Annotated in this window: 162 protein-coding genes, 1 tRNA gene, 1 pseudogene and 1 riboswitch; of the genes and pseudogenes, 99 read left to right on the top strand and 65 right to left on the bottom strand. The window is 68.4% G+C overall.

What is annotated here, in order from left to right; all coding sequences use genetic code 11:
• From ACN675_RS01010 to ACN675_RS01025, 4 genes are all read left to right on the top strand, one after another.
• A partial coding sequence (locus ACN675_RS01010) for an acyl-CoA dehydrogenase family protein (RefSeq protein WP_420749133.1) occupies positions 1-253 on the top strand: 253 nt, incomplete at its 5' end.
• Positions 250-1,050: an SDR family oxidoreductase gene (locus ACN675_RS01015; protein ID WP_420749134.1), complete on the top strand. Its 801-nt coding sequence runs from the start codon at positions 250-252 to the stop codon at positions 1,048-1,050. The genes ACN675_RS01010 and ACN675_RS01015, both read left to right, overlap by 4 nt.
• Before the next feature lie 70 nt (positions 1,051-1,120).
• Positions 1,121-1,732 (top strand): TetR/AcrR family transcriptional regulator, encoded by a 612-nt coding sequence (locus tag ACN675_RS01020; protein ID WP_420749135.1) that lies wholly within the window; start codon positions 1,121-1,123, stop codon positions 1,730-1,732.
• Positions 1,733-1,740: 8 nt separating this feature from the next.
• Entirely contained in the window at positions 1,741-2,895 is a 1,155-nt protein-coding gene (locus tag ACN675_RS01025; protein ID WP_420749136.1) for an acetyl-CoA C-acetyltransferase, read from the top strand.
• A gap of 58 nt (positions 2,896-2,953) precedes the next feature.
• On the opposite strand, the gene ACN675_RS01030 is transcribed toward ACN675_RS01025, so the two are convergent.
• Complete coding sequence (locus ACN675_RS01030; RefSeq protein WP_420749137.1) at positions 2,954-3,343, bottom strand: hypothetical protein; 390 nt, start codon at positions 3,341-3,343, stop codon at positions 2,954-2,956.
• A 118-nt stretch (positions 3,344-3,461) separates the two neighbouring features.
• On the opposite strand from ACN675_RS01030, the gene ACN675_RS01035 reads away from it, so the two are divergent.
• Entirely contained in the window at positions 3,462-3,731 is a 270-nt protein-coding gene (locus ACN675_RS01035; RefSeq protein WP_420749138.1) for a DUF2277 domain-containing protein, read from the top strand.
• Positions 3,732-3,755: 24 nt separating this feature from the next.
• Here the strand turns inward: ACN675_RS01035 and ACN675_RS01040 are convergent, their stop codons facing one another.
• A complete protein-coding gene (locus tag ACN675_RS01040) occupies positions 3,756-5,162 on the bottom strand; it encodes a cytochrome P450 (RefSeq protein WP_420749139.1) in 1,407 nt (468 codons plus the stop codon).
• Positions 5,163-5,259: 97 nt separating this feature from the next.
• On the opposite strand from ACN675_RS01040, the gene ACN675_RS01045 reads away from it, so the two are divergent.
• Positions 5,260-5,844 (top strand): TetR/AcrR family transcriptional regulator, encoded by a 585-nt coding sequence (locus ACN675_RS01045; protein WP_420749140.1) that lies wholly within the window; start codon positions 5,260-5,262, stop codon positions 5,842-5,844.
• A 20-nt stretch (positions 5,845-5,864) separates the two neighbouring features.
• Here the strand turns inward: ACN675_RS01045 and ACN675_RS01050 are convergent, their stop codons facing one another.
• Positions 5,865-7,685: a sigma-54-dependent Fis family transcriptional regulator gene (locus ACN675_RS01050; protein ID WP_420749141.1), complete on the bottom strand. Its 1,821-nt coding sequence runs from the start codon at positions 7,683-7,685 to the stop codon at positions 5,865-5,867.
• Between the two features lie 178 nt (positions 7,686-7,863).
• Here ACN675_RS01050 and ACN675_RS01055 point away from each other — a divergent pair, with 178 nt between their 5' ends.
• Complete coding sequence (locus tag ACN675_RS01055) at positions 7,864-9,483, top strand: flavin-containing monooxygenase (protein WP_420749142.1); 1,620 nt, start codon at positions 7,864-7,866, stop codon at positions 9,481-9,483.
• 29 nt (positions 9,484-9,512) lie between these two features.
• Positions 9,513-10,694, top strand: a complete 1,182-nt coding sequence (locus ACN675_RS01060; RefSeq protein ID WP_420749284.1) for a serine hydrolase domain-containing protein — start codon at positions 9,513-9,515, stop codon at positions 10,692-10,694.
• Between the two features lie 61 nt (positions 10,695-10,755).
• Here ACN675_RS01060 and ACN675_RS01065 read toward each other — a convergent pair whose 3' ends face one another.
• The 7 genes from ACN675_RS01065 to ACN675_RS01095 form a co-directional block, all read right to left on the bottom strand.
• Complete coding sequence (locus ACN675_RS01065) at positions 10,756-12,780, bottom strand: CocE/NonD family hydrolase (protein WP_420749143.1); 2,025 nt, start codon at positions 12,778-12,780, stop codon at positions 10,756-10,758.
• A gap of 95 nt (positions 12,781-12,875) precedes the next feature.
• Positions 12,876-13,649 carry an SDR family NAD(P)-dependent oxidoreductase gene (locus tag ACN675_RS01070; RefSeq protein ID WP_420749144.1) on the bottom strand — a complete coding sequence of 258 codons (774 nt, stop codon included), beginning with the start codon at positions 13,647-13,649 and terminating at the stop codon, positions 12,876-12,878.
• A gap of 197 nt (positions 13,650-13,846) precedes the next feature.
• On the bottom strand, positions 13,847-14,911 hold the full coding sequence (locus ACN675_RS01075) for an NAD(P)H-dependent flavin oxidoreductase (protein ID WP_420749145.1): 1,065 nt from the start codon (positions 14,909-14,911) through the stop codon (positions 13,847-13,849).
• On the bottom strand, positions 14,908-15,666 hold the full coding sequence (gene ipdB, locus ACN675_RS01080; protein ID WP_420749146.1) for a cholesterol ring-cleaving hydrolase subunit IpdB: 759 nt from the start codon (positions 15,664-15,666) through the stop codon (positions 14,908-14,910). The genes ACN675_RS01075 and ipdB overlap by 4 nt, the downstream gene beginning before the upstream one ends.
• Complete coding sequence (gene ipdA, locus ACN675_RS01085) at positions 15,663-16,544, bottom strand: cholesterol ring-cleaving hydrolase subunit IpdA (protein ID WP_420749147.1); 882 nt, start codon at positions 16,542-16,544, stop codon at positions 15,663-15,665. The genes ipdB and ipdA overlap by 4 nt, the downstream gene beginning before the upstream one ends.
• Before the next feature lie 13 nt (positions 16,545-16,557).
• The gene (gene echA20 / locus ACN675_RS01090; RefSeq protein WP_197251744.1) at positions 16,558-17,319 is read right to left on the bottom strand and encodes a (7aS)-7a-methyl-1,5-dioxo-2,3,5,6,7,7a-hexahydro-1H-indene-carboxyl-CoA hydrolase; all 762 of its coding nucleotides are present in this window, start codon (positions 17,317-17,319) and stop codon (positions 16,558-16,560) included.
• Positions 17,320-17,420: 101 nt separating this feature from the next.
• Complete coding sequence (locus ACN675_RS01095) at positions 17,421-19,103, bottom strand: class I adenylate-forming enzyme family protein (protein WP_420749148.1); 1,683 nt, start codon at positions 19,101-19,103, stop codon at positions 17,421-17,423.
• A 163-nt stretch (positions 19,104-19,266) separates the two neighbouring features.
• On the opposite strand from ACN675_RS01095, the gene ACN675_RS01100 reads away from it, so the two are divergent.
• From ACN675_RS01100 to ACN675_RS01120, 5 genes are all read left to right on the top strand, one after another.
• Positions 19,267-20,940 (top strand): AMP-binding protein, encoded by a 1,674-nt coding sequence (locus ACN675_RS01100; protein WP_420749149.1) that lies wholly within the window; start codon positions 19,267-19,269, stop codon positions 20,938-20,940.
• A 136-nt stretch (positions 20,941-21,076) separates the two neighbouring features.
• Positions 21,077-22,255: a Rieske 2Fe-2S domain-containing protein gene (locus tag ACN675_RS01105; protein WP_420749150.1), complete on the top strand. Its 1,179-nt coding sequence runs from the start codon at positions 21,077-21,079 to the stop codon at positions 22,253-22,255.
• On the top strand, positions 22,233-22,490 hold the full coding sequence (locus ACN675_RS01110) for a hypothetical protein (RefSeq protein WP_420749151.1): 258 nt from the start codon (positions 22,233-22,235) through the stop codon (positions 22,488-22,490). Before ACN675_RS01105 ends, ACN675_RS01110 begins: the two co-directional genes overlap by 23 nt.
• Before the next feature lie 51 nt (positions 22,491-22,541).
• The gene (locus ACN675_RS01115; protein ID WP_420749152.1) at positions 22,542-23,345 is read left to right on the top strand and encodes an SDR family NAD(P)-dependent oxidoreductase; all 804 of its coding nucleotides are present in this window, start codon (positions 22,542-22,544) and stop codon (positions 23,343-23,345) included.
• A gap of 308 nt (positions 23,346-23,653) precedes the next feature.
• Complete coding sequence (locus tag ACN675_RS01120; protein WP_420749285.1) at positions 23,654-25,012, top strand: MFS transporter; 1,359 nt, start codon at positions 23,654-23,656, stop codon at positions 25,010-25,012.
• A gap of 68 nt (positions 25,013-25,080) precedes the next feature.
• On the opposite strand, the gene ACN675_RS01125 is transcribed toward ACN675_RS01120, so the two are convergent.
• Positions 25,081-26,226: a 12-oxophytodienoate reductase gene (locus ACN675_RS01125; RefSeq protein WP_420749153.1), complete on the bottom strand. Its 1,146-nt coding sequence runs from the start codon at positions 26,224-26,226 to the stop codon at positions 25,081-25,083.
• Positions 26,227-26,229: 3 nt separating this feature from the next.
• A complete protein-coding gene (locus tag ACN675_RS01130; protein WP_420749154.1) occupies positions 26,230-27,144 on the bottom strand; it encodes an LLM class F420-dependent oxidoreductase in 915 nt (304 codons plus the stop codon).
• A gap of 333 nt (positions 27,145-27,477) precedes the next feature.
• Here ACN675_RS01130 and ACN675_RS01135 point away from each other — a divergent pair, with 333 nt between their 5' ends.
• The 8 genes from ACN675_RS01135 to ACN675_RS01170 all read left to right on the top strand — a co-directional run bounded on the left by ACN675_RS01135 (position 27,478) and on the right by ACN675_RS01170 (position 34,665).
• Entirely contained in the window at positions 27,478-28,305 is an 828-nt protein-coding gene (locus ACN675_RS01135; RefSeq protein ID WP_420749286.1) for an IclR family transcriptional regulator, read from the top strand.
• 64 nt (positions 28,306-28,369) lie between these two features.
• Positions 28,370-29,236 (top strand): alpha/beta fold hydrolase, encoded by an 867-nt coding sequence (locus ACN675_RS01140; RefSeq protein ID WP_420749155.1) that lies wholly within the window; start codon positions 28,370-28,372, stop codon positions 29,234-29,236.
• 98 nt (positions 29,237-29,334) lie between these two features.
• Entirely contained in the window at positions 29,335-30,513 is a 1,179-nt protein-coding gene (locus ACN675_RS01145; RefSeq protein WP_420749156.1) for an acyl-CoA dehydrogenase family protein, read from the top strand.
• 36 nt (positions 30,514-30,549) lie between these two features.
• Positions 30,550-31,479 carry a VOC family protein gene (locus ACN675_RS01150; protein WP_420749157.1) on the top strand — a complete coding sequence of 310 codons (930 nt, stop codon included), beginning with the start codon at positions 30,550-30,552 and terminating at the stop codon, positions 31,477-31,479.
• A 9-nt stretch (positions 31,480-31,488) separates the two neighbouring features.
• On the top strand, positions 31,489-31,968 hold the full coding sequence (locus ACN675_RS01155; protein WP_420749158.1) for a nuclear transport factor 2 family protein: 480 nt from the start codon (positions 31,489-31,491) through the stop codon (positions 31,966-31,968).
• Positions 31,969-32,235: 267 nt separating this feature from the next.
• Complete coding sequence (locus tag ACN675_RS01160; RefSeq protein WP_420749159.1) at positions 32,236-32,847, top strand: TetR family transcriptional regulator; 612 nt, start codon at positions 32,236-32,238, stop codon at positions 32,845-32,847.
• Positions 32,848-32,977: 130 nt separating this feature from the next.
• Positions 32,978-33,754: an SDR family oxidoreductase gene (locus ACN675_RS01165; RefSeq protein ID WP_420749160.1), complete on the top strand. Its 777-nt coding sequence runs from the start codon at positions 32,978-32,980 to the stop codon at positions 33,752-33,754.
• Positions 33,751-34,665: an SDR family oxidoreductase gene (locus tag ACN675_RS01170; protein ID WP_420749161.1), complete on the top strand. Its 915-nt coding sequence runs from the start codon at positions 33,751-33,753 to the stop codon at positions 34,663-34,665. Before ACN675_RS01165 ends, ACN675_RS01170 begins: the two co-directional genes overlap by 4 nt.
• Positions 34,666-34,721: 56 nt before the next feature.
• Here the strand turns inward: ACN675_RS01170 and ACN675_RS01175 are convergent, their stop codons facing one another.
• The 3 genes from ACN675_RS01175 to ACN675_RS01185 form a co-directional block, all read right to left on the bottom strand.
• The gene (locus ACN675_RS01175; RefSeq protein WP_420749162.1) at positions 34,722-35,381 is read right to left on the bottom strand and encodes a GNAT family N-acetyltransferase; all 660 of its coding nucleotides are present in this window, start codon (positions 35,379-35,381) and stop codon (positions 34,722-34,724) included.
• A 78-nt stretch (positions 35,382-35,459) separates the two neighbouring features.
• The gene (locus tag ACN675_RS01180; RefSeq protein ID WP_420749287.1) at positions 35,460-35,870 is read right to left on the bottom strand and encodes a nitroreductase family deazaflavin-dependent oxidoreductase; all 411 of its coding nucleotides are present in this window, start codon (positions 35,868-35,870) and stop codon (positions 35,460-35,462) included.
• A gap of 67 nt (positions 35,871-35,937) precedes the next feature.
• Entirely contained in the window at positions 35,938-37,101 is a 1,164-nt protein-coding gene (locus ACN675_RS01185; RefSeq protein ID WP_420749163.1) for a steroid 3-ketoacyl-CoA thiolase, read from the bottom strand.
• A 186-nt stretch (positions 37,102-37,287) separates the two neighbouring features.
• On the opposite strand from ACN675_RS01185, the gene ACN675_RS01190 reads away from it, so the two are divergent.
• A complete protein-coding gene (locus tag ACN675_RS01190; RefSeq protein WP_420749164.1) occupies positions 37,288-38,541 on the top strand; it encodes a cytochrome P450 in 1,254 nt (417 codons plus the stop codon).
• A gap of 55 nt (positions 38,542-38,596) precedes the next feature.
• Here ACN675_RS01190 and ACN675_RS01195 read toward each other — a convergent pair whose 3' ends face one another.
• Genes ACN675_RS01195 through ACN675_RS01220 form a run of 6 tightly spaced genes read right to left on the bottom strand, consistent with a single transcriptional unit; the run spans position 38,597 to position 43,730 of the window.
• Positions 38,597-39,184, bottom strand: a complete 588-nt coding sequence (locus ACN675_RS01195) for a nucleotidyltransferase family protein (protein WP_420749165.1) — start codon at positions 39,182-39,184, stop codon at positions 38,597-38,599.
• A gap of 16 nt (positions 39,185-39,200) precedes the next feature.
• The gene (locus ACN675_RS01200; RefSeq protein WP_420749166.1) at positions 39,201-39,614 is read right to left on the bottom strand and encodes a nuclear transport factor 2 family protein; all 414 of its coding nucleotides are present in this window, start codon (positions 39,612-39,614) and stop codon (positions 39,201-39,203) included.
• A complete protein-coding gene (locus tag ACN675_RS01205; RefSeq protein ID WP_420749167.1) occupies positions 39,611-40,492 on the bottom strand; it encodes a TIGR03619 family F420-dependent LLM class oxidoreductase in 882 nt (293 codons plus the stop codon). The genes ACN675_RS01200 and ACN675_RS01205 overlap by 4 nt, the downstream gene beginning before the upstream one ends.
• Before the next feature lie 12 nt (positions 40,493-40,504).
• Positions 40,505-41,680 carry a thiolase domain-containing protein gene (locus ACN675_RS01210; RefSeq protein WP_420749168.1) on the bottom strand — a complete coding sequence of 392 codons (1,176 nt, stop codon included), beginning with the start codon at positions 41,678-41,680 and terminating at the stop codon, positions 40,505-40,507.
• 1 nt (position 41,681) lies between these two features.
• On the bottom strand, positions 41,682-42,743 hold the full coding sequence (locus ACN675_RS01215) for a thiolase domain-containing protein (RefSeq protein ID WP_420749169.1): 1,062 nt from the start codon (positions 42,741-42,743) through the stop codon (positions 41,682-41,684).
• A 15-nt stretch (positions 42,744-42,758) separates the two neighbouring features.
• A complete protein-coding gene (locus tag ACN675_RS01220; protein ID WP_420749170.1) occupies positions 42,759-43,730 on the bottom strand; it encodes an OB-fold domain-containing protein in 972 nt (323 codons plus the stop codon).
• A gap of 91 nt (positions 43,731-43,821) precedes the next feature.
• On the opposite strand from ACN675_RS01220, the gene ACN675_RS01225 reads away from it, so the two are divergent.
• Complete coding sequence (locus tag ACN675_RS01225) at positions 43,822-44,859, top strand: LLM class F420-dependent oxidoreductase (RefSeq protein WP_420749171.1); 1,038 nt, start codon at positions 43,822-43,824, stop codon at positions 44,857-44,859.
• Positions 44,860-45,086: 227 nt separating this feature from the next.
• Positions 45,087-46,043, top strand: a complete 957-nt coding sequence (locus ACN675_RS01230) for a hypothetical protein (RefSeq protein ID WP_420749172.1) — start codon at positions 45,087-45,089, stop codon at positions 46,041-46,043.
• Between the two features lie 129 nt (positions 46,044-46,172).
• On the opposite strand, the gene ACN675_RS01235 is transcribed toward ACN675_RS01230, so the two are convergent.
• Entirely contained in the window at positions 46,173-47,009 is an 837-nt protein-coding gene (locus ACN675_RS01235) for a crotonase/enoyl-CoA hydratase family protein (protein ID WP_420749173.1), read from the bottom strand.
• Between the two features lie 77 nt (positions 47,010-47,086).
• Here ACN675_RS01235 and ACN675_RS01240 point away from each other — a divergent pair, with 77 nt between their 5' ends.
• Both ACN675_RS01240 and ACN675_RS01245 read left to right on the top strand, forming a co-directional pair.
• The gene (locus ACN675_RS01240) at positions 47,087-48,745 is read left to right on the top strand and encodes an acyl-CoA synthetase (RefSeq protein ID WP_420749174.1); all 1,659 of its coding nucleotides are present in this window, start codon (positions 47,087-47,089) and stop codon (positions 48,743-48,745) included.
• Positions 48,746-48,757: 12 nt separating this feature from the next.
• A complete protein-coding gene (locus tag ACN675_RS01245) occupies positions 48,758-49,870 on the top strand; it encodes an NAD(P)H-dependent flavin oxidoreductase (RefSeq protein WP_420749175.1) in 1,113 nt (370 codons plus the stop codon).
• 82 nt (positions 49,871-49,952) lie between these two features.
• Here the strand turns inward: ACN675_RS01245 and ACN675_RS01250 are convergent, their stop codons facing one another.
• From ACN675_RS01250 to ACN675_RS01260, 3 genes are read right to left on the bottom strand one after another with little or no spacing between them, the layout of a single operon-like run.
• Entirely contained in the window at positions 49,953-52,529 is a 2,577-nt protein-coding gene (locus ACN675_RS01250; RefSeq protein WP_420749176.1) for a multicopper oxidase domain-containing protein, read from the bottom strand.
• Positions 52,526-53,611, bottom strand: a complete 1,086-nt coding sequence (locus ACN675_RS01255) for a hypothetical protein (protein ID WP_420749177.1) — start codon at positions 53,609-53,611, stop codon at positions 52,526-52,528. Before ACN675_RS01255 ends, ACN675_RS01250 begins: the two co-directional genes overlap by 4 nt.
• A complete protein-coding gene (locus ACN675_RS01260) occupies positions 53,608-54,363 on the bottom strand; it encodes a helix-turn-helix transcriptional regulator (RefSeq protein WP_420749178.1) in 756 nt (251 codons plus the stop codon). Before ACN675_RS01260 ends, ACN675_RS01255 begins: the two co-directional genes overlap by 4 nt.
• Positions 54,364-54,420: 57 nt before the next feature.
• On the opposite strand from ACN675_RS01260, the gene ACN675_RS01265 reads away from it, so the two are divergent.
• Positions 54,421-55,212, top strand: a complete 792-nt coding sequence (locus tag ACN675_RS01265; RefSeq protein ID WP_420749179.1) for a DUF2249 domain-containing protein — start codon at positions 54,421-54,423, stop codon at positions 55,210-55,212.
• 3 nt (positions 55,213-55,215) lie between these two features.
• Here the strand turns inward: ACN675_RS01265 and ACN675_RS01270 are convergent, their stop codons facing one another.
• A complete protein-coding gene (locus ACN675_RS01270) occupies positions 55,216-55,794 on the bottom strand; it encodes a TetR/AcrR family transcriptional regulator (protein WP_420749288.1) in 579 nt (192 codons plus the stop codon).
• A 41-nt stretch (positions 55,795-55,835) separates the two neighbouring features.
• Positions 55,836-56,633, bottom strand: a complete 798-nt coding sequence (locus ACN675_RS01275; RefSeq protein WP_420749180.1) for an esterase/lipase family protein — start codon at positions 56,631-56,633, stop codon at positions 55,836-55,838.
• A gap of 181 nt (positions 56,634-56,814) precedes the next feature.
• Between ACN675_RS01275 and ACN675_RS01280 the strand changes: the two genes are divergently transcribed.
• The 9 genes and pseudogenes from ACN675_RS01280 to ACN675_RS01320 all read left to right on the top strand — a co-directional run bounded on the left by ACN675_RS01280 (position 56,815) and on the right by ACN675_RS01320 (position 67,996).
• Positions 56,815-58,617 carry a multicopper oxidase family protein gene (locus tag ACN675_RS01280; protein WP_420749181.1) on the top strand — a complete coding sequence of 601 codons (1,803 nt, stop codon included), beginning with the start codon at positions 56,815-56,817 and terminating at the stop codon, positions 58,615-58,617.
• Entirely contained in the window at positions 58,614-59,786 is a 1,173-nt protein-coding gene (locus tag ACN675_RS01285) for an alpha/beta hydrolase (RefSeq protein WP_420749182.1), read from the top strand. Before ACN675_RS01280 ends, ACN675_RS01285 begins: the two co-directional genes overlap by 4 nt.
• Positions 59,783-61,060: an oxygenase MpaB family protein gene (locus tag ACN675_RS01290; protein ID WP_420749183.1), complete on the top strand. Its 1,278-nt coding sequence runs from the start codon at positions 59,783-59,785 to the stop codon at positions 61,058-61,060. The genes ACN675_RS01285 and ACN675_RS01290 overlap by 4 nt, the downstream gene beginning before the upstream one ends.
• Positions 61,061-61,087: 27 nt before the next feature.
• Positions 61,088-62,143, top strand: coding sequence for a lipocalin-like domain-containing protein (locus ACN675_RS01295; protein WP_420749184.1), 1,056 nt, complete (start codon positions 61,088-61,090; stop codon positions 62,141-62,143).
• Entirely contained in the window at positions 62,140-63,450 is a 1,311-nt protein-coding gene (gene hmgA / locus ACN675_RS01300) for a homogentisate 1,2-dioxygenase (RefSeq protein ID WP_420749185.1), read from the top strand. The genes ACN675_RS01295 and hmgA overlap by 4 nt, the downstream gene beginning before the upstream one ends.
• A gap of 9 nt (positions 63,451-63,459) precedes the next feature.
• The gene (locus ACN675_RS01305) at positions 63,460-64,944 is read left to right on the top strand and encodes an aldehyde dehydrogenase family protein (protein ID WP_420749186.1); all 1,485 of its coding nucleotides are present in this window, start codon (positions 63,460-63,462) and stop codon (positions 64,942-64,944) included.
• 112 nt (positions 64,945-65,056) lie between these two features.
• Positions 65,057-66,235: a CaiB/BaiF CoA transferase family protein gene (locus ACN675_RS01310; protein WP_420749289.1), complete on the top strand. Its 1,179-nt coding sequence runs from the start codon at positions 65,057-65,059 to the stop codon at positions 66,233-66,235.
• A 33-nt stretch (positions 66,236-66,268) separates the two neighbouring features.
• Positions 66,269-66,760 (top strand): annotated as a pseudogene (locus ACN675_RS01315) (SRPBCC family protein).
• 102 nt (positions 66,761-66,862) lie between these two features.
• Positions 66,863-67,996: a nitronate monooxygenase gene (locus ACN675_RS01320; protein WP_420749187.1), complete on the top strand. Its 1,134-nt coding sequence runs from the start codon at positions 66,863-66,865 to the stop codon at positions 67,994-67,996.
• A 39-nt stretch (positions 67,997-68,035) separates the two neighbouring features.
• Here the strand turns inward: ACN675_RS01320 and ACN675_RS01325 are convergent, their stop codons facing one another.
• From ACN675_RS01325 to ACN675_RS01375, 11 genes are all read right to left on the bottom strand, one after another.
• Entirely contained in the window at positions 68,036-69,346 is a 1,311-nt protein-coding gene (locus ACN675_RS01325) for an MCE family protein (RefSeq protein ID WP_420749188.1), read from the bottom strand.
• On the bottom strand, positions 69,343-70,464 hold the full coding sequence (locus tag ACN675_RS01330) for an MCE family protein (protein ID WP_420749189.1): 1,122 nt from the start codon (positions 70,462-70,464) through the stop codon (positions 69,343-69,345). The genes ACN675_RS01325 and ACN675_RS01330 overlap by 4 nt, the downstream gene beginning before the upstream one ends.
• Complete coding sequence (locus ACN675_RS01335) at positions 70,461-71,669, bottom strand: MCE family protein (protein ID WP_420749190.1); 1,209 nt, start codon at positions 71,667-71,669, stop codon at positions 70,461-70,463. Before ACN675_RS01335 ends, ACN675_RS01330 begins: the two co-directional genes overlap by 4 nt.
• Positions 71,666-72,682 (bottom strand): MCE family protein, encoded by a 1,017-nt coding sequence (locus tag ACN675_RS01340; RefSeq protein WP_420749191.1) that lies wholly within the window; start codon positions 72,680-72,682, stop codon positions 71,666-71,668. The genes ACN675_RS01335 and ACN675_RS01340 overlap by 4 nt, the downstream gene beginning before the upstream one ends.
• A complete protein-coding gene (locus ACN675_RS01345; protein ID WP_420749192.1) occupies positions 72,679-73,695 on the bottom strand; it encodes an MCE family protein in 1,017 nt (338 codons plus the stop codon). The genes ACN675_RS01340 and ACN675_RS01345 overlap by 4 nt, the downstream gene beginning before the upstream one ends.
• Complete coding sequence (locus tag ACN675_RS01350) at positions 73,692-74,849, bottom strand: MCE family protein (RefSeq protein ID WP_420749193.1); 1,158 nt, start codon at positions 74,847-74,849, stop codon at positions 73,692-73,694. The genes ACN675_RS01345 and ACN675_RS01350 overlap by 4 nt, the downstream gene beginning before the upstream one ends.
• A gap of 5 nt (positions 74,850-74,854) precedes the next feature.
• On the bottom strand, positions 74,855-75,715 hold the full coding sequence (locus tag ACN675_RS01355) for an MlaE family ABC transporter permease (protein WP_420749194.1): 861 nt from the start codon (positions 75,713-75,715) through the stop codon (positions 74,855-74,857).
• A complete protein-coding gene (locus tag ACN675_RS01360) occupies positions 75,712-76,476 on the bottom strand; it encodes an MlaE family ABC transporter permease (protein WP_420749195.1) in 765 nt (254 codons plus the stop codon). The genes ACN675_RS01355 and ACN675_RS01360 overlap by 4 nt, the downstream gene beginning before the upstream one ends.
• 102 nt (positions 76,477-76,578) lie before the next feature.
• On the bottom strand, positions 76,579-78,210 hold the full coding sequence (locus ACN675_RS01365; protein WP_420749196.1) for a long-chain-fatty-acid--CoA ligase: 1,632 nt from the start codon (positions 78,208-78,210) through the stop codon (positions 76,579-76,581).
• Between the two features lie 62 nt (positions 78,211-78,272).
• Positions 78,273-79,388, bottom strand: coding sequence for an acyl-CoA dehydrogenase family protein (locus ACN675_RS01370; protein WP_420749197.1), 1,116 nt, complete (start codon positions 79,386-79,388; stop codon positions 78,273-78,275).
• Between the two features lie 35 nt (positions 79,389-79,423).
• Positions 79,424-80,602: an acyl-CoA dehydrogenase family protein gene (locus tag ACN675_RS01375; RefSeq protein WP_420749198.1), complete on the bottom strand. Its 1,179-nt coding sequence runs from the start codon at positions 80,600-80,602 to the stop codon at positions 79,424-79,426.
• Between the two features lie 158 nt (positions 80,603-80,760).
• Here ACN675_RS01375 and ACN675_RS01380 point away from each other — a divergent pair, with 158 nt between their 5' ends.
• The 12 genes from ACN675_RS01380 (at position 80,761) to ACN675_RS01435 (ending at position 92,559) form a co-directional block, all read left to right on the top strand.
• Positions 80,761-80,946 carry a ferredoxin gene (locus ACN675_RS01380; protein WP_420749199.1) on the top strand — a complete coding sequence of 62 codons (186 nt, stop codon included), beginning with the start codon at positions 80,761-80,763 and terminating at the stop codon, positions 80,944-80,946.
• A gap of 163 nt (positions 80,947-81,109) precedes the next feature.
• Positions 81,110-82,045: a 3-oxoacyl-ACP reductase gene (locus ACN675_RS01385; RefSeq protein ID WP_420749200.1), complete on the top strand. Its 936-nt coding sequence runs from the start codon at positions 81,110-81,112 to the stop codon at positions 82,043-82,045.
• Positions 82,046-82,517: 472 nt separating this feature from the next.
• The gene (locus ACN675_RS01390; RefSeq protein ID WP_068155309.1) at positions 82,518-83,282 is read left to right on the top strand and encodes an MlaE family ABC transporter permease; all 765 of its coding nucleotides are present in this window, start codon (positions 82,518-82,520) and stop codon (positions 83,280-83,282) included.
• Between the two features lie 20 nt (positions 83,283-83,302).
• Positions 83,303-84,151, top strand: coding sequence for an MlaE family ABC transporter permease (locus ACN675_RS01395; RefSeq protein WP_420749201.1), 849 nt, complete (start codon positions 83,303-83,305; stop codon positions 84,149-84,151).
• Positions 84,152-84,160: 9 nt separating this feature from the next.
• Positions 84,161-85,339, top strand: a complete 1,179-nt coding sequence (locus ACN675_RS01400; protein ID WP_420749202.1) for an MCE family protein — start codon at positions 84,161-84,163, stop codon at positions 85,337-85,339.
• A gap of 2 nt (positions 85,340-85,341) precedes the next feature.
• Entirely contained in the window at positions 85,342-86,364 is a 1,023-nt protein-coding gene (locus ACN675_RS01405) for an MCE family protein (protein WP_420749203.1), read from the top strand.
• Entirely contained in the window at positions 86,361-87,419 is a 1,059-nt protein-coding gene (locus ACN675_RS01410) for an MCE family protein (RefSeq protein ID WP_420749204.1), read from the top strand. Before ACN675_RS01405 ends, ACN675_RS01410 begins: the two co-directional genes overlap by 4 nt.
• Complete coding sequence (locus tag ACN675_RS01415) at positions 87,416-88,741, top strand: MCE family protein (RefSeq protein ID WP_420749205.1); 1,326 nt, start codon at positions 87,416-87,418, stop codon at positions 88,739-88,741. The genes ACN675_RS01410 and ACN675_RS01415 overlap by 4 nt, the downstream gene beginning before the upstream one ends.
• Positions 88,738-89,976: an MCE family protein gene (locus ACN675_RS01420; RefSeq protein WP_420749206.1), complete on the top strand. Its 1,239-nt coding sequence runs from the start codon at positions 88,738-88,740 to the stop codon at positions 89,974-89,976. Before ACN675_RS01415 ends, ACN675_RS01420 begins: the two co-directional genes overlap by 4 nt.
• Entirely contained in the window at positions 89,973-91,388 is a 1,416-nt protein-coding gene (locus tag ACN675_RS01425) for an MCE family protein (protein WP_420749207.1), read from the top strand. The genes ACN675_RS01420 and ACN675_RS01425 overlap by 4 nt, the downstream gene beginning before the upstream one ends.
• Positions 91,388-91,912: a hypothetical protein gene (locus ACN675_RS01430; protein WP_420749208.1), complete on the top strand. Its 525-nt coding sequence runs from the start codon at positions 91,388-91,390 to the stop codon at positions 91,910-91,912. Before ACN675_RS01425 ends, ACN675_RS01430 begins: the two co-directional genes overlap by 1 nt.
• On the top strand, positions 91,909-92,559 hold the full coding sequence (locus ACN675_RS01435; protein WP_420749209.1) for a twin-arginine translocation pathway signal: 651 nt from the start codon (positions 91,909-91,911) through the stop codon (positions 92,557-92,559). Before ACN675_RS01430 ends, ACN675_RS01435 begins: the two co-directional genes overlap by 4 nt.
• Before the next feature lie 42 nt (positions 92,560-92,601).
• On the opposite strand, the gene ACN675_RS01440 is transcribed toward ACN675_RS01435, so the two are convergent.
• Together ACN675_RS01440 and ACN675_RS01445 are read right to left on the bottom strand one after the other, a co-directional pair.
• A complete protein-coding gene (locus tag ACN675_RS01440; RefSeq protein ID WP_420749210.1) occupies positions 92,602-94,089 on the bottom strand; it encodes an alpha,alpha-trehalose-phosphate synthase (UDP-forming) in 1,488 nt (495 codons plus the stop codon).
• 43 nt (positions 94,090-94,132) lie between these two features.
• On the bottom strand, positions 94,133-94,306 hold the full coding sequence (locus tag ACN675_RS01445; protein WP_197251285.1) for a hypothetical protein: 174 nt from the start codon (positions 94,304-94,306) through the stop codon (positions 94,133-94,135).
• A gap of 276 nt (positions 94,307-94,582) precedes the next feature.
• Here ACN675_RS01445 and ACN675_RS01450 point away from each other — a divergent pair, with 276 nt between their 5' ends.
• The 3 genes from ACN675_RS01450 (at position 94,583) to ACN675_RS01460 (ending at position 97,233) form a co-directional block, all read left to right on the top strand.
• Positions 94,583-95,383, top strand: coding sequence for an alpha/beta fold hydrolase (locus ACN675_RS01450; RefSeq protein ID WP_420749211.1), 801 nt, complete (start codon positions 94,583-94,585; stop codon positions 95,381-95,383).
• A 222-nt stretch (positions 95,384-95,605) separates the two neighbouring features.
• Entirely contained in the window at positions 95,606-96,997 is a 1,392-nt protein-coding gene (locus ACN675_RS01455) for a lysine N(6)-hydroxylase/L-ornithine N(5)-oxygenase family protein (protein ID WP_420749212.1), read from the top strand.
• A complete protein-coding gene (locus ACN675_RS01460) occupies positions 96,994-97,233 on the top strand; it encodes an MbtH family protein (RefSeq protein ID WP_197251288.1) in 240 nt (79 codons plus the stop codon). The genes ACN675_RS01455 and ACN675_RS01460 overlap by 4 nt, the downstream gene beginning before the upstream one ends.
• 3 nt (positions 97,234-97,236) lie before the next feature.
• Here ACN675_RS01460 and ACN675_RS01465 read toward each other — a convergent pair whose 3' ends face one another.
• Positions 97,237-98,733 (bottom strand): threonine/serine ThrE exporter family protein, encoded by a 1,497-nt coding sequence (locus ACN675_RS01465; protein WP_420749213.1) that lies wholly within the window; start codon positions 98,731-98,733, stop codon positions 97,237-97,239.
• Between the two features lie 119 nt (positions 98,734-98,852).
• Here ACN675_RS01465 and ACN675_RS01470 point away from each other — a divergent pair.
• Positions 98,853-98,927: transfer RNA gene (locus ACN675_RS01470), tRNA-Thr, on the top strand.
• Positions 98,928-99,022: 95 nt separating this feature from the next.
• Here the strand turns inward: ACN675_RS01470 and ACN675_RS01475 are convergent.
• The 3 genes from ACN675_RS01475 to ACN675_RS01485 all read right to left on the bottom strand — a co-directional run bounded on the left by ACN675_RS01475 (position 99,023) and on the right by ACN675_RS01485 (position 100,530).
• Positions 99,023-99,865: an ABC transporter gene (locus ACN675_RS01475; RefSeq protein WP_420749214.1), complete on the bottom strand. Its 843-nt coding sequence runs from the start codon at positions 99,863-99,865 to the stop codon at positions 99,023-99,025.
• Between the two features lie 37 nt (positions 99,866-99,902).
• Complete coding sequence (locus ACN675_RS01480; protein ID WP_420749215.1) at positions 99,903-100,217, bottom strand: DMT family transporter; 315 nt, start codon at positions 100,215-100,217, stop codon at positions 99,903-99,905.
• A gap of 10 nt (positions 100,218-100,227) precedes the next feature.
• Positions 100,228-100,288, bottom strand: a riboswitch (guanidine-III (ykkC-III) riboswitch).
• A 35-nt stretch (positions 100,289-100,323) separates the two neighbouring features.
• Positions 100,324-100,530: a hypothetical protein gene (locus ACN675_RS01485; protein WP_420749216.1), complete on the bottom strand. Its 207-nt coding sequence runs from the start codon at positions 100,528-100,530 to the stop codon at positions 100,324-100,326.
• Between the two features lie 129 nt (positions 100,531-100,659).
• Here ACN675_RS01485 and ACN675_RS01490 point away from each other — a divergent pair, with 129 nt between their 5' ends.
• The 3 genes from ACN675_RS01490 (at position 100,660) to ACN675_RS01500 (ending at position 103,974) form a co-directional block, all read left to right on the top strand.
• Positions 100,660-101,367 (top strand): response regulator transcription factor, encoded by a 708-nt coding sequence (locus ACN675_RS01490; RefSeq protein ID WP_420749217.1) that lies wholly within the window; start codon positions 100,660-100,662, stop codon positions 101,365-101,367.
• Complete coding sequence (locus tag ACN675_RS01495; protein ID WP_420749218.1) at positions 101,368-102,774, top strand: ATP-binding protein; 1,407 nt, start codon at positions 101,368-101,370, stop codon at positions 102,772-102,774.
• 69 nt (positions 102,775-102,843) lie between these two features.
• A complete protein-coding gene (locus tag ACN675_RS01500) occupies positions 102,844-103,974 on the top strand; it encodes an alpha/beta fold hydrolase (protein WP_420749219.1) in 1,131 nt (376 codons plus the stop codon).
• On the opposite strand, the gene ACN675_RS01505 is transcribed toward ACN675_RS01500, so the two are convergent.
• On the bottom strand, positions 103,950-104,375 hold the full coding sequence (locus ACN675_RS01505; RefSeq protein WP_420749220.1) for an HIT family protein: 426 nt from the start codon (positions 104,373-104,375) through the stop codon (positions 103,950-103,952). The genes ACN675_RS01500 and ACN675_RS01505 overlap by 25 nt on opposite strands.
• A gap of 147 nt (positions 104,376-104,522) precedes the next feature.
• Between ACN675_RS01505 and purD the strand changes: the two genes are divergently transcribed.
• The 8 genes from purD (at position 104,523) to ACN675_RS01545 (ending at position 112,204) form a co-directional block, all read left to right on the top strand.
• A complete protein-coding gene (gene purD / locus ACN675_RS01510) occupies positions 104,523-105,776 on the top strand; it encodes a phosphoribosylamine--glycine ligase (protein WP_420749221.1) in 1,254 nt (417 codons plus the stop codon).
• A gap of 42 nt (positions 105,777-105,818) precedes the next feature.
• Positions 105,819-106,997, top strand: a complete 1,179-nt coding sequence (locus tag ACN675_RS01515; protein ID WP_420749222.1) for a pyridoxal phosphate-dependent aminotransferase — start codon at positions 105,819-105,821, stop codon at positions 106,995-106,997.
• Positions 106,998-107,090: 93 nt separating this feature from the next.
• Entirely contained in the window at positions 107,091-107,723 is a 633-nt protein-coding gene (locus ACN675_RS01520; protein WP_420749223.1) for a TetR/AcrR family transcriptional regulator, read from the top strand.
• Positions 107,724-107,734: 11 nt separating this feature from the next.
• Positions 107,735-109,156 carry an adenylosuccinate lyase gene (purB, locus tag ACN675_RS01525; RefSeq protein WP_420749224.1) on the top strand — a complete coding sequence of 474 codons (1,422 nt, stop codon included), beginning with the start codon at positions 107,735-107,737 and terminating at the stop codon, positions 109,154-109,156.
• 108 nt (positions 109,157-109,264) lie between these two features.
• The gene (locus ACN675_RS01530) at positions 109,265-109,843 is read left to right on the top strand and encodes a TetR/AcrR family transcriptional regulator (RefSeq protein WP_420749225.1); all 579 of its coding nucleotides are present in this window, start codon (positions 109,265-109,267) and stop codon (positions 109,841-109,843) included.
• Between the two features lie 34 nt (positions 109,844-109,877).
• Positions 109,878-110,297 (top strand): HIT family protein, encoded by a 420-nt coding sequence (locus ACN675_RS01535; RefSeq protein ID WP_420749226.1) that lies wholly within the window; start codon positions 109,878-109,880, stop codon positions 110,295-110,297.
• Between the two features lie 75 nt (positions 110,298-110,372).
• Positions 110,373-111,407, top strand: coding sequence for a Dyp-type peroxidase (locus ACN675_RS01540; RefSeq protein WP_420749227.1), 1,035 nt, complete (start codon positions 110,373-110,375; stop codon positions 111,405-111,407).
• On the top strand, positions 111,404-112,204 hold the full coding sequence (locus tag ACN675_RS01545; RefSeq protein WP_420749228.1) for a family 1 encapsulin nanocompartment shell protein: 801 nt from the start codon (positions 111,404-111,406) through the stop codon (positions 112,202-112,204). The genes ACN675_RS01540 and ACN675_RS01545 overlap by 4 nt, the downstream gene beginning before the upstream one ends.
• 93 nt (positions 112,205-112,297) lie before the next feature.
• Here ACN675_RS01545 and ACN675_RS01550 read toward each other — a convergent pair whose 3' ends face one another.
• Positions 112,298-112,786: a MarR family winged helix-turn-helix transcriptional regulator gene (locus tag ACN675_RS01550; RefSeq protein WP_420749229.1), complete on the bottom strand. Its 489-nt coding sequence runs from the start codon at positions 112,784-112,786 to the stop codon at positions 112,298-112,300.
• 104 nt (positions 112,787-112,890) lie between these two features.
• On the opposite strand from ACN675_RS01550, the gene ACN675_RS01555 reads away from it, so the two are divergent.
• A complete protein-coding gene (locus tag ACN675_RS01555) occupies positions 112,891-113,148 on the top strand; it encodes a hypothetical protein (RefSeq protein WP_420749230.1) in 258 nt (85 codons plus the stop codon).
• 39 nt (positions 113,149-113,187) lie between these two features.
• On the opposite strand, the gene ACN675_RS01560 is transcribed toward ACN675_RS01555, so the two are convergent.
• Positions 113,188-113,934, bottom strand: coding sequence for a PE-PPE domain-containing protein (locus ACN675_RS01560; protein WP_420749231.1), 747 nt, complete (start codon positions 113,932-113,934; stop codon positions 113,188-113,190).
• A gap of 179 nt (positions 113,935-114,113) precedes the next feature.
• Complete coding sequence (locus tag ACN675_RS01565; RefSeq protein ID WP_420749232.1) at positions 114,114-114,536, bottom strand: MarR family winged helix-turn-helix transcriptional regulator; 423 nt, start codon at positions 114,534-114,536, stop codon at positions 114,114-114,116.
• 84 nt (positions 114,537-114,620) lie between these two features.
• Here ACN675_RS01565 and ACN675_RS01570 point away from each other — a divergent pair, with 84 nt between their 5' ends.
• A complete protein-coding gene (locus ACN675_RS01570; protein WP_420749233.1) occupies positions 114,621-116,459 on the top strand; it encodes an ABC transporter ATP-binding protein in 1,839 nt (612 codons plus the stop codon).
• A gap of 1 nt (position 116,460) precedes the next feature.
• Here ACN675_RS01570 and ACN675_RS01575 read toward each other — a convergent pair whose 3' ends face one another.
• The 4 genes from ACN675_RS01575 to ACN675_RS01590 are packed head-to-tail and all read right to left on the bottom strand — an operon-like array spanning position 116,461 to position 120,747.
• The gene (locus tag ACN675_RS01575) at positions 116,461-117,129 is read right to left on the bottom strand and encodes an isochorismatase family protein (RefSeq protein WP_420749234.1); all 669 of its coding nucleotides are present in this window, start codon (positions 117,127-117,129) and stop codon (positions 116,461-116,463) included.
• Between the two features lie 26 nt (positions 117,130-117,155).
• Positions 117,156-118,835, bottom strand: coding sequence for a (2,3-dihydroxybenzoyl)adenylate synthase (locus ACN675_RS01580; RefSeq protein WP_420749235.1), 1,680 nt, complete (start codon positions 118,833-118,835; stop codon positions 117,156-117,158).
• A 23-nt stretch (positions 118,836-118,858) separates the two neighbouring features.
• Positions 118,859-119,629, bottom strand: a complete 771-nt coding sequence (locus ACN675_RS01585; protein ID WP_420749236.1) for an SDR family oxidoreductase — start codon at positions 119,627-119,629, stop codon at positions 118,859-118,861.
• Positions 119,626-120,747 carry an isochorismate synthase gene (locus tag ACN675_RS01590; RefSeq protein ID WP_420749237.1) on the bottom strand — a complete coding sequence of 374 codons (1,122 nt, stop codon included), beginning with the start codon at positions 120,745-120,747 and terminating at the stop codon, positions 119,626-119,628. Before ACN675_RS01590 ends, ACN675_RS01585 begins: the two co-directional genes overlap by 4 nt.
• 234 nt (positions 120,748-120,981) lie before the next feature.
• On the opposite strand from ACN675_RS01590, the gene ACN675_RS01595 reads away from it, so the two are divergent.
• The 3 genes from ACN675_RS01595 to ACN675_RS01605 all read left to right on the top strand — a co-directional run bounded on the left by ACN675_RS01595 (position 120,982) and on the right by ACN675_RS01605 (position 123,948).
• Positions 120,982-121,980: an ABC transporter substrate-binding protein gene (locus ACN675_RS01595; protein WP_420749238.1), complete on the top strand. Its 999-nt coding sequence runs from the start codon at positions 120,982-120,984 to the stop codon at positions 121,978-121,980.
• Between the two features lie 12 nt (positions 121,981-121,992).
• The gene (locus ACN675_RS01600; protein ID WP_420749239.1) at positions 121,993-122,214 is read left to right on the top strand and encodes a phosphopantetheine-binding protein; all 222 of its coding nucleotides are present in this window, start codon (positions 121,993-121,995) and stop codon (positions 122,212-122,214) included.
• Between the two features lie 165 nt (positions 122,215-122,379).
• Positions 122,380-123,948, top strand: a complete 1,569-nt coding sequence (locus tag ACN675_RS01605) for an alpha/beta hydrolase (protein ID WP_420749240.1) — start codon at positions 122,380-122,382, stop codon at positions 123,946-123,948.
• A gap of 56 nt (positions 123,949-124,004) precedes the next feature.
• On the opposite strand, the gene ACN675_RS01610 is transcribed toward ACN675_RS01605, so the two are convergent.
• Positions 124,005-125,426 (bottom strand): MDR family MFS transporter, encoded by a 1,422-nt coding sequence (locus ACN675_RS01610; protein WP_420749290.1) that lies wholly within the window; start codon positions 125,424-125,426, stop codon positions 124,005-124,007.
• 111 nt (positions 125,427-125,537) lie between these two features.
• Between ACN675_RS01610 and ACN675_RS01615 the strand changes: the two genes are divergently transcribed.
• The 5 genes from ACN675_RS01615 (at position 125,538) to ACN675_RS01635 (ending at position 133,842) form a co-directional block, all read left to right on the top strand.
• Positions 125,538-126,428, top strand: coding sequence for a phosphoribosylaminoimidazolesuccinocarboxamide synthase (locus tag ACN675_RS01615; RefSeq protein ID WP_420749241.1), 891 nt, complete (start codon positions 125,538-125,540; stop codon positions 126,426-126,428).
• Complete coding sequence (locus ACN675_RS01620) at positions 126,428-128,566, top strand: S9 family peptidase (RefSeq protein ID WP_420749242.1); 2,139 nt, start codon at positions 126,428-126,430, stop codon at positions 128,564-128,566. Before ACN675_RS01615 ends, ACN675_RS01620 begins: the two co-directional genes overlap by 1 nt.
• Before the next feature lie 500 nt (positions 128,567-129,066).
• Complete coding sequence (locus ACN675_RS01625) at positions 129,067-130,263, top strand: ABC transporter substrate-binding protein (RefSeq protein ID WP_420749243.1); 1,197 nt, start codon at positions 129,067-129,069, stop codon at positions 130,261-130,263.
• A gap of 67 nt (positions 130,264-130,330) precedes the next feature.
• Entirely contained in the window at positions 130,331-133,111 is a 2,781-nt protein-coding gene (locus ACN675_RS01630) for an ABC transporter permease subunit (protein WP_420749244.1), read from the top strand.
• A complete protein-coding gene (locus ACN675_RS01635) occupies positions 133,108-133,842 on the top strand; it encodes an ABC transporter ATP-binding protein (protein WP_420749245.1) in 735 nt (244 codons plus the stop codon). Before ACN675_RS01630 ends, ACN675_RS01635 begins: the two co-directional genes overlap by 4 nt.
• Positions 133,843-133,903: 61 nt before the next feature.
• Here the strand turns inward: ACN675_RS01635 and ACN675_RS01640 are convergent, their stop codons facing one another.
• Complete coding sequence (locus tag ACN675_RS01640; protein ID WP_420749246.1) at positions 133,904-134,770, bottom strand: fumarylacetoacetate hydrolase family protein; 867 nt, start codon at positions 134,768-134,770, stop codon at positions 133,904-133,906.
• A 125-nt stretch (positions 134,771-134,895) separates the two neighbouring features.
• Positions 134,896-136,986, bottom strand: coding sequence for a beta-glucosidase (locus tag ACN675_RS01645; protein WP_420749247.1), 2,091 nt, complete (start codon positions 136,984-136,986; stop codon positions 134,896-134,898).
• Between the two features lie 621 nt (positions 136,987-137,607).
• Between ACN675_RS01645 and ACN675_RS01650 the strand changes: the two genes are divergently transcribed.
• Positions 137,608-137,778: a hypothetical protein gene (locus ACN675_RS01650; RefSeq protein WP_420749248.1), complete on the top strand. Its 171-nt coding sequence runs from the start codon at positions 137,608-137,610 to the stop codon at positions 137,776-137,778.
• A gap of 41 nt (positions 137,779-137,819) precedes the next feature.
• Here the strand turns inward: ACN675_RS01650 and ACN675_RS01655 are convergent, their stop codons facing one another.
• Together ACN675_RS01655 and ACN675_RS01660 are read right to left on the bottom strand one after the other, a co-directional pair.
• Positions 137,820-138,548, bottom strand: coding sequence for a response regulator (locus ACN675_RS01655; RefSeq protein ID WP_420749249.1), 729 nt, complete (start codon positions 138,546-138,548; stop codon positions 137,820-137,822).
• On the bottom strand, positions 138,545-140,098 hold the full coding sequence (locus ACN675_RS01660) for an ATP-binding protein (protein ID WP_420749250.1): 1,554 nt from the start codon (positions 140,096-140,098) through the stop codon (positions 138,545-138,547). Before ACN675_RS01660 ends, ACN675_RS01655 begins: the two co-directional genes overlap by 4 nt.
• Positions 140,099-140,328: 230 nt before the next feature.
• Between ACN675_RS01660 and ACN675_RS01665 the strand changes: the two genes are divergently transcribed.
• A complete protein-coding gene (locus tag ACN675_RS01665; RefSeq protein ID WP_420749251.1) occupies positions 140,329-141,705 on the top strand; it encodes a cation:dicarboxylate symporter family transporter in 1,377 nt (458 codons plus the stop codon).
• Positions 141,706-141,776: 71 nt separating this feature from the next.
• Here the strand turns inward: ACN675_RS01665 and ACN675_RS01670 are convergent, their stop codons facing one another.
• Both ACN675_RS01670 and ACN675_RS01675 read right to left on the bottom strand, forming a co-directional pair.
• Positions 141,777-142,238, bottom strand: coding sequence for a VOC family protein (locus tag ACN675_RS01670; protein WP_420749252.1), 462 nt, complete (start codon positions 142,236-142,238; stop codon positions 141,777-141,779).
• Positions 142,239-142,293: 55 nt separating this feature from the next.
• Entirely contained in the window at positions 142,294-145,758 is a 3,465-nt protein-coding gene (locus ACN675_RS01675) for a protein kinase domain-containing protein (RefSeq protein WP_420749253.1), read from the bottom strand.
• 188 nt (positions 145,759-145,946) lie between these two features.
• Here ACN675_RS01675 and ACN675_RS01680 point away from each other — a divergent pair, with 188 nt between their 5' ends.
• Both ACN675_RS01680 and bluB read left to right on the top strand, forming a co-directional pair.
• Entirely contained in the window at positions 145,947-146,441 is a 495-nt protein-coding gene (locus ACN675_RS01680) for a glutathione peroxidase (RefSeq protein WP_420749254.1), read from the top strand.
• A 9-nt stretch (positions 146,442-146,450) separates the two neighbouring features.
• Positions 146,451-147,122, top strand: a complete 672-nt coding sequence (bluB, locus tag ACN675_RS01685; protein WP_420749255.1) for a 5,6-dimethylbenzimidazole synthase — start codon at positions 146,451-146,453, stop codon at positions 147,120-147,122.
• Between the two features lie 31 nt (positions 147,123-147,153).
• Here the strand turns inward: bluB and ACN675_RS01690 are convergent, their stop codons facing one another.
• Positions 147,154-149,271: an FAD-dependent oxidoreductase gene (locus ACN675_RS01690; protein WP_420749256.1), complete on the bottom strand. Its 2,118-nt coding sequence runs from the start codon at positions 149,269-149,271 to the stop codon at positions 147,154-147,156.
• Positions 149,272-149,370: 99 nt separating this feature from the next.
• The gene (locus tag ACN675_RS01695; RefSeq protein ID WP_420749257.1) at positions 149,371-150,531 is read right to left on the bottom strand and encodes a cytochrome P450; all 1,161 of its coding nucleotides are present in this window, start codon (positions 150,529-150,531) and stop codon (positions 149,371-149,373) included.
• A gap of 172 nt (positions 150,532-150,703) precedes the next feature.
• Here ACN675_RS01695 and ACN675_RS01700 point away from each other — a divergent pair, with 172 nt between their 5' ends.
• Positions 150,704-152,347 carry an FAD-binding dehydrogenase gene (locus ACN675_RS01700; RefSeq protein ID WP_420749258.1) on the top strand — a complete coding sequence of 548 codons (1,644 nt, stop codon included), beginning with the start codon at positions 150,704-150,706 and terminating at the stop codon, positions 152,345-152,347.
• Here the strand turns inward: ACN675_RS01700 and ACN675_RS01705 are convergent.
• Positions 152,344-153,315, bottom strand: coding sequence for an AraC family transcriptional regulator (locus tag ACN675_RS01705; protein ID WP_420749259.1), 972 nt, complete (start codon positions 153,313-153,315; stop codon positions 152,344-152,346). The two genes, ACN675_RS01700 and ACN675_RS01705, sit on opposite strands and share 4 nt — an antisense overlap.
• A 149-nt stretch (positions 153,316-153,464) precedes the next feature.
• Between ACN675_RS01705 and ACN675_RS01710 the strand changes: the two genes are divergently transcribed.
• Positions 153,465-154,115, top strand: a complete 651-nt coding sequence (locus ACN675_RS01710) for an NAD(P)-dependent oxidoreductase (RefSeq protein WP_420749260.1) — start codon at positions 153,465-153,467, stop codon at positions 154,113-154,115.
• On the opposite strand, the gene ACN675_RS01715 is transcribed toward ACN675_RS01710, so the two are convergent.
• Positions 154,112-154,756, bottom strand: a complete 645-nt coding sequence (locus tag ACN675_RS01715; RefSeq protein ID WP_420749261.1) for an MBL fold metallo-hydrolase — start codon at positions 154,754-154,756, stop codon at positions 154,112-154,114. The two genes, ACN675_RS01710 and ACN675_RS01715, sit on opposite strands and share 4 nt — an antisense overlap.
• A gap of 140 nt (positions 154,757-154,896) precedes the next feature.
• Here ACN675_RS01715 and ACN675_RS01720 point away from each other — a divergent pair, with 140 nt between their 5' ends.
• The 17 genes from ACN675_RS01720 to ACN675_RS01800 all read left to right on the top strand — a co-directional run bounded on the left by ACN675_RS01720 (position 154,897) and on the right by ACN675_RS01800 (position 172,470).
• Positions 154,897-155,733: a fumarylacetoacetate hydrolase family protein gene (locus ACN675_RS01720; RefSeq protein WP_420749262.1), complete on the top strand. Its 837-nt coding sequence runs from the start codon at positions 154,897-154,899 to the stop codon at positions 155,731-155,733.
• A 3-nt stretch (positions 155,734-155,736) separates the two neighbouring features.
• Positions 155,737-156,681: a 3-carboxyethylcatechol 2,3-dioxygenase gene (locus tag ACN675_RS01725; protein ID WP_420749263.1), complete on the top strand. Its 945-nt coding sequence runs from the start codon at positions 155,737-155,739 to the stop codon at positions 156,679-156,681.
• Positions 156,682-156,929: 248 nt separating this feature from the next.
• Positions 156,930-157,865, top strand: coding sequence for a 3-carboxyethylcatechol 2,3-dioxygenase (locus ACN675_RS01730; protein ID WP_420749264.1), 936 nt, complete (start codon positions 156,930-156,932; stop codon positions 157,863-157,865).
• Positions 157,866-157,869: 4 nt separating this feature from the next.
• Positions 157,870-158,745: an alpha/beta fold hydrolase gene (locus tag ACN675_RS01735; RefSeq protein ID WP_420749265.1), complete on the top strand. Its 876-nt coding sequence runs from the start codon at positions 157,870-157,872 to the stop codon at positions 158,743-158,745.
• Between the two features lie 3 nt (positions 158,746-158,748).
• Entirely contained in the window at positions 158,749-159,543 is a 795-nt protein-coding gene (locus ACN675_RS01740; RefSeq protein WP_420749266.1) for a 2-keto-4-pentenoate hydratase, read from the top strand.
• 4 nt (positions 159,544-159,547) lie between these two features.
• Positions 159,548-160,039: a nuclear transport factor 2 family protein gene (locus ACN675_RS01745; RefSeq protein ID WP_420749267.1), complete on the top strand. Its 492-nt coding sequence runs from the start codon at positions 159,548-159,550 to the stop codon at positions 160,037-160,039.
• Complete coding sequence (locus ACN675_RS01750; RefSeq protein WP_420749268.1) at positions 160,036-160,770, top strand: HpcH/HpaI aldolase family protein; 735 nt, start codon at positions 160,036-160,038, stop codon at positions 160,768-160,770. Before ACN675_RS01745 ends, ACN675_RS01750 begins: the two co-directional genes overlap by 4 nt.
• Complete coding sequence (locus ACN675_RS01755; RefSeq protein WP_420749269.1) at positions 160,767-162,410, top strand: bifunctional 3-(3-hydroxy-phenyl)propionate/3-hydroxycinnamic acid hydroxylase; 1,644 nt, start codon at positions 160,767-160,769, stop codon at positions 162,408-162,410. Before ACN675_RS01750 ends, ACN675_RS01755 begins: the two co-directional genes overlap by 4 nt.
• 133 nt (positions 162,411-162,543) lie before the next feature.
• On the top strand, positions 162,544-163,515 hold the full coding sequence (locus ACN675_RS01760) for an ABC transporter substrate-binding protein (RefSeq protein ID WP_420749270.1): 972 nt from the start codon (positions 162,544-162,546) through the stop codon (positions 163,513-163,515).
• A 67-nt stretch (positions 163,516-163,582) separates the two neighbouring features.
• A complete protein-coding gene (locus ACN675_RS01765; RefSeq protein WP_420749271.1) occupies positions 163,583-164,437 on the top strand; it encodes an ABC transporter permease in 855 nt (284 codons plus the stop codon).
• Positions 164,434-165,204: an ABC transporter permease gene (locus ACN675_RS01770; protein WP_420749272.1), complete on the top strand. Its 771-nt coding sequence runs from the start codon at positions 164,434-164,436 to the stop codon at positions 165,202-165,204. Before ACN675_RS01765 ends, ACN675_RS01770 begins: the two co-directional genes overlap by 4 nt.
• Complete coding sequence (locus ACN675_RS01775) at positions 165,197-166,024, top strand: ABC transporter ATP-binding protein (RefSeq protein WP_420749273.1); 828 nt, start codon at positions 165,197-165,199, stop codon at positions 166,022-166,024. The genes ACN675_RS01770 and ACN675_RS01775 overlap by 8 nt, the downstream gene beginning before the upstream one ends.
• Positions 166,025-166,029: 5 nt before the next feature.
• Complete coding sequence (locus tag ACN675_RS01780) at positions 166,030-167,673, top strand: FAD-dependent monooxygenase (RefSeq protein WP_420749274.1); 1,644 nt, start codon at positions 166,030-166,032, stop codon at positions 167,671-167,673.
• Positions 167,670-169,637 carry a flavin-containing monooxygenase gene (locus ACN675_RS01785; protein ID WP_420749275.1) on the top strand — a complete coding sequence of 656 codons (1,968 nt, stop codon included), beginning with the start codon at positions 167,670-167,672 and terminating at the stop codon, positions 169,635-169,637. The genes ACN675_RS01780 and ACN675_RS01785 overlap by 4 nt, the downstream gene beginning before the upstream one ends.
• Before the next feature lie 5 nt (positions 169,638-169,642).
• Positions 169,643-171,088, top strand: coding sequence for a carboxylesterase family protein (locus tag ACN675_RS01790; protein WP_420749276.1), 1,446 nt, complete (start codon positions 169,643-169,645; stop codon positions 171,086-171,088).
• A 39-nt stretch (positions 171,089-171,127) separates the two neighbouring features.
• The gene (locus ACN675_RS01795) at positions 171,128-171,766 is read left to right on the top strand and encodes a TetR/AcrR family transcriptional regulator (protein WP_420749277.1); all 639 of its coding nucleotides are present in this window, start codon (positions 171,128-171,130) and stop codon (positions 171,764-171,766) included.
• Positions 171,763-172,470: an SDR family oxidoreductase gene (locus ACN675_RS01800; protein ID WP_420749278.1), complete on the top strand. Its 708-nt coding sequence runs from the start codon at positions 171,763-171,765 to the stop codon at positions 172,468-172,470. The genes ACN675_RS01795 and ACN675_RS01800 overlap by 4 nt, the downstream gene beginning before the upstream one ends.
• 44 nt (positions 172,471-172,514) lie before the next feature.
• On the opposite strand, the gene ACN675_RS01805 is transcribed toward ACN675_RS01800, so the two are convergent.
• Together ACN675_RS01805 and ACN675_RS01810 are read right to left on the bottom strand one after the other, a co-directional pair.
• Positions 172,515-173,186 (bottom strand): GntR family transcriptional regulator, encoded by a 672-nt coding sequence (locus ACN675_RS01805; protein ID WP_420749279.1) that lies wholly within the window; start codon positions 173,184-173,186, stop codon positions 172,515-172,517.
• An 87-nt stretch (positions 173,187-173,273) separates the two neighbouring features.
• Complete coding sequence (locus ACN675_RS01810; RefSeq protein WP_420749280.1) at positions 173,274-175,511, bottom strand: heavy metal translocating P-type ATPase; 2,238 nt, start codon at positions 175,509-175,511, stop codon at positions 173,274-173,276.
• A 158-nt stretch (positions 175,512-175,669) separates the two neighbouring features.
• On the opposite strand from ACN675_RS01810, the gene purS reads away from it, so the two are divergent.
• The 3 genes from purS to ACN675_RS01825 all read left to right on the top strand — a co-directional run bounded on the left by purS (position 175,670) and on the right by ACN675_RS01825 (position 177,160).
• Complete coding sequence (gene purS / locus ACN675_RS01815) at positions 175,670-175,915, top strand: phosphoribosylformylglycinamidine synthase subunit PurS (protein WP_420749281.1); 246 nt, start codon at positions 175,670-175,672, stop codon at positions 175,913-175,915.
• Positions 175,912-176,586 carry a phosphoribosylformylglycinamidine synthase subunit PurQ gene (purQ, locus tag ACN675_RS01820; protein WP_420749282.1) on the top strand — a complete coding sequence of 225 codons (675 nt, stop codon included), beginning with the start codon at positions 175,912-175,914 and terminating at the stop codon, positions 176,584-176,586. Before purS ends, purQ begins: the two co-directional genes overlap by 4 nt.
• Positions 176,587-176,719: 133 nt before the next feature.
• On the top strand, positions 176,720-177,160 hold the full coding sequence (locus ACN675_RS01825; RefSeq protein WP_420749283.1) for a nuclear transport factor 2 family protein: 441 nt from the start codon (positions 176,720-176,722) through the stop codon (positions 177,158-177,160).
• Positions 177,161-177,376: the final 216 nt, after the last annotated feature.

Genomic DNA, 177,376 nt, shown 5'->3' on the forward strand with positions numbered 1-177,376 from the left:
GTGGGCCAACTGGCATCGTGATCTCGGTAAGCTCGCCATGGACGTGCAGGGCGCGGCCTCGCTCGTCGGCCCCGACCACGATCACGCCGGCACCCCGTCGGTGATCACCGACCCCGAACACCTCGAACTCGCCGAATGGCAGCGGCTGTTCCTGTTCACCCGCGCCGACACCATCTACGGCGGATCCAACGAAGTCCAGCGCAACATCATCGCCGAGCGGGTGCTCGGCCTTCCCCGAGAGGCACGCCCGTGACCACCTCACCCCTCGCAGAAGTTCCCGTCGAGACTCCCGGCCACGGCCTGCTCGCCGGCAAGAAGGTCGTCGTCACCGCCGCCGCGGGCACCGGCATCGGATTCGCGACCGCGCGGCGCGCGCTGCTCGAGGGCGGCGACGTGCTCGTCTCCGACTTCCACGAACGCCGCCTCGGCGAGACCGTCGAGAAGCTCGCCGCCGAGTTCCCGCAGCAGCAGGTCGCCTCGATCTTGTGCGACGTCTCGTCCACCGAGCAGGTCGACGCCCTGATCACCGGTGCCGCAGAACAACTCGGCCGCATCGACGTCCTGGTCAACAACGCCGGGCTCGGCGGGGAAACCCCCGTCGTGGACATGACCGACGAACAGTGGGACCGCGTCCTCGACATCACCCTCAACAGCACGTTCCGTGCCACCCGCGCGGCGCTGCGCTACTTCCGCAGCGTCGACCACGGCGGGGTCCTGGTCAACAACGCGTCGGTGCTCGGCTGGCGTGCCCAGCATTCGCAGGCGCACTACGCCGCCGCCAAGGCCGGAGTCATGGCGCTGACCCGATGCTCGGCGATCGAAGCCGCCGAATACGGGGTGCGCATCAACGCCGTCGCCCCGTCCATCGCGCGGCACGCGTTCCTCACGAAGGTCACCAGCGAGGAACTGCTCGACCGCCTCGCCGCTGGCGAAGCCTTCGGACGGGCCGCGGACGTGTGGGAGATCGCCGCGACCATCGCCATGCTCGCCAGTGACTACACCACGTACCTGACCGGCGAGGTCGTCTCGATCTCGTCGCAGAGGGCGTGACGCCCCGGTGTGCCTTTGTGGCGGCCCTGGCCGCCACAAAGGCACACCGAGGCCTTGAAAGGATGTATCCATGACTCCACCCCGTGACGACGCCGGTAAGTCCGGACGCCGTGCCGAACTGCTCGCCATCGCCGCGGACCTGTTCGCGTCCCGAGGCGTGCGCGCGACCACCGTCCGTGACATCGCGGACGCGGCGGGCATCCTGTCCGGCAGCCTCTACCACCACTTCGATTCGAAGGAATCGATGGTCGACGAGATCCTCCGCGGATTCCTCGACGACCTGTTCGGCCGCTACCGCAAGATCGTCGCCGCCGGGCTCGACTCCCGCGCGACCCTCGAAGGCCTCATCACGGCGTCCTACGAGTCGATCGACCGATCCCACTCTGCGGTCGCGATCTACCAGGACGAGGCCAAGCACCTCGTCGGCAACGAACGCTTCGCGTACATCGCCGAACTCAACACCGAATTCCGCGACCTCTGGGTCGGTGTCATCGAACGCGGCATCGAGGACGGAAGTTTCCGCCCCGACCTCGACGTAGAACTGGTCTTCCGGTTCCTGCGCGACACCGTGTGGGTCGCGGTGCGCTGGTACCGGCCCGGCGGGTCCCTCACCGCCGACCACGTGGCCCAGCAGTACCTCAGCATCGTCCTCGACGGCCTGTCGAGACCCGAATCCTCATAGGAGCAAACATGACCGAGGCATACATCGTCGACGCGGTGCGCACCCCGATCGGCAAGAAGAACGGCGGCCTCGCCGGAGTGCACCCCGCCGACCTGGGCGCCCACGTGATCAAGGCGGTCGTCGAACGCACCGGCATCGACCCCGCCGACGTCGACGACGTCGTGTTCGGTTGCGTCGACGCCATCGGCGGTCAGGCCGGCAACATCGCCCGCACCGCGTGGCTCGCCGCGGGCTACCCGCAGCACGTCCCCGGCGTCACCGTCGACCGCCAGTGCGGCTCGAGCCAGCAGGCCGTCCACTTCGGTGCCCAGGCCATCCTGAGCAACACCGCGGACCTCATCATCGCCGGTGGCGTGCAGAACATGTCGCAGATCCCGATCTCGTCGGCGATGACCGCCGGTCAGCAGTACGGGTTCGACACCCCCTTCGGCGGCTCGAAGGGCTGGACCGAGCGCTACGGCAGCGACGAGGTGTCCCAGTTCAAGGGCGCCGAGATGATCGCCGAGAAGTGGGACCTCAGCCGTGAGGAACTCGAGAAGTGGGCGCTGCAGAGCCACGAACGCGCGAAGGCCGCGATCGCCGCGGGTCGCTTCGACAACGAGGTCGTGCCGTTCGGCGACGCGACCGTCGACGAGGGCCCGCGTGAGACGAGCCTCGAGAAGATGGCGGGCCTGCAGACGCTCGTCGAGGGTGGTCGCCTGACCGCGGCGGTCGCGAGCCAGATCTCCGACGGCGCATCCGCACTGCTGCTCGCGTCCGACGAGGCGGTGAAGAAGCACAACCTGAAGCCCCGCGCCCGCATCCATCACCTCAGCGCCCGCGGCGACGACCCGATCTTCATGCTCACCGCCCCGATCCCGGCGACGCAGTACGCCCTCGAAAAGGCCGGTCTGACGATCGACGACATCGACCTGGTGGAGATCAACGAGGCGTTCGCGCCCGTCGTGCTCGCGTGGATCAAGGAGATCGGCGCCGACCCGGCGAAGGTCAACGTCAACGGCGGTGCAATCGCACTCGGCCACCCGCTCGGCGCGACCGGCACCAAGCTGATGGCGACGCTGCTCAACGAACTCGAGCGCACCGGTGGCCGATACGGCCTGCTCACCATCTGCGAGGGCGGCGGCACCGCCAACGTCACCATCATCGAGCGCCTCGAGGCCTGACACGGACCAGGTGTCCGTCCCGGTCGACAGTGGGGCCGGGACGGACAGCTGTTCGGTGCTACCGCAGTGTCGGGTCGGTGACGCGGTCGCTGCTGCCGGCGGTGCGGAACACGATGTCGGCGGCATCGGCCAGCGGATCGACGGGCAGCACGTGGACGATGTTCTGGTAGATGACGCCACCCTCGGGGCACCACACCAGTACCCGGCGTGGGCCGGGGGCGACGTTGTGCGAGACCATCGTCCCGGACGGTTCCAGCGGCAGGCTCTGGGTGTTCCCGTCCGCATCGGGATCGACCCGGCAGCTTTCCGGATGAACCGGCACCCCGTGCACGGTCACCTTGATCCGGGTGCGTCCCGGGACGACATCCGCCGTCGCCGCGGCACCCGCGACCCCCGGAGTGGTCAGGGCGATCGCCGCGGCGGACAGCACGGCCACGGCAGCGCTCACGTGTCGGACTCTCATTCGGCTCCCTTCCGGAGTTGTCGGATCGACCCTACGGGGGATGTGGGGCATACGTCCGTATTCAACCGGGTGGTGTCGGGTCGACGGGACTACCCTCGGAGCCATGTGCCGGAACATCACCGAACTGCGCGGACTCGAACCTGCCGCGACCGCGGAGGAGATCGAAGCCGCCGCTCGTCAATACGTGCGTAAGGTCAGCGGCATCCACAAGTTGTCCGACGCCACCCGGGAACCGTTCGAACAGGCGGTCGCGGAGGTCGCCGCGACCACCACGCGACTGCTCGCCGCTCTGCCGGAGCGACGGCAACCCCCGGCGAGCGTCCCGCCGTTGCGGCGCCCCGAGGTGCAGGCGCGCATCGCGGCGCGCGGCTGACTCGCCGCCGGCCGGGTAGCGAGCTCAGCGGGCGCGCACCGACACCGTGGGACACAGGTCCCGCGGCATCAGCGTGAGCCGTTCGGCGACCCGCAGCCGATAGCTCGGATCGAGGTCGAAATCGAAGCGCCGCAACAGGCTTCCCAGAACCAGGGTGGCCTCGTGCAGGGCGAACTGGCGCCCGATGCAGGCACGCTCACCCGTGCCGAACGGCTTGTACACGTGCCCCGGCCGCGCCCGAACCCGTTCGGGCAGAAAATGATCCGGATCGAAGGTCTCGGCATCGGGGCCCCACACCTCGGGATCGCGGTGCACCGCCGGGAGCAGCACGAGAACCCAGTCGCCCTTGCGCAGCCGGTAGCGTCCGCCCAGCGTCGTGTCCTCGCGTGCCTCCCGGGCGTACCCGGGGGCGGTCGGCCACAGGCGCAGCGCCTCGTCGAGCACCCGCCGCACGTACCTCAGCTTCGCGACCTGTTCGAAGGCCGGGACGTCCTCGCCCCACACCGCATCGACCTCGGCCCGCGCGCGGGCGAACACCCCGGGGTTGCGCATTAGGTAGTAGAGCGCGAACGACAGTGCACCCGAAGTGGTTTCGTGACCCGCAACCAGGAAGGTGAGCACCTGATTGCGGATGTTCTCGTCGTCGATCCGGTTCGGGTCGTTCTCCCGCGCCGCCCGCAGCATGAGTTCGAGCAGATCGTCGTGCCCGGTCTCGCCGGCCGCCTGCCTCTCGCGGATCACCTCGTCGACGACCCGATGCAGATACGCGCGATCCAGGAGGTACTGCCGCTTCTGCCGAGGGAACAGGTACCGCCCGATGACCGGCAGCCTCCGTAGGGCACTGCGCTGCGAGAACGCCAGACCGCCGACCATCGCCTCGACGAACGGATGCGGACGGTCCCGTTCGAACGGGGAGAACGAATAGCTGAACCCGGTGCGGCCGATCGTCTCGAGGGTCAGCTTCGTCATGTCGGCGGCCACGTCCACGCGTCCGCCCTCGGCTGCGCGCCGATCCCAGTGCGCGAGCAGATCGGCGGTCACATCCAGCATCGTCGCGTGGTAGGAACGCATCGCCGACTGCGTGAAGGCGGGGGCGAGCAGGTCGTGCGCGCGGCGCCAGTTGGGTTCGTCGTTGTATGCGGTGAACAGGCCGTCCCCGCCCAGGCTGCGCAGCGCTTCGACGCCGGGTGCCAGATGTTTGGCGAAGCGGCGGTCGTCGGACAGCTCGGCGGTGAGTTCGCCGGAGCACACGAACACGAACCGCAGGTCGAACGGCCGACGTTCGAAGACCGGGCCGAGCCGGCGGTGCAACTCCATCGAATCCTGCACCGGTGTGCTCACGGACATTCCCAGCACGTCGCCGAGTACGGGCAGGCGCCACGGCGGGTGCGGGATCTCGGTGTCGAACACGTGTGATGTGGCAACGGCCATCTGCTCGTCCCCCGGACAGTTCGAACCCTTATTGAACCGACGTACAGTAGCCACGCTACGCCCGGATACAGGACTGTCAAGACGTAGATTGGGCGACGTGGCATCACCCCGGCGACGACTGAGCCCCGACCAGCGGCGCACCGAGCTGCTGGACATCGGTGCCCGGTTGTTCTCGCAGCGCGCCTACGAGGACGTGCGCATCGAGGAGGTCGCGGAGCTCGCCGGTGTCTCGCGAGGTCTGATGTACCACTACTTCCCGACCAAGCGCGATTTCATGGCGGCGGTCGTGCAACGCGAGTCCGACCGGTTGCTCGCGGTCACCGAACCCGACCCGTCGTTGTCGGTGCACGACCGGATCGCGGCGGGACTCGACGCCTACCTGGAGTACATCGAGTCGCACGCGCAGGGTGTGTTGGCGGTCAACCGGGGTGCCGCCTCCGCCGATGCGAGCATCCGCGGCATCGTCGATGCGGAACTCGACGTGCAGCAGCAGCGCATCGTCGACGCGCTCGCGCCGTCGGACGCGGATCGCGAACTGGTCGCGCTGGCGGTGCGCGGTTGGATCGCGTTCGTGCGCAGTGTGTGTGTCGACTGGCTGGATCGACCCGGCGTCACCACCGTGCAATTGCGCGAACTGTGCCTCGCTGCGCTCGCCGGCCTGCTCGGCGATCGGCTCGGCTGAGTCGTGACCCGGCTGCCACCTCAGATCTCCGTGACTCCGTAGGTCTTGAGCTTGCGGTACAACGAGCTTCGCGCCATCCCGAGCATTTCTGCGGCGCGGACGCGGTTTCCGTCGCACTCGCGGAGTGCGGCGACGATCGCGTCCCGTTCGGTCGCCTCGAGCACGCTGAGGGTGCGAGTGCTCGTCGACCGACAGTAGCCGGGTAGGTCCTCGGCCTGGATCTCACCGACCGGGCGTTTGAGCACGGCGCTGTGAAGCGCCTCGCGCAGCTGGGTCATGTTCCGCGGCCACGAGTATGCGCCCAGGACACGCATCGCCTCCGGACTCAGGCGGATCCGGCGCTCCGGGGCGATTTCGCGGAGCGTCCTGTCGACGAGACGAGGAAAGTCGACGGATCGGAACCGGATCGCGGGGACGGTCACCGACTGGTCGAAGTTCGCCAGGACGTCATTGCAGGGCAGGTCGGACTCGATGCCGGTGTCCGACAGTGTCGCGGCGACGATGAAGTTTCTCGTATCGAGATCCAGGGAATCGAAGAACTCGTTGAGAACGTCGACGCCGTAGGTGGTGAGCCGGTCGAGATTCCGGACGATCAGCAATGTCGAGATGGTCGTGTCGACCGCAGTGAGTTCGCCCTGCCGCGTCACGCGGTCCGCGTCGATCGCGATGCTCCGGCCGGATGGGTACATTCGATGGAACAACTCCGCGAGGAGGGTGAACTTCCCTGTCCCGGATTCGCCGAGGACGAGCAGGTTCTCCCGTCGGCCGAGTGACTCGACGATCGAGTCGCACGCCCGTTTCCATGCGGGACAGCGGCTTTCGGTGATCGATGGTGGCGGGTTGTGAAGTCCGGACGCGATGGCGGTGGTTCGGGGGTCCGGTGCGTCGACCGCGGGAAGCGTCCGGTCGACCGCCGGAGTGCCGGAATTGTCCGGGGTGTTGTCGTCGAGAAGCAGAACCATTCCCGCAACCTCGTCGCCGCACAGGATCCTGGTGGCGCGGATGTGGACGGTCCGGCCGGAAGGCAGCGAAATCGATTCCGCGCTGCGGTCGCGTCGAGTCATGAGGAAACGCGCGTGCTCGTGGATCGCCAGTTGTTCCTCCGGGGTGAACAGGTTCTGTGAGCGCCGGTTCATGATCACGGTCTCGCCGATCGCCATGACCGCTTGGCGTGGACGCGAATCGGCCTTGACGTACATCTCGAACAACGCCTGCTGCGCCTGACTCCTGTCGAGGAGCAGATTGCGCCCTATGTCCATGGCTGCGGACTTGACCAGGGCGTGCAGGAGCGGGGACCAGCTTTCGGCGAGCAGGCTGACATCGAGGACGCCTTCCACCTTGCCGGAGATCGGGTCCAGAATCGGCGCGCCGGTACAAGCGAACTGCACCAGTGCGTCGTTGAAATGTTCGGGGCCCACAATGCTTATCGCAGAACCGGATTCGAAGACGGTGCCGATGCCGTTGGTTCCGACGCCCCGTTCTGCATAGCTGCACCCGGGCAGGAAATCGACACGATCGAGCAGCCTGCCGACGAAATTGGAGCAGTCGCGGCGATCGACGATGCGGGCGCGCGCGTCGGTGAGCGCGATGCCGACGGGGACATCCGCGATGTCGGCGGAGAGTCGTTCGAGGACCGGTCGCGCGCACCGTACAAGTCGCGAATCGAAGTCGATGTCGTCGTGATATTCCACGTGGAACGTTGCGTAATCGACACCGGCGGACTGGCTGCGCTGCCACGAGGCGGCAACGACGTCGGGAACCCCGGCTGCTCCGGCGCTCCCGTATTCGAGGAAGTCCGCTCGCGCCGCGGCAATGCGCAGTCGCTCGCGCTCGTCGACCATGGATGCACCCTTCTTACGATTCGATTTGTCCGGAAATGAGACCTGCGTCACACCATTATCGGCTCGTTTGCCGAGCTTGGCGACCTCACGACTGTCCGATCTTGGGACAGTCCGGCCTGCTGGGACAGCGCAAGCATTGTTCGCAGTCGTGATCCACATCACAGGAAAGGGTCGAACAATGGCTATCGGTACACCAACTGCCCACCGCACCCTGGACGCCCTGATCATCGGCGCGGGGGTGGCCGGCCTCTACCAACTGCACCTGTTGCGGGAACAGGGACTGAACGTCCGCGTGTTCGAGACCGCCGCAGACGTGGGGGGGACGTGGTACTGGAACCGTTACCCCGGTGCGCGCTTCGACTCGGAGGCCTACATCTACCAGTACCTGTTCTCGGAAGACCTCTACAAGAACTGGAGCTGGAGCCAGCGCTTCCCCGACCAGCCCGAGATCGAACGGTGGATGCACTACGTGGCCGATTCGCTCGATCTTCGCCGGGACATCTCGTTCTCCACGACCGTCACGAGCGCCGAATACGACGAGAAGTCGGGCCGGTGGACCGTGCGGACCGACAGCGGAGAGGTCGTGGACACGCAGTTCCTCATCACGTGTTGCGGCATGCTCTCGGCGCCGCTGCAGGACCTGTTCCCGGGACAGCAGGACTTCGCGGGGCAGATCTTCCACACCTCGCGCTGGCCGCGTGAAGGAGCCGAGATCGCAGGCAAACGGGTCGGCGTCATCGGCACCGGCGCCACGGGTATCCAGGTCATCCAGACCATCGTCGACGAGGTCGCGGACCTGACCGTGTTCGTCCGCACGCCGCAGTATGCGCTCCCGATGAAGAACCCGTCGTACAGCGCGGACGACGTGGCGGCCTACAAGGCGCGCTTCGAGGAGCTCCGCAGCACGCTGCCGCACACCTTCACCGGTTTCGAATACGACTTCCGGTACGTGTGGGACGAGCTGACGCCCGAGCAACGGCGCGAGGTGCTCGAGGAGATCTACGAGAACGGATCGCTGCAGCTCTGGCTGGCGTCGTTCGCCGAGATGTTCTTCGACGAGGCCGTCAGCGACGAGATCTCCGAGTTCGTGCGGGAGAAGATGCGGGCGCGGCTGGTCGATCCGGAACTGTGCCGGCTCCTGATCCCAGAGGACTACGGGTTCGGCACCCACCGGGTGCCGCTCGAAACCGGCTACCTCGAGGTCTACCACCGACCCAACGTCACGGCGGTGGGCGTGCGCGAGAACCCGATCTCCCGCATCGTGCCCGAAGGGGTGCTGCTCGCCGACGGCACGCTGTACGAGCTGGACGTGATCATCCTGGCTACCGGTTTCGACGCGGGCACCGGCGCCTTGACCCGAATCGACATCCGCGGTGTCGGCGGACGGTCGCTGAAGGACGACTGGTCTCGGGACATCCGCACGACGATGGGGCTGATGGTGCACGGCTACCCGAACATGCTCACCACCGCTGTTCCCCTCGCACCGTCCGCGGCACTGTGCAACATGACCACCTGCCTGCAGCAGCAGACCGAGTGGATCGACGAGTGCATCCGGTACATGCGGAAGAACGGCTACACCGTGATCGAGGCGACCGAGGAAGGGGAGGCCGCGTGGGTCTCCCACCACGACGAGACCGCCGCCGCGAACCTGATCTCGAAGACGAACTCCTGGTACACCGGCTCGAACGTCGAGGGCAAGCCGCGCCGGGTGCTGTCGTACACCGGCGGTGTCGGCACCTATCGGGAGAAGACGCTCGAAGCCGCCGCTGCCGGCTACAAGGGATTCGAACTGCGATGAGCACCGACACCGTGAAGGGACGACAGATCATGACCGAAGCACTTCGCGCATCCGTCGATGCGATCCTGAACCGGTCCGTCACCGCCGAGGCGCCGGTGCCGGGTGTGGTCGCGATGGTGACCGACCGGGAAGGCAACATCTACGAGGGCGCGGCGGGAAAGCGCCGAATCGACCAGGACACGGCGATCACGACCGACGATGTCTTCGCGCTCTTCTCGACCACCAAGGCCTTCACCGCGACCGCGGCACTGCAATTGGTGGAGCAGAACCGCCTCGACCTCGACGCGCCGGCGGGCAAGTACGTTCCGGAGCTGGGAAGCGTCCAGGTCATCGAGGGGTTCGACGACTCCGGCGAACCGGTGCTCCGAGAGCCTCGCCGCGACATCACCACCCGCATGTTGCTCACCCACACCGCCGGTTTCGGCTACGACTTCTTCAACGAGAAGTACCGGCGCCTGGCGGAGGAGAAGGGGCAGCCGAGCGTCATCACTGCCACGAAGCAGGCACTGGACACTCCGCTGTTGTTCGACCCCGGGGATCGTTGGGAGTACGGCAGCAACCTCGACTGGTGCGGCCGGGTGATCGAGGCGATCACCGGGGATCGGCTCGGGGACGTGTTCTCGGCCGGGATCTTCGAGCCACTCGGAATCGAGAGCATGACCTTCGAACTCGACGACACGCGCCGTGCCGATCTGGCCGGTATGCATGCTCGCAACTCCGACGGATCACTTTCCGCGATGGACTTCGAACTGCCTTCCCCGCCGGAAGTTCACATGGGTGGTCACGGCCTGTACGGCACTGTCGGTGACTACATGCGGTTCATCCGGATGTGGCTGAACGACGGAAAGGGTGGACACGGGCAGGTCCTGCGACCGGAGACGGTCCGGATGGCCGTGCAGAATCATCTCGGGGAGCTTCCCGTGACACCGTTGCCCGGCGTCATCCCGTCGCTGTCGAACGACGCCGAGTTCTTCCCCGGGATCTCGAAATCGTGGTCGCTGCCGTTCATGATCAACAACGAGCAGGCTCCGACCGGGCGACCCGCCGGCGCGCTGGGATGGGCGGGGCTCGCCAACCTGTTCTACTGGATCGATCGGCAGTCCGGATACGGGGGATTCTGGGCGACCCAGATTCTGCCCTTCGGTGATCCCACCTCGTTCGGTGGCTACCTCGAATTCGAATCGGCGCTGTACGCGTCGCTCGGCCGGTGAGCTGGGGGGACGCGCTCGGGCTCGGCCCGAGCGCGTCCCTGCGTGTGTGGGTCGGGGGGAACTACCGCACGATCGGAACGGTGGCGAAGCTCGGCGCGGACGGATCGAGCCGGATGTGCTGCGGCTTCAGACCGCTGTCGTGGAGCATCGGACCCAGCGGCAGCGACCGGGGCACGCTCGACGCGTAGACGTTGATCCGGAGCCGGTGACCCGGCTGCAGGATCGCGTCGGTGAGCACGGTCGAGATGTCCAGCCGAGTGGGCACACCGGGTTCGAGGGTCCGCCGCGTGTCGAGCGTCAGGTGCGGGACGGCGACGGCATAGTCGCCGGTCGGGGTGAAGGTGCTGCGGGAGTCGTCGATCGCGCGCAGCGACGCGACGAGCGAACCGGAGGTCAGGACGGTCGAACGGCCGTCGGGCGCAACGTCGTTCACGGTCACCGACCAGAAGCCGTCGGGGGCGTCGAGGACGGTGTTCAGGTGCACGTTGATCGCGCCGGAGATCTCGGTCGGTTCGGTGACCGGGGCGCCGGTGAACGTCAGCCCCTCCGCCTCGTTGAAGCGGGCGTCCCTGGTGCAGTTCGAACCGAGCAGCACCGTGATTCCGGCGGTGCCGACGGCCGATTCGCGCGAGCAGAACCCGCGCAGACCCGGCGCGATCGTCAGATCCTGGGTGCCGGAGGGTGCCTCGGAGGTGAGGCTGCCGTCGAAGGCGGCGTGGCCGGCGGTGCCGCTCGGGGCACCGGACAGGTAGAACTTCTCGAATTCGGCACCGGCACGGGGGAACCGGTCGGTGGTGGTCCATCCGCCACCCTGCTGGAACAGGGTGACCGGCCCGTAGTTCTCGATGCCGTTGTCGATTCCCTTGAGCCAGTGGTCGAACCAGGCACGCTGAAGGGTGCCGAGCTTCGGTGGGAAGCCCGGCTTGCCGAAGTCGGTACCGGCGACGACGTGATAGCCGTCGCCCATCATGAGCTGCTTCTCGCCCGGCGCGACCGGAATGCGGTTGTAGATGTCCGGCTCGCTGTTGGCGAAGATGTCGTGCCAGCCTCCGTAGACGAAGCTGGGCACCTCGATCGACTCGAGATTCGCGGTGCGGTCCTGGTAGAACGGCCCGTCCTGCGCGACCTCGAGAGCACTGGGGGAGACCCCTTCGACGGTGGGCGCGGTGACCGCCTCGACGAGTTCGGGAAGCTTGGTGGCGGGGTCGGCCATCCGGTCGCGCAGCCACTGCGCGTCGAAGTTGCCCTGCAGCAGCGCCTGCACGTCCGGGATCCACTTGAGCCCGTTGACGAGGGCGAGCCACATCGGCATGAATCCGATGCCGAGCGCACCACCGGTGCCGACGATGTCGCGCAGCAGGTCGTTGCCGGGTTCCACCGCGAACACCGCGTCGAGCGCGGCCGGCCGCAGACCCGCACCCTGCAACTGGTTGATCGCCGAGTAGGACACGCCGCTGGTGCCGACGCGGCCGTTCGACCATGGCTGCTTCGACACCCAGTCGATGACCTCGACGGTGTCCTGCTGTTCGCGCGGACCGAGGACCTGCCATTCACCCTGCGAGAATCCGGTGCCGCGGACGTCGACGATGACCTGCGTGTAGCCGTTCTGCACGAGGTCGCGGTTGAGTCCGAAGACCTGCACGAGTCCGCCGCCGGTCGTCTTCGCGAGCTCGGTGACCCCGTCGTACGGGGCGGCGAAGTTCAGCGTGTCGCCGAGTCCCTCGACCAGCGGTGCGAGGGTGGGGTCGTCGCCCACGACGGTTCCCAGGGTCGAGACCAGCTTGGTGTAGGGCGTGAGGTTGAGGACCACGGGGGTGGGCTCCGTGATCGGTGTCCCGTTCTCGTCCGCGGGACGGAAGACGTTGGCGCGCAGGACGGTGCCGTCGCTCATCGTGATGGGGACGTCCCATTCGACGGCGGTGTTCGGGTACGCGTCGGGTGCATCGACCGCGGCCTGCCAGGCGGCGGCGTCGGTCCCGCCGGACGGATCGGCACCGGCGACCGGTGCCGCGGTGATCGCGGCAGCGGCAGTGGTGGCGGCGACGGCCACCGACGCGATCGCCCCACGCAGGAATCGTCTCTTCACCCGGAACCCCCATGTCGACGGTGTGAAAACCCCGGAGCAACCTATCCCGATCGGTGGGGTGGGTCAACGATCTGCGCACGGATGTCCGCTGTTGTTCAGCGGAACCCGCCGTCGGACCGGACGACGGTCCCGGTGGTGAAACTCGACGCGTCGCTCGCGAGAAACAGTGCAGCACCCACGATTTCGCGGGGTTCGCCGATCCGCTTCAGATGCACGGCCTCACCCGACTGCCGGATCTGTTCGGGGGTCCAGGCGTTGGAGATGTCCGTGCGGTAGGGGCCGGGCATGAGGGTGTTGACGCGCACCTCGGGCGCGAGCAGGTCGGCGAAACCCTCGGTCATGGCGTTGAGACCGCGCTTGGCCGAGGCGTAGTGGATGAACGCGCCGGAGGGGTGCAGCGAGCCGCTGCTGCTCACATTGATGATCGAGCCGCTGCCCTGCTCCTTCATCCGGGGACCGACGAGCTGGGTGAGCCGGAACGGTCCTTTGAGATTCAGTCCCAGCACGCTGTCCCACAGCGCCTCGGTGACGTCGGCGATGTTCCGGTAGACGGGGGACATGCCGGCGTTGTTGACGAGGATGTCGATACGTCCGAAGGTCGCGTAGGCGGCGTCGACGAGTCCTTCGATCTCGTCCCAGTGGCCCATGTGGCAGGCGTAGGCGAGGGACCGGCGGCCGGTGGTCTCCTCGATCTCGGCGACCACCTTCTCGCAGTTCTCGATCTTGCGGCTCGCGACGACGACGTCCGCCCCGGCGCGGGCGAATGCGAGCGCGATCTCCTTGCCCATGCCGCGGCTGCCGCCGGTGATCAGTGCGACCTTGCCGTCGAGGCGGAATCGGTCGAACGGTGCGGGTATCGCGTCGGTCATCGAGCTGCCCTCTCGTCAGAAAATACTGTTCTCGTTCTCAAGAACGACATTCTTGACGTTATCGGACGACGGTGCGCTCTGTGAAGTACCCCGCACGCCGAAGCGCCGCCCCGTGACGAAAAGCGGGACGGCGCTTCGGTGCTGTGGAAGCTTCGGTGCTGTGAAGTTGGGTGCTGTGGAAGCTGGGTGCTGCGAGATCAGCGCAGCGCGGCCAGTGCGTCGATGCGTTCGACGGCCTCGGCCACGATGCGGTCGATCAGTTCGCGGCAGCTCGGCAGGTCGTCGATCATGCCGACCACCTGACCGGACGCCAGCACTCCGGCTTCGGTGTTGCCCTCGACCAGTCCGGCCTTGAGCAGCATCGGGGTGTTCGCGGCCATGATGATCTGCTGCCACGTCCGGTCGCCGGACCGCTTCATGGCCAGCCCGTCCTTGACGAGCGTCGACCACTTCATGCCGGTCATCGACTTGAACTTCATCGCGTTCTTCGTCGCCGCGACGAGTCCCTTCGCGTAGCTGGACTTCTCGAGCGCGTCGACCAGGTCGGTGTTGAGGACCCGATGCGGCATGCCGTCGACCTTCACGGAGACCGTGGTGTCCTGCAATCCGCGCGAAAGGTACTGCTGCTTCACCGAATCCGGCACCGCGGAGTCGCTGGTGAGCAGGAACCGGGTACCCATGGCCACGCCCGCCGCACCGTACGCCAGCGCCGCCGCGAGCCCGCGGCCGTCGAAGAATCCGCCCCCGGCGACCACCGGGATGTCGACGGCGTCGAGCACGGACGGCAGCAGCAGCGTCGTGGCGACACCACCGGTGTGGCCGCCACCCTCGCCGCCCTGGACGATCACCGCGTCGGCGCCCCACGACGCGACCTTCACGGCGTGCTTGGCGGCGCCGATCGACGGGATCACGACGATGCCGTGATCCTTGAGCTTGGCGATCAGATCCTTCTTCGGTGCCAGCGCGAACGAGGCGACCTTGACGTTCTCGCGGATGAGCAGGTCGATGCGCTGCGCGGCGTCCGACGCGTCGGCGCGGATATTCACACCGAAAGGCTTGTCCGTCAACGACTTCGTCTTCGCGACGGCGACCTCGAGTTCGTCGTAGGTCATCGTCGCGGACGCCAGGATGCCGAGCCCGCCGGCATTGCAGGTGGCCGCGGTCAGGCGGGGGCCGGACACCCAGCCCATGCCGGTCTGCACGATCGGATGCTCGATGCCGACCAGCTTCGTCAGCGCCGTTTCGATCCGGGGAGCACTCATGCGGAGACCTCGCGGTCGCGCAGGTTCCTCGGATCCAGAACCTCACGCACGATCCGCAGTTCCTCGGCGGTGGGCTCGCGGGTGACCCCGGCATCGGCCAGGTCCGCGACCTCGAAGGAGGTGTTGTCCGCGACCTCGTCGGCGGTGACGCCCGGGTGCAGGCTCAACGCGCGGAAACTGTGACCGGGGCCGCCGAAGTCGAAGACGCCGAGGTTGGTGACGACGCGATACACGTTGAGGTACTTGTACGCCGGGTTCTCCGGATCGACCTTGTCCCAGCCCACACCCGCGACGACGTCGACGTTGTCGCAGAACACGCGCTTGTTGTGCTTGCCGACCCAGTAGCTGGTGGCGTGGTTGATGGTGTTGCCGGGCGCCCCGCGCACGCCGAACATCTGGCGGGTCGGCTGCTGCAGCGGACCGAACGCCGACAGGTTCTGGTTGCCGTAGCGGTCGATCTGGTTGGCGCCCATGACGACATGGCGCCGGCCGGAGGCGACGACGTCGAACACCTTGCGGAACGGCATCCAGCCCTCGATCGCACCCTTCGCGCCGATCGCGGGGGTGTCGGCGAGGATCAGTGCCTCCCCGTCGGTGATGAGCAGGTCGGGCTCGGTGGTCAGACGTGCCAGGCGGGCACCGATCTGCGACATCGTCGACATCGGGCTGGCCATGATCTCGCCGGCACCGGCGAAGATGTCGGCGCACGCGATCGCGCAGTACTCGGCGCGAGTGACGGTTTCGATGGAGGTCATGCCAACTCCTCGGCGAATTTCTTGACGGCGGCCTGGTAGTCGTCCTCGGACCCGGACAGGAACCGGTCGACGAACGCCTGCCACGACTCGGGGGTCTTGGCGGCCTCGGCGTAGTGGCGCTGGAACTTCTCGTCGCGGCCGTAGGACTCGCCGGCGAGGGTGAAGTGGGCGCCGTTCGGGGCCTCGACGACACCGTCGACCATCATGCGGTTGAGGATCAGCTGCTGCAGCGGAACCTCCTTGACGAGCTGCTCGGTCTCGACGATCTTCTCGACGGAGACGAAGCGCTTCTCGGCGGCCAGGCAGTACAGGTCGTCGAAGTACGGGTCGACGCCCTGGTAGCCCGCATTGCCGTGGGCGTCACCGATGTTCAGGTGCACGAACGCCGCGTCCAGGTTGAGGGCGGGCATCGCGATCAGCGTCTCGTGCTTGCCGGAGGCGTCCGGGTAGGGGGAGGTGACAGTCTGCAGTTCGTCGCCCCAGAAGTTCTGCACGTCGGAGCCGAGGCCGGCGCGGATCGGCAGGAACGGCAGGCGTGCGGCGGCAGCTTCGAGGCCGCACTTGACCATGCCCTCGTCCATCTCGCGGGCGACGATGGTGCCCTCGGTGCGGGCCTTGGAGAACCACGGATCGTAGAACGGGGCCGAATCGAGCGACACGAAACCGTAGTACGCCTTCTTGACCTTGCCGGCCGAGCACAACAGGCCCAGGTCCGGTCCGCCGTAGGTGACGACGGTCAGATCCTTCACGTCCGAGCGCAGGATCGCGCGCACGAACGCCATGGGCTTGCGGCGCGAACCCCAGCCGCCGAGCCCGATGGTCATGCCGCTGCGCAGCTGTCCGACGGCGTCGTCGAGAGTAATCCTCTTGTCACGCAATGTTTTTCTCTCCCTACTTGTTCGCGCGCGGCTTGCCGGTCGCGACGAATTCGTCGCGGTGCTCGTCGGCGACGCCGGCGAGGTTCAGCTCGAAGGTGAAGCCCTGTTCGAGCCGGTAGGCGTTCTTCACATCCACCGGGTCGATGCGGTTGATCGCTTCCTTCGCGCGGCGGATCACGCGGGTGTCCTTCGCTGCGATCAGGCCGGCGACCTCGCGGGCGGCGGCGTCGAGTTCGGCGCGCGGCACCACCTTGTACACGGAGCCGAAGTGGTGCAGCTGCTGGGCCGTGACGTTCTGCGCCGTGTAGTACAGGGTGCGCATCAGGTGCTGCGGGACCAGGCGCGAGAGGTGGGTGGCGGCGCCGAGCGCGCCGCGGTCGACCTCGGGGAGCCCGAAGACCGCGTCGTCGGACGCGACGATGACGTCGGCGTTGCCGACCAGGCCGATGCCGCCGCCCACGCAGAAGCCGTTGACGGCGACCACGACCGGGACCTCGCAGTCGTAGACGGCGGAGAACGCGGCGGCGCAGCCGTGGTTGGCGGCGATGAGTGCGTCGTACCCCTCGGTGGCCTGCATTTCCTTGATGTCCACGCCGGCGTTGAAGCCGCGACCCTCGGACCGCAGGATCACGACGTGGGTGTCCGGGTCCTTGCCGGCGGCGAGGACCGCGTCGGCCAGTTCGAACCACCCGGCGGACGGAATGGCGTTCACGGGCGGGTAGTCGACGGTGACCGTGGTGATTCCCGCGCCGTCGGAGGTGGAGGTGATGCCCATGGCATGTTCCTTACGTCGGTACCGAACCAAGCGATTGCTTGGTAAGCTAGCACACACCCGCTCCGCGGCACAGGGTCCGCCATGTGGTGGTGGAGCCGGACTCAGTGCCCGGACGGGTCTTCCGTCCAGGGGCGACGCCGGACGATCTTGCCGGTTGTGTTGCGCGGCAGAAGGTTCCGCGTGATCTTCCAGCGGGTGGGTACCTTGAAGTACGCGAGCCGATCGGCGAGATAGGCGGTCAGCTCCTCCTTCGTCGCCTCCCTCCCGGGGGCGAGAACCACGACCGCGCACACCTCCTCGCCCCACTCGGGATGCGAATCCCCGGTGACCAGGCATTCCCGCACGGCGGGGTGCCCGCCGAGCACCCGTTCGACCTCCGACGGGTAGATGTCCTCGCCGTTCTGCCGGATCAGATCGGCACGCCTGCCCAGCAGGCGCAGCCGGCCGTTCTCGACCACGCCCAGGTCGCCGGTCCGCAGCCACCGATCGGGGGTGATCGTGGCCGCGGTCGCGGCCTCGTCACCCCAGTAGCCGAGCATCACGAACGGGCTGCGCACGCATACCTCGCCGACGTGACCGTCCGGCAGCCATCCGCCGTGCTCGTCCCGGATCTCCATGCTCACCGTGATGACCGGTGGACCCACCGTGCCCGGATACCGCTCGAGATCCTGCGCGCTGGCCACCGCGATCGACGTGCTGCACTCGGTCATGCTGTAGCTGTCGACGACCGCGTACCGGCCGAACGGCAGCCGCTCCCGCAGACGCTGCTTGAACTCGGGGGACGTCGGTTCCGACGACAGGGTGAACCGGGTCAGCGAACCCAGGTCGTACCGGTCCAGGTCGGGGATCTCGAGCATCCGCGCCGCCATCGAGGGGACCGCGTTCCAATGCGTGATCTGCTCGTTCTCGATGATCTCGAGGACGCGGTGCACGTCGAACCATCCCTGGTTCATCACGACGGTGCTGCCGGTCGCGAGCCGCGGGACGATCGTGTTGTGCAGGCTCGTGATGTGGCACAGGGGAGAGGTCAGCAGGTACCGGGCCTCGCACGGGGTGTCCCGGTCGTACACCTCCCCGCTCCACGTCGCGGAGATCGCATCGGCGAAACGGTGATAGTCCGTCACAGCCAACAGATTTCGTTGCGAATGCAGCGCACCCTTCGGGTCGCCGCTCGTACCCGACGTGTAGAGCAGAACCGCCGGATCGTCCTCGTCGACGCGCGGCGGCGGCGGCCGCATCCCGGCGAATTCGGCGATCAGCCGCGGGAGATCATGCTCGACGGTCAGCACGATCGTGCCGTGCGGGCTGCGCCCGGAGAGGGCCTCGGCGCGCGGCTCGTCCGCGAACACCACCCGCGGCGCGGAATTGCAGATCCCGAATTCGATCTCGGGCTGCGCCCACCACGCGTTCAGTCCGACGGTGATCGCACCGAGCGCCTGCGTCGCCCAGAACGCGGTGACCCACTCGGGCCGGTTCGCCGACAGGATCGCGACGCGGTCGCCGACCCCGACCCCGTACCGCTGCTGCAGGGCCGCCGCGAGCGCGTACGCCTCCCGCGCGTGCTCGGCGAACGAGATCCGCCGTGTCGCCGTCACGAGGTACTCCCGGTCGCCCCACGCCTGCGACCGCTCCAGCAGATCCGCGACGGCGATGTGCCGGTTCCGCATGACCGGCATCTCGGCGCCCAGCACGTCGCTCATCACGATCTCGAACGGGCCGCCGCGGCCGGTCAGACGCGAGACCAGCTGGTCGAGGAACTGCTGCGGATCGGGTGGCACGGTCATCGCGAGCCTCCCTTCTCGACCGAACGTCCGGCCGAAGACTCTCACGCCCGTCGCCCCGCCATCCGAACGTACCGGTGAGTGGGACCTGCACAGATGCCCGGGGTGGCCGCTCCTAACGTGCATCCCCGGGCGTCCGCGTGCGGGCGCCGGCAACGATTCGGAGGTGGCAGTGCAGACGTTCGCCGAAGTCGTGCGTGCCCGCAAGGGCGACGACAAGGTCGGAGTGCGGTTCGAGGACCGGCAATGGACCTGGGACGAGGTGGTGCAGCACAGCGCGGATCGTGCCGCCGCGCTCGTCGCGGCCGTGCCCGCCCCACCCGGCCGGCAACGCCACATCGGGGTACTGCTCGAGAACGTGCCGGACTTCGTGTTCTGGATCGGAGCAGGTGCCCTCGCCGGAGCGGTGGTCGTGGGGATCAACGCCAGCCGCAGCGGCCCGGAACTCGCCGAGGACATCCGCCAGGCCGACGTGGATCTCCTCGTCACCGAATCACGCCTGGCCCACCTCGTCGACGGCACCGGCCACGGCCTGCCCGCCGACCGCATCCTCGACATCGATACGCCCGGCTACACGCAGTTCCTCGAACCGCACCGCGGTTCCGCCCTGCCCGACACGGTGCCCGCGGCCGACGACATCGCGCTGCTGCTGTTCAGCTCCGGATCGACCGGCCGCCCGAAGGCGGTGATCGTCACGCAGGGCCGGCTCGGGCGGCTCGTCGACGTGCTCGTCGAACGCACCCACATGCGCCGCGACTCGGTCGCGTACCTGTGCATGCCGCTGTTCCACGGGAACGCCGTGATGCTCAACCTCGGCACCGCGATGCGGGTCGGCGCGACCGTCGGCCTGATCCGCAAGTTCTCCGCGAGCCGCTTCTCGGAGGACATCCACCGGTTCGGCGCGACCTTCGTCAACTACGTCGGCCGCGCCCTGTCGTACGTGCTGAACCGGCCCGAGGATCCCCGCGACCGCACCGGAACCCTCGAGGTGGCGTTCGGCACCGAAGCATCCGAGGTCGACGTCGCACGATTCTCCGAGCGGTTCGGCTGCACCGTCATCGAGGGCTACGGCTCGAGCGAAGGTGTCCTGCGCATCAACCGCACCCCCGACACCCCGACCGGGTCGCTCGGGGTCGCCGCGGGCGGCACCGACGCCCGCATCCTCGACGAGAACACGGGACTCGAATGCCCGCGAGCACGGTTCGACGGGACGGGCCGGCTGCTGAACCCGGAGGCGATCGGGCAGATCGTCGCGATCGGCGCGGCCGCGTCGTTCGAGGGCTACTACAAGAACCCGGGCGCCGCCGCGGACCGGATCCGCGGCGACGACTTCTGGACCGGCGACCTCGGCTACCGCGACGCCGACGGCTACTTCTACTTCGCGGGGCGGGCCTCGGACTGGCTGCGCGTCGACAGCGAGAACTTCGCCGCCGCGCCCGTCGAACGGATCCTGCAGCGCATTCCCGGCGTGCTGTCGGCCCCGGTGTTCGCGGTGCCGGACCCGACGACCGGCGATCAGGTGATGTGCGCCGTCGAACTCGACGCCGGTGCCGTGTTCGACCCGGTCGCTTTCGGCCGGGAACTGGCCGAACAACCCGACATGGGGGACAAGTGGTGGCCACGGTTCGTGCGGGTCACCGATCGGATTCCGCTGACCGGCAGCAACAAGATCGACAAGGCGCCGTTGCGGGCGGTCGCGTGGTACACCGACGATCCCGTCTACGTCCGGGTCGGGCGCACCCCCGAATACGTTCTGCTCGACGAGTCGACCCGCGCCGACATCGAACGCGACTTCGTCGCGAACGGTCGCGCGGCGCTGCTCCCGGCGCCGGTTGCCTGATCCCGGCCCGGATCCCGGCGAGTGGGACCTGCGATTCGGCTGCTGCCGGACTCACCTACCGTCAGGACGAAGAGCACGGAAACCTCAGTAGCACTTTCGATCCCACCGATCATCACTGCCGAAAGGACGGCCAGCCGTGAGCTTGGAAACCACCGGTACTTCCGATATCCGCGAGATCGTCACCGGTACCGCTCCCACCCGCTTCGCCCGCGGCTGGCACTGCCTCGGTCTGGCGGAGAGCTTCCGGGACGGGAAGCCGCATTCTGTCGAGGCGTTCGGCACCAAACTCGTCGTGTGGGCCGACACCGCCGGGGAACTTCAGGTCCTCGACGCGTACTGCCGGCACATGGGCGGCGACCTCAGCCAGGGAACGGTCAAGGGCGACGACATCGCCTGCCCGTTCCACGACTGGCGCTGGGGCGGCAAGGGCAAGTGCACCAACATTCCCTACGCCCGCCGGGTCCCGCCGCTCGCGAAGACCCGCGCGTGGCGCACCCTCGACCAGGACGGACTGCTGTTCGTCTGGCACGACCCCGAGGGCAACCCGCCGCCGGCGGAGGTCACCATCCCGCGCATCGAGGGCGCGCTGACCGACGAGTGGACCGAGTGGGTCTGGTACACCACCGAGGTCGACACGAACTGCCGCGAGATCATCGACAACATCGTCGACATGGCGCACTTCTTCTACGTGCACTACTCGTTCCCGACGTACTTCAAGAACGTGTTCGAAGGCCACGTCGCGACCCAGGTCATGCACGGTCAGGCCCGCGAGGACATGCGCCCGAACACGCCGGGACAGCCGAAGCTCCTCGGCAACGAGTCCACCGCGTCGTACTTCGGCCCGTCGTTCATGATCGACGACCTGAAGTACTGCTACGAGGGCTACGACGTCGAGTCGGTGCTGCTCAACTGCCACTACCCGGTGTCGGCCGACAAGTTCGTGCTCATGTACGGCATGATCGTCAAGAAGTCGCCGCAGCTGCCCGACGACGTCGCTCTCGAAACCGCCCGGAAGTTCGGTGATTTCATCGCGCGCGGTTTCGAGCAGGACATCGAGATCTGGAAGAACAAGACCCGGATCGAGAACCCGCTGCTGTGCGAGGAGGACGGCCCGGTCTACCAGCTGCGCCGCTGGTACGAGCAGTTCTACGTCGACGTCGCGGACGTGACCCGCGAGATGACCGACCGGTTCGAGTTCGAGATGGACACCACGCGTCCGGTCGCGGCGTGGATGAAGCAAGTCGAAGCGAACGTCGCCGCCCGGGCGGCCCGCGCGGCGAAGGCGGACACGGATGCAGCCCCTGCGGTGCAGTGAATGCCAGGCCCAGGTGCTCGTGCGGAAGAACAGCTGGGAGCACACCGAGGTGCAGTGGAATGCGCAGGCGCGCAGCCGCTGTCATGAGCTCGGCAACGCGTCGGGACCGGGTCACCGCCCGGGTGCACCGGTCCTGACGTGTTCGGCGTTGGAGGCCGGCCTGATCCGCGCCGCAACCGAGGGACTGATCGACGTCGTCGACGACGCGCCCATACCCGGCCCGATCCTCCAGTAGTTCGATCCGATTCGTGTCGGCTCGCGTAACAACGGAATCCGAAGGACAGTGATGAGCGAAACCCTGCAGATCGACAGTGCCCGTTACGGCAAGTGGGCGGTGATTGCCGGTGGCTCCGAGGGAGTCGGCGCTGCCTTCGCCGACGAACTCGGCCGCGCCGGGTTCGATCTGCTGCTGATCGCCCGCAAGCCGGGGCCGCTCGAGGACACCGCCGCCGCGGTACGCGAGCACGGCGTCGAGGTGCGCACGCTCGCACTGGATCTGCTCGCCGAAGACGCCGTCGAGCAGATCCGCACGGCCACTGCGGATCTCGAGGTGGGGCTGTTCATCTTCAACGCCGGCGCCAACAGTTACGGCCACGAGTTCGTCACCGGCGACCTCGACGGTTTCCGCGGCGTCATCGATCTGAACGTGCACCGGCAGGTCGAGCTCGCGCACCTGTTCGGGGCGCGCATGAAGGACATGGGTCGCGGCGGGATCATGCTGCTCGGATCCCTCGCCGGGTACATGGGTTCGGAGCATCAGAGCATCTACGCGGCGTCGAAGGCGTTCAGCCGGGTGTTCGCGGAGAGCCTGTGGCTCGAGCTCGCGCCGTACGGCGTCGATGTCCTCGAACTGGTCCTCGGTGTCACCCGCACCCCCGCGATGGAACGTGCCGGGCTGAACTTCGACGTGCCGGGCATGCTCGTGTCCGAGCCGGAGGACGTCGCGCGCGAAGGTCTCGAGCACCTGGCCGACGGCCCGGTGTGGGTTGCGGGCGGCAACTACAAGGCTGCGGTCAAGCGCAGCGGATTCCCGCGCGACGCGCTGGTCCGTGGCGCGGCCGAGGCGATGCGCGCGCTGCTGAACCGCTGACCTGCCCCGCACGAGAAGTTTCGAGGAAGACGTCCACGACATACGTTGGGCGTCTTCCTTTTCTTGTTCCCGCTGAGCGAGACCGATTGGGCGACAGACACATTCGGGACGGGAAAGTGATGTGGGACACGGTTGTCGGCCGCAGTGCCGACCGTCGTTCCCCTCCCTCCCCCTCACCCGCGTACCGCAATACGCGGTGCGCCGAAAAGTCTGGAACCGAATCTGTGACTTCCGATGCGACTCGAGTCGAACCTCTGATTCCCGATCCGCCGGCCAAGGGGCGTTACGCCCGCCAACGTCCATTCTGGGTGATCGTGGCGGTGCTGATCGCCGTCGAGATCATCAGCGCATTCGAAACATCGATGATGTACGCCGCGATCCCCACGCTCATCAAGGATTTCGGCAGCGACGCCACCACGGTCGGGTGGGCCGTCACGTCGTTCCTCCTGGTGGCCGCGGCGTCCGCGGCCGCATGTGGCCGGCTGGGCGACATGTACGGCCGCGAACGCGTGCTCGTCGTCCTGCTCGCCCTCGCAGCCCTCGGTTCGCTCATCAGCGCCCTGGGCGACAGCCTCGGCAGCATCATCGTCGGCCGGACGATCCAGGGTGTGGCCGGCGCGATCCTGCCGCTGTGCATAGGCCTGGCACGTGAGCACCTTCCCCCCGCGCGTGTACCCGTCGCCGTCGCGTTGATCTCGGGCACCGCGGTGACCGCCGGTGCCGCCTCGCTGCTCGTCGCCGGGCTGCTCATCGACTACGCGAGCTGGCACATGATCTTCGTGGTCGCTGCTGCCTACTCGCTGTTCGCGTTGTTCCTCGTGCTGTTCGTCCTGCCCTGGCGTCGCCCGAAGGGAACGAAGGAGGCGATCGACTACATCGGCGCCGTCCTGTTCGCCGCATCGGTCGCCGCGGTCCTGCTGGGCATCAACAAGGTCGGCGCGTGGGGCTGGTCCGACCCGCGGTTCCTCGCGCTCGTCATCGGTGGCCTCGCCGGGCTCGCGTTGCTCGTGCGGTGGGAACTGAAGGTCCGGAACCCCCTCATCAGCGTGAGCCTGTTCGCCGATCGCAAGTTCTCCCTGACGATGCTCGCGACGCTCGCGATCGCGATGGGTCCGCTGGGCGTGGTGACCATGATCATCCCGATCGTGATGCAGTCCCCGACGACCGGGTCGTTCGGGCTGGGTCTGTCCGCGACGCACGCCGGGTGGCTGTCGTTCATCGGTTCGCTGTTCGGATTCGCGTGCACGCCGATCAGCGGCCGGATCGCCGCGGCCGTGGGCGCGCGGATGTCGATGCTGCTCGGCAGCGCGCTGTTCGTCGTCGGTGTCGTCGTGATGCTGACCGCGCACAGTTCGGAACTCGCGATGACCGCGATGGTGGTCGTGGTGTCGGTCGCGACGGCGTTCGCGTACACCGCGCTGCCGATCCTCGTCGTCGAGTCCGTGCCGGAACGCAACACCAGCGAGACGACCGGCACCCAGACCGTGCTGCGGATGGCGGGTCAGGGCGTCGGTACGTCGCTCGCGACAATGATCCTGGCCGCGACGGTCACGTCGCAGGGCGCGATGACGGTCACCGGCCTGAACCTCGTCGGCGCCATGATCGTGATCTGCACGGTCGTGGCCATCGTGCTCACGGTGATGATCCCGCGGCGAACCGCGGACTGAGCGAACCCCACTGCCCCGTACGCGTTTTCGGTAGTTCCGACTACCGAAAACGCGCACGGGTGCGGGGGTCAGGTCAGGGTGCGCGCGTGCACGCCCTGATCGAATTCGGGGAGCGGACCACCGGCACGCAGGATCGTGGCGAGTTGCGGATCGGCGAGATGCAGACGCCCGATCGCGGCGAGATCGAACTCGCCTGCGGCGAGCCGGCGCTCGAGTTCCGGAAGGTTGTCGCGGGACGGTGCGGCCACGCCGAGGCGGGTCTCCCGCAGCGTGGTCGCGATACCGACGCTGCCGACGGCCATCGACATCGCGCCGGTGAGTTTCTTCGCCCACCCCGCGAGCGACAGGGCGCTGCCCTCGAACGCGGCGACGTCGAAGCGGCGGATGCTCGCGTCGAACACGTCGACCCCCGCGTCGGCGAGCGCGCCGAGGATCGTGCCCAGCTCGTCCGGGGTCTCCGCGATGCGCGCGGTGTAGTCCTGCTGCTTGTGCTGCGAGAACCGGAAGAAGATCGGCGCGTCCTCGCCGATCTCTGCGCGGATCGCCGCGACCACCGCAGCCGGGAACCTGGTACGTCTTCGCAAGTCGCCGCCCCACTCGTCGTCGCGGCGATTGGTGCTCGCCCACAGGAACGCGTCGAGCAGGTAGCCGTGGCCGCCGTGCAGCGCGACCCCGTCGAACCCGACGTCCAGCGCGGCCCGCGCCGCGCGCGCGTAGGCGGAGATGACGTCGGCGATGTCGTCGTCGGTCATCGGCCGGCACGGCCGCGAGGCCTGCGCGACGTACTCGTCCGAATAGGTCGTGACACCGGGCTCGCCCCACACACCCGACGGGCGCATCGGCGTCAGCGCGGGGTCGACCTTGCTGGTCATCGCCCCCCACAGCGGCCCGACGTGCCACAGCTGCGGGATGATCCGGCCACCCTCGGCGTGGACGGCGTCGACGACGTGCCGCCACCCGTCGAGGGCGTCGTCGCCGTGCATCCGCGGGACCCGCGGGTTGTCGACGGCCGTCGGATGGTCGATCGCGACGCCCTCGGTGACGATCAGGCCGGTACCGCCGGCGGCGCGACGGCGGTAGTACTCGGCGACGTCGGGTCCCGGCACGCCGCCGGGGGAGTGCGACCGGGTCATCGGCGACATCACGATGCGGTTGGGCAGCTCGAGCGAGCGCACCGTCAGGGGGCGGAAGAGCGGGGACAGGGTTCTCGTCATGCGTTATCGGGAGCTTTCGTCGAGATCGGAAGATGTGTGCGGAGAATCGGATTCGAATTCGGCCCCGGCCTCGCCGGCGATCTCGCGCAGCGCCGCGAGCTGATCACAGTAGTGCTCCGCGCCGGTGGAGGCGAAGGTCGAGCTCACGATCGTGGCGCCGATCGCGCGGCGTCGTTCGAGGGCCCGCAGTGTGGCGTCGCGGTCGCCGAGCGGATCGAGCGGGCGGCCGGTGTCGAGGACGACGTCGAATCCCGCCGGTGGATCCACCTTGCGCAGCATTTCGTCGATCTGCTGCACGGTGAGACCGAACGGCAGCCAGCCGTCGCCGAGCGTGACCGCGCGACGCAGCGACCGTGCGGTGCGGCCACCGATCCAGAACGGCACCCGCGGCTGCACCGCGTGCGGGCGTACCTCGACGTCCGCATAGTCGTAGTAGGTGCCGTGGAACTCGGGATTCGGGGTCGACAGTCCGGTGCGCAGGGCGCGGAGTGCTTCGTCGGCGCGGGCGCCGCGGTCCTCGAAGGGCGCCCCGAGCAGTGCGAATTCCTCCTCGAGGCTGCCGACGCCCAGGCCGAGGATCAGCCGGCCGCCGCTGACGGCGTCGAGGGTGCCGTACCGCTTGGCGATCTCGAGGGGATGGTGGTAGCCGAGTACGAGCACCCGGGTGTTGAGCCTGATCCGGCGGGTGCGTGCCGCGAGGTATCCGAAGGTCGCGAGCGGGTCCCAGTAGACGCCGCCGCGTTCGGCGGCGATCCGGGTGGGGACGGCGACGTGTTCGCTGCACGTGACGTGGTGGTAGCCGAGGCGATCGGCAGTCTCGGCGACGCGCGCGAGTTCGTCGATGCCGGCGTGGCGCTCCCATTCGGCGCGGGAGGCGGGGTGGTCGATGACCACGGGGGATGTGACACCTATGTACATGCGATCGAACCCCTCGTACGCGAACCCGGCGCGCGCCCGGGCGGCGGCGCGGGGGTGAAGCGCGTGATCGTCCTTCCCGACCGTTCTACCGGTCGGGGAACGGGTGTCCGGTGTGCTTCCTGATCAGTGGGATGTTGTCAATCATGGCCCGATCGGTGATACTTGTTAGGTCGGTCACAAGAATGAATTTCAGTCTCTTGGGGTCTCCCTCGGTCCGAGGGGTTGGAGGAGGTTACGTCGATGCCCGAATTCGATGCTGCTACAGGGGAATACAAGACGACATCGGAGTCGGCCCGGGGATCGTCGGCGCCGCAGCGCGAACTGCCCGCCTCCATGGTCGAGCGCATGACACTGATCCTCGACGCCTTCGACAACGCCTCCTCCCGGCTCACCCTCGAAGAGGTGGCCTGCCGCACCGGGCTGCCCCGCTCGACCGTCCACCGCATCCTCGACCAGATGGTCCGGCTCGAATGGGTCGACCACGCGTCGTTCGGCTACTGTCTCGGCCGCCGCGCCAAGTCGCTCGGCGCCGGGGACAACGGCCACGGCCGCATCCGCGAGGCGGCGGCGCCGCTGCTCCACGAACTGCACCTGCAGACCGGGATGGTCGCACATCTCGCGGTCCTCGACCGCAACGAGATCGTCTATCTCGACAAGGTCGGCGGGCAGCTCGCCGCCACCCTGACCTCCCGCGTCGGCGGCCGCGTGTCCGCCCACGCGACCGCGTGCGGCAAGGCCATCCTCGCCGGCCTGCAGCCCGAGCACGTCGACGCGCTGTACAGCGCCGGCCTGCCGCGCCGCACCGACCGCACCATCTCCGACCTCGGGGTACTGCACCGCGAACTGGGCCGGATCCGGCAGCGGCACGGGCTGGCCTTCGAAACCGGCGAGGCGATGGCCGGCATGGCATGCGTCGGCGCGCCCGTCCGCAGCCCCCAGGGCCCGGTCGCGGGCATCTCGCTGTGCGGCCCGACTCGTCCCGGTCACCTCGACCGCATCGCACCACTCGTCGCCGACGCCGCGCGCGACGTCTCGCGCATGCTCTACCCCGAGCTGGGGACGCCGCGCCGCGCGCGTCGTCTCGCCGACGATTCCGTGTCCTTCACGGTTCCCGACACGGCCGAGCAGTTCGTCGCCGGTGGAGCCGGAGCATGGGCCTAGCAACGGGTCCCGTTCACCGGGAGCCTGCGCACACGGTGCCGGTGTCGCTGGGAATGTACCGGTCATGACGACGGAACTGAGCTACGAGGAGACCGCGCGATCCATCACGACGGACCGTGGTGTGCTCCGATACCACGAAGCCGGTGACGGACCGCCCCTGCTGTTGCTGCACGGCTCCGGTCCGGGTGTGACCGGATGGCGCAACTACCGGGGTGTGCTCGCCGATCTTGCCGAGCACTTCCGTTGCCTCGTCCTCGAATTCCCCGGCTTCGGCGTCAGCGACCCGTGCGCGGGTCATCCCATGGTGATGGCCCGTCACGCGGTGACCGACTTCCTCGACGCCCTCGGCCTCGACCGCGTCTCGATCATCGGAAACTCGATGGGCGGCATCGTCGGAACCCAGTTCGCCATCGCCGAACCCGACCGGGTGCACAAGCTCGTCACGATCGGCGGGGCCGGCCGGTCGGTGTTCGCGCCGTCGCCCGGTGAGGGCATCCGGCTGCTGATGGAATTCACCGACGACCCGACGCGGGAGAAGCTCGTCCGCTGGCTCCACTCGATGGTGTACGACCCCGCCGTCATCACCGACGAATTGATCCAGGAGCGTTGGGAACTCGCCACCGAACCCAAGACGCTCGAGATCGCCCGCCGGATGTACAGCACGGCCGCGTTCCAAGCCGGTGCCCGCGCCGCGCTCGCGTCCACCGAAACCCCCTACTGGGCGCAACTCGGCAAGATCACCGCACCGACCCTCATCACGTGGGGACGCGACGATCGCGTCAGCCCCGTCGACATGGCGATGCTCCCGATGCGCGAGCTGCGCAACGGCGAACTGCACGTTTTCCCGAACTGCGGGCACTGGACGATGATCGAGGCCCGCGACGCGTGGCTCGCCACCGTCCTCGCCTTCCTCAACCGCAAGGACGCGTGAGCGATACCGCTCACCCCACTTCGATCCCGCTCGGCGGGCGCGACTCCCACGGACGTCCGCCCCGATCACCCGGGCGCCATACAGAAAGCCGGAAGATCATGGGACAGGTTCTCGATTCGCTCACCCCGTTCGCCGACGAGATCCGCGCCGACGGCGCCGAAGGCGACAAGCTGATGCGCCTGACCGATCGCAGCGCCAAGCGACTGCGGGACTCCGGAGTCATCCGGATGCTCCAGCCCGCCGAGTTCGGCGGCCTCGAAGCGCACCCGCGCGAATTCGCCGAGACGGCAATGGCTCTCGGCGCCATGGACGGTGCAACCGGCTGGGTCTCCGGCATCGTCGGCGTGCACCCCTGGGAGATGGCGTTCTTCGACCCCAAGGCCCAGCAGGAGGTGTGGGGCGAGGATCCCGACACGTGGATCGCCTCGCCGTACGCGCCGATGGGTGTCGCCACCCCCGTCGACGGCGGCTACATCCTCAACGGCCGCTGGTCCTTCTCGTCCGGCACCGACCACTGCAACTGGGTCATGATCGGTGCCGCGCTCGGCGACAAGGACGGCAACCGGCTGAGCCCGCCGAAGTCCCTGCACGTGCTGGTGCCGCGCTCGGACTACACCATCGACCACGACAGCTGGAACGTCGTGGGCCTGCGCGGCACCGGGTCGAAGGACCTCGTCATCGAGAACGCCTTCCTGCCCGAGTACCGGACGCTGTCCGCCGAACGTGTCATGGGTGGTGTCGCCTGGAAGGATGCCGGACGCGACGAGACGCTGTACCGGTTCCCGTTCTCGTGCATCTTCCCGCTCGGTATCACCTCGTCGCTGATCGGCATCGCCGAAGGCGCCCTCAACTGCTACATCGAAACGCAGAAGTCGCGGGTGACGGTGTCCGGCACCGCGATCAAGCAGGACCCGTACGTGCTGTCCGCGCTCGGTGACGCGGCCGCCGAGATCGCCGCGTCGCGCGCCGCGATCCTCGAGACCGTCGATCGTTTCTGGGACCTGACCGAGCAGGGGAAGGAGGTCACGTTCGAGATGCGGGCCATCGGCCGGCGCACCCAGACCGCCGCGGCCTGGCGTGCCGTGCGCGCCGTCGACGAGATCTTCGCGCGGGCCGGTGGCGGTGCGCTGCAGCTCACCAATCCGCTGCAGCGGTTCTGGCGCGACGCCCACGCGGGCCTGAGCCACGCCATCCACGTGCCCGGCTCGATCTTCCACGCGGCCACGCTCACCCAGCTGGGCGAAGAGCCGCAGGGCATGATGCGCTCGATGATCTGATCGCCGAATCCACCTGTCACGAAGGAACATCGAACAATGACGGACATCAGGGGCCTGGGATATCTCAGGATCCAGACCACAGACATCGCCCGGTGGCGTGAACTCGTCGTCGACGGGCTCGGCATGGCGGTCGGCTCCGGACCGGAACCGGACGGGCTGTACCTGCGGATCGACGAGCGCCGCGCACGCCTGATCGTGCTGCCCGGCGAGACCGACAAGGCACTCGCCGTCGGCTGGGAGGTCCGCGACCAGTTCGCGCTCGAGCGGGTGCGCGAGGCCGTGGAGAAGGCCGGCATCGCCGTCGAGGTGCTGTCGGAACAGGAGTCGCTGTACCGCGACGCCGAGCAGGTCATCGCGTTCGACGATCCGGGCGGCACCCGCGTCGAGGTGTTCTTCGGCCCGGTGCTCGACCACAGCCCGGTCGTGACCCCGTTCGCGAGCCGGTTCCACACCGGCGAGGAAGGACTCGGGCACGTCGTGCTGCCGTGCTTCCGGTTCGACCGGGTGTACGAGTTCTACACCGAGGTCCTCGGCTTCCTGCCGCGCGGCGCGATGCGCGTCGGCGGTCCGTCGGCACCGCCGCCGGCGCGGCGGGTCCGGTTCCTCGGTGTCAACCGGCGCCACCACAGCCTCGCGTTGTGCCCGGCGCCGCCGAGCGAGCAGCCCGGCCTGGTGCACCTGATGCTCGAGGTCGAGACTCTCGACGCGGTCGGGCAGGCTCTCGATCGTGTTCGTGCGCTGGGCTTCTCGATCTCCTCGACACTCGGCCGCCACACGAACGACAAGATGATCTCGTTCTACGTGCGGGCCCCCGGCGGCTGGGACATCGAGTTCGGCACCGAGGGCACGCTCGTCGACGAGACGTTCTACACCGCCGAAGAGATCACCGCAGACAGCTACTGGGGCCACGACTGGTCCGGTTCCGAACCGCTCGCCGCGTTCGCGCCGCCGAGCGCGCAAGCGTAGGGAGTGGCGATGACCGACCAGACCACACTCGTCGAGCAACTCGTCCGACGCGTCGAACTGCTCGAGGACACCCTCGCGATCCAGCAGCTCATCACGACCTACGGGCCGGCCGTGGACAGCGGCTCGGCCGAGGCGGTCGGCGCGCTGTGGACCGAGGACGGGGTGTACGAAGTCGATTCGGGTGCTTACCGGGGCCGTGACGCGATCATGGCGATGGTGCGTTCCGAGGCGCACCAGGGCTACATCCACGGCGGCTGCGGCCATCTGCTCGATCCGTTGAACATTCGAATCGACGGGGACACCGCGGTTGTCACCTGCCATTCGCAGCTGATCCTCAACACGGACAAGGGTTTCCGCGTCAAGCGTGTGACCGCGAACCGGTGGGAACTGGTGCGTGCGGATGGCCGGTGGCAGGTGAAACTGCGCATCGCGCGCGTCCTCGACGGTCGCGCCGACGCCCGCGACCTCCTCGCCGCGGGCGTGGCCTGACCAGGATTCGCCGGCGGTCGCGGATTCCGAACGCGCCGCGGTAGAACAGCATCGGCCGGGCCGTCGAGACATCCGAACTCGACGGTCCGGCCGACCATCATGTCGTGATCCCCGCGACGCACACGTCGCCGGTCCCGGCGGGCCAGGCGAGTGATCCGCGGCCGATTCCCGCTCGGTGGACGCTCGTGTTACCGCGCGCCGGAACGACCCTCCAGGGCCTGCTCGATGGGACAATCGGTCGCGATCGGAACGGAAAGGGGAGCGACAATGCCCAGGATCGGTGTGGCGCGGGACGGCGCCGAACCGTCTTCGGCGGACCAGCGGGAGCGGCACGTCCGCATTCTGGACGCGGCTGCGCACCTCGCGACCGAACACGATCTCGCGCACGTGCAGATGACCGAGGTCGCCAAGCGGGCCGGCGTGGCGATCGGAACGCTCTACCGGTACTTCCCGTCGAAGACGCACCTGTTCGTGGGTGTGATGCTGCATCGGCTCGAACGGTTCGCCCGGTACCGGCGTAACCCGGCGCCCGATCGTGGTCTGTCCGCGCAGGACGCGATCTGCGAGGCGCTGATCGAGATGACCCGCGAACTCGTCGCGCACCCGTCGCTGGCGCTGGCGATGTTGCAGTCCAACAGCACCGCGGCCGCCGGTGCGGTACCCGACTCGGTCAAGATCGAGGAGCAGTTCCAGAGCATCGTTCTCGACGCCGCCGGCATCACCGATCCCACCGACGCGGACCGCGACGTGCTGCGGCTGCTGTCGATGCTCTGGTACGGCGTCATCATCGCGCACCTCAACGGCCGATCGAGCCTCGAGGAGGCCGAAAGCGACATCAGGCGCAGCTGCCGCCTGCTGTTGGTGAATCTCGCGGCGTAGCCGCCCGTGTGCCCTTTCGGCGGTCCTGACCGCCTGAAGTACACACCGGCCTTAACAAACCAAGCGATTGCTTGGTAAGTTCCTGAGTGCGCCCCCGGAATATGGGGCATCAATCGGAGTGGAGGCACGGATGGATCTGGGACTCGACGGCGCAATTGTGCTGATCACCGGAGGCGTACGTGGGGTCGGCGCCGGCATCACCCGGACGTTCCTGCGGGCAGGCGCGACGGTCGTGACGTGCGCGCGGAACCGGCCCGAGCAGAACATCGAAATCGACGGCCGCACCGCCGAATTCCTCGAATGCGACGTGCGTGACCCGGATCGGGTGCGTGAACTCGTCGACACCATCGTGGCCCGCCACGGCAGGCTCGACGTGCTGGTCAACAACGCCGGTGGCTCACCCTTCGCGCTCGCCGCCGACGCCAGCCCCAAGTTCCACGCCAAGATCGTCGAACTCAACCTGCTCGCGCCGCTGATCGTTGCGCAGGCTGCGAACGCGGTGATGCAGCAGCAGGACAGCGGCGGCTCGATCGTGAACATCTCGAGCGTGAGCGCGCACCGCCCGACACCCGGCACCGCGGCCTACGGTGCCGCGAAGGCGGGCCTCGACAGCCTCTCGACGACGCTCGGCGTCGAATGGGCACCGAAGGTGCGGGTCAACTCGGTCGTGGTCGGCATGGTCGACACCGAACAGTCGCACCTGTTCTACGGCGACGAGGAAGGTATCGCCGCCGTCGGCGCGACCGTCCCGGCGGGCCGGCTGGCCACCCCGGACGACATCGGCAACTGCGCCGCATTTCTCGCATCCCCGCTGGCGGCGTACGTCAGCGGATCCACACTGACCGTCCACGGCGGCGGCGAACGCCCTGCCTACCTGGCAGCGGCACGAACGAAGGAGGCAAAGTGAGTGGACTGCTGGACGGTCGCGTCGTCATCGTGACAGGCGCCGGGCGGGGGCTCGGCAGGGCCCACGCGCTGGCATTCGCCGCGGAAGGCGCCAAGGTCGTGGTCAACGACATCGGTGTCGGCAGCGACGGGTCGGCGACCGGGGAGACCCCCGGGGAACAGGTCGTCGCGGAGATCCGCGCGGCCGGTGGTGAAGCCGTGGTCAACGGCGACGACGTCGCCGACTGGGACGGCGCCGCGAACCTGATCAAGACCGCGCTCGACAACTTCGGCCGCCTCGACGTTCTCGTCAACAACGCCGGATTCCTCCGCGACCGCATGCTCGCGAACATGAGCGAAGAGGAGTGGGACGCGGTCATCCGCGTGCACCTCAAGGGTCATTTCGCGCCGATGCGGCACGCGATGACGTACTGGCGCAGCGAGTCCAAGGCCGGCAATCCCGTCGACGCCCGGATCATCAACACCAGCTCCGGCGCGGGGCTGATGGGCAGCATCGGCCAGGGCAACTACGCCGCCGCCAAGGCCGGCATCGCGGCCCTGACGATCCAGGCCGCCGCCGAGTTCGGCCGCTACGGCGTCACCGTCAACGCGATCGCGCCGTCCGCGCGGACCCGCATGACCGTCGGTGCCGGCGGCGCGATGGCCGAGATGATGGCCGCGCCCGAGGAGGGCTTCGACGCGATGGCGCCGGAGAACGTCTCGCCGCTGGTCGTGTGGCTCGGCAGCGCCGAATCCAAGGACATCACCGGCCGCGTCTTCGAGGTCGAGGGTGGCAAGGTGTCCGTGGCCGACGGCTGGCGTCACGGCGAGGTCGTCGACAAGGGCGAGCGCTGGGATCCGAAGGAACTCGGCCCGGTCGTCGAGAAGCTCATCGCCGGATCTCAGCCGCCGACCCCGGTCTACGGCGCCTGAACGACGCGTGCGCGGTTCCGGTGGCGGTGGCTACCGGAACCGCGCACGAGCACGGGCTATGCGGGGGTGCGGATGATCAGCGTCGAACCCGGGAAGTACGCGGCCAGCTCGGTGCGGGCCTGCTTGAGGGTCGCGGTGCCGTAGCCCTGCTTGCGCAGCTCGGGGCGGACCCAGATGCGGACCTCCACCTCGTGCCCGGTCAGCTCACCGAACGCGAATCCGACCGGCTTGGGCTCGTCCCCGGTCAAATCCTCCGCCACGAGCCACATCGCCGTCTCGTCGTCGATGCGTTCGGCCGCCGCAGCGCGTTCGCGCGCGATCCTTTCGTCGCTGGAGTCGTCGAGCTGTTCGGCACAACGTTCCTTGAACAGCTCCGTATCCGCGGCGCTGTCGCAGATCGGCCGCATCCGGAAATGCGCACCCGTCGCGTAGGGCCGTTCGGCCGGCGTCCAGGTGAGCACTGCGTCGAGATCCTCGAGCTCCGCGCGGATCTTCTTGCGCTCGGCCTTCGTCAACCGCCGGAACGGCAGATTGAGCACGGCCTCCGCACACTGCTCGTTCGTGTCGAGCAGCTGCGCGATCATGGCGATCGCGTCGGATCGATCATCGCTCTCGACGATGGCATCGAGGACCTCGTGGCGTCGTTCGAGCGCGCGCAGCAGGGCCGCGGCGATCTCACGACGATCGAGTACCTGATCATGGTTGGTGGTTGTCACTGGTGACATCCCTTCTCGAGAGCGGGCAGAACTTCCTCCAGTATTGCCGGTTCCGGCCCAGGGGGAAGAGGCGAAGGTTCAATCACACACGACGACCGGGATCGTGCGTTCCGTCCAGGACTGGTACTTGTCGAAATCCGGATACATCTCAACGAGTCTCGGCCAGTATTCGGCACGCTCCTCCGGTGTCGCGACGCGGGCGCGCATCGTCCGCACCCGCGACCGGATCTGGATCGTCACCTCCGGGTTCGCCTGGATGTTGCGGTACCACAGGGGATGTTTGGGCTGCCCGCCCTGCGAGGCGACGAGCACGACGCGGTCGCCGTCCTCGAGGAACAGCAAAGGCAGCGTGCGCGGCCGACCGGTCTTGCGGCCCGTCGTGGTCAGCAGGCACACCGGGATGCCCCACGGAAAAGCACTGCCCACCCGCCACTTTCCGCCGAGCCTGCCGCCGGTGGCGCGATAGGCCTTCACGTTCGCCCGTGACATCCACTTGATGATCGAGACGGTCCACTTCGAATCCAGACCGGGCGGTGCGGCGGGTGTCGTGCTCACGTCAGATCCGCTCGATGATGGTGCCGGTTGCGAGGGCGCCGCCGGCGCACATCGTGATGAGCGCCGTCGACGCGTCGCGCCGCTCGAGCTCGTGCAACGCGGTCGTGATCAGCCGCGAACCGGTCGAGCCGACCGGGTGGCCGAGCGCGATCGCACCACCGTTGACGTTCACCTTGTCCATGTCCGGCCCGTGGACCTGCGCCCACGACAGCAGCACCGACGCGAACGCCTCGTTGACCTCGAACAGGTCCAGGTCGCCGATGCTCATCCCGGACTTCTCCAGGACCTTCGCGGTGGCCTGCACGGGACCGTCCAGGTGGAACTCGGGTTCGGCGCCGACGAGGGCCTGCGCGACGATGCGGGCCCGCGGCTTCAGGCCCAGTGCCTTCGCCTTCGCCTCGTCCATGAGCAGCACCGCGGCGGCACCGTCGGAGATTTGCGACGACGTGCCGGCGGTGTGCACGCCACCCTCGACGACCGGCTTCAGCTTCGCGAGCGACTCGGCGGTCGTCTCGCGCAGACCCTGGTCGCGGGTGACGGTCTGCTTCTCGCCGGTGAGGTTGCCTTCCTTGTCGACGACGGGCGCGACGACCTGCAGCACCTCGCGGTCGAAGCGGCCCTCCTCCCACGCCTGCTTGGCCAGGGCCTGCGAGCGCACACCGAGCGCGTCGACGTCCTCGCGGGTGATACCGCGGCGACGCGCGATCCGCTCTGCGGCGCCGAACTGGTCGGGCATGTCGATGTTCCAGGACGCGGGACGACGCGGCCCGGCGTGCTCACCGACGTTGGCGCCCAACGGAACCTGAGACATGGCCTCGACACCGCAGGCGATGCCGGCGTCGATGGCACCGGTCGCGATGAGACCGGCGATCATGTGGTTGGCCTGCTGCGCGGAACCGCACTGGCAGTCGACGGTCGTGGCGCCGGTCTGCCAGGGCAGTCCGGCGTGCAGCCAGGCGGTGCGGGTGATGTTGTTCGACTGGGCACCGGCCTGGGTGACGCAGCCGCCGATGACCTGCTCGACGAGCATCGGGTCGATGCCGGCGCGTTCGACGAGTCCGCTCTGCGCGGCCCCGAGGATCTCGGCGGCGTGCAGACCGGCGAGCCATCCGCCGCGCTTGCCGATCGGGGTGCGTGCCGCCTCGACGATGACTGGTGTGCCCACGGCGGGCTCCTTTCTGCTCCTGTCTTCGCAAAATAGAACAGGTTCCCAAGGAGGACAAGGCGTGTCCGAGTGACCGGGAGCCACGGATTCCTTGGTCTTGCGGCTCGCCTGTGTTTGAATGGATCTAGAACGTGTTCCACATCACGGGTGTGTGATGTACCGGCCAGGGTAGGAGAGAGTTCAGTGGTGGCGCAGCCCAACATTCCCGAAGACATCGACTTCACCGACCCCGACCTCTACGAAGGGCGCATGCCGTTCGAAGAGTTCGCCGAGCTGCGTCGCACGGCGCCGGTCTGGTGGAACAAGAAGTCCCCCGACAAGGGTGGTTTCCACGACGAAGGCTTCTGGGTCGTTTCCCGACACGAGGAGGTCCGCGAGGTCTCCCGCCGCAGCGACGTGTTCTCGAACTGGGAGAACACCGCGATCCCGCGCTTCGCCGACGACATGGAGCGCGCCAACATCGAACTGCAGCGCCACGTCCTGCTCAACAAGGACGCCCCGGAACACACCAAGCTCCGCAAGCTCGTCGCCCGCGGCTTCACCCCCCGCGCCATCAACGCACTGCGCGAGGACCTCGAGCGCCGCGCCCGCACGATCGTCGAAGCCGCCGCCAAGGAAGGCAACGGCGACTTCGTCACCCAGATCGCGGCGGAACTTCCGCTGCAGGCCATCGCCGACCTGATCGGTGTGCCACAGGAGGACCGCACCAAGATCTTCGAGTGGTCGAACCAGATGACCGGCTACGACGATCCGGAGAACACCGCGGACCCGGCCATGGCGTCGATGGAGGTCCTCGGCTACGCCTACCAGATGGCGGCGGCCCGTAAGGAATGCCCGGCCGACGACATCGTCACCAAGCTCATCGAGGCGGACATCGACGGCGACGAACTCTCGCCCGAGGAGTTCGGATTCTTCTTCATCGTCCTCGCGGTCGCCGGCAACGAGACCACCCGCAACGCCACCACGCACGGCATGCTCGCGTTCCTCGAGCATCCCGAGCAGTGGGAGATCTTCAAGCGTGATCGTCCGAAGACCGCGGTCGACGAGATCATCCGCTGGGCCACGCCGGTCACCTCGTTCCAGCGCACCGCCCTCGAGGACACCGAACTCGGCGGCCAGACGATCCGCAAGGGCGACCGTGTCGTGATGCTGTACGCGTCGGCGAACAACGACGAAGAGGTGTTCGAGAACCCGCGGGAGTTCAACATCCTGCGTGATCCCAACCCGCACTTGGCTTTCGGCGGCACCGGCGCGCACTTCTGCCTCGGCGCGAACCTGGCCCGCATGGAGATCGAGATCATCTTCAACGCGATCGCCGACCTCGTCCCGGACATCACCAAGGTCGCCGACCCGAAGCGACTGCGCTCTGCGTGGCTCAACGGCATCAAGGAATTCCAGGTCGATTACAAGACCCAGGGTGGCTGCCCCGTCAAGCACTGACCCCCGCGGCTCCCGGTGATGGGTGCCTCTCCGTCGTCGAGCGGAGAGGCACCCATCATCCGTTCCGGGGGTCGTCCAGAAGATGCAGGTCCTCGGGAGTGTCGATGTCCGCCGCGTCGGCGAGGGACGAGCAGTCGAGACGTCGCACGCGGTCGCGGTTGCGTGCCAGGAACGACCGGGCGCCCTCGTCGCCGGTGGCCTGCGCGGCGGCGGCAACCGCGTCGGAGCGGTCGAACACGACGGGATGCCCCGGCCGGTCGCCGAACACCGGCAGCGTCACCGTCCCGGGCTCGTGTTCCGACAGCACGGTGTGCACGAGTTCGGCGGTGATTCCGGGGAAATCCACCACGGTCAACGCCACCGTCGCGTGCCCGGACGACGCACCGACGCCCGCCCGCAGCGACGTCGACATCCCTTCCGCCCAAAGCGGATTGCGCACTATCGTCACGTCGGGGCCGCACTGTGCGGCGACGTCCTCTCCGTAGGCGCCGACGACCACGACGACCTCGTCGCAACCGCCCTCCCGCAGCGCATCGACGACGGTATGCAACAGGGGACGGCCGCGGTGGGGCAGAAGCGCTTTCGCGCGACCACCCAACCGCGAGCCGTCCCCTGCAGCGAGAACGATCCCGGCCACGGTCATGGGCCGAGAATACCGGCTACTCGACGGGGCGAGCCGTCTTCATGGCCCGCTCGACCTCCCAGAACGCGCGCAGCGACGCGATCTTCCCGTCGCCGTCGGTCCGGTACACGAACACGCCCTCGGCGTCGATGACGGTGCCGGCCAGCGTGGTCCGGATCGTGCCGATGTTGACGCACTCGTCGCCGCACACCAGCACGTCGTCGATGAGGAACTCGAGCTTCTCGGTGTTCGCGATCGTCATGTCGTAGAACGCGGAGATCGCCTCCCGGCCGCGGTGGCCCTTACCCTCCGGATCGAAACCGGACGGGCCGACCGGGTCCTCGACGCAGCCGTCCTCGGCGAACAGCGCCAGCCACTCGTCCTTGCGGCGGGCACTGGCCGCGGCCTGCGACGCACGCGCCGCGATCCGGGCGGGATGCTCCTCGCTCATACCGCGTTCCTTCCGTGAATGTACTTGTCGGCGAAGCGATGCAAAGACTCCTGTTTCGCCTCGAGCGGAGAGTCGAAACCGTGGCCGTCGAAGATCCACGGCACCACGATGATGTCGGTGACCCCGGCGTCGGCGAGTTCGGCGTAACCGGACGAACCGAACCGGTCGACGGACACCGCCTGGATCTCGAACGGAAGGTCGCTGCGGCCGTACTCGGCGCGCAGCACTCGCAGGCGGTCGATCACGGCGGTCAGGTCGTCGAACTTGATCATCGCCGAGGTCCAGCCGTCACCGACGCGCGCTGCGCGACGCAACGCCACGTCGGTGTGCCCGCCGATGTAGAACGGCACGGGCTTGCTCGGCGCCGGGCTCATCTGCAACCGGTCGAAGTCGAAGAACTCGCCGTGATGCTCGACCATACCGCCGCCGAGGATCAGCTTGATGACCTCGATCATCTCGTCGACCCGCTTGCCCCGCTTCGCATACGGCGCGCCACACCACTCGAATTCTTCGGGCGCCCAGCCGATTCCGACGCCGAATCCGAAGCGGTTGCCGGTGAGGTTGGCGACCGACCCGACCTGCCGGGCCAGGAGCACCGGGTTCCGGGAACCCAGCTTGAGTACCTGGGTGTAGAACCCGATCGTCGAGGTCACCGCTCCCATCGCGGCGGCGGCGATCAGCGGATCGACCCACGGCGTGTCCGGGGTCCACATCCGCGAACCGTCCGGCGTGTACGGGTAGTCGACCGTCTGCTTCTCCATGAAGAACAGCGAATCCGGCAGCGCGATCGACGAGAACCCGCACTCCTCGGCGGTTCTCGCGAGTCCCGGGAGCTGGTCCAGCGGCGTCATCGCGACACCGACGGTGAACTTGACCATGACCGGTCCCTTCTAGTGCGTCGGACGTTCGGAGGAGACGACCCACATCGAGAAGTACTGGGAGCCACCACCGTACGCGTGCCCGAGGGCCTTGCGTGCACCGTCGACCTGGTGCTCGCCGGCCTTGCCCATCACCTGGATCGCGGCCTCCGCGAACCGGATCATGCCGGATGCGCCGATCGGATTCGACGAGAGCACGCCGCCCGACATGTTGAGCGGGATGCGACCGCCGATTGCGGTCTCGCCGGCCTCGGTGAGCTTCCAGCCGGAGCCTTCCTCGGCGAACCCGAGGTTCTCGAGCCACATCGGCTCGAACCACGAGAACGGCACATAGATTTCGCCGCAGTCGATCTCGGTGAGCGGGTCGGTGATGCCCGCGTCCTTCCACAGCGCGGCCGCAGCGACGCGGCCCGCCTCCGGGTTCACCTGGTCGCGGCCGGAGTAGGTGGTGGGTTCGGTGCGCATCGCCGTCGCGTGGATCCACGCGACCTTGTGCCCGGCGGATTCGCGGGCCGCGGCGGTGTCCGCGTCGCCGATCACGATGGCGCATGCGCCGTCGGAGGACGGGCACGTCTCGTCGTAGCGGATCGGGTCCCACAGCATCTGGGACGCCTGCACCGATTCGAGGGTGATGTCGGGCTGCTTGAGGTGCGCGTAGGGGTTCTTCGCGCCGTTGAGACGGTCCTTGACCGCGACCATCGCGCCGATGTGCTCGGGGGCGCCGGAGCGGCGGATGTACGAGCGCACGTGCGGCGCGAAGTAGCCGCCGGCGCCCGCGCCGACGGGCATCGTGAACGGGACGGGCGTCGACAGTGCCCACATCGCGTTCGACTCGGACTGCTTCTCCCACGCGACGGCGAGCACGCGGCGGTGCACGCCGGACTGCACGAGGCTCGCGGCGACGTTCGCGGTGGAACCACCCACGGAACCGGCGGTGTGCACGCGCAGCATGGGCTTGCCGGTCGCGCCGATCGCGTCGACCATCGCGAGTTCGGGCATCATCGAACCCTCGAACAGGTCCGGTGCCTTGCCGATGACGACGGCGTCGATGTCGTCCCAGCCGACCTGCGCGTCGAGCATCGCGCGGTCGATGGCCTCGCGGACCAGGCCGGCCATCGAGACGTCGTGCCGCTTGGCGACGTAGTGGGTCTGTCCCGTACCGAGGACTGCTGCCGGTTGTTTGGCCATGTCAGTTGCGTCCCTCCAGAACGGCTACCAGATTCTGTTGCAGTACAGGACCACTCGTCGCATGTGCGAGTGCGCGGCCGGCGCGGCCGTCGATGATCGCCTGCGCGGCGTACCCGATGCGTTCGAGTCCGCCGGAGAACATCGGGTTGCCGGTCAGCGGGCCACCCGACGGGTTGATCACGGTGGAGTCGCCCAGGCCGATCGCCTCGCGCAGGATCAGTTCCTGATGGGTGAAGGGCGCGTGCAGTTCCGCGATGTCGAAGGCGGTGTCGCCGCCGGTCGCCGCGTGCGCCGCGGCCTGCGCGGACGGGGCGACGGTGAGGTCGCGGGCGCCGAGATTCGGTGAGTCGATGCGGTGTTCGATACCGGTGATCCACGCCGGGTTCTCGCACAGTTCGCGGGCGCGGTCTCCGGACGCGAGGACGATCGCGGCGGCACCGTCGGTGACGGGCGCACAGTCGTGCTTGCGCAGCGGGTCGGCGACGAACGGCTGCGCGAGCAGGTCGTCGACGTCGAAATCGCCGCTGATCTGCGACTTCGGGTTGTTCTTGGCGGCGGCACGGCTGCGCACCGCGATCTCCGCCATCTCGCGTTCGGTCCACTTGCCGGACTCGAGACCGGAGCGCGCCTGGAGGCCGGCGAGGGCGAGCGAGTCGACGCCGAGCGGCGCGACCAGGTACGGGTCGAGCTGCATGGAGAGGGTGCGGCGCAGGTTGCCCGCGGAGGACTTGCCGAAGCCGTACACGAGGGCCGTGTCGACCTCGCCGGTGATCAGCTTGACCCATGCCTCGTACAGGGCCCAGGCTGCGTCCATCTCGACGTGCGATTCGTTGATCGGCGGTACGGCCCCGATCGCGTCGATCGCGGAGATGAAGGAGAACGCCCGTCCGGCAAGGTAGTCCGACGAGCCGGAGCACCAGAAACCGATGTCGCTCTTGGTGATTCCGAGGCGCTCGTAAAGGTCGTGGAAGCACGGGACGAGCATTTCGACGCCGTTGGTGGTGCCGGTGGTCTCACGCACGTGGGGTGCGTGGGTGAAGCCGACGACTGCGATGTCTGTCATTGTTCCCGATGCTCCCTAGAGGTGGTGTTTGAACGTGTCGTAGTCCGCATCGGGTTCGCCCGTGGGACGGAAGTATTCGACGTTGCGCAGGGTGTGCCCCCACTCCTCGCGCGGTCGCCACTTGGCCTCGACGCGCATGCCCATGCGCACATCGGCGGCGTCGCACTCGAGGATCAGATGCAGGAACGGAATGTCCGCGCCGTCGAGCAGCACGTAGGCCGCGACGTAGGGCGGCTTGATCTGCTGCCCCATGAACGGGACGTTGACGATGCAGAAGGTGGTGACAGTGCCCTTGTCGGACAGCTCCACCTGTTCCTTGGTCGGGATGCCGTCGGTCGGGCTCGAGCCGCGGGGCGGAATGTAGACGGGGTCGCCCGGGCCCGTGCGGCCGCCGATGAACTTGCCTTCGGCGAGACCGCGCAGGTAGTAGGACTCCTCGGCGGAGGCGGTGTGCTTGTAGTGCAGGTCGATCGGGGTGACGATCATCGAGACCGGCTCGCCCGCGTCGGCGGCCGGCGTCTCGGTGGCCTCACCGGGTTCGAACGCCGCGATGTCGTTGATGTGGCCGACGCGCTCGTCGGCCCAGCGCACCCGCACCCGCATGCCGGTCTCGATGTCCTCGGGGGAGGCGACGTCCACCGCGTGCAGGATCGAGGAATCGGCGCCGTCGAGCCGGATGAACGCCCACGCGAACGGGCGGTCGAACGGCTGGCCCGGAAGCGGCTGTGCGTTCCACGTCCAGCTGAGGACCGTTCCGGTCTGCCCGACCTCGACGAAATCGAGCAACGGCTCGTGGGTGACCGGGTCGTACTCCGGCGGCGGAACGAGCACCCGGCCGTCGGAGGCACGTGCCCCCACGATCCGTCCGTCGCGCAGACCGGTGACGAAGGCGCCCACGGTCGGTCCGGTGGATCGGGTGTAGTCGAACTTCAGATTCAGTGGTGCGCTCAGCGGTGGCTCGACAACCGCGCTCTTTCCCAGGCTCACAACTTCGAGTAGAACAGGTTCTAGGATTTGAGGCAAGGGTAGCGTCCGACCAGGCCGGTTCCGCACCGGCGACCATCGCGAAAGGTGCCACATGAAACTGGGATTGCAGCTCGGATACTGGGGCGCACAGCCGCCGGCGAACGCACCGGAACTCGTTGCCGCCGCCGAAGCCGCGGGCTACGACGCCGTCTTCACCGCGGAGTCCTGGGGTTCGGACGCGTACACCCCTCTTGCCTGGTGGGGTGCCGAGACCGAACGACTCCGCCTGGGCACCTCCGTCGTCCAGTTGTCGGCCCGCACACCGACCGCCACCGCGATGGCGTCGCTGACCCTCGACCACCTCAGCGGCGGCCGGCACATCCTCGGACTCGGCGTGTCCGGCCCGCAGGTCGTCGAGGGCTGGTACGGGCAACCGTTCGCCAAGCCGCTCGCCCGCACCCGCGAATACGTCGAGATCGTCCGGAAGGTCCTGGAACGCAAGGAACCGGTCACCAGCGACGGGCCGCACTACCCGATGCCCTACACCGGTGAGGGCGCGAGCGGACTCGGCAAGCCGCTCAAGTCCATCACTCATCCGCTCCGCGCCGACATCCCCATCTGGCTCGGCGCCGAAGGACCGAAGAACGTGGCGCTCACCGCGGAGATCGCGGACGGCTGGCTCGCCATCTACTACTCGCCGCGCCTCGCCCCCATGTACAACAAGTGGCTCGACGAGGGCTTCGCCCGTCCCGGCGCCCGGCGCACCCGCGAGGACTTCGAGATCGCCGCGACCTGCCAGGTAGTCGTCACCGACGACAAGGCCGCGACCCTCGCCGCGCAGAAGCCGATCATGGCCCTGTACATCGGCGGAATGGGCGCCCCCGAACTGAACTTCCACGCCCAGGTCTACCGGCGCATGGGCTACGACGCGGTCGTCGAGGAGGTGACGTCGCTGTTCCGGTCCGGTCGCAAAGACGAAGCGGCCGCGGTCATTCCGGACGAGATGGTGGCCGAGACGATGATCGTGGGCAACCGGGACGAGGTGCGGGACGGAGTGCGTCGGTGGGAGGACGCGGGGGTGACGATGCTGCTCGTCGCCTGCCGAAATGCCGACCACGTGAGGTCGCTGGCGGACGTCGTGCTGGGCTGACCTGTTCCGCCTCCGGCGGTCCGATGTTCTGTTCCGCCTCCGGCGGTCCGAGCGAATGTATCCCTCGTCTCCTTCAATCGAGTGGGTGTACCACTCGCTCGGCCGAAGAGGGTGGGGGACGCCCCGAGCGGGGGGTCGTTGTCCACAGGCGGGCGTTCTATCCACAGATCCTGCGGCAGTGGCGTCTCGACGGCTCGAGGCCGACGACGGCATCGCATGATCGGCGCATGAGACGAGGAGAATGGGCAGGGGACCCCGAGACGTTGCTCAGGATCGCGAACCACGGAATCATCGCGGATTCGACGCTGCGGAGGGTCGGGGTGTCGGGTTCGGCAATCCACCAGAGGTGCAGGCCGGGCGGTCCCTGGGAGCGCGTTCTCCCGGGGATCATCCACCTGAAGAACGGGCGGCTGACGGATCACCAGCGGTCCGTCGCGGCGCTGATGTACAGCGGTGAAACAGCGATCCTGACCGGGCGCGCGGCGCTCCGCGAGTACGGATTCGACAGCGCCGGATCCGGAGCCCACATCCTGCTTCCGGCGGAACAGCGCATCCAATCGAAAGAATTCGTGCTGGTGGAACGTACGCGCCGAATGCCGGAACACGTGGCTCGGCGAGGACTTCGCTGTGCGCCGATCGTTCGGGCCGTTCTCGATGCGGCACGCCGCTGCACGACGCTGGACACGACGCGTGCGTTGATCGCCGAAGTCGTGCAGCGGGGAGCAGTGACGGTGCCCCAATTGTCGGAGGAACTCGAGGCCGGCAGCGGCCGAGGTTCGGCGTTCCCACGGAAGGTGCTGCGGGAGGTGGCGGCGAACGTACATTCGGTCCCGGAAGTGCACGCACGGAAACTCTGGCTGCGCAGTGGGTTACCGGAGATGGTGTTCAACCGGGACGTCGTCGATGGTCACGGCAGGTTCGTCGCGCGTCCCGACGGCTGGATCGACGAGGTCGCGATGGCTTGGGAGATCGACTCGCTCGCATGGCACCTCTCGCCGGCCGACTACAAGAGGACGCTGGAGCGACGGACGAGAATGCAAAGTCTGGGCATCATCGTCCTGGCGACCGCGCCCAGCGCACTTCGGGACAGCCCGGATCGGGTTGTGACCGAGCTGGTCCGGCACTTCGAGTTGGCGCGGTCGCGTCCACGGCCCCACGTTCGAGTCGTGATTCCCGGCGAATGAACCGGGGATCACGACCGCGACACCCTCCCGCACGTGAGCGAGTGGTACACCCACTCGATTGAAGGAGACGAGGGATACATTCGCTCGGACCGCCGGAGGCGGGCGAGGCGAGGCGAGGGGAGGGGAGTGTCAGGCTCCGGTGAACTTCGGCGCACGCTTCTCGGCGAAGGCGCGGGGGCCTTCCTTCGCGTCCGCGCTCTTGAACACCGCGGCACCGAGTTCGGCGTCGATGCGGAACGCTTCTTCCTCGTGCATGCCCTCGGTGTCGCGGATGGTCTTGAGGATCGCCTGGACGGCGAGGGGGCCGTTGGCCGCGATGGTTTCGGCGATCTCGAGGGCCTTGTCGAGCGCTCGGCCGTCCGGGACGACGTGACCGATCAGCCCGATCTCCTTCGCTTCGGCGGCCTTCAGGTGGCGACCGGTGAGCAGGATGTCCGCGGCGATCGTGTAGGGGATCTGCCGGACCAGCCGGACCGCGGAACCACCGAGCGGGAACAGTCCCCACTTCGCCTCGGACACACCGAACTTGGCGCTCTCACCGGCGACACGGATGTCGGTGCCCTGCAGGATCTCGGTCCCGCCGGCGATCGCGGGGCCCTCGACGGCGGCGATGAGCGGTTTGGTGAGGCGACGGCCCTTGAGCAGGGCGGGCAGCTTCGACAGGTCCCAGCCGCCACCGGCGAACTTGTCGCCGGGTGCGGACTTGTTCATGTCCTTGAGATCGGCGCCCGCGCAGAACGCGCCGCCCGCACCGGTGAGGATCGCGACCCGGATCTCGGGATCGTTGTCGACGCGGTCCCACGCCTCCGTCATGATCGCCATCATTTCGCCCGACAGGGCATTGCGGGCCTCGGGTCGGTTCATCGTCACGATGAGCACGTGGCCGCGCTGCTCGACGAGGCAGTGCGGCGCACGATCCGAAATGTCCGAAGTTTCGGGTGTGCCGGAGGGCGCGGTAGTGGACACTGACAACTCCTGAGGTGTTGTGAACTGGATCTCATTCAGGTCTTGTCAGAAACGGTAACACGTTCTACTTTGATGGCGTGGCCCTAAACATCGCAGACCTCGTAGAGCACGCAATCGACCTCGTCCCCGACCGCATCGCGCTCTCGGCGGACGGTCGCGAGATCAGCTACGCGCAACTGGAGGAACGAGCCAACCGGCTCGGCCACTACCTGCTCGAACACGGCGTCCAGCCGGGCGACAAGGTGGGCATCTACTCGCGCAACACCATCGAGGCCATCGAAGCCATGGTCGCGGTGTTCAAGATCCGCGCGGTGATGGTCAACGTCAACTACCGGTACGTCGAGAACGAGTTGCAGTACATCTTCGACAACTCGGACATGGTGGCGCTGGTGTACGAGCGCCGCTACGCCGACAAGGTCGCCAACGTGCTGCCGTCCACCCCGCAGCTGAAGACCCTGATCGTCGTCGAGGACGGCACCGCTCTCGACGACTCGGCCACCGGCGCAGTCGAATACGAGGACGCGCTCGCCCAGGGTTCGCCCGAACGCGATTTCGGTGAGCGCAGCGCCGACGACCTGTACATGCTCTACACCGGCGGCACCACCGGTGCCCCGAAGGGCGTCATGTGGCGGCACGAGGACGTGTGGCGCGTGCTTGGCGGCGGCATCAACTTCGCCACCGGCGAATACGTCCAGGACGAGTGGGATCTCGCGAAGCAGGGTGCCGAGACCGCCCCCCTCGTTCGTCTGCCCATCCCGCCGATGATCCACGGCGGCGCGCAGTGGGCGACGCTGCAGGCGCTCTTCGGCGGCGGCAAGGTCGTTCTCCTCGCCGAGTTCAGCGGTCACGGCGTGTGGCAGGTCATCGACGAGCACAAGGTCAACCTCATCTTCATCACGGGCGACGCGATGGCGCAGCCGATGCTCGACGCCCTCGCCGAAGGGAACCCGGAAACCGGGCAGCCCTACGACCTCTCCACCCTGTTCTTCATCGGATCGAGCGCGGCGCTGTTCTCCCCGGCGCTCAAGGACAAGTTCCTCGACCAGCTGCCGAACCGGGTGATCTCCGATTCCATCGGCTCGTCCGAAACCGGCTTCGGCGGAATCGGATTCGTCACGAAGGGGCAGTCGCACGTCGGTGCGCCCACAGTGAAGATCGACGCGTCCACCGCGGTGCTCGACGAGGACGGCAACCCTGTCGAGCCGGGTTCGGGCAAGATCGGCCTGATCGCCCGCAGCGGTCACATCCCGATCGGCTACTACAAGGACGAGGTCAAGACGAAGGCCACCTTCCGTGAGATCAACGGCGTCCGTTACTCGATCCCCGGCGACTACGCCCAGGTCGAGGCGGACGGCAGCGTCACGATGCTCGGCCGCGGCTCGGTCTCCATCAACAGCGGCGGCGAGAAGATCTACCCCGAAGAGGTCGAGGCCGCGCTCAAGTCCCACCCCGACGTGTTCGACGCCCTCGTGGTCGGCGTTCCGGACGAACGCTGGGGGCAGCGCGTCGCCGCAGTCGTCGCCACCCGGGACGGCGATCGTCCGTCCGCCAACGCGCTCGCCGATGCGTGCCGCTCCCTGATCGCCGGGTACAAGGTGCCGCGCAGCATCTGGTTCGTCGACGAGATCAAGCGGTCCCCGGCCGGCAAGCCCGACTACCGCTGGGCGCACGAGCAGACCGAATCGCGTCCCGCGGACGACGATTACACCAACGGCTCCGCCGCCAAGGCCGGATAGAAGGGACGGCGGATGCAGACCGACCTCAGCAGGAAGTTCGGAATCGACTACCCGATCTTCGGGTTCACCCCGTCCGAGCACGTGGCAGCGGCCATCAGCCGGGCCGGTGGGCTCGGCGTCCTGGGATGCGTGCGGTTCAACGATCCGGAGGAGCTCGACGAGACGCTCACCTGGATGGACGAGAACACCGACGGCAAGCCGTACGGCGTCGACATCGTGATGCCGGCGAAGGTGCCCACCGAGGGCTCCGCCGTCGACCTCGACAAGCTCATCCCCGCGGAGCACCGTGCGTTCGTCGACCGCACCCTCACCGAACTGGGAGTACCGCCGCTCGGGGACGACGCCGAACACGCCACGGGTGTGCTGGGCTGGCTGCACTCGGTGGCGCGTTCGCACGTGGACGTCGCGCTCGCGCATCGTCCGGCGCTGATCGCCAACGCTCTCGGTTCCCCGCCGAAGGACGTCATCGACCTCGCGCACGAACACGGTGTGCCGGTGGCGGCGCTCGCCGGTGCCGTCGACCACGCGAAGCGGCACGTCGAGAACGGTGTCGACATCGTCATCGCGCAGGGCTACGAGGCGGGCGGTCACACCGGTGAGATTGCCTCGATGGTGCTGTGGCCGGAAATCGTCGATGCGATCGGCGATTCCGCATCGGTGCTGGCCGCCGGCGGCATCGGCTCCGGCCGTCAGGTCGCGGCGGCGCTGGCGCTGGGCGCGTCCGGGGTGTGGATGGGCTCGTACTGGCTGACCACCTCCGAGTACAAGCTCGGTGGAGCGGACAAGGGCCCCACCGCGGTTCAGCGGGCACTGCTCGCCGCGACCTCCGCGGACACCGTTCGCTCGCGGATCTACTCGGGCAAGCCCGCCCGGCTGCTCAAGACCAAGTGGACCGATGCGTGGGCGAAGCCGGATGCACCGGCACCGCTGCCGATGCCGCTGCAGAACATTCTCGTCAGCGAGGCGCATCAGCGGATCTCGGCGGGCAGCGACCCCGAGGTCGTCGCGATGCCCGCGGGGCAGATCGTCGGACGCATGAACGAGATCCGGCCGGTGGCCGAGATCATGGCCGAGTTGGTGGCGGAATACGACAAGACCGTCGACCGCCTCGACGCGGCCCGCTAGACCCGGGGGAGGGTGCAGTGCCCGGGACGGTGAATCCGTCCCGGGCACTGATAATTTCCGATACTGCCTCCCGCCGCGACGGTCAAGGCAGGGGAAGCACCTCGACGACACCGTGCGCCCCCTTCTCGGCGTCGGTCATCGCGTGCGTGACGAACGGATAGCGACCCGGCTCCGGAAACTCCAGTTCCACGAATCCGCCTTGTGCCGGGAACAATCCGAGGGTCTGCGCTCCGCCGGTGCCGGGCCGCAGACGATACTCGCCCTCGGCCCACACCGTGTCGAACTGCCCACCGACCACGTGGAACGACGTGCCGCGGTCGGGACCGGCGGGCAGCACCCAGATGCGGACGCGCTCGCCGGTGCGGGCCTGCAGCGGAGCGTGGTCGTACTGATTCGCGTACCCGTTGAACACCACCAGATCCGGTGTTCCGGCGGCGACCTTCGCAGCGTCCACCTCGCCGCCCGGTGCACCGAGATACAACTCGGATTGCACGAGAACGTATTCGCGGTCCACCGCAGGCAGATCCGGCGGGTCGATGATCACCGCCCCGAACATGCCGTTGGCGATGTGCACCGACATCGGCATCGACGAGCAGTGGTACAACCACATTCCGGCGCGGGTCGCGGTGAACCGGTACGTCAGCGACTCGCCCGGCGCGATCGTGCGCATCGGACCGTTCGGGGCGAGCGCCCCGGCGTGGAAGTCGATCGAATGCCCGATCGTCCCGTCGTTGACGAGCGTGATCTCGAAGACGTCACCGATCCGGCCGCGCAGAGTCGGACCGGGTGCGGTGCCGCCGAACGTCCACAGCTTCTGCGTGATTCCCGGAGCCACCTCGCGCTCCACCTCCGAGACCGCCAGCGTCATCCGGTGATCGGGCCGGGCTGCCGGTGCGGTCGCGTCGTGCGGGACGAAGCCGGGTCCGGGGTCGATCATGAGACTGTGCGCGACGTCCACGGTGTCCGTGGTTGCACCGGCATGGAGCTCGGCGCCGTCGTGTCCGTCGTGCGACACCGGCGCGGCACCGGCGGCGCGGACCTGCAACGTCATCCCCATCTGACGGTGGCCGGCGACCGAGCACCAGCCGTCGACGGTGCCGCCGATCACCCCGGCATCGAGGACGGCGGACTCCCCGGGAGCAATCCGGCCCGTGCGTTTGCCGTTGGCGAGCACCAGATCGTGCCGATCCTCACCGGAATTGACGAACTCGATCACCAGACGGTCACCCGCCGGGACGTCGAGCACGGCCGGCACGAACCGCATGCCCTCGACGCGCACCTGGACCTCGGTGGTGTGCCCGGTCTCCGCGACCGCCACCGTGTCGACACTCGAAATACCCACGGCCGCCGGGTCGGCCGCCACACCACCGACCGCGGCGAACACGACCACCGCGACCCCTGCCGCCGCGATGCCGAGACGCCGCGCCGCGGGCATCGGTTCGCGCACCCCGGGTGCGGACGGCACGCCCCGCATGCGACGGGCCGCCAGCACCGCACGCACGACCAGCGGCAGGAACGACGCGAACGCCACCAGCACCAGCATCGAGCACACCACGCGCACGAGACTCGGCACCGGCAGCACGCACAGCACCAGACCCACGTTCGCGACCGACAACCGCCAGGGGGCACCGCGTTCGAGTTCGGCCATCGCGGCCTGCACCGCGGCCCGGCCCCCGATGACCACGGGAATCAGGTAGGTGAGGGCGCCGAGCAGCACCTGCGCGACGAACCCCGCCAGCAACGCCGCGGTCACCGCACCCGCGACCTCGGTGGCCTCGAACGGCGTCGCCGCGGTCGCCAGGCCTATCGCCAGGTACAGCAGGACACCGAACAGCCACAGCACACCGGCCAGCACCGACAGCGTCGCGAAGTCGCCGGGATGCTTGCGCCGGATCTCGTCGAGGTGCGGCTCGAGCACGTAGCCCGCGGCGACGAGATAACCCAGGACACCGGCGGCCGTGACGACGGGCAACCCCGCGACCGCACCGGCGACCCCGACGGCGAGCGCGGCCAGCAGCACCGGCAGACCGCGACGCGCGGCGTCCTCGACGCGCTGCGCCATGCGGGTGCGCAGCATCGTCGGCCACAGGGTGACGAGGGTGCCGAGCACGGTGAGGCCCACCCAGCCCAGGACGTTGATGCCCGCGTGCGCGAGAACCAGCCGTTCGTGTACTTCGCCGGGAAGTCGCGAATCGGCCATCGCCACACCGATTCCCGCGCCGACCGGCAGCATCGCGGCGGCGGCGACGTAGTAGCGCACGGTGTGCCCGAACCGGGACGGCAACGCCGACCGCAGGCGGCGCAGCAGCGTCGTGCCGTGCCACAGCGCCACGACCGCCACGACGCACCCGCCGACCAGCACGGCCGGCCACCATCCGGAGATCATCCCGGCGACCACGGTGACCGCACCGGCATTGAACACCAGCAGGCGCGCGGTCTCGGCCCGCCGGGACCCGGTCGGCCGCCGCAGCAACGCGTCGGTGAAATGACCGCTCCAGATCAGGATCGCGTTGCTCACCGCACCGAGACCGAGCACGTGCACGAGCAACCAGCCGGACTGCGGAATCCAGCGGTGCCCGACGGACACGACGACCAGCGCCGCGAGCCACGCGACGACGACCGATCCGGCACGTAGGTGCCAGCTCCCGCGCTCGTTCATGCCGGAACCTCCTGACGGGCGGGCCGCAGCGCGGAGGTGGCCGCGATCACGACGAACGCGAGGATCGCGACGATGCCGAGCGCGCCGCCGACCGTGACCGCCCACTCGACGCCGCGCACGTCACCGACTGCGACGCGCAGCAGCATCGACAGGTGCAGCAGCGCCACCGGTCCGTACATGAGCGGGGTGTACGGCAGTGGGCGCCGCACGACCGCCGGGAGGATCACCGGGGCGTGCGCCATGATCATCGAGATCACGAACCCGAGCATCACCGAGTGCACGACGGCGTCGTAGCCGGGACCGGAGGGGACGGCGCCGACGAGAAGCCAGGTCAGCGCCGGGACCGCCAGCCAGGCGTATCCGGCGAGCAGGCACACGGCCATGTAGCGGGCCAGGCCGGTGGCGCGGACGGTACGGCGTGCGACGTCGAAGCGCACCAGCCAGGCGACGAGGGCGAGCAGCGCGGCGCCGAGCAGCGGATAGCCGGCCGACGGCCACAGCAACGTGCCGACGGTGCCCGCCACGATCGCGCTCGCGATCGCGACCAGCAGGGGTTCGGCGGGTGTCCCGAGCGTTGCGACCCGGGCCAGTTCCAGGCGCTCTCCGGCGATGGTGAGGATCAGGAACGTGCACAGCCACGGGAGCAGTTCGGGGACCGGGACGTGCGCGAGCCACAGCAGTGCGGCTCCGGCCGCGAGGACACCGCCCCCGGCCTGGACGAGGACTGCGGGGTCCGCGGCTCGCCGCCACAGCGGCACGTAGATCGCGACGAGCGCTACGGTGCCTGCGAGCAGCAGCAATCCCGAAATTGTCTGGGGTGCAGGGGACATCATCACGATTCCGCCGGCGCCGAGCAGCAGTGGAGCGAGATATCCGGCGCTGCGGCCCAGCGCGACCGCGCGTTCGAGCGCGACGACCGTCCCGACGAACCCCAGCACCAGCAGGATTCCGTGTATCTCGGGCAGGCGTGCGGTGTCGACCGGGGCGGGGAGGCCGAGCAGCAACAGTGCGGCGTCGAGGCCGGCGAGCAGTGCCAGCCCGCCCGGAACCAGCAGCAGCGCGCGGCGCGGAACGGGATTCATCGCGACGTCCCTTCGTCGGCCGCCTGCTCGTCGACCGCCCGCTCGTCCAACACAGCGGGACCCGGGAACGCCGGATCGGGTAGGAACAGCCGGCATGCCCCGGGCTCGGCGAACGGGAGCAGGTCGAGCCCCGGTCCGGTCGCAGCACCGAGCTCCTCGAGCACGCCTTCGACGATGCCCAGGTGGACCTGGCACACCACGCTGGGGTAGCGGCGCGCGGCGTCGAGCAGGGGACACTGGCGCAGTGCGATGCCACCCGCGTGGCCTCCGTCGTGCGGATCGAACCCGAGGCGGACGAGCAGATCGAGCACCGACCGGTGCGGATCGTCCGGGTCGCAACCGGATTCGCGCGCGAGTTCGTGACCCCAGGCGCGTCCGGCGGCGCGGGCGTCGGCTTCCGGATCGAGGCTGGTGCGCGCGATGTGCCCGGCCAGGGCGGTGGCGAGTCCCGAGTACTCACGGCTCGCGCTCGTCGGGTCGGCGGCCGGGGTCGGCCGGAACAGTTTGGCAGGCCGGCCGCGTCCGCGGGCGGGCTCGGTGGTGGTTTCGACGAGATCGTCCGCGACCAGCGCGTCGAGGTGTTCGCGCACCGTGTTGGGGTGCAGTCCGAGGCGTTCGGCGATGTCGTTGATCCGGGCGGGGCCGTGGGCGCGGACGTCGTCGAGGACGGTGATCCGTTGCGGCGACAGCGCCGGGAGCGACGCCGCCGCGGGCGTCGGTCGGGGGCCGAGAAGGAGATCACTATTTTCCACGGAAATAACTGTAGTAAATTGATGGGTGATCGGCCACCTGCACAAGGAGAGAGTGGAATGACCACCGACACCGTCGTCGTTGCGGCTACTGCGGAGGACGCACACGCCGTCGACGCCATCAAGAACCATCACGCCGAGATCGCCGGACGAATCGCGTATCTGACCGATGCGCTGCTCGACGCCGCCGGAAAGAACGCCGCCGGAAAGAACACGGATGTCGAGGTCGCGCGCCGCGCGGTGGTCGACTACCTCACCGGCACCCTGTTGCCGCACGCGATCGCCGAGGAGCAGGCTCTCTACCCGGCCGCGGCCCGCCGCGTCGACGCGAAGCTGCTCGTCGAATCCATGATCGCCGTGCACCGGCGAATCGAGGCGCTGGTCGACCGCATCGAGCACGAGCCGTCCCCGACACGCGCCGCGGCCGCCGGATACGCGCTGCGCACGATGTTCGATGCGCACCTGGTCGACGAGAACGATCGGATCCTGCCGGTGGTCGCCGCGGACCCGGACGTCTCGCTCGCCGGTGCCGTCGAGGGCATGCACGACCTGCTCGGGGGCCACGACGACAACGCGTCCGAACAGGGGTGTGGGGGCCATGCCTGCACCTGCGGGGAGAAGGACGAACCCGATCCGGTGCTCGACGTGCGCGAGATTCCGCACGCGATCCGGCACGCGACGGTGTTCGGGGCGTTCGACGCGGTCCCACCCGGCGGCGCACTCGTACTGGTCGCCCCGCACGACCCGCTTCCGCTGCTGCATCAGCTCGCCCAGCGGACCGGCGGCCGATTGGCTGTCGACTACGAGGAACGCGGACCCGAGGCGTGGCGGTTGCGGCTCACCCGCGCGTGACCGTCACCGGGCGGTGAGGACGGCGAGCAGTTCCTGGATCTCGTCGACGGTCGGGGTGGCGAGGCTGTCCCGGCCGTAGACGAACCCGATGCCCGCGTACACGAGTGTTCCGGCGCGTACGCGGGCGGCGCGCTCGTCGAAACCGAGTTCACGGAAAGCGTTCTCGACCACGGCCATGATCCGCTGATCGAGTGCGCGCACGGACTCGGCGACCTTCGGGTCGGTGCGAGCCCACTCCCGCACCGCCACCTCCGCCGCCCAGGCCCGATCGTCGACGAGCATCGTGCCCATCCGCGCCAATCGCTCACGGACGGGCAGTTCCTCGAGGCTGGTCAGCCCTCGGGCGGCGTCGTTCTCCTGCGACGCGTACCGAGTGGCAATCGCCTTCATCAGTTGATCGATGTCGTCGAAGTGCCAGTAGAAGCTGCCCTTGGTGACGCCGAGTTCCTTGCAGAGCCGGGAGATCTTCACCGCCGCACGGCCTTCGGTGACGAGAAGCCGCAGTCCGGCCTCGGTCCAATCCTCGAGCGAGAGCCGTTTCCGTCGCTCTGCCGGACGTCCGGTCTCCGACGGCTGGCGCATCACGTCAACCACTCCTTCGTCTGTCTTCGACCGCGTCGAGCCTACACGCCGCCGTGCTCGACCGCGTCGAGTGCGAGAGCGCGTGCGAGGGGATCGCGGGGCAACACGAAGTGTCCGGCGCAGTTGCCGGGGTCGCGTTCCTGCAGCGTGACGACGGTTGTGCCCGGCACCAACGCACCGGCGGCGGGGACGACGAACCCGTCGCACGTCGAGACGATGTCCGTGTACCGGACGCCGTCGGTGATCGGCCCGCGGGCGTGGAGGTCGCGCAACAGGTCGGATCCGTGGATCACCTCGCGGCAGCCCGCGCAGACCGGGTCGATCACCGGCTTTTCGAGGCTCAGCACCAGGTCGTACGTGCCGATTCGGCGGCTGAGTTCCTCGGCGGCGGCGAGCCCGCCGATCTCGGTGCCGTCCCAGATCGGGCCGAGCGTCGTCAGCGACCGCACCGACCGCGATCCGTGGTCCTGCAGATAACGCTGGACGACGAGACCGCCGACGCCGTGGGCGACGACGTCCACGGTGCCTGCGCCTGCGAGGGCGGCGGCGAGGTCGCGCGCACCGGCATCGACTCCGCGCAGTCCTGCGAACGGCACGGGCACGTCGGCGGGTTCGGGTGCGCCCCAGGTGATCGGCAGGGCGCACCGGCCGGAGGCCCCGAGATCGGCGGCCAGTTCGTCCCAGGCGCCGGCATCGGATGCGATGTCGTGGACCAGTACGACCGGCGGCGCTGTCGACCCGGCGCACGGGTCTGCTGCCGGAGTCGCGGTGGCCGCGGCGGGGGCGCACAGGCCGGCCGCCGCCGCCAGGATCCATGCCCGTGTGAAAAGTCTTCGCACAGTTCTCCTTCGAGCGTCTCCGGGGGAGGAGCTCGCCCCCGCGGAAGGGTTCCAGCTCGACCTCATCGTGCCTGGTCGCAGCGATCTTGACTGAACCATACCCTATGGTACTGTGTGGCTCGGATCACGACCGGCTGCATTCCCATTCGTCCGCGCAGGGCTCGTCATGGAAGCTTTCTCGATGCGAAAACTCAGTCGCAGAACAATTCTCACGGGAATCGCCGTGGGGGCAGGAGCCGGGGCGACCGGGCTCCTCGCCGGCCGTGCGACGGCCGACGGTCCCGACATCGGCCGGCCCCTGCTGTTCCGTTCCCCGACCCTCACGCCGTTCGTCGACGAGCTGCCGGTGCTGGAGCAGGTGAGCGGATCGACGATCGAGATCGACGCCGTCAGCTCCACCCACAGCTTCCATCGCGACCTCCCGCCCGGCGCGACCCTCGCCTACGGCGACGGCTACCTCGGTCCGGTCATCACCGCGCACCGCGGCCGGCCCACCGAGATCCGGTACCGAAACCGCTTGAGCGCCCACCCTTTCGCCCCCGACTTCGATACCTCGCTGCACGGGATGAGCGAACGCGACCGCGTCGAGGTTCCGACCTCGCTGCACCTGCACGGCGGGGTCACCCCACCCGAGTCCGACGGCCACCCGGAGCTGGTCTCCCGGCCCGGCCAGGGCATGACCTACCGCTTCCCGAACCGGCAGGAAGCCGGGATGCTGTGGTACCACGACCACGCGATGGCGGTCACCCGGCTCAACGTCTACGCCGGGCTCGCCGGCGTCTACCAGCTCCGCGACGAGTTCGACACGGGCGAGGCCGGAAACCCGCTCGGTCTGCCCTCCGGCGAGTTCGACCTGCCGCTGGTGCTGCAGGAGAAGATCGTCAACAGCGACGGCTCGCAGTCCATCCGTTCGACCCCGATCGTGCCGCAGGGTCGCTGGGAGGGCGGCGCCGTCGGAGACGTCGGTCTCGTCAACGGCAAGATCTGGCCCGAGGCCCGCGTCGCGCGGGGTCTCTACCGGCTGCGCCTGCTCAATGCCGCCTCGTTCAGCGTCTGGGACCTGAGTTTCTCCAACGGCATGGTGTTCTGGGTCATCGGCATGGAAGGCGGACTGCTCGACGCACCCGCCGCGACCACCCGGATCCGGCTCGCGCCGGGCGAACGAGCCGATCTGCTCGTCGATTTCGCCCTGCTCGACCCCGGAGCCACCGTCGAACTCCGCAACACCGAGGACGCCGCACCCCAGGCCGCGCAGATCGGCGCGGTGCGGATGCCGGTGTTCATGCGCTTCCGCGCCGAGGCGGTGCGCGGATTCACCGGTCCGGTTCCCGCGACCCTCCGTGGGGGAGCGGGGCAGCCCCACCCCGTGGGCCCGATCCCGCAACCGCAGGTCGTGCGGAACGTTTCGATGAGCCAGCCGTCGGACGTGCGCCTGCCGCCGTCGATCATGTCGCTCAACAACCTTCGCTTCCACAGCGACGACATCGAAATGCCGCGACAGGGCACCGTCGAGCAGTGGAACATCGTCAACGCCACCCCGGATCCGCACCCGGTGCACCTGCACCTGGTGACCTTCCGCGTCCTGGGTCGGCAGGCGATCAACACCCTCGCGATGTGCGCGCGCCAGCCGCAGCCGCCGCTCGGGATCAAGTGGACCCCGGATCCGGATCCGTTCGTCGTCGAACCGCCGCGCGGGCCGCAACCGTGGGAGACCGGATTCAAGGACACGGTCATCTGTGACCCGAACTCGGTGACGCGGATCGTGGTTCGGTTCCCGACCGCCGAGGAACTCGGCTTCGACCCCGATGCCACCTTCGCCACGGACCTGGTCCAGACCATCGGCAACGGCGATCACGGCCACACCGATCCGGCGGCACACCGGGAGCATTCCGGCGCGCACACGCTGCAGGGCTACGTGTGGCACTGCCACATCCTCGACCACGAAGACCACGACATGATGCTGAAATACCGGACGGTGACATGACTTCCAGGACCGAGATCCGCGACCACTTCCAGCGCATCCCGTACGAACCGGCGAACGACGGCCGGGTCGAGATGCATTCGGGGCTGAGCCGCCACTATCCGACTCTGCACGCCAATCTGGTTGCAGAAAAAGGATATTCGACCGAGGTTGGGGTGATCATGTGTCATCCCGCATCGAACTTCCTCAGCCACTTCCTGCTGAAGGCGATCGCCGAGCAGGGCATCCCCGCGATGGGGCTCAACACCCGCTACGCGTCGAACGAACCGGCCCTCATCATGGAGCGCGCCGCCTTCGACCTCGGAACCGGCGTGCGCTGGATGGCCGACGAACTCGGCTTCGAGAAGGTCGTGCTGCTCGGGTTCAGCGGCGGCGGCTCGCTCGCCTCCTTCTACCAGTCACAGGCCGAGAATCCGACCGTCACCGAGACTCCCGCGGGTGATCCGGCACCCTTCGCATCGGCCGGATTGCGGCCCGCCGACGCGCTCATGCTGGTCGGTGCCCACCCCGGCCGGGCGCGGGTGCTGCGGCACTGGATCGACGGTGCCGTCGTCGACGAGGCCGATCCGTACCTCACCGACCCGGACCTCGACCTGTACGCGCGCACCGCGCCGCTCGACCCCGAGTGGGTGCAGCAGTACCGGGACGCGCAGCTGGCCCGCATGCGGCGCATCGATGCCTGGGCGCTCGACCAGCTCGCCGACCTGAACCGCACCGGCGCCTCCGACCGCGGCTTCGTGGTGCACCGCACCGTCGCCGACCCGCGCTTCGTCGACCTGACGATCGACCCCAGCGACCGCGAGCTCGGCAGCATGTACGGCGATCCGAAGGCCGCGAACACCGCCGCCGGCGGGCTCGCCCGGTTCGTGACCGTCCGCAGCTGGCTGAGCACGTGGAGTCCCGACCACACCAACGCCGACGCGCTCACCGATCTGCAGTCGGTGCACGCCCCGACGATGGTCATGAGCCTGCTCGGCGACCAAGCCGCGTTCGCCGAGGACTCGCGGCTCATGCACGCCGCGCTGCCCCGCGACGCCGAACTGATCGAGATGCGCGGCCTCAACCACTATCTGGTGGACCAGCCCGGCGGGTTGAACGACGTCGTCACCCGCCTCGCCGGCTGGATCCGCCGCACCGTCCTCGACGATCGGAACCAGGAGGTCCCGGCATGACCGGCACCATCGCGCGTGAGACACCCGACGAGATCGACCGCTGCCCGTCCGCGTTCCCGTACTGGGAATCCGTTGCGACCGAACGTGTCCAGCGGGTGCGGCGACTCGTGTTGAAACTCACCGGTTTCGACATCCTGCCGACCGACGAACAGGCCCGCGCCCTGTGCAACGACCTCTACAGCGGTGACCCCACCGCGGAACGATTCGTCGAGGAGGTCTACCACGGGGAGACCGGGCCGAAGCGGACGCGCGAGATGCTCGAGATCGCCCTCGCCGAGGGCATCGACGCGGTGCCCGACGCACCCGAGTCGATGCGCGCGCTGTTCGAGGAGTTCGAAACCGTGCCCGACTGGGTGCAACCGGAACTCGTCGAGCAGGGCGCGGCGATCTGGCGACGCTGGGGCACCATGCTGTTCAGTTTCGCCGGCGCCGAAACCCTCGAGATCTACACCGAGGCCGCGGTCGCGACACCGCTGTCGCTGGCCGGTGGCTACGCCGGGGACAACGCGCTGCGCCGATTCCTCGAGACCTGCCGCTTCTGGATGGACGTGTCCGAACCCGGCGCGCTGCTGACCCCCGGATCGAAGGGCCGCGCCACCGCACTGAAGGTGCGCGTGATGCACGTGTCCGTCCGCTCCCGGGTGGCGAACCATCCCGAGTGGGACCAGTCCAAGTGGGGCCTGCCCATCAGCCAGACGTACATGATGCTCACTCTCATCGCCGGCAGCGTCACCCCGGGCCTGGCACTGTGGGTGCTCGGGTACCAGACCACCCCGCGGGAGATCCGCGCGCTCATCCACTTCCAGAAGTACATGGGCTACTTGCTCGGGGTGCGACTGCGCTGGTACCCGGAAACCATCGGCGACAGCCTGCGGGCACTCGCGACCACCGTGGTGTCCCGCTCGCACGACTCCGGAAAACACGGCAAGGAACTGATCGAGTCGTACCCGCAGGCGTTCGCGCCGCGCGACGGACACCGCGGTCTGACCCGCCTGCGCGAGGCCTACAACTTCCGCATCAACTCCGTGTACTCGGCGATCTACATGGCCCCCGGCACCCGTCGCAAGTACTCGATGCCGAAGGTGCTGCCGTGGTTGATCATTCCGATCGCCCGGTTCCCGCTCATCACCGCGATGGAACTGGCGCGCCGCTTCGTCCCCGGCGTCGCCAAGGTGCACGAGAAGATCATGGTCGCCCATCGCGAGAACTGGTACCGAGCTCAGATGCAAGGACGCGAAGCACAATTCGACGCCAGCGGCGCACTGCGACGCTGACACCGCCACCACTGGGGAAGGGACACTGTGGCTGCACTACAGATCGTCGAGGCCTGGAACGGACCGGGCCGTCGCGACGGCGAGATCACGACCGTCGCACCGAGCGACAACGGAGCCCATCCGTCGACCGACAAGCGCGCCTTCGAACACTGGTACTTCGATGCACACCTCGACGACGGACGCATCGTCGTCGCGATGCTGCAGACCCGGGAACTCGTGCACCGCAAGCCCGGTGTGGAGATCCACGTCTACAGCCCGGACGGTAAGCGCCGCGAGGTGGTCCGGCAGTTCACCGACGAGGATCTCGCGGTTTCCACCGAGAAGTGCGACGTGCGGGTCGGTACGAACTTCGCCCGCCTGACCGGCGAGGAGAACGGACTGCCGGTCTACCGGGTGAAGGTCGCCGAGGGCGATCTCGGGTTCGATCTCACGTTCACCGCCGAGGTGCCGCCGTGGATGCCCGGTCGCGGGCAGACGAGCTACAACGACCGCGAGTTCTTCGCTTGGGTCGTCGGCGCGCCCCGCGCGAAGGTCGCCGGCACCGTGACCGTCGACGGCGAGACCACCACCGTCGCCGGTCGCGGCTACCACGACCACAACTGGGGCGTGGGCGACATGAAGCGGATCATCGACAAGTGGTACTGGGGCCGGTTGTACACCGACGACTTCACCCTGGTCTACGCGATGGTGCACACGCAGAAGAAGTACGGCAATCACTGGTCGCAGCCGGTGATGGTCGCGCGCGGCAGCGAGGTGATCGTCAGCAACGGCGAGGTCGAGATGACCGAGGGTCCCACCGTGTTCGACCCCGTCGCCGATCGCACCTATCCGACGTGGCTGCGGATCCGCATCCCGGATGTGCTCGACGTCAGGCTGGACGTCCGCGAGATCGTGCACGCGCACAATCTGCTCGAGGACATTCCGCTCGCGGCGAGCCCGCTGATCAAGCCGATCGTCAACCGGCTCATCGGGCGGCCCGGGTACTTCCGGTTCCGCTCCGACTTCTCCCTGTCGGTGTCCGTCGACGGTCTGACCCAGGAGCGGCACGGCTCGACGCTGCACGAAATGGTTGCACTGACGTGACGGCCGGTTCGGTGGACCTCGACTACCTCCACGGGTTCGGCAACGAACACCACAGCGAGGCGATCGCGGGGGCGCTGCCGTGGGGCCAGAACTCGCCGCAGCGCGCCCCGTACGGGCTCTACGCCGAACAGCATTCCGCGACGGCGTTCACCGAACCACGCGGAATCAACAGGCGCACCTGGACGTACCGGATCATGCCGTCGGCCGCACACCCGGCGTTCCGGCGGATCGACGACGGGAACTGGGCGTCGGCGCCCCTGACCGGGGGACTGGTGACCCCGAACCGGCTGCGGTGGGACCCGCAGCCGGTACCCGGCGCCGGTCGCGATTTCGTCGACGGCGTCACCACCTACGCGGTCAACGGAGACGTACTCTCCCGCAACGGGATCGCCGTGCACCTGTACGCGATCACCGAGTCGATGACGGACCGGTACTTCGTGAACGCCGACGGCGAGATGCTGTTCGTGCCGCAGGACGGGGAACTGCTGCTGTGCACCGAGTTCGGTCGCCTGGCGGTTGCGCCCGGTGAGATCGCCGTCGTCGGACGTGCCGTACGGTTCCGGGTCGAACTGCTCGACCCGGCCGCCACCGGATACGTGTGCGAAAACTACGGTGCCGCATTCGAACTGCCCGAACTCGGGCCGATCGGCGCGAACGGCCTCGCCCATGCCCGCGACTTCCTGTACCCGACGGCCTGGTACGAGGACCGTGCCGGCACCTTCGAACTCGTACAGAAGTTCGGCGGTCACCTGTGGGCCACCGAACTCGGCCACTCGCCGCTCGACGTCGTCGCGTGGCACGGCACGCACGGCGCGTACAAGTACGACATCTCCCGGTTCAACGTCATGACCACCGGCGGCTGGGACCACCCGGACCCGTCGATCTTCACCGTCCTGACCTCGGCCACCCCCATACCGGGGCAGGCGAACGTGGATTTCGCGGTGTTCCCCGAACGCTGGGTCGTCGGCGAACACACCTTCCGCCCGCCGCACTTCCACCGCAACGTCATGACGGAATTCATGGGACTCGTTCGCGGCAGGCACGATTCGAAGGCCGAAGGGTTCGTTCCCGGCGGCGCGTCGCTGCACAACCAGTGGGGTGCGCACGGACCGGACCTGGAGACGTTCGAACTCGCGAGTGCCGCGGAACTCGCCCCCGTCAAGCTCGAGAACACCATGTCGTTCATGTTCGAGACCCGGCTGCCACTGGCCGTCACCGACACCGCCCTCGCCGCGGCCCACCGTCAACCCGACTACGACTCGTCGTGGTCCGGCCTCGCTCGTCGCTTCACTCCGCCCTCACCCTAGGAGTCACAGATGACCGAAACCACCACTGCCCCCACACCGCATCCCGTCGTGGTACCGGAACCGCTGCTGCGCATCGGCGGCCGCGCGGTCCCGGCGCGCTCCGGCGCGACCTTCACCTCCGTCAACCCGGCGAACGAGGAAACCGTCGCGCAGATCGCCTCCGGTGGCGCCGCGGACATCGACGCCGCCGTCGACGCCGCCCGCGCCACCTTCGAGGACGGCGCGTGGTCGCAGATGCCCGGCGCCGAGCGCGGCCGGATCCTCTCGCGCGCAGCCGATCTCATCGAGCAGCACGCGCCCGAACTGTCTGCCCTCGAAACCGCCGAGATGGGCAAGCTGTACGCCGACACCGTCGCCGGGGACATCCCCGCCGCGGCGGCCTCGTTCCGGCACTACGCCGGGTGGGCCGACAAGATCGCCGGCGAAGCGATCCTGCTGCCCGACGTGGGACCGCAGCATCGCTTCGGCTACACCCTGCGTCAGCCGCTCGGCGTGGTCGGCGCGATCACCCCGTGGAACAACCCGACCGTCGTCGCCGCGTGGAAGGTCGCCCCCGCGCTGGCCGCCGGCTGCTCGGTCGTCGTCAAGCCGGCGGAGGACGCGTCGCTGTCCACGCTGAAGCTCGCCGACCTGCTCGCCGAGGCGGGTGTGCCGGACGGCGCGTTCAACGTCGTGCCGGGGCTCGGGCCGGAGGCGGGCGCCGCGCTCGCCGCGCACGAGGGCATCGACAAGATCACCTTCACCGGCAGCCCCGCCGTCGGCAAGACCATCACCTCGCTCGCGGGCGAGAAGTTCCGCAAGGTCACCCTCGAGCTCGGCGGCAAGGCGCCGCAGCTGATCTTCCCGGACGCCGACCTCGAGGCGTCGCTGCCGTGGATCGCGATGGGCAACTTCTACCACCAGGGCCAGGTGTGCGCGGCCGGCACCCGCGTCATCGTGCACGAATCCATCGCCGACCAGGTCGTCGAGGGGCTCGTCGAGTTCGCACGCGGCGCCGTGGTCGGTGACCCCTTCGACGCGGCGACGACGCAGGGCACCATCGTCAACCGCAAGCAGCTCGATCGGATCCTCGGGTACATCGAGAAGGGCCGCGGCGAGGGAGCCGAGCTGCTGACCGGCGGTGGGCGCGTCGGCGACCGAGGCTTCTTCGTCGAGCCCACCGTCTTCCGGGGGCACAACGAGCTGACGATCGCCCGCGAGGAGATCTTCGGTCCGGTCGCGACCGTCATCACGTTCAAGACCACCGAGGAGGCCGTGCGGCTGGCGAACACCACCAAGTACGGGCTCAACGCGTTCATCTTCAGCCAGAACCTGTCGACCGTGCACAGCGTGATCCCGCAGCTTCGGGTCGGTACCGTGTGGGTCAACGGCTGGGGTGTTCCCGACCCGAGCCTGCCCTGGGGTGGACGTGAGGCCAGCGGTATCGGACGTGAACTCGGCCGCAGCGGTCTCGAGGCGTTCACCGAGGAGAAGACGGTCCACCTCGGGTACTGACCCGCGAGACGAACGGAATACGGCAGTGACACAGCATGACTCGGCGCAACAGAACCCGGCGACCCAGAACCCGGCGACCCAGGACTCGACGCAGCCGGGTGCGCTCGACGGGATCAGGGTGCTCGAACTGGGCACCCTGATCGCCGGGCCGTTCGCCGGCCGACTGCTCGGCGACATGGGCGCCGACGTCATCAAGATCGAGGACCCGAAGCGTCCCGACCCGCTGCGCACGTGGGGGCAGGGCGAGAAGGACGGACACCGGTTCTTCTGGACGGTGCACGCCCGCAACAAGCGGTGCGTGACCCTCGATCTGCGGTCGCCCGAGGGACAGGAGTTGTTCCGGCGACTGGTCGCCGAGTCGGACGTCATCGTCGAGAACTTCCGCCCCGGCACCCTCGAGAAGTGGGGCCTCGGCTACGACGTGCTGTCCGGGATCAATCCCGGCATCGTGCTGGCCCGTGTCTCCGGTTACGGGCAGACCGGCCCCAAGGCGGGACAGGCAGGATACGCCTCGGTCGCCGAGGCGGAATCCGGGCTGCGGCACCTCAACGGCTACCCGGGGCAGGCCCCGCCGCGGCTGGCGCTGTCCCTCGGGGATTCCCTGGCCGGCATGTTCGCCGTCCAGGGAATCCTCGCGGCGCTCGTCTCCCGCGCACGCACCGGCCGCGGGCAGATCGTCGACGTCGCGCTCACCGAATCCTGCCTGGCCATCCAGGAATCGGTGATCCCCGACTACGACACCGCCGGTGTGGTGCGCGGACCGTCGGGAACCCGCCTCGAGGGCATCGCCCCGTCGAACCTGTACCGCACCGGAGACGGCATGTGGATCGTCATCGCCGCGAACCAGGACACCGTGTTCCGGCGGCTGTGCGCCGCGATGGACCGCCCGGAACTGGCCGACGACGTGCGCTTCGCCGACCACCTCGCGCGCGGCGTACACCAGGACGAGCTCGACGACCTGATCGGCGCGTGGGCGGCGCAGTGGAAGCTCGACGACCTGCTCGAACATCTCGCGGACAGCGGGGTGGTGGCCGGACCGGTCAACACGGTCGCGGAGGTCGTCGCCGACGAACAGTTCCGCGCGCGCGGCATGCTCGTCGAACACCACGACGAGCGCACCGGATCCGAGGTCCTCGGTCCCGGCGTCGTCCCGGTGCTCGCCGGAACCCCCGGCGGCGTGCGGCGTGCCGGTGCACCGATCGCCGGCTACGACAACGCCGCGGTGTGGGGCGACTTGCTCGGTCTCACCGAGGAGCAGCAGGCGGAGCTGAAGGCCACCGGAACCATCTGACCGCTCTCTACTCGGGACACAGGAGCGCTCCCCATGAAGTACACCGTCTCGATCGAGATCGCCCTGCCCCGGGAGATGGTGGCACAGCTGCTCGCCGACCCGGCACACATCCCGAAGTAGCTGCGGGGCTTGGTGCTGCACGAGCCGCTGAATGGGATGCACGGGCAGGTCGGTACCGAATCGCGGGTCGTGATGCAGACGGGGAAGCAGAAGCTCGAGTGTATCGAGACCATTACGCGCCGGGAGCCGGCAGACCTGCACGGGATCCCGGAAGGGAGCGTCGTTCGCTTCGAACGCGAGATCGTCGGCGGCGGCATGTGGAGCGCCGTTCGCAACCGGCTGACCGAATCCGGTCCGGAGACGACGCTCTGGGAGTGCGAGAACGAATACCGGTTCAGTGGCGTGCTGATGCGGCTGGTGGGGCTCTTGATGCCCGGAGCCTTCCGCAAGCAGTCGCTACAGCACATGCAGGACTTCAAGGCGTTCGCCGAGCAGGGAAAGGACGTCCGCGAAGCGAAGGACTGATCCACCCCGGTCGGGCGGGCGAAGGGCCTCCCCATTTCGACGCGTCGCAACTAGAGTAGAACACGTTCCAATATGCGACTCGCGTCCTCGAAGGAGTGCCGAATGCACACCCCGCTCTGCGACGAACTCGGAATCGAGTTCCCCATCTTCGCGTTCACCCACTGCCGCGACGTCGTCGTGGCCGTCTCCAAGGCCGGTGGCTTCGGCGTCCTCGGCGCCGTCGGGTTCACGCCCGAGCAGCTCGAAGTGGAGCTGAACTGGATCGACGAGCACATCGGCGACCGCCCGTACGGCGTCGACATCGTCATCCCGAACAAGTACGAGGGCATGGACTCGAACCTGTCCGCCGAAGAACTCACGAAGATGCTGCAGTCGATGGTGCCGCAGGAGACCCTCGACTTCGGACGAAAGATCCTCCTCGACCACGGCGTACCACTGCCGGAGGACGGCGACGATAACGCGTTGCAGCTCCTCGGCTGGACCGAGGCCACCGCGACCCCTCAGGTCGAGATCGCGCTGCAGCATCCGAAGGTCACTCTCATCGCCAACGCCCTGGGCACCCCGCCAGCGGACATGATCGCCCACATCCACGACTCCGGGCGCAAGGTCGCCGCGCTGTGCGGCTCGCCGGCGCAGGCCCGCAAGCACGCCGACGCCGGTGTGGACATCATCATCGCGCAGGGCGGCGAGGGTGGCGGCCACTGCGGTGAGGTCGGCTCGATCGTGCTGTGGCCGCAGGTCGTCAAGGAGGTCGCGCCGATCCCGGTGCTGGCCGCCGGCGGCATCGGCAGCGGCCAGCAGATCGCCGCCGCGCTCGCGCTGGGCGCGCAGGGCGCGTGGTCCGGTTCGCAGTGGCTGATGGTCGAGGAGGCGGAGAACACCCCCGTCCAGCAGGCCGCCTACGCGAAGGCCACCAGCCGCGACACCGTGCGCAGCCGCTCGTTCACCGGCAAGCCGTGCCGCATGCTGCGCAACGACTGGACCGAGGCATGGGAGAAGGAAGGCAACCCGCAGCCGCTCGGAATGCCGTTGCAGTACATGGTGTCCGGTATGGCGGTTGCCGCCACCCACAAGTACCCGGACGAGACCGTCGACGTCGCGTTCAACCCCGTCGGCCAGGTCGTCGGCCAGCTCACCAAGGTCGAGAAGTCGTCCGCGGTCATCGAACGCTGGGTGCAGGAGTACCTCGAGGCAACCGGCACGCTCGAACAGTTCAACGAGGCCGCGAACGCCTGATCCCCGTCCGGTGCGGCGCTTCTCGCGCCGCACCGGCGGCTACCCGGTCGGCAGCAGCAGATCCTCCAGCGTCCGAGGTGCGCCTCCCGCGAGATCTCCCTGTACATACCGTTTTCCGTCCAATCCCGTGTACACGCCGGTGATCGGATCGTAGGTTCCGGCGACCGCCCCGGCGATGCCCTGCTCCGCGGCCTGCTCCCGGCAGGTCTGCACCGTCGCGCCGCGCAGGCCCGGGAACTCGAGGCAGGGCAGGTTCCGGGCGCCGCGCACCGCGACCGGATCGTTCGACGGCAGCTTGCAATACAGATCGGGCGGCGTCTCCGGCACGTCGAGTTCGGTGGGGGAGCGCCGCTGTTCGGGCGGCAGGAACCCCTCGATGCACGGCGGTGGGTCGTTGTACGAGTTGACGAAGAACGTGTTCTGCGACGGATTGTCGACGTTCGGCAGGGCCGCGGACTGGGTGGACGCCATGATGGACGGGAACAGCACCAGGATCTGTTCGACGCCCGGATTGTAGACGGCGGCAACCTGTTCCATCGAGACGAGGTTGGCGAGCAGCAGCGGCAGCGTCGGTTCGATGCGTTGAAAACCTGCCGTCACCTCGTCGGCGGCCGGAGCGGCCCGGTCGACGAGCGCCCGCACGTCCGGATCCGCATCGCGCAGCGTGCCGGTCGTGCCGGACAGCGCCGACGCCCATTGCCCGATCGCGGACGAGGAGTCGATCTGGGTCTGCAGCAGCGGGCCGGCGCCGTCGATGAGCGCGCCGATCTCGTCGGCATTGTCGGCCCCCTCCCTGGCGACCGCTGCCGCCGAATCCACCAGTGTCCGCAGGTCGTCGCCGGACGCGCCGATCGCGGTGTGCGCCTCGTCGAGCAGGACGGCCAACCGGTCCGCCCCGACCGCCTGCAGGGTGTCGTCGAGCCGGTCGATGGCCCGGTCGACCGGTTCGGGCAGGGTCACGCGGTCGCGGGGCAGGACGTCGCCGTCCGCCAGGTACGGGGTGTTCGCGTCCTCCGGCATCAGATCGACATAGCGCTCCCCGATCGCCGACATGCTGCGGATCTCGGCGGCGGTCGACGCCGGGACCGGCACCGACGAGTCGAGGGACAGGGTGGCCTCGGCGCCGTCGTCCGTCATCCGGACCTCGGTGACCCGGCCGATCGTCACGCCCCGATAGGTGACGTTCGCGGTCGGATACAGGCCGCCGCCGTCGGCGAGGTCCAGGCGCACCACGTAGCGCCCGATCCCGAGCTGCGAGGGAACCTGCACGAACCACACACCCACGGCGGCGATCGCGGCGAGGCCGATCGCGAGGAACACGATCAGCCGGTTGCGGACGGACGGCATCATCGGGGAACCCCCAGCAGTCGGGCGAGCAGGCCGATCGGGTCCGTGGCGGACGCATCGGCGAGGCCCGGGACGGGCGGGATCGTGGCAGCCGGACCGGTGAGCGCGTTCTCGAATAGGGTGCCGAGCAACAGCGCGTTCTCGAGCGTCGGCAGCGTCAGGTCCAGGATCACCGTGCCGTTCGCGTAGTCGCCGCGCACGGCATTGCGGTAGGTGTCGATCGGGAACGGGAACGTGAGCAGGTAGCGGAGCGATTCGGTGAGCGAATCGCCGGCCGCGGTGAGCGAGGCCATCACCGGTTCGAGATCGCGCAGATTCGCCACGACGTCGTCCCCGGACGCGTCGACGAGGTCGCCGGCGATCCGTCCCAGATCCCCGAGCGACGTCAGAGCCTGCGTCAGATCTTCTCGGCGAGATGACAATTCGTCCAACGCCGGGGCGAGCGCCTCGGTGGCGTCGGCGAGCACCGCGTTCTGCGCGGACACCTCGATCGCGAGCGCGTCGAGGGATTCCATCGCCCCCACGATCTGCGCCTTCTGATCGTCGAGACCGGTGAGCGCGACGTCGAGCTGCCCGAGCAGGGTGTGCACCGACTCCTCGCGCCCGGTCAGGGCGAGATTCAGCTCGCGGGAGATCTCCTGGGCCTGGGCCAGACCACCCCCGCTGAGCACCAGCGACAACGCCGACAGGGTCTGCTCGGTCGTGGGGAACAGTCCCGCGCGTTCGAGCGGAATGACGTCACCGTCCTCCAGCGTGCCGGTGGGCGGTTCGGTGATCGGCGGGGCGAGCTCGAGATGCGCCGACCCGAGCAGGCTCGTCTGCCCTATCTTCGCGGTCGCGTTCGCGGGCAGTTCGGTGCCGCCGTCGAGCACCACCGTCACCACGGCGTGACCGCCGTCGAGCCGGATGTCGTCCACCCGGCCGACCGTGACATCCGCGACCCGGACTCTCGAATTGCGTTCGAGGGTCGTGACGTTCGGCATCTCGATATCGACGCTGTAGGCGCCGTCGCCGTGGCCGCGGGTACCCGGCAACGTCAGCGAATTGACCCCGCGCCACTCGCACGCGCTCGTCGCCAGGACGAGCGGGACCAGCAGCAGGGCCGCGCGTACGGTTCTCATCGCACTCCCGGAAGAAGCAGATCTTCGAGGTCGGAGCCGGAGGACACCGGGGCCAGGCCCGGTTCGGTGTACACGAGCTGGTCGGGCAGCGCGCCCACACCCCGGGTCGGATTGATCATGATCGGTGGATAGTCGACGGCGAGCAGCCGCAGGATCGGACCGAGTTGCTGCACACACAGTTCCGAGCCGGTGTGCGCGTCGACATCCTCCGCGGCCGCGAGCGCCGAGCAGATGAACTGCACCGGGTTGGCGAAGTTGGTCAGTGCCAGCGCCGAGACGACCGTGTTGTGGGCGGGCTGGTAGATGCCCTGCAGATTGGACAGCGCGGTCGGCGCGACGTGCAGGACCTGCGCGATTCCGTCCCGCTGGGCTGCGAGCGTCTCGGCGAGTTCGGCGGTCCGGTCGACGGTGCCGCCGATCCGCTCGCGGTTGTCGCGCACGAACCGTTCGACGTCGCCGAGAGCGGTGCCGAGCGTGCCCAGCGCGGTACCCATCTCGTCGCGGTTCGCGTCGAGGATCTGCGTCACCGACGCCATCCGGTTGTTGAACGCGACGATCTGCCCGCGACTGTTCGACAGCGCGTCGACGAACACCTGCAGGTTGCGGACGACCGAGAACAGGTCGCCGCGACCGTCGGAGACGGTGCGCAACGCCGCCGACAGCTCCTCGGCGGTCGCGCGCAGGTCCGTGCCCTGGCCCTCGACGTTGCTCGCGGCGACATCGAGAACCTCCCCGAGCGGTCCCTGCGGGTCGTCAGGGGTGGGACCGAGTTCGCTGGTCAGTTCGGTGAGCTGCCGGGTCACCTCGTCCCATTCGACGGGCACGGCGGTGCGCTCGATCGGGATCGTCGAACCCGGACCGAGCTGTGGTCCTCCGGTGTAGGCGGGTGCGAGCTGCACGAACCGGGCAGACACGAGGGTGGGCGCGACGACCGCGGCCTTCACGTCGGCGGGCACCGGCCAGTCCGCGTCGATCTCGAACGTGACGCGTACCCGGTCGCCGTCCGGCGCGAGGCGCGTGATGCGGCCGACGTCGACACCCATCACGCGCACGTCGTCGCCGGGATACAGACCGCGGGCGGAGGCGAATTCGGCGGTGAACTCGTGCGTGGAGCGCCACGGCACGATCCCGAAGGACACGACGGCGATCACGCCGAGCACCAGGAACGGGATCAGCCAGGGCAGCAGCGGCCGGATACGGGTCACGGGGTACCTCCGCCGGCACCGGCGCGTTCGAGCGCGTCGGTCAGGGCCGGTTCGATCAGCTCGGGCGGCAGCAGGTTCTGGATGTAGGAGTTGAAGAACGGGCCCGAGGCGACGGCCTCGCCGAGTTCGGTGGCGTACGGGCCGAGGCGCGCGATGGCGAGCGCGATGTCGTCGCGGTTGCGGGTCAGCACGTCGAGTACGGCGTCGACCTGCTCGAGGGTCGGGGCGAGCTGGGTTTCGTTGTCGGCCACGAGGTTCGTCAGCTCGACCGACAGCGCGTTCACGTTGCCGAACAGGGTGTCCAGCGAGCGTTGCCGGGTGTCGAGTTCGCGCAGGATCAGCTCGGCGTCGACGATCAGCCCGTCGACCTGCCGGCTGCGTTCGGCCAGCACCGCGGTGATCCGTTCGGCGTTGCCGAGGAGCGCACGCAGCGACTCGTCGCGGGAGGCGACCGTAGTGGACAGCCGTTGCACACCGTCCAGTGCCGCGCCGATGTCGTCCGGGGTCCGGCGCAACGTGTCCGAGAGCACCCGCATCGATTCGGCGACCTGCTCGGTGTCGATGTCCGCGGCGGTGGTCGCGAGGTCGCCGAGTGCCTCGGTGAGCTCGTAGGGCGCGGTGGTGCGGTCGAGGTCGAAGGTCGTACCCTCGGCCTCCTCGCCGGGGCCGGTGGGCCGGACCCGCAGCATCCGGGCGCCGAGCGCGGTGGCGGTCGCGATCTCCACGGTGGTGTCGGTGCCCAGCACGACCCGGTCGTCGACGGTGAAGCTCACCCGCACGGCGTCACCATCGATCTCGACGGCGGAGGCCCGCCCGGCATCCTTACCCGAAACCTGCACGGCATCACCGGTGTTCAGCCCGCCCGCGTCGACGAACCGGGCGTGGTAGGTGCGGCCGGTGTCGACGAACGGCAACGACCCGAAGTTCAGGGCGGCGAGCACGAGCACGACGAGCGCGACCGTTCCGATCACCCCGATGCGGACCTGGTTCATTTCACGGAATCGACGGGTCATGCCGGTGCGCACCTGCCCGTCGTCTGTCCGAACAGCGGCGAGGTGACGGTGTTGCCGCTGGGGTCGCTGAGCTTGATCTGCAGGCCGCACAGGTAGTAGTTGAAGAACCCGCCGTACGCGCCGAGCCGGGTGAGTGCGGCGTAGGCGTCGGGCAGGCGCGTCGCGAGGCTCTCGATGGTGTCGCTGCGCGAGTTCAGCTGCGCAGCAAGACGTCCGGCTTCGGCGATGTCGCCGGTCAGGGGTTCGCGCGACACGGTGAGCAGTTGCGCGAGCGAGGAGGCCGACGCGTCGATGTACGCGACGGATTCGGCGACGAGCGCGCCGTCCTGCGCGAGTCGATCCGCGAGTTGCTGTGCGCGGTCGAGGGAGACGTCGAACTCGTCGCGGTGCTCGGCCATGGTCGCGAGCACCGAATTCAGGTTCGTGACGACGTCGCCGACGAGACGGTCGCGGTCGGCGATGGTGGAGGTGAGCGACGCGGTGCGTTGCAGGATCGACTCGATCGTGCCGCCCTGACCCTGCAGAACCGAGATGAGATCGGCGGAGAGCTGGTTGACCTGTTGCGGATCGAGTGCGCGGAACAGCGGTTTGAAGCTGCCGATGAGCACGTCCAGGTCGAGGGCGGGGGAGGTGTGGTCGACGTCGATCACACCACCGGCGCCGAGCGGGGTCGTATCGCCGGGACCGTCGGCCAGTTCCAGGTATCGGTCGCCCACGAGGTTGAGGTACCGGACGGTCGCGTGGGTCGCGCGCGTCGGGGTGTAGACGTCCTCGACGTCGAGTGTCACCGCGATCCGGTTGCCGTCGGTGAACTCGACGGCGGTGACGCGGCCGACCTCCACGCCGGCCACCCGCACGAATTGTCCTGTGCGCAGTCCGGATACGTCCTCGAACACCGCGTGGTAGCGCGTGTAGTCCTGGAATCGCATCTGCCCGAACACGACGAACAGCGCGCCGAGGATCGTGAGCATCACCAGCGCGTAGGCCGCTGCGGCGGTCGCGGTGCGGGTCACCGGACGGGCCCCTGCAGGAGTTCGAGAATCGAACCGGGCACGAACACCGGACTGGTGTTGCCCGCCTCGAACGGGTTCGCGCCGGTGTTCGCCACCACGTACGGGGCCGGCGACTCGGCGGCGGTGACGATGGGCAGGGCGCCGCACCGCGGTCCGCCGGTCGCCGCGACCACCGGCAGATTGCGCGGGTACTCGTACGGGTCGGAGCCGAGCAGCAGCGACGAGTTGAGCATCATCGAACTGCCGTTGCCGCCGGAGGCCGGTTCGGCGAGCAACCGGGCCTGGTCGGCGCCTTGGAAGAAGCAGGTCAGCACGGGCGAATACTCCTCGAGCACGGATGCGGTGGGCCGCAGCAGATCGAGCACGCCGACGATCGCCGGTCCGTTCGGTTCGAGCACGCCGATCCCGGTGTCGGTCAGGCCGATCACCGACAGCAGCACCGCGTCGAGGTCCTCGGCCCGGTCGACGACGGAGCGGGCGGTGACGGTGAGATTGCCGAGCGAGTCGAGCAGGGCCGGTGCGGCCTCGGTGTAGGTGCCGGCGACGGACCGGGTCGCCACGAGATCCTCGCCGAGGACGTCCGTGCGCGGATTCACCTGGGCGAGAATCGTACCGGTGTCGTCGAGTGCGGTACCGAGATCGTCCCCGCGCCCGCGCAGGGCGGTGGCGGCGGCACCGAGCGTCTGGTTCAGTTCGGCCGGGTCGACGGCGTGCAGCACGGACGTGAGGGATTCGAACACCGAGTTCGTCTCGACCGTGACGCTCGCGGCGCGCAGGACCGACCCTTCACGCAGGTTTTCGCCGCTCGGGTGGACGGGGTCGGTGAGCGAGACGAACTTCGCGCCGAACACGGTGGTCGCGCGAATGTCGGCGCCGACGTCGGCCGGGATCCGGGCGGCATCGCCGGGGAACAGGCTCAGTTCGACGACCGCGCCCGTCGGCGACGGGTGGACCGCGGCCACCGTGCCCACCTGGACGCCGTGCCGTTTGACCAGTGCGCCGCGATCCAGGACGAGCCCGGCGCGGCCGGTTTCCACGGTCACGGTGACACCGGAAGCGAAGCCGCCCCGGTAGGACTGGTGGACGAGCGCGAGGATGCCCACCGCGACCAGGAGGGTCGCGGCGACGGCGATGCGGGGCAGGTGGGTGCGCATCGTGCTCACCCCGCCAGGTGCAGCTGGCGGCTGCTGCCGTAGAGGGCCAGCGAGATCAGCAGGGTCACCGTCACCACCGCGATGAGGGACAACCGCACCGCACGGCCGGTCGCGACGCCGACACCGGACGGACCGCCGTGCGCGGTGTAGCCGTAGTAGCTGTGCACGAGCATGACGATCACGGCCATCACGATCGCCTGACCGAAGGACCACAGCACGTCCGCCGGGCGCAGGAACGTCGCGAAATAGTGGTCGTAGACGCCGGGGGACTGGCCGAGAATCGTGACGGTCGCGATGCGGCTGGACAGGAACGCCGCGAGTACCGACAGCGAGTACAGCGGGAGGATGGCGATGAGCCCGGCCAGGATCCGGGTGCCGACGAGATAGGGGACCGACCGGATCGCCATCACCTCGAGCGCGTCGATCTCCTCGCTGATGCGCATGGCGCCGAGCTGGGCGGTGGTGCCGGCGCCGATGGTCGCCGCGAGACCGACACCGGCGACGACGGGTGCGACGACCCGCACGTTGACGTACGCCGACAGGAAGCCGGTGAGCGCCTCGACCCCGATGTTCCCGAGCGAGGTGAAGCCCTGCACGGCGACCGTGGCACCGGCGAACAGGGTGAGGAAACCCATGATCGCGACGCTGCCGCCGATCATCGCGAGAAGCCCTGTGCCCAGACCGATCTCGGTGACCACCCGGAACGTCTCGGTGCGGTAGTGACGTGCGGCCTTCGCCGTGGACAGCAATGCGCCGACGCAGAACACGATCTGCTCGCCGATCGTGTCGATCGCACGGACGAGACCGCGCCCGGCCCGGCTCGCGGTGTGGACGGCCCGTCCGTGGCGGAGGCTGACCAGGCTCATCGGTCGGTCACCGCGATTCCGATCGAGGTGAGCAGCATGTTCGCCAGGAACAGGGCGACGAACGCGAACACGATGGTCTCGTTGACGGCCTCGCCGACACTCTTGGGGCCGCCGGAGACCGACAGACCCCGATGGCACGCGATCAGCCCGGCGAGCAGCCCGAACACGGCGGCCTTGATCTCGGAGAGCAGCAGTTCTCCGGGGCCGACGAGAAGCGTGACCCCGGCGGCGTACGCGCCCGGGTCGACGTTCTGGAGCAGAACCGAGAAGAAGAACCCCCCGATCAGGCCGATCGCGCAGACCGCGCCGTTGAGGGTCGCGGCGACCGCGGTCGATGCGAGAGCGCGCGGCACGACGAGGCGGGCCACCGGGTCGATGCCGAGCACTTCGAGGGCGGCGATCTCCTCGCGGATCGTGCGCGAGCCGAGGTCGGCGGCGATGGCGGTGGCGCCCGCGCCCGCGACCACCAGCACCGTGACGAGGGGACCGATCTGGGTGACCGCGCCGAGTCCCGCTCCGGCGCCGGACATGTCGCTCGCGCCGATCTCCACCAGCAGGGAGTTGAGGGTGAAGACCACGAGCACGGTGAACGGGATCGACATGAGGATCGTCGGCACCAGCGAGACGCGCGCGACGAACCAGAACTGGTTCGTGAACTCCCGCCACTGGAACGGCGTCCGGAACAGTCCGGTCAGTGTGTCGAGCGACAGCGAGTAGAAGCTACCCAGGGCATGGGCGGCATCGCGCGGTGTCGATCCCATTCGCTCCTCCGCTTCCCCCACAGAACACGCAGCGGCGTGCATATCGCCAGAACATACCCGAGGGTATGTAAGGCGGGCAAGGGTTTGCGGAAGTCGGCGTACCTACCCGGCGGCGGCCGTGTCCGATTCGAGTGATTCCGCCAGTTCGTCTGTCAGGAGCCTGAATTCGTTCTCGCCGCGCTCACGAACCCACACCGGATCGGCGCAGCGCCAGCGCTCGGCGCTCAGCGAGCGGGTGAGAACCTTGAACGTCGCGGTGCGCGGGAAATCGGTGCAGACGCGGATCAGCGTCGGCAGCTGCTTGGGCCCCAGATCGGGCTGGGAGTCGAGGAACTGCGCGAACGCGACCGGGTCGAATGCGGTGTCCGCGGACGGGATCACCGCGGCCATCACCCGGTCGCCCACATACCGGTCGGGCACCGCGTAGACGGCAACCTGAGCGAACCCCTTGTAGCGCAGCAGCACTCGCTCGATGGGGGCCGCGCCGATGTTCTCGCCGTCCACCCGGAGCCAGCCCGAACTCCGGCCCGCGAAGTACACGAACCCGTCGATGTCGCGGAACCCGAGGTCGCCGCTGTAGTAGCGACCGTCCCGGACCCGTTCGGCGTCGGCCTCGGGATTCTTGTAGTACCCGGCGAACTGACCGGCGCCGCGGACGTTGACCAGTTCGCCGGTGGCCTCGTCGGCGTTGACGATCCGGCCGCGGGCGTCGAACTCGGCCGGAGGGCAAGGATTCCCGGTCTCCGGGTGCAGGATGTGGATGTCCTCCGGCAGCCTGCCGAGCGACCCGGCCGGAGCACCCGGTGTCGCGGGAATCGACACCCCGCCCTCGGTGGAACCGAAGCCGTCGACGACGACCGCGTCGAACCGGCGGCGGAACTCGGCGATCGCGGGCGCGGTGCCCTCGTTGCCGTACATGATGCGCAGGGGGTTGTCGGAGTCATCCGGCGTCTCGGGGGTCGCGACGATGTACGAGAGCGGTTTGCCCACGTAGTTGGCGTAGGTGACACCGAACTTCCGCAGGTCGGGCAGGAACCCGGACGCGGAGAAACGCCGGCGCAGGGCCACCGCGCACCCGCCGGCGAGCGCGACGGCCCACCCCGCCATCATCGCGTTCGAGTGGAACAACGGCATCGACAGGTACACCACGTCGTCGGCGCCGAGCCCGAACCGCTGCGCGAGCATCCGGCCCGGTGCCGCCACCTTCGCGTGCGTGCACCGCACGGCCTTCGGGTCGCCGCTCGTGCCGGACGTGAAGATCAGCATGAACAGGTCCTCGGGCGCGACCCCGGCGACCTCGGGAACCGAATCACGGTGTGGCGCCAGAAGGTCGGCCCAGTCCGGCGAATCGACGTCGATCACCCGGACGTCGCCGAGATCGAGACCGTCCAGCAGGCCGGTGTGCGCCCGTTCGGTGAACACCACCTGGCAGTCGGCCAGCGCGATATCGCGGGCGAGGGCGTCCCCGCGACGGGTCGTGTTCAGGCCGACCACGACGGACCCGGAGAACGCGGCAGCACCGAGCAGCAGCGAGAACTCCGGGACGTTGTCCATGAGGATCCCGAAGTGCCGCGGCCGGTCCGGATCGAGCAGGACGCGCAGCAGCGCGGCCCGGTCGTGGCTGAGCTGCACGTGCTCGCGCCACGACAGGGACACGTCCTCGAAACGCAGCCCCCGGTCGTCGATCTCGGACATCGCGGTGAGCAGGGCGGTCACCGTGGGTGTTTCCGTCATGGGTGCATCCTCCGCGCAGGCCGGCGCCGGCGTACAGGCGACATCTCGGCGAGCGGGACCGGTCAGGCCGGCGTCGAGGCGAGTTCGGCGCCGAGCGAACGCAGTTGGGTCGTCGCCGAACCGAGCAGGAACTCGTGATGCTTGGCCGCGAGGAAGTAGCGGTGGACCGGGTGATCCTCGTCGAGTCCGACGCCGCCGTGCACGTGCACCGTCGTGTGGGCGACGCGATGCCCGGCGTCGGCGGCCCAGAACGCCGCGGTGCGAAGCTCTCCGGTGTCCGGAAGCCCCGCGGCGATCCGGAATGCGGCCTGCCACAGGGTCAGCCGCACGGCCTTGACGTCGATGTAGCCGTCCGCGAGACGCTGGGCGACGGCCTGGAAGCTGCCGATCGGACGGTCGAACTGGACCCGCTCGCGGGCATATTCGGCGGTGAGCTCGAGCGCGCGTTCGAGGACGCCGAACTGGTAGGCGGCGGATCCGAGCAGCGTGCGGTCACGCAGCCACGCCGCGACCGCGGCACCGTCGGTGCCGAGCACCCGGTCGGCGCCGACGCGTGTCCCGGCGAACTCGACGATGCCGGCGCTGCCGAAATCGGTGGTGGACTGTCGGGTCACGGTAACCCCGGGGCCATCGGCGTCGACGAGCAACACCACCACGCCGGACTCCGAGGCGGCGGGGACCAGGAACAGATCGGCGATCGGCGCCGCGTCGACGACGATCTTGGTGCCGTCCAGGATCCAGCCGTCGGCGTCGGCGACGGCCCGGGTGGTGGGCGAGGTCGGATCGTCGTTCAGCTCCTCGGTGAGCGCGGCCGCGAGGACCTTCTCACCCGTCGCCGCCGGTTCGCCCCACGCGGTGCGCTGCGCGTCGGTACCGAACTCGGCGATGGCGGTCGCGGACGCGACGACGGAGGTCAGATACGGCACGGCCGCGACGCCGCGGCCGAGTTCGGCGCAGATGCTGATCTGCTCGAGCGGGCCGAATCCGTCGCCACCGATGGACTCGGGGACCGCGGCACCCAGAATCCCGGACGACGCGAGCGCGTCCCACAGGGCGTGGTCGATCCGGTCCTCGGCGGCGTCGAGCTCGCGGAGATGCTCGTTGGTGACGACCTCGGTGACGATGTTGCGGGTGAGCCCGGCGAGATCCTGCTGGGCCTCGGTGAGCGTGAAGTCCACTGCGGTGGTCCTCTCGTGGTGTGGCGGCTCGGCGGTCAGCGCTTGGCGGGTGGCTGGCCGAGGGCGGTCATGGCGATGATGTCGCGCTGCACCTCGTTGGTGCCGCCGCCGAACGTCAGGATGAGCGAGCTGCGGTGCATGCGTTCGATGCGTCCGCGCAGGAGCACACCGGGGGTGTTCTGCCGCAGGGTCGCCGCGGGGCCCAGGACCTCCATGAGCAGCCGGTAGGCCTCGGTCGCGAACTCCGTGCCGAAGACCTTGTTCGCGGATGCGGGTGCCGGGCCCAGGGGCGCGGCGCTGGACGCGATCTCCCAGTTCATGAGCTTGAGGTATTCGGCCTTCGCGTGCACCCGGGCGAGGTTGATCTGCACCCATTCCTGGTCGATGACGCGCCGGCCGTCGGGCAGCGTGGTGTTCTGCGCCCACGCCCGGACCTCCTGCAGCGCGGTGAGGATCGGTCCGGCCGAGGTGAGCGCCACGCGTTCGTGGTTGAGCTGGTTGGTGACCAGCGCCCAGCCGCCGTTCTCCTCACCGACGAGGGCCGACGCCGGGACCCGCACGTCCTGGTAGTAGGTGGCGCTGGTGTCCGGTCCGGCCATGGTGTGCACCGGGGTGTACGAGAATCCCTCCGCCGTGGTGGGCACGATGAGGACGCTGATCCCCTTGTGCTTCTTGGCATTCGGATCGGTGCGGCACGCGAGCCACACGTAGTCGGCGTAGGCGATGAGGCTGGTCCACATCTTCTGCCCGTTGATGACCCATTCGTCGCCGTCGCGCACGGCGGTGGTGCGCAGTGACGCGAGGTCGGTGCCGGCGCCCGGCTCGGAATAGCCGATCGAGAAGTGCAGTTCACCCGCGGAGATCTTCGGCAGGAAGAACGCCTTCTGCTCGGGGGTGCCGTAGTGCATGATCGTCGGCGCCACCGAGTTGATGGTGAGGAACGGGACCGGAGCGCCCGCGACCGCGGCCTCGTCGGTGAAGATCAACTGGTCCATGGCGGAACGGTTCTGGCCGCCGTACTCCTCGGGCCAGCCGAGGGTGAGCCAGCCGTCCTTGCCCATCTGCTGCACCACTTCGCGGTACACGTTTCCGGCGCCGTACTCGCCGGTCGTCGCCGAGAGCGCCTCACGACGCTCCGGCGTCATCAGCTCGGCGAAGTACGCGCGCAACTCCTCGCGCAGCTTCTGCTGCTGCGGGGTATAGGTGATGTCCAACGAACCGCTCCAATCGTCGCCACGGGGACGGGTCCGACAATGTTTCCGAATCATTGCACAGAACTGGAACGCGTTCTAGCCTTACCGGACAGGCTCCGTTCGGGGTGCCGCCGACGGTGTCCGACAGGTTCGGTGCGAATGGGAAGCGAGGGTTCGGGATGGATATCAAGGTCGACTTCGACCGCTGCGAGGCGAACGGCGTGTGTGTGGGAATCGCGCCGGATCTGTTCGATCTGAACGACGACGACGAACTCACCGTCGTGCACCCGGTGCCGGAGGGTCGCGAGGCGGACGCGCGCGAGGCGATCGCCCAGTGCCCGCGCGCGGCGCTCACGGAGGTCTGACGCTCTGCTCTTGCCAGGAATGAGAACGCGTTCTACATTCCGACGGTCCCCGGTTTCATTCGCCGGAGCGTCGGGCCCCGAGTGCGCCTGACATGGCGGCCGGAGGGCCGGTTACGAAGAGGTGGGCCGTCAGGGTCCGCCGCGGTCGCAAGGAGTGCGGTTCATGAGTGTTGACGGCAGCGCCGGTCCCGAGAACGTCACCGACCCCCGTGGGGCAGACCTGACCGGCAAGGTCGCCGTGGTGACCGGCGCCGGTGCGGGACTGGGTCGTGCCGAGGCGGTGGCGCTCGCGCAGGCCGGCGCGACGGTGATCGTCAACGACCTCGCCGAGACCGACGAGGTCCAGGACACGCTCGAGCAGATCCGCGCGATCGGCGGCGACGTCGCGTTCGTGCCGGGCAGCGTCGCCGAACGCGCCACGGCCGACGCGCTCGTCTCCACCGCGCAGGATCGGTTCGGCAGCCTCGACATCGTCGTCAACAACGCGGGCATCGTGCGGGACCGCATGCTGCCCAACATGTCCGACGAGGAATGGGACGCCGTGATCGCGGTGCACCTGCGCGGACATTTCCTGCTGTGCCGGAACGCGGCCGCCTACTGGCGTGCCAAGTCGAAGGAAGCCGGGGCGCCCGTCTACGCCCGCATCGTCAACACCGCATCCGAGGCGGGCCTGCTCGGTCCCGAGGGGCAGGCCAACTACGGTGCCGCCAAGGCCGGCATCATCTCGCTCACCCTGTCCGCGGCCCGGGGACTGTCCCGGTACGGCGTGCGTGCCAACGCGATCTGCCCGCGTGGCCGGACCGCCATGACCGAGTCGGTGTTCGGCGCGGCGCCGAACGCCGAGGTCGATCCGCTGTCGCCCGAGCACGTCGGAACGCTCGTGTCGTACCTGGCTTCGCCGGCCGCGGACCGGGTCAACGGTCAGGTCTTCGTCGTCTACGGGCCGATGGTCGCGTTGATGGCGGCACCCGTCGTCGAGCAGCGTTTCGACGCCGACGTCCGATGGACCCCGGAGACGCTCGCGCAGGAACTCGGGAGCTACTTCGAGGACCGCGACCCGGCCCGCATGTTCTCGGCTGCCGAACTCCTCAAGCTCTGACGCCGGTGTGCCTTTTCGGCGCCTGGGGCGCCGGAAAGGCACACCCAACCGTTGCTGCTACTCCAGGTGACAGGCACCGTCGTTCTCGGTTAATATTCCGCAGTCCGCCGTCGGGGCCGGATAGGGTCGAGGTTCGACGATTCCGTGCCGTGAACTCGGCTCCAGCACCTCGGTTTTCCTTTGAAACTTGTTCCAGTTTCGGATCCTGCACCGCGGGCGTCCCCGGGTGCGATCGCATCGGTTGCCGGTTCCGGGCGGCCGCCGACCAGAGTTGTGAAGCTCCACGTAAACCCACTTATCCGGCCGGGGTTCCACTCCCGGCTTCACGAAATCCGCCATCGGTGTACGGCGTCCTCCGCGTCTCCGGTGCGCATCTTTGACAGTGTGAACACGTTCTAGTTAGTATGACGCGGGTCACAATGCGGCCCGCGTCGGTCCGTGGCCGACCCAACCAACGAACGGAGGGGAGACGTTGGTAGACCTCCTCGAGGTCCCGTTGCGCGCTGTCGGCGGTCTCTTCGCCATGACCGGGGAAACCGCCCGCGCTGCATTCTCCCGGCCGTTCCAACGGCGCGAATTCATCGACCAGGCGTGGTTCGTAGCACGGGTGTCGCTTCTGCCGACCGTCCTTGTGGCAGTGCCGTTCACGGTCCTGGTCAGCTTCACCCTCAACATCCTGCTGCGGGAAATCGGTGCCGCCGACCTCAGCGGTGCGGGTGCCGCGCTCGGCGCCGTCACCCAGGTCGGGCCGATGGTCACCGTCCTCATCGTCGCCGGTGCCGGCGCGACCGCGATCTGCGCGGACCTCGCCGCCCGGACCATCCGCGAGGAGATCGACGCGATGCGGGTGCTCGGCATCAACCCGATCCATCGCCTCGTCGTGCCGCGTGTGCTCGCCTCCACGGTGGTGGCGTTGCTGCTCAACGGCCTCGTGTGCTCGATCGGCATCCTCGGCGGTTTCGCGTTCTCGGTGTTCCTGCAGGACGTGAACCCCGGCGCCTTCGTCAACGGCATCACGCTGCTCACCGGCTTCGGCGAGCTGATGATCTCCCAGGTCAAGGCGGGTCTGTTCGGCATGATCGCCGGACTCGTCGCGTCCTATCTCGGACTCAACGTCAAGGGCGGTGCCAAGAGCGTCGGCGACGCCGTCAACCAGACGGTCGTGTTCGCCTTCATGGCACTGTTCGTCGTCAATCTCCTCGTCACGGCCGTCGGCATCAAGCTGACGGCCGGATGAGCGGCTCGGTGGTGGTGTAGATGGCAGTGATTACCGGGCGCTTCCCCCGCATGCGCCGACGTGTCCGTGCCGCGTCGAACTCGATCGACGGCATCGGCGAACAGGCACTGTTCTTCGGCCGCGCACTCGGCTCCGCGCCGCGCGCGCTGATGCACTATCCGAAGGAAACGGTCCGGCTCGTCGCCGAGATCAGCATGGGTACCGGCGCGCTCGCCGTCATCGGCGGCACGGTCGTGATCGTCGGCTTCCTGACCCTGTTCACCGGCGGCATCATCGCGGTGCAGGGCTTCAGCTCCCTCGGCAACATCGGTGTCGAGGCGCTCACCGGCTTCTTCGCGGCGTTCATCAACGTGCGCATCGCCGCCCCGACCATCGCGGGCATCGGCCTCGCCGCGACCATCGGGGCCGGTTCCACCGCCCAGCTCGGCGCGATGCGGGTCTCCGAGGAGATCGACGCGCTCGAGGTGATGGCGATCCCGTCCGTCCCGTACCTGGTGAGCACGCGGGTGATGGCCGGGATGATCGCGATCGTCCCGCTGTACTCGCTCGCGGTGATCGCCTCGTTCATCGCCAGCCGCTTCGCGACGGTCGTGCTCTACGGCCAGTCCGCCGGCGTGTACGACCACTACTTCCAGACGTTCCTCATCCCCACCGACATCCTGTGGTCGTTCGTTCAGGCGATCGTCATGGCCATCGCGGTGATGCTCATCCACACCTACTACGGCTTCAACGCCAGCGGCGGGCCGGTCGGGGTCGGTGTCGCCGTCGGCAACGCCGTGCGCGCGTCCCTCATCGCCGTCGTCACCGTCACCCTCCTCATCTCGCTCGCGGTCTACGGGATGTCCGGCAACTTCAACCTGTCGGGATAGGCGGCATTCATGGACAGCCCATCGTGGAAGAAGAAACTCGCCGCCCTCGGGATGGTCGGCGGGCTCGCCGTGCTCGTCGTCGCGGCGCTGACGCAGTTCGTCGGCGGCTTCACCGCCACCGTCCCGGTGACCGTGACCTCCGCCCGTTCCGGCCTGGTGATGGAACCCGACGCCAAGGTCAAGTTGCGCGGCGTCGAGGTCGGCCGGGTTTCGTCGATCGAGCACACCCCGGACGGTGCGGTGCTGCAGCTGGCGATGAATCCCGGTCAATTGCACCTGATTCCGTCGAACGCCCAGGTGACCATCGAATCGACGACCGTGTTCGGGGCGAAGTTCGTCAACCTGGTCGTCCCGGACGATGCGTCGCCGGTGCCGATGCAGGAAGGGGCGGTCATCGCCGCCGAGAACGTCACCGTCGAGTTCAACACCGTCTTCGAGCACCTCAACGACGTGCTCGCGCAGGTGCAGCCGGAGAAGCTCAACGCCACGCTCGGTGCGATCTCGGAAGGCCTGCGTGGTCGCGGTGACGATCTCGGTGCCGCACTCGCGGAGGTCGACGACTACCTCGTGACGATGAATCCGTCTCTGCCGCAACTGCAGTACGATCTCCAGGCCGCCGCGGACGTGACCGGTGTCTACGCCGACACCGCACCCGACCTGATGGCCACCGTCGGCAACGCCACCGACGTCGGCAACACCGTCGTCGACGAACAGTCCAACCTCGACCTGCTGCTGATGAACGTCATCGGTCTCGCGACCACCGGCCGGGACGTCCTCGGCGAGAACGAGGCCCAGCTGACCACGTCGCTGGACCTGCTGACCCACACGACCACCCTCCTCGGGGAGTACTCGCCCGAGCTGACGTGCTTCATCGTCGGACTCAACGACGCGCGGATCGCGTTCGAGCCGATGGCCGGCACCGGCAAGTACGCGTCGCTGATGCTGAGCACCAGCTTCATGGGCGGTGCCACCATCTACAACCAGGAACAGGACCTCCCCGTCGTCGGGGCGAGCGGTGGTCCCAACTGCTACGGCCTGCCGAACTTCGACCCCGTTCGCGACGGACACGCACAGTTCGCGGTCGCGAACACCGGTGAAGTGCCCTACAAGCCCTCCACCGAGGCGTGGGTCCGAACCCCGACGATCTTCCAGTACCTGTACGGCGACGACCTTGCGGCAGGGCAGTGACCATGAGACCGACCACCATCAAGTTCACGGCCTTCGCCGTCGCGATGATCCTGATCTTCGCGGGCCTCGCCGTGGTGTTCAGCCAGGCCAGGTTCTCCGGCAGCGAGGGATACCGCGCGACGTTCACCGACGTGTCCGGGCTGAAGCCCGGCGACAAGGTGCGCATCGCGGGTGTCCCCGTGGGGTCGGTCGGCAAGGTCGACATCGGTGACGGCAACATCGCCGAGGTCGACTTCGACGTCGACTCGAAATACACGCTGCTGCAGAGCACCCGCGCGACCGTCCGCTACGAGAACCTCGTCGGCGACCGCTACCTGGAGTTGCTCGAAGGTCCGGGCAGCAGCGGCGAGAAGCTGCAGCCGGGCGAGACCATCCCGCTCGACCGGACCGCGCCGGCGCTCGATCTGGATCTGCTGCTCGGCGGATTCAAGCCGCTGCTGAAGGGACTGGATTCGCAGCAGGTCAACGACCTGTCCGGCGCGTTGCTGCAGATCTTCCAGGGGCAGGGCGGCACGCTGGTGTCGCTGCTCGGCAACACCAACTCGTTCACCAACTCGCTCGCCGACCGCGACCAGCTCATCGGCGACGTCATCGACAACCTCAACACCGTGCTGGGCACGATCGACGAACGCGACCAGCAGTTCGGCGACACCATCGACCGCCTGCACACCCTCGTCGGCGGCCTCGCCGAGGACCGTGACCCCATCGGGGCGGCGATCCCGCAGTTGTCCGCGGGCACCGCGGATCTCGCGTCGCTGCTGCAGAACACGCGGCCCGACCTGCAGTCGGTGATCGCCGAGACCAACCGCACGATGACGCAGCTCGAGCTCGGTGAGGACGACATCAATCGCACCCTCGAACGGTTGCCGACGGACTACAAGAAGCTCATCCGTGTCGGTGTGTACGGAAACTTCTTCCAGTTCTTCCTGTGCGCCAACACGTTCAAGTTCTCCGGACCGGACGGGACGACGATCCGTTACACGTCGGCGGAGCAGACGACCGGAAGGTGTGCAAAGGTCGAATGAGCCCTACTCGTGAACGCAATCCAGTCCAGGTCGGTGTCATCGGCCTCGGTGTGTGTGCCGCGATCGTGCTCGCGGGCCTGCAGTACGACCAGCTCCCGTTCATCTCGGGAGGCCTGAACTACTCGGCGCACTTCACCGACGCGGGTGGCCTCGTGCCGGGCGACGACGTCAGCCTCGCCGGTGTCGACGTCGGTACCGTCACTGGCGTCGAACTCGACGGACAGCAGGTGCTGGTGACCTTCACGGTCCGCGACGGAATCGCCCTCGGCGAGGCCACCGGCGCCGACATCAAGACCAACACGGTCCTCGGCCGCAAGTCCCTGGCGGTGCGTCCGGCCGGCGACGGCGTCCTGCGGCCCGGCACGACGATCCCCGTCGAGCGCACCAACGCGCCGTACTCGCTGCCCGATGCGCTCGGGGACCTCACCACGAGCGTGTCCGAACTCGACACCGACGGCATCAACGAATCGCTCGACGCCCTGTCGCTTGCACTGCAGGACACCCCGCCCGAGATCAGCGGGGCGCTCGAGGGCATGCGGCGGCTGTCCGAATCCATCAACGCGCGCGACGAATCGCTGCAGGACCTTCTCGGCCGCGCCGAGAACGTCACCGGCATCCTCGCCGAACGCAGCGACCGCATCAACGAACTGATCCTCGACGCCAACGATCTGTTCGGCGAACTGAGCCTGCGTCGCGACGCCATCACCGAGCTCATCGCGAACGTCTCGGCGGTGTCGCGGCAGCTGACCGGTCTGGTCCAGGACAACCAGGCACAGATGGCGCCGACGCTCGAGACGCTGAACGCGGTCACCGCGAATCTGCAGGCGAACAAGGACAACATCGCCGAAGCGCTCGACGGACTCGGCCCCTACATCAGTTCCCTCGGCGAATCCGTCGCCAGCGGACCGTTCTTCAACGCGTACGTCTCGAACATCCTGCCCGCACCGTGGTGGAAGGCGGTCGTCGACGGGATCGTCGCGCCCGAACTCCTGCAGGAGGACCTGGAGGACGTGATTCCGGACAACCCGCCGTCGATCAAGAAGGATGGCGAATGAGCGACACGACCATCGAGAACGGGAAGAAGCCGGGCCGGCCGAAGTGGCTGGTGCCCGCGGTCGCCGCCGCGGTCGCCGCGGCCCTGATCGCCGGTGTCGCCGCGTTCGTGCTGCCGGGCTGGGGCAAGCGCACGATTCACGCCGAATTCGTGTCCACCACAGGGCTGTACGAAGGCGACGACGTTCGGGTCCTCGGCGTGCCGGTCGGGCGCATCACCTCCATCGAACCGGGCGCCGACATGTCCCGGGTCACGATGCAGGTCGACGACTCGGTCGACGTCCCCGCCGACGCCCAGGCCGTGATCATCGCGCAGAGCCTCGTCTCGGCACGGTTCATTCAGCTCACCCCCGTGTACTCCGGTGGGGAGACGATCGCCGACGAGGCCACGATTCCGTTGTCGCGCACGGCCTCTCCCGTCGAGTGGGACGAGATCAAGACCGAACTGATGCGGTTGACCGAGGCACTCGGGCCGGAGGATCTCGACCCGCAGGGCTCGCTCGGCCGGTTCATCGACACCGCCGCCGAGAATCTGGAGGGCAACGGCACCACCGTGCGCGAGGCGCTGCGGGAGCTGTCGGAGACGATGCGGACCCTGTCCGACGGCCGCACCGACCTGTTCTCCACCGTCCGCAACCTGCAGGCATTCGTCTCCGTGCTGTCCAAGAGCGACGAGCAGATCGTGCAGTTCGGCGGCCGCCTCGCATCCGTGTCCGACGTACTCGCCGCGAGCTCCGACCAGCTCGGAACCTCGCTCACCGACCTGAACATCGCGGTCGGCGACGTGCAGCGGTTCGTCCAGGACAACCGTGACGGACTCACCGAATCCGTCGAGCGCCTCGCCGACGCCACCGAGGTCCTCGCCCGCAAACGGCCCGAGATCGAACGGGTCCTGCACTCCGGTCCGACGGCGCTGTCGAACTTCTACAACATCTACAAGCCGGCCCAGGGTTCGCTCACGGGTGCCCTCTCGATCAGCAACGGCCGCAACCCGATCGAATGGATGTGCGGGTCGGTGGGTGCGGCGGCCAACGCGACCTCGGAGCGCAGCGAGGAACTGTGCCGACAGCAACTCGGGCCCGTGCTCGCATCGCTGTCGAGCAACTACCTGCCGTACCTGATCAACCCGATCGCCGGCGTGCAGGCGTTCCCGGACCAGCTCCACTACACCGAATCGTGGCTCGAAGAGGCCACGGCCGGACGCGGCATCGCCCCCGAGGAAGCGCCCGCACCGAGCCCGGTCGACGGACTGCTGTCCGGACTGCCGAGCATCGAGGTGCCCGGCGACCTGGGCTCGCTGCTGCAGCCGGGAGGAGGCCGATGACCACGCGCACCGGGCGGCTCACAGCCGTATCTTCGAGGCGGCTCGCCGCCGTCACCACCCTGATGATCGCCGCGATGACCCTGTCGGCCTGCGAATGGAACGGGCTGAACTCGGTCCCGATGCCGGGTACCGCCGGTCGCGGGGACGGCGCGTATCAGGTGCAGATCGAGATGCCGAACGTCACGACCCTGTCCCAGAACTCGCCGGTGCGTGTCGACGACGTCACCGTCGGGAGCATCGCGAACATCGAGGTCGTGGACTGGCATGCGCTGGTGACGGTAGCCCTCGACGGGGACGTCGAACTGCCCGCGAACGCCACCGCCCGCATCGGGCAGACCAGCCTGCTCGGATCGCAGCACCTGGAACTGGCCGAGCCGACCGACGAGCCGCCGCAGGGCCGGCTCGAGGACGGCGACGTCATCCCGCTCGAACGCGCCGGTGCCTACCCGACGACCGAGCAGACGCTGTCGTCGCTGTCGGTGGTGCTCAACGGCGGCGGACTCGCCCAGATCAACGACATCACCACCGAACTGAACGCCGCGCTCGTCGGACGTGAGGATTCGCTCCGCGACCTGATGCCGCGGCTCGACGAGCTCGTCGGCACCCTCGACCGGCAGCGCACCGACATCATCTCCGCGATGGAGGGCATGGACCGGTTGGCGTCGACGGTCAACGACCAGACCGACACCCTCGAACGCGCCCTCGACGAATTGCCGGCGGCGATCGAGGTGCTCTCCGATCAGCGCGGGAATCTGACCGCGGCGCTGACTTCGCTCGGTGAGTTGAGTTCCGTTGCAAGCAGGCTCGTCGAGAACGCCGGGGAAGACCTGGACACGAACCTGCAGGCGCTGACCCCGACCCTGCGGGCACTCGCGGATTCGGGCAACTCGCTCACCCAGGTGCTCGGTGTGCTGCTCACCTATCCGTTCCCGCAGGCCGGTATCAACAACATCATCCGAGGCGACTACGCGAACCTCGCCATGACCATCGACCTGACCCTGGATCGTCTCGACCTGAACTTCCTGACCGGAACCCCGCTCGCCGGCCGGCTCGCCGGTCCCGAAGGCATCCTGGGGCAGGACGCCGGACTCGCGGGGCAGGCCGCCGACCCGTTCCTGGCCCCGCTGCAGCCGCCGGCTCCGCGGACCGGGCCCGGCCCGGCGACCGTGACCGTGCCGGGGCTCGGCGAGTTCACGATCCCCGAACTGCCGCAGCTGGGGGTGCCCGCGCCATGATGCTCTCGAAGTTCGTCCGCATCCAGTTGGTGATCTTCGCGATCCTCACGGTGATCGGATTGGTCGTCATGTCGGCGCAGTACGTCCGGCTGCCGCAGCTTCTCGGGGTCGGCCGCTACACGGTCACCGCGGAACTGCCGTCGACCGGTGGCCTGTACCGGCATTCGAACGTCAGCTATCGGGGAACGAATGTCGGTGTGGTCGAGTCCGTTTCGCTCACCCCTACCGGGGTCGAGGCCGAGATGTCGATCGACAGCGACTACAAGATCCCGGCCGACGTCGACGTCACGGTGCGCAGCGTGTCGGCGGTCGGCGAGCAGTACATCGACCTGGTTCCGCACGAGAATGCGTCGGACGACGCGCATCTCGCGGACGGTGACGTGATCCCCGTCGATCGAGCGAGCGTGCCGCAGGAGGTCGGGGCACTGCTCGACCAGGCGGACGTGCTGCTCGCGAGCATCAGCGACACGCGCCTGCAGACCGTCGTGGACGAGGCGTTCAACGCGTTCAACGGATCCGGACCCGACCTGCAGCGGCTGATCGACTCGACCCGGCTGTTCGTGCAGGAGGCCAACGCCAACAGCGCTCCCACGAAGCAACTGCTCGACGAACTCGGCCCGCTGCTCGACACCCAGGTCGTCAGCAGCGACGCGATCCGTTCCTGGACGCGGGACATGGTGACCTTCACCGACCGGCTCCGCGTCAGCGACCCGGATCTGCGGGCGCTGCTCGATAAGGGCCCCGGCGCGGCCGTCGAAGCCGAACAACTGCTGCAGGACCTCAAACCCACACTGCCGCTGCTGCTCGCGAACCTCGTCAGTGTCGGTGAGGTCGGCGTCGTCTACAACGCCGGCATCGAACAGATCCTGGTGCTGTACCCGCCGATGACCACGGCCCTGATCACCGCGGCCGGCAGCGGACCGGCCGAGGACGGCGCGGTCGTCGACTTCCACCTCCAGTTGCACGATCCGCCGCCGTGCCTGGCCGGATTCCTTCCGGCGGACCAGTGGCGCAGTCCCGCCGACGAGTCCCTGATCGACTCGCCCGGTGACCTGTTCTGCAAACTGCCGCAATCGGATCCGAACACGGTGCGCGGTGCCCGCAACGTTCCCTGCATGGAGTTCCCGGGCCGTCGTGCTCCGACACCGGAAATGTGCCGGACCGGCTACCAGCCCGAGTACACCGACAACCCGTGGACCGGCCCGCCGACGCCGGTGGCATCCGCGAACGACGTCCCCCAGCCCGCGTCGTACTCCGAAGGTTCGGGCGCTGCCGCACCGGCGGGTGTGACCGCGCGCCGAATCGATCCGGCAACCGGCACGTACATTGGTCCGGACGGCACGGTCTACCGCCACACGGACACGGGGGCAGACACGAGTTTGGAGGCGTACATGAAGGCACAGCAGGGCTGATGACGGACGAGAACACGACATCCGAAGGCACGTCGGCGGGCCGAACTTGGACCCGGCCCGTCTCGATCGGCGCGGCAGTCCTGATCGTCGCCCTGATCGCGACCGGGGTCTGGCTGCTGATCGACCGGCAGTCGAGCAACGAGCGCGACGAACGACGCCAGGCGTACCTGCAGGCCGCGCGGCAGACGGTGCTGAACCTGACCACGATCCACAGCGACACCGCCGACGCCGACGTCCAGCGACTGCTCGAGGGCGCCACCGGCGATTTCAAGGCCGAATTCGAAGGCCGCGAAGGCCCGTTCGTGGAGGTCGTGCAGAAGGCCGGAGTCGACACCAACGGGGAAGTGATCGAGGCGGGCATCCAGACCGAGGACGGCGCGTGCACGTCGTCGCTGGTCGCTTCGCGCATGATGGTGTCCAACGCCGGCCAGCCCGAACCCTCGCCGCGTGACTTCCGGTTGCGCGTCACGATCTGCGACGAGGGCGGACGGCTGTTGGCATCGAAGGTGGAGTTCGTACCGTGAGCGACGAGAACCGGACCGACCAGAACGGGACCGACGAGATCAGGACTGACAAGAACGGGGGCAGCGACGAGGCCGTCGTCCTCGAGAAGAGCAGGGAGACCACCTCCGGCAGTGACACGGCGGAGGCGACCTCCGGCGGTGATGCCGTGGCTCCCACCGGAAAGAAGGGGGCGCCGCGGGGGCTGGCCGCTGCACTCGTGGCCGTCGCCGTCGTGCTGGCCGCGGTCGTCGGCTGGCTGGCCTACGGCAAGATCCAGGACAACGCCGCCGAGGCGGCACGCACCGACGCGGTGAAGGCCGCCGAGGAGCAGGCCGTCGCCGTGCTCGCGTACAGCTACGACAAGGTCGACGAGCAGGTCGCGGCCGCCGCGGAGGGGCTGACCGGCGACTTCCGCGAGGAATATCTGAACCTGATGAACAACGTGATCGTCCCGGGCGCCAAGGAGAAGTCGATCAGCGTTCAGGCCGTCGTGCAGTCGTCGTCGATCGTCTCGGCCGAGGCCGACCACGCCGTGGCGATGTTGTTCGTCAACACGATCAGTACCAACTCGGAGTTCCCGGAGGCCGTCAGCAGCGCCAGCCGGGTCCGGGTCGAGCTGGAGAACGAGGACGGTCGCTGGCTGGTGAGCCGGCTGGGGCCGATCTGATCGAGGCACGTGCCGTCGAACCGCCGGAGGCGGGCGGCCGGGTCACACCGGTTCGCCGGCCTCCGCGGGGGCGATCAATGCGGGACCTGCCGCGCCGCCGTGCGCGAGCGCGTCGAGGAACGCGCGGGCCCAGCGGTCCACGTCGTGCGTGAGGACCTGCCGCCGCAGTGCCCGCATGTGCCGCCGTCCGTCCTCGCGGGACTGTGACAGCGCGGCCTCCATCTGGTCCTTCACGTTCTCCAGATCGTGCGGGTTGCACAGGAAAGCCTGTCGCAATTCTGCTGCGGCGCCGGTGAATTCGCTCAGAACCAGGGCGCCGCCGAGGTCGCTGCGGCAGGCCACGTACTCCTTCGCGACGAGGTTCATCCCGTCGCGCAGGGGAGTCACGAGCATCACGTCGGCGGCGACGAAGAACGCGATGAGCTCGTCGCGGGGGACCGGGCGGTGGATGTAGTGCACCACCGGCCGGCCGACCTCGGCGTACTCGCCGTTGATGCGGCTGACCATCTTCTCGATCTCGCCGCGCATGTGGATGTAGGACTCGACCCGTTCCCGGCTCGGGGTCGCGAGCTGGACCATGACCGTCTCGGACGGGTCGACGCGACCCTCCGCGATCAGTTCGTGCAGCGCGTCGAGCCGGACGTCGATGCCCTTGGTGTAATCGAGCCGGTCGACGCCGAGCATGATGCGCTTCGGATTGCCGAGTTCCTTGCGGATCTGCTTGGCGCGGTCGCGAATCGACTTTCGGCGGGACTGTTCGTCGAGGTCACCGGACGCGATGGAGATCGGGAACGCGCCGACCCGGACGGTGCGGAACCCGACCTGGACGACACCGAGCTTCGACCGGACACCGACGTTGCCGCGGGAGGTCTGGTGCCCGGCCAGTCGCCGGGCGAGGTACAGGAAGTTCTGGGCTCCGCCGGGCAGGTGGAAGCCGATCAGATCGGCGCCGAGCAGTCCGTCGACGATCTCGGTGCGCCACGGCATCTGCATGAACAGCTCGACGGGCGGGAACGGAATGTGAAGGAAGAAGCCGATCGTCAGATCCGGGCGCAGCATCCGCAGCATCTTCGGTACGAGCTGGAGCTGGTAATCCTGGATCCAGACGGTCGCACCTTCCGCGGCAGCCTTCGCCGCCGCTTCCGCGAACCGGCGGTTGACCTCGACGTAGGCGTTCCACCATTCGCGGTGGTATTCGGGACGGACGATGACGTCGTGGTACAGCGGCCACAACGTGGCGTTCGAGAAACCCTCGTAGTAGTCGGCGATCTCCTGGGCGCTGAGGGGAACAGGGTGCATCACCAGGTCGTCGTCGACGATCGGATCCAGGTCGGCATCGGCGACACCGGCCCAGCCGACCCACGCACCGCGGTGGGTGCGCAGGATCGGCTCGAGCGCGGTGACGAGTCCGCCGGGGCTGCGCTTCCATCGGGTCGTGCCGTCCGGAAGGCGTTCGAGGTCGACGGGCAGCCGATTGGCGACCACAACGAAGTCGGATTCGGTGAGGGTCGGCGAATCGGCTGCGGGCACGGGGCGTCCTCTTCTCTGGCTGAGCGGCTGTCGGAGCGGACGGTCAGGCGGACTTGTCGGTCGGTCCGATGCCGAGCATCGAGAGCAGCATGCGGCACTCGTCGGCGTCCTCGGCATAGGCCGCGACGACGCGCTGCGCCTGGCGGGCAGTCTGTTCGGCTACGGGCTCGAGGTCTTCGTCGGCGATGTCGTTGTCGGTGGTCACGTCGGCGGCCATGATGTTTCCTCCCGGGAGTGCTGCTCGGCTCGAGCAGGCCATTCGTAGTTCGACTCTAGGAGAACCGGACATGCCCACGCCAGCCGCGACCGGGGCACTGCGTGCCGGGGTGAGGTCTGTATCGATAAGGGGCCGGCTCCGCACTGCCCTGCGGCTGTGCGCTCGCCGCGTTCCTGCGGGCCGTCGGGTGGGCCGTGCCGCGCGGTACGGTGGACGCGGCCCGTGCGCTCGTCCCGGCGAGGCCGACACGCAGCGACGTTTTCGAGGAAGGTCTTCATGCCCATAGCGACGATCAACGGCATCCCGCTGAACTACCAGGTCAAAGGGACCGGCGACCTCGTTGTACTCATCATGGGGACGGGGAGCCCCGGCCGCGTGTGGGACCTGCATCAGGTGCCGGCGCTGGTCAAGGCGGGCTACCGCGTGGCCACGTTCGACAATCGCGGGATCGCTCCGTCGGGGGAGAGCCTCGGCGGAATGACGATCGACGATCTCGTCGCCGACACCGCGGGCCTGATCGAACTGCTCGGCGGACCTGCCCATGTCGTCGGGACGTCGATGGGCGCCCGCGTCGCGCAGGAACTCGCGCTGGCCCGGCCGGAGCTGGTGCGCAAGGCGGTCTTCCTGGCCGGTCACGCGCGGATGGACCAGTTCCAGCTCACGCTGACCGAGGGTGAACGTCAGTTGTACGACAACGGCGTCGAGCTGCCGCCGAAGTACCGGGCCGCGGTCACCGCTGTGATGAACCTGTCCCCGGCGTCGCTCGTGGACGCGAATGCCGCGCGCGACTGGCTCGACGTGTTCGAGTTCACCGGCGGCAAGACCTCGCCGGGCGTGCGGGCACAGCTTTCGATGGACCGCGAGTTCGATCGACGCGCCGCCTACCGGGCGATCACGGTGCCGTGCCTCGCGGTCGGATTCGCCGACGACAGGATGATTCCGGCGTACCTGTCGAAGGAGGTCGCCGACGCGATCCCGAACGCCCTCTACGAGGAGATTCCCGACGCCGGTCACTACGGGTACCTCGAGCAGCCCGAGTCGGTGAACAAGGTGGTACTGGACTTCCTGGCCGGCTGAGGCCCCGAACTCGCGACCGACGAGCGCGGTGGGATCGAACGTGATCCCGCCGCGCTCAACTTGTTTCGGGACTTTCGCCCTGGGAATCCGGTTGCCGATCGGAGGTCACCACTAGCGACACAAGTATTGGTAGGCTCACCGAACAAAGGATAGCCTGAGCTATCTTTTCCGAGTCGATCGAATCCGCCTGCGGCTGTGGCCCCCGAGCACGAAAGATGAGTGATGACCGATCGATACAGCGCGCCCTCCGAGGCTTCGGAGGTGCCGGACTTCCCGCCGGACAACGTCCTCGACATCGTCGGTATCGGATTCGGGCCCGCCAATCTGGCGTTGAGCATCGCGATCGAAGAACACAACGCAGCCGAGTCGGATGCGCCGGTCCGGGCGCGATTCTTCGAGAAGCAACCGTCGTTCTCCTGGCACCCGGGGATGCTCCTCGAGGGAGCCACGATGCAGATCGCCTTCCCCAAGGACCTGGTCACCTTCCGGAATCCGACCAGTAGCTACAGCTTCTTCTCCTACCTTCACGCGTGCGGCCGCCTCGTCGACTTCGTCAATCACCAGACCTTCTTCCCCACCCGCCACGAGTTCCAGGACTACCTGCAGTGGGCGGCCGGACGGGTCGATGCCGACGTCCGCTACGGCACCGAGGTCACCGGCGTCGACGCCGTGCGCGACGGCACCGGCAAGGCGGAACTGTTCGCGGTCCGCACCGCCGAAGGCGAGGTCGTCTACGCCCGCAACGTGGTACTGGGCATCGGCCTTCGTGCCCGGATTCCCGAGTGGGCCAACGAATCCGCGCGCTGCTTCCACAACCACCAGTTCCTTTTCCACCTCGCCGAGATGCCGGCGCCGGTGCATCAGCGGTTCGTCGTCGTCGGTGCCGGGCAGTCCGCCGCCGAGGTCGTGCAGTACCTCCATCGCAACTACCCCGACGCCGAAGTACACAACGTCTTCAACCGTTTCGGATACAGCCCCGCCGACGACAGCCCCTACGCGAACCGCATCTTCGATCCGAGCACCGTCGACGAACTCCACAGCGCGCCCCACGAGGAACGCGCTCGCCTGCTCGAGCTGCACCGCGGCACCAACTACTCGGTCGTCGATCCCGACCTGATCGCCGAGATCTACGCGACCGAATACCGCGAGCGCGTCTCGGGCAAGCGGCGGCTGTTCATGCGCCGGGCCTCGGAGATCACCGGTGTCGAGGAGACGGCGACCGGGATCGAGGTGCAGGTGCACAGTGGACTCGACGGCCTCGACCACACGCTCATGTGCGACGCCGTCGTCCTCGCCACCGGATTCACCCCGGCGCCGCTGACCCCGCTGCTCGGCGACCTCGCGCCCGCCGAGACGCCGCTGCGCGACGTCGGCCGCGACTACCGGCTGCCCACACCCGACGACATCGACGGCGGAATCTATCTGCAGGGCGGTACAGAGAAGACCCACGGCATCACCGCGTCGCTGCTGTCGAATACGGCGATCCGGGCAGGTGAGATCCTCGGTGCAGTGCTGGAACGGCGCGGGGCGAACCTGGCAGGCGGCCATGGGGAGCTCTCGCTCCTTGGTAGGATTCCCGACCAGCACACCTACGCAACAAGTGAGGCGAGATGAGCACGAATCCATTTGATGACGAAGACGGCCGCTTTTACGTCCTCGTGAACGACGAGGAGCAGTACTCGCTGTGGCCGACCTTCGCTGAGGTCCCCCAGGGATGGCGGGTCGTGTTCGGCGAGGAATCGCGCGCTGCATGCGTCGAGTACGTCGAGCAGAACTGGACCGACATGCGTCCGAAGAGCCTGCGCGACGCCATGGAGGCCGACGAAAAGGCTCGTCAGGCCAACTCCTGACCCTCAGCCTTTCCGGAAGTCACGCCGCAAGCGACCGAAGCGCGGCGTGACTTTCGTCGTTTCCGGGCTCTCGTAGCTCCGCGTCCGCCGCGCCCTGGTCCGGCGCAGCGACGGCCGGCGCAGCGCACCCGATCGGCGCATGCTGCGCGGGTAGCGCGCGGTCCGGGCCATCCACTCGCCGAGTGTGACGCCGGCCGCGAGTCCGCAGCCGATCCCGAACGCGGCAAACAGGGCGGTCAACCCGACCAGCAGTTCCGACTGCAGGATCGCGTACAGACCGCGGTACAGCGCCAGGCCCGGTAGCAGCGGTGTGATTCCGGCGACCGCGACGACGAGCGGCGGAGTGTAGGCGCGGCGGGCCATCAGGCCACCGGCGAAGCCGACCACCGTCGCCGCGGTCGCCGACGCGATGATCGGGCCGACGCTCAGCCCCAGGGCCAGCTGGTACACCAGGGCACCGGCCGCGCCGCCCAGGGCCGCTGCCGTCAGTGCGCGCCGCTCGGCGTAACAGGCCAGGGCGAAGAACAGCGACGCGGCGGCACCGGCCGCGAACTGCGTCGGCAACTGTGTCAGACCCGTCTGCGCGACGTAGGAGATGACCGGCAGTTCCGCGCCCAGCAGGACGGCGACCCGCAGTGTCGTCGCCACGCCCGCGATGATCCCGCCGGTCATCATGACCAGCTCGAAGAAGCGGGCCGATGCCGTGATGGGCGCGCCCGTGATCGCGTCCTGCACCGAACCGACCAGCGACAGGCCCGACAGCAGCACCGTCACCCCGGCCGCGATGATCAGTCCCGGCGACACCGAGACCCCCAGCGGTTCTCGGAACGCGTACAGCGTGATCGCCGGCGCGGTCGCGATGATGCCGCCGACCAGGTGCTGGAAGAAGAACGGCAGGCCGAGTCCGTTGAGGAACCGGTTCATCCGGTCGATCACCAGCGTCGACACGAACGCGACGGCCGCGACCAAGAGGCCACCGCCGAGCAGTATCCCGATCGACGCCGCCATCGCCGACCAGGCGAAGGTCGCGACCCACCGGTTGTAGGGGTGCGGAGCCGACGTGATCGCGAGCAGTTCCTCTCGGGCCTGGGCCGGGGAGATCGCGTCCCGCCTGATCCGGCGGGTCAGCCGGTCCACCGCCGCGAGCCGGGTGAAGTCCATCGACCGGTAGTGCACGATCCGCATCGTGCTCGCCGGCGGCATCGTCGGGCCCCGATGCGCCGACAGCACGATCGAGTTGTAGGTCACGTCCACGTCGCAGCGCGCCAGCCCGTAGGTCGCCGCGACGAACTGCACCTGGTCCGAGGTATCGATCGCGCCGGTGCCGGAGGCGAGGAGCACTTCGCCGACCCGCACCGCGACGTCGAGGGCTTCGGCGACCGTCGCGTCGTCGGTCAGATCGATCGGCTGCAGCGGCGCCGGAGCCTCGGTGACCGCGTCGACGGTCGCCCGCCGATCCAGCACGAGTTTTCCGAGCATCGCGCTCAGCACGTTCACCATCGCGTGCCCCCGGGGATGGGAACCAGGATCGTCGCCGGGGAAACCATGCACCCCACCGTAACCAAACCGGCCGGTGGCGCGAGGGGGCTGTGATGCCTATATGATGAGCGCGCTTCACTGCCTCCTTAGCTCAGTGGTAGAGCACTCGCCTTGTAAGCGAAAGGTCGTCGGTTCAATCCCGACAGGGGGCTCCACGATCGGCCGGGGTGCCGATTCGCGCTCCAAAAAGACATCCGCACACGGCCTGGACGTGTGCGGATGTCTTTTCGCTCTGCGGCTGCGTCGTACGTCAGCCGGGTGGTGGCAGTTCGCCCTTTCCGGTGGCGCCACCGCTGCGCAGCCAGCGGCCCGGCAGCTTGCCCGCGAGATCGCCGAGCGGTCCCACGGCACCGCGCAGCAGTTCCACCGTTTCCTGCAGCAGGTCGATGCTCAGGTGCATCTGCTGGATGCCCGGGGTCAGCTGCGCGAGGGTCTCGGACAGCGACACGATCTGGTCGAGCGGGCCACCCTCGGCGAGCAGTCGTTCGAGCGCGCCGCGTTCGGACAGCAGGACGTCGAGGACACCGCCCTCCGCGAGCGCGCGTTCCACGACACCGCCGGGTTTGATCGCGGTGTCGACGATGCCGCCGGGGGCGGTCAGCCGTTCGACGGCGCCGTCGCGGGCCAGCAGTCGCTCGAGCGGGCCGTCGGGTGCGGTGAGCCGATCGAGCAGGCCACCCTCGGAGAGCAGGCGGTCGAGGGCGCCGTCGTCGGCCAGGACCCGATCCAGCGGGCCGCCGGGTGCGGTGATCCGGTCGAGGGCTCCTCCCGGCACGAGCAGTCTCTCGAGGATGCCATCGGGTGCGGTGAGCCGGTCGACGGCGCCGCCGGGGGCGAGCAACCGGTCGAGCGGGCCACCCGGTCGCAACGCGTGCCCGAGCGGGCGGTTGTCGGACGCGAGCTCGGACACCTGCTGCAACAGTCCCAGGGTTCCGCGGGTATCGGTGAGACCGACCGCGCCGAGCGTGTCGTAGGTCGCGGGGGAGACGGCCACGCGGACCGTGCCGATGACGGACTCCGCGATCCCGAGCGCGGTGTCCGCCGCGGTCAGGCCGACCCGGAGCGGGAATGCGATCGCGGACGCCAGATTCATGGGTTCACTGTAACCACAGGACACACGAGAAAACGGTCTAGTGAAGCGCCTTCAATCCGATGACACACCCGACGATTCCGAGGATGAGGAGGATTTTGGCCACCGAGACGGTCTCTCCGCCGGTGACCATCGCGAATCCGACGGTGAGCGCCGCGCCGATCCCGACCCACACCGCGTACGACGTGCCGACCGGCAGCGTGCGCATCGCGTACGCGAGGCCGGCCATGCTGACCAGCAGGGCGACGACGAAGAGGACGGACGGTCCGAGGCGGGTGAATCCGGCCGAACGGCTGAGCGCGGTGGCCCACACCGCTTCGAGGACACCGGAAAAGACGAGAACGATCCATGCCATGACGAGCTCCACTGCACCGTCTTGTCGCTGGCCGGGTACGGTGCGCTCGTCCGGGTGTCGATCGACGGTCTGTAGTCTAGCGAACTTTTCTCGCGGCGGCCCGAGGTCAGGACGCCCGCAGCGCCGTCGCGGACACCCGCAGCTCGGTGCAGCCGCAGCCGCCGGACAGTTCCGAGCAGTCGATGATCAGGCTGTGGCGGACCGACGCGAGATCGGTGCAGTCGGGGTCGGTGCATTCGATCTCGACAATGGCATGCACAACGAGAGTTCCGTGGCAGTGGTCCAGTTCGGCGAGGCAGGCGGAGCACGACATGTCCCCATTGTTAACACCGGGGTCCGACAGGTGTGTGAGGCGCGCCTGTCGCCGGCTACCCGACTCTGCTCTGCACTGCCAGCGTTCTCACAGGAAGTAGTCAGCGACCGGACAGCCGCCTCCGAGACAATGGGTGGCGTGACCGTTCCCGAAGCGCGAATCCTGATCGTCGACGACGAGCCGAACATCGTCGAGCTGCTGGCGGTGAGCCTGAAATTCCAAGGGTTCGAGGTCGCGACCGCGTCCAACGGCACCGAGGGCCTCGACCGGGCCCGCTCCTTCCGCCCGGACGCGGTGATCCTCGACGTGATGATGCCCGGCATGGACGGGTTCGGGATGTTGCGTCGTCTGCGCGCCGACGGCGTCGACGCTCCCGTGCTGTACCTCACCGCGAAGGACTCCGTCGAGGACAAGGTGTCGGGCCTGACGCTCGGTGCGGACGACTACGTCACCAAGCCGTTCAGCCTCGAGGAGGTCATCGCGCGGGTGCGTACGATCCTGCGCCGCGCCGGGAAAGTGTCCGAGGAAGACCGTTCGTCGCGAATCGCCTTCGCCGACATCGAACTCGACGACGAGACCCACGAGGTGTGGAAGGCCGGACAGCCGGTGTCGCTCTCGCCCACCGAGTTCACCCTGCTGCGGTACTTCATGATCAACGCGGGCACGGTGCTCAGCAAACCGCGCATCCTCGACCACGTGTGGAACTACGACTTCGGTGGCGAGGTGGGGGTCGTCGAGTCGTACGTGTCCTACCTGCGGCGCAAGATCGACACCGGCGACCGGCCGCTCATCCACACGCTGCGTGGCGTCGGATACGTGATGCGCGAGCCGAAGTAGATGCGCCGCCTGCCCGCCCTGCCGCTGCGATTCACCCTCGTCGCCGCGCTGCTCGTGCTGTCGGGGCTCGGGTTGCTGGCGTCCGGGATCGCGGTGACCTCGTCCCTGCAGGGGTCGCTGCTGAGCCGGATCGACCGCGACCTGCACGACGCCGCGTACGGCTGGGCCAGGCCGCTCGGACCCCGTCCGGATCTGCCGCCTCCGGTGGTGGGTCCGGAGCGGCCGCCGAGCCCGTTCTACGTGCAGGTCCTGAATCCGGACGGCACGGTGCGGGTCACGATCAACGATCGGTCGGCGGCACCGGCACTGCCGGGCGGGCCCACGCCGGAACCGGTGACCGTCGGGTCCGTCGGCGACTCCGGCCCCCGGTGGCGGGTGCTGACCGCCGCCAACCCCGACGGCGGCACCACCACCGTCGCGATGAGCCTGGAGGAGACCGGCGAGACGGTCGGGCGGCTCGTCGTCCTGCAGCTCGGGATCGGCGCCGTGGTGCTGGTCGTGCTGGGCGTCGCCGGCTACTTCGTGGTCCGGCGCAGCCTGCGCCCGCTTCGTGAGGTGGAACGCACCGCGGTCGCGATTGCGGGCGGTGACCTGCACGAACGTGTGCCGGAGCGGGATCCGCGCACCGAGGTGGGGCGATTGTCCGTGGCTCTGAACTCGATGCTCGCGCAGATCCAGTCGGCGTTCGCGGCGACCGCCGCGTCCGAGGAGTCGGCGCGCCGCTCGGAGGAGAAGATGCGCCGGTTCGTCGCCGACGCGGGGCACGAGCTGCGCACCCCGCTGACCACGATCCGCGGATTCTCCGAGCTGTACCGGCAGGGGGCCAGCCGCGACACGGATCTGCTGATGACCCGGATCGAGAACGAATCGCGCCGCATGGGAGTCCTCGTCGAGGACCTGCTCATGCTGGCCCGTCTCGACGCGCAGCGGCCCCTCGAGCGGAAGTCCGTGGACCTGCTGGCCCTCGCCGCCGACGCCGTGCACGGGGCCCGCGCAGTTGCGCCGGACCGCACGATCGGGCTCGAGGTCATCGACGGGCCGGGCACCCCCGAAGTGCTCGGCGACGTGGTGCGACTGCGGCAGGTCGTCGACAATCTCGTCACCAATGCGCTCACGCACACCCCGGCCGATGCGTCGGTGACCGTGCGGGTCGGCACCGTCGGTGACGACGCCGTGCTCGAGGTCGCCGACACCGGACCGGGACTGGCCGAAGAGGACCGGGAGCGGGTGTTCGAACGTTTCTACCGCGTCGACACCTCGCGGACCCGCGCGTCCGGCGGCAGCGGTCTGGGTCTGTCGATCGTCGCGGCGCTGGTCACCGCGCACGGCGGCACCGTCGACGTCGACAGCGAGGTCGGCCGGGGCGCGACGTTCCGCGTGCTGTTGCCGCGGCGGCAGGTGCACTGAATTTCCCGGCAATTTTCTCCGTTACGGTGTCTGCAGAGCAGGTCTCGTCACGCTGGAGGAAAACCGAGCATGGGCATCACCGAGATGGCACGCGGTGCGGCCGGCGCTGCGTTCGGCGCGGCCCGCAACACCTGGTCGTTGTTCGCGGGCGGCGGGATCGCGCCGCCGCACCGCACCCCGTCGGTGGTCGTCGGCGACGGCCCGCACCGCACCCTGCGCCGATTCGGCCCGGAGGATGCCGGGGACCCGGTCCTGCTCGTCACCCCGCTCGCTGCGCCGTCGAGCTGCTACGACCTGATGCCCGACCAGAGCGTGGTGCAGTACCTCGTCGATCTGGGCCGCAGCGTCTACGTCCTCGACTACGGGCCGATGAACGTCGACGACCGCGACCTCGGATTCGAGGTGTGGATCGACGACATCGTGCCCGAAGCGATCCACCGGGTCTCCGAGCTGAGCGGCAACCGTGAGGTCGACCTCGTCGCGTGGAGCCTCGGCGGGACCATCTGCCTGCTCACCGCCGCCGCGCACCCGGAGCTCCCGATCCGGTCGATCGCCGCGTTCGGCACGCCGATCGACTACACGCGGATCCCGCTGCTCGCGGCCGCGCGGCTCGCGGGACGATACGTCGGTGATCCTGTCCTGGCCGGGGTGTCACGCGTCCTCGGCGGTGTCCCGGCACCACTCGTGCAGATCGGCTACCGCGCGACCGCTCTCGAGCGGGAACTGTTGCGGCCGTGGTTCATCGCCCTGAACATCGCCGACGCCGACCGGCTGGCCCGCATGGAATCGATCGACCGGTTCCAGGCCGGGATGTTCGGTTATCCGGGACGGTTGTTCCACGAGATGGGCATGCGCCTGACCGTCGCCAACGACCTCGCGTCCGGGAAGGCGCGGTTCGGGAAGCGCACGATCGATCTCGCCGCGGTCACCGTTCCGGTGCTCGCGCTGGCCGGAACCGAGGACGTCCTGGCGCCGGTCCCGGCCGTCGAAGCGATCACCGGTGTCCTGCCGAACGCGGCGGTCCGGTTCGCGACCGCGCCCGGCAGTCACCTAGGTCTGCTCACCGGGCCCACCGCGCGCACCACGTCGTGGGTGCACCTGGCGCAGTTCCTGGCCGACCCGCACGGAACGCCGCAGGACCCGGCGAGCAACCTCGAATCCGAGATTCGGGACGCTCAGTCCGGGACGTTGGCGCCGTAGCCCAGTTCCCGCAGCGCCGCGCGGATCTTGTCGCGGGCCTCGTCGAGCGACTCCGGCGACGGGTCGCGCTCGGCCTGGGAGATGTCGAAGTCGCCCAGGTCGTAGGCGGGGAACACGTGCAGGTGCAGGTGCGGAACCTCGAGTCCGGCGATGAGCAGGCCCGCGCGGGGGGAGTCGTACGCCGCGCACACGGCACGACCGATGATGCGGGCGACGCCGTTCGTCTTGGCCCAGAGTTCGTCGTCGACGTTCTGCCAGTGGTCCACCTCCTCGCGGGGGACCACGAGCACGTGGCCCGGGTTGATCGGGTTGATGGTGAGGAACGCGACGACGTCGTCGTCCTGCCAGACGAAGCGACCCGGCAGGTCGCCGGCGATGATCATGCTGAATACGGAAGCCATGTCGGGGAGGATAGGCGGCGAGGTATCCGCTGAGGAGATGGACACCCGCCAACGGATAAACCGTAGACGGATGACTTTTCGGTGAGCGGATCCGACGGTCCGCCCGGCTGAAACCGCGGCACCGGGCAGTCCCGTAGTCTGTCCTGCGTGCGCGTACTCGTTATCGGCTCCGGTGCCCGTGAACATGCTCTCGTCCTGGCTCTTTCCCGCGACCCGGGGGTGACCGCGGTCCTCGCCGCACCCGGCAACGCCGGAATCGCGCAGGTCGCCGAACAGTTCCCGGTCGACGCCGCCTCCGCCGAGCAGGTCGTCGCGCTCGCGAAGGAACAGAACGTCGACCTCGTCGTGATCGGCCCCGAGGTCCCGCTGGTGCTCGGTGTCGCCGACGCGGTGCGTGCCGCGGGCATCGCATGCTTCGGCCCGTCGGCCGCGGCCGCCCGCATCGAGGGATCGAAGGCGTTCGCCAAGGACGTCATGAACGCGGCGGGTGTGCGGACCGCGCACAGCGAGGTCGTCGATTCGCCCGGCGTGCTCGACGAGGCGCTGGATCGCTTCGGCCCGACCTGGGTCGTCAAGGACGACGGACTGGCCGCCGGCAAGGGCGTGGTCGTCACCACCGATCGCGCCGCCGCGCGCGATCACGCCGCCGAGATCCTCGAGAACGGGCACCCGGTCCTGCTCGAATCGTTCCTCGACGGCCCCGAGGTCTCGCTGTTCTGCCTGGTCGACGGTGAAACCGTCGTTCCGCTGCTGCCGGCCCAGGACCACAAGCGCGTCGGCGACGGGGACACCGGACCCAACACCGGCGGAATGGGCGCGTACACCCCGCTGCCGTGGCTGCCCGACGGGACCGTCGACGTCATCGTCGAGGAGGTCGTCCGGCCGGTCGCCGCAGAACTCGTGAACCGCGGCTGCGGCTTCTCCGGGCTGCTGTACGCCGGTCTGGCGATCGGTAAGGACGGCCCCGCGGTCGTCGAATTCAACTGCCGCTTCGGCGACCCCGAGACGCAGGCCGTTCTCGCGCTGCTCGAGTCCCCGCTCGGTGAGGCGCTCGCCGCCACCGCCAACGGCACCCTCGTGGACCTGCCGCCGTTGCGCTGGCGCGACGGCGCCGCCGTGACGGTCGTGCTGGCCGCCGAGTTCTACCCGGCCAGCCCCCGCACCGGCGACGTCATCACCGGCGCCGACGCCGAGGGCGTGCTGCACGCCGGCACCAAGCGCAACGAGTCCGGCGCGATCGTCTCGGCCGGTGGCCGTGTGCTCAGCGTGGTCGGTGTGGGCGCCGATCTCAGCGCGGCCCGCGACCACGCCTACGCGACGCTCGCCGGAATCAAGCTGCCCGGTGGGCATTTCCGCACCGACATCGGGCTCGCCGCCGTCGAGGGCCGCATCACCGTCTGACCGGTTTCCCGTCGGCGGACGGCGAGTACTACCGTCGGATCCGTGCGAAACGAATCCCGGCGATCGAACATCGAGACCTTCCACGTCATGGATGTGTGGAAGGCCGCGGCCGAACGTCAGCGCACCCACGGCGACGTCCTGTCGCTGGCGGCCGGGCAGCCGTCGACGCCGGCGCCCGCACCGGTGCTGCGCGCGACCCACCGTGCGATCGACGACGAACTGCTCGGCTACACCGAGACCTTCGGGATCCTGCCGCTGCGCGAGGCGATCGCCGCCTACCACCGCGACCGCTACGGCATCGACGTCGACGCAGACGACGTCGTGGTCACCACCGGATCGTCGGGTGCGTTCACGCTGTTGTTCCTCGCCGCGTTCGACCCCGGTGACACCGTCGTCGTCGCGCGGCCCGGGTATCCGGCGTACCGCAACACGCTCGCGGCGCTCGGCTGCAACGTGGTCGAGCTGGACTGCGGTCCGGACACCCGCTACCAGCCGACCGTCGCGATGCTCGAGGCGCTCGACACCCCACCTGCGGGTCTGATCGTCGCGAGCCCCGCCAACCCGACCGGCACCATGATCGAGCCGGAGGAACTGGCCGCGCTCGCCCGCTGGTGCGACGACCACGGTGCCCTGCTGATCTCCGACGAGATCTATCACGGCATCGAGTTCGCCACCCCGGGCACACCGGCCACGTCGACCGCCTGGGCGACGTCCCGCGAATCGGTGGTCGTCGGATCGGTGTCGAAGTACTTCTCGATGACCGGGTGGCGACTCGGCTGGATTCTGGTGCCGCAGTCACTGCAGCGCGCGCTGCAACGGCTCGCCTCGAACATGACGGTCTGCCCTCCGGCGATCTCCCAGTACGCGGCGACCGAGGCATTCGGTGCCGAGGCCCGCGCCGAGCTGGACGGGCACGTCGAGCGCTACGCCCGGAACCGGGATCTGCTGCTGGCGGGACTGCCCGCGATGGGGATCACGAAGCTCGCGCCCGCCGACGGCGCGTTCTACGTGTACGCGGACATCGCGCACCTGCTGCGACCCGGTGAGACGTCCACCGCGTGGTGCTCGCGGCTGCTGCACGACACCGGGGTCGCGCTCGCTCCGGGAATCGACTTCGACACCGTCCGCGGCGACGAGACGGTCCGGTTGTCGTTCGCCGGTGCGACCGCCGACATCGAGCAGGCGCTGGAGCGCTTGCGCACCTGGCTGCAGCCCTCCTGACGGCACGCCGTGCCCGGGCATCACACCTAGGGCGATGTCGTGCTTACGGCCGTTTTCCCCTGGTGGAGCGGCCCGGACTGTCACGATGACAGTGTGACGACAGCTGCCACACCGAAAGGCGAGCGGCGCCGCCAGGCGCTCGTCGAATCGGCAGCCGAGCTCATCCTCGAGGGCGGTATCGACGCCGTCCGTCACCGCGCTGTCGCGAACCGGGCGGGCCTGCCGCTCGCATCCACGACCTACTATTTCGAATCCCTCGACGAGCTGGTGGTGTGCGCGTTCCAGCACAACTCGTGCCGGGAACTGGAAGAGATGCGTGCCCGCGTCGAGGAGGTGACCCCGTGCCGCCGCAGCCTCGAGTCGACCGCCGAATTGATCATCGACCTGCTGGTGGGGCCCCGCGGTGTCGGCGAGCTCGAGCGTGAGCAGTTGATCTCCCGGTACGAGCGGTGCGTGGCGACCGCGCGTCACACCGAGCTGCGCGACGTCCAGCTGCATGCCCGGCGGATCGTCGACGAATTGCTCACCGATCTGCTGGAACGCTGCGGCCGCATCGTCGATCCGACGCAGATCCGCAGGCTCGTGGCGGCAGTCGACGGAGCCGTCCTGGGTGCTCTCGGCGAGCTCGATCCCGATCCGCGCGGATTGGCCCGCGGGCTCCTGCTCGACGTCGTCGGGAGTGTCGCGCCGCCTGCCGACACCGATCCGGTGAGTCCCGACCCGTAAACTGTGCGGTTGTGAGCCTGATCCCGAACGTCCTTGCCACCCGTTATGCCAGCCCCGAGCTTCGGGAACTGTGGTCACCGCAGCACAAGATCGTGCTCGAACGGCAGCTGTGGCTGGCGGTGCTGCGGGCACAGGCCGAGCTGGGTATCGACGTTCCGGCCGAGGCTCTGGCCGACTACGAGCGGGTCCTCGAGAACGTGGACCTCGACTCGATCGCCGCGCGCGAGCGCGTCACCCGGCACGATGTGAAGGCCCGCATCGAGGAGTTCAACGCGCTCGCCGGGCACGAGCACGTGCACAAGGGCATGACCAGCCGCGACCTCACCGAGAACGTCGAGCAGCTGCAGGTGCTGCGGTCGCTCGAGCACGTGCACGCGCACGGTGTCGCGATCGCGGCGCGGCTCGCCGAGCGGGCCGCCGAGTACTCCACCGTGGTCATGGCCGGCCGCTCCCACAACGTCGCGGCGCAGGCCACGACCCTCGGCAAGCGATTCGCGTCGGCCGCCGACGAGCTGCTCATCGCGCTGACGCGGCTGCGGGAGCTCATCGACCGCTACCCGCTGCGCGGCATCAAGGGCCCGATGGGCACCGCCCAGGACATGCTCGACCTGCTCGACGGGGACGCAGGCAAGCTCGAGCAGCTCGAACGGAAGGTCGCCGAGCACCTCGGCTTCTCGCACGTCTTCACCAGCGTCGGCCAGGTGTACCCGCGGTCGCTGGACCACGATGTGCTCTCCGCGCTCGTTCAGATCGGAGCCGGTCCGTCGTCGCTGGCCCACACGATCCGGCTGATGGCCGGGCACGAGCTGGTCACCGAGGGCTTCCAGCCCGGCCAGGTCGGGTCCTCCGCCATGCCGCACAAGATGAACACGCGTTCGTGCGAGCGCGTCAACGGTCTGCAGGTGGTGCTGCGCGGCTACGCGTCGATGGCCGCCGAACTGGCCGGCGCCCAGTGGAACGAGGGCGACGTATTCTGCTCGGTGGTGCGCCGCGTTGCGCTGCCCGACGCGTTCTTCGCCGTCGACGGCCAGATGGAGACGTTCCTGACGGTGCTCGCCGAGTTCGGTGCCTACCCGGCGGTGATCGAGAAGGAACTCAACCGGTACCTGCCGTTCCTCGCCACCACGAAGGTGCTGATGGCGGCGGTGCGCGCCGGGGTCGGGCGGGAGACCGCCCACGAGGTCATCAAGGAACACGCGGTGGCGGTGGCGCTCGCGATGCGCGAGGAGGGGCGCGAACCGGATTTGCTGGATCGCCTCGCCGCCGACGAGCGGCTGCCGCTCGACCGCGCGGCACTCGAGGCCGCGCTCGCCGACCGCTCCGCGTTCGTGGGGGCGGCCGAAGCACAGGTCGCGTCCGTGGTCGAGAGTGTAAACGACCTCGTCGCGAGGTATCCGGAGGCGGCGAAGTACACGCCGGCTCCGATTCTCTGAGCGCGACGCGCCGCAACGCCCGGGGGGGACGTTCGATCGGGTAACAGATAAGACAGGGGAGAGAAATTGTCCGACAAGCACGAGAACTCCGGGCGTATTCGAGACGCAGTGCGCACGCGTGCTGCGCTGCTCGACGCCGCCCAGGAGATCTTCCTCCGGGACGGCTACGCCGCTGCCGCAACCGAAGAGATCGTGGTGCAGGCAGGGGTGACCCGCGGTGCTCTGTACCACCACTTCGCGAACAAGCGCGAGCTCTTCCGGGGTGTCATCGAGCGCATCCAGCTCGAGGCCGAGGACACTCTGGGGAAGCACGATCCCGAGACGTCCGAGTGGGACAGTTTCTCTCGCGCAATCCTGGCGACGCTGGATGCGGTGTACGCTCCTGCGACCCGCAGGTTGCTGCTCATCGAGGCACCGGCGGTGCTCGGGTGGGCGGAGGTTCGCGAAACCCACCGCCACACGACGATCCGCAGGATTCAGCATTCCCTGAGGGCGATCGCTCGCGAGAACGGGGATCTGTCGGAACCCTCACCCGTGATGGCACACCTGTTGCTCGCCGCGATCGAGGAAGCGATGCTGTACCTCGCGCACAGCGACGACCCGGTGCGTGACCGTCCGGAGGTCGAAGCGCAGCTGATGCGCCTGCTCGACGTCGTCCGTCCGGTGCCGGTGCGGGGCATCGCGTGATCCTGCCGGCACCACCGGTTGCGGGCTCGCGGTAATGACCGACTGCGTCTTCTGTGCGATCGTCGCAGGTGAGGCGCCGGTCAGCGTCGTGCTCGACGAGCCGGACGTGATCGCGTTCATGGACATCCGGCCGTTCACGGCCGGACATCTGCTGGTCGTTCCCAAGCGTCACGTGTCGGGTCTGGGAGGACTCGATCCCGAGGACGGGGCGCGCGTCTTCGACGCGGGCCGGCGCATCGCCACCGCGCTGCGTTGCGGCGACCTGCCCGTCGACGGCGTGAACCTCTTCCTGGCCGACGGCGCCGCCGCGGGGCAGGAGGTCTTCCACGTCCACCTGCACGTCATTCCGCGCAGGCGCGGTGACGGGTTCGGTCTGCGCGGTGTACCCCGCAGTCCGAACCGGACCGTGCTCGACGGTACTGCCGCCGCGATCCGCGACGCCCTGTCGCGGTAGCGGTGGCGCCGTCGGAGTGATACGAACGGCGGGTTGCGACGGGATTTGTCCGACCCGGTGTTCTACGGTGCTCTTGTGGCCCGTGCGCAACCGATCCTGACGCCGCTCACCGAGGCGGCGATCTTCCTCGTCGCGACCGTCGACGAGGGTGGTGAATCCGACGTCCGTGACCTGCTCGAAGACCTTGCGGGTCTGCGCCGCGCGGTGGGATTCCGGATCCCCGACGGTGGTCTGTCCTGCGTCGTGGGTATCGGCTCCCACCTGTGGGACCGGCTGTTCGACGGTCCGCGGCCGGCCGAGCTGCACGAGTTCGTCGAACTCGACGGGGGAGTACACCGTGCCCCGTCGACTCCCGGCGACCTGCTCTTCCACATCCGGGCCTCCTCGCAGGACCTGTGCTTCGAGCTCGCCGCCAAGATCAACGACAGGTTGCGCGCGGTGGCGACCTTCGTCGACGAGGTGCACGGCTTCCGCTACTTCGATCGTCGCGACCTGCTCGGTTTCGTCGACGGCACCGAGAACCCCGAGGACGACGACGCGGTCGCCGCAGCTCTCGTCGGCGACGAGGACGCCGAGTTCGCCGGTGGTAGCTACGTGATCGTGCAGAAGTACCTGCACGACCTCGAGTCGTGGAATGCGTTGACGGTCGAGGAGCAGGAACGCGCGATCGGGCGGACCAAACTCGACGACATCGAGCTCGACGACGACGTCAAGCCGTCGAACTCGCACGTTGCACTCAACAACGTCACCGACGCGGACGGCAACGAACGGCAGATCGTGCGCGCCAACATGGCGTTCGGGAGTATCGGCAGCGGCGAATTCGGCACGTATTTCATCGGATACGCGGCCTCGCCGGACGTCACCGAGCAGATGCTGCGCAACATGTTCCTCGGCGATCCGCCGGGCAACCACGATCGGATTCTCGACTTCTCCACGGCGGTCACCGGTGGATTGTTCTTCTGCCCGGCCGCCGAGTTCCTGGAGGATCTTCCCGCACCGCGCCGGGTCGTGAACGTCGAAGCGGGCGAGGAGCCCGTCGACGGGCGTTCGACGACACCGGGCGACGGATCACTCGGAATAGGCACCCTCAGAAGGAGTTCGACGCGATGAACAACCTCTACCGCGATCTCGCCCCGATCACCGATGCCGCGTGGGCGTCGATCGAGGAGGAGGCGATCCGCACCTTCAAGCGGCACGTCGCCGGCCGCACGGTCGTGGACTTCTCCGGTCCGCACGGCACCGATTTCGCCGCGGTCGGGCTGGGGCGCACCGAGACGATCGCCGCTCCCGCCGAGGGTGTGCAGTCGCGGCGGCACCGGGTCGCGCCACTCGTCGAGCTACGGGTGCCGTTCACGCTGTCCCGAGAGGAGATCGACAACGTCGAGCGCGGCGCACAGGACTCCGACTGGGACCCGGTGAAGGAGGCTGCGAAGAAGATCGCGTTCGCGGAGGACCGCGCGATCTTCGAGGGCTACGCGGCGGCCGGGATCGAAGGGATCCGCGCGAGTTCGTCGAATCCGGCGCTGCACCTGCCGGAGGATCCGCGCGACATTCCCGAGGCGATCAGCCAGGCCTTGTCGCAGTTGCGTCTCGCCGGTGTCGGCGGCCCGTACTCGGTGCTGCTCGGCGCCGACGAGTTCACGAAGGTCAGCGAGACGGCCGATCACGGCTACCCGATCCGGGAACAGATCCGCCGGCTCATCGACGGCGACATCATCTGGGCTCCCGCGATCGACGGCGCGTTCGTGCTCAGCACCCGCGGCGGCGACTTCGACCTGCAGATCGGCCAGGACCTGTCCATCGGGTATCTGTCGCACGACGCCGAGACCGTGCAGCTGTACTTCCAGGAATCGCTGACGTTCCTCGTCTACACGGGCGAGGCGTCCGTCGCGCTCCGCACCGCCTGACTCGTAGGCACCGAATCGCCGGACGGCCGCGCGCAGCCGGGCGCGCGCGGCCGGGCGTTCGGCGGGTTTGTGCCCCGGCCTACCGAGGCGGCATCACTTGTGTTGCAGCGCACCGGCTTTCAATGCCGCCGCGTTGACGCGGCTCAGGACGGCATGCAGCTCCTCGAGTTCGGAGATGTCCACGCCGAGCGTGTCGACGACGGTACCGGGCACGGTCTCGGCGCGGCTCCGCAGCGCGCGACCCTCGTCGGTGAGGTCGACGACGAGCTGCCGTTCGTCGGCGGTGCTGCGGGTGCGTGTGATCAGCCCGAGCGCCTGCAGGCGCTTGAGCAGGGGCGACAGGGTGGGCGAGTCGAGCTGCAGGACGCGCCCGATCTCCTTGACGGACAGCGGTGCCTGCTCCCACAGGACGAGCATCACCAGATACTGCGGATGGGTCAGTCCCAACGGCTCGAGGATCGGCCGGTAGACCGCGAGCACTGCGCGATTGGCCACGGCGAGCGCGAAACACACCTGACGGTCGAGCGCCAAGGGATCGTCCGCGCGGGTCGGTGTGTACGGAGCGGCGGTGTCGGAGCTCATCTCGTCGAGGATACCAACAGTTAGTGCACGAACTTGTGAGGCTCGATCTGTCGTCGATCGACGTAGCACCCCCACGGTCGATTAGTTTAGGCTAGCCTAACGCCATGATCGACGACCTCATCGAACTCGCGTTTGCCCAGGGTGCCGTGCGCGGGGTGTCCGTGGCCGCCGACGGCTGCGACGAGTACCTGCTCGCTTCCACGGAGACGGCGCCTGCGATTCGGGTGTGGGTGCGTCCCGACGGCCGCTTCTCGCGGGCGTCCGACGGCGAGGGCTGCCACGTGACGCTCGGTCAGGTCGTCGACAGGTGCGGCATCACCTACGACCGCCGCCGGGACGGTTCCCTCGTGCGTCGAATGTAGGCAGTGCGGCGATCGTAGGCAGTGCGGCCGATGTGGGCGTCAGCGCACGTAGTCGGGATATTCGGTGTGCAGGAGCAGGTATCCGGCGAGGTCCTCGATGAGCCAGTGCTCGCTGTCCTCCGGTGTCCGGGCGTCGCACACCGCATCGCCCGCGAGGCAGACGCGGTCCACCCGGATGTCACCGAAATCGTGGCGTCCGCCCGTGAGCGTGATGCCCGGGGCCACCTGTCCGGGGAACTGGGACTCGACGCCGTTCTCGTCGCGCGGATCCGCGTAGAGCACACCCCGGATGCGGTCCGGAGGAACCGAACCGTCGTGCGCGATCTCGGCCAGGACATCGCCCGCGACCGCGGCCCCCTGGGAGTAACCGAGCACGACGAGCTCCGAGTTCGGGCACGCCGCGTGCTCCCGCGTGATCGCCTCGCGCAACCGGCTCTTGCCGATGGCCTTCGACTCGTCGTATGCGATGCCGTCCGAGCCCTTGCTGGAACCGGAGTCCGGCACCGGCACGACCACCGCGGGATAGCGGATGTGTTCGACGACCGTGCCCGGCCGGCGGTAGCGCTCCGAGATCAGCGCCAGCGGCGACTCCGGATCCAGGGAGTCGAAGGAATCGAGGTTCTTCGTGCCGTCGACCGCGAGCACGAAACGCTCGGGGCAGGGGCCGGTTTCGCCCGGTGTCGCACCGGCGACCGGCGACGTCAGGAGGGCGGACAGCGTGGTGATCGCGAGCGCCGCCGTCACCAGGCCGAAGCCGCGACGAACCGATTCGGGTGAGTCGACCATGCCGAACCTCCTGGGACCATGTGCCGTCGAACAATCGCAGGGTACCTAGGTTTGTGATCCGTGCTCGTCCTCCGAACGAACCATTCCGGATGTGGCGCTCGTCATGGCGTCGCAAGCCGCCGATCGGGAAGACGGCCGCGCGCTGTTGTCCATCCGGATTGCGGGAACTGCGGACTCCGTCAGGACTCGACGAGCTTGCGCAGGATCCGTGCGAGCTCGGCGCGGTCGTGGTCGTCGAGCGGGGCGAAGAACTCGCCGGCCTCGGCGTCGCGCGCCGCTTCGAGTTGCCGGGCGAGGTCGCGTCCCGCGTCGGTCAGCTGCACGCACACCGCGCGGCGGTCGGCGGGATCGGGAATCCGTTCGGTGAGGCCGCGGGCCTCGAGCCGGTCGATCACCTCGGTGGCCGAGCGCGGCACGATCCGCAGCGCCTTGGCGACCTCGCCGAGCCGCAGCGGGGATCCGTCGGAGCCGCCGACGACGCGCAGTGCGCGGTGCTCATGAGGTGACAAATGCCACGGTTCGAGGGTCTCGTGCCAGCGTCGTCGCAGCGTGCGGGTGGCCGTGATCAGCAGATCACGCAAGGTTGCGGGTGAATCGGCCATGGAATGAAGAGTACCGCATTTGACGTTTACCTCTTAGTGAGGCAACCTCAATACGTTACATCGACTCAGAAGGAGGTGGTGTACATGATGCACCTCCCCCCGGGCGGCGGTCCCGGCCCCGGACGACGGGGCAAGGTCGACCCCCTCGATCGACGCCAGCTTCAGGACTCACCCGTCAGCCTGCGCCGTATCGGTGCCCTCTTCGCCCCCTACCGCTGGCAGATCGGACTCGTGGTGGCGCTCATCGTCACCTCGTCCGTGATCTCCCTCGCCAGCCCCTTCCTCGTCCGCGCGGCCATCGACCACGCCATCCCCGAACAGAACGTGTCGCTGCTGCTGTGGGTCGTCGCCGGCATGCTCGCGGTGACCGTCGCCTCCTCGGTGCTCGGCGTCGCCCAGACCTGGATCTCCACCACCGTGGGCCAGCGCATCATGCACGGCCTGCGCACCCGCGTCTTCACCCACCTGCAGCGTCAGTCCCTGAGTTTCTTCACCCGCACCCGCGGCGGTGAGATCCAGTCCCGGCTGACCAACGACATCGGCGGAATGCAGAACGTCGTGACCTCCACGGCCACGTCGATCGCCGCCAACATCACCACCGTCGTCGGCACCGCCGTCGCGATGGCCGTATTGAGCTGGCGCCTGTCGCTGCTCTCGCTCGTGGTGCTGCCGCCCGCGATCTGGCTGACCCGCAAGGTCGCACTCATGCGCCGCGAGGTCACCGCGCGTCAGCAGCGCCGCCTCGCCGACATGCAGACCCAGATCGAAGAGGGCCTGTCCATCAGCGGTGTGCTCCTGTCCAAGACGCTCGGCACCGGACCGTCCATGTCCCGTCGCTTCGCGGACACCTCCGCCGAACTCGCGGACCTCGAGGTCCACGCGCAGCTGTCGGGCCGGTGGCGCATGGCCACCATGAACATCGTGTTCGCGGCGATCCCCGCGGTGCTGTACCTCGTGGCCGGCCTGCCCGCGACCTCCGGCGGCATGACCATCGGCACCCTGGTCGCGTTCACCGGCCTGCAGGCCGCGCTGTTCCGCCCCCTCATGAGCCTGCTCGACGTGGGCGTGTCCGTCACCGCGTCGCTGGCCCTGTTCAGCCGGATCTTCGAATATCTGGACCTGATCGTGGAGATCGACGAACCCGCAGAGCCGGTCCGGCTCGGCCTCGACCGGGTCGCCGGAGCGGTGCGCTTCGAGGACGTGAGCCTGTACTACCCGGGCTCCGACCGTCCCGCGCTCGACCACATCGATCTCGACGTACCGGCCGGCGCGCAGATCGCCCTCGTCGGCGAGACCGGTTCCGGCAAGACCACACTCGGCTCGCTCGTCGCTCGCCTCCACGACCCGACGACCGGCCGCGTCACGATCGACGGTGTCGATCTGCGCGACCTTCCGCTCTCCGACGTCGCCGCACTCGTCGGTGTCGTCTCGCAGGAGACCTACCTGCTGCACGCGACCGTGCGGGAGAACCTGCGCTACGCCAAGCCCGACGCCACCGACGCGGAAATCGAGGACGCCGCGCGCGCCGCGCAGATCCACGACCAGATCGTCTCGCTCCCCGACGGATACGACACGCTCGTCGGCGCCCGCGGGCACCGCTTCTCCGGTGGTGAGAAGCAGCGCCTCGCGATCGCCCGGACGCTGTTGCGGGATCCGCGGATCCTCGTGCTCGACGAGGCGACCAGTGCGCTCGACAACGAGACCGAACGGGCCGTTCAGCAGGCACTCGACGCCGCGCGCAGCGGACGCACCACGATCACCATCGCCCACCGCCTCTCGACGGTGCGGGCGGCCGACGCGATCGCGGTGCTCGACCGGGGCCGCATCGTCGAACTGGGCAGCCACGATGAACTTCTCGCACGCGACGGCCGCTACGCGGAGCTCGCGATGCGACGCGACGAACGCGTCACCGCAGCCGCATAGGTCAGGCTCGGGCCGTGGCCAGGTCCCCGGCGACGTTCGCCGACGCCAGCGCGTCGACGACGTCGCCGGTGGGAAGCACGACCGCGCAGCGCGAGGCCACGTAGTTCAGAGCATCGACGTGCTCGCGCCGCGAGAAGTCGGCGGTGCCGTCGGAGACGAAGAAGACCTGGATGTCGTTCATGAACCCGTCGAGCGCGGTGGTCAGGCAGCCGATGTGCGCGTAGACCCCGGTGACGATCAGCTGGTCGCGGCCCCACGCGCGCATCCGCTCGAGCAGGTCGGTGCGGATGAACGCGCTGTAGCGCCACTTGGTGAGCAGGACGTCGTTCTCGTGCGGAGCCAGGTCGTCGATGATTGCGGTCTCGGCCGGATCGGCCGTCAGACCCGGACCCCAGAAGTCGAGCAGCAGAGCGCGATCGGCGGGATCCTGGTTGCCGGGCTGCGCGGTGTAGACGACCGGCACGCCCGCCGCGTGCGCGGAGTCGCGGATCCCGTCGATGTTCGGTACCACCGTCGCGAGGGGGTCGGCGGAGCGGTCGAACGAGCGCACGAAGTATTCCTGCATGTCGTGCACGAGCAGCACCGCACGCTCGGGGTCGATCGTCCAGGACACCCTGTTCGCCGGCTGTTCGTCGGGCAGCGGATAGGACACGGACTCGGGAAGGGCCATGAGCTTCGCTTTCTCGGGTTGGGCGTTCAGTTCTCGAAGGTCGCGGCCAGCGCGCGCCGCAGTTCGTTCCGGCTGATCTTGCCGACGCCGGTCACGGGGAAGGCGTCGACGAAGCGCACCCTGTCCGGGATCTTGTATCCGGCCAGGCCGCGTTCACGCAGGAAAGCCTTGAGCTCGAGTGCTTTCGGGGATTCCCCTTCGGTCACGACGAATGCGCACGTGCGTTCGCCGAGGTACCGGTCGGGCATCGCCACGACGGCGGCGTCGAGCACCGCGGGATGGGCGATCAGATGGTTCTCGACCTCCTCGGCGGCGATCTTCTCGCCGCCGCGGTTGATCTGGTCCTTGGCGCGGCCCTCGACCACGATGTAGCCGCGTTCGGTGAGACGGACGATGTCGCCGGTGCGGTAGAAACCGTCCGGGGTGAATGCCGTCGAATTGTGTTCGGGGGCATTGTAGTAGCCGCGGATCGTGTAGGGGCCGCGGGTGAGCAGGTGTCCGGTGCCGCCGGCCGGTACGGGAACGCCGGCGTCGTCGAGGATGCGGATCTCGTCGTGCACGCTGATCGGCCGCCCCTGCGTGGTGACGATCGTGTCCTCGTCGTCGTCGAGACGCGTGTAGTTCACCAGTCCCTCCGCCATTCCGAAGACCTGCTGGAGCGTGCAGCCGAGTTCGGGCCGCACCCGTTTGGCGGCTTCGGCGGGGAACTTCGCGCCGCCGACCTGCAGCACCTGCAGGGACGACAGGTCGCGTTCGCTGCGGACCCGCGCCGACAGCCACGCCATTGCGAGAGGCGGCACCAGCGAGGCCATCGTGATCGCTTCGCGTTCGATCAGCGCGAACGCGGTGTCGGGGCTGGGATCCGGGGCCAGCACCACCGTGCCGCCGCTGTGCAGCACGCCGAGGATGCCGGGGGAGCTCATCGGGAAGTTGTGGGCGGCAGGCAGTGCCACGAGCATGCGCGTGTCGGCGTCGACCCCGCAGATGCGGGCCGATTCGCGCACCGAGTAGAGGTAGTCGGAATGGGTCCGCGGAATCAGCTTCGGAGTCCCGGTCGTGCCACCGGAGAGCTGAAGGAAGGCAACCGATTCGGAGTCGAGTTCCGCCGTCGGGCCCGGCTCGTGCGCGCGCAGCGCATCGAGTGGGACGGGCGAGCGCAGCGACGGGGGTTGTGCGGTGAACTCCGCGGCATCACCGGCGACCACGACCACCGGGGGGTTCTCCAGATCCGCACACACCTCGCGGGCGAGGTTCCGGTAGTCGAATCCGCCGTGTTCCGCAGCCACGACGTACGCGGCGGCGTCGGCGAACCTGCAGAAGTAGCCGATCTCGGCGGCACGGTGCGCGGGCAGCGCGAACACCGGCAGCGCACCCAGACGGAAAACCGCGAACAGCACCTCGGTGTACTCGACGATGTTCGGCAGCTGCACGACCACGCGGTCCCCGGCATGCACGCCGAGTTCTGCGAGCCCCGACGCGATCCGGGCCGCGGATTCGTCCAGTTCACGGTAGGTCAGGCGCTGTCGTTGGCCGCGCGCATCCAGTCCGGTGACGGCGACCCGGTCGCCGAACAGGGCGGCGCGGGCCGGCAGGAACTGCGCGAACGTCTCCGGGGTCCAGTACCCCGCTCCCCGATACAGCTCCGCGAATTCGTCGGGGTAGCGGGCGGTTTCGGCGAGCGCGGTGCGCCGCAGGCCGGATGTCACGAAACGATCCTTTCGGGGGATGCTCAGGCGCGCAGGGTCGCGCCACCGTCGACGTACAGGGCTTGCATGGTGATGTGCCGGGCGCGGTCGGAGAGCAGGAACTCGATCGCGTCGGCGATATCGCCGGGTTCGGCGATCCGGCCGAGCGGGATACCGACCTTGAACTGGGCGGGGTCACCGGCGATCGCGCCGAGTGCGCCCGCGTCGTCGTCCGGGTCGGCCCACAGCGACCGCTGCATCGCGGTGTCGGTGGATCCGGGCGCGACGATGTTGGCGCGGATCCCGAATTCGGCGAGTTCGAGCCCGAGGACCCGCACGATCATCGACGCCGCGGCCTTCGACGATCCGTAGGCCCCCATACCGATTCGGGGCACACCCGCCGAGTTCGAACCGACCACGACGATCGACCCACCTGCGCGGTCGCGCATCTTCCGGCCGACGGCGCGCAGCACCGACACCAGGCCGGTGACGTTGACGTCGTAGATGCGCTGCCATTCGTCCGGGTCGCCGTCGAGGATCGAGGCGGTGGAGAACACACCGGCGACGTGTGCGAGTTTCGTGATGGGGCCGTGCTCGGATTCGATGGTGTCGATTGCGAAGTCGACGGCGTCGGCGTCACGGATGTCGACCGGGAAGGTGGGGGCGGGTCCGTCCAGCATCGCTGCGGTCTTGCGCAGACCTTCGGGGTCGCGGTCGGCGAGCACGACGCGATGACCCGCCCCGGCGAGCGTGAGGGCGGTCGCGCGGCCTATGCCCTGTGCGGCGCCGACGACGAGACTGGCGGGTGTGCTCACCGGTGTACCCCCAATGCATCGAGAACGGTTCCGAATTTGGTTGTGGTTTCGTCGAGTTCGTCCTGAGGATCGGATGCGGCGACGATGCCGCCACCGGCGTGCGCGGTGATCGTGCGGCCGTCGGCGTCCAGCACGGCGCACCGGATCGTGACCATCCATTCGCCGTCGCCGTCGGTGTCGCACCATCCGATCGCGCCGGCATAGAAGCCACGGTCACCCTCGAGCTCGCGGATCGTCTCGCGCGCGGCGACCGTGGGGGTGCCGCAGATCGCGGGGGTCGGGTGCACCGCGACGGCCAGGTCCAGCGCGGTGACGGACGGGTCGCGCAGGCGCCCGGACACCGGCGTGCCGAGGTGCCACAGTTGCCGGGTGCCGGTCAGTCGGGGCCGGTCCGGGATGTCGAGGTCGGTGCACAGGGGTTCGAGGCTCGCGCGCAGGTCCGCGACGACGTGTGCGTGCTCGGCAAGGTTCTTGGCGGAGGCGGCGAGTTCCTCGCCGGTTCTGCGGTCGGTCTCGGGATCGGAGTGGCGCGGCGCGGACCCGGCGAGGGGATGCGCGATGACGCGGTCGCCGCGGCGGCGGATGAGGACCTCGGGGCTGGCACCGACCAGGTATCGTCCGTGCCAGCTTCTGCCCGCGGGGCTCAGATCGACGGCGAAACCGTTGCCGTTCGGGTCGTTTGCGGCCAACCGGTGCAGCAGCTGCCCGGCGGTGACCGGCCGCTCGGCGCGCAGGACGAGGGCGCGGGCGAGAACTACCTTGGCGAGTGCGTCGTCCGACCGCAGTCGCGTCAGGGCGGTCGCGACCCGGTCGAGATGCTCGCGTTCGGACGGCAGTGCCGCGTCGACGACGATGGCGGGAAGCGCCTCGGCAGCGGTGGCGATCGGGGTGGGCGTGTGCGTCAGGGTGTGGGGAGCGGTCAGGGCCGCCGGGTGGTCCGGGTCGAAGGGCAGGGCGCCGACGACGGCGCAGACCGTTCCCGCGCGCAGGGCTGCGGCTGCCTCGCCGACGCGGGACCAGGATTCGGCGACACCGTCGGCGACGACCGTGCCGTGGGGCCGGGACAGCGCGAAGGGGGCCGTGCCGGTGACCTGCACGGCGTGGGCCGGTGCCTGCATGACGCACACCTCTCGGTAGCGGTGAAGTGGACGATCGCGTGGGGCACACGACCACTCGAGACCATATACGGTTAGGCTAACCTTTGGTGCTGTCCGCGTCGGAGTCGGTGTGGCCCGGATTCGCCCGACGTGAATTCGGGCGAACGGGAGCTTTGACCCACGCTGGGTTTCGGTTAGCCTAACCAAAATAATGCGGGTGCTCGGGCCTGCGACCGGACGAAGCGGGAGACGTTGATGAGGGGAACGCGTGGTGCACGCGGACTTGCTGTGCTCGGCCTGGCTGCGGTGTTGACCGCCGGCCTCGTGGGATGCAGCGACAGCAGCGACGGCGACGAGAGTGCCGCGCCGACACGCACGTTCGCCGCCCAGAACGGCCCCGTCGAGATCCCGTCGGACCCGCAGCGCATCGTCGCGTGCGGCTACGCGACCCTTCCGCTGATCCAGGCGGGCGCCAACCTCGCCGCGGTGTGTGAATGGACCCGCGAACTCGAGAACATGGACGCGGAGACCCTCGCCGCCTACGAGACCCTGCCCAAGGTCGCCCCCGACGCCTCGGTCGCCGAACTCGACTACGAAGCCGTCACCGCTGCCCGGCCCGACCTGATCATCATGGGGGTCCCGGCACGGGCGAGAGAAGCGCTCGACCTCGCCAAGCTCGAAGCGCTCGCTCCGGTCGTGTTCCTCGGGCCCACCGACCCGGGGCAATGGCGTGAACTCGGCGAACAGTACGCCGATGCTGCGGGCGTGGCCGACGCCTACGGTGAGTTCAAGCAGGAGTACGAGACTCGCGCCGCCGAAATCGCCCGGACCTACGCCGGCACCCTCGGGGGCCTGAAGTTCGCGGGAGTGTGCAGCGTGTGCGGCACCGAAGCGGGCGAGTTCTTCCGCGAGTACGCTGCGTCCTACACCACCAACCTGTTCGACGACCTCGGTTTCGAATTCCCCGGTGAGCCTGCCGATCCCGCGGATGTCCACGGCGAGTACCTGTCGCTCGAGCAGATGCCCGCGAACCTGGCCGACGCCGACGTGATCGTCTACGGCGTCGACGCCGACGGTTCGGTCCCGCCCGAACTGCAGGCCGTCTTCGACTCACCGCTGTGGCAGAACCTGCCCGCGGTTCGGGCGGGCAACCTGGTCCCGGTACGGCACGCCAACGCCGCCACCTACGAAACAGCGCTGCTCGCACTCGAATCCATCGACACCGGACTCGCGGCACTGCCGACGCGTTCGTAGCAAAGGAGAAGCATGCTGGATCGCGGAACGATTCTCGCCGACACCGCCCGAATTCTCGAGGTGGAGCCCGACGAGCTGGACCCGACGGCGAGCCTGGTCGATCAGGGTCTCGACTCGGTACGCCTGATGGCGCTCGTCGAGCACTGGCGCGGCGCCGGCGCCGACGTCGATTTCGTGTCGCTGGCATCCGCTCCGGATCTCGACGAGTGGTGCACCCTGCTCACGCGTTGCTGACCGTCTCCCGGTCCGGGATTTCCCGGTAACGCAGAGGGTGCCGCTGTCTCCACCCAGGGCTGCTGGTTCGCCCCACCCTTCGACGCGACGCTCGAAGGACCCGAAGGCTCCGCTTCGGGCCTTCGGGCAGGTCCGCCCGAACCTCTTGAAGGGCAGGCGAATCGCATGGTGGCTTCACAGTTCTCCGAGGTGCGTCCGCTGCGGCGTGTCGCCGCAGCGGCGATCCTGACAACCGCTGCGTTCCTGACCGCCGGTGTCGTCACGGCGCCGTACGCCGCGGCGGATCCCGACGTGCGCTCGGATGCCGGGGAGATCCCGGACGGCCTGGAAGACTTCTACGCCCAGCAGATCGAGTGGGGTTCCTGCGACGGGTTCAGCACCGACGGATCCGACCTCGGCACGCTCGAGTGCGCGAAGGTGAACGTTCCCGTCGACTACGGCGATCCGCAGGGACAGACCGCGCAGATCGCGGTGTCCCGCATGGCGGCGACCGGTGAGAAGGTCGGTTCCCTGCTGGTCAATCCCGGTGGCCCCGGTGCCTCCGGGCTCGGCATGGCAGTGGTGGGGACCGGAACGCCGCTGGCCGAGCACTTCGACGTCATCGGGTTCGATCCGCGCGGCATCGGAGCGTCGACCCCGCAGATCGTGTGCCTGACCGCCGAGGAGAAGGACGAGGACAGGGCCGAGGCCGATCTCGACCGCAGCCCGGAGGCTATCGCCGAGGCCGAACAGGAGGCACAGGAGTTCGCGGCACAGTGCGCCGAACGAACCGGGGCGGACGTGCTCGCGAACGTCGGCACGCGGGATGTCGCCCGGGACATGGACGTCATCCGCGCGGTGCTCGGCGACCGGCAGCTCACCTACCTCGGTTACTCGTACGGCACCCGGCTCGGCACCGCCTACGCGGAGCAGTTCCCGCAGAACGTGCGTGCGATGGTCCTCGACGGCGCCCTCGATCCCCAGCAGAATTCCGACGAACAGGTGCTGAACCAGATGGCCGGATTCCAGCAGGCGTTCGACGAGTTCGCGACGCGCTGCACGACACTCGCCGGGTGCCCGCTCGGGGACGATCCGGCCGGGGCGGTGCAGCGGTTCCGGGAACTCGTCGACCCCCTCGTCGACAGCCCGGCGGCGACGGCGGATCCGCGTGGCCTCAGCTACTCGGATGCGATGACGGGCGTGATCGCGGGTCTGTATTCGCCGAGCATGTGGGAGCCGCTGATGGCGGGGCTCGACGAGCTGGCCGCGGGCACCGGCGACACGCTGCTCATGCTCGCCGATCTGTATGAGGGGCGATCCGCCGACGGTGCCTACTCGAACTCGGCCGAGGCGATGACGGCCGTGCGATGCGTCGACGATCCGGCCTCGACCGACCGGGCGGCGCTCGGCGAACTCGACACCCGCCTGCGCGAGGTCGCACCGTTCCTCGACGACGGTTACGGTTCCGGTCAGGCACCGCTCGACACGTGCGCGTTCTGGCCGGTGCCGCCGACGAGCACCCCGCACACCGTCGAGGTGTCGGGACTGGCACCGGTGCTGGTGGTGTCCACCACGGAGGACCCCGCGACGCCCTACCAGGCCGGCGTCGATCTCGCGGACCAGCTGGGCGGTGTCCTGGTCACCTACCGCGGCACCCAGCACGGGGTCGTGCTGACCGGACAGTGGTGCATCGACACCCCGGTCGTGTCGTACCTCGTCGACCTGACCGTGCCGGAGGGCGACATCACCTGCTGACGCATCCCACCCACGACTCGGCCCCACACGACCGCCGGTCGTGTGGGGCTGCGACGTCAGGATGCGTCGGCGGGGCGGCCCGGGATCGTCGCCGCCGCGACGGCCAGCGCGATCGTCGCGATCAGCACCGCGGTGAACACCGGATCGATCGACGCGGCGACCTGCCCGGCATCCGGGGCATCGGTACCCCCGGCCGCCGCGTTGGCCAACGCCCCGAACACCGCGACCCCGACGGCGCTGCCCAGTCCGCGCGCGAACGCGTTCGCCCCGGTCGCGACGCCGCGCTCGGACCACCCGACGCTCGCCTGCGCCGCGATCAGGGAGGGGCTGGCGATCAGTCCCATCCCGAGACCGATGAGCAGGCAGCACGTCGCGACGTGCCAGATCTGCGAATGCACGTCGAGCCGCGTCAGCAGGGCCGTGCCGCAGATCGCCGGTACCGCGCCGATCAGCGCGGTCGCACGGAAGCCGAGGCGCAGATACAACCGTCCCGACTGCGACGCCGCGACCGGCCAGCCCATGGTCAGCGTCGCCAGGGTGAACCCGGCGACCAGGGCCGTGGTGCCGAGCGCTCCCTGCACGAAGGCCGGAACGTACGACGTCAGGCCCATCACCACCGCGCCGACCATCGCGGCGACCGCGCTCGTCGACAACAGCACCCGCCGCGTGAACACCCACACCGGCAGAATCGGATCCGCGGCCCGCCGCTCCACCAGGACGAACACCACGAACAGGGCGGCCGACGCCAGGAAGATCGCGGCGCTCGGCACCGACGCCCACGCCCACGCCTGGCCGCCTTCGAGCAGGCCGAGGATCAGCAGTCCGGCGGCCAGCGCCAACACCGCCGCGCCCGCCCAGTCGATCGGACGACGTTCCGGCCGGTCCTCCGTCTGCGACTCGTCGAAGCTGCGGACGAGCACCCACGCCGCGAGCGCGCACAGCGGAAGGTTCACCCAGAAGATCCAGCGCCAGGACACGAAGTCGGAGAAGATCCCGCCGATCGCGGGCCCGACGACCGAGGACATTCCCCACACGCTGGCGATGTAGCCCTGCGCCTTCGCGCGTTCGGCGACGGTGTAGATGTCCCCGGCGATGGTCTGTGCCATCGGCAGCACCGCCCCGGCGCCGATGCCCTGCACCGCCCGGAACGTGATCAGCGCGGGCATGCTCCACGCCAGCGCACACAGCAACGATCCGAGAGCGAACACCGCGATCCCGAACAGCAGGACCGGTTTGCGGCCGAACACGTCGGACAGCTTGCCGTACACCGGCACGAGCACCGCCTGCGTCAGCAGATAGCTCGAGAACAACCACGGGAACTGCGTGAATCCGCCGAGGTCGGCGACGATCGTGGGGACGGCGGTCGCGAGGATGGTGCTCTCGAGGGCGACCAGCGCGGTCGCGAGCATCAGGGCCAGCAGGATCGGACCGCGTTCCGACCGGAACCCGACGTCCACATGTACCGTTCCCGCTGCCATCGTGCTCCCGTCGTCGATCGGATCGTGTCCGAGTGTCTCCGCCATTGTCACGGATGGGAGATCTGTCACCGGCTTGCCGTGGATGTCGCCCGCGAGCACTAGGGTGACATCGTGCGTCCTTCACTCGAGTCCTACTCCCACCTCGCCGGCGGCAAGGTCCGCGACCTGTATGTCATCGACGACGAGCACCTGTTGCTCGTGGCCAGCGACCGGATCTCGGCCTACGACCACGTGCTCGCCACCCCGATTCCCGACAAGGGCCGGGTCCTCACCGCGATGAGCGTGTTCTTCTTCAACCTGCTCGACGCGAACAACCATCTCGCCGGTGAACCCGACGACGAACGCATCCCCGAAGACCTCCTGGGTCGTGCGCTGGTCGTCAAGCGGCTGCAGATGGTGCCCGTCGAATGCGTCGCCCGCGGCTACCTCACAGGCTCCGGCCTGCTCGACTACCAGGCCACCGGCTCGGTGTGCGGCGTGAAACTGCCCGAGGGGCTCGTCGAGGCGAGCCGCCTGCCGGAGCCGATCTTCACCCCCGCCACCAAGGCCGACCTCGGCGACCACGACGAGAACATCAGCTTCGAGCAGGTCGCCGAGAAGGTCGGCCTGAACCTCGCGATGAAGCTGCGCCAGGACACCCTCGACATCTACGACCGCGCCGCGATGTACGCGTCCGAGCGCGGCATCCTGCTCGCCGACACCAAGTTCGAGTTCGGTCTCGACAAGGCCGGCAACCTGGTGCTCGCCGACGAGGTGCTCACCCCGGATTCGTCGCGCTACTGGCCCGCCGAGGAGTACGAGGAAGGCAAGGTGCAGCCGAGCTTCGACAAGCAGATCGTCCGCAACTGGCTGACCGGGCCGGAATCCGGCTGGGACCGCAAGTCCGACACCCTGCCGCCGGCGCTGCCGCAGCACGTCGTCGACAAGACCCGTGCCCGCTACATCGAGGCGTACGAGCGGATCTCCGGGCTGTCGTTCGACGACTGGATCGGGGGGCAGTGATGCCGGAGTCGGCACCCCTGTCGGCGCCCCCGGTCGCCAAGAAGGTTCCGATCGAGCGCACCCACCACGGGCACACCTTCGTCGACGAGTACGAATGGTTGCGCGACAAGGAGAACCCCGACGTCATCGCATATCTCGAGGCCGAGAATGCGTGGACGGAACAGCAGACCGCGGATCTGGCGCCGCTGCGCGAGAAGATCTTCGACGAGATCAAGTCGCGCACGCAGGAAACCGACATGTCGGTGCCGACCCGCCTCGGCGACTGGTGGTACTACGCCCGCACCGCCGAGGGGAAGCAGTACGGAGTCCAGTGCCGCTGCCCGATCTCCGGCCCCGACGACTGGACCCCGCCGGAACCGGCACCGGGCGTCGAGTTGCCCGGCGAGCAGATCCTGCTCGACGGCAACGCCGAAGCCGAGGGACACGAGTTCTTCTCCATCGGCGCGTTCTCGGTCAGCCACGACGGCACGCTGCTCGCCTACTCCACCGACGTGGTCGGCGACGAGCGGTACACGCTGCGGTTCAAGAACCTGGTCACCGGTGAACTGCTGCCCGACGAGATTCCCGGTACCGCGCCCGGCGCGACGTGGGCGATCGACCACACCCACGTCTTCTATCTCACCGTCGACGAGTCGTGGCGGCCGGACACGGTGTGGCGGCACCGCCTCGGTACCGACCGCAGCGAGGACGTGAAGGTCTTCCACGAACCGGACGAGCGGTTCTGGGTGTCGGTGGGCTCGACCCGCAGCGAGAAGTACCTGATGATCTGGGTGGGATCGAAGATCACCACCGAAGGGTGGGTCCTCGAATCCGACAACCCGACAGGCGAATTCCGTGTGCTGCTGCCCCGGCGCGAGGGTGTCGAGTACAGCGCGGAGCACGCCGTCGTCGCGGGTGAGGACCGATTCCTCGTGCTGCACAACGACGTCGATCCCGCCGGCGTGAAGGCCGAGAACTTCGTGCTCGCGGAGGCGCCCGTCGACGATCCGTCCGCGCTGCACACCCTCATCGAGCACAGCGAGGACGTGCGGCTCGAGGACGTCGACGCGTTCGCGGGTCACCTGGTCATCGGGTACCGGCGTGAGGCACTGACCCGGCTCGCGGTGTGGCCGCTGACGGCCGACGGCTACGGCGATTTCGCGGAAATCGAATTCGACGAGGAACTGTTCTCCGTCGGACCGGGCGCGAACCCCGAATGGAACCAGCCGACACTCCGCCTCGGGTTCACCTCGTTCATCACCCCGAGCCGGGTCTACGACCTCGTCGTCGACACCGGCGAACTGCTGCTGCGCAAGGCGCAACCGGTGCTGGGCGACTTCGATCCCACCCGGTACGAGCAGCGCCGGGAGTGGGCGGTCGCGGAGGACGGCACCCGGATTCCGCTGTCGATCGTGCAGCGCAAGGACCTGCCCGAGGGTCCCGCACCGACACTGCTCTACGGCTACGGCTCGTACGAGGCCAGCATCGATCCCGGATTCTCGGTGGCACGGCTGTCGCTGCTCGACCGCGGCATGGTGTTCGCGGTCGCCCACGTCCGCGGCGGCGGCGAGATGGGCCGGCACTGGTACGAGAACGGCAAGGCGCTCACCAAGAAGAACACCTTCACCGATTTCGTCGCGTGCGCGCAGCACCTGATCGACACCGGGGTGACGTCCCCGGATCGTCTGGTCGCGGACGGCGGCAGCGCGGGCGGTCTGCTCATGGGTGCGGTCGCGAACCTCGCGCCCGAGTTGTTCGCGGGCATCCTCGCGAACGTGCCGTTCGTCGATCCGCTGACCTCGATCCTCGATCCGTCGCTGCCGCTGACCGTCATCGAGTGGGACGAGTGGGGCAACCCGCTCGACAATCCCGAGGTGTACGCGTACATGCGCTCGTACAGCCCGTACGAGAACGTCGAGGCCAAGGACTACCCGGCGATCCTGGCGATCACAAGCATCAACGACACCCGGGTGCTGTACGTCGAACCGGCCAAGTGGGTCGCCAAGTTGCGCGCCACCAAGACCGGCGACGCGCCGCTGCTCCTCAAGACGGAGATGAGCGCCGGGCACGGGGGAGTGTCGGGCCGCTACGAGAAGTGGCGCGAGGTCGCGTTCGAGTTCGCGTGGGTGCTCGCCACCTCGGGGGCCTACCGGCCCTAGCGGTTTCGTTCACAGCAGTTTCGTTCGGCTCACCGGCCGTCGTCGCGATTCCGCGGCGGCGGCCGGTTCTTTTCACCGTCGCGGTTGATCGAGGACGAGATTCGTCCGCGGTCGCGGAGATGCTCCTCGACTACCGGCGGGACGCCGTCGAGGTCCCGGATGCGGTGCGGCCCGGGTCGTCGACCTCACCGGCCGGGCCGCACCCTCGAACAGTGGGCGCGCGACCACCGCGCCGCCTTCGGCGTGGAGGCCTGAGCGGCGCAGCGCGGTCCTCGGGGCGTATCGCCGATCGGGTCCCGCCGAAACACCTCCAGGTATCCCACTTAGATAACTAGGCTGTCCTATTGACACATGTGAGTCGCCCGTCTTACGCTCAGCCGAGCTTTATGTGATCCATGTCACTACCTCTGCCTCCGACGCCCGCGTCGTGAACGAAGGATGGAAGCCTCATGTCCAAGACGTGTAGATCCGCCGGTCGAACCTCGGTCCTACGGGCCGGCATGCTCCTTGCGATTCCCGCGCTGGTCGCGGGGACGGCCTGCGGCACGGACAGTGCCGACGACTCGGGTGGCAGCTCGGTCGAGGCGCCCGAGGGCGCCTTCGCCGACAACCCGGCCACCGGTACACCGATCAAGATCGGGTTGATCAACCCCGAAGGTGGACCGGCGATTTCGATGCCGGAGAACCGCCAGGCGGCGGAGGCGGCCGCCGAGTACGCCAATGCGCATCTCGGGGGCATCGCCGGACACCCGATCGAGGTCGTTTCCTGTGCGGCCAAGGAGGACCCGGCGTCCAACCAGGACTGTGCCAACCAGATGGTGGAGCAGGGCGTCTCGGCGGTCGTCGTCACCACCTCCGGAAACGGTGCCGCGATGGTCCCGATCATCACCGGGGCGGGCATCCCGTATCTGACCACTTCCGGGACGAGCGCCGCGGAGCTGACGACACCCGGAACCTACGTGCTGAGCCCCGGTTTCCCGGGTGCCCTCGCGGGCATGGCGTCATACGCCGCCGAACAGGGGTACAAGAAGGTCGCCGCGTACGTGATCGACACCGGTACGGTGATCGCCTCGACGGAGGCGGTGGGTAAGGGGACATTCGACGCGGCAGGCGTGGAGCTGCAGGTCGCTCCGGTGACACCCGGAACTCCCGATTCCACACCGCAGGTCAGCGCGGGGCTCGCGGACGGGACCGAGGCGGTCGCGGTGATCGGTGACGGGACGATGTGCACGTCCGTGCTCAAGTCCCTGCAGACACTCGGCGCAACCCAGGCGAAAATGGTCATCCAGCCGTGCCTCGACCCTGCGGTCGTCGACGCGGTCGGCGATACGCTCGACGGATCGTTGGTCTTCATCGGCGCCGACATCGATTCCGACGAGCCCGAAGCGGTCCTCTACCGGGCGGTGATGGACGAGTACGCCCCCGATGTGGAGATCGGTGGATTCACGAGCACGGGCTATGCGGCGATGCTCGGATTGATCCGTGCCGCACAGGGTGTGCAGGGTGAACCGACCGCGGCCGCGGTGAACGAGGCGATCAAGACCGCCAAGGACGTTCCCATGCCGGCGGCGGACGGCATCACGTTCACCTGCGACGGCACGGCGATGCCGATGATGCCCACCGTGTGCAGCAACAAGATGATCCGGGCAACTGTTGCCGAGGGCGGCCGCGTCACCTCGCCGGTCGTCGTCGGATGACCAGCCGGGCAATGGTGACCGCATCGTGGCGCGACGTGCCGTCCGGGCACCGGGAAACGAGTGAGTGATGTCCGAGCACTTCGCTTTCCTCGCACTGGGGTTGGGCAACGGCGCCGTGTACGCGGCGCTGGGGCTCGCCCTGGTGATGACCTTCCGTAGCTCGGGCGTGGTCAACTTCGCCACCGGCGCGATCGCCCTGTACGTGGCCTACACGTACGGGTTGCTCCGGAAAGGTGAGTTGCTCAACCCGATTCCCGGAATGCCGACGACGGTGGACGTGGGCGGGCCGTGGGGATTCGTCCCCGCGGCTCTCCTGTCGCTTCTCGTCGCGGCACTGCTGGGCGTCTTCCTCTACGCGGCCGTGTTCCGGCTCGTGCGGAACGCACCCCCGGTGGCCAAGGCGGTCGTGTCGATCGGCGTCATGCTGGTCGTCCAGGCGCTGCTGGCGATCCGTGTCGGGACGACACCCGTTTCGGTCAAGCCCATCCTGCCGAACGGGGCCGTCACGCTCCTCGGAGTCCGGATTCCCGAGGATCGTCTGTGGTTCGCGGTGATCGTCGTCGGGATGACGGTGATTCTCGTCGCTCTGTTCCGTTACACCCGTTTCGGTTTGGCAACCCGTGCGGCCGCCGAATCGGAGAAGGGTGCGCTCGTCACCGGACTCTCGCCCGACCGGATCGCCGTCGGCAACTGGGCGCTGAGCACCGTGGTGGCGGGTATCAGCGGCATCCTCATCGCGCCGATCGTTCCACTCGTCCCGGTGGCGTACACGCTCTTCGTGATTCCCGCACTCGCGGCCGCGCTGGTCGGGAACTTCACCGCGATGGGCCTGACCGTGGCTGCCGGTTTCGCCATCGGGATGCTGCAGTCGGAGATGACCCACCTGCAGGCGACGGTGGAGTGGTTCCCGCGGGCGGGAATGGCCGAACTCGTGCCGCTCGCACTCATTCTCGTCTTCCTCGTCGTGCGGGGAAAGCCGCTGCCGACGCGTGGTGCGATCGTGAAGTCGACCCTGGGGCGGGCACCGCGTCCGCAGAAGATCCTGCTGCCGGCGATCGCCGGCATCGTCGTCGCGGCCCTGGCGCTCGTTCTGACGTCGGGGAGTTTCCGCGGGGCGGTGATCATCAGTCTCATCCTCGCGATCGTGGGGCTGTCGCAGGTCGTGGTGACGGGTTTCGCGGGGCAGATCTCGCTGGCCCAGCTGACCCTGGCCGGTGTCGGGGCATTCTCGTTGAGCCGGTTGACGGTCGACCTGGGCATTCCGTTCCCCGTGGCGCCGATCCTCGCGGCTCTGGTGGCGACCGTGATCGGTGTGATCGTCGGGCTCCCCGCCTTGCGGATCCGTGGATTGCCGGTCACGGTGGTCACTCTCGCCCTGGCGGTGTTCCTGGAATTCGTGTGGTTCCGGAACACCGCGCTGAACGGCGGAATGGGGGGAGCTCCGGTCGCGAAACCGACCCTGTTCGGAATCGACCTGTCGATCGGATCCGGAGCGGGTTACCCGCGAACGGTGTTCGGATTCCTTTGCCTGGTAGTTCTCGTGATCGTCGCGCTGGCGGTGGTCAAGTTGCGCACGGGCCGGTTGGGTGCCGCCATGCTGGCCGTACGCGCCAACGAACGCGCCGCGGCCGCGTCCGGGATCAACGTGGCGCGGACGAAACTCGCGGCATTCGCGATCGGCGCGTTCATCGCCGGACTCGGCGGATCGCTGATGGCCTACCAGCAGACGGTGGCCACCGCCGAGTCCTACTCCACCATCGGCGGAATCGCGATGTTCGCGATGATCTACATCGCGGGCGTGACGCTGGTGAGCGGCGGAATCCTCTCCGGTGTTCTCGGTGCCGGCGGCATCGTGTTCGTCCTCATGGACCGGCTGCTGGGATTCGCGGACTACTACGCGCTCATCGGCGGTGTCCTGCTGGTCCTCACGGTGATCGGCTACCCCGAGGGCATCGCCGGACAGGTGGTCGTGCAGATGCAGCGGATCCGGGGCCGGTTCGGTTCCCGAACCGGATCGGAGACAGAAGATTTCGACGACATCGGAAGCGGCGCGAACGCGTCGGGGTCGGAGTTGCTCACAGTCTCCGCGGACAGCGATGCCGCCGGGACGGTGGTCCTCGCCGCGGAGGGCCTCACGGTGACCCACGGAGCCGTCACGGCACTGGCCGACTTCGCCACCGAGGTGCGATCCGGTGAGATCGTCGGGCTCATCGGGCCGAACGGTGCGGGAAAGACGACCTGCATCGATGCGTTGAGCGGATTCGCGAAGGCCGGGGGATCGGTTGCGCTCGGGGACGAGCGGATCGACGACCTTCCGCCGCACCGGCGGAGCCGCCTCGGATTGGGCCGGACATTCCAGGACATGTCGCTCTACGACGATCTCTCGGTTCGGGAGAACGTCGCCGTCGGTACGTTCGCCGCCGGCGGGTGGCGACGTGGGAAGGAGTCGGCGGAGTGGAGCGACTCCCTGTTCCGGATGCTCGGTCTCACCGCGCTGGTCGACCGTCCGGTCGGTGAGTTGTCGCAGGGGCGCAAGCAATTGGTCTCGGTGGCCCGCGCGCTGGCGGGGCAACCGCAGGTGCTGCTGCTCGACGAACCCGCCGCAGGTTTGGCGAGCTCCGAGAGTCGTTGGCTCGGAGAGAAATTGAGAATGGTTCGGGATGCAGGCGTGACGATCGTCATCGTCGACCACGACATGGACCTGGTCCTCGAATTGTGCGATCGCATCGTGGTCCTCGATCTCGGCCGCGTGATCGCGAACGGTACACCGGCCGAGATCCGGACGAACGCGGACGTGGTCGCGGCGTATCTCGGTGCGACCCAGAGCAAGGCGGAATCGGGCACATGACGACGACGATGATGAACTGCGACGGACTCTCGGCGGGCTACGGCCGGGGCAGGGCGTGTGTGCGCGATGTCGGCTTCGAGCTACGGCCCGGCGAGATCATGGCCGTGCTCGGTCCCAACGGGGCGGGCAAGACGACCTTGCTGATCACCCTCGCCGGGTTGCTGGCGCCACTCGCCGGGACGGTCGAACTCGACGGCGTGCGGATCAAGCCGGGGAGCGCGCGAACCGCATCGAAGGCGGGGATCGTGCTCGTCCCGGACGATCGGGCGCTGTTCACCGGCCTGACGGTGACCGAGAACCTTCGCCTCGCCCGCCGACCGGGAGGTACCACGATCGCGGAGGTGATCGACTACTTCCCGCAGCTGGGGGAACGGCTCGACGTGTCGGCGGGCCTGCTGTCCGGGGGAGAGCAGCAGATGCTCGCGATCGGGCGGGCGTTCATGCAGGCACCGAAGGTCCTGCTGATCGACGAGCTGAGCATGGGACTGGCACCGGTGATCGTCGAGTCGCTGTTGCCGGTGATCCGGCGCTTCGTCGACGAACGGCAGGTTGCCGCCGTGCTGGTCGAACAGCACGTGCACATGGCGCTCACCGTCGCCGACCGTGCATTGGTGCTCCGGCACGGTGAGGTGACCACGTCCGGCGCCGCGGCCGATCTCGCGGCATCACCGGAGGTGCTCGAGCGGGCCTATCTCGGGCATGCGGCCGGGGCGGACTCGGTCGTCTACTGAGCCCTGGCGCTCACGGTGAGGGGACCCGACGGTCGATCCGGCCGGGTCCCCTCACCGTGCACTACGAGGCCGCGACGAACCGCTGGTGCAGTTCACCGATGCCCTCGATCCAGGTGTCGAGTGTCTCGCCGGGCTGCAGGTACCGCTGGGGGTCGCGGCCCATGCCGACGCCGGCGGGCGTCCCGGTGAAGATCACGTCCCCGGGATACAGCGTGACGTTCTCCGACAGGGCGGCGATCAGCGCGGGCACCGGGAAGATCATCTCCCGCGTCCGGCCCCGCTGGACCTCCTCGCCGTCGATCCGGCACCCGAGTTCGAGATCATCCGGGTCGGCGAACTCGTCCGGGGTGACCAGCCACGGACCTTGCGGTGCGAAGCCCGGGAACGACTTGGCGAGGCCGAACTGCGGTGCGGGGCCGCGCATCTGGGCAACGCGTTCGGAGATGTCCTGCCCGACGGTCAATCCGGCTACGTGCGACCACGCATCGGTCTCGGCGATCCGGTACCCCTGCCGTCCGATGACGGCGACGAGTTCGACTTCCCAGTCGACGTTGCCACCGTCCGGGATGACGACCTCGGTATCGGGACCGGAGAACGACGAGACGTACTTGGTGAACACCGGCGGCAGGTGCGTCGGTGCCTCCATACCGGATTCGGCGGCGTGCTCGCGATAGTTCAGTCCGATCGCGAACACCTGTCGCGGTGCGGGTGACGGGGCACCGAGGCGGGTGCGGTCGATCGCCGTCGTGGTCGTGCCTGCCGGGTCCACCTCGGCGGCCCACGCCCGCACCTCGTCCCACGACGCGAAGACCGAAGGCAGATCCGGACCGAACCTGCCGTCGGACGCGGTGGCGATGTCGACGGCGCGCTCGTCGCCGGGATCACCGACGACGAGGACGGCACGGTTGTCGAGATTGGCGATACGCACGGTTCGTTCTCCTCGGTGGCTCCGGCTGAGCGTTCCCACTACTACTACCGGACCCGGGCCACCCGGGAATCTCACGGGCCCTCCGTACCGGGTTCGATGGCGGTCGTGGCTCGCCGGTCCTCGGGTCAGCTGCCGAACAGCGCGTTCGTCAACGTCGTCTCGGCTGTGAGATCGAGGCTGTCGGCGGACTTGCCCACCGCGACCTCGTACGTCCCTTCGGTGATACGCCACTTGCCGGCAGTGCCGTCGAAGCGCGCGAGGAGTCGCGGCTCGGCAACCAAGGTCACTCGGTGCGACGTTCCGGGTTGCAACTCGACGCGTTCGAAGCCGAGCAGCCGCTGCCGCCGTTCGCCGACCGCCTCGGTGAGGTACAGCTGGGGGACATCGGCACCGGGGCGGTCGCCGGTGTTGGTGACGGTGAACGTGGCCGTGACCGTGTCACCGCCGGTGACGTCGAGGTCGCTGTACTCGAAGGTGGTGTAGCCGAGTCCATGACCGAACGCGTACATCGGTGAGGCCCCGGTCTCGGCGAACCAGCGGTAGCCGACCTCGGCGCCCTCGTTGTATTCGATCCTCACGGCGGTGCCCCACGGCGTCCCCAGTCCTGGCAGTTCCGGTCGCGGGGTCTGCTCGAGACTCTCCGGAAAGGTGATCGGCAGCCGCCCGGACGGGTTGACCGCGCCGCTGAGCACTTCGGCGATCGCCTGCGCGCCGGCCTGTCCCGGGTACCACGCCTGCACGATTGCCTTCACCTTGTCGCGCCACGGCATGGACACAGGGTTCCCCGTCTCCAGTACCACTATCGTGTTCGCGTTGGCGGATGCCACTGCGTCGATGACAGCGTCCTGACCCCACGGCAGCGAGAGATCGGCGCTGTCGAATCCCTCGCCCTCGACGCGGATCCCGAAGGCGATCACCATGTCGGAGCGTTTCGCGGTCAACGCGGCCTCTGCCGGGGTATACCCGGGATCGAAGTCGAAATGTGCTTGGGGCAGGGCCTTTTCGAGCTCTTCGAGCGGAGACGGTGGGAACAGGAACAGGTTGCGGTGTTTCCCCATGACGCCCGCTCCACCGATCTTGATCACGCCCGCAAAGCCACCCACCGGGGCCACCGCTCCCGAGCCGGTGCCACTGATCACCCCTTGCTGCGCGTAGCCTCCGATGACCGCGATCGTGAGCGGCCTGTCCGTCGGAATCGGCAGTACGCCGTCGTTCTTCAGCAGCACGATGCCCTGCCGTGCCCCTTCCAGCGCGATCCGGTTGTGCTCGGCCATGTCGACCTCCGGAGCCGGTCCCCATCGGTCGACGCCCACCGCGAACAGCGACCGCAGAATGCGGCGCACCATGTCCGACAGCCGCTCCGCGGGCAGCTCACCGTTGACGTAGGCAGCCCTGAGCTCGTCGGTGAAGGGCTGCTTGCCCCACAACATCAGGTCTGCTTGGACACCCGACTCCTGGTCGAGGCCCGCGAGCGCGAACTGCCACTGCGGGGTTGCTCCCCAGTCGGACATCACGTACCCCGGGTAGCCCCAGGCGCCTTTGAGAACCTCGTTCAGCAGGTGGTGGTGGCCGCCGGCGTACTCACCGTTGATCTTGTTGTAGCCACTCATGATCGCGCCGGGCTGCGAGCGTTCGATCGCGATCTGGAACGTCAGCAGGTCCGATTCGCGGTGCGCATCGGGGTCGATGATCGCATCCAGCCAGTGGCGGTTGGTCTCGTTGCAGTTGAGCGTGTAGTGCTTCAGCGTCGAGACGACACCCTGGCTCTGGATGCCGTCGACCTGCTCGGCGGCGAGAACCGCGCTCAGATAAGGGTCTTCGGAGTAGTACTCGAAGTTGCGGCCGTTGCGCGGGTCGCGCGCCAGATTGCAGCCGCCGGCGAGCTGGACGTTGAACCCCCGCACCCGCGCTTCGCGGCCGATTGCCTCGCCCTGCTCTCGCACCAGCCGAGGGTTGAAGCTCGCCCCCAGCGCAATCGACGACGGGAACGCCGTCGCGCCCTCGTCGTCCGGCCGGTAGCCCGGGTTGGTCACCCCCATACCGGCATCGCTGCTCTGAATCGCCGGAATCCCCAGGCGCGGCACACCGGGCGTGTAACCCGCGCTCATGTTCGTGACCTCTTCGGGGATCCGCGGATCGCGCGTGCCCGCCGCCGTACTCCCCGGTACTTCGCCGAGGACACTGATGAGCAGGGAGAACCGTTCGTCGTCGGTCATTTGCTCTTCGACTTCTCGCGCCCTGCGATCCGCCGTGGAATCCACCCTGTCGGCGCCAGACTTCGTCGTCACGACCTCGCCTCCTCTGTATCCGGTGGTCGTGCATCCGGTGGTCGGGCCGACGGCTTCGGGTTCACCCCACCTCGGACATACCTTCGGTAGCCGTGGCACCACCAGCGAGCGTCGCTGCCCCGTGGACGACCCTGGGACGCCCCCCGCACGGTTCGTGTGACCATCATTCGGCATCGGTCCACGACGACAGCGGCTACGAACCGATTATCCTCCCGAAAGCCTGTCCCGGGCCCCGGTTCATCGCCACGATCCGGGCAGTGTCCGCTGTCACGACCGGCGCAGGAATCCGACCCATCCTCCTGCGCACCGGCTCCGAATCGCTGATGGACGCTCGGAGGAGCGTTTGCGCGTCGATCGATCGACGCGTGGGAACGAGAAGGAGAACCATTCGTGCGAGCCCTGGTCGAAGCTGCTTTCCTCGCTGTCCACACCCCCCTCGTCGAGGCCTACACCTGGCTCCTGTCGGTGGTGCCGATGTAGGGACCGGCACTCGTCGACCGACACGGAATCGCCCCGGCGTCCCGTCGATGATCGGAAGGAGAACGGGTCATGACTGCTGCGAGCGGTGACGCCGAACCCGGCAAGGAATCCCGCCGTGTCCGGACCGAGAGGAGTTTCCTCGACATGTTCGTCCAGGCATGCAACCGAAACGATGTGTCCTACACCGATTCGGAGCAGTCGGCTCGGGACCTGGATGCAGCACGACGGGACCGGGACTGAGCCGATAATCCCTGCCCTCCCGTGACGGGAACCTGCGCCGGTCAGCCCGGATGCCGGTTCCCGTCACCCGGGGTGGGGCGGGGATTGCGGGCGTAACGGACCTGAGGGCGGCCGGCGCGGCCGTACTCGGTGATGCGGACGAGCAGACCGTCGTCGGCGAGACGTTCGAGGTACCGCCACGCCGTCACGCGCGATACCCCGACCGCTGTTCCGACCTCGGCGGCGGTGCGGGGACCGTCCGCCTCGCGGAGGAACCCGGCGATCCGGTCGAGGGTTGCGGGGGAGACGCCCTTCGGCGCGGACGCCTTCGTGTTCGACGTGCGCAGCGCGGCCATCGCCCGATCGATATCGTGTTGCGCGACCGCGGTTTCCACAGAACCCAGCGCGGTGCGGTAGGCGACGTAGTGCTCGAGCTTGTCGCGCAGCGCGGCGAACGTGAACGGTTTGAGCAGATACAGCACGATGCCGCGGGACACAGCGGTGCGGACCACCTCGAGATCCCGGGCCGAGGTCACGGCGATGATGTCCGGGCTCGGCCGCAACCCGCCCAGTGACGCCGCCACGTCGAGGCCGCTCATGTCGGGCAGGCCGATGTCGAGCAGGATCAGGTCGATCGGTTCGCCACGGCGTACGGCCGCGGTCGCCGCCCGCAGTGCGGCAGCGCCGGTGTGCACCTCGTCGACCACTTCGAATCCCGGTATCCGCCCGAGGTATTCGCGGTGGGCCTGCGCGATGAGCGGTTCGTCCTCGACGATGAGTACCCGGATCACGAGCGACCCCCCAGGGGAATCTCCGCGACGATCATGGCGCCGAGGGACGGTTCGGTCCGCAGGACCCCGCGGTGGCGGGCGACGACCTGCGCGACCAGTGCCAGCCCGAGTCCGCGATGTTCGGATTTCGTGGAGTACCCGCGCTGCATCGCCTGCGCCAGGGTGTCCGGCGACATTCCCGGCCCGCTGTCGGCGACCTCGACGATCATCGTCGAATCCTCTTCGCGGACTGTGACTTCCACCCACGGTTCGTCGGCGGTTCGGGCCGCATCGATCGCGTTGTCGATCAGGTTCCCGACGAGTGTGACGAGGTCGCGGGAGGGCACCGACGGCACCGGACCCAGCGCGGTGTCCTCCGTGACGGTCAGTTCGACGCCGCGCTCGGCGGCCTCGTCGACCTTGCCGAGCAGCAGCGCCGCGAGCGCCGGTTCGGCGACGTCGGCGGTCAACCGGTCGATGAGGTTCTGGGACACCGCCAGCTCGCGCGTCGCGAACGCCACGGCTTCCTCGGACCGGCCCAGCTCGACCATCGTGATGATCGTGTGCAACCGGTTCGCCGACTCGTGGGCCTGGGCCCGCAGCGACTCGGCGAACCCGCGCACCGAATCCAGCTCCCCGAGCACGCCCCGCAACTCGGTGTGATCGCGCAGGGTCACGACCGTCCCGATCCGCCGGCCCTCCCACTGCACCGCGTCGCTGCCCACCACCAGCACCCGGTCCCGGGTCAGGTGTACCTCGTCGCGCACCTCCTCACCGGTCGCGAGCCTGCGCAGGGTCTCCGGCAGCGACTCGAACGATACCGGCCCGGACCCGAGCCCGAGCAACCTGCGGGCCTCGTCGTTGACGACGTCGACGCGCGGCGACCCGTCGCTCGCCGTGCCGAACACGACCAGGCCCTCACCGATCGCGCGCAGCACCGCGTCGTGATGCTCGTACATGCGCAGCAACTGGTCCGGATTCAGCCCCAGCGTCTGCCGTCGCAGCCGGCGGGAGATGAGGACGGCGCCGGCCGCGGTGACCGCGAGCCCTGCCGCGACGACCCCGATGATCCCGGGCAGGCCGCGCAGGAAGGCGTCGGCGATGCGCTCCCGCGTCACCCCGGCCGACACGAACCCGGCGAGCGTGCCGTCGTCGGCATACACCGGGGCGATCGTCCGGATCGACGGCCCGAGACTGCCGGTGTACGTCTCGCTGAACGGCTCCCCGGTCCGGGCCTGCTCGATGTGGCCGGTGTAGGGAAGCCCGATCTGCTCCGGCACGGGATGGGTCACCCGGATCCCGTCCGGGTCCACGACCACGACGAAGTCGACGCCGGTGGAGGTGCGGATCCGCTCGGCGAGCGGTTGCAGCGCCGCGGTCGGATCCGGGGACTGCAGACCTTCGGCGACGTCGGGGAGTTGGGCGGTGGTCACCGCGACATCGGTTACGGCCAGGCGGGTCGTGGCGTCGGCGTCGCGGCGTTCGTCGACGACGAACAGCGCCCCCGCGGCGATCGCGACCACGGTGAACACCACGAGTTGCAGGATCAGCAGCTGCCCCGCCACGCTCATCGGCCGACGTGTGCCGTGACGGTTCACCGGCGACCTCCCGTGAACACTATGTACGCAATCTTCTCCGTGCGCCGACCCACCATCACCATTCTGATAGGTGGAAGTGATACCGGTCACCTCCGGGAGTGGAACCGCTTCGACAGGGTTCCGCACCGATCGGCCGTTCGCCGGCCGAATCCCGAGTCCTGCCGGTTGCCACCGAATCCGTATCCGTGATCGAAGGGCAACCCATGAGCACCACAGTGTCTCTGCGCAAGGACCGGACGTCCCGGCGCAAGGACCGGACCCACTGGCTGTACATCGGCGTCGTCGTCGCCGTGTTCGCCGGTGTGCTGGTCGGCTGGCTGGCGCCGGACGTCGGCAAGTCTCTCGGCATTCTCGGCACGACGTTCGTCGACCTCATCAAGATGATGATCAGCCCGGTCATCTTCTGCACCATCGTGCTGGGAATCGGCTCGGTGCGCGCGGCCGCCAGCGTCGGGCGCATCGGTGGTCTCGCCCTGATCTACTTCGTCGGCATGTCGACGATCGCGCTCGGCATCGGCCTGTTCGTCGGCAACCTGCTCGACCCGGGCAGCGGTCTGACCCTGGACGCATCCACCGCATCCTCCGGTGCGGCACTGGCCGAGAAGGCCCACGAAGCCGGCGGCACCGCCGAGTTCATCTCCGGGATCATCCCGACCTCGATGCTGTCCGCGCTCACTTCCGGCAGCGTGCTGCAGACCTTGTTCGTCGCGCTGCTCGTGGGCTTCGCGATCCAGGGCATCGGCAAGTCCGGTGAGCCGATCCTGCGCGGTGTCGCGCACGTGCAGAAGCTCGTGTTCAAGATCCTGACGATGATCCTGTGGCTGGCCCCGATCGGCGCGTTCGGCGCGATCGCCAACGTCGTCGGCCAGACCGGCCTGAGCGCGGTCCTCCAGCTCGGCGCGCTGATGCTGGCGTTCTACCTGACGTGCCTGGTGTTCGTGTTCGGTGTCCTCGGCACGTTGCTGCGCGCGGTCGCCGGGGTGTCGGTGTTCAAGCTGGTCCGCTACCTGGCCCGCGAATACCTGCTCATCTTCGCGACGTCCTCGTCCGAGTCGGCGCTGCCGCGCTTGATCGCCAAGATGGAGCACCTGGGCGTGCAGCGCACCACCGTCGGTGTCGTGGTGCCCACCGGCTACTCCTTCAACCTCGACGGCACCGCGATCTACCTGACGATGGCCGCGCTGTTCGTCGCCGACGCGATGGGCCGCCCGCTCGCGCTGGCCGAGCAGCTGTCGCTGCTGCTGTTCATGATCATCGCGTCGAAGGGCGCAGCCGGCGTGACCGGCGCCGGGCTCGCGACCCTCGCCGGTGGGTTGCAGAGCCACCGCCCGGATCTCGTCGACGGGGTCGGCCTGATCGTCGGCGTCGACCGGTTCATGTCCGAGGCGCGCGCTGTCACGAACTTCTCCGGCAACGCCATCGCAACCCTGCTGATCGGCACCTGGACCAAGACCGTGGACCGCGCCCGCGTCGACGAGGTGCTCGCCGGCCGGCTGCCGTTCGACGAATCGATGCTCGGCGACAACGACGGGCATCCGGTTCCGCAGAAGGAACCGCAGCTGCAGAAGGTCGGCGCGTAGCGCGACCCGTCTTCGCCTCCGCGGCCCGGACTCCCTACGGAGTCCGGGCCGCGGTGCGTATCCGGGGTCCGTCACAAGTGCAATGGCTTGACGGGGGAGTAGAGGAGGGACGGGTCGGAGCGCCAGTCGATGTCGGGAACGTCGATGTACAGCTCGATCTCGTTGCCGTCGGGGTCTGCGATGTAGAGGCTGTGGGTGATGCCGTGATCGCTGGCACCGAGGATCGGAACCCCGGCTTCCCGCAACTGGGCCAGGGCCGCGCGCAGTTCGTCGTCGCTGTCGCCGATCTTCAGGCCGAAATGGTACATCCCCACCCGGCGTCCGGCGGGCAGGGCGGCGGCATCGGGCCCGACCTCGATGAGCAGCAGTTCGTGATGGGTTCGGTTCGACGGTGCGGAGAACGCGGCGACCGGCATCGCGGGTGCACCGTCCGCCGTCAGCCGGCGCCAGCCGAGGACCTCGCCGTAGAAGTGCGCCGAGCGGGTGATGTCGCGGACGTAGAGGACGACGTGGCCCAGTTCCTTGATCTCCATGAATTTCCTTGTGGTGTAGGTTGTCCGGGCTGTGCGGTGTCGACCTGGGTGCGGCTCAACGGTAGGTGGGCCACACCGGGTCGGGCAGTTCGCGGTACCGGTCGAGATACCTGGTGACCGCCGGAGCGTATCCGACCATGCCGCGCTGCGAATCGATCCGCCGGACGAGCGCGTTCACGGCGGGACCGGCGTCGAGCAGCGGATGCACCAGGCCGTACCCGGCGCACTGCTCGAGCAGTTCGACGGCCGCACGTTCCACCTCGGGGCCGTCCCGTGTGGTTGCGAGGCACTCGAGCAACAGCGACCGGGCGTAGAGCGCGGCGCGGGGTCGTTGCGCGGCATCGATCGAATCGGTGAGCAGTTGTGCTCGCGTGAGGGCTCTTTCCCGGTCGCGGGCATCCGACGCGAGCAGGAGCCGAATTGCCGAGCGCTCGTCGACCTCGGCGGCGGTCCGGACGATGCCGTCCCCGAGACCGTCCGGGATCCGCGGCGGGAAACTGTCGGGAGAGAACCGCTCGGCCCCGATGCCCGTGCGGATTCGTTCGTGGGTGATGTACGACGCGAGACGAGGGAGGCGGAACCGTCGCGCCAGCCGATCGCCTTCGTCCAGACGTTCCGCGGCCTCGTCGACGTGGCCGAGCCTGAACTTGGCGAGAGCGCCGACCGCGTATGTCGACCGCATGAATTCGACGATGCCGCCCTCGGCGCCGAGGGTGTAGCTGTCGTCGAGGAGACGCTCGGCCTCGGCCGCATGTCCCTGCTCGTAGAGCAGGTCGCCGAGGAGGGCTCCGGTGAGCCGGGAAATGTACGAGTCGACCTCGCCGCGGGGTGTGGCCAGGTGCATGGCGTGGCGAAGATCGGATTCGACCGTCTCGAGGTCCAGTTGCTCCCGGGCCGCCATGCTGTCGAGGCAGTACCCGTAGACGACGATGAACGGGCCGGACGCGCGGCGGTGGTACGGGCGTGCCCACGCCTGCCAGCGCCGCGCCTCGGCGAATTCGAAGCGGTGGATCGCGAGGTACGCCGCCAGGTCTGCGATTCCGCACAGGACCCACGGGCGCAGTTTCTCGGCCCGGGCCATGCCCGCGGCGACCGCCTCGTCGAGACCGTCGAGCCGGTCGTCGAAGCCGTTGATCGTGGCTCGGACGATCAGGGCTTCGGCCTGCCGGTTCCGATCCTCGTCGTCGGGCTCCGGAGGAAGGTCCGTGTCGAGGGTGCCCAGCGTATCGTCGGCCTCCTGCCGGTGGTGCAGAAGTGCGTGGGCCCACGCCACGTTGATCCGCAGCTGCGGCCGGCTCAGACCGCCATCGGGCAGTTTCGCCGCCAGCCCGAGCAGCGTGCTCAGTTGGGACCGTTCGAAGAGCGGAACCGATTCCTTCTCGACGACATCGAGTGCGCCGCCTTCGTCGCCGGCCGCGAGGTAATGGTCCACCGCCGGGCTGAGCAGTCGCTGTCCGGTGAACCACCGCGCGGCGATCCGGTGCAGTTCGACGAGCCGGTCCGGTCGCTCACGTTCGAGGCGCCGGCACAGGAACTCCGCGAACAGATTGTGGTATCTGAACCACCGGCCGTCCTCGTCGAGGCGGGTCAGGAACAGGTCGCGCTCCTCGATGTCCTCCAGCATCGCCCGGGCGTCGCGCCGACCCGTCAGTTCGGTGGCGAGAGAGGCGCAGATACGTTGGGGGACAGATGTTTCCAGGAGGAATTCGAGCACGTCCGGTTCCAGGTTGTCGAGGACGTTCTCGGCCAGGTACTCGCTCACGGCGCGGTGACGGCCGGACAACTGGCGGATGACCGTCTGTGGATCGTTGTGCTCCCGGAGCGCGAGGGAGGCGAGTTGCAGTGCCGCGGCCCAGCCGTCCGTCGACTCCTCGAGTTCTGCGACCTCCCCCTCCTCGAGTCGCAGACCCGCCATTCCGGTGAGCAGTTCCCGGGATTCGTCGATATCGAAACGCAGTGCGGTCGTATCGATTTCGACCAGCTCGTTCTGCACGCGCATGCTGCCCAGCGGCACGCCGCGGCGGGTTCGGCTGGTGACGACCACCTGCTGATGGTGGCAGCCGTGCTCGATCAGGAATCGGGCCACGGCCCGGCTGCCGGGGTTCGTCACCCTGTGCCAATCGTCGAGAACCACCGTCATGTGTCGATCCGCGGTGTGGGTCCGGTTGATCAGGTGTGTCAGAACGAAGCGTTCGGCCCCGTCGCCGTGCCCCTCGAGGATCCGAGTCAGTTCGGTGCCGAGATCGGGCGCGGCCGCCGCGACCGCGTCGACGAGGTGCCCGAGGAACCACGCGGGGGTGTTGTCGTCCTCGTCGATCGACAGCCAGACGATCGTGCGCCCCTCGTCCTCGAGCATCCGCACGTACTGGGTGGCCAGCGTGGTCTTGCCGTACCCGGCCGGGCCGTGGATCAGGATCAGACGCGCCCGGTCGTTGGCGCCGAGCCGTTCGAGCAGCCGGGTGCGCCGGATCGTCGGGTGCGCACCGGCGGGTGGCCGGTACCTGGTGGCCACCGTGGGAGGCCGCGCCGTCGCGAGGTCGTTCGAGGACGGCTCGCGCACGAGATAGGCCGCCGTGGCCGTCGGTTCACCCGGCAGGGATTCGCGCTCGCGCTCGTCCTCGTCCCGAGTGGGCAGCGGAAGAGGAATGTCGGGAACGCGAAAGCCGAGTTCCGTGCCGACGCGGCGCAGGTCCGCGCCCAGTTCCGCTGCGCTGCCGGGACGGTCGGCCGGATCGCGCGCCATGGCCCGTTCGACGACCGCGCACACACCGTCCGGGACGCCCCGGGGGCGCAGATCGGGGATCGGTTCCGTGCTGATCCGCAACAGCTGGGAAAGCTGATCCTCGTCCCGCCGCCGGCCGAACGCCGGGCGGCCGGCCAGAGCGGTGAACAGCGTCGCGCCGAGCGCGTACACGTCCGAGGCGACGGCGGGCGGCTGCCCGTGCAGCAATTCCGGTGCGGTGTAGGAGGGCGAACCCACCACCAGGCCGGCGGTGGTGTCCCGCCGGTCGGACGGACGGGCGATACCGAAGTCGGTGAGCTGGGGTTCCCCGTATTCCGACATCATGATGTTCGCGGGCTTGATGTCGCGGTGCAGCACCCCGGCCCGGTGCGTGGTCTCGAGCGCTCCCGCCAGCTTGATCCCGAGATCGAGGACCTCTCCGGTATCGCGAGGTCCGCGCCGCTCGATCAGTGCGTCCAGGGAGTCGCGGGAGTGGAAGGGCATGACGATGTAGGGCCGTCCGGTGTGCGTGACGCCCGCCGCGAGGACGTGCACGATGTTCGGATGCCCGGACAGTCGTCCCATCACCTGCTGCTCGCGCAGGAAACGCGCCCTGCCCTCGCTGTCCGGGCTCGCGCGCAGCACCTTGACGGCCACGCTCCGGTCGAGGGCGGGCTCACGGCATCGGAAGACGATGCCGAATCCGCCCTTGCCGATCACACGCGGCGCCTCGAAGCCCGCAGCGATCAGCTCGGCGGCGATCTCGCGCTGCAGCTCGTCCACCGGCCGACTGTTCATGCCGTCACCTCGGTTTTCCCGGCCGATTCTATCCGTCTCGGTGGCCCGGATCGGGCGTGATCGGCGCACTGGAGGGGAACCGAGCCGGGCCACCGGCCGGGCGGAAGGCCGGTGCCCCCCGCAACGTGGCCGGGCTTCCTGCCCGGAGGAAACTCCGCAAGCGCAGTGGGCCGACTACGTTGGTCGGCATGACCACACCTCTTCAGGACATCGCGATCAACACCCTCGCCGGTGAGCCCACGTCCCTCGCCGCATTCGACGGCCACGCGCTGCTCGTCGTCAACGTCGCCTCCAAGTGCGGCCTGACGCCGCAGTACACGGCGTTGGAACAGCTGGCGAAGAACTACGCGGACCGCGGCCTGATCGTGGTGGGTGTGCCCTGCAACCAGTTCCTGGGCCAGGAACCGGGCACCGCCGAGGAGATCCAGGAGTTCTGCTCCACCACCTACGGCGTCACCTTCCCGCTGCTCGAGAAGATCGAGGTCAACGGCGAGAACCGGCACCCCCTGTACGCGGAGCTGACCAAGCACGCCGACGCCGAGGGCGAGGCCGGGGACATCCAGTGGAACTTCGAGAAGTTCGTCATCGCACCCGACGGCACCGTCGTCAACCGGTTCCGTCCGCGCACCGAGCCGGACGCCCCCGAGGTCGTCGCCGCGATCGAGGCCGTGCTGCCGGTCTGACCTGAAGCCATGTTCTCGAACGAAGCGCGCGACGCGCTGTACGACATCATCCGCATGCGCCGTGACGTGCGCGCCGAATTCGCCGGTGAAACCGTCGACGAGGATGTGCTGTGGCGCATCCTCGCCGCGGCCCACCATGCGCCCAGCGTCGGCAACACCCAGCCCTGGGACTTCGTCGTGGTCCAGGACCGGCAGCGGCTCGAAGCGTTCGCCGAGCACGTCGCCGGATGCCGGCAGGCGTTCGCCGATTCGCTCCCCGAGGACCGCCGCCGCACCTTCGACCCCATCAAGATCGAGGGGATCGTCGAGTCCCGTACCGGCATCGTCGTCACCTACGATCCGGAGCGCGGCGGCAAGCACATCCTGGGCCGGCACACCATCGACGAGTCCGGGTTGTTCTCCGCGGTGCTCGCGATCCAGAACCTGTGGCTCGCCGCGACCGCGGAGGGGCTCGGCGTCGGATGGGTGTCGTTCTACGACGAACCGTTCCTCACCGAGTTCATCGGCGCGGAAGGCGCGGTACGGCCGATCGCATGGTTGTGCGTCGGGCCGGTCACCCGTCTCCAGGAGGTACCCGACCTGGAACGGTTCGGCTGGCGCCGCGGCCGTCCGCTGACCGACGCGGTGCACCGCGACCGCTTCGGCGGTGCCTACGACACGCCGGACACCGCCGAAGCCTGAGTCCCAGCAGCTGGAGTCACAGAAACCGGGGTCACAGCGCGGTCGCGACCTTCCACGCCGAGTGGATCGCGCCCTCGATGTATCCGACGTCGCCCGCATCGCCGACGACCCGCACGTCCGTCCCGGACCCGGCGAGGTCGTCGGCGAGCGGCGCCGCCGCCGACACTCCCGATGCCATCACGACCAGATCGGCGGGGGTGGTGTGGGTTTCGGTGCCGACCCGGAACTCGACCGCGTCCGGGGTGATGCGCTGGACGGTCGCGTGCCGGTGGACGGTCACCCCGACCTCCCCGGCATGGCGGACCGCGGTCCAGCGCCGCGGCATCGCCATCGGCACCCCGAGCTGCTGACCTTCTTCCAGCAGCGTCACCTGCCGGCCCCGATCGGCCAGGAATTCGGCGAGTTCGAGACCCACCAGCGAGCCGCCGATCACCACGACGTTCCGGCCCACCGGCAAGAACTTGCGGGTCACCGAGCGAACGGCACCGGGCCGCTTCGTGATACCCGACAGCGCACCGAGCTTGCCCGCCGTCCGCAGGAACCACGGCTGACCGGAAACATCACCGCTGCCGGTAATCAACGCCCGCAGCGTGTCGCCGGTGTGCACGTGCGGCAGATCGCCCCCGGGCACACCGGGGCGCTCACGCACGGCGCCGGTCGCGATCACCACGACGTCGGGGTTCAGTGCCCGGATCGACGCCGCGGTGGCCTCGGTCTTCAACCGGACGTCGACGCCGAGCCGCCGGACCTCGGCGGTCAGCCAGTTCAGCAGGCGCTCGTTGTCGGGGGTGGTCAGCGTCGAGAACCACAGGGTGCCGCCGAGACGATCCGTCTTGTCGAGCACCGTGACGCGATGGCCTCGTTCGGTTGCGATGCGCGCGACCTCGAGACCCGCGGGCCCGGCACCCACGACGACGACCCGCTTCGCGGCGGCGGTCCGCACGAACGGCACCAGGGCCTCGTTGCCCAGCGCCGGATTCACCGCGCACACCGGGGTGCCGTCCCAGAAGTTCTCCTGAACGCACACATAGCAATTGATGCAGGGTCGCACCTGCTCCGGGGTTCCGGCCTTCAGTTTGCCGACGAGGTCGGGGTCGGCCAGCAGCTGGCGGCCCATCGCGACGAAGTCCGCCTTGCCGTCGGCGATGGTCTGCTCACCCACCTCGGGAAGCATCCGGCCCACCGCGATCACCGGGATCGACACCGCCCGCTTCACCTCCGCGGCCAGGTCGGTGTACGCGCCGACCGTGTTCGGAAGCGGACCGTCGGTGAAGTTGGAGAACGGATTCCGGGCCCACCCGGTGACGTGGACGGCGTCCGCGCCGGCCGCCTCGAACAACACCGACGCCTGCACGGCCTCGGCGGTGGTCAGTGCGCCGGCCTCCCCGTACTCGCGTCCGGCGACACGCACGATCACCGCCAGCGAGTCGCCCACCTCGTCCTTGACGGCCCGGATCACCTCGCACGCCAGCCGTGCCCGGTTCTCGAGCGAGCCGCCGTACTCGTCCGTGCGCCGGTTGTCGGCGCGGGACAGGAACGCGCCGAGCACATAGCCGTGCGCGCAATGGATTTCGACCGCGTCGCCGCCGGCGGCCTTCACGCGGGCCGCGGCCTCGACGAAACACTTGATCAGCCAAGGGATGTCGTCGTCGTCGGCTTCGTGATAGGTGGCCTTCTTGCCCTGTACGACGCTCGCCATCTTCTGCAGTTCCTCGCCGGTGTTGTCGGCGAGCGCACCCATGTCGGGGGCGGCCTGCGGTGTCGACGGCACCAGCAGCGGACGGTCCTGGACGGTGTCGATCCGGGCGACCTTGCCGTGATGGGTCATCTGCACGCACAGTTTGCTGCCGGCCACGTGCACGGCGTCCGCCAGTGCCTTCAGCCCGGGGATGAACCTGTCCTCGGACAGGCCCGGTTCCTTGGTGCTCGCGCACCCGATCGGATACGCGACCGCGCAGCATCCGGTGATGATCAACCCGGTGCCGCCCGCGGCGCGCGCCGCGAAGTGGTCGATGTCGCCCTGCTCGATCTCACCGTCCACGCACAGATTCATGTCCATCGCGGGCATCACCACCCGGTTGGCCAGGGTGATCGGGCCGATGGTGCCGGGGGAGAGCAGGTGCGGGTACGTCTTCTGGCGGGTCGTCACGGGCCGACGCTAAACCCCGTCGGCGCCGGGTCCGGACGACCGTCTTGGTGAACGGGACCTCGCCGTTCGGTGAGGGTTGTGCCGTTCGGTGCGGGTCGTTCAGTGGCGGGTCAGTACGACCGGCACTCGCGTGAACCCGCCCGCCGGATACGCCGCGTGCTCCGGAACCGCGCCGGTCGCGGTGATGTTCGTGGTCGCGGCGAGCAGTTCGTCGACCAGTGCGGTGAGCTCGAGGCGGGCGAGCGGCGCGCCCGGACAGTTGTGGATGCCGCGACCGTAGAGCAGGTTTGCGTCCGGGTCGCGGTCGAGGCGGAACTCGTCGGGATCACCGAAGACGGCCTCGTCACGGTTCGCCGACGCCCACAGCACCATGATCCGTTCCCCGGCCGGGATGCGGCGGTCCGCGACGGTCACCTCCCGGGTGGTGCGACGGCGGTTCGCGATCAGCGGTGCCCGCATCCGCAGGATCTCGTCGCACGCGGCACCGATCCGGTCGGGTTCGGCCCGCAGATGCTTCTGGATGTCCGGATTCGATGCGAGGAACGCGACCAGGATACCGACGCACGCGGCGATCGTGCTCAGCTCGCCGACCGTCCAGTTGCGGATCATCGACACCAGCTCGGCATCGGTGAGCGGCCGGCCGTCGACCCGCTCGCCGAGCAGTTCCGCGGTCACGTCGGGACTCCCGGTCGCCGGTCGGTGGCGGCGCTCGTCGAGCTGTTCGCGGATGTAGCCGTCGAATTCCAGCGCGATCGCCGACATCGCCTCCCGGTCGAGAGCGCGCGTCGCCTCCCGGTTCTTGCGCGTCCATTCGCGTAGCGGTTCGTGCAGGCGCTCCGGCCACCCCATGAATCGGCACTGGATCCGGTTCGCGAACGGTTCGGCCAGTCCGGACATGATCTCGGCCTCACCCGGCCCGAGCGCGTCGATCAGGTCGCGCGCCACCTCGCGGCACGCCGGTTCGAACGCGCGCATGCGGTCGGGCGTGAAGTAGCGGTCGTTGATCGCCCGGAACGACGTGTGCTCCGGCGGGTCCATGCCGTTGGGCACCGACGGATGCGACGACACCGCATTGCTGAAGGTCGCGGGGTCGTCGAGGATCGCCACGATGTCGGCGTGGTGGAACACCGTCCAATTGCGGTAGGCGCTGTAGGCGACGGGGCAGCGGGCGCGCATCTCGTCGTACGCGGCGATCTGATCCGCCTGGACCTGTGGGGAACGCGGGTCCCAGTCCACGTGCGGTTCGGTCTGATCGGACATGGCACCTCGCTCCGGTCGGCAACGGATCCGATCCCAGTGTGCCCACCGCGCTGCTCTCGTCGCGCAGGTTTCGACCGGACGGTCCGCCGGCCGCCGCGGGCTCTCGGCCACGTCGCGTGATGCCGTTCGGCCTCTCCCGTCGTGCAGGGACCGGCCGGTAGTGTCTGCGAGCATGGACGCAGACGTGATCGTGGTGGGGGCGGGTCTCGCCGGGCTGGTGGCGACCGGTGAGCTGATCGACGCCGGGCGCAAGGTGATCCTGGTGGATCAGGAGAACGCGAACAACATTGGTGGACAAGCCTTCTGGTCGTTCGGCGGGCTCTTCTTCGTCGACAGTCCCGAACAGCGTCGCATGGGCATCAAGGACTCCTACGACCTCGCGCTGCAGGACTGGATGGGCACCGCCGGCTTCGACCGCGAGGTCGAGGACCGCTGGCCGCGCCGCTGGGCGCAGGCGTACGTCGAGTTCGCCGCGGGGGAGAAGCACGCGTGGCTCGCGCAGCGCGGGTTGAAGATCTTCCCGATGGTCAACTGGGCCGAACGCGGCGGCTACGACGCCGGCGGCCACGGCAACTCGGTGCCCCGATTCCACATCACCTGGGGGACCGGCCCCGGGCTCGTCGAGATCTTCGCCCGCAAGGTGCTCGCCGCCGCCGACCGCGGCCTCGTCACCTTGAAGTACCGCCATCAGGTCGACGAACTGGTCGTCACCGACGGTGCGGTCACCGGCGTGCGCGGCACCGTCCTGGAACCGACCGACGCGGCGCGCGGCGTGAAGTCGTCCCGCACCGCCGTCGGCGACTTCGAGTTCGGCGCGGGCGCCGTGATCGTCACGTCCGGTGGCATCGGCGGCAACTACGACCTGGTCAAGAAGAACTGGCCGACGCGACTCGGAAACCCGCCGAAGCACATGCTCTGCGGCGTGCCCGCCCACGTCGACGGCCGCATGCTCGAGATCACCGAGAAGGCCGGCGGAAACATCGTCAACCGAGATCGCATGTGGCACTACACCGAAGGCATCACCAACTACGACCCGGTGTGGCCGAACCACGGCATCCGCATCCTGCCCGGCCCGTCGTCGCTGTGGCTCGACGCCACCGGCAAACGCCTGCCGGTGCCGCTGTTCCCCGGATTCGACACGCTCGGCACCCTCGAGCACATCGTCACCACCGGCCACGACCACACCTGGTTCGTGCTCGACCAGAAGATCATCGAGAAGGAATTCGGCCTGTCCGGCTCCGAACAGAACCCGGACCTGACCGGTCGCAACATCAAGCTGCTGCTGCAGCGCGTCCGATCCGGCGCGCCCGGCCCGGTCGAAGCGTTCAAGCAGCGCGGTGTCGACTTCGTGGTGCGTGACAACCTCGCCGACCTCGTCGCCGGCATGAACGAACTGGCCCCGGAAGCCCCGCTCGACTACGCGACGGTGCGGTCGGTGGTCGAGGCCCGCGACCGCGAAATCGCCAACAAGTACACCAAGGACCTGCAGGTCGCGGCGATGCGCGCGGCCCGCGCCTACCTGCCCGACAAGATCGCGCGGATCGCGTCGCCGCACCGCATCCTCGATCCGAAGGCCGGACCGCTCATCGCGGTGAAACTGCACCTGCTCACCCGCAAGACCCTCGGCGGTCTCGAAACCGACCTGTCGTCGCGGGTACTGCGCTCCGACGGCACGGTGTTCGACGGGCTGTTCGCCGCCGGGGAGGTCGCCGGGTTCGGCGGCGGTGGTGTGCACGGCTACCGCTCGCTGGAGGGCACGTTCCTCGGCGGCTGCATCTTCTCCGGTCGCGCCGCGGGTCGGGCCGCGGCCCGCTAGGACTCCGCGGCAGCCGGGCGTCGCACCGATCCGGGTGAGACACCCGTGACCCGCTTGAACGCCCGCGCGAATCCGGCCTCCGACTCGTACCCGGAGCGCGACGCCAGCTCGGCGACCGTGGCCCCGTCGCGCAGGGCCGCGGCCGCCGACTCCATCCGCCACCGCGACACGTAGCGCATCGCCGGTTCACCCACGAGCGAGGTGAACCGGGCGGCGAACGCGGAGCGCGACATCGCCGCTTCCCGCGCGAGCGCGGTCAGCGTCCAGGCCCGCTCCGGATGCCGGTGTATCGCGGCGAGTGCGCGGCCGAGCTGTGGATCCAGCAGTGCCCCCACCCAGCCCCGCTGCGCGGCGGGATCGGATGCGACCCAGCTCCGGATCGCCATGATCACCAGGATGTCGGCGAGTCGGGTCAGCACCGCCTCGCCACCGGGTCGCACCTGCCGCGCCTCGTCGGCCATCAGCGCCAGCACCTGCGCGGTCGCTCCGGGTGCCGCCGCTGCCGCCTCGATCCGCAGGATCGGCGGCAGCAACGAGACGAGACGAGCCGACGTCGGATGATCGAATTCGACGATCCCGCACACCAGGACGCCGCGGTCGCCGTCCCCACCGTGACGCAGCAACGAATAGTGGTCGCCGATCATCTCCTGGGGCAGCACGTCGACCCGGCCGGTGTGCACGGGCGACGGTTCGCTGCGGATCACGTGGCCTTTCCCGTGCGGCACGACCGCGAAGTCGCCGGGGCGCAGACACACCGGCGGCGTGCCCGGCACATCGAGCCACGCCTCGCCCGCGACCACCGCGTGGAAACTGGCGCTGCCCGGGAACGACGGCATCTCGAGTCCCCAGGGCGCGCCCAGTTCCGATCGGCAGTAGAAGCTGCCGCGCATCCGGAGCAGATGCAGTGCCTCACCGAGCGGATCGACGGGTGTCCACGGATAGGGCGCGGGTTCTCGATCGATCGCCATGGCCCCACGATTCTCGGTTCCGGACCGTTCGTCCAGGCCCCGTGGACGAACGGTTGCCGATCGTGGACCCACGGTCATGGAACGTCCCGAATGTCCTTCCTAGCGTGGACTTGTCAACCGAAAGTCAACCGAGAACACGGGGAGGAACCATGAAGATCCTGGTCATCGGAGCAACCGGCGGATCCGGACGCGCCGCGGTGGCGGAGCTGCTCGAACGAGGACACGACGTCACCGTCTTCGTGCGGGACGCCGAAGCGGTGCGCGACATCGCGGACCGCGTCACCGTCCGGCGCGGTGATGCGACCCGTCCCGAGGACGTCGACGCCGCCGTGCAGGGACACGACGCGGTCGTGGTCACGCTCGGTATCAGCGAGAACCCGCTGCGAGTCCGGGCACGCGGACCGGCCCGCACCCCTCTCGACGTGCGCTCGCGGGGAACGCGCAACGTGATCGACGCGATGCGCCGCCACGGTGTGCCCCGGCTCGTGGTGCAGACCTCGTACGGCGTGGGGGAGACGCAGGGCAGGCTGCCGCTCCGCTACAGCCTGATGTTCAAGCTCCTGCTCGGACCCCAGATCGCCGACACCGAGGTCCAGGACGGCCTCGTGCGGGGCAGCGGTCTCGACTGGACCGTCGTGCAGCCGGTGAACCTCACCGACGAACCCGCCGACGGCACCGCCACGGCCACGGTCGACGGCGAGATCTCGAGGTGGCATGTTTCCCGCCGCGAGGTGGGGAAGGTCCTCGCGGACGCGGCGGGAAACGGTACCTATCGGCGCACCACGGTCGCGGTGTCCTAGACCTCGGTGTCGGATTCCTGGGGCAGGACGCGGAATTCCGTTCCCTCCGGCGCCATTTCGCTGTAGCGGCCGTAGAAGATGCCGTTGGCCTGCTCGGCGATGATGGCCTGGTGGATCGGGACGGCGACCCGCGGATTCACCGCGCGCAGGTAGTCCACCGCCTCCCAGATCTTCAGCCACGGTGCCGCGGACGGGAGTGCGAGAACGTCGACGCGCTCGTGCGGGATGTACAGCGAGTCACCGGGATGCAGCAGCCGGGCCGGGTTCTCGTCGTCGCCGAGCAGGAACGCGGTGTTGTCGATGACCGGCAGTTCCGGGTGGATGACGGCGTGCCGGCCGCCCGTGCCGCGGACGGTCACCTCGCCGATCTCGAGCGTGTCGCCCGGGCGCACCGCGGTCCAGTCGCCCTCGAGCAGGTCCGCGGACTGCGGATCCGAGAACAGCTTTGCGTCGGGATTCGCGTCGAGCAGGGCGGGCAGGCGTGCGGCGTCGGCGTGGTCCGGATGCTGGTGCGTGACCAGGATGGCGTCCAGCCCGGTGATGCCCTCGAAGCCGTGCGAGAAGTTGCCCGGATCGAACAGGATCTTCGCGCCGCGGTGTTCGACGAGCAGGCAGGAGTGTCCGAAGTGGGTCAGTCGCATGGGCGTAAGTATCTCCCACCGTCCGTTCTCCCACCTGCTCGCCGCCCGGCGCCTTCCGCGACTGACTATATTTTACTTAACTACTGACGTACTATCGTCGTGAAAATACATTCTTCAGAGGAGATGTGATTGTGAAGTACGTGAGTTTCGAGGTTGAGGGTCGTCAGAGCTGGGGTGCAGTGGTCGACGGGCAGGTCTACGACCTGGGCGTGAACGGCGCCGACGTGGCCGCCTCCCTGCGCGACGCCATCGCCGCGGGTCTGCTGCGCGATTCGCTGGTCGACGGTCTCGAACCCGTTGCCCAGGAGTCCGAGGTTTCCTTCCTGCCGGCTGTGCCGAACCCCGCCAAGATCATCTGCGTGGGCGTCAACTACCGGTCGCATCTGGAGGAGACCGGTAAGGCCGAGGTCGGTGCCCCGACCCTGTTCACGCGGTTCGCCGACTCCCAGACCGGTCACCTGGTCCCGGTCGAGATCCCGGCGGTGGGCACCCAGTTCGACTACGAGGGTGAGCTCGCCGTGGTCATCGGCGCTCCGGCCTTCAAGGTTCCCGCTGCCGAGGCGCAGTCGGTGATCGCGGGCTACAGCATCTACAACGATTTCACCGTGCGTGACTGGCAGCGCGCCACCACGCAGTGGATCCCGGGGAAGAACTTCCCGCGCACCGGCGCGATGGGCCCGTACTTCGTGCCGGCCACCGACATCGAGGACATTCAGGAATGCACCCTCGAGACGCGGGTCAACGGTGAGCAGCGCCAGAAGGCCACGATCGCGGACATGCGGTGCCCGATCGACCGGTTGATCGAGCACATCTCGACCTTCACCCCGCTCGCGCCCGGCGACATCATCGTCACCGGAACCCCGGGTGGTGTGGGCCTGTTCATGGACCCGCCGGCGCTGCTGAACCCCGGCGACGTGGTCGAGGTCGAGATCACGGGGCTCGGGGTCCTGCGCAACGAGATCGTCGCGGAGCAGTAGCCGATGGCCATCGCGGTCTGCACGATGTCGCACTCGCCGCTGATCGGCGAGATCGAGCCCGCCGGTGGTGTGCTGGACGAGATCCATGCGGCGACGGCCGAGGTTCGGAAGGCGATCGAGGCGTTCGATCCCGAGATCACGATCGTGTTCGGGCCCGACCACTTCAACGGTGTCTTCTACGACATGATGCCGCCGTTCTGCATCGGCTCCGAGGCCATCAGTGTCGGGGACTGGAGCACGCAGCAGCGCGCGCTGCCGGTCGACCGGGAGCACGCGGCCCGGCTCGTGCAGGCGGTGTTCGACGAGGAGATCGACGTTGCGCAGTCCGAGAGGCTGTATGTCGACCACGGCATGACGCAGACGCTCGAGATACTCTTCGGCGTGGACTACGAGCGTCCCATCGTGCCGGTGTTCGTCAACGCGGTCGGTCTGCCGCTGGTGTCGATGCGCCGCGTGCGCAGGTTCGGTGAGGCGATCGGCCGCGAGGCCGCCCGCTGGAACAAGCGGGTGCTGATCGTCGGATCCGGTGGCCTGTCGCACGATCCGCCGGTCCCGAAGCTCGAGGGGGCGCCGGAGCAGGTGCGTGAGCGTCTGATCGACGGTCGTCACTACACCCCCGAGCAGCGGGAGGAACGGCAGCGCCGGGTCATCGAGGCCGCGCGCGAGCACGTCCTGACCGGTACCGGTCAGCAGCCCCTGAACGAGGAGTTCGACCGGCTCGTCATGGACACCTTCACCGACGGCCGTCTCGACGCGGTCGACGGATGGGCCACCGACTGGATGGCGCGTGAGGGTGGGGGATCGGCGCACGAGATCCGTGCGTGGGTCGCCGCCTTCGCGGCGGTCGATGCCGTCGACACCCCGACGGTCGCAGGCCGCTGGTACTGGCCGGTCCACGAATGGGGTGCCGGTTTCGGCATCATGCTCACCGATCCGGTCGGTCCCTGAGCTCCGATCTTCCGGGCGGCACAATGTGTTGCCTCTCCAGCCACCCCGGTACGGGCAGATCTGTCCGTACCGGGGTGGCTCTCTTCATGCCCATCGCGCCCGGCGAATAGCCGGAGTCACAAATCGTGGCGAAGTGTGGTTGCGGTCATGTGACTCTAGTCTCTAGAGTGACGACTCTAGAGACTAGAGTCTTTTTCCCGTCCTCGATCCTGCCCAAGTGCGGGTGCCCCATGAAAGGAACTCCTGTCATGCCTTTGGCAGTCGCCGCCCTGTCCCATGCGCCGTCATTCGGCAATGTCGACCCGGGAGGCACGACGATGGCGGAAATCGAGGCCGCAATCGGTGAAGTGCGCTCCTTCGTCGAGAGCTTCGATCCCGAGGTGGTCGTCGCACTGGGCCCTGATCACTTCAACGGCCAGCTGTACTCGCTGATCACCCCCTGGGCGATCGGAGCCGAGGCCGTCGGTGTCGGTGACTACGGCACCACGGCAGGCCCGGTGCCCGTCGACGGAGACATCGCCCGAACCCTGCACACACTGGTCCTCGAACAGGGAATCGACATCGGCCGGTCCGAGCGGATGACGGTGGACCACGGCATCCTGCAACCGCTCGAATTCATCTACGGCCACCCCTTGAGCCGGCCCATCGTTCCGATCTTCGTCAACGCACTCGGATTCCCGCTCACACCGATGCAGCGTGTCCGGTTGTTCGGGGAGGCTCTCGGCCGGGCGGCGCAGCAGCTCGACAAGCGAGTTCTGCTGGTGGCCTCCGGCGGCATCTCGCACAATCCGCCCGTCCCGCGCTGGGACGACGCCCCGGAACCGGTGCGCCGGCGCCTCGTCGAGTACGCCCCCAGTCGGGAGGAGCGCGCCGCCCGCGAACAGGCGATTGTGAAGGGCATCCAGGCCATCGCCGACGGCAAGGCCTCGAGCGCACCGCTCAACGAAGCCTGGGACACGCTGGTGCTGAACACCTTCCGTTCCGGTGAGCTGTCCGCCGTCGACGGTTGGGACAACGACCGATTCGTCGCCGAAGGGGGCAGCGCGGCCCACGAGATGCGCAGCTGGATCGCGGCATATGCCGCCCTGTCCACCGCCGGTCCCTACCGGCTCGCCGTCGACCACTACTGGGCCGTGGAGACCTGGGGCGCCGGCTTCGGTATCCAGGCCGCGATCGGAGCGTGAGGACATGTACGAGTTCAAGACCTTCTGGGAAGCCGTCGCCGACCTGCCGCACCGCCTCGAATATCTCGAGGTGAACGGCTGGCGCACCCGCGTACTCACCGTCGACCGCCCCGGCGGACCCGACGAGCAGACCGTGGTCCTGCTCAACGGAACCACCGGCCACATCGAGGCCTTCACCCAGAACATCCGTGCTCTGGCCTCGAAGTACCGGGTGGTGGGATACGACTATCCCGGTCACGGCTTCACCACCCTGACCGACCACGACCTCGAGATCCCCGAATACGAGGAACATCTGCTCGCCCTGCTCGACGTGCTCGGCCTGGACCGCGCGCACCTGTGCGGCGAGTCCCTCGGCGGCTGGATCGCGATCAAGTTCGCCGCCCACCACCCCGAGCGGGTGCGGACGGTGATCCTCAGTGCCCCGGGCGGTCGCGTCACGACCGCCGAGCGGGTCGACCGTGCCCAGTCGGTCAGCCGCCAGGCCGTCACCGAACCGACCTACGACAACGTCAAGAAGCGGCTGCAGGTCGTCATCCACGACCCCGGCAAGATCACCGACGAACTGGTCCGCATCCGGCAGGCGGTGTACTCCCGCGACGGATTCGGCGACGCCATGCATCACATCGCGGTGCTGCGTCAGCCCGAGACGCGCTACCGCAACCGGGTCACCGACGAGGACTTCGCGGCGATCCCCGTACCTGCACTGCTGGTATGGACCGACCACGAGCCCAGCGGCGGACCCGAGGTGGGAAAGGAACTCGCCGAGTCGATTCCGGACGGCCAGTTCCTCCTCATCGAGAATGCGGCGCACTGGCCGCAGTGGGAGGACCCCGAAACCTTCAACGCCACCGTCCTCGACTTCCTCGCACGAAAAGGCTGAATCATGACAGAGACCAGCGTCATCGAACAGATCGCCGACGAGCTCTATCGCGCCCGCCGCGACGTCACCACCATGGACTTCGTCAGTCCGCGGCTGCCCGAGCGTGATCTCGATGCGGCGTACAGCATCTCCGAGCTCGTCGCGGCCCGGCGGGAGGCCGAACTCGGTGTGCGTCGTGTCGGCCGTAAGGTCGGTCTGACGAACCCGCTCGTGCAGAAGCGGGTCGGGGTCTTCGAACCCGACTACGGCATCATCCACGACGACATGGTCCACTCCTCGGGCGTCGTGATCCCCGCGTCCGCGCACAACTTCCTGCGCATCGAGGCCGAGGTCGCCTTCGTCCTGGCGAAGGACATCCTCGTCGCCGACCCCGATGCGATCGAGGACGCGATCGAATACATCACTCCCGCATTCGAACTCGTCGATTTCCGCTTCGCCGGCAATGTCGGGAAGATCGTCGACACCATTGCCGACAACGCAGGGTGCGACGGGGTCGTCCTCGGCGAGGAACGACACGCCTACGGCGAGGTCGATCTCACCGGTGTCGAGATGTCGATCACCACCGCGACCGGTGACGAGATCACCCGGGGCGTCGGAAGCAACGTGCTCGGCCACCCGATCAAGGCGGTGCAATGGCTCGCCGAGACGGCACTGCGGATCGGGCATCCGTTGCGGGCCGGCGAGATCCTGCTCTCGGGTTCGATCGGATACATCGAGCCCTGGCCGGCCGACGTCGAATGCACCGCCACCATCACCGGACTGGGTTGTGTGCGCGCAACCCTCGATTCGAAGGCATGAACCGATGACCGAGAACACCGAGAACACCGAGAACACTTCCGGGTCCACACCCGCCGTCACCACCGAGATTCGCGTCGCCATCGAACAATTGGTGGCGGAGCATCATTGGCTGCTCGACCACGGCCACGCCGACCGGCTCTACACCCTGTATGCCGAGGATGCGGTCTCGGTCGGGCCGCTGGGCACCATGAACGGCCGCGACGCCATCAAGGCGTGGGGGGAACGCCGGGTCACCCAGGACGCGGGAACGGTCCGCCACTTCTCGGGCGGCACCCGACTCGCCTGGAAGGACGGAGTCCTCACGGGCACGACCTACTACACGACGTTCCGCAGCACGCAGGACGATCCGCTGCGCCCCGCCAGCGTCGGCGAGTTCCGCGAGGAATACGTCCAGGTGGACGGGGAATGGCGCATCCGCCGCCGGGAGATCGTTCCGGTCTTCGGCGGCGAGAACGCAGCGGCGCACGCTCGCCGGCTGGCCGAGGCCGGCAAGTGACGAGCATCCCCGCCCTCCTCCACGTCGCCACGCCGTCGTTGAGCATCGTCGAAAGCGGCTTGTTCAACGGGTACGACGGGGTCGTCATCGACCTCCAGCACGGTGAAGTCGGGCTGGAGACCGCCTGCACGATGCTGCGGGCGATCCCGCGCGACGTCCGATACCGGTACGTGCGCGTGGCGAGCATCGACTCGGGTCCGATCGGTCGCCTGATGGACAGCGGCGCGCGCGGCATCATCGCACCGACCGTCGAAAGCGCCGATGAGGCAAGAGCGCTCGTGGCGGCGACCAAGTATCCCCCGCTGGGGCGCCGCAGCCTGGGGCCCAGCCGCCCCCAGCTGTATTCCGGCAGCAGCTACACCGAGGCCGGGAACGACGCGGTCGAGTGCATCGTGCAGATCGAGACGCGCCGTGGCCTCGACGCCGCCGAGGAGATCCTCTCGGTGGACGGTGTCGGGTCCGTCTACATCGGACCGGCGGATCTGGCCGTGTCCTTCGGTCTCGGAGGCGGGGCCGACTGGGCGGACGGTCCGGTGTACGACGCGATCGTCGAGATCGCAAAGGTCGCACGAGCATACGGACGAACCTGCGGAATCTACGCCGGTTCCCCCACTTACGCAGCCGATCTGGCTCGTGCGGAGCTGATCGATTACGTGGGGCTCGGGATCGACCTTGTCATGGTCGGGGCCCAGGCACGCCAGAACATTGCATCCCTGAGGAGTGAATCGTGAACACGGACGTCCTGATCATCGGCGCGGGCCCCACCGGTCTCACGCTCGCGAACCTGCTCGGCCGGCACGGTGTGCGCACGGTGCTGATCGAGGCGCTCGACGAGCTCATCGACTATCCGCGGGCGGTCGGTATCGACGACGAGGCGCTGCGGGTCATGCAGTCGATCGGCCTCGTGGACAAGGTGCTGCCGCACACGGTCCCCGACCAGCAGGTCCGGATCGTCAACGGCGAGATGAAGGTCATCGCCGAGATCAACCCCACCACACGTGAATTCGGATGGCCGCGGCGCAACGGCTTCGTTCAGCCGCTGGTGGACCAGGTCTTGCTGGAGGGCCTGGAGCGTTTCGAGACGGTCGACGTCCGGCTCGGGACCGAAGCGATCGACCTCGCCTACACCGACGACGAAGCGACGGTCACCGTCAAGTCGGGGGAGGTGACCTCGCAGATCACGGCGCGCTACGTCATCGGGTGCGAGGGCGGCCGGTCCTTCACCCGGACCCGCCTCGGCATCGAGTTCGAAGGCGAGACCCGCAAGCAGCGCGGTCTCGTGATCGACGTCGCCGACGACCCGATCGGCACGCCGCACGCGGTGTTCGGCGGTGACCCCACGCGTGGCTACGCCACTTTGAGCCTCCCGCACGGGATTCGGCGTTGGGAGTTCATGATGCTCGACGACGAGGGGGAGGAGCTCGTGGAATCGGACGAGTTCATCTACGGTCTCCTCGCCGATCACGTGCCCGACCCGAAGCGGCTGAACATCATCCGTCGACGTGTCTACACCCATCACGCGCGGTTGGCGTCCCGGTTCCGGGAAGGGCCGATCCTGCTGGCCGGCGATGCCGCTCACGTCATGCCGGTGGTCGCCGGGCAGGGATGGAATTCGTGCATTCGTGACGCGATGAATCTCGGCTGGAAGCTGGCTGCGGTGGTGAAGGGCCACGCCGACGACGCGTTGCTCGACACCTACGCGGAGGAGCGTCGCGACCATGTGAAGGCAATGGTCGATCTGTCGGTCGGCATGGCCAACCTGGTCACCAACCGCAGCAAACTGCGTTCTGCGGCACGTGATGCCGCAGCAGTGGTCGTCGACCGGTTGCCGCGACTGAAGGCGTATGTTTCCGGGCAGGGCTTCAAGCCCATGCCGCGCTACGAGCGCGGCGTCGTGGTGCCGGCGCGGGTGCCCCGGTTGAAGTCGGTACCCGTTGCGGAGGACTTCAAGTCGGCTGTCGGTACGTTGTTCCCGCAGCCGCGGGTGTGCACGACGGCCGCGACCGATCGGCTGCTCGACGATGTGACGGGGTCCGGCTGGCGAATCTTCGTGTGGAACAACGATCCACGGCAGCTCGTCGACAAGGAGAACCTGGAGCGACTGGAGTCGCTCGGCGCACGCCTGGTGCATCTGGTACCTGCCTCCCAGCTGTCGTGGGCAACGGAGAACACCGGGGACGGTGTGCAGGTAGTGGGCGATCCGTCGGGCGTGATCAAGTCCTGGTTCCATCGTCGGCCGTTCTCGGCGGTGGTAGTGCGACCGGATCATGTCATCGCGGCCGAATGTCTCGCTCAGGATCTCGACTCGACCCTGGAGTCGGTATTTTCCGCTGCCCGACTGCGGTGGCCGGAAGAATACATTCCTCAGTGAGAATGCAATAAAACTTGACCAATATTAAATCTGTGACATAGTCGATGTTGCGGGCGTCACATCTGCACGGCCCATCAAGATCGCCCGGAACAGTCGGATTCCGGAACAGTCGGATTCAGGGAAGAAGGAATTCATGAAGCGGACCTTGTCTGTGCTCGCCGGAGGCGCGGCGTTGGCACTTGCGCTGACCGCGTGCTCCAACGGATCGAACGACGGTGCCGCATCGAAATCGGACAGCGGTCTCGACATCGTGAAGGTGGGGCTTTTCCCCTCGTCGGCGGTGGGTGCCTTCCAGATCGGCATCGACCAGGGCTTCTTCGCCGAGCAGGGAATCGAAATCGAACTCGTCATGGGCCAGTCGAGCGCTGCGCAGTTGCCGGCCGTGAATTCCGGGAGCCTCGACTTCATCCTGGCCAGCCCGACCACGCCGCTGGTCGCGAGCAGCAAGGGCCTCGATGTACCGATCGTGTCCGGCTACGCCAAGAACCGCCCCGGCACCTTGGGTGACTCCGTCGCCGTGCTCGTCGGCGCGGGCTCGGATATCAAGTCGGCGAAGGACCTCGAAGGTAAGCGTGTCGCGATCAACGCCCTCGGGAGCATCGGCGAGATCGGCATCAAGGAAGCGGTCGCGCAGGAGGGCGGCGACCCCGAGTCGATCACCTTCGTGCAGCTCGGTTTCGACCAGGTCGCCGCGCAGCTCGAGAGCGGGCAGATCGATGCCGGAATGGCCGGACCGCCGTTCATCGGACAGATCCTGAACAACGGTGGCGCCGTCGTCAGCGACTTCATCCCGGCGGCAGGCCTCGATGGAGCCGAGCTGGTCATGGTGGCCGGCAGGAAGCTCATCGACACCAAACCCGATCTGGTCGAACGGTTTACGGAAGCCCTCGACGAAACTCTCACCTACGCCGAAGCGCATCAGGACGACGTCCGCGCCCTGTTGCCGAAGGTGATCGGCACCGCCCCCGAGGTCGCTGCGAAGACCGAGTTCATCCAGTGGGATGCGAAGTTGGACGTCGACGCGATCGACCAGTTCAGCACCCTGCTGGTGAAGTACGACGTCATGAACAAGGAGCCCGGCGAGAACGTCGTCTGGAACCACTGACCGCGTGGGTCGGGCCGCGAGGCCCGACCCACCCCATGCCTCCGCAACACTCGAAAGGTTGCCTGCCATGAGCGTGGCACAACGAGAACTGGAGAAGCCCGTGGCGGCACCGCCGCAACGGGACAGTTCCCGAGAACCCAGTGCAATCGCCCCGTACAAGCCGCTTCTCCTCGGTGTGGCCGGCAGTCTGGGCTTTCTCCTGATCTGGCAGGTGTTCTCTGCCATCGGACCGGTCGGTTCGCACTATCTGCCACCCCCGACGGTGGTGTTCGCGGAATTCGTCGAGAACCTGTCCGATCCCGATTTCTGGACCTCGGTCGGCTACACGCTGCGTGCCTGGCTGATCGGTCTGGTGGTCTCCAGCGTCGCCGCCATCGTGGTCGGCGTGATCATCGGCTCCAGTACGTTCCTCAGGCGGGCGACCCACTCGACCATCGAGTTCCTTCGGCCCATCCCCGCGGTCGCGCTCATCCCGCTTGCCGCGCTCCTGTACGGACCGGCCCTCAGCGCCGAGCTTCTGATCGTCGTCTACGCCTGCTTCTGGATCGTGCTGGTCCAGGTGCTCTACGGCGTGGCCGACGTCGACAAGGTCGCCACGGACACCGCCCTGACCCTGCAGATGAACTTCTGGCAGAGAGTCCGCCACCTGCTCTTCCCGACCCTGCTGCCCTTCCTCATGACCGGCATACGCCTGGCCGCCACGGTCGCGCTGATCCTGTCCGTCGGCGTCGAGCTGATCATCGGCACCCCGGGCCTCGGCCAGGACGTCGCACTCGCACAGATCAACGACGACGCGCCGGCGATGTTCGCCCTCATCGTCACCAGCGGCGTGCTCGGCATGCTCGTCAACTGGCTGATGGGAACGATCGAACGCAAGGTTCTCTTCTGGCACGCCTCGGTGCGTGGAGGTGTGAAGTCGTGAATACACTGAAGAGTCTCGGATATTTCGTCGGCCTGCCGATCGTGCTGATCGCAGCATGGTGGGCGGCCACGCGGGGCGGTGGCAGCTTCTACGTTCCCGACCCGGACCAACTCGTCACCGCGTTCCGCACCGTGTGGCTCGGCGACGGATTCACGCAGGACGCGCTCCCCAGTATCGCGCGCCTGCTGGTCGGCCTGGCGCTGTCCATCGTCCTCGGCGTCGGTCTCGGTATCGCCATCGGTTCGATCGACTGGGTGCGATGGCTGCTCAGCCCGCTGCTCGAGTTCCTCCGCGCGGTCCCGTCGACGATCATGATCCCGGTCCTGCTCCTGCTGATCGGCATCAACGACGCCATGAAGGTCACCGTCATCGTCCTCGGATGTCTGTGGCCCATCCTCCTCAACACCATCAAGGGCGTCGCCTCCATCGACGAGGTTCAGAGCGACACCGGCCGGGTCTACGGACTCACCGGCATCGACCGGATGCGGTATCTCGTACTCCCGGCCGCCTCACCGCAGATCTTCGCCGGCATCCGCCAGAGCCTCGCGGTCGGCCTCGTCCTGATGGTCGTCTCCGAGATGTTCGCGGCCACAGAGGGAATCGGCTACGCCATCATCAACTTCCAGAATCGGATCGACATCCCCGAGATGTGGAGCGGCATCGTGCTGCTCGGGCTGCTCGGTGTGGCGCTGTCCGTGTTGTTCCAGATCGTCCAGGGCCGAGTCCTCGGCTGGTACGAAGGATTGAAGGAAAGTGCGAATGACTGATCACCAAGACGTTCGACTCCGCGTCGACAAGGTCAAGAAGGTATACAGCCGGGACGGCAAAGACTTCGAAGCGGTCAAGTCCCTCACCTTCGACCTGCACCAGGGTGAATTCGCCTGCCTCGTCGGCCCGTCGGGAAGCGGCAAGACCACGCTGCTCAAGTGCATCGCCGGTCTCATGGCGCCGACCTCGGGTGCGGTCGTGCTCGACGGCAGGCCCGTCAACGGGCCGGCCAGGGGTATGGCCGTGGTGTTCCAGGAGTACGGCCGCAGCCTCTACCCCTGGATGACGGTGGCCGCCAACATCGAACTGCCGCTCAAGATCGCCAAGCTGTCCAAGGCGGAGCGTCGCGCACGTGTCGACGAGGCTTTGCACTCGGTCGGCCTCGAGCAGGCTCGCGGCAGCTACCCCTGGCAGTTGTCCGGGGGCATGCAACAGCGCGTCGCCATTGCCCGCGCGGTCGCCACGCATCCGAGCGTCCTGCTCATGGACGAACCGTTCGCCGCTGTCGACGCGCAGACCCGGGCCGACCTCGAGGACCTCGTCCGCTCGGTATGGAAGCGGCACAACATGACCATCCTCTTCGTCACCCACGACATCGAGGAGTCCGTCTACCTCGGTCAGCGGGTCCTGGTGCTGTCGAGCTCGCCCACGGTGATCCAGGACGACGTGAAGATCGACCTGCCGGACGAGCGGGACCAGCTCGGCACACGCTCGCTCACCCGCTTCAGCGAACTGCGCGCCCATGTCTACGAGCAGGTGCAGATCGCCAAGACCAACAAGACCGGAATGGTCACCTCACGCCAGGCGGCGGTGTTGTGACCGCGATGAACATGCAGCAGAACAACATCGATGCAGACGTTGTCGTCGTCGGCGGAGGTCCCGTGGGGCTCACCCTCGCCCTGCTTCTCGCCGACGAAGGTGCCCGGGTCTCGGTGATCGAACCGATGACCGCCCCGGGGGACCTGCCCCGCGCCATCAGCATCGCCGACGAGTCCTTCCGCATCCTCGAGCGTCTGGGCTTGGCCGACGACCTCAAGGCGGAGTCCTATCTGGACACCGGGGCACGCTATTTCGGTCTCGGCGACCGCTTGCTCGCCCAGTCCAAGCCCGTTCCCTCCCGTACCGGACACCCCGCGAAGTCGCAGTTCGATCAACCCGTCCTCGAACAGCTGCTGTGGGACAGGGCGGTCGAACACCCCGACATCGACTTCCGAATGGGCCAGCGCGCGGTGGCGATCACCCAGGACGGCACGACCGTCACGGTGACCACCCGCTCCGAGGACGGCGTCACCTCGACCGTCGTCGGATCGTGGCTGGCCGGCGCGGACGGTGGCCGAAGCTTCACCCGCGATGCCCTCGGTGTGCCCCTGGTCGGATCGACCCAGGAAGAACGCTGGGTGGTCGTCGACCTGCTGAACACCACCCGCGAGAAAGAGCCCTACGCCGAGTTCCACGGCAACGGCGACCGACCGTACGTCTACGTCCCCGGCATCAAGGGACGACTGCGTCTGGAATTCATGATGCTTCCCGGCGACGACGCCGAGGAGATCACCCGCCCGGACAAGATCCGCGAACTGGTCCTTCCGTTCCACCCACAGGTGACCCCGGAGGACATCCGCCGCGCAGTCGTCTACGTCGCCCACCGCCGGCTCGCCAAGACCTACCGGGCCGGACGCGCATTCCTCGTCGGTGACGCCGGCCATCTCATGCCCCCGTTCTCGGGCCAGGGACTCAATGCCGGTCTTCGCGACGCGTCGAACCTGGCCTGGAAGCTGCGGGCCGTACTCGACGGTGTGGGCACCGACCGTCTGCTCGACAGCTACGAGTCCGAACGTCGTACCCACGCCAAGAAGATGGTGCGCATCTCGCACATCACCGGTTCGATCGTCATGGCCCGTGGCGTCGCAGCGGCCGCCCGCGACGTCGTCTTCTCCGTGGCTCGACTGTTCCCGCCGGTCCACGCGTATCTGTCCTCCATGCGGTTCATCACCCCGCCGGACTACTCCAAGGGCGTCGCCGTCGAACCGGCACGTGAAGTGGACTCCCGCTTCGCAGGCACCGTCGGCAAGGCCATGAGCCAGCCGACGGTCGAGACCGCCGAGGGCACCACCTCGCCCCTCGACGCGCATCTCGGAACCGGATGGGCGATCCTCGAACTCGGAACCACAGGGGACGGGCAGGTCGCGCGCGATCCGTTCTGGAACGGCGTCCCACGGGTGCGTCTTCTCCCACGCGGCCACCAGCGTGGTCCGCAGGAGGCAGGGCCCTCCGATCTGACCGACCTCACCGGCGCGTTCGTCGACCCGGCCCGCCCGCTCGGGGTACCCCACGCCGTCGTCGTTCGCCCGGACCGCTACGTCGCGGCTGTGTTCACTGCTGCCGACGAGGCACGGGTCGTCGCCGCACTACGGACCTACGTCGACCTCTCGCGCAGCGTCGACCGCTCCCGGAGGAAAGAGAACAGATGAGCACTTCTGGTATCGACCGCTACGACGACCTGTTCTGGCGCGACGAGTACGAGCCGATCACCGAATCCGACGACTTCCTGCAGGAGATCGCCGACAAGGCCGATCTTCCCTCGCTGCTGGTGGCCATCGCCGCCGCCACGGGTGACACCGCCGTCCTCACCGAGGACCTGCGCCCACCGCTGACGCCCGTCGACACGATCGGGCATCCGCACGGTGGCATGTCGGAAGCTCAGCAGGACAAGGCTCGCGAGCTCGCGCTCGCAGGGCTGCGCCGCATCCGCGACGAGCGGATCACCAGCGTCGGCATGCTTTCCGACACCGCGGTCACCGACGTCCTGGGCTATCTCACCGGCGGCAACGCCGATTGGTCCGACTCGCTCAAGCACGAACTCGATCTGGCCGAGGACAAGAGTGCCGCTCCCGACTGGCGCTTCGAGGACGTCGCCGAGGGACGCCGCTTCGAGGTGCTCATCGTCGGTGCGGGTGTCTCGGGTATCGCCGCCGGGCACCGCTACCGTCAGGCCGGTGTGCCCTTCACGATGATCGACGCCGCCGATCGGCTGGGTGGTACCTGGCAGAAGAACCACTACCCCGGAGTGCGCCTGGACACACCGACTTTCGGGTATTCCTACTCGTTCGCACAGCGGGTCGACTGGCCCCACCAGTTCGCCGAGGGTGGGGAGATCGACGACTACCTCAACACCGTCGCCGAGCGGGCCGGACTCGCCGACCTGATCGAGTACGGCACCCGGCTGGTGAGCGCCCAGTGGGACGACGAGGCCGGCGCATGGACCGTGGTCACCCGCGACAGCCAGGGCAACGAGCGCACCCGCACGTTCCAGGCGGTCATCAGCGCGGTCGGGCAGCTGGACATCCCGAACATCCCCGACTTCCCCGGCGCCGAACGTTTCCGCGGTGCCACCATGCACTCGCAGGAATGGGACGACTCCTACGACTGGCGCGGCAAGCGCGTCGCGGTCATTGGTACCGGCGCCAGCGCCTACCAGATCGTGCCCGCCATCTACGACGAGGTGGCGTCGCTGACCGTCTTCCAGCGCAGCGCCCCGTGGATGCTGCCCGCCCCGACCTACCACGACAACCACTCGGAGACCTTCGCCTGGCTGGTGAACAAGGTCCCCTACTACGGTCAGTGGTACCGGCTCTGGACGATCACCCAGGGCATCCCCGGGCGGTTCCACACCGTCCGCGCCGAAAAGGACTGGCCCGGTGCGCCGTTGAGTGTCTCCGCCACGAACCAGAAGGTGCGCGACGAACTGATCGCGCGGCTGACCGAGCAGTTCGAGGGACGACCGGACCTGTTGGAGATCGCCGTCCCGTCCTACCCGCCGGGCGCCAAGCGCATGCTGCGCGACAACGGCGTGTGGGCGAAAGCGCTGATGGCCGAAAGCACTACGGTGTCGACGCACGCCATTGTGGAGCTGACCGAGACCGGAATCCGTACCGCTGACGGGACGCACCACGAGGTCGACCTCATCGTCTACGCCACCGGATTCAAGCCGTCGGACTACCTCGACGGTGTCGAGGTGATCGGTCGAGGCGGGGTGGAGATCCACGAATTCTGGAAGGGCGACGCCCGCGCGTACAACGGCATCACTGTGCCGGGCTACCCGAACTTCTTCATGCTGTACGGGCCGAACATCGGTGGTGTCGTCGCCGGCAGCCTGCACTTCATGCTCGAGCGCGCCGGGGAGTACTCGCTCGAGGCGATCCGTGGGGTCCTCGACCGGGGTGTCAAGGCTCTCGACGTCACCCCCGAGGCGCTGGACCGCTTCGTGGAGTGGGTCGATCGGGAGAACCGTCTGATGGCGTGGGGCCAGCCCTACGTGCGCAGTTGGTACCAGAACAGCGTCGGCCGGGTCTCACAGGTGTGGCCCTACACCAACGCCGAATACTGGAAGATCACCGAGCACGTGGACCCGGACGACTACGACTTTCTGCCATGACCTCCGTGAGTGCGGGTACGAGGGAGTTCACGGTCGACACGGGTGTCGTCCGTGCGGAAGTCGTCGAAGGGGTCGTCGACGCCCGAGGTGTGCGGTACGGCGCACGACTCGATCGAACCGACCGTGGTTCCGCGCTGGGACCGCCGACCATCGCACAGTCGCCGCCTACCGCCTTTCCCCAGATCGGCGGGATGCTCGACGGGATACTGGGGCAGGCACTCGGTGAACTGCCCCAGCACGAGGATTCCTTCTCTCTGAGGATCCAGGCACCTGCCGACTCGGCCGGGCTTCCGGTGCTGTTGTTCGTTCACGGTGGTGGATTCACAACGGGCTCCGGCGAGTCGCGTTGGTACGACGCGCACGACCTCGTCCGCAGCGGACGGATTGTGCTTGTCACGGTCGGCTACAGGATCGGCGCGCTCGGCCACCTCGGTGGCTCGGGCGACGCCGATGCCTCGGCGCAGCCGCTCCGGGATCTCGAGGTGGCAGCGCGTTGGGTACGGGACAACATCGCCGCGTTCGGCGGCGATCCGGCCAACATCACCATTGCCGGGGATTCCGCCGGCGCGTGGTACGCGCATGCGCTGAGTGTCCTGCCGGAGACCGGAGGAATGTTCGCCCGCACGCTGCTGCTCAGCATGCCGCGCCTGGCCCCGTTGTCCGAGGACGACCACGAGGCGCGGCGCGCGGCATTCGAGGGTGCACTGGCACCGGAACAGTTCGCCACCGCTCCGGTCGAGTCGATCCTGGCCGCGCAGCGCACCACCGCGCTGAACTACCTCGGTGCGGGATTCGCCTTCGCCCCGGCGGCCGGGCCGCGGATGCCCGAATGGTTGGGGGAGCCGAAGGTGAGTGCCACTCGGCTGCACACCTCGGCGCTACTGGTGGTCACCACCGCCGAGGAGTCGGCGGCCTTCCTCAGAACACAACCTGCCGAGTCCTTCTCGCGGGAGAAGCTGGAGGACTTCGTGGCGCGCTCCTTCAGCGCTCCGGAGGCAGTGCTCGGTTACACGGCCGAGTGGGAGTCGGGATACGAGCAGATGGTGCTCGCCACGACACTGTGGCAGTTCCGATCGGTGGCGTACGACCTCGCCCGAAGTGCCACAGTTCCAACGAGACTGATGCGCCTCGATGTTCGCAGCTCCCTGGAACGGGCGTTGTCGCCACACTGCTTCACGCTCCCCTTCGTCTTCGGCGACCGCCACGCCTGGCGCGGTGCGCCGATGATGGAAGGTGTCGATCGGGACACGTTCGAGCGTGTGCGTGCGGCGTTCCGGGACGCGATCGTCCCGTTCGTGCGTGACGGTTCCGGGACCGCTCCGGTGTGGCGACCGGAGAGCCCACGACTCCTCGCTGTCGAGGAGGACGGCGCCCGTGTGGTCGCTCCCGGCGACCTCACTGTCACAGCGGTGACCGAAGGTTCGGCCGGCCGCACTGGTAGAAAGCGATAGGGATCACTTCGTGATCGCGTCGCGGTGAAAGGAGTTGAGATGGCGAGGCGTCGAGTTCATCAGTCGACCCCGGAAAACGAGCGGGCGATCCTCGATGCGGCGTTGTCCCTGGCTGTGACGGCGGGTTACGAGGGCACCACGATGTCCGAGGTGGCCAGGCTTTCCGGGCTGCCGAACGGATCCATTTACTACCATTTCGAGAACAAAGAGAAGTTGTTTGCGGAACTCATCGAGTTCTGTTTCGAAATCTGGAAGAAGGACCATACCGGTCCGACGAACCGGGACCTGCTGCGCCGTAGCATCGCCGGGTCGGCGGGTGGTTCGGCGGATCCGGAGAACAAGGCCGAGGCTTTCTGGGTCCTCGCCCTGATGTTCGCGCTGGATCGCCGCCTCGAGGACAATCTGGCGCGCAAGAAGTACCTCGAAGTCCGCAAGGAGATGTTCGAGCACATGGTGCGGCGGGTCGAACCGCTGATTCCGGCGGAGGTACTTGCCGAGGACCCGGAGTTCGGCCGCAAGATGGTCGTGCTCGGCCGTGCTCTGACCGACGGCTTCTATATCGCCGCGTGTGCAGGAGACGACGTCGACTTCGCCGAGTTCGCGGACCTGTCGGCGACCGCAGTCGAGGCGCTCATCGCGCGCCGTGCCGAACAACTGAGCAAGGAAAAGAATTCATGACGCAGAAGACAGCCGTTGTGGTCGGAGGCGGTTCGGGCATCGGTGCTGCCGTCGCCACGGAGTTGCACGAACACGGATATCGGGTGGCGATCCTGTCGCCGTCCGGACGTGGGCGCAAACTCGCCGAGGAACTCGGCGGCGTGGGGCTGGACGGGACGAACCGCTCCGAGGAGGACTTGCGGGCCGTCGTCGACCTGGCCTTGTCGGAGTTCGGCCGGATCGACACGGTCGTCAACAATTCCGGGCATGGAGCCACAGGTGGTGTGCTCGATCTGACAGACAGCGACTGGCAGGACGGTATGGAGGGCTACCTGCTCAATGTCGTTCGGATGGCGCGTGTGGTGACCCCTCATTTCCTGGAGGTCGGGGGCGGCAGCATCGTGAACATCTCCACCAGTTCGCCGTTCGAACCGAACCCTCGGTACCCGGTCTCTGCGACATTCCGGGCCGGGCTCGCTTCGTTCACCAAGCTCTACTCCGATGAGTACGGTCCCTCGGGTATCCGCATGAACAATGTCCTACCGGGGTGGACCGTCGCCGACCCCTCTGCGGTCGCGCCCGAGTGGACCCAACGCATCCCGCTGCGCAGGGCCGCCAGCACGCAGGAGATCGCTCGTGCCGTGCGCTTCCTCGCCGGCGAGGAAGCGAGCTACATCACCGGACAGAACATCCGCGTCGACGGCGGGATCACCCGCAGCGTCTGAGGTCCGTCCGGGCAGCCGTGTTCGGCGGTTGCTCTTTCGCGGGATCAGCTGAGCGACTGCGTGATGATCCTCGTGGTGAGCTCGTAGTGCTCACGCAACAGCTTCTCGGCGGTTACTGCGTCCCGGGCAAGTACGGACTCGAGGATCTCCCGGTGCTCTGCTTCGATATCGCGTGATTCTGCAGCCTGTGAGGGTGCCGTCCACTGGCGGTAGAGAACGGTGGCGTCGGCGAGGGTTGCTGCAAGGTCGATGAGTGCCGAGATACGGCACGGTTCCAAGATCTTTGCGTGGAAGTCCTGGTGGGCTTCGAGCCACTCGGGGCTGATGTGATGGGGGTCGTCGGTCTTGCGGCGAGGTGTCCGCTCCAGCCTGTGGTGGGCGCCGATCAACTCCGATTCCCAAGCAAGGCTCCCGCGCTCGATGGCGAGAGCGACGCCGAACCCCTCGATCCGGCAGCGCAGTTCGGTGAGATCGTGGAGTTCGTCCAGCGTCAACTGGGCGACGAAGAAGCCGTGATTGGGAACGAAGGAGACGAGCTGCTCGCCGGCGAGCCTGGTCAGAGCCTCGCGCATGACGGTGGTGCTGGCGCCGTACAGCTTGGAGAGCTCGCCGACCTGAAGCCTCTTTCCGGGTTCCCACCTCCCGCTCAGGAGGTCCGAGCGCAGAGCCTCCCGTGTTTGGGTGCTGAGAGAAGCCCATTTGTCTGTACGCGCCATGAGAACAATATACCGAATCCAGCAGAAAATATTATCACGTGTCTTACTTCTGCCGCCTCGTCAGCGACCGAACTTTCGAAACACTGCCTAGCGTGGTGAGAAGCGCCGCAGCCGTAGGCTGTTGCTCACCACGAACACCGAGCTGAACGCCATCGCCGCTCCCGCGATCAGCGGATTGAGCAGCCCGAGCGCGGCCAGCGGCAACGCCGCCACGTTGTAGGCGAACGCCCAGAACAGGTTTCCCTTGATGGTGCCCAGCGTGGCGCGGGCGAGCCGGATCGCGTCGGGCGCCGACGTGAGGTCGCCGCGCACCAACGTCAGATCGGATGCCTCGATCGCGACGTCGGTACCGGTACCCATGGCCAGGCCCAGGTCCGCCTGCGCAAGCGCGGCCGCGTCGTTGACACCGTCGCCGACCATCGCGACGACCCGTCCCTCCCGCTGCAGCCGTTCGACGACGGCGACCTTGTCGCCCGGCAGCACCTCCGCGATCACGTCGTCGATGCCGACCTGCGCGGCGACGGATTCGGCGGCGCGGTGGTTGTCGCCGGTGAGCAGCACCGGATGCAGACCCAGCGCCCGCAGCTCGGCGATCGCGTCCGCCGAGGTCTCCTTGATCGTGTCGGAGACGACCACGACGGCACGGATCGTCCCGTCCCACGCGACCCACACCGGGGTGCGGCCCGCGGCCTCGGCCTCGTCGGCGGCCCGGCGCAGCGATTCGGGTGCCGTCAGCGACCATTCGTCGCACAGCCAGGAGAGGCGCCCGGCCAGCACGGCGTGGCCGTCGACGACCCCGGAAACGCCCCGGCCCCCGTGGTTCTCGAAGTTCTCGACGTCGGAGAGGGTCCCGGCGCGTTCCGCGACGGCCCGCGCGATCGGGTGCTCCGACGCGTGCTCGAGCGATCCGGCGAGATGCAGTGTCTCCGTCTCGGATTCGCCGTCGGCCACGTGCACCGCGTCGACGCTCATACGACCGCTCGTCACGGTCCCGGTCTTGTCGAGCACGACCGTGTCGACGCGCCGCGTCGATTCCAGGATCTGCGGTCCCTTGATGAGGATGCCGAGCTGGGCGCCGCGTCCGGTGCCGACGAGCAGCGCGGTGGGTGTGGCCAGGCCGAGCGCGCACGGGCACGCGATGATCAGCACGGCGACGGCCGCCGTGAAGGCGGAGGAGACGGGATCGTCGGTGAACAGGACCCAGCCGGCGAGGGTGAGCAGGGACAGGCCGATCACGATCGGGACGAACACCGCCGACACCCGGTCGGCGAGACGCTGCACCTCGGCCTTGCCGTTCTGCGCCTCGGTGACCAGCCGCGCCATCTGGGCGAGCTGGGTGTCCGCGCCGATCCGGGTCGCGCGGACCTCGAGCCGGCCACCGGCGTTGACGGTCGCGCCGACGACGCTGTCGCCGGGGCCGACCTCCACCGGGACCGATTCACCCGTGAGCATCGAGGCGTCGACCGCCGAGGTGCCGGACGTGACGACACCGTCGGTCGCGACCTTCTCGCCGGGCCGTACCACGAACACGTCGCCGACCGCGAGCTGCCCGATCGGGATGCGTGTTTCGGTGCCGTTCCGCAGCACGGCGACGTCCTTGGCGCCCATGTCCAGCAGGGCCCGCAGTGCCGCGCCGGACTGCCGCTTGGCGCGGGCCTCGAAGTACCGGCCGGCGAGGATGAAGGTCGTGACCGCCGCCGCGACCTCCAGATAGATGTGCGCTTCGCCGTCGCCGGAGGGGAACAGGTCGAAGGCCATCCGCATGCCGGGCATGCCGGCGTGGGTGAACAGCAGGGCCCACAGCGACCACAGGTAGGCGGCGATCACACCGACCGAGATGAGGGTGTCCATCGTGGCCGCGCCGTGACGCAGGTTGGTCCATGCGGCGCGGTGGAACGGCAGCGCACCCCACACCACGACCGGGGAGGCGAGCGTCAGGGCGATCCACTGCCAGTTGTCGAACTGCAGCGCCGGAATCATCGACAGCAGCACGACCGGGACGGTGAGGGTCGCGGACACGATCAGCCGCTGCCGCCATGCCGCCGCCTCGTCGGGTTCGGCGGTTGCCGGGACCGGCTCGGTCCCGGCAGGCGTCGGGGCCGGGGGCAGCATCGCGCTGTAACCGGTGGCTTCGACGGTCGCCACGAGGTCCTCCGGGGCGACCTCTCCGGTGTAGCTGACCTTCGCGGTTTCGGTTGCGTAGTTGACGGTCGCGGTGACGCCGTCCATCCGGTTGAGCTTCTTCTCGATGCGGGCGGCGCACGAGGCGCACGTCATACCGCCGATCGAAAGCTCGACCTCGTGCAGGGTGTCGCCGGTGGTCATCGGCTCCTCCTTATGTGTGGACACTCCTCCTTTATACCCCCTGGGGGTATATCTGTGAAGTGCGTCGACCGGTGCCCGGTGTTCGCGGGCGTCCCGGTAAACTGCTGTTCGTCCGGTGTCCGTCCCCGGGCGCCAGCACTACTACCGAGGAGCAGCACGTGGCTCGTGTCGTCGTCGAAGTCATGCCCAAGGCCGAGATTCTCGACCCCCAGGGCCAGGCCATTGTCGGGGCGCTGTCGCGGCTGGGCTTCCCGGGCGTGTCCGACGTCCGCCAGGGGAAGCGCTTCGAGCTCGAGATCGACGGCAGCGTCGACGACGCCGAGCTCGAGAAGATCGCGGAGAGCCTGCTCGCCAACACCGTGATCGAGGACTGGACGGTGCGCCGGATCGACGGTGAAGCATGAGCCGCGTCGGAGTCATCACCTTCCCTGGCACGCTCGACGACGTCGACGCGGCCCGCGCGGTCAAGCTCGCCGGCGGTGAGGCCGTGAGCCTGTGGCACGGCGACGCCGACCTCAAGGGTGTCGATGCGGTCATCGTGCCCGGCGGCTTCTCCTACGGCGACTACCTGCGCTGCGGCGCCATCGCGCGCTTCGCGCCCGTGATGGGCAAGGTCGTCGAGGCGGCCAAGGGCGGCATGCCGGTGCTGGGTATCTGCAACGGCTTCCAGGTGCTGTGCGAGGCGGGCCTGCTGCCCGGCGCGCTCACCCGCAACGAGGGCCTGCACTTCATCTGCCGCGACCAGTGGCTGAAGGTCGAGTCGAACTCGACCGCATGGACCTCCCGCTACGAGGCCGGAGCCGAGATCCTCGTTCCCCTCAAGTCCGGGGAAGGCCGCTACCAGGCGTCGCAGGAAGTGCTCGACGAACTCGAGGGCGAAGGTCGCGTGGTGTTCCGGTACGCCGGCGACAATCCGAACGGCTCGCAGCGCGGGATCGCCGGCATCGCCTCGGCGAACGGCCGTGTCGTCGGCTTGATGCCGCACCCCGAGCACGCGACCGAGCCGCTCACCGGTCCCAGCGACGACGGTCTCGGCATGTTCTACAGCGTTCTGGACGCGGTCGTCTCCGCCTGACCGAACCCCGGTACCCCGGCGATGGGTGCCTCTCCGTCGTTCGACGACAGGGAAGCACCCATCGCTCGTTTCGGGTGCGGCGAACGTCGGCGGAAATGTTCCTCTCAATTGATGAATGTCCTATTCTCGCCTGATGGATGTTCAGGCTGTTCACGACAAGCTCGAGATCAGGGAGCTTCTCTACCGCTACGCGCGGTCCGTCGACACCAAGGACTGGGAGGCGCTCGCCTCGGTCTTCACCGACGACGCGCACCTCGACTACAGCTCCGTCGGATATCCGCCGGGCTCGCGCGACGAGGTCGTCGCGATCCTGTCCCGCGCGCTCGACGCGGTGCCCATGACGCAGCACTTCATCAGCAACATCCAGATCAGCCTCGACGGCAACCGGGCCGACGTGACCGCCATGTTCTACAACCCCATGCAACTGCCCGGCATGGACGCGCTGTCGTTCTGCGGCGGCAACTACCACCATCGCGTCGTACGCACCGCCGACGGCTGGAAGAGCGAGCACCTGGTCGAGGAGAACCTCTGGTTCGTCAATCCGCCCGCTCGGCAGAACGCTCGTCGGAACTAGAGACCCCGAAGCATGGACGAGGGGCTCCGTCGCTGTCCCGATCAGCGGCAAAGCCCCTCGTCCGAGCGCCCGGGAGCCGACCCCCCGATCGGGTCCCGGGTCGATACCGGAATCCTCCCCCAAGGCGCGGTATCGATGATCATTCTGCCCGCTTCACCCACCTGTTTCCTGAGTAGGACTACGCATCTTTGTGGTGTTTCTTCGTGGCGGCCGCAG

Source organism: Rhodococcus sp. O3 (genome assembly GCF_048897285.1).
Classification (GTDB): Bacteria; Actinomycetota; Actinomycetes; order Mycobacteriales; family Mycobacteriaceae; genus Rhodococcus.

What these genes read in the sequence shown, in the direction of transcription:
- ACN675_RS01020 (WP_420749135.1), top strand. Translation starts at nt 1,121, where the DNA reads ATGACTCCACCCCGTGACGACGCCGGTAAGTCCGGACGCCGTGCCGAA.
- ACN675_RS01025 (WP_420749136.1), top strand. Translation starts at nt 1,741, where the DNA reads ATGACCGAGGCATACATCGTCGACGCGGTGCGCACCCCGATCGGCAAG.
- ACN675_RS01035 (WP_420749138.1), top strand. Translation starts at nt 3,462, where the DNA reads ATGTGCCGGAACATCACCGAACTGCGCGGACTCGAACCTGCCGCGACC.
- ACN675_RS01040 (WP_420749139.1), bottom strand. Translation starts at nt 5,162, where the DNA reads ATGGCCGTTGCCACATCACACGTGTTCGACACCGAGATCCCGCACCCG.
- ACN675_RS01050 (WP_420749141.1), bottom strand. Translation starts at nt 7,685, where the DNA reads ATGGTCGACGAGCGCGAGCGACTGCGCATTGCCGCGGCGCGAGCGGAC.
- ACN675_RS01055 (WP_420749142.1), top strand. Translation starts at nt 7,864, where the DNA reads ATGGCTATCGGTACACCAACTGCCCACCGCACCCTGGACGCCCTGATC.
- ACN675_RS01060 (WP_420749284.1), top strand. Translation starts at nt 9,513, where the DNA reads ATGACCGAAGCACTTCGCGCATCCGTCGATGCGATCCTGAACCGGTCC.
- ACN675_RS01070 (WP_420749144.1), bottom strand. Translation starts at nt 13,649, where the DNA reads ATGACCGACGCGATACCCGCACCGTTCGACCGATTCCGCCTCGACGGC.
- ACN675_RS01075 (WP_420749145.1), bottom strand. Translation starts at nt 14,911, where the DNA reads ATGAGTGCTCCCCGGATCGAAACGGCGCTGACGAAGCTGGTCGGCATC.
- ipdB (WP_420749146.1), bottom strand. Translation starts at nt 15,666, where the DNA reads ATGACCTCCATCGAAACCGTCACTCGCGCCGAGTACTGCGCGATCGCG.
- echA20 (WP_197251744.1), bottom strand. Translation starts at nt 17,319, where the DNA reads ATGGGCATCACCTCCACCTCCGACGGCGCGGGAATCACCACGGTCACC.
- ACN675_RS01095 (WP_420749148.1), bottom strand. Translation starts at nt 19,103, where the DNA reads ATGACCGTGCCACCCGATCCGCAGCAGTTCCTCGACCAGCTGGTCTCG.
- ACN675_RS01110 (WP_420749151.1), top strand. Translation starts at nt 22,233, where the DNA reads ATGCAGCCCCTGCGGTGCAGTGAATGCCAGGCCCAGGTGCTCGTGCGG.
- ACN675_RS01115 (WP_420749152.1), top strand. Translation starts at nt 22,542, where the DNA reads ATGAGCGAAACCCTGCAGATCGACAGTGCCCGTTACGGCAAGTGGGCG.
- ACN675_RS01125 (WP_420749153.1), bottom strand. Translation starts at nt 26,226, where the DNA reads ATGACGAGAACCCTGTCCCCGCTCTTCCGCCCCCTGACGGTGCGCTCG.
- ACN675_RS01130 (WP_420749154.1), bottom strand. Translation starts at nt 27,144, where the DNA reads ATGTACATAGGTGTCACATCCCCCGTGGTCATCGACCACCCCGCCTCC.
- ACN675_RS01135 (WP_420749286.1), top strand. Translation starts at nt 27,478, where the DNA reads ATGGTCGAGCGCATGACACTGATCCTCGACGCCTTCGACAACGCCTCC.
- ACN675_RS01140 (WP_420749155.1), top strand. Translation starts at nt 28,370, where the DNA reads ATGACGACGGAACTGAGCTACGAGGAGACCGCGCGATCCATCACGACG.
- ACN675_RS01145 (WP_420749156.1), top strand. Translation starts at nt 29,335, where the DNA reads ATGGGACAGGTTCTCGATTCGCTCACCCCGTTCGCCGACGAGATCCGC.
- ACN675_RS01150 (WP_420749157.1), top strand. Translation starts at nt 30,550, where the DNA reads ATGACGGACATCAGGGGCCTGGGATATCTCAGGATCCAGACCACAGAC.
- ACN675_RS01155 (WP_420749158.1), top strand. Translation starts at nt 31,489, where the DNA reads ATGACCGACCAGACCACACTCGTCGAGCAACTCGTCCGACGCGTCGAA.
- ACN675_RS01160 (WP_420749159.1), top strand. Translation starts at nt 32,236, where the DNA reads ATGCCCAGGATCGGTGTGGCGCGGGACGGCGCCGAACCGTCTTCGGCG.
- ACN675_RS01165 (WP_420749160.1), top strand. Translation starts at nt 32,978, where the DNA reads ATGGATCTGGGACTCGACGGCGCAATTGTGCTGATCACCGGAGGCGTA.
- ACN675_RS01180 (WP_420749287.1), bottom strand. Translation starts at nt 35,870, where the DNA reads ATGTCACGGGCGAACGTGAAGGCCTATCGCGCCACCGGCGGCAGGCTC.
- ACN675_RS01195 (WP_420749165.1), bottom strand. Translation starts at nt 39,184, where the DNA reads ATGACCGTGGCCGGGATCGTTCTCGCTGCAGGGGACGGCTCGCGGTTG.
- ACN675_RS01200 (WP_420749166.1), bottom strand. Translation starts at nt 39,614, where the DNA reads ATGAGCGAGGAGCATCCCGCCCGGATCGCGGCGCGTGCGTCGCAGGCC.
- ACN675_RS01205 (WP_420749167.1), bottom strand. Translation starts at nt 40,492, where the DNA reads ATGGTCAAGTTCACCGTCGGTGTCGCGATGACGCCGCTGGACCAGCTC.
- ACN675_RS01210 (WP_420749168.1), bottom strand. Translation starts at nt 41,680, where the DNA reads ATGGCCAAACAACCGGCAGCAGTCCTCGGTACGGGACAGACCCACTAC.
- ACN675_RS01215 (WP_420749169.1), bottom strand. Translation starts at nt 42,743, where the DNA reads ATGACAGACATCGCAGTCGTCGGCTTCACCCACGCACCCCACGTGCGT.
- ACN675_RS01225 (WP_420749171.1), top strand. Translation starts at nt 43,822, where the DNA reads ATGAAACTGGGATTGCAGCTCGGATACTGGGGCGCACAGCCGCCGGCG.
- ACN675_RS01230 (WP_420749172.1), top strand. Translation starts at nt 45,087, where the DNA reads ATGAGACGAGGAGAATGGGCAGGGGACCCCGAGACGTTGCTCAGGATC.
- ACN675_RS01245 (WP_420749175.1), top strand. Translation starts at nt 48,758, where the DNA reads ATGCAGACCGACCTCAGCAGGAAGTTCGGAATCGACTACCCGATCTTC.
- ACN675_RS01250 (WP_420749176.1), bottom strand. Translation starts at nt 52,529, where the DNA reads ATGAACGAGCGCGGGAGCTGGCACCTACGTGCCGGATCGGTCGTCGTC.
- ACN675_RS01255 (WP_420749177.1), bottom strand. Translation starts at nt 53,611, where the DNA reads ATGAATCCCGTTCCGCGCCGCGCGCTGCTGCTGGTTCCGGGCGGGCTG.
- ACN675_RS01265 (WP_420749179.1), top strand. Translation starts at nt 54,421, where the DNA reads ATGACCACCGACACCGTCGTCGTTGCGGCTACTGCGGAGGACGCACAC.
- ACN675_RS01270 (WP_420749288.1), bottom strand. Translation starts at nt 55,794, where the DNA reads ATGCGCCAGCCGTCGGAGACCGGACGTCCGGCAGAGCGACGGAAACGG.
- ACN675_RS01280 (WP_420749181.1), top strand. Translation starts at nt 56,815, where the DNA reads ATGCGAAAACTCAGTCGCAGAACAATTCTCACGGGAATCGCCGTGGGG.
- ACN675_RS01285 (WP_420749182.1), top strand. Translation starts at nt 58,614, where the DNA reads ATGACTTCCAGGACCGAGATCCGCGACCACTTCCAGCGCATCCCGTAC.
- ACN675_RS01290 (WP_420749183.1), top strand. Translation starts at nt 59,783, where the DNA reads ATGACCGGCACCATCGCGCGTGAGACACCCGACGAGATCGACCGCTGC.
- ACN675_RS01305 (WP_420749186.1), top strand. Translation starts at nt 63,460, where the DNA reads ATGACCGAAACCACCACTGCCCCCACACCGCATCCCGTCGTGGTACCG.
- ACN675_RS01320 (WP_420749187.1), top strand. Translation starts at nt 66,863, where the DNA reads ATGCACACCCCGCTCTGCGACGAACTCGGAATCGAGTTCCCCATCTTC.
- ACN675_RS01325 (WP_420749188.1), bottom strand. Translation starts at nt 69,346, where the DNA reads ATGATGCCGTCCGTCCGCAACCGGCTGATCGTGTTCCTCGCGATCGGC.
- ACN675_RS01330 (WP_420749189.1), bottom strand. Translation starts at nt 70,464, where the DNA reads ATGAGAACCGTACGCGCGGCCCTGCTGCTGGTCCCGCTCGTCCTGGCG.
- ACN675_RS01340 (WP_420749191.1), bottom strand. Translation starts at nt 72,682, where the DNA reads ATGACCCGTCGATTCCGTGAAATGAACCAGGTCCGCATCGGGGTGATC.
- ACN675_RS01350 (WP_420749193.1), bottom strand. Translation starts at nt 74,849, where the DNA reads ATGCGCACCCACCTGCCCCGCATCGCCGTCGCCGCGACCCTCCTGGTC.
- ACN675_RS01355 (WP_420749194.1), bottom strand. Translation starts at nt 75,715, where the DNA reads ATGAGCCTGGTCAGCCTCCGCCACGGACGGGCCGTCCACACCGCGAGC.
- ACN675_RS01360 (WP_420749195.1), bottom strand. Translation starts at nt 76,476, where the DNA reads ATGGGATCGACACCGCGCGATGCCGCCCATGCCCTGGGTAGCTTCTAC.
- ACN675_RS01365 (WP_420749196.1), bottom strand. Translation starts at nt 78,210, where the DNA reads ATGACGGAAACACCCACGGTGACCGCCCTGCTCACCGCGATGTCCGAG.
- ACN675_RS01380 (WP_420749199.1), top strand. Translation starts at nt 80,761, where the DNA reads ATGGATATCAAGGTCGACTTCGACCGCTGCGAGGCGAACGGCGTGTGT.
- ACN675_RS01385 (WP_420749200.1), top strand. Translation starts at nt 81,110, where the DNA reads ATGAGTGTTGACGGCAGCGCCGGTCCCGAGAACGTCACCGACCCCCGT.
- ACN675_RS01395 (WP_420749201.1), top strand. Translation starts at nt 83,303, where the DNA reads ATGGCAGTGATTACCGGGCGCTTCCCCCGCATGCGCCGACGTGTCCGT.
- ACN675_RS01400 (WP_420749202.1), top strand. Translation starts at nt 84,161, where the DNA reads ATGGACAGCCCATCGTGGAAGAAGAAACTCGCCGCCCTCGGGATGGTC.
- ACN675_RS01405 (WP_420749203.1), top strand. Translation starts at nt 85,342, where the DNA reads ATGAGACCGACCACCATCAAGTTCACGGCCTTCGCCGTCGCGATGATC.
- ACN675_RS01410 (WP_420749204.1), top strand. Translation starts at nt 86,361, where the DNA reads ATGAGCCCTACTCGTGAACGCAATCCAGTCCAGGTCGGTGTCATCGGC.
- ACN675_RS01415 (WP_420749205.1), top strand. Translation starts at nt 87,416, where the DNA reads ATGAGCGACACGACCATCGAGAACGGGAAGAAGCCGGGCCGGCCGAAG.
- ACN675_RS01420 (WP_420749206.1), top strand. Translation starts at nt 88,738, where the DNA reads ATGACCACGCGCACCGGGCGGCTCACAGCCGTATCTTCGAGGCGGCTC.
- ACN675_RS01425 (WP_420749207.1), top strand. Translation starts at nt 89,973, where the DNA reads ATGATGCTCTCGAAGTTCGTCCGCATCCAGTTGGTGATCTTCGCGATC.
- ACN675_RS01430 (WP_420749208.1), top strand. Translation starts at nt 91,388, where the DNA reads ATGACGGACGAGAACACGACATCCGAAGGCACGTCGGCGGGCCGAACT.
- ACN675_RS01445 (WP_197251285.1), bottom strand. Translation starts at nt 94,306, where the DNA reads ATGGCCGCCGACGTGACCACCGACAACGACATCGCCGACGAAGACCTC.
- ACN675_RS01450 (WP_420749211.1), top strand. Translation starts at nt 94,583, where the DNA reads ATGCCCATAGCGACGATCAACGGCATCCCGCTGAACTACCAGGTCAAA.
- ACN675_RS01455 (WP_420749212.1), top strand. Translation starts at nt 95,606, where the DNA reads ATGACCGATCGATACAGCGCGCCCTCCGAGGCTTCGGAGGTGCCGGAC.
- ACN675_RS01460 (WP_197251288.1), top strand. Translation starts at nt 96,994, where the DNA reads ATGAGCACGAATCCATTTGATGACGAAGACGGCCGCTTTTACGTCCTC.
- ACN675_RS01465 (WP_420749213.1), bottom strand. Translation starts at nt 98,733, where the DNA reads ATGGTGAACGTGCTGAGCGCGATGCTCGGAAAACTCGTGCTGGATCGG.
- ACN675_RS01475 (WP_420749214.1), bottom strand. Translation starts at nt 99,865, where the DNA reads ATGAATCTGGCGTCCGCGATCGCATTCCCGCTCCGGGTCGGCCTGACC.
- ACN675_RS01480 (WP_420749215.1), bottom strand. Translation starts at nt 100,217, where the DNA reads ATGGCATGGATCGTTCTCGTCTTTTCCGGTGTCCTCGAAGCGGTGTGG.
- ACN675_RS01485 (WP_420749216.1), bottom strand. Translation starts at nt 100,530, where the DNA reads ATGTCGTGCTCCGCCTGCCTCGCCGAACTGGACCACTGCCACGGAACT.
- ACN675_RS01490 (WP_420749217.1), top strand. Translation starts at nt 100,660, where the DNA reads ATGGGTGGCGTGACCGTTCCCGAAGCGCGAATCCTGATCGTCGACGAC.
- ACN675_RS01495 (WP_420749218.1), top strand. Translation starts at nt 101,368, where the DNA reads ATGCGCCGCCTGCCCGCCCTGCCGCTGCGATTCACCCTCGTCGCCGCG.
- ACN675_RS01500 (WP_420749219.1), top strand. Translation starts at nt 102,844, where the DNA reads ATGGGCATCACCGAGATGGCACGCGGTGCGGCCGGCGCTGCGTTCGGC.
- ACN675_RS01505 (WP_420749220.1), bottom strand. Translation starts at nt 104,375, where the DNA reads ATGGCTTCCGTATTCAGCATGATCATCGCCGGCGACCTGCCGGGTCGC.
- ACN675_RS01535 (WP_420749226.1), top strand. Translation starts at nt 109,878, where the DNA reads ATGACCGACTGCGTCTTCTGTGCGATCGTCGCAGGTGAGGCGCCGGTC.
- ACN675_RS01545 (WP_420749228.1), top strand. Translation starts at nt 111,404, where the DNA reads ATGAACAACCTCTACCGCGATCTCGCCCCGATCACCGATGCCGCGTGG.
- ACN675_RS01550 (WP_420749229.1), bottom strand. Translation starts at nt 112,786, where the DNA reads ATGAGCTCCGACACCGCCGCTCCGTACACACCGACCCGCGCGGACGAT.
- ACN675_RS01555 (WP_420749230.1), top strand. Translation starts at nt 112,891, where the DNA reads ATGATCGACGACCTCATCGAACTCGCGTTTGCCCAGGGTGCCGTGCGC.
- ACN675_RS01560 (WP_420749231.1), bottom strand. Translation starts at nt 113,934, where the DNA reads ATGGTCGACTCACCCGAATCGGTTCGTCGCGGCTTCGGCCTGGTGACG.
- ACN675_RS01565 (WP_420749232.1), bottom strand. Translation starts at nt 114,536, where the DNA reads ATGGCCGATTCACCCGCAACCTTGCGTGATCTGCTGATCACGGCCACC.
- ACN675_RS01570 (WP_420749233.1), top strand. Translation starts at nt 114,621, where the DNA reads ATGATGCACCTCCCCCCGGGCGGCGGTCCCGGCCCCGGACGACGGGGC.
- ACN675_RS01575 (WP_420749234.1), bottom strand. Translation starts at nt 117,129, where the DNA reads ATGGCCCTTCCCGAGTCCGTGTCCTATCCGCTGCCCGACGAACAGCCG.
- ACN675_RS01590 (WP_420749237.1), bottom strand. Translation starts at nt 120,747, where the DNA reads ATGCAGGCACCGGCCCACGCCGTGCAGGTCACCGGCACGGCCCCCTTC.
- ACN675_RS01595 (WP_420749238.1), top strand. Translation starts at nt 120,982, where the DNA reads ATGAGGGGAACGCGTGGTGCACGCGGACTTGCTGTGCTCGGCCTGGCT.
- ACN675_RS01600 (WP_420749239.1), top strand. Translation starts at nt 121,993, where the DNA reads ATGCTGGATCGCGGAACGATTCTCGCCGACACCGCCCGAATTCTCGAG.
- ACN675_RS01605 (WP_420749240.1), top strand. Translation starts at nt 122,380, where the DNA reads ATGGTGGCTTCACAGTTCTCCGAGGTGCGTCCGCTGCGGCGTGTCGCC.
- ACN675_RS01610 (WP_420749290.1), bottom strand. Translation starts at nt 125,426, where the DNA reads ATGGCAGCGGGAACGGTACATGTGGACGTCGGGTTCCGGTCGGAACGC.
- ACN675_RS01620 (WP_420749242.1), top strand. Translation starts at nt 126,428, where the DNA reads ATGCCGGAGTCGGCACCCCTGTCGGCGCCCCCGGTCGCCAAGAAGGTT.
- ACN675_RS01625 (WP_420749243.1), top strand. Translation starts at nt 129,067, where the DNA reads ATGCTCCTTGCGATTCCCGCGCTGGTCGCGGGGACGGCCTGCGGCACG.
- ACN675_RS01630 (WP_420749244.1), top strand. Translation starts at nt 130,331, where the DNA reads ATGTCCGAGCACTTCGCTTTCCTCGCACTGGGGTTGGGCAACGGCGCC.
- ACN675_RS01635 (WP_420749245.1), top strand. Translation starts at nt 133,108, where the DNA reads ATGACGACGACGATGATGAACTGCGACGGACTCTCGGCGGGCTACGGC.
- ACN675_RS01645 (WP_420749247.1), bottom strand. Translation starts at nt 136,986, where the DNA reads ATGACCGACGACGAACGGTTCTCCCTGCTCATCAGTGTCCTCGGCGAA.
- ACN675_RS01650 (WP_420749248.1), top strand. Translation starts at nt 137,608, where the DNA reads ATGACTGCTGCGAGCGGTGACGCCGAACCCGGCAAGGAATCCCGCCGT.
- ACN675_RS01660 (WP_420749250.1), bottom strand. Translation starts at nt 140,098, where the DNA reads ATGAGCGTGGCGGGGCAGCTGCTGATCCTGCAACTCGTGGTGTTCACC.
- ACN675_RS01665 (WP_420749251.1), top strand. Translation starts at nt 140,329, where the DNA reads ATGAGCACCACAGTGTCTCTGCGCAAGGACCGGACGTCCCGGCGCAAG.
- ACN675_RS01670 (WP_420749252.1), bottom strand. Translation starts at nt 142,238, where the DNA reads ATGGAGATCAAGGAACTGGGCCACGTCGTCCTCTACGTCCGCGACATC.
- ACN675_RS01675 (WP_420749253.1), bottom strand. Translation starts at nt 145,758, where the DNA reads ATGAACAGTCGGCCGGTGGACGAGCTGCAGCGCGAGATCGCCGCCGAG.
- ACN675_RS01680 (WP_420749254.1), top strand. Translation starts at nt 145,947, where the DNA reads ATGACCACACCTCTTCAGGACATCGCGATCAACACCCTCGCCGGTGAG.
- bluB (WP_420749255.1), top strand. Translation starts at nt 146,451, where the DNA reads ATGTTCTCGAACGAAGCGCGCGACGCGCTGTACGACATCATCCGCATG.
- ACN675_RS01695 (WP_420749257.1), bottom strand. Translation starts at nt 150,531, where the DNA reads ATGTCCGATCAGACCGAACCGCACGTGGACTGGGACCCGCGTTCCCCA.
- ACN675_RS01700 (WP_420749258.1), top strand. Translation starts at nt 150,704, where the DNA reads ATGGACGCAGACGTGATCGTGGTGGGGGCGGGTCTCGCCGGGCTGGTG.
- ACN675_RS01705 (WP_420749259.1), bottom strand. Translation starts at nt 153,315, where the DNA reads ATGGCGATCGATCGAGAACCCGCGCCCTATCCGTGGACACCCGTCGAT.
- ACN675_RS01710 (WP_420749260.1), top strand. Translation starts at nt 153,465, where the DNA reads ATGAAGATCCTGGTCATCGGAGCAACCGGCGGATCCGGACGCGCCGCG.
- ACN675_RS01715 (WP_420749261.1), bottom strand. Translation starts at nt 154,756, where the DNA reads ATGCGACTGACCCACTTCGGACACTCCTGCCTGCTCGTCGAACACCGC.
- ACN675_RS01725 (WP_420749263.1), top strand. Translation starts at nt 155,737, where the DNA reads ATGGCCATCGCGGTCTGCACGATGTCGCACTCGCCGCTGATCGGCGAG.
- ACN675_RS01730 (WP_420749264.1), top strand. Translation starts at nt 156,930, where the DNA reads ATGCCTTTGGCAGTCGCCGCCCTGTCCCATGCGCCGTCATTCGGCAAT.
- ACN675_RS01735 (WP_420749265.1), top strand. Translation starts at nt 157,870, where the DNA reads ATGTACGAGTTCAAGACCTTCTGGGAAGCCGTCGCCGACCTGCCGCAC.
- ACN675_RS01740 (WP_420749266.1), top strand. Translation starts at nt 158,749, where the DNA reads ATGACAGAGACCAGCGTCATCGAACAGATCGCCGACGAGCTCTATCGC.
- ACN675_RS01745 (WP_420749267.1), top strand. Translation starts at nt 159,548, where the DNA reads ATGACCGAGAACACCGAGAACACCGAGAACACTTCCGGGTCCACACCC.
- ACN675_RS01760 (WP_420749270.1), top strand. Translation starts at nt 162,544, where the DNA reads ATGAAGCGGACCTTGTCTGTGCTCGCCGGAGGCGCGGCGTTGGCACTT.
- ACN675_RS01765 (WP_420749271.1), top strand. Translation starts at nt 163,583, where the DNA reads ATGAGCGTGGCACAACGAGAACTGGAGAAGCCCGTGGCGGCACCGCCG.
- ACN675_RS01775 (WP_420749273.1), top strand. Translation starts at nt 165,197, where the DNA reads ATGACTGATCACCAAGACGTTCGACTCCGCGTCGACAAGGTCAAGAAG.
- ACN675_RS01780 (WP_420749274.1), top strand. Translation starts at nt 166,030, where the DNA reads ATGAACATGCAGCAGAACAACATCGATGCAGACGTTGTCGTCGTCGGC.
- ACN675_RS01785 (WP_420749275.1), top strand. Translation starts at nt 167,670, where the DNA reads ATGAGCACTTCTGGTATCGACCGCTACGACGACCTGTTCTGGCGCGAC.
- ACN675_RS01795 (WP_420749277.1), top strand. Translation starts at nt 171,128, where the DNA reads ATGGCGAGGCGTCGAGTTCATCAGTCGACCCCGGAAAACGAGCGGGCG.
- ACN675_RS01800 (WP_420749278.1), top strand. Translation starts at nt 171,763, where the DNA reads ATGACGCAGAAGACAGCCGTTGTGGTCGGAGGCGGTTCGGGCATCGGT.
- ACN675_RS01805 (WP_420749279.1), bottom strand. Translation starts at nt 173,186, where the DNA reads ATGGCGCGTACAGACAAATGGGCTTCTCTCAGCACCCAAACACGGGAG.
- ACN675_RS01810 (WP_420749280.1), bottom strand. Translation starts at nt 175,511, where the DNA reads ATGACCACCGGCGACACCCTGCACGAGGTCGAGCTTTCGATCGGCGGT.
- purQ (WP_420749282.1), top strand. Translation starts at nt 175,912, where the DNA reads ATGAGCCGCGTCGGAGTCATCACCTTCCCTGGCACGCTCGACGACGTC.
- ACN675_RS01825 (WP_420749283.1), top strand. Translation starts at nt 176,720, where the DNA reads ATGGATGTTCAGGCTGTTCACGACAAGCTCGAGATCAGGGAGCTTCTC.